Source organism: Mucilaginibacter sp. FW306-07-L, assembly GCF_058782065.1.
Genome location: NZ_JBYSXI010000002.1, coordinates 899,757 through 1,093,979, shown reverse-complemented (window position 1 = coordinate 1,093,979; position 194,223 = coordinate 899,757). Strand labels below are relative to the sequence as shown.

Genomic DNA, 194,223 nt, shown 5'->3' with positions numbered 1-194,223 from the left:
CTGCGGTAAAACGTGGGAGAGTAGGTCGGTGCCAAATCTTCTAAAAGCCCCACTCAGCTATGAGTAGGGGCTTTTTTGCGTTTAAAAAACTTTTTGAGGATAATCTTACATCGATCAACATTCAAAGCTTCTAAAGGATAGGCTAATAGGTTAATGCTTAATGCTTTCAAGTTGTTACTGTATTCAATTATACTTTCTATATTGGTTCAGTAAACCTTACCAATAATGACGGCAGAAGAAACTATAATTTGGGGGAAAATAGGTGGCTTTAATTTAGATGAACCTGATGCAAAATTCAAATTTTCTGACAGGCTCGCAAGAGAAAACGGATGGTCAGTAACCTACACCCGGCGTGTTATAAATGAGTACAAAAAGTTTATCTTTCTATGTTGTATTAGTACGGATGGAGTTACGCCGTCTGATCCTATAGATCAGGTATGGCATCTTCATTTAACCTATACGCGTTCTTATTGGATAGATCTTTATCAAAACACGATCGTAAGGCAAATACACCATCACCCAACTAAGGGAGGCGTAACAGAAGCCAAGCGCTTTAAAAGTTATTATCAATTTTCAAATAATCTGTATAAGCAACACTTCGATACAAACCCTCCGGCTGATATATGGCATACCAGCGATCAGTGCTTTACAGATATTCATTTTCAAAGGATAAACCTGGGCGAATATTGGCTGGTCAGGAAACCAGCTCTTATGAGGCATCACTTACTATATGTTCTATCATTATTGGCGATAGGCTTGTTTATACAAGCCGCTGAACTTACCATCATACCTGTTTTGGCACTGATCGTAATTGTTATTGTAGTTGCCGTGTATAGCAATAATTATCCTTTCAAAAATGATGATAAAGGCAGCGATTCGGGATGCACTTCCGGATGCGGGGGTAACACCTGGGATGATGCCAATCATACAGCCAGCCATTCGCATTATTCAGATGATAGCAATGGCTGTAATAGTGGCTGTTCGGATTCTGGCTGTAGCGGCTGTAGTAGCAGTGATTAAGCTTCGGCCATTTGCAATCGCCGGGCGGTTTTCTTTATTGATCCGGGTTTATTCGCTTTTTTGCGGCGCCCCCACCAAATAATAAATCCCGTTATGGGCATGCTGGCACATATCAGGCTGCCAAAAAATGCGGCTATCTTACCGGTTAGTCCCACGATTGCACCCACGTGTATATCATAATTCATACGTGCAATTTTATCGGCAGTGCTGGCTTTGGCTAGGCGGCCGTAAGCATGTTCAACCGGTATCTCTTTAAGCGTGTACTGATCGTAAAAATGATAGTCAGATTTCCAGTAAGTGTAAGTATCCGGGTTTATCGCGATCTCAATAGCAGCCTTGTTGTTTTCCGGAAAGTGAACATCTACACTCCCTTTAAAATTTTTAAGGCTATCATTAGTTCGTGCCCAAAGGATATCAGTAGCCGGCGCGTTTTTATCCTTTAAGTGAATTTTGGTAGTATCAGATACAGACTCTGTGAATTGTACTTGTGATTTCCCTCCGGATGACACCCAATATACTGATTTAGCAAACCATTGAAAACCCCAAACCAGCCCGGTTATGGCTATGAAAATGATCACCCAACTCATGTAAAACCCTAACACATTGTGCAGATCGTAATTAACCCTGCGCCACTTGGCATTCCACTTAATGCTAAAACGCTGTTTTGTAGCGGCTTTGTTTTTGGGCCACCACAATACGATGCCTGATATAAGCAGGAACAAAAAGATCAAGGTACCGGTAGCTACAATTGGCTGCCCGATTTTAGGTGGGAGCCAAAGGTAAAAGTGCCCGTCAATCACTATCCGGAAAAAATCCTGGTTCATGTCCTTGGTTTTGAGTACCTCTCCGGTGTAAGGATTCATGAACACGATCAGGTAATAGGATGGCTCATACCCGTAATAAACCGCCATGGCTGCTTTTCCGGGTTCGTAGTTGATACTATGCGGCTCTTTACCCGGGTATTGCTTATTAGCTATCTCACGTAATTTTGATGGCGGCAGTACCGGTTTATTTTGTACAGCGGCGAAGCGGTAAGGCTGGGTGACGCTTTCAATCTCACGCTCAAAAGCCAATATACAACCGGTTATGCCCAAAAAACAAACCAAAAGGCCCGACGCAAGGCCGAGCCAAAGGTGAAGTCTTCCTGTCCAAAATTTAAAGCCTTTTTTCGCTGCCATTCCAAGTACAATTGAATGACAAAAATGCGAAAAATATCTTTATTAAGATTGAATATAAATAATTTTCTTACAGCATTACCGCTTTAAGTACGCCCTGGGCATATTCGCCCCAATCTTTCATCGCGTTTTTTACGGTGTTTACAAACGTTTTACGGTCTGTAGCTTTGCCCTTAGCGGGTGGGTTTAATGATGCAGCCGGTACACTCGTATCGGTTACTTTGGTAGCAAACCAGGTAACATTATCATGCGGTAAAGCCACACCCAATATCATACCGGGTAAACCGCTGAATGATTCAGGGCCGCCTGATACCGCTATCTCATCGGTATAAAAAGCTACCACGTAAATAGAATCTAAAACCAAAGCGTTGGCACGGCGGCATTCATAACCGGCTATGTTACGGGTTTCGCTGGTTATCTTCCATTTTATCTGCCGGGTACTGTCTTTCAACAAAAAAGTTTCCTCAAATACCTTTTTCTGCGCAACGGTTTTATTGGTGCTCAGGTCAGTAAATATGGTGTTGTTTTGCCCTACAATAGCGCGGTTGCCCCAATATTGCGGGTTGTTCTCTTCGGGGATAGGAGTAAACACCGTTTTATTATCGCCAAAGGTTAAAGTGCTCTTTAGTTTTTTAAACTGGGGGTTATTTTTTTTATAAGCATCATACATGTTGGTCATGAATGTTTCGTTTTCCCTGTTTATTTCCTTACGCATCAAGGCATACATATTGGCTGATTTTTCAAACTCAATAATGCCTGATTTAGTAAAGTGCTTATTTTGCGCTATTGCACCACTCAGGCCTAAGGTTAAGAGTAATGCTACCGTTGTGAGTTTTTTGTATATCGTTTTCATTGGTGATATTAGTTTTTGGCAACGCCACCGCCCATGTGGTTAAAATCATAAGATATGGAGAACATAAAGTAGCGGCGTATGGTGGTGTAACTATTTTGGTAGATAACGTTATTGTTAGCGCTGCGGCTAAACCCGGTGTTTTGGTTCAACAAATCGTTTACTGTTGCTGATAGTTTCAGGTTATCCTGTTTCATAAAGGTTTTTGTCACTGAGGCATTCCAGATGGTACGGCGGAATGGCTCGGCAAATGTTTGTGTGGCTGCCTGGTACTCATGCTCAATATCCGACCCGATCTGGAATTTGAAGGGCAGGTAAACATTAAATCCGCCCGACAAATTATAAGCCCTGCCGTTACTGTTACGTTCCGGATTTAACGAGGTTTCGTTGGTGTTGTATGACGGACGGAAATCAACCCTTACATCGTACTTTTTAGTTGCGTACTTTGACAACGATAGCCCTAATGAATAAGAGTAAGCCTTGGTGCGGTTCTCCTGGTTATTCACCATATTATAAAAGGTATTGCCGTTAATGTTACCGTTTAAGCCGGCACTAAAGCCCCAGAATATTTTACGGTTATACCAAAGCCCGCCATAAAAATTATTGGTTTTACGGTTAGGCAGGTTAAAAGATTGAATAACGCTTCTGCCGGTAATGGTATCGGTAAATACATTGGTAACTATCGGGTTGGTGGTGAATGAGTACGATCCGTACAAATTCATCCATTCATCAGCCAGTACTTTATATGAGTTGGCGCTAAAGTTAAAGCGGTGGGTGAATGAAGGATCCAGATCCGGGTTACCCAGGGTGATGTTCAAAGGGTCGTTATTAATGCGGATGGGTTGTACCTGATCAATTGTTGGCTGGGTGGTATTACCGTTGTATGATAACCTGAATGATTTTTGTTGCGAGAAACGGTACTGCCAGGTAGCCTGCGGAAACCAGTTGGTAAAGTTTCTGTCAAACCGCATATTGTTTATACGGTTAACCTGCTGAAAGTTTACTATGGCCGCCCTTGTACCAAAATTTAATGTAGTTTTTCCTTTTTTGTAATTGAATACGGCACCTGCCTGGTTAGAGAGCTGGTTGAGTTTAAAATCACTGCTCAATGAATCTATCTGGCGGTTGTAACTGCCGTTACCAAGTGTTTGTTCAAATGTGCGCCTGTCGGCAGTGGCGTTATTAATATTTACACCATAGTTCAGCACAACAGAAAAATCTTTGGTGATAGGTTCTGTGTAGGTAATGTTTGAATTTAATACGACACTTTCCAGATCGTTCACTTTAAACTGATCAATATTGGTTGTACTGTCGAGTGTACCGGTTCTATCGTAATAATTGATGGTTGATTTCAGAAAACCGTCGGCATTGTTACGGGTTACTGACGGGGCTATGTTTACAGAGAAAGTACGTCCCTTTTTCTTTAATTTTTTGTTGTAGAATATAGATGCATTAAACAGCTTCTGACTGCCGTCAGTAGTCAGTTCACGAACGTTGTCATTCTGTAAGGTATCATTACGGCGACTGACAGAATTAAAATTCTGGCGGTTATCGCTTTCTTTTAACGTACCGCCAAAAGTTAGTTTAAGGTTTGATGTAGTATCTATTTTAAGGTTATATGTACCATCAAGTTTTTGCCTGAACAGGTAGTTGTCGAATTTCTGATCAGATAACGTGGTTTGACTAAGCGTTGGCGAAAGGTTGTTTATGTTAACAGAGTTGTTGGTTCCTTCAACCTCTATAGAGCCTATTTTATAATTAGCGTTTACTGATTCCTTATCTTCATTCCACTTGGTATCATAGTGCAAACCACCGGTACGGGCTGTTGGCAGGCCTTGGCCACTGTAACGTCCGTCAAATGAGTCCAGATCATCACCGCCACCGCTGAAAAAGATGGATACGCTGCCATCATCACCATAAGTAACATTGTCTGATCCGCCGCCGTACTTATCACTATCGCCCCAGCCTAAGCCGGTTTTGCCGGTGTTACTCAATGTACCATAGGCCGAAAACTTTTGCTTGCCCTTAAAGGTATTAAACATCAGTTCGGTTTGGTTAAAACCGCGTGTACCTACGGCTGCCTGCGCTTTGCCAAACGAGCCGCTTTTTTTATCCTCTTTAAGTTTGATGTTCAGTGTTTTGGTTTTTTGCCCGTCATCAATACCGGTAAAGGTAGCCTGATCACTTTTTTTATCATAAAGCTGCACCTTGTCAACCATATCGGCACGCAGGTTTTTGGTAACCAGGGTAGGGTCATCGCCAAAAAATTCTTCGCCATCAACCAGTACCTTGCTTACGGTTTCGCCCTGGGCGGTTATTTTACCGTCCTTATCAACCTGTATACCCTGTAGTTGTTTCAGCAGGTCTTCAACCTTGGCGTTGGGTTGTATGTTATAGGTTTTGGCATCATACTCAGTAGTATCACCCTTTATCTTGATCTGCGCCGCGGTACCTTTTACCATTACCTCCTGTAACAATCGCGATTTCAGGCTGAGTTTCACTGTGCCGAAATTGTAATCGGTTTTGGTGCCATCCAGTTTAAATTGCTCCACATAGTCGGCATATTCAGGGTAAGCCACCAGCAGGATGTAGCTGCCTGCCGCCAGTTTAGGGAAGTTGAATGAGCCATCCTGCGCGGCACGTGCGTACGTAACCAGTACCGAATCCTTAGCCTGGAGAATACTTACTGATGCGTTTTCGAGCTTTACATTGGATGCGGTATCAGCAACAATACCTTTTGCCGTGTAGTTGGTAGGGGAAGGTGTTTGGGCAAACACCGACAGGCTGCTTATCAGTAGCATAACAAGCGCCATAATTGTGTACTTCATATAAAGAGTAAAGGTTTGAGCAAGTATAACTAAATTTTTAGGTAATAAAAGTGGAACTATCGGCTATTAACTTTTTTTAACAAATTTTAACAGTATTGTTACGCAATAGCCGTCAATAAGACAGTATTACAAACCATTGTGTTACAATACCTGTAAATTATTTTTACGGTTAAAGCATCAGCTATGTACTATAAGTTAAAATAAATCTGGCTCAGCAAAGCTGTAGCGCCGTTTTTTGTAAAGCCGGGCTATTATTAGGCGATTAACCAGGTAGACAGTTAAATTACCAGGCTTAAAAAAATTTGATAATACCTTTTAGCAAAATCAAAAAGCCATATATTAGCAACTTTGGAAAATCCATACAAAACCAACCAAATGAAAAAATTATTAACTATTACTTTTTTATTGACCATCATCTTCAGGTCGTACGGTCAGCAGGCTGACCTGGCTGCCCTGGTAAACCCGCTGATGGGTAGCGATTCGCAGTACGATCTGTCGAATGGTAATACTTATCCGGCTGTAGCTGTGCCCTGGGGCATGAACTTTTGGTCGGCACAAACCGGTAAAATGGGCGACGGATGGATGTACACTTACGATGCCCACAAAATACGCGGCTTTAAGCAAACCCACCAGCCATCGCCATGGATGAATGATTACGGGCAGTTTGCCATTATGCCGGTAGTAGGCGCGGGCAAAGTGCATGAGGATGCAAGGGCCAGTTGGTTCTCGCACAAGGCCGAGGTTGCCAAACCTTACTACTATAGCGTTTACCTGGCCGATCATGATATAACTACCGAGATTACCCCGACCGAGCGCGCGGCGCAATTTCGTTTTACTTACCCTAAAAGCGACGAATCATTTATCGTGATTGACGCGCTGGATCGTGGTTCATACATCAAGGTATATCCTGAACAAAAAAAGATAGTAGGTTACTCAACCAAATACGCGCGCGGCCCGCTTAAAAACTTTAAAAACTTTTTTGTTATTTATGTTGATAAGCCAATTACCGTTGCTAAAACTTATAAAGATACAGTAGAGAACAACGGCTTAGAAGTTAATGATAAACATGCTTTAGCCGTTATCGGCTTTAAAACGGTTAAAGGCGAAAAAGTAAACATGCGTGTAGCCTCTTCATTTGTGAGCATAGAGCAGGCTGACTTGAACCTGAAACGTGAGCTTGCAGGCGACAGCTTTGATCAAACTAAAGAAAAAGCTCATACCACCTGGAATAAAACCCTTGGCCGTTTAACGGTTGAAGGCGGTACCGATGAGCAGCAACGTACTTTTTACTCGTGCCTTTATCGTATGCTGTTCTTCCCGAATAAACTGTACGAGATTGACGCGAATAACAAAATAGTTCACTATAGCCCGCACACCGGCAAAATCGAGCCTGGTTACAAATTTGCGGGTACCGGTTTTTGGGATACCTTTAGGGCGTTATACCCATTCCTGAACCTGGTTTATCCATCTATCAACAAAGAGATGCAGCAAGGCCTGATCAGCGATTATAAAGAGGGCGGCTGGCTGCCGGAGTGGTCAAGCCCGGGTTATGCTGATATCATGATCGGTAATAACTCTGCCTCGATAGTTGCTGATGCCTATATTAAAGGCGGCCGTGGTTATGATATTAACACCCTTTGGGATGCCGTGATACATGGCGCTAATAACGAGGATGCCAAAAACTCATCAATCGGCCGTCGTGGTGTTAAATATTATAATGACTTAGGTTATGTGCCTTACGATGTAGACATCAACGAAAATGCTGCCCGTACATTAGAATATGCCTATGATGATTTTGCCATCTATAACCTGGGCAAGGCTTTAGGCAAACCGGAGTCTGAGATCGGTATCTATAAAAAACGCAGCCGTAACTACCGTAACCTGTTCGATAAATCAACCGGTTTTATGCGTGGAAAAAAGAAGGATGGTACTTTTGCTTCGCCGTTCAGTCCGCTTAAATGGGGTGATGCCTTTACCGAAGGTAATAGCTGGCACTATACCTGGAGCGTTTTCCATGATATTAAAGGTTTAATTAACCTGTATGGCGGCAACAAACAATTCGCTAATAAGCTGGATTCGGTGTTCATTATGCCTCCGGTGTTTGATGACAGCTACTATGGTAGCGTGATCCACGAGATCCGCGAAATGCAGATCGTTAATATGGGCCAGTACGCGCACGGTAACCAGCCTATACAACACATGACCTACCTGTACAACTACGCCGCTGAGCCATGGAAGAGCCAGTACCACGTACGCGAGGTAATGGACAAGCTATACAAACCAACTCCGGATGGTTACTGCGGTGACGAGGATAACGGCCAAACATCAGCATGGTATGTGTTCTCGGCAATGGGTTTCTACCCGGTATGTCCGGCGGTTGATCAGTATGTTATTGGTTCGCCATTATTTAAAAAAGTTACCTTAAAGCTGGAGAACGGCAAAACCGTTACCATCAATGCGGCTAACAACAACAAGGCAACCCGTTATGTTAATACTGTTACAGTTAACGGCAAGCCATATACGCATAACTGGTTAAGCCACTCAGCTTTGCAAAAAGGCGGTGTTATTAACTTCAACATGTCGGCACAGCCCAACAAAACACGTGGTACAGGGGCGGCAGATGCACCGTACTCACTAACAGATAATGAGAAGTAACAGCTTATTGTTACATAAAAAAGCCCCTGCAAAGGGGCTTTTTTGTTTGCATTTAACTGTGTATTTTCATTAGTTTTAACCCGGCACAATTAAACCAGCCAATTAGTAACCTGTTTCTGTACCTGCTTTTCGTTCACCGGCGCTACAATGCGCTATATTGATGATGAAAATGTATTGGCAGTTTGCTAAAACGTTTATGTTGATTAAGGCGTGTACAATAGCACCCATCATAACCGTTAGGCTGATGCCGGATATTAAATTAACTAAGCGGGCCATAAACCCGGTATTGGAATAAATTAAACTATGGAAAGAAGAAAATTCATTGCCAGCACTGCCATGTTAGGTGCCGGCGTACTGGCCAGCAAACTATCAGTTGCCGGCTCACTGGCCGATTATCCGGTTGTACGGGTAGCCGCTGCCAAACGTAACTTTACCAGCAAGGCTGTTGAAGCCGCTATTAAGGAGTTTAAACAAAAGGTAAAAGATAAAGAGCTGGGCTGGCTTTTTGAAAACTGCTTCCCGAATACATTAGATACTACGGTTACTTACAAACAAAAGGACGGTCGCCCGGATACTTATGTAATTACAGGTGATATTGATGCCATGTGGCTGCGTGATAGCAGCGCGCAGGTTTGGCCGTATTTTAACCTGATTAAAAAGGACAAGTCTTTGCAGGATCTGATTGCCGGTGTAATCAATCGCCAGGCAACAAATGTACTGCGCGACCCTTATGCCAACGCTTTTTATAATGACGCGGCAAAAGTAGGTGAGTGGAAAACCGACCATACCGATATGAAACCCGGTCTGCACGAGCGTAAATGGGAGATCGACTCGTTGTGTTACCCCATCAGGCTGGCGTACCAGTACTGGAAGCTAACCGGCGATACCAAACCGTTTGATGCCACCTGGAAAAAATCTATCGAAACCATCCTGAAAACATTTATAGAGCAGCAGCGCAAGAACGGCGACGGGCCTTACCATTTTCAGCGTACTACCCAGTTTGCTACCGATACAGTGCCCATGAGCGGTTACGGTTACCCGGTTAAGCCGGTGGGTTTGATCTGCTCAGCCTTCAGGCCGAGTGATGATGCTACGGTTTATTCGTTCCTGATCCCTTCAAACTTCTTCGCGGTGAGCAGTTTGAAGCAAGCGGCTGAAATGGTAAAAACAATTTCAAAAGACGACGCCCTGGCTACGCAGCTAACCGCTTTAGCTACCGAAGTGGATGCCGCCCTAAAACAGTATGCAGTTATTGATGTGCCTACCTACGGCAAGGTTTACGCTTTTGAGGTAAACGGCTATGGCAGTTATAATCTGATGGATGATGCTAACGTGCCAAGCTTGCTTTCGTTACCGTATTTAGGCGCGATGCCTAATACTGATCCTATTTATATCAATACCCGTAAAATGATTCTTTCGTTGGATAACCCATTCTTCTACAAAGGTACAGCCGCCGAAGGTATTGGCGGTCCGCACGTAGGTAAGGATATGATTTGGCCGATGGCGATCATTATGCGCGCGCTTACCAGCAGCGATGATGCCGAGATCAAGGAATGCATCCAGGTGCTGAAAAGAACGCATGGCGACACCGGCTTTATGCACGAAACCTTCCACAAGGATAATCCGAAGAAGTTTACCCGTAGCTGGTTTGCCTGGGCGAATACTTTGTTTGGTGAGTTACTGTGGGAAACCTATCAAACCAAACCGCAGCTTTTACAGGCTTAACCGCAAATCATCAGCCTATGAAATTAAGAACAATAGTAGCTATAGGCCTGTGTACGGCGTTTGCCTTTAAGGCGGGCGCGCAAACCAAGGCCGAATATCAGCAACGTATCAACGCTTTATACAGCGGTGTGCAGCAGCATTTATATGATGCTGCAGCCGGTTTGTATTATGAGGATACCAAACCCGAATCAAAAAAGCGCCACTCGTACCTGTGGCCGCTTTGCGCGCTGGTACAGGGTGCCGATGAGATGGATAAGCTGGAGCCGAAAAAGAACCGTACCGATAGCGTTTTAGCAGCCATCCAAAAGTATTATCGCCCTACGCCACCTGCGCCGGGTTACCAGGCCATGGTGGTGCACGATGAAAAGGATTCCCGCTTTTATGATGATAACCAATGGATAGGCATCGCGGGTTTGGATGCCTATAATCGTACCCATAAAAAAAAATACCTGGAACTGGGCAAACTGATCCACCGCTTTCAGTTAACGGCTTATGATGATAAGGCCGGCGGCGGTTTGTACTGGAAAGAAGATGAACGTACTACCAAGAATACCTGCTCAAACGGTCCTGCGGTACTCATCGCCTTGCAACTGTACAAGATCACCAAGGAGAAAAAATACCTGGACACGGCGTTGCTGATCTACAACTGGACCAACAAGAACCTGCAGGCACCATCGGGTGTGTTTTATGATAACATCAAGATACTATCGTTAAATGTGGATAAGGCGACTTACACTTATAACTCCGGTACCATGTTGCAGGCCAATGTGTTGTTGTATACCATCACTAAGGATAAAAAGTACCTCACCGAAGCAAAGCGTATTGCCGACGCCTCAAAGGCGCATTTTTTCCGTAACGGCCGCTTGCCGGGTAATTACTGGTTTAATGCTGTGCTGATACGCGGGTACATGGAATTGTATAATGTAGAGAAGGATAAAACCCGCCTGCAATTTATTATTGACGATGCCAACGCCATTTGGAACACCGAGCGCGAAGGTAACCTGGTAGGAAAGCGTGAAGAAAAAGCATTGATTGATCAGGGTGCCATGATCGAGATCTACGGCAGGCTGGCCAGTTTGAAATAACGGTTTGCTTAAATTACTATATTAGCTATTCATCCCCCCGTTAATTATGGTTGGATGAATAGCTTTTTTATGGATAAAACATCCGTTTTTCACTGTACACGCATTGCACCTACACCCAGTGGTTACCTGCATGTGGGCAACGCGTTATCATTTATTATAACCGCCGGTTTGGCTGCCGAAACCGGTGCCGTTACCTTGCTGCGTATTGATGATATGGACCGCGACCGTGCCGATGACCGCTACGTGCAGGATGTGTTTGATACGCTCCATTTTTTAGATATTTCCTGGCAGGAGGGGCCTCGTGATCTGGAGGAGTTTAATAATGGCTGGTCGCAAGTATTAAGGCTGGATAAATACAATGCCGCTTTGGAGCAGTTACGGCAAAGCGGGCAGGTGTTCGCCTGTAATTGCAGCCGGTCGCAACTAAAGGGATTAACGGCTTATCCCGGTACCTGCCGCCATAAAAATATTCCGTTGGATGCACCCGGAGTAAGCTGGCGTTTAAAAACCGAAGAGGCAACCATCAGCGTAAAAACCCTGACCGGATATATAACCGAGCAGCTACCTGCCGAAATGACTGACTTTGTAGTACGAAAAAAAGACGGCTACCCGGCATACCAGCTATCATCAGTGATAGATGATGTGCTTTTTGGTGTTGACCTGATTATCCGCGGGCAGGACTTATGGCCATCCACTTTGGCGCAATTATATTTAGCGCAAATATTGGGCTTGCCGTTTAGCAACTTTACTTTTTATCATCACCCATTATTGTTAGGTAGCGATGGCACCAAATTGTCAAAATCGGCAGGCGCTACCTCTATAAAATATATGCTTGAGCAGGGCTATTCAACAGAAGAAGTATTAAGCACTATCGCGAAGCAAGCCGGAATAAATGAGCCTTTGAATGATTGGCGGCAGCTTTATGAAAGGCTGAAAATAGTGTTAAGCATTAGCTGAGGCGATCAAAATTGCCAAGCTTAATGCCTGCATCTTTTACAGTTTCATAGTGGGTATTGATGATTTGAGTTATTCTGCTAAAATGATCAGGGTTTTTTATCCAGAATTTCTTTTCTATATGGAGTACCGATTGCAGAAGATCACCCGGATAAAAGTCACCCTCAGCAAGAACATCATTTTCCAATATTTCTAAAGCAAGTTGAACAAGGTGTTCATTTCCAATATTCTGACCGATCATTATACGCAGATCCTCAATTGAGAATTGTCCAATAGGTTTATTAGCAAGCTCCTTACAACGAGTAACCAGGTAGCTCTCGCCAGGCTCAGGAGTGCCAAGATCAATATTTACTAAGGTTCTAAGCGTTTGATTAAGCTTCTTGTTACCCAATGACATTACTGTCCGCCGGTTTTTAAGTACATATAAATCACACCAACGGCTACTATAACAAGCAGTATCAGCAAACCGGCAACGCCGCGGCGTTTGTCCTGGCGCATAACCCATACTAATAAAGCAACCAGTGGTATAACAAATATCAGCCAAAATATAAGGGAAGGAAAACTCATGATCTTTTATTGAGTCCGGAAAGTCCCGGAAGTGTTTGCAAATATAGATTTTTTTTAGTCCGCAAGTCCGAGAGACCGGATGTCAGAAAGTTGATGAAGAATGTGCGCTTAAGACTTATGCCACACGAGTATTTTCTTCTTCCTGACTTTCGGTCTTTCCGACTTCCGGACTTCCTTAGAACGGCATCCGTGCCAATGGCGCTACATCCTGGCCAATAAATTCGCCTTTCAGGTATTTATGGTAACCGGCAATGGCTATCATGGCGGCATTATCGGTGCAATATTCCATTTTGGGGATAAAGGTACGCCAGCCCAGTTTTTCGCCCAACTGCTGCAAGCCTTGGCGTAAACCAGTATTGGCGGATACACCACCTGCCAGCGCTACATCGGTAATGCCATACTGTTCGGCTGCTTTGCGCAGCTTGTTCAATAGAATAGTAGCGATACGCTTTTCAACCGAGGCGCATATATCGTTCAGGTTTTCCTCAATAAAATTCGGGTTAGCCGCAACATTATCCTTGATGAAGTACAGGATAGAAGTTTTTAACCCGCTAAAGCTAAAATCAAAACCCGGTATCTGCGGCTCAGGGAATTTATAAGCATCGGGGTTACCGCTGCGGGCGTGTTTGTCGATCAGCGGGCCACCCGGGTAGGGCAGGCCTAATATCTTGCTGGTTTTATCCATGGCTTCACCGGCGGCATCGTCAAGCGTTTGGCCGATAATCTCCATATCAAAATAATCCTTTACCAGCACAATTTGCGTATGCCCGCCCGAAACGGTGAGGCAAAGAAAGGGGAATGCCGGTTGATGATCGCCAATAAAATGAGCCAAAACATGCGCCTGCATGTGGTTAACCTCTATCAGCGGGATGTTTTTTGCCAGCGCGAAGGCCTTGGCGAATGATACACCGACTAAAAGTGAGCCTAAAAGTCCGGGGCCGCGTGTAAAAGCCACCGCATCAATATCATTTTTGCTTACTTTTGCGTTTAATAATGCCTGTTGAACAGCGGGAACAATATTTTGCTGATGCACACGCGAAGCAAGCTCAGGCACAACGCCGCCGTAAGCTTCATGTATGGTTTGATTGGCAATAATATTGCTTAGGATGTTACCATCGGCGCATACCGCTGCCGAGGTTTCATCGCACGAGGATTCTATGGCTAAAATTACAGGCACAATTATCTTTTAAAAAGCAAAGTTATTAAAAAAGTACTCAAAATAACGCTAAGCATAGTATTGCTGTTGGTATTGATGATTAGCATACTGTTGTTGGCTTTTCAATACAAACCTGTACAAACGTGGGCTGCAAAAAAGGCCACTGCTTACCTGTCTAAAGAATTAAATACAAAAGTTGATATAAAAAGCCTTTATATCAAACCATTCTCGTCTGTAGTATTGGAAGGGCTTTATGTGCTGGATAAACAAAAAGACACCCTTTTAAGTACACCAAAGCTTACCGTTGAGATCAATGGCTTTTCCATATTTAACAGCATTAAGCAGCGGTATATTGATTTTACCTCGGTACAGTTGGATAACGGCTCGTTTTATCTCAAAAAACAACGCGACAGCACAACCAACCTGCAGTTCATCATTGATTATTTCAGTTCGGGCGATACCACCAAAAAAGCAAGTAAGCCGTGGACGCTTAATTTTGAGCGTATCGGCATTAATAACCTGCGTTTCAGGTATAAAAACCAATTGCGTGACACGCTGGTAAAAGGTGTTAATTTTGATGATGTGGATGTACGCGCGTTCAGCACCGTGGTGCGCAACCTTGATTTAAAGAATCACCTGTTCAAGGCATCGGTATACAAACTTACTTTTAAAGAGAAGAGTGGTTTTTATTTAAAAAACCTGACCGCTAAAACCACGGTTGATACCAACCAGATTTTGCTACAGCAGCTTTTTCTGCAAACGCCTAATTCATCCCTGCGCGATCATTTTAAGATGAGCTTTAACTCCTTTGATGACTTTAGCGATTTTGAGCGCCGTGTAAGCATGGATGCTGATTTTAAGAATGCGCATCTCTCATCAAAAGATGTAGCTTATTTTACCAGCAGTTTGGATAAAGCACAGTTTGAACTGGGCGTGAACGGGCGTATACGTGGTAAGGTTGATAACCTGCGGGCTACCAATTTACTGGTAACTGCCGGGCAAAGCACCTATGTTAAAGGCAATTTCAGGATGAAGGGTTTACCCGATTGGGAGAACACCTTTATGGAAATGGATATTGAGCAGATAGCCACCAATAAAAAGGATCTGGATTATTTGGTGAAGCGCTTTACGGGCAGCACCAAGCAAATAATACCGGCCATTGTAGGCAAGTTTGGTAACGTGAATTTTAGCGGTAATTTTAGCGGCTTGCAAAATGATTTTGTGGCTTACGGCACTTTTAAAACCAAACTGGGCAGGTTTGATACCGATATAAACCTGAAAATAGGTAAGAACGGCATACCCTCCTACAGCGGTAAGCTAACCACCAACCAGTTCGCGCTGGGTACGCTGATTGATAATAATGTTATAGGCCGTACCTCATTTACTGCGCAGGTAAAAGGCAGCGGTGATGATTTAAAAAACCTGAATATAGCAGCCAACGCCAGGCTGAAAACCTTTCAGTTTAAAGGCTATACTTATAATAATGTAACAATTAATGGTACTTTTAAGCGCAAGTTTATAGATGGCGTGGTCAATATTAACGATCCCAACATTAAGCTATTGCTGGATGGCAGCGTGGACATGAAGCCGAAATTGCCGGTTTATGATTTTAAGGCCGATATAACTAACGCCAACCTGAATAAGCTAAAGCTGATGAAGGATACCATTACGGTGAGTACCACGCTTGATGCTGATTTTTCGGGCACCAATTTGGATAACATTAAAGGCAACCTGTTTCTATCGGGCACAAGGCTGGTTAATCCGCATACTAATTATGTGGTTGATTCGCTTTATTTGGCGGCGAGCGGCAGCGGCAGGCAGCGTTTGCTGCAGTTTGAATCGGATATAGCTAATGGCAGCATAACCGGTAACTATAGCCTGTCAACCCTGCCTGATTATTTTAAGAGCATCGTTAAAAAATACATCCCATCCTTAAAAACGGATATCAAGACCTTTAGATCGCAGGATTTTGATTTTAATTTTAAACTGAAGGATGTAGACCCATTACTGGCCGTTTTTATGCCGGGCCTCAAAATACCCGATCAGGGTACGTTGATCGGTAAATTCAACTCTGCCGATCAAACGGCAACGCTTACCGGGTACATCAAAACCATACAGTATAACAAGATCATTCTGCACGATCTGATCATTGACGAGAACACGGGCTCCCAGTACCTCAACGCCAACATATCATTAAGTAAGGTTGACCTGAGCGATAGTTTGTATGTAAAGGATGTTAACATCACCAACTTTTTAAACCGGGATAGCCTGAACTTTAACATTAAACTATCGGATAAGAACGCGACCAACCAGCTCGACCTTTATGGTTTGGTAGAATTCGGGCGGGATACCACCGCAAAGCTGAAACTGCTGCCATCAGACATTATCCTGGATCACGAACAGTGGAAGCTGGAGGAGCAGGTGCGCATCAGGCTGCTGGATGGTAAAACGCAGATCTCTAACTTTGAGTTGAGCAACGGCGGGCAAATGGTATCTATCGACGGATTTATATCAGACAAAACGGAAGATAAGCTGAACGTGGTGTTTAAGCAGTTCCGCATGAGCACGCTGAACCCACTTACCAAGCCATCGGGCATCGCCCTGGGCGGGGCATTAAATGGCGAGGTGATATTAAGTTCGCTACTAAAAGCACCCGGAATAGATGCCGACCTGAATATTGATACGCTGACCATGAACACCACCCAGGTAGGTAATGTTAAAATCATCTCTAACTTGGATAACGAGCGTAAAAAAGCAATCGTCAGGCTGAATATTTTGAACCGGGGTTTAGAAACCATGGATATTGAAGGTGCTTACTCTCTGTTAAAGGATGATGAGAACGCGCTGGATTTTGATATTAACATGAACCAGACTGAGGCCATCATTTTTACGCCGTTCATCAATAAACTGGTGTCGGATGTTAAGGGTACCATATCAACCAGCATTAAACTTACCGGCTCGTTACAAAAGCCGCAGTTAAACGGCTTTGTTACCCTGAATAATACCGGCATCACGGTTAACTACCTTAAAACACCATATACCCTGAGCGACCGTTTAGAGGTGGAAAACAGTGTGATCAAGATCAATAAGTTGGTGCTGAAAGATAACAAGAAGGGACAAGGTATCGTAAACGGTTCGGTTGATCTCAACAATATTTCAAACCCAACGCTCGATATAAAAATAGAGGCCACTAACCTGCTGGCACTTAACACTACCTTTAAGGATAATCACCTGTATTACGGTACGGCTTACGGTAGCGGCGATTTTAGCTTTACCGGGCCTATTGATAACATGAAGATAGATATTAAGGCCGCCACACAAACCGGTACGGTGTTTAATATTCCGCTTAATGCTTCATCTACCGCCAGCGATTATGATTTTATACGGTTTGTAAGCCATACCGATACCACTAAGCAGGCCGCCGAAGATCTATCTAAAAAGTTTAACGGTGTTACGCTTAACTTTGATTTGAGTGCCGACGAAGGTACCACGGTAAAAATTGTAACCGATTACGGTAAGCTTGAAGGCAGCGGGATAACCCGTAACTTAAAACTGAACATTAATAGCTTGGGTGATTTTGAGATGTTCGGTGACTTCCTGATCTCATCGGGTAAGTTTGAGTTTACGGCCAAAAACTTTATCAGTAAAAATTTCCAGGTGAACCAGGGCGGTACCATCCGCTGGACGGGTGATCCGGCTAATGCCGAGATAAACCTGAATGCCATTTATGAGGTGCGTACCAACATAGCGCCATTATATACCGCGGCTGGCTTTACATCGCCGCGCGGTAACCAGCAGGTATTGGTGCAGGCGCAGTTGCTGCTTACTAAATCGCTGATACTGCCAACTATTGATTTTGACTTTACCTTCCCTACGGAACCTACTATTAAGGAGGATGTAGCCACTTACCTGTCAGACAATACCAACCGCAGCCAGCAGGCACTAAGTATTATTGTACGTCGTAACTTTACGGCAGGTACAGGAGGGGGTAACCTTAACGAGCAGGTATTAAGCACCGCCAGCGATGCGGTAAGCGAGTTCGCCTTTAACCAGTTGAATAGCTTTATCGCGCAATCAAATATCAAGAATATCGATTTAAATATCCGCTCGTTCAATGAGGCGAGTGCCTCTATCCGCTTGTTTAACGACAGGCTGATACTGAACGGTAGTCTATTCACCAATACAGGCAGTAATAACCTGTTTTATAACAATACTAACCTGTTCAACGCCAACTTTAGTAATCTGACAAAGGATTTCGAGGCCTTGTACCGCATCCGTAAGGATGGCAACTTAACGGCCCGTTACTCGTACAGGGTATTAAGTGGTACCGCGTTAAGTACCTTTAACCCGTTGGATGTGCAGTATGTAAACGGTATTGGTTTGGTTTATCAGCGAGATTTTGACAGCCTGGGCGAGTTTCTGCGTAATATATTTAGGCGCGGAAGGCGCAGTACGGCGCCTACAACGCCAAACCCGATAAATCCAACACCGGCACAATCGCCAACGCCCGCGGTAAATTATAAACTAAAGGATGATGACGATGATTAATGATCGCGCATAATAGCGTGATCCATTTTATCTCTTTTGGTGCGCAAGTAATGTTCGTTATGTTTGTTGGCAGGTATCTCAATAGGTACATTTTCAACCACTTCCAGCCCGTAGCCAATTAACCCGGCGCGTTTTTTAGGGTTGTTGCTCATCAGGCGCATTTTGGTAATACCCAGGCTGCGGATAATTTGCGCGCCGATGCCATAATCGCGATGGTCCATTTTAAAGCCAAGCTCAAGATTGGCTTCAACAGTATCAAGCCCGTTTTCCTGCAAGTGGTAGGCTTTAAGTTTGTTGATCAGCCCGATGCCGCGGCCTTCCTGGTTCATGTACACAATAGCGCCTTTACCTTCGCGCTCTATCATCTCCATCGCTTTGTGTAACTGCGGGCCGCAATCGCACCGGCACGAGCCGAATATATCGCCGGTTACGCATGAACTGTGCACGCGTACCAATACCGGTTCGCCGGGTTCCCAGGTACCTTTAATCAGCGCCATGTGGTTTTCGCCGGTATCAACCTGTGTGTAGGCTATCATATCAAAATCGCCCCATTGGGTGGGCATTTTAACGGCTATTTCCTTAGTCACCAATGTTTCGGTACTGAGGCGATAGGCGATCAGGTCTTTTATCGATATGATTTTAAGTTTAAAATCTTCAGCGATCTTTAACAGATCAGGCAGGCGGGCCATTTCGCCATCCTCGTTCATGATCTCGCAAATTACACCGGCGGGCTCAAAACCCGCCATTACGGCCAGGTCAACCGTAGCTTCGGTATGGCCTGACCGGCGCAGTACGCCGCCATCCTTAGCAATCAGCGGGAATATGTGTCCCGGCCGGCCCAGATCAGCAGCCTTAATGGTTGGATCAATAAGGGCAAGGCAGGTTTTTGAACGGTCAGATGCTGATATACCCGTAGTACAACCATGGCCAAGCAAATCAACCGATACGGTAAAGTTAGTTTCGTGCGAGGTAGTGTTACGTGTTACCATCAGGTCCAGCTCCAACTCCTGCGCGCGTTCCAAAGTAATAGGAGCGCAGATCAGGCCGCGGCCATAACGTGCCATAAAGTTAATAGCCTCGGGCGTAGCGTTGCGGGCGGCGGTTAAAAAATCGCCTTCGTTTTCCCTGTCCTCGTCATCAACAACTATAATTATTTCACCGTTTTTAAGGGCCTCAATAGCTTCGGGTATGGTGTTAAGCATGTTATATTATACAATTCAGTGTACTACAGTAACAAAGTTACGTTAAAGGGCGGGCTATTAGGGTCGGTGTTGTGTAAAATATCCCTTGGGGATGTATCAGGCTGCTTTGCGCTTGAACAGGCGGTTAAAAAAGCGTTTGTATAATTCCATATCAAACAAGGCTGAGTCCGTAGCTGCTTTGTATGACAGGAATATGCCCACCGGTGAAAGTACGAAAATAGCGATCCACATACCAATGAATGGCGGGATGGCACCATCCTTTACGCCCTTTTCGCCAATGGTTGATATAATGTGGTACAGTAAAAAGAAGACTACCGATATAACCACAGGCATACCCAAGCCGCCCTTACGGATGATAGCCCCAAGCGGTGCTCCGATCAGGAACAGCACCAGGCAGGCCACAGAGAGGGTGAACTTTTTTTGATACTCAACAACTGACCGGCGAATACTCTTCATGGTTTCTTTCGAGCTGGTTTCGCGTTGTTTGATCATATCCTGAATGGATCGCACTTCACTCATGGCGGCGGATACGGTACTGATCCGCTCGTTAATATCGAGCCCGTACATAATATCATTATTTTTAGGCGTGATGTATTGCTTTACCGAGCCCGATTTTTTGGGCAGGTTGAAGTACTTTACATAGGGTGATACCATTTGGAAAGTTTGCGTAACCGTGCTGTCCATCTGCTTTTCTGTCGAATCCCGGTAATGGCGCAGTTGCTTCAGGTTCATCATCACAAAGGCTGAACGGAACTCATCCTGGTTGGTGCGCTTTATAGCGAAACTGGACATGTCCAGTTTGATCTCCGTTTCCTTAAAGCGTTCCCTGATAAATACCTGCCGAGGGTCAAAGCCACCATCTGACCTTTTTTCATCATAGCTGATGCCGTCCTTTAGTTTAAGTACTAAAAATTTATCGCCAGGAGTACGGTACATGCTGCCTTCTTTGGCCAGCATAATACTGGTATTATTAGTTTGTTCGTCCTTTTTGTAGATGATGATATCATGCAAGGTTTGCCCATCTTTACCCTTGCGCATTACCCGTATAGCAGCACCCGGAAAGTTGTTAGTAAATACTCCCTCGGGCAATAACTTGGCGGATTTTTGCTGGCGAACATCATATAGCAGCGAGTAGTATTTGAGGTTGGCTACCGGCAGCATATAATCAGAAAATATAAACGCGCTTACGGCCAGTATAGCCACCACAATTAACATAGGCGACATAGCCCGGCGTAATGATATACCGGCGGATTTAATGGCCACCAGCTCGTAGTTTTCGCCAAGGGCACCATACGTCATGATAGAGGAGAGCAGTACCGACAGTGGGAGTGCCATGGCCACATTGGTAGCCGAGGCATACATCATCAGTTCGGCAATAATGTACCACTCAAAGCCCTTGCCTACTAAATCATCAATATACTTAAATAAAAAAAGCATCAGCAGCACAAACATTACGATAAGGAATGTTACGATGAACGGCCTGATGAATGATTTAAGTAATAAAAGATGTATTTTTTTCACGCTGCAAAAATAAGGAAATTAAATTCCGCAGGCGGGCATACCTGTGCCTGTTGTGCAAAGTAAACGTTATAATAAGGTAAGTAGTATATTACAGCCTGTTGTTTAAGCCCCCAATACGCTGATGAGGTAATCTATCTGGTTGTCCCATATCAGGCGGCGTTCGGCAATAGTCTCTTCAGTCGCAAAATCGGTAATAGCCAGGGCAACATCGTTGGTCAATTCATCCTGTACTACTTCAAGTTCAAAATAGTAAGGTTCATCATCAAGCCATTTAAAGCGCACCAGCTTGTTCTCTTTGGCGTTAACCAGTTTTGCGCGCTGCTGTTCATCGTCCCAGGTAAAGGTGTAGATCTGCTCGCGCACGTTTACATCATCAGCAAACCATTGTGCAAGGCCGTTAGGCTCATTTAAAAAACTATATAAAATTCTGGGAGAAGATTTAATCTCGTATTCCAGGGTGAATTTCTTCTTTTCGGGCATAATCAGGGTTGTAGCACAGCATTATAAGGTGCAGGCAGTAAAAGTTGAACAATTTTTCTAAAGGAAACTATTTTCTGCTATATTTGCAAACCTTTTTACAAAGGCACACAATTAAATATCCGGCGGGGTAGCTCAGATGGTTAGAGCGTAGGATTCATAACCCTAAGGTCGGCAGTTCGATCCTGCTCCCCGCTACTTGAAGGGCAAATAGATTCTTAATCTGTTTGCCCTTATTTTTTGCCTTAATAAACGTTTGTTTATTAAAATTCTCCTTTATTTATGATCCTTAAAATGGATTATTTTGCGGGGTTTAACAGTATATCTGGTAGTGCGGCGTTTGGGATGGGGGAATAGTGCTAATTTAATTGCTGGCCACGGAAGCTGTTAGGGGCAATGCCAACCTCCTTACGGAAAAGGCGCGAGAAATAAGTGGGATTTTCAAAACCTAAAGCGAAGGATATCTGGGCAACGTTCATTTTGCCTTCTAAAAGTAAGTTCTTGGCCTCTGTAATTACAAAAAGGTGTATGAGCTCCAGGGCGGTTTTACCTGTTTCCTGTTTAAGCAGATCGCTAAGGTATCTGGATGACAGGTTTAGTTTTTCGGCCATATAGCTTACCGTAGGCAGGCTGAGATCATTATTGTTTTTATTTTCAAAATGCGCCCTTAATATATCATGAAAACGGGTGGTAAGGGCTCCGGTTAGTTTGGCGCGATTAATAAACTGCCGCTTATAAAAGCGCTGCGCATACTTTAAAAGGGTATCAAGTTGGCTTAATATAATTGGCTTACTATAATCATCTGTATTGTTCTGCAACTCTTTATCCATATTTAAAATCAGGGTCCAGATCATTTGTTCTTCGCTTGGAGAAACATGCAGTGCCTCGTTCGCTTCGTAATCAAAATAGCCATACTTTTTAATTTCGTTATGCATTACCGTGCCCGACAGAAAATCTTCATGCACTAAAATCAAAAAGCAATCCTCAAGTAACCTGATATTGTTAAAAGCGACGATTTGCCGGGGTTTTATAAAGCACAACTTACCATGGTCATGATCATACACGGTTTTACCGTATTGCATGCTTCCTGATCGGAACTTTTGCAAAGAGATGATATAAAAACTCGTGGTAAACTCAATGTCAGCGCCTCCGCAAGATTCCTTAGTGCCGTAAGAGATGCTGAACAAAGGATGCTCTGGTGCTTTTATACCAATAGCTTTGTTAAAATTGCTTATTTTATCAAAATGGGCCATTTAATTATAGTGAGCTAAAAGCAGAACCGGCTTACCGGTTCTGCTTATTTATCAAATTTAATTGCCTTGTGCTGCGACAGAAACCTCCTGCCACTCTTCCCAGGTTTTTAAGCGTTGCTCGTAGGTATGTTTTATCCATTGAAATCCTACACGGCCTAATAAAAGCCTGAGCGGCGGGTTTTGCGAGTCTACTAACTTTAAAACAGCAGTTGCCGTAGCTTCCGGAACGCCCCAATCTTCGTGTTTGTTCCCGGCTGCAAGGGCTGCTCTTACATTATCATAATGAGGCAAGTGCTCGCTTTCCTTACCCGATGTGGTCGCGAAGTCGGTCAAAAATCCGTTTGGCTCTAAAATAGTTACCTTAATGTTAAAGTTACTAATTTCAGTTGCAAGCGATTCGCTGATAGCTTCAACAGCGAATTTAGATGCACTGTAGATGCCAAGTGTTGGAAATGCAACCACCCCAAGGGCGCTTGATACCTGTATTATATGACCTGATTTTTGTTCGCGCATTATTGGAATAACAGCTTGCGTCATCCAGATCAGTCCGTAAACATTCGTTTCAAATTGTGTTTTGATCTCGTTCTCTTGCAGCTCTTCAATAGCGCCTGAGTGGCCATAGCCAGCATTGTTAATCAGTACGTCAATAGTGCCAAAGTGCGCTTTAGCCTGAGCAACCGCCTCAAAACAAGCGTCTTTATCGGTTACATCCAGCTTTAAAACCAGTAAGGATGATGTAAATTGATTAGCAAGGCTATCCAGGGTGTCCGGATTTCTTACCGCTACTATTACCTGGTCTCCACGCTTTAAAAATGCTTCGGCCCAAACGCGGCCCAGGCCACGTGATGCACCGGTTATAAAAATTGTTTTTGCCATTTTTTATTTGATTTATTTAAGGCAAATCTCATCGATTAACGACGGTTAAAATGATACAAAAGTAGGGAATCGTGAAACATTTTAACGTAAGGCATCCAGCGCTTTATGGGCCATAGGCAGGAGTTATAAAATAACATCCAAACTTATGGTTTACCGTAAATCTGTATCGCTTTGCTTAATTGCTCCTCGGTGCGATGGTATTCTTCGGGGCATGATTGCGGGTCGGTTATTTTAAAGTCGCCCTGCTCATTTATCTGCATGTGGAACCTCTTTTTTTCGCCATTATGCATAACATAAACCTGAAATAATTGCAGGCGCTGTATGTTCATGGTATTAAATTCAAAAAGAGCGCCGTCGGCCTCAACCGAAAAATTTTTCATGCGGTAAAGATAGCAACAGGTACGTATACCTGTTGCTTTAAATTAATCAGTGTAATAATAGTACACATTATAAAACCGGATATACCTGCCCGGTTTGTGCGCCAAGTACACTTTTTACATAAGCCTGGGCTACGCGATGCATGCTAACCGGCATATGTCCTTGAAAAAATGGAAAGTAAGCGGGTGATTCCTCTACAACAGTAGGGCCTACGGTGTTAATGCGGATGCCTTTATCAAGCTCAATTGCGGCGGCTTTAACAAATGAATCGAGCGCGCCGTTAACTGTGCTTACAGCCGCGCCTAAAACAATCGGATCCTGACTCAGGCTGCCTGATGTTAATGTAAATGAACCTTTTGCGTTGATATAATGCTGGCCAATAAGTACCAGGTTTATTTGCCCAAGCAGTTTGCTGTCAATACCTATCCTGAAGTTGGCATCCGTCATTTCAGCAAGCGGGCCAAAGTGCGCGTTGCCGGTGGTACTAATCAAGGCATCAAATGGGCCAATCTTTTCAAATAATGCTTTAATGGAATTGATGTCGGCAATATCAACCTGGTAATCGCCGCTTTTTGAACCTACCTTTATTATTTCGTTTCCTGTTTCGAGCGCTTTAACAATATGTTTACCTATTGTTCCGGATGCACCTATAATAATTATCCTCATCGTTTTTATTTTTATATACAACAAAGGTATTTCATTACTTTACTTTTATCAAGTAGTTACCTTTTTGTCAACTAATGACAGATTTGTTAGATTTGCATTTAAATGAGCACAACGGCAGAAAAAAAAGAAATTAATTATCACGGTGCTGATGAATGCCCCATAACGGCCACTATAAGCGTAATAGGCGGCAAATGGAAACCACCACTTATTTGGTTATTGCTTAAAGGGCCTATGCGGTTTGGCGAACTGCATAAAACTATGCCGGGCATGGCTTTAAAAGTATTATCAAGGCAGTTAAAGGAGCTGGAGGCGGATGGTATAGTGCTTAGAAAGGCTTATCCCGAAGTGCCGCCGAGGGTAGAGTATAGCCTCACTGAAAAAGGCCAGTCGTTAAGGGAAATAATGCACCTGTTGTCTGATTGGAGCCGGGCGCGTATACTTAATGTTTAACAAAAGTCAGCATTACAAAATAGGCAATGCTGACTTTTGCAGCTTATTGAGCAGCGGTGATTTTGCCGCCTTGTGAGCAGTTGCTTGAAGTCCAGTCGCCTGATAGTTTACCGCCGTTGCTGGTTAGTTTAATTACCATGCTATTGCACGGGGTGAGCCCGTTAGGGTTTTCAAACTCATAAGGTGTGGCTACATTAAGGGTTAGGGTGTTGCCTGCCAGCTTACCGGCAAACCTGCGCTTTTGCCTTGAGTTGTTAGGCCGGGTTATTTCAAATTGTCCGCGTATTACATCGCCGCACTGGTTAAGATTTAGCGCGAGCGTCCACGGGCCACCTTCCGAGTCGGGATTGGTCATGCTGCCGTTGTAAGTGCCGTCATAATCCCGTTTGGCTTTAAAATATATCAGTGTTGAATTATCCGCCGTAATAGGGTCGCCCTCATTTACATAAGTAAATTTGCCCTGTATCAGCACCACCAACAACTGTTCGGTTGTAGCGGTAGGATTGTTTCTGACCAATTGGCGACCAACCGCGTTGTTATGCAGATCCATTTTTTTAGCATACGCGGTGCCCGCTTCTGATTCGTGGGCGGTAGCCATTTTTTCGGCAAAGTCTAAGTCGGTATTTTTGGCCATTAATACGTTCCAGTAAGCATGGCGTATGGCATCCGCTTTACTGTCTTCAAACCCGGCATCAGCATCGCAAGGGTAATTTGTTTGGGCGGCAGCACCGGCCGGAACTACCGTTTTATAGGCTTTGTAGCTTTTATTAGGGTTTTTGATCACAACCTTCCATTCTTCAAGCGTAAGTTTTTGCGCGATGTTCCCAAGTTCGTTAGGTGTAATTGCGCGTTTGGCTACACTGGTAGTTTTTCCGTACTTAAAGTAGTTAAATAGTTTTCTGCCCAGGGCTTCCTCATTGTCGGTTAACGCAGGGTCATCCTTGGTGATCTTTTCATAGGCAGCTACAACCTCTTCAATGGTAGGCCTTGGATTTAAGGCGTTGATTTCGGCTTCGGTAACGGGGCCGTCCGGCAGAGTTGTCGGTTTTTCCTCATTGGAGTTTTTGCTGCAGGAGAATAGTACCAACAACAAAAATAAAAATGCTTTTTGTGGTAAAGTTTTCATAATAAATGCTTTGCTTAGGTAAGATGTGTTTGTTAAGCGAGGCAAATATTATAATTTATACAGTGTCAGATACTATTTTATCCCGATAAATGTAGCTTAAACCTAAAAATCCTGATTTTTAGGTAGGCGATCGATCCACTTACGCATTACATTAATTATGCTTACCAATTCATCCGGTTGTATAATGTAAGGGGGCATCAGGTATAGTACCTTGCCTATCGGGCGTAGCCAAACACCTTCGTCCATGGCGAAAGCCTTAAAACCATCAAGTGTAGCCGCGGTTTTAAATTCTATTACGCCGATAGCGCCTATTGTTCGTTTAGCGGCTATCGCTGTTGAGGTAATGGCGCTGAACTCCTGCTCAATAATTTTGTTGATCTGTTCAATTGTAGCCAGGTAATGCGCACGTTCAAACAGCTCAATGCTTTTTAGCGCTACGCTGCACGCCAGGGCATTGGCCATAAAGGTAGGCCCGTGCATGAGTGCTTTTTCATAACCGGCACCTAAAAAACTGTTATAAACCGCATCAGTGCTTAGCGTAGCCGCATGGCCCATATAACCGGCTGTAAGGGCTTTGCCCACAACCATAATGTCCGGCGTAACCTCCGCGTGCTCCGCCGCGAAGAATTTTCCCGTACGCCCAAAACCGGTTGCCACCTCATCAAATATCAGCAACACATTATATTTAGTGCAAAGCGCACGCGAGGCCTGTAGGTACAAAGGAGAATAAATGTGGAACCCTCCGGCGCATTGCACAATCGGTTCTACAATAAAGGCCGCTATATCATGACTATTGCTGATTAGTAACTGCTCCAGTTGGTCAATAGCCGGTTGTACCAGTTCGGCAGGCGCGTTAAAGCCTCCGCCGGGTATCTCCAACGTATAGCCTCGGTGCAGCACATTGGCAAAAGCCCGGCTGAAGTCCGAGTCGTCACTTACCTCCATGGCTTTAAAAGTATCGCCATGGTAACCATTTTTTAACGATATGATTTTGGTTTTACCCTCAAAGCCTGAATTCTTCCAATGCTGAATGGAGATTTTCAGCGCTACCTCAACACCTATCGACCCGCTATCCGAAAAAAATACATGGTTAAGTCCAGCAGGAGTGATGCGTACCAATGCTTCGGCTAATTGCAAAGCCGGTTCGTGCGTTAAGCCACCCAGCATTACGTGGGCAAATTTTCCGGCCTGTTCGGTCAGTGCATTATTTAGTTCCGGATGATTATAGCCATGAATTACCGACCACCACGAAGATATGCCGTCAATCAGCTTACGGCCATCTTCCAGTTCCATCATCACACCGTTGCCCGCTACCATTTTGGGTACGCGGTTAACCAGTTTCATTTGCGTGTAGGGGTACCAAAGCATAATTATCTGTATAAGATATGCAAAGATACATCTCCGCCGGATATCGCCCCGTCCTGATATGTTTTACTTTTTAGGTTGCTTAAACAATCCATCCTCATTTAAGGACATAGTGCTGCCCGCATCATCGTTTATGGTAGCGGTGTACTGCTGTTGGGTGCCGGTTATGGTAAGATTATTTTTTTTGCCCGATACCGTATATTCTGTAGCGGTCAGGCCGATTTCTTTCAGATCTGTTGAATAGGCCTGGTGTTTTTTAAAGTATTCCTGCTGTTTGTAATACACCAACCACAGGTATTGCTTTTGCAAATCGGTATAAGGAATGTTAAAACCAATGCCTGCATCCGTAGTTTTAGTGGTAAATTGCAGGTAGCCCCAGCGTTCAGGATAATGCATGCTGATTAGTCCCGGTGCCGACCATACCCAGTTACGCTCGGGCAGGTTTTTGCCTTGCGGGTTTCTAAGCTTGATGTACTTGCCGTTTACAATCCTGGTGTCCCACTCCACGCGCGAAAAGTTGATACGCCACTGGTTGCCATCAGCAGGTTTACCCGCGTTAAAACCAAATGCTATGGCCTTGAATGGTATGGCCAGTTCTACTGTCCAGCCTTTATCAATATCTTTAGGGTTATTCAGGGTGCCTTGCAGCTTTACAGCCGTACGCATACCGGGGGTGTCCCAGCTAATCAGTGCGTTGCCGCCATGGCGGTAAGCCTTGGGCATAAACAAATCAAATATTTTATTAAGCTGATTTACCTCAACTTCAAAATAATTACGGCCATCGTTATCCGGATCTACAAAAAGTTCAAAATCATTATCTTGATATATAACATCGTCATGATGAGTTAAATAAGCCCACAGATGCGGCTCATCCATTTTAACGGCAATGTACAGGGTGGTATCATCCCATAGCATTTTTAGCTGGGTATTGTAAGCAGGCTTAGGTTTAACGTCACCCTCAATATCTATAAAGCTGCTGGTCCATTTAGCCTGCTGCCAAATTTTATCGTTTAAATCACCATCAATTTTTGGTGGAGTTGTGGTGTGGGTGATGATATAATGATCGGGCGTGGTGAATAAATTGGTCATATCGCCAAAATCGGATTGGCTTTTGGCAGAAGTCGCTATCATCATTATAGCAAGCAGGAAGAACAGATTTTTTAACATGCCTAAATATAAGTAAATCAATTTTGCAATGTAAAATTGAAAATTTGACACGCCATAATTAATTATATGTTAATATTGTTTATAATGTAAGTTAAATGTAAAATGGGTTCCAAATATTCATAGTTTTTAAAATCTTTAAAAAGCAGCCTTTAAATTGGCTTAATGAAGGCGAATTTCAAGGGAATCAAGACTGGCTTTATCAGGCTGATCATATATGGAGCACTAATTTTTGGCGTGGCGGAGTTCATCCGCTGGGATGCAGGATTGGTGCATGGACAGGAATCAAAATTTGCAGAAGACTCGATGACGGAGCTTGCACAAAGCGCGCTGCTCATGTTAGCTGCCGCAATTTATATGTCTGTATTTATAAAATATAAGCAGTTTAAGGCGATTGCTTTCTTTCTATTCTGTTTTGCTACGGCATCATTCATCCGTGAGCAGGATTCATTTTTAGATGAAAATATATTTGACGGAGCCTGGCAAGCCGGGGTGTTCAGTTTGTTTGCCTTTATGGTATATTACCTGTGGCGTAACCGGCAGCATTTTATAAACAACATCAATGTATTTGTAAATACACAGGCCTTTGGTGTATTGATAACCGGCTTTTTAACTACTTATGTTTTTTCGAGACTGTATGGGCGTGGTAAGTTTTGGCAGGAGATTATGGAAGACCGCTACTTTCGTGCGGTAAAAAACGCTTCGGAAGAATGCACTGAGCTTTACGGCTACACGATACTATTGATTGCCGCCATAGAATTTATGCTGTTTGTAAAAAGGGAAGCCTCCAATTTGATTGTGGATAACAGGAGGGTGCTACCCAAAAGATCCGCGGAATTGCATGTAGTTTAAGCTGGATAACGGTCGTTGCCAAAATTGCTTAATCATAAGTGAGAATGATTTAAGATACCCGGCATCATTGGTGTAAATTTGGAGTTACCAATTGTACATCAATGAAAAAAAACCTCTACTTATTCTTTCTGCTATTTGCTGTTACTATAGTCAAAGCGCAGCAAGGCTACCAACCATCCACATCAAACCTTAAAGCCCGTGAGCATTTTAAGGATATGAAATTCGGCATGTTCATTCACTGGGGCATCTATAGTACCCTGGGCGATGGCGAATGGGTGATGGACACCCGCAAAATACCTTATAACGATTATAAACGCCTTGCCGATTTTTTTAACCCCCAAGCCTTTAACGCTAAGGAGTGGGTTGACCTGGCCAAACGTGCCGGTATGAAGTATATTACCATAACGTCCCGCCACCATGATGGGTTCAGCATGTTTGATACTAAACAGTCGGATTATAATATTGTAAAAGCTACTCCTTATAAAAAAGATCCGATGAAGGAATTGGCTGAGGAGTGCCAAAAGCAGGGTGTTGAACTTCGCTTTTATTATTCGCTGCTGGATTGGGGGCGTTCTGATTATGCTTATAAAAGCCCGATAGTTAACGGCGTGCCTGAAAAAGGCGATTGGGGCAGCTACATCAATTTTATGAAGGCACAGCTTACCGAACTGATCACTAATTATCCGGCAGTTAAAGGGATTTGGTTTGACGGGCACTGGGATCGGAAGAATGCGAACTGGCATTATGATGAGATCTATAGCCTGATCCATAAATTAGGGCCTGATATTATGATCGGTAACAATCACCATTTGGAACCGATACCGGGCGAAGATTTTCAGGCTTTTGAAAAGGATTTGCCGGGTAATAATAAAACAGGCTTTAGTGCAGATGCGAAAATTGGCAACCTGCCATTAGAAACCTGCGAAACCATGAACGGCAGTTGGGGTTTTAATATTAACGACCGCAACTATAAATCGGTAAAAGAGTTGGTGCATTACCTGGTTAATGCCGCCGGTTTGGATGCTAACTTTTTATTGAACATTGGCCCGATGCCTAATGGCAAAATTCAACCGGAGTTTGTGGATACGCTTGGTAAAATAGGCGCCTGGATTGACAAAAATGGCGAAACCATTTATGGTACCCGCGGTAACCTGATAAAAGCGCAGGCATGGGGTACCGTAACCGCGAAGGGGAAAACGGTGTACGCGCACATCCTTAAACCCACGGACAATAAGCAAATATTAATACCCGACTTTAAATTTTCACCAAAAAGTATAACTGCCTTTAACGGGGGTAAAAAGCTAAAGTACAAAAAAAGTAAAACCGGATTGATTGTTTATACTGATGAGCTTCCGGCTGATGATATTGATCAGATAGTGAAGATCACTTATTGATCAGTAAATCCGTGTACGTAAAAAAACAGGCTGCTTTAAATGAATAAAGCAGCCTGTTTTTATATTGTAGAATGGATAAAGCTTATGCTTCTTCCATGCTTTCACCGGTTACGGTTTGTTTGATCTTGACTTCCAGTTCTTCCATCAGTTCCGGGTTATCCAGTATCAGTTGTTTAACCGCGTCGCGGCCCTGGCCTAAGCGGGTTTCGCCGTAGCTAAACCATGAGCCTGCTTTTTTAATGATGCTGTAATCAACACCCAGATCAATGATCTCGCCTGCTTTAGAGATACCTTCGCCAAACATAATATCAAATTCAGCCAGACGGAACGGAGGCGCAACCTTGTTTTTAACAATTTTTACCTTAACGCGGTTACCTGATACTTCGTCAGTATCTTTAATTTGCGATATACGGCGTACATCCAAACGTACCGAAGCGTAGAATTTTAACGCGTTACCACCAGTGGTAGTTTCAGGGTTACCAAACATTACACCGATCTTATCGCGCAATTGATTGATAAATATGCAGCAGCAGCCGGTTTTACTGATGGTACCGGTAAGCTTACGCAAAGCCTGCGACATTAAGCGTGCCTGCAAACCCATTTTCGAGTCGCCCATTTCACCCTCGATCTCGGCCTTTGGTACCAATGCGGCAACCGAGTCGATCACCAGGATATCAATAGCGCCCGAGCGGATCAGGTTATCAGCGATCTCCAGAGCCTGCTCGCCGTTATCAGGCTGAGAGATCAACAAGTTCTCTACATCCACACCTAATTTTTTGGCGTAAAATTTATCAAAGGCGTGCTCGGCATCAATAAATGCGGCTATGCCACCTTTTTTTTGTGCTTCGGCAATAGCGTGTATGGCCAAAGTTGTTTTACCTGATGACTCAGGCCCGTATATTTCAATTACCCTTCCTTTGGGCAAACCGCCAACCCCTAAAGCTATATCAAGACCGATAGAACCGGTTGATATTACTTCAGTAGGCTCAACAACGGTATCGCCCAATTTCATGATGGTGCCTTTTCCGTATGATTTTTCCAGCTTATCAAGCGTAAGCTGTAATGCCTTCAATTTATCTGCGTTACTCATCTTTATTTATTATGTAACAAATATAAAACTTTAATTTATAAATACTAAAAAAATTAGTAAATTATTATGATTGATGTGTAAACATAATCAACAGGATAGGGCTATTCAAATATCTTTATCAACAACGCGCTTATTAAGCTCTCTGGTAATAACCGATAACTTTTTCTTTTTGGCGGCCTCTTTGGCCTTACGGGTTTTTAATGCTTCGGCTTTTAACAGAGCGGTTTCGGTATTGGCGCGTTCGTAATAGCGGCAAAACCAGGTTAATGGGCATATTTCGCATTTGGGCGATCGTGCTACACAAATATAGCGGCCGTGTAAAATAAGCCAGTGATGGGCAACGGCCAGTACATCCTGCGGCAGGTATTTAACCAATTCCTTTTCAACGGCTAATGGCGTGCGTGCGTTGTTGGTTAGTCCTATGCGGTTAGCCACCCTGAAAACGTGCGTATCTACCGCTATAGCCGGGGCATCATACACCACCGAGGCGATTACATTGGCGGTTTTGCGCCCCACGCCCGGCATCTTTTGCAATTGATCAATAGATGATGGTACTACGCTGTTAAATTGCTCAACCAGCATTTTACCCATGCCTGCCAAATGTTTGGCCTTGTTGTTAGGGTAGCTTACACTGCGTATGTACGGAAATATCTCATCGGCGTTAGCGGCGGCCAAACTCTCCGCATCCGGAAAGCGTTCAAAAAGTGCGGGGGTGATCTGGTTGATGCGCTTATCAGTACATTGGGCTGAAAGAATAACCGCTACCAGCAACTGGTAAGGCGAATTGTAATGCAGCTCGGTAACCGCGTCGGGTTGGTTTTTTGAGAAGTACTCTACAAAATGATAATAGCGTTCCTTTTTTTGCATGGGTATATTAACCTGAACCAGCAAATACGCCGGTACAGCAAAGGTATTCAGTTTACAGGCCGAATAATAATGTTATTGAAATTTGGGGGAGGGGAGTAATGGCTAATGGGTCATAGTTCACCCGGTTTTAACACCGGTACTTTTATCTTTCAGATCAAGATAACCTTACCGATACCCGTGAACTATGAGCCATCAACCTCCGTGTTTTTACTTGATGCTTTTTGAATAATCAAGTATGCGGTGAATGGTTTGAAGCCTTGGTTGCACTTGCAACTGGTTCAGATCCGTACGGAGCGAGTGAAAAAACATCATATCGTCCGCATTCAGATTTTCTGTATGCCCTTTTTCTTTCACTATAAAATGATTAGTGACCGCAAATAAATTTTTTGTAGAGGTTTCGTCCATACGCCTTTTTATGTTTTTTATAAATCAATAACGCAAGCAAATGTGAAATATTTTGCTTTTTAAAAAAATCGCTAAAAAAATTTCATCAAAATTTCATGTTGGGTTCAAAGCCTGCTCCCGGATGGATACAGGCTTTATTAAGCAAAACTTGCCGTATGGAGGTTTACGTATTAAACGTAGTATGGTTGCAATATTATTTAACTAATAGTAATTATTTATTTAATGTTCATCTCCTTTTTAAGAAAACGGCCGGTAAAGCTATCCTTAACCTTACATAAACCTTCGGGCGTGCCCGAGAATAATATCTTGCCTCCGCCGGATCCACCTTCAGGCCCGAGGTCTATCACATGGTCAACCACCTTAATTACATCCAGGTTATGCTCGATCACTAAAACCGTGTTGCCTTTATCCACCAATTGGTATAGCACACCCAGCAGCACGTTGATATCCTCAAAGTGCAAACCAGTAGTCGGCTCATCTAAAATATAAAAGGTGTTGCCGGTATCTTTTTTTGAAAGTTCGGTAGCCAGTTTTACGCGCTGCGCTTCACCGCCTGATAACGTGGTTGATGATTGCCCGAGTGTGATATAGCCCAAACCTACATCAAACAAGGTTTTTACCTTACGGTGAATGGATGGGATATGCTCAAAAAAGCTGGTGGCATCTTCAATGCTCATGTCCAGCACATCGCTGATGGATTTGCCACGGTAGCGTACCTCCAATGTTTCGCGGTTGTAGCGTTTGCCGCCGCACTCTTCGCAGGGCACCTGTACATCGGGTAAAAAGTTCATTTCGATCACCTTCATGCCCGCGCCCTGACAGGTTTCGCAGCGGCCGCCCTTTACGTTGAATGAGAAACGACCGGGCTTATAACCACGGATCTTAGCTTCAGGCAATTGCACATACAGGTTACGGATGTCAGAAAATACACCCGTATAAGTAGATGGATTTGAGCGTGGTGTACGACCGATAGGTGTTTGGTCGATCTCGATCACCTTATCAATATGTTCCAGACCCTCAATACTGCCATAAGGCAATGGTTGCTTTTTGGCGCGAAAGAAGTGGTGGTTCAGAATCGGGTATAAGGTTTCGGCTATCAGACTTGATTTACCGCTGCCCGATACCCCGGTAATGCCGATCAGTTTACCCAGCGGAAACTCTACCGATACATTTTTAAGGTTGTGGCCCGTGGCTTTTTTAAGTGCCAGTTTTTTACCGTTACCTTCCCTGCGTTTTTTAGGGATGGCTATTTCACGCTCGCCGTTTATGTATGAGGTGGTAAGCGTATGCTCGGCCATTAGTTGCTGCGGTGTACCCTGGGCTACAATTTGTCCGCCATGTACGCCGGCTGCCGGCCCCATGTCTATCACATGGTCAGCCTCTAAAATCATATCCTTATCGTGCTCAACCACCAGTACGGTATTGCCCAAGTCGCGCAGGTTTTTGAGGGCGTTGATCAGCCGCTCGTTATCGCGCTGGTGCAGGCCGATGCTTGGCTCATCCAGAATGTACATTACATTCATGAGTTGCGAACCAATTTGCGTTGCTAGCCTGATGCGCTGCGCCTCCCCACCCGATAAGGTTTTGGCGGTACGGTCAAGCGTTAAATAGCTTAATCCAACATCCAGCAAAAAGCCAATGCGGGCGCGGATCTCTTTCAATATCTCGCGGGCAATAACGTTTTGGCGTTCGTTTAACCTGTCCTCAATGTTATCAAACCAGCTTTGCAGGTTATTAATATCCATGCAGGCCAGCTCAAATATGTTCTTTTCGTCTATTTTAAAATGCAGCGATTCCTTTTTCAGCCTCGCGCCGCCGCAGGTAGGGCAGGTGCGCAGCACACGATAGTTTTCCATATCGTCCAGGTCATCATCGCCGCGGCGTTCCTGCTGCTCTTCCAGCATTTTAATAATGCCTTCAAAATTGATGGTATAACTCTGAACGTTCCATTTATTGTACTCAACAGCAACGGTTATTTTTTCTTCGGTACCGTTAAGTATAATGTCAATCTTATCGCGTTCGAGCTTTTCAATAGGTGTGGTTAACGAAAACTCAAACTTTTTAGCCAGCGCTTTCAACACCTGGAATATCCAGGTTTCGCGGTACTCGCCCAGCGGGGCTAAGGCACCGTTTTGTATACTTAATTTGGGGTTAGGAATAACTGATTTTTCATCCACCTCAAAAATATAACCCAGGCCGTTGCACTTATCGCAAGCGCCATACGGCGAGTTGAACGAAAAGGTATTAGGCTGCGGCTCGTCATAAGATATGCCCGATACCGGGTCCATCAGGTATTTACTAAAATAGGATACATTGTTATCCTTATCGGCAATGCGGATGATGCCTTTGGCCAGTTTAAGTGCCGCCTGTACCGAACTGTAAAGTCTTTTGCTATCCTTTTCGCTGATCACCAGGCGGTCAACCACAATATCAATATCGTGTATCTTGTAACGGTCAACCTGCATTTTGGGGGTAACATCCATAATGGCGCCATCAACCCAAACCTTGAGGTAACCTTGCTTGCGGATCTGCTCAAACAACTCGCGGTAATGCCCTTTACGGCCTTTTACGGCCGGTGCCATAATGTTTACCGGCTGCCCGTCAAACTTTTCGCTGATGGTGCGTAATATCTGGTCCTCGCTCATGCGCTCCATTTTTTCGCCGGTGGAGTAGGAATAGGCCTCGCCCGCGCGGGCGAAAAGCAGGCGCATAAAATCGTAGATTTCGGTAATGGTACCTACTGTTGAGCGCGGGTTTTTGCTGGTGGTTTTTTGCTCAATGGCAATTACCGGACTAAGGCCCGATACCTTATCCACATCCGGCCGCTCCATACCGCCCATAAACTGGCGCGAGTAAGCCGAAAATGTTTCCATATAACGGCGTTGCCCCTCGGCATAAATGGTATCAAACGCCAGCGATGATTTACCGCTGCCGCTTAGCCCCGTTACCACCACCAGCTTATTGCGCGGAAACGAAACATCAATATTTTTGAGGTTATGCACCCGAGCGCCATAAACTTCTACTTCGCTTTGTTCGCCCAGGTCAACAGTTTTTTCAGTCATACAGTATATTGAACAATATTAACCGCATACATACCGCTTGGTTTGGCCGGGATGTATTTTGCTAAAATTTTTTGCAAATATAGTTAAAAAGCCTGTGGTTTGATAAGGTGGAGATCTGAAACAATTATAAGCTAATCTTTTGGGCGTTCGCCAATAATGGAACTCCAGAATGCTATTACATCTTCAATGATTGTTATTGCTTCTATTGATATATTACCTATCTCAATATGTGTAAAAGCAATTGGGAATGTTGCAGGTAATGGTATACACATTGATATTTGAGGTAGTACCTTTTTCTTTTCAGAATGTTTAGCGTGATTACAAAAGATCCTTATAAATCTTAGCTTATGATTTATATCAGATAATTGATTTTCGTCAAATTCAAAATTATCTTGACCTTTCATAACCCTTACTTTTTCATCTGCTATATTTTTTAATTTATTACTGATATTATTGCTTTTCTGCATCCATTCAGGCGTTGAGTTAAGAGTCAAAAAGCAATTAGCAAGGTCATAAACATGAAGTGTCTTTTGATAAACCTGTAAATCGTATTTCGCTTTTTCAAACCAATCATAATAGTTATTTAATGTTGGAAGTCTTTCAAAGGTGATTTTTTTAGCTGTCATAAGATTGAATTAGATTATTTGCTGTATTAACGTCATGACTTCCTCACCCGCTTCAACACCAGCAAATTTTGCGCGTTCCTGGCATAACCGCTGATATTATTCTGATACAGATTCACCAGTTTATCATAATACAATACCACCACCGGCGACTGGCTCATCACCAGGTTATCCATTTTACGGTAGAGGGCATACCGTGCCGAATCATTATTTACCCGGTAGGTTTGCTCAAAAAGCCGGTCAAACTCCTTGTTGTTAAAGCCGGTGTAATTGGGGCCAAAGGGTATCTTGTTTTTGGAATAAAAGACAGAGAGATAATTCTCCCCGTCCGGGTAATCAGCGATCCACGATCCACGGAAAAAGTTAACCCCGTTTTTGGCGATCAGTTCGCGCAGGCTGGCTCCCTGGGTAACTTCCACTCGGGTTTTGATGTTCACGCGGTCCAATTCGCCTTGTATGTATTCTATCAGATCGCGGTAGGTGGTTGTGGTGTTTAACACAATTTCGGGCAGGTTGCGGCCATTGGGAAAGCCGGCTTCAGCAAGCAGGCGGCGCGCTTTATCAGGATTATAGCTGTAACCGTTCACCTGTCTGCCATCAAACCCCGGCATACCCTGCGGAATAAAACCGGCATAACCCGGCGTACCAATGCTATTGCGCAGGTACTTGATCATTTTTTGCTTATCAATGGCGTAGTTAATAGCCTGCCGTATCTTCAATCTTTTTAACGGCGATTTTTTTACGAGGGCGATATTGGTATCAATCAGTATGCCCAGGTATTCCGTATTCAAATACGGCCTGATATTCATGGTGAACTTTCCCCGATACTTGCTGGTTAGCTTGCCCGATTTGGTAAGAATGTCATCGCGATAGCTACCATCAATGCCATTAAAAAAATCCAGATCGCCTTTAATAAATTCCATAAAGGCGGTTTGCTTATCGCTGATAAAGCCTGCCTTTATCGCATCAAGATAAGGTAATGGATGGCCCGCGCTGTCCTTTTCCCAGTAGTATTCGTTTTTTAGCAGTACCATCACCTCGCGCTCTTTCCAGTATTTGAATTTAAACGGACCGGTACCGATGGGGTGGCTGCGAAAATCCTTACCGTAATGCTCTACCACTTCGCGCGGTACTACCGAACAGTATTGCGCGGTAAGCAGGCTCAATAACGGCGGAAAAGGCTGCTTTAATTTGATGATGAACGTACTATCGTTTTGGGCGATGAAGGAATTTTTACCCGCTACCTTATCGCTAAAGATCCATGAGCCGGATGAGGCCACCTTTGGATCGATCAAACGGCCGAAGCTGTACGCGAAGTCAGCGGCTACGCACCTGCGCCCCTTGCCGCCGTGAAACAGCGGATCGTCATGAAAAAAAACGTCATTACGCAGATGGAAAGTGTATTGCAAGCCATCGGTACTAATGTTCCAGCTTTTGGCAATGCAGGGTATGCTTTTCAGGCTATCGTTAATATGCACCAGGCCATTATAGAGCTGATTATCCATCCAAAGGGCATTCTGGTTGCGGGCAAAAGCCGGGTCAAGCGAGGTTAAGCCATCCTCCAGGTTGATGTTAAATATGGTACGGCTGTCATCCCGGTAATTATCACGACAGCTTATAAATGTAAGTGCTAATATGAAGCCAATAAAGGTTTTTGAAAAGCGAACAGGTATCATATTAATAATGTATATATAAATAATATGCAATTAAACCTTTAATATAAGGCTTAATCAAACAATCGTGCCGCAAAAAATAAGCCGCATATAAAAACTGTCAACCTTTTGACAAAAGATATGTTATACACAACAAATAATAAATACAAAGACATGAAAAAGCTATTTCAATACACCTTAGCCATTTTAGCCCTAACCGTTGTAATTTCGGCGTGTTCAAGCACCCGCAGCACTACCTCATCACACGTTCCGCGCGACAGGTTTGTAAACACCTGGGTATGTAACACGGTTACTTATGAGGGTGGTTTATTACCCAACGCCGTACAATCTGCATTTGACCAAGCACCACCGAGCGCCTTTGTTGGCAGCACATGGAAGCTGACCAATAGCGGTAACGGTATGTATACACTAAATAACGGTACATCACAATCTATCTTTTGGTCGGTATTTGAAGGCCCTAATGGTACACAGTTCCAGTTTAAAAAGATATACGAGGGCGATAAAGCTAAAAACGTAGCCGAAGGTTACCGCCTGGATGTAGGCGCAGCCAATAAAGAAACCCTTGTATTAAAAACACCGGTACCTATCGGCGCGCAAATGGGTTATGTAGTTTACACATTCAGTAAAAAATAATATTAATTTTAATATATAGCAAAAAGGCAGGATCAACGATCCTGCCTTTTTTTACCCCACCTAAATCCTCCCCAAAGGGGAGGATTTAGGTGGGGTTTACATCGCCGGCGTAAACTTCAAGCACACCGGCTTATCAACCTGTGTTGAAGTTACCATAACACCGATCTTCCCTGTTGCCGGGTCGAGTTTAAATACGTTAATGGTATTGGTATCCTGGTTGCCTACCAGCAAAAATTTTCCGGTTGGGTCGATCACGAAATTACGCGGAGCCTTGCCGCGGGTTGGGGTGCGGTTTATGAAAGTCAGCATGCCGTTTTCGCTGTTGATGGCATAGGTTACTATTTCATTGGCATCGCCACGGTTTGAGGCATAAACAAAACGCCCGTCCGGCGATACATGGATATCCGCAGCACCAACCGCACCCTTAAAGCCATCAGCCAGCATCGTTACCGATTGTATTTGCTTTGGCTTGCCGCCATTGTATTCAAACGCGGTTACCTGGCCGGTAATTTCCTGCACTACATACATGTACTTTTTATCGGGTGTAAAATCAATATGGCGCGGGCCGCTTCCTGGCGATACATTAATTACTTCAACCGGTGCCGGGCCTAAGGGCTTTGAGTCGCCGCTGTTGTATTTTTTAATGTTGATCTTATCCGTACCGAGGTCAGTCATCAACAGGTACTTTTCATCCGGAGATAATACCGCGCTGTGTGCGTGCGGGCCTTCCTGGCGTTGCTTGTTAACGCTGCCGCCCTTATCCTGGATAACCTGCGCCGCCGGTTTTAATGAACCATCCTCATTTACGGGCAATGCCGCGAATGATCCGCTGCCGTAGTTCGCTACAAATACATGCTTCCTGTCCTCATCTACCGAGATGTAGCATGGTGATGAGCCGCCGCTTTTTTGCTTATTGATAAAGGTGAGTGTGCCCCCTTTTGGCTCAAAGCTATAGGCGTAGATTTCGCCATTGTCAGTTTCGCTTACGGCATAAACAAACTTTTTATCCTTATCGATACACAGGTATGATGGGTTGGGTACATCCTCACTTTGACTGAGGTAAGCCAGCCTGCCGGTTTCGGCATAAAAACGATATACGGATATGCCCTTGTTATTCTCGGTATTGTAGGCCCCAACAATCAGATCGAATGTTTTAGGGCCTTTCTTTTTGTTTTGAGCCTGCATTATAACAGGAGAGAGCAAGGCCAGTGCCAATAATAATTTTTTCATAACGATATAGGTGTTAATAATGCAAGTTATGTAAAATCAACAAAAAAGCCCCTAACGGGGCTTGTATTATAATAAGTGCTTTAACTGTATTAGTTCCTTTTCTTCAAGGTGCCGCCAGCGGCCACGGGGCAAATCCTTTTTGGTAAGCCCGGCATATATCGCCCTGTCCAGTTTAACTACCTCGTAACCTAATGATTCAAATATGCGGCGCACAATACGGTTTTTACCGCTGTGTATCTGTATGCCAATCTCACGTTTTGTACCGCCCTGAACGTACGATACCGAATCAGGTTTTATTAAACCATCTTCCAGCTCAATACCATATTCAATCTTATTTAAATCGCCCTGGGTTAGGCTTTTGTTCAGTTCAACCTGGTAAAGCTTAACAATGTTGCTGCGCGGGTGCGACAGCTTGTCGGCCAGGTCGCCGTCGTTGGTCATCAGTAATAAACCCGTTGTATTGCGGTCTAAACGGCCAACCGGGTAAATACGTTCTTTGCTGGCTTTTTCAACCAGGTGCATTACGGTACGGCGCTCCTGCGGATCATCGGTAGTTGTGATATAATCCTTTGGTTTGTTAAGCAGAACGTACACCATTTTTTCGCGCTTCAGTGTTTCGTTGTTATAACGAACAACATCCTTAGCCGGATCAACCTTAAATCCTAACTCAGATACCACTTCGCCATTTACTGAAACCACACCCGCCTCGATCAACTCATCGGCTTTGCGGCGCGAGCATATACCGGCATTGGCTATATAACGGTTCAGCCTGATCAGGCCATCATTTTCTTTCTTTGGCTCCGCCGGATTTTTACGGCCGCGCATGGTTCTGTTTGGCGCGTTGTTGGGATCGTCAAAATTCCTGGTGCGGCGGTCATCTCTTTCGCGGTAAGGTTTATCCTTAAAGTCAGCGTTCTCGCGCTTTTTATAGCTGCCTTCGCTACGGCCACGGGTATTTCTGTCGCCGCCAAAGCTTTTTTGTGGCCTGTCGCCATCTGTTGGGCGACCGCTGTATGGTTTTGAGCGCGATGATGAAAACGGCTTTTTATCGCCAAACTCACTGCTGCCCTCGGTATTGCGTTTTGGCCTGTCGTCGAATTTATCGGTCCGTCCGGAAAACGGCCTGTCGCCACGGGATGCAAAGGGCTTATCGCCACGGGATGCAAAAGGCTTGTCGCCACGTGCTGAAAACGGCTTGTCGCCACGTGCCGAAAACGGTTTGCGGTCGCTGGTTTTATCTTTGTCGAATTTTTTTGAGGGATTGTAGTTATCATCTTTGTCACTTTTGGCGGAGAATTTACCGCGTGATCTGGATGATGGTCTTTTTGAGTCGTCACCTTTTGAGAATTTTCCGGGTGATCGGGTGGACTTGTCGTCGCGACTGTTCCCTGGTCTTTTAAATACCATAATTTTTTGTTTTACGCTTCGCAGCGGGGTAACAAAGTTAGGTTTTTTAAACGGATTTTACAACTTTTTATATTAGCGCAAAAACCGTGTTTAACAGTACTTTACAGCCGTTTTTTGAGGCCTTGAAAAACCGCCAAAACACTAAGTAAATTGTAAGTATTTGATAATGTGATTTATATAACGTACTTTTGCAGCAAGTTTTACATATTGTACACTAAATGGTAGAAAAAGAAATGACAAAAAAACACTTAATTACGTGCTCCGTAATGTTGGTGGTAGTTATCATTTCGGCTTTTGATCTTTCTAATGCAACAGTAGTTAAACGGCCAAGTGTGGCGCATAACGCAACCCGGTTCGCACTAATTGAACCGCCCAAAAATGAGGTTGCCGATTATAGTTTTGCCGAAGAAAATTTGCCCGTTGAAAACAAACGGGTAAACCGCAAAATGAGCTATTCGCTGTGGATGCATTCTTACACAAAAGTTCAGTCGAACATTCTGCATATTAAAGCAGAAAAGCTATTTCCGGTAATTGAACCGATACTTGCCCGGTACGGTATTCCCGAAGACTTTAAGTACCTCCCGCTGGTTGAGTCGGGCCTTCGCGAAGGCACTTCACGCAAAGGGGCACGTGGCCCATGGCAGTTTATGCCGGGTACCGCGCGCAGCTATGGCTTAAAGGTTAACAAGACAAAAGACGAACGCTTAAATATGCGTAAATCAACCATTGCAGCATGCAAGTACCTTAACGAGTTATATAATGAGTTTGGTAGCTGGACGCTGGCTGCCGCCGCTTATAACAATGGCTCAATTAAGCTGGAGAGAGCCATGCACAAGCAAAATGAGGACAACTACTTCCGCATGCACCTTAATCGTGAAACCGGCATGTATGTTTACAAGCTGGTAGCCATGAAACAAATTATTGAAAACCCTGAGAAGTACGGGTATAAAGAATTTTACGCGCAGGTAAATTATAACACCAACCTGCTATCGTTAAATTAACTATTACCATTACGGAGCACAAGTAAGCCTGCCTTTATGTATTAAGGGCAGGCTTTTTTATAGGCATTAAAATCGTTCTTCAATAAATTCCTTACCTGCTGCTACACCGGCCATGCCCCCGCTTGCAACAGCCGCCGATACAGCGCGCATTGGCGAGGTGCAATCGCGCAGGCAAAAATACCGGAGTATGCTGGTTTCCTGCATCATATCTACCTTAATATAACCCTGTTCGGTAAATTCACAGCCCAGTTTTTCAGTAACATCAATATGCTGAACAAATGGCACACGGGCATATAACGCTTTTAACGCATGCGCCTCACCATTGCTTAATATTAATTGTTTAATGTAACCATCCTGATGCTCAAATTTGTTTGCCGGTATTTGAACAACTTTAATGTTATTTCTCTCCAAAGCCCGGCGTTGTTCTTCACTGAAACTGGCTTCGCCATTGGTAAAAACGGTTAACTTTTTAGTCCAGTTTGAGATGAGTTGGGCCAAATCGTAGCCTACATCTCTGTTAGCTAAAATTCCGGTTTTTCACGGTATTCACAGCCATGGTAGATGGATATGCCCCAGCATTCGGCAAAGCCTTCAATCTCCGGAAATATGTCCTTAATCCCTGTCGCTATAATCATCTTTTGGGCGTGATAAGTAATATTGATATCTGCTACGGTCAGTTCAAAATTGTCGGAGCTGCCGGTAACTGCCGTAACGGTTGCGTTAAGGCTGGGGTATGCCGGCACATCTTTTTTGGCAGCGGCATGCATCTCGGCCGGTTTCAAGCCATCTTTCATAATAAAGTTGTGCGAGTGTGGCGTTTGGCGGTTGCAGAGTTTGCCGCTATCAATAATCAAAGTATTGTATAACGACCGGTCAAAAAAAGGCGAAAGCAGAAATGGTGTTGATTATTGACTAATGACCACGAACAATTGACAAACAAATTATTCGTTACATTTGAATATGAACGCACGCCAAAAAAAGCTTTCACCTTTCACCTTTCGCCTTTCACCTTTCACCTTTAAGCTTTCGCCTATAATCATCTTTCTGCTTTTCGCTTTCAGCTTCAATATAGCCAAGGCATCATCATTACTTATACCGATGGATGAGGAACAGAAGGATCACCTGAAATCGTACGGCATAGCTTTTTGGATATTGCAGAACGGCGGCGAAGTAGAATGGTTGCTTAATTACCGCGGCGGTAGTTTTATGATGGCTTACAGCCAGAAAACAGAGGCCGAATGCAAAATTCGCGGCGTGAGCTACCAGGTTATCGCGGATGCCGCCGCAACAGGCATACTTAGCGAGGTAAGCGATCCATCCGTAAATATGGATGTGGTTAAGCTGCAAAAGCCGCCCAAAATAGCGGTGTACTCGCCCAAAAGTAAACTGCCCTGGGATGATGCTGTTACCATGGTGCTCAAATATGCCGAGATACCCTATACCGTTATTTATGATGAGGAAGTAATAAAAGGCGAACTGCCCAAGTATGACTGGCTGCACCTGCACCACGAGGACTTTACCGGCCAATACAGTAAATTTTACGGAGCATACCGGTACGAGCAATGGTATGTTAATGATGTAAGTACTCAGCAGGCCACGGCAAAAAAACTGGGCTTTAACAAAGTATCAAAAATGAAACTGGCAGTGGCGCAAAATATTCAGCGTTTTTGCGCGGGTGGTGGGTTCCTGTTCGCGATGTGCGCGGGTACTGATACTTTTGATATAGCCCTCTCTGCCGCTAATACTGATATTTGCGAGGCCATGTTTGATGGTGATGGTGCCGACCGTGCCGCCCAAAGCAAGCTTGATTTTAGCCAGACATTCGCCTTTCAGAATTTTAGGCTGGATATGAACCCGATCTCGCACCAGTTCAGCAATATTGATGTGAGCCAAACACGGGCTGTTGAACGCAGTAAAGATTTTTTCACTTTATTTGATTTTTCGGCCAAGTATGATGTGGTGCCCAGTATGCTCACGCAAGATCATGACAAGGTAATTAAAGGCTTTATGGGGCTTACCACCGCCTATGCTAAAAATGTATTGAAGCCCGGCGTAACCATTATGGGCGAAATGAAGACAGCCAACGAGGCCCGCTACATTCACGGCGAATACGGCAAAGGCCAATGGACATTTTACGGCGGCCACGACCCGGAAGATTACCAGCACGCCGTAGGCGACCCACCCACTGACCTGAAACTGCACCCTAACTCACCTGGTTACCGGCTGATACTCAACAATGTATTGTTCCCCGCGGCGAATAAAAAGAAGCAGAAGACATAGGTGAGAATCAGGAATTAAGAAACAAGAATTGAGATGAATAGTTAAATCTTAATTCATGCCTCTTAATTCTTGAATCTTAAGAAAATCTACTGAAAAAACGTCCAGCTAACGCCTAATTTTAACAGGGCATCCTGCATAGGGTAGCGGTTAACGGTGTAAAAGCCTTTGCTGAACAGTCCCTGGTTAACGTAATCGTACTGCACAAATATATTAACGTGATCAATAGTGCCTTTAAAAAAGGCGGTGGCTACCGGGTATGAGCTAAAGGTAACATCCGGCCCGTTATAAAACTGGCCTAAGCCGGTAGCATAAGATGGTGCTACGTAACGTGTATTGTACCGTAGCGTAACACCCAGGTTATTATACAATACCTTAAACCAGGTTGATGCAAAATACAAGCTGCCGTAAGCGTAGATCTCCGGTGTGCGCAGAATATCCTGATAGTCGGTTTTTTGATAAACGCCGTAAGCATCCAGGTGCCATTTACGCCAGTTGAGGTTTTTACCCAGGCTTACCTTGATCATGTTGATAGGCGTACCCATCTGTTCCGGGTGCGCGTCGGTACCGCCGGGCTGTGCTGCAAAGTATATATAGTCGTTTATTAAAAAGTATTCCGCTTTCAGGTCAAGCTGCAGGGGAGTGTTGATATAGTTAAAAGAGAGGTTAGTGGTTTTAACATTGCTAAAGCTGTTGTTAAAAATATAATGGTTTGATATCCATCGCGTAGCCATTAACGGCGGCGAGGCATTTTGCAGGTAAGCGCCTAAAACAATACGCCCCACTTTGTTACTACCCCCAATCATCAGCTTGGCATCGTATAAAAAGTTACCAAAATCTCGCCCGGCTACAATTTGCCTTACATCGCCATCCAGCAATATACGGTCACTTAAACGGTAACCTATATGGCCCTTAACGGTAATATTCTGAAACAATTCGTTCTGCATTTTATTGTTGCGGATGTACAGGTTGCCAAACTCGTTGGTACCGGTATCCAGCACGTGCTGGGTGTAGTTGTACAGGTCATGCTCCAGCCCCAGATCCAGCTTAGCCTCGTTTTTCGCTTTTTTGCCACGCAGGTAAAAGCTGTACGAAAAATCGTTGTGCATACGGTTTACCGTCAGCGAATCATTTGAGCGGCGTGAGCTGAAGTAGTAATCCGGGAAAACATTATACGTGTCAATATCATCCTGCAAAAACTGGTACTTGCTGAGGGTATAGCTAAAAGTGTGTGTTACACGCTGTGTTGGCAGCAAGGTAGCCTTGCCCTTGGTTTTTACACTATCAACATGCCCTATAAAGTATGATTGCCGTAAATGGATACCGGCGGTTTTCCACTGCGTGTAACTTTGGGGCAGGCGCACCTGTTCCAGCGTTTTATCAAAGGTAGGGTCGGGGTCGGTAAATATAATGTCGTTTTTGAGTATCGCCCCGCTTTCGGGTGCTTTCAGGTTATTGTAGATCAGGTTGGCCAGCATGTTATACCGCTTGCTTTTTGACTCGTACCAGGTAAAAAACGCGGCGTTAACATCACTCACATTTTGCCTTAAAACGCTGTTGCTGCTGTAAAAGCCCTTTGAGCCGTTAAAGTTGAGGTTAAAGCCCACGTTAAAGCGCGGGTTTACATTTTGAGCATGGGTTATCCTCACAAACTGCTCTTTTGAGCCACCACCCACGTAAAACAGGTTGGTATATTGTACCCTTGCGCGGTAATAGTTAATATCTTCCGGCTTGATCAGGTATGGGTCGAGCGAGTGCAGGCCTACATCAAAACCAATGGTTTTCGCGGGCTCGAACAGCAAGGCGCGCTGCTGAATACCGGTATAACCACCCAGGCTGATCCGCGGACTACGGGGCTGGTTCAACGGCCCGTAATTCTCAAAATTGCGCAGGCTGGTATCTAAGGCAAAATCCTGCGTACTGTCGCCCATAAAACGTTCAGAGCTTACCCGTATCCACGAGGCATCAAACACGATCGAATCTTCTTTTTCATCCTCGCGCTTGCGCAGGGTGTCCATCAGCGCGTCGCCGCTAAGTTGTTTTTGAGGCGTGTTGCGGCTGGTATCGCGCATGTAATTGGGCGTACGCTGGCCGGGATATTGGGTATTGCCGCTCCCGTTAGTAGGGAATTGCGCGAACACGGCCTGAACGCTCAGGCTGAACAGTAAGATCAGTATATATTTCAGCTTGGCAAGCATTAGTTTCCTGCTATCAGTTCTTTTAATATCAGCGTAAGTTTGGGTTCGGCTTCCTGCGCTACGGCCAGTATCTCCTCTAATGATACAGGCGTAAGCACCTCCGGGAAGCCCTCGTCGGTTAATACCGATATGGCAAACACCGGCAGATCCATGTGGCGGGCAACAATAACCTCGGGCACGGTACTCATGCCAACCGCGTCGCCGCCAATTATGCGCAGGTAGCGGTATTCGGCACGCGTTTCCAGGTTAGGGCCTGTAACCGCCACATAAATACCCTTATGGCAAACAATATTATTGGCCGATGCGATATCAAGCGCCTTGCCGATCAGATCAATACGGTAAGGCTGGCTCATATCCGGAAAACGCGGACCAAGCTCAAACTCATTACGGCCGATCAGCGGGTTTTGCGGCTGCAGGTTTATATGATCCTCGATCACCATCAGATCGCCTTTTTTAAAGCCGGGGTTTAACGAGCCGCTGGCGTTGGATACATACAGGGTTTTAATACCCAGCATTTTTAATACCCTTACCGGAAAGGTGATCTGCTGCATGCTGTAACCCTCGTAATAATGCAACCTGCCCTGCATAGCCACCACATTAACGCCGCCCAGCTTACCAAATATCAATTTGCCGGAATGAAACTCAACGGTTGATATCGGAAAATCAGGAATGTTGGCATACATCAACTGCTTTTCGATCTCCATTTCATTAACCAGGCCACCCAAACCGGTACCTAATATAATGCCTGCTTCGGGCACAAAATCGCCAATACGGCTTTTAATGTATGCTGTTGTGCGATGAATATTCTCTAACATAACTTTTTATAAGGGCGGTAAATTCCTGTTCGCCGTCAATAAATTTAACACCTATGGGTAACACTAAAAAAGGCAGTTTATTAACCAGCGGCAGCAGTTGCTGTTCACCTAAACGCTGCGCATCCTTTTCTGTTGTGATAAGCAGTTTTTTTTCTGCCGTGCAGGCCACGAATTCATCAGCAAGTTTACTTATATTTTTTAAGCTGAACTGATGATGATCAGGATATTTATGATGAATAATTTTAGCTGTAAAACTTTGCAGATACTGTAACAGCGGAGTTGTACTGGCAATGCCGCTCAGTAAAAACACCGTTGTATCCGCATCAATTACCGCGTTGGAAACACTGCCATCCAGCCGTTGCAACGGCTGATAAGCGATGGATGTAAAATAAACCTTTTGAAATGCGAAGGGCTTTAAGCGCTCCGCAAGCTGTTCCCTGTCATTTAGAGTAAGCGAGTGCGGGCATTTACTTACTATTAATACATCGGCACGCCACCGGCCTAAAAACGGCTCGCGCAGGTTTCCCGCGGGCAGCATTAAGCGCGGCTCATTGATCCGGTTATAATCAAACAATAAAACACTAAAGCCCGGCTTTACCGCGCGGTGCTGGTAGGCATCATCCAATATAATAACTTCATTGGCGGGCATCAGCTTTTTTATGCCTGCAACCCTGTCGGCGCAAACAGCAACGGTAACATCGGCAAACTTGTTTTTAAATTGCGCGGGTTCATCGCCTACCTGTGTTGCCGCCGCATTTGTACCGGCTTCCAGGTAACCGGCTGTTGAACGACCATAACCACGGCTAAGGGTAGCCACTTTATATTCATTTTTTAGCAGGCGGATGAGATACTCCGTCATGGGGCTTTTGCCCGCGCCGCCTACATCAAGGTTGCCTACGCAAATAACCGGAAAGTTAAACAGCGTACTTTTAAGGATGCCGGCATCATAAAGCCAGTTACGGGCGCTTACCACCAGGCCATAAATAAGCGATAACGGAAATATTAACCAGCGCAGGTATTTCATAATAAGCCGTAAAGATAGCTAAAAGCAATGTTATGCATCTACAGGCCGGGCCAAACCGGTGCCCGGGAATTTATCCCTTAAATACTACGAGTAATTTTTGTACTATTGAGGCGTTATATACCGCTACCTGTTTTTATATTTGTGATGAATGAAGGTGAAAGACTTTAAGGTTTTAACGGCAATGCTGTTCATTACTATCTTTTTTTCAAAGATGGTAATATCAGTAGCGCCTGTTATTTTTCATCTGGATAACAAGGTAGTTAAGGCGGTGATCATGCAACTTGAGCATGAGAGCAAAGAGAAAGACACTGCCGAAAAAGACCTCTGCAAGGAAAAGAAATCATTCGACGAATATTATACCCAACTGGTTCGCTTTAAGCTGCATGTAGTTGAAGTGAACATATTGCACAATCAGGAAACCCTGATCTACCATTGCGCTTACGCTCCTGTAATACTTACCCCTCCTCCAAACGCCTAAGTAGTACTGCTAATTTTCGGCTACACGCCCTTTTTGTAGGGTGATAGCTTCTTTTTTATAACACACCACCACCAGTTTTATCAATTTTTTATGGATCAGCATGACCACACCGTCAGCGCTGCAGGCTTTTTTGACCTGCGCAAGTATTTTTTAGGCAAAAACCTGAAGCGGGACCTGCCTGCCAGCATTGTTGTATTTTTAGTTGCCCTTCCACTTTGCCTTGGCATCGCGCTGGCATCGGGCGCGCCCTTATTTGCCGGCATATTAACCGGTATAATAGGCGGCATAGTTGTTGGCGCGGCCAGCGGCTCGCAGCTAAGTGTTGCCGGGCCTGCCGCCGGTCTTACCGTTATTGTACTTAACGCTATTGCCACTTTAGGCTCGTACGAAACGTTTTTGTTGAGCATTGTAATTGCCGGGGGCTTACAGATCATCCTGGGCCTGATCAAGGCGGGCACAATCGGCAATTATTTTCCGTCGGCTGTTATTGAGGGGATGCTGGCGGCTATCGGCATCATCCTGATCATGAAACAGTTTCCGCACGCGGTAGGCTACGATGCTGATTTTGAAGGCGACGAAAGTTTTTCGCAGGCTGATTCGCACAATACCTTTTCGGAGATTACGCTGGCTTTATCCAAACTGAACTATGGAGCCGTTATTATCAGTGCCGTATCATTACTCATCCTTATTTACTGGCCAAAATTTAAAAAACTGGCCATAGTGCCCGCGCCGCTTTTGGTAGTTATAACAGGCATACTGCTCAGCATCGCCTTTGCGGGTACCGGCCTGGCCTTGCTTGACAAGCAGTTTGTAACCATACCCATTGTAAAGAACGGCGCTGAGTTTTTCAACCTGTTCAAATCTCCAAACTTTAGCGCCATTGCTAACAAAGAGGTTTGGATAGTGGCCGCAACCATTGCCATTGTAGCCAGTTTAGAAAGCCTGCTAAGCCTGGAGGCCGTGGATAAGATAGACCCGATCAAACGTGTATCGCCCACCAACCGCGAACTGGTGGCACAAGGCATTGGTAATGTAATAAGCGGTATGCTGGGCGGCCTGCCCATGACGGCCGTAATTGTACGGTCATCAGCCAATGTAAACTCAGGGGCACGCACCAAGGTCAGCGCCATTGTTCACGGAGTGTTTTTATTATTATCCTTACTATTGATACCAAGGCTGATCAACCTGATCCCGCTATCGTGCCTGGCGGCTATTTTGCTGATGACCGGTTATAAACTTACCCGCATCGAATTATTTAAGCATGTATGGCATAAGGGGCTCTCGCAGTTTATTCCGTTTGTAGTTACTATAATTGCTGTTGTATTTACTGACTTGCTGAAGGGTGTTGGCATAGGTATGCTGGTAGGTATATTTTACATATTACGCACCAACCTGCGTAATCCTTATTTTTACCGCATCATCAAAAACAATGAGGGTAAAAAAACCATCCATATCCGGCTTGCCGAAGAGGTATCATTTTTAAATAAGGCAGCTATACAAATAACCCTGACCAGCCTGCCCGAGGGAAGCGATGTGCTGATTGATGGATCGAACTCCAGGTACATTGACCCTGACGTGCTCGAAACCATCCACAACTTTAAGCATAACGCCTATACTAAAGGCATTATAGTGCAGTTACAGGATATTAAGGACCGGTATGATGTGCCCAAACTGAAGGAGTTGATCTATAAACCATGAAACCACAACGAATGACTAATTTTAAACTTTTACCGGCATGTAGCTGTTCACCACACGCCGTTTATACTGATAGAATAAGTTATTCGTTTTACAAATTATTGATAGCCTGGCTAACAGCCGGAGAGGAATTTTTAGAACAGCGGCCTATCACACTACATTATTATTTACTATCAAATTAATCAAGCAAAATTTAAAACACTTAATTACAAATATCATGTGTGCAAACAAATCATCAGAACTACACGACACAAGCCACATTACCTACGAAGGCTTGCTTGAAGGCAACAAACAGTTTGTGGCCAATACATTAAAAGTTGATCCGGAATATTTTGATAAACTGGCTAACGGACAGAAACCACCGGTATTATGGATAGGCTGCGCCGATAGCCGCGTACCGGCCAACCAGATAACCCACACCCAGCCGGGAGAGATATTTGTGCACCGTAACATTGCCAACATGGTTATCCATACGGATATGAACATGCTGAGCGTGCTTGACTACGCGGTGAACGTGCTCAAGGTAAAACACGTAATTGTAACCGGCCACTATGGTTGCGGCGGCGTACTCGCGGCTATGGGCAATACATCGGTAGGTATAATTGATAACTGGCTGCGCCATATTAAGGATGTTTACCGTTTTCATGCTGATGAACTGAGCGCCATTGAGGACGAGAAGAAACGCGGCGACAGGCTGGTGGAGCTAAACGTTATTGAGAACGTAAACAATCTTTGCAAAACCTCAATTGTACAAAACGCCTGGAAAAAAGGCCAGGATCTTAGTGTACATGGCTGGGTTTATGCCCTTAACACCGGCTTAATTACAGATATGAACGTAAGCCAAAATTCAAACTCAGGTCTTGAAGAGGTATTTAAATTCGTTTTGTAATAGCTGAATTGAATTGTTTATTTAAACCAAAAGCGCCCGTATTCAACGGGCGCTTTTGGTTTATTTTGATGGAGGGCATATTTATAAAACGGCCATGAAAAAACAGGCCATTACAGCCTGCTCTTTATTTAGTGATAAGGGTTTATCGAACTTGCGGGAATTGTGAGATACGTAACCTGCTGCAACCGTAAGGTATCAGCGTTATAACTTCTTCCGGTTGGTCGCGCATACCTTCGTTATAAATCATGCTGAATGGTATCGGGCCCGTCATATCATTATACAATTGCCAATCGGGGATGCGTTTGGCTTTTGCCTTTAGCATCAACGGGGCATTGTCCGGTGTCCAGGGGTAAAGCGGTATGTTCTTTTTATCTATCGAGATGCTTTGCTGAAACTTATCATCATCCAAAGCTACTAACCCATAATTCCACGGCGTGGTCGGGCGCATCTCATAGTATTCCTTGCCGTAGGCGATGGGGTCTTTATCATTCTTAACCAGTTTGGTTTCCTCACCAATTTTAAGGGCGTACACCAGCGGACCACGCTCAACCGATACTGAATTTTCATACCAAGAGTTTTTGTAGATGTGCATGGGCAATTGCAGTTCAACCACATCGCCGTTCTTCCATTGGCGGTCTATCTTCACTATCTGGTTGCCTTTGGCTTGCTGCAGTTCCTGTCCGTTCACTTTTATTACCGCATTTTTACACCATACAGGTATGCGCAGGTGAAAGGGAAACGATAACTGCTTAGCCTTTTTGCTGGTTAAAGTGAACTTTATATTTTCATCAAACGGATAGTTGGTTTCTTCTTTAAAAGTCACCTCTTTACCATCAGCTACTTTTGCCGTTACCTCGCTTGCCGAGTATACCAATGCGGCTATACCCCTGTCGGCAGTGGCGTACCATAGGTTTTGCGCAAATTTAGGCCAGCCCTGGTGCATGTTTGAGGTACAGCATGGAAAGCCTGATAGTAAGCCATAAACCACATCGGTACCGGCATGGTTTACGTCAAAGTTATGCACATGGCGGGTAAGAATTACCTGGTTAGCCTGCTGAAAATATTGGCGGTTCATGTAATCCTCCGTAGTTTGGGTTGGCAGGGCATTAAAGGCTATCTTCTCCAAACGGTCGGCATAATCTATATCGCCGGTAATTTCGAGCGAGCTTTCCAGCGTGAACATCATCTCCACTGCCGAGCATAGCTCCGAACCCTGGGTCGGGTTGTTGCCATGCAATGCTTCATCGCCGCCATACAGGCCATGCGCCATGCCGTTGTATTTGGTCAGGTCATGAAATCCCTTCTTCATGGCCTCCACATATTTTTGTTCGGGGTGATGCTGGTAGTAGATCAGCGGCTCCTTCATACCCTGCGCCAGGTTAACCCCGTGAATGCTGCCCGTGCGAGTAAGCATGTCGGTATCTAAAAACTCGCCTGTAAAGTTATAAGTCTGTTTGTGAAGCAAATCGGCCAGATCAAGCAGAAATTTATCACCCGTAATGTTGTACAGCCAGTATACTACCATCAGGTTATCGCCGCCGCGCAGACGTGCCCAAAACGTCCAGTGGTCGAGTGGTTTGGCAGGCAATTCCTTTAGCTGGTATTTAAAGTAATTGGTTAGCAAACTAATCACCCGCTTATCATTAGTTGCCATGTAGTATTGTTTCAGCACTTTTAGCATCACCATTTTTGGCCACCAGTCGCGGCTGTTATCGCGCTGTATGCCTGCCTCATAAGGGTAATCTTTAGAAGGCCCGAAGTATCCATCGGGCTGCTGGCTTTTTATAGACCACTCCACCCAGGGCTTTACCTTGGCAATGAGTGCCTTATCCTGCAAAATATAAGCCAGCGGCAGCAAGCCATCTATCCAGTAGGGGCCACGCTCCCATTGGTCGCCATCGCCGCCCAACCAGCCGTTACGTTGGTTCATCACCAGCGGGTAAAGCTCATCCAGTTTGCCGGTAGCGCCGTTTTTTTGGCGTATAAGCATTTCACGCAGCCAGCCTTGCGGCTTAATTGCACCAAGCGGTAGTTCGATATATGGATTTTGGCGTAAAGGTGCCCGGCTGGCGGTATAATTGGCTGTTTGACCGTTTGCAGCGATGGCAATGCCTAACACCATTGCGGAAACCATCAAGAACTTAGATCTCATAGTAACATTATTTTTAAGGCAGATAAAAATCAAATGGTTTATCCCGATCACACACCAAGTTACCATCATTATATTCCAATTCGGCTACATGTATTGATGTGCGCTTGGTTGAATAAGTAAAGGCATCGTCCGCATCGTGCCCGCCATCATTTTGGTGCGATTTACGGCCCGGGTGTGTAAAGTAAACAATATAAGCATGATCGCGGGTTACCACAACATCGGCATGGGCGCCGGTTGGCGTATCATCCGGGCGGTGGCCGGGCTTATCCAGCACCATGCCCTGGCGCTCCCAGGTTTTGGCATCCTTTGAGCGGTAAACCCGCTGGCCGTGCCATTCGTCGGTTATCATCCAGTAATAATCCTTAAACCTGAATATCTTCGGCCCCTCATGCTCCGGCCCGCCGATGGCCACTTTAGGGTCGGCTTTCCAGTTTATCAAATCAGCGCTTTCGGCAGTATAGGTATTGGCATTAGGGCCTTTGTACCAAATGTGCCATTTACCGTCGGGTAATTTCATCAGTGTTGGGTCGATGATACTGCCGTCGAGTTTCAGATCACCCAGAAATTTCCAGTCCCACAGGTTTTTACTGGTGTAATGTACCAGCCGGGAATTGCCGCCCCAGTGGTTATACACACCCTGAATGTAGGTAACAAACATGTGGTACGTTCCCTTATCATAAATTATCTCGGGTGCCCAAAAGGTATTGGTACCGCGCTCAAAATCTAAATTGAGCGTACCGCGATATGCCCACGTTTGCCCATGATCTTTGGAGGTAGCTACGCCGATAGCCGTACCATAGCAGTAAGCTACATCCTGCGTTTGGGCGTTGGCCCTGCGCTGGGTGTACAGCATCATCCAGGTTTTTTCGGCCTGGTTGTAAACCAAAACCGGGTCTGCAGCGCCGTCATACATCGGGTCGCGGTATAGGGGCGATGGTGCTTTGTGCATGCCGCCGCTATTTTGCGCAAAAGCCTGCCCGCATAGTGCGAACAGGCTTGCCAAATAATAAATTATTCGTTTTAAAACCATTTATTGATTGTTATTTAACCAACGCCGGATCATACAATTTGGTGTTCACTTCATACAGCTTGTTAACCGGCATTTTATCAACCGCGCGGTCGTAAGTCATAAAGCCGTTGGTTTCGCCCTCAACATCGGTAGTTTGGGTATATACCGCTGCTGAAAGGCCCAGCGGAATCAGCTCGGCAATACGCTTGGTAAACGAGGCATACTTCTCAAACATCTCATCAGAGTTTTTGAAGGTTTGATAACCCCAATTCTTTTTTTGCCAGGTATGTCCGTCAAGCGGCAAACCTAAGCCACCGAATTCGCCCAATACCAGTATGCGTTTTTGCCCGAAAACATCAGGCGCAGGCATAGCCGGGTGCGGGTAGTTATGTAAATCGATAATATGGCCGGTTAAGTAGAAGTTACCACCGCTGGCACTGTTCACCAGGCGAGATGGGTCTTTCTTCATTGTCCACTCCGTAATTTCAACAGTTTTAAACTGGCCCCAGGCCTCGTTGAACGGTGTCCAAACCACAATGCTCGGGTAGTTATGCAACACGTCCATAATAGCGTTCCACTCCTTACGGTAGTAGCCTTCTGATTCGGGGGTACGTTTTTGGTCAGTACCATGATCCAGCACGCCCGGGCGGTTTTCCCAACCGTTACCTAAGTCGCCGCTTGGCATATCCTGCCATAACAACATACCTTTTTTATCACAATAGGTATAGTAAGTAGCAGGCTCCACCTTAATGTGCTTACGTATCATATTAAAGCCCATTTTTTTAAGCTGATCAATGTCGTATATCATCGCCTCGTAAGTTGGCGGCGTATACAAACCATCAGGCCACCAGCCCTGGTCAAGCGGGCCATACTGAAAAACGAATTTGTTGTTCAGCATCATACGCTGTATACCATTGGCATCAGGCGCCATTGATATTTTGCGCATGGCGAAATAGCTGGTAATTACATCCACCGCTTTGCTGTTACGCAGCAGGGTGATCTTCAGGTTATAAAGGTTAGGGCTCTCGGGCGACCAAAGTTTCTCGTTGGTTAACGGAATAACAGCCGTTTCGCTTGCGTTTTGTTGCTTTTGGGCGATAACGGTTTTACCATCAAGCACCTCTATTTTCAGGTTATCACCGGCTTGCTTATTTTCGATATTGGCTGATATGGTGATGGTATGCGCATCAATATCAGGTGTTTGTTTGGTTGACACGATGTAGGCCTTTGGCACAGCTTCCAACCAAACGGTTTGCCAGATACCGGTAACCGGGGTGTACCAAATACCTTCGGGCTTTTTCATTTGCTTGCCGGTTGGCTGCGGGCCATCGTTGGTTGGGTCCCACACGCGTACCACAACATCCTGCTTTGAGCCGCCTTTTAAAAACGGCGTAATGTTAAATGAGAACGGATCAAAACCACCCTCGTGCTTGCCCGCGCTTTTGCCGTTCACAAACACTTCTGTTTGCCAGTCAACTGCGCCAAAGTGCAACAGCACCTCTTTACCTTTCATGGATGATGGCACATTGATGGTATTTTTATACCACAGCAAGCTATCCTTACCTACGGTGCGGCCTACGCCTGACAATGCCGACTCAGCAGCGAAAGGCACCAATATGCTACCCTCGTACTTGGTTGGTGTCGACGCGTTTTTAGGCGTAATGGCATAGCTCCAAAGGCCGTTAAGGTTTTTCCAGTTGTTGCTGCGTACCAGCATAGGGCGCGGGTATTCAGGCAGCGGGTTTTTAGGATCAACCTTTTCGGCCCAGGGGGTAACAATACGGTCTTTAATCAGGTGCCATTGCCCCTGCTGGGCATTAGCCGTTACGCAGGCCGTTAGGGTAATTACTGCTGCGGATAAAAATTTTCTCATTATTGAATTATGGATTTGTTGCTGTGCTGAACAGTTAAAGGGGCACTGCTCTTGCAGCAGAAACCCCTACCTTGTAAATTTAAAGTGTTATTTTTTGTAATGGTGAGTAAATCATATCATCAACACCCGCAATTTTTAACCCTACACGGGCAAACACATAGCCTTGCGTTGGCGTAAGGGCAGGCACGGTAGCCGTTAAATTTACAGTGCCGGTAACAGCGCTGCCGGCTATTCCGTTATTCGCTACGTTCTCATCGCCGTTGCTTGATACAAACTGGGTTTTATTTACGTACAACGTAACCCTTTCTATATCACGTGCATTAGCATCGGTTATTATTTTGTTAACCGAAAAAGCCGCGGTAACTGCCCTGCCACTAACTGAATACTGAACATCATTTATCAGGTAATAAGGTGTTACCTCCAGATCCATGGTTTTATCGCCGCTGATGTTAACGCTCAGCGAATCGCGCGTGGCACTGGTTTGGTTCCACCTGAAAGGGCCTTGCACACCCGGAATGATCAGCTTATAATCACCCTCGAACAAGAGGAAAGAAAACGCGCCATCCTGCGTAACATTGCCTATAATAGCGCCTCGTTTACCAAAACCACTTTGATACAGTTCCACCGGAACCTGGTTTTGCTCAACATTTATGGGCGTGCCGTTATAAACAAGCCTGCCTTTAAAGCTGGCCTTGGGTGCCTCTTTAGTATCTTTTTTACATGATGCAACCACTACTGTGAGTGCTACCAACATAATATATTTGAACTTAAATCTCATAACTATATAGCTTTAAAAACTTATTGATTCGGCTGTTTAACAATCTTAGGGTTTCGTGATAATATATCATCATTTATCTGCGAATAATAATTACCTGATTGAAACCTGTTGGCTCCTGTTACCCTGCCCAGCTTAATTTCCCTGAACATCCATTTACCATGGTTGGGGTTACCCGGATTTTGATACAGGTAAGGCCACAAGCTAAATGGCTGAGTATTATGCTTGGTTGCTGAGCCTATATCGCTTTTCAAATCAGCAACCGTCATGTTAGCACCATCCCATACAATATGTGCCAGCCTCCAGCGCTTCATATCATACAAGGTATGGCCCTCAAACACCAGCTCAACCCGGCGTTCGTGCACTATACGGTCAAAGCTCAACGCGGTTAATGGTGTAGTTAAGCCAGCACGAGAGCGTACCTGGTTAATATAGTTAAGTGCTTTGGTTTGTTCGCCAAGTTCAAAAGCGGCTTCAGCACCATTCAGCAACACCTCGGCATAACGGTAACGTATAAAAGCTACATCGCTACGACGGCCACGACGGCCTGAACCTGTTACCGGATCAAGATATTTACGAATATAAAACCCGGTTTGTGTACGGAATTCCAAGCCATCTGACGGGCCATCCAAGCCTATTGCAGGGGTTGACGTACCCGGTAAATTACCGTTTGATACAAAATCACCGGCAGCATTTTGATAACCGGCCCTCACATCAATAGCCGCCCCTTTATAGATTGAGCCGGGCAACATAACGGTGCCTGCTAAACGGGCATCGCGGCCGGCAAATATATCCTGCTGATTGGTATAATAAATCGGATCGCCGCTGGCATCAACCGTAGGTATTGGCGCATAGGTATTATCCAGTTTTTCAAATGCCTGTACTATATTAAGTGAAGGGTTTAAGCGGCCGGCATCAGCACCCTCTTCAGACCGTGAGTATGGTTGATTGTTTACGGTATAGCTATGTACCTTATTGGTACCTACCTTAAAATCCTCAATAAAAATACTCTCACGGTTAACTGAGCTCTTATCCAGAAATACAGCGGCAAAATTGTCAGCCAGGTTAGGTAGCGATTTATATAAAGCATAACCACCCGCTTTACCTTCAATCAATGAATCAGACGCTGCAAGAGATTTTTGATAGTAGCTTGTAGCCATTGATGCCGGTATGCCAACCTCATCGCCCGGTAGGGTAACGGTAGGTGTTCTGAAGCCGTATTTGGCAATTGAACCGGCGTAAAGCGCTGCTCGAGACATCATGGCAAAGGCAGCACCTTTAGTAGCTCTTGATTTAGTATCAGGATTTGAAGGCAGATCATTTTTTACAGCGGTTAACTCACTTAAAATAAAATCATACACTTCAGATTCTTTAGCCCTTGGCATTTGCAAGTTGGTTACATCACCCTCATACGTCATTGATGTGGTGACAAGCGGCACACCACCCATCCTTTTTACCATCTCGAAATAGTAGGCGGCACGTAAAAACCGACCCTCGGCAATAAATCTCTTTTTATCGCCTTCATTCAGCCCGGTTGCGGCCGTGGCACGCTCTATAAATAAGTTGATATCACGTATGTAACCGTAATCCCAGGTACCCCATTCGCCCCAGCCCCAACTGGTACGCTGCACAATGTTAGAACTGCCGTTTTCTGACGGGAAAGCCTCGCTAAAGTCAGCAAAGCTGGCCCAGCCATTATCAAGACTCGAAAAGTCAAGCTGCCGCTGGTATAGGTCGGCTACTACCGACAATACTAACGCAGGGTCAGAAAACATTTTATCTGTCGGAACGACGTCCCTTGGCTCAATATCGAGATAGTTATTGTCTTTACACGATGCTGTTACCAACAGCGCCGCACTCATGGTTATAAAAAAAATCTTTTTCATGTTAAACTCAGCTGAATTGGTTAGAAAGTTAAGTTAACGCCAAAGTTGAATACCTTACTTTGCGGAAACTGTAAACCATTGTCGTCCACAACCTCCGGGTCAATTCCAAACTCTTTGAGGTTATCAAATGAGAACAGGTTGTAGGCGTTTACATAAAATCTGGCTCTTTTAATTTTAATTTTTGAAAGTACTGCTGCCGGCAGGCTGTAGCCCAGCTCGAGCGTACGCACACGTAATTGCTTTACGTTATGCAGCCAAAATGTTGAATTACGCTGACCGGCAACTTCGTAGTTACTGCTGCCCGAGTGGCCCGGATTATCGCGGTTGGCCGGATATTTACCCGGAATCCACTGGCTGTTCAGGTCATACGGATCAGCGCGGTGCCATCTGTCCTCAAATATGGTATTCAGGTTACCATTGTTTTGGAATGCCCAGCGGGTTTCCCAGTTTTGGAACCAGGTATAACCAGATGCGCCTGAAAAGTCGGCATGGAAATCAAATTCTTTGTATCCTAAAGCGATGTTAAAGCCGAAGTTGATGTTAGGTTGCGTACCATAACCAAAGCCTATCGGCCTTTCGTCGTAACCATCTATCCGGCCATCACCGTTTTGATCTTTATAGATCAAATCGCCCGGGATAAGGGTTTTGTTACCCTTGCCATCAATATTAACCGGGTAATTGTTGATCTGATCAATTGATTCAAACTGGCCAATTACCTCATGTCCCCAGTCAAGGCTCTTGTAACGGCCCTCGCGCTGATTGCGGTACTGATCCCATGAGTTAAAGAAACGCTCCTTATAAGTTTCGTTCCATTTTGCACGCGTGTAAGCAATATTACCGCCTACCGTATAATTTAACTTACCTATCTTGTTGCTGTAGCTAAGCGCTAACTCCTGGCCGTATTGCAAATCGCTTTCCAGGTTGGCGTCCGGCAGGCTGTAACCCAATTCAGCCGGTACCAGTATATCTTCAGCGCTTGTAAGCAAACCGGTGCGCACACGGCGGAAGTATTCAACCGTACCGGTTAACTTGCTATTCAGCAAGCTGAAATCAGCAGCTATGTTGAACGTTTTACTTTTTGACCAGGTGATGGTCGTAACCGGGATGCCTTTATCGCGCGAAACACTGATGGCCTGATCGTCCAAAATGGCCAGTATAGGGTTATCGCCATCGCGGATAGCGTAATTATAACCAGGCAGGTAAGCGAAGTAGCCTACAATTGGCCCGCCGTCATTGTTACGGTCATCGCCCATTAAACCGTATGATCCTCTGAATTTCAAATCATTCAGAATGCTGTTATCACCCAGCAGGTTTTTCATGAATGATTCTTCAGTAATGCGCCATCCAGCCGATACCGCCGGGAAGAAGCCTACCCGCTTGTTGGTAATAAATAACGATGATGCATCTCTTCTGCCTGAAAGTTCCAGATAGTATTTGTTGGCGTAGTTATAATTAAAACGGCCGATGTAACCTACACGTGCAGTTTCCAGGTCGCTGTCATCATAGCGGTCCATGGTTGAAAATTCAATCAGCGGCAGGTTGTTTGATTTAGGGATGGCATGTAACCAATTGCGTAAACTACGGGTTTTTATACGCTCAGCAACCAACGTGCCCGAAAAGGTGTGCTTGCCAAACGTATTATTATAATTTAACTGTGCTTGCATATTGGTATTAAACTCCTTACGCTGCTCACGCTCGCGCCAGGGGTTGGTGGCACCGCCGGTTCTGTCGTAAGTATCCGTTTCCGGGCGGTAGGTAAACACATCGTAAGTGTATTCATGATTGTTTACCACATTATCGGCTATATAGTAAGAGTATATGCCTTTCAGCGTTAATCCTTTTACGCCAGGTATATCATATTCGGCATTGAAATTGGTTTGCAACACCCTCCAGTCGCTACGGTAAGTGCCTGAAATTTTCTTGTTCAGGAATGCGTAGTTTGACTCGATGTTATTGATCTGGTTCAGATAATTAGGGTTGTCGTTGGCATAAGGCCTTTCAATCGGCGTATTACGCAAAACGGCAAAACGAGCTAAAAAGTAGTCGTCGCCACCGGGTACACCAGGGTTTTCACGGCTTTCCACACGCCCGTTAATGTTTACACCTACACGTAACCCATTGGCTATTTTGGCACTGATATTTGATTGAATGTTGGTACGGCCAAACTCATACTCTTTACCAATGTTTGAATTTTGGTAAAAATTGGTTGCCGATACATAGTAGTTTACTTTATCTGTTCCGCCGGTAAAGTTTACGTTTACGGAGTTTTGCGGCGCGTTGCGGTTGCTGTTTAACACATAATCACGCCAGTCAAAACTTTGATAGCCACGCTCAGTACCAATGCGGTATTTCTCAACTTCTTCTTTAGTAAAAGAAGTTGTACCCGAAGTATTCATTTGCGCATCAGCTTTGTAGCGTGCATAATCATACGAGTTGCGCACCACATCCGGAAATCGGAACCAGTTTTGAAAGCCCATATAGGCATCCACGTTTACACGGCTCTCGCCCGATCCCTTTTTTGTGGTTACCACAACAACGCCGTTTGCCGCACGTACACCATAAATTGCCGCCGAGGCATCTTTTAGTACGGAGATACTTTCAATATCATTTGGTGCCAGGTTGTTAAACTGTCCTGCATCCTGCTGAACACCGTCAATTACATATAACGGTGCCCCCATATTACGGATCTGGATGTTGGCGCTCGCGCCGGGGCGGCCATCAGCCATCCGGAAGGTTACCCCGGGAATTTTACCGGCCAGTGTAGTACTAACGGTAGCACCGCCATGCACGCGGTCAATATCCTTAGCTGTTACCGATGCGATTGAACCGGTTATAGATTCCCGCTTTTGCGTACCGTAACCTGTTACCACAACTTCCTGCAGGCTTTCATTGGCTGCTTTAAGTGTAAACTTAATAGTGGTTTGTGTGCCTACCGTTACCTGCTGCGATGTGTAACCCACAAACGTAGCCTCAAGTACTGCATTAGCCGGCACAGTAAGGGTAAACTTTCCCTGCCCGTCAGTGGCAGTACCAATTGTGGTACCTTTAACCCGTACAGCAACACCGGGCAATGGCAAATTGGTTTCGTCAACCACTGTACCTGTGATGCTTGTTTGGGCAAATACCGCAGTGGTGTTAATTAAGAAAGCTACAAGAAAAAAAACGAAAGCGGCCCTGATAAGCCGGACGCTGCCCGGAGGGCAGGCTGAAACAGTTGATGTACCCCGTTTCAAGAGTAAAGTTTTTCTCATAAGATGATTTAATTGGTTGTTGGATTTAAACGTCAGTTCGACGTTTATTTAATAGCGTAAATCACGGAGTTTTTTGGCTCAACCTATTCGCCTTATTGTATCAATACTTCGCTTTTTTGTATCAAAAAAATTTCTCTGTAAGTAAAAATCGTTATCAGCTCTTTATTTAAAAGCATTATTTAACTTAGATTATCGTTCGGAAATTAATTGATTTGTAATGGCTTAATTTTAGCACAATGGAAAATACTAATACGATCACTGTACAAGCCCTAATTAACGCGCCTGTACAAAAGGTTTGGGAATACTGGAATCAGCCCGGGCATATTACCCAATGGTGCCAGGCTTCTAACGATTGGCACGCGCCTTTTGCTGAAAATGACCTTAGGGTTGATGGCAAATTTAAAACCACCATGGCCGCTAAAGATGGCAGTTTCAGCTTTGATTTTGAGGGCGTATATACTGCTGTTGAGCAGCACAAACTCATCAGCTATATTATGGCCGACGGGCGTATGGTAAGCATCCGTTTTGATGAAGACGGCCAAACCACTGTCGTTACCGAAACCTTTGATCCGGAAAATACTAACCCTATTGAAATGCAGCGCGGCGGCTGGCAGGCTATTCTGGATAATTTTAAGGCTTATGCGGAGGAGAATTGATGGCCTTGATTAATTAAATTGTGTCATTTCGAACGAGGTACGAGGAGAAATCTGTCGCTTTATTATGAACGCAGGCAGATTCCTCACTATCATTCGGAATGACAAGTAGGTTGGGTAGTAGCATAAACCAACTATCCAACTATTAACATTTACAGGCTTTTATTAACTTTGTCATTCCATGATGAGAAAGTTTTTAGGATACATCCTTTCGCCGTTTGCTATTACCGCGTTTTTTTTAGTACTTGTTGTTTTTCATCCTATACAGTGGATCAGCTATAAGGCCTTTGGGTATTCGGCACACAAAAAATCGGTGGATGTACTAAACTTTTGTTTACTGAGCACTTATTATATCCTGTTCAATTCGGTTAAGTTCATCAACCATCAAAATTTGCCTTTGGGCAGGCCCATGATCATTATGGCCAACCATCAAAGTTTGATCGATATACCGCCGATGATCTATTTTTTCAGAAAACACCATGCTAAGTTCATCTCAAAAATTGAGCTGGCCAGCGGCATACCATCTATATCATATAACCTGCGTGTAGGGGGCGGTGCCAATATTAACCGTAAGGATGCGCGCCAATCCATTACTGAACTGGTTAAACTGGGTACCCGGATGAAGGAGCAGGGCTGGTCGGCCATGATATTTCCGGAAGGTACACGATCAAAGGACGGGCATGTAAAAACCTTTCAGTCTGCCGGTATAGCTACGCTGTTAAAAAAATGCCCCAATGCGTTACTGGTTCCGGTGGCTATCAATAAATCGTGGGAAATGGCCCGCTACGGATTATACCCCCTGAACACCTTTACCCACATGACCTGGGAAGTGCTTGAACCCATTGAACCCGGCACCGCACCCGTTGAAGAACTGGTAAAACTGGCCGAAGAACGGATAAGGGAAAGGGTAGGCTAAGGCTGATTTCGGATTTCGAAATTTCAATTTCGAATTTTGCCTACCGTTAACTGTAAGTTATATTTAAAATCTAAATATAGGATGAAATAAATCCGCAATTGAAATTCCGCAATTCGACATCCATTACACGTTCTTTCCGTCAACTATCCTGAAAAAGTCGTCGCGGTAGGTATCACCCACGGGAATCACCTTATCGCCGATGAAGATACGGCTGCGCTCAATGCTATCGATCTTATCCAGCGATACAATGTACGAGCGGTGCACCCTGATAAAATGCTTCTCGGGCAGGGCATCTTCCATCTTCTTCATGTTTTGCAGGGTGATAATGCGCTCGTTAGTCGTAAAAATGGATATATAATCCTTTAAGCCCTCGATGAACAAAATATCGTGCAGATAAACCTTTTGTATTTTGTGCTCGGTTTTTACAAAAATAAAATCACTTAAAAAATCAGGCTGCTGCTGGGCAGGGGCTATTACGGGTGTAGGCATGCCGGCAGCGGCGGCTGGGTTTATAATACCCTGCGCCTTTTGCACGGCTTTATAAAAGCGGTCAAATGCGATAGGTTTCAACAAGTAGTCCACCACATCAAGCTCATAACCTTCCAGCGCATATTGCGGGTAGGCCGTTGTTAGTATCACCTTGGCCTTGCCATTGGCAATTTTTAAAAACTGGATGCCGGTAAGTTCAGGCATTTGCACATCCAGAAAAACCAGGTCGGCCTCCCCGCTTTGTACCAGCGTAAGCGCCTCAATAGGGTTAGTGGTTGCCTTTACCAATTGCAGAAATGGCATTTTAGCAATATAATCCTCAAGTATATTCAAAGCCAGCGGCTCATCATCAACAACCAGGCACCTTATCATTTTATAATCAGTTTAAAAAAAGCTAAAATAATTAAATAAACACCGGGCGTTATCATCTGTAAAATTGGCCCGTTAATATTTCCAAAAAAGCAATCTATATACAAAACAAGTTAACTTAATTCAACGTTAACTTTATAATATTAACCATAACATTTAGCTACCCATGAAAAAACTTAGCGCAGCTATTGTTGCAATAATACTTGCAGGCGTTTTGCAAAATGCCAATGCCCAAACAAGTCCGGCAAAAACAGATACGGTTAGCAAAGGCCAAACCGGCGCTACTACACAATCATCAGTAGCCAACCCGGTACAACCGGCTTCCACACCCGACTGGCTGAAAAGTGATGCTGACAAAAAGAAAGACAGCTCAACCATTTTCAGGTCGCCCGTTACTGATAGTAGTAAAGCCGGTACCACCAAGCAAAAGCAAAAACGTAAATAATTGCATCAAGCCGCCAAAAGCGGCTTTTTTTATTTTAAAGAACAAGTTTCAGGTTACAAACGTAACTGGTTTCGGTATCATTTATCTCCAGGTTATATCTTTTGGGATATAACAGGTTAAGCCTGCGCTTTACATTGCTTAAACCAATACCGCCCGAAGCATCACGGTTATTAGTATGTTTTTTATTTTCGATATGAAAATCAAGCTGGCCGTTTTCAACACTGATCTTCATAATTATCGGTGTTTCCGGGTCATTGGCCACGCCATGCTTAAACGCGTTCTCAATAAATGATATCAGCAGCAGGGGTGCTATACGCTGTGTACTTACATCGCCCACTACCTCAAACTCCACAAAAGCCTTGTAACCAAACCGGATCTTTTGCAGGTCGATGTAGTTTTGCAGGTAATGGATCTCCTTTTCCAGGTCAACCTTGTTATCATTACTCTCATACAGCATATACCGCATAATTTCTGATAACTTCAGGATAGCCTCGGGCGTAGTTTCTGACCGCTGATAGGCCAGCGAGTAGATACTGTTTAATGAGTTGAACAAAAAATGCGGATTAACCTGCGATTTAAGGAAGGATAGCTCGGCTGTTAAACGCTGATTTTCCAGGTCGCGCTGAATGCGCTCATTCAAAAACCAGTCGGTTGAGAATTTAAGCACAATGCTAAGAAACACGAAGATCAAACTGGTAAAAAAAGCACTAAGGTAGTATGATGCAAAGCCGATAACCTGCCCTTTTTGCTTTACAAGCGCGTGCTCCTTATACACCAGCGCTAAACCATACTTAAAAAAGCCATAGGCCAGTATTACGCCGAGCGCAATAAGAATATAGGTACCGTACCTTTTACGATCGAGCAGTTTGGGTATCAGTAGCAAGTAGTTAATGTAAAACAAACTGATGTTTACCAGGCCAAAAAGCACAAATAAAACCAGCAACGCTTCCAAAGAAAGTTTGCTGTTGGTTTTAGCAATAAAAAAGAAGAAAGATATGAGGCATACCCACACAAATACATGCCAAAAAAATTGCCACTGTTTCTTCATCCCTTTATACCGCGCTGTGCATTATTTTAATTACTTGTTCTGCCTTCTAAAGTAATGTTTTAACCGCTTTATCCGGCTGCTTATTATATATAGGATACCGTTTGTTCGATGAACTGCCCTTTTTCTTCGACGAACGGGTTTTTGGCCCGATGCGGGCGTTCATCTATAAATAAAACCTGTTGGTCTAATACTTTTTAAGGGGTTGATTTTTTGCTATTTCTTTGTTTCATCAAATCAATCGCAATGAAAAAGCTAATCAAATACTCAAACCCTTTTGTAATGCTACTGGTACCAGTAATGTTTGCCCTGGTGATGGGTGTTGCTTACCAGTTTAACCAACAACAAAATATCGATATAAAAGGTGCCGGCGTTAAAGCTAAACAAGCCACTTCACTATTTGTAAAAGGCGTAAGCCTTGTTAAAACAGTGTGCGGTATTAGCCAGGAAAACGTATGGTAATCAGTACTCAAAACCTAACCTTTAATTTCGGCAATCAAAAGGTTGTTAACTCCCTATCGTTACAAGTTCCGCAAGGAAGCATATATGGTTTTTTAGGTCCTAACGGTGCCGGTAAAACCACCACCATTAAACTGCTGCTTAATCTGTTAAGAACGGATGAAGGCGGCATTTCTGTTTTTGGGAAAGACCTGAAAAGCAACCGCATTGAGATACTCTCAAAAATAGGCTCGCTTATAGAGCAGCCATCCATTTACCTGCACCTAACCGGGCGCGAAAACCTGGTTAACCGCGCTGGCTTGTTGCAACTGCCCCTCCGCAAGGTTGATGAAATGCTGGATCTGGTACAGCTTAAACATGCCGCCAATAAAAAAGCAGGCCAGTATTCATTGGGGATGAAACAACGCCTTGGCATTGGGCTGGCACTATTAAGTGATCCTGAATTACTGATACTGGATGAGCCCACCAACGGCCTCGACCCGAACGGCATCATCGAGATACGTGAGCTATTGATCAACCTGACACGGCAGCATGGCAAAACAGTGTTCATCAGCAGCCACCTGCTGTCCGAGATTGAGCGTATGGCTACGCATGTAGGCATTATAAATAATGGCACCATGCTTTTTCAGGGTAGCATTGCTGAATTGGAAGCACTTAACCAGGCTTTGTTACTTATTGAGGTTAATAATACGGTTGACGCGGCTAACCTGTTAAAGCGGCATCAACATGAGATTGCTCAGGTTACCGAAACGCTTGTTGGTTTGCCATACGTATCAAAACAACAAAGCGGGGAGATCAATACGCTGCTGGTAAATAACGGCTATACGGTTTATAGCATCGGTAAACAGCAGCAAGATCTTGAAACCTTATTTTTATCTATTACCAAAACAGCCTGAAGCCCTGCATCAACATGAAAGCATTTTTACTCTCCCTACGGTCTGAATTTTATAAAACCCGCAAATCGCTGGCTTTTTGGTGCGCGATATTGCTGCCCTTGCTTATTTGCCTATTGATAACCATTGGCTTTTTAACCAATGCGGAGAAAATGGCCACCTGGCCGGGCGAATTGCTCTGGCTGCGTTATGTTAGCAGTGTACTGAATATTATGGGCGTTTTGCTACTGCCAATATTTGTGATTTTTACAGCTTACTCGGTAAATAATATTGAACACAAGGCCGATAGCTGGAAGATGCTGTTTAGCCTGCCATTACCAAAATTTGCTGTATATGCCGCTAAATACGTTTACGCGCTATTACTAATACTGATAAGCCTTGCGCTGTTTGTGTTATTTACCCTGGGCTTTGCTAACCTGTTATCGGCATTACGGCCCGAACTCCGGTTTAACGAATACCACATGGAGTATACACTATTACAGGTATACTTTAAATTATTTCTGTCATCATTAGGAATACTATCCATCCAGTTTTTGTTCAGCCTTTTATGGAAGGATTTTTTGAAGCCGATGGGCATCGGCTTTGTTGGTACTATAGCCGGCGTTATCATGGCATCGGCGGGATGGAAGTATGCTTACCTGTTTCCTTACTCGCACCCCATGCTGGCATTAACCAACATGATGCCGCGTACTAAAACTCCGGGCCCGTCAAAGCAATTGGTTATCAACATACTTACTGATGATGTTTACGTAAGCCTTGCCATAGCTGTCGTCGTATTTTTCGCAGGATTTTTCATCTTACAAAAACGTAGTATTAAGTAGCCACTTCTGGTTTTTTATTGATGTCCGTAAGGGTAAGCGGCACCAGCTTTTTGGTTTTGAAATAGGTAATGGTCACCACGATGAGTGTCATGGTGCCGCCGAATATTACCGCCGGTACGGTATCCAGCAACTTGGCCGCTACGCCCGATTCAAACTCACCGATCTCGTTAGATGAGCCGATAAACATTTGGTTTACGGCTGATACCCGGCCACGCATTTCATCAGGCGTAAGCATCTGCATAATGGTGCCCCGTATCAATACGCTGATGCTGTCAAACGCGCCTTCAATAAACAGGAACACCAGCGAGAGGTAGAAATTCCGTGACAGGCCAAAGCAAATAATCGATAAGCCAAAGCCAGCTACCGCGATAAGCAGGTTCCGCCAAGGTTTGCCCATGGGCGAAAAGCGTGTCATGCTCAGCATGGTCAGCACCGCGCCTAATGAAGTTGCTCCGCGCATTACCCCAACACCTTCGGGGCCAACGTGCAGAATATCCTTGGCAAAAACGGGCAGCAAGGCCACCGCGCCACCAAAAAATACCGAAAACATATCCAGACTTAAAGCACCCACCATCATTTTGGTGTTGAACACAAAACGTACCCCTTCAGACAGGCTTTTCCAAATCCCCTCCTTTGGCGCAAACACAGGTGGTACCTTTTTAAGCAGGCATACCGATATAAAGGCAACGGCTAAAAAGATCACGATAGTAACAAATGCCCCGGTGATACCCAGGTAGGCGTAAATAAAACTACCCACCACCGGCGCTATAATAGAGGCTATTTGCCAACTCGAACTATTCCAGGTGCTGGAGTTAGGGTACACCTCGCGCGGCACGCTGTTAGCCAGTACAGAGAAAGCTGCCGGTGCGTAAAAAGCCCGCGCCAAACCATTAATAAACAGCATACCATAAATTACAGGCACTACGGTACGCATGTGCAGGTAATCACCCGCGCCCTTATGCGTAGCCGCCAGCATAACCAATGAGGAGAAAAATATGGTGCCGAATATAAGCAGCAGCATTTTGCGTTTTTCCAGCTTATCCGCAATGTAACCGCCGTAAAGCGATAACCCGATGGCCGGAATAGCTTCATACAAGCCGATCAGCCCGAGAGCGAATTTATCATGCGTAATATCATAAATATAGATACCAAGCACTACGTTCTGCATCTGGTAAGCGAACGTAAAAAAGAAACGCATGGTTATATACGAGCGGAAATCCTTAAACCGCAGGGCGGCAAATGCATCGGTTTTTGTGGGAGTTGTACTGTCAGCTTCGGGCACGTGTTTTTATTTTGTGCAAAAATAACGATAAATGAAAAAGGCAGACCTGTAAAGTGTTCTGCCTTTGTAATATTATTATGGTTGTTACTATTTCAACCCATGCTGATCTATCAGATAGATCAACGAAGCCATAGCGGCTGCACCAAGCTCCAGCTCGCGCTTGTGCACTTTCTCAAATACATCGGCTGCCGTATGGTGCAGATCGAAATAACGCTGCGAGTCGGGCAGGAAACTGATCAGCGTAATGTTCGGCACCGTTTCCTTTAATGGCTCAATATCTGTACCGCCTTCGCCTTTTATCAGCCTGTCGGCCTCGTAAGGTTCAAATAGTTTTTTCCAGTTTTTATTAATTTTGGCAACCACCTCCGGCGAGGCATCAAAGCCAAAACCGCGGGGTACAAAACCACCTTCGTCGGTTTCAATCGCCGCAATGTGGTCTTCTTTATTTTTAGCGGCCAGCTCAGCATACTTTAAACCACCGCGGGTGCCGTTCTCCTCATTCATAAAAAATACCGCACGTACCGAATTTTTAGGTTTGTACTTCAACGCCTTCAAAATTCGTAATGCCTCGGCAGATTGTACAATGCCGGTACCATCATCATGCGCGCCTTCAGCCAAGTCCCATGAATCCAGGTGGCCGCCTACGGTGATCACTTTCTTTGGATGATCTGTTCCGGTAAGTTCACCAATTACGTTGTATGATTTTACCTCGGGCAAGGTTTGGCAGCTTTGCTTAAACCAGAATTTGATCAGCGGCAGCTTACGCAGCCTTAACATGTTGCTCAATTTATTGGCCGCCATGGTTGATATAGCCGCTGCGGGAATCATTTTAGTCCCAGGGTCGCTCAATGTACCACCGGTATGCGGGTAATTATCCAATGCCGGACTTAACGAGCGGACAATTGCGCCTACGGCACCCAGCTTGGCAGCCTCTGCCGGGCCAACAAACCGCTGATCGCCGGCGGCACCGTAACCCTGGCCGGTCTCGATATAACGCGGATCAAACGGACGGTTAAAGAAAACGATCTTGCCTTTTATCACCTTTTCACCCAGATCCTGCATTTCCTTAATACTCTTCACCTCGATGACATTGGCCGTAATACCCGCCGCTGGTGTAGCGATGGACATACCCAGCGCGCAGATAGGCACCGCTATTTTTTTATCGCCATCAATAATGGCGCCTTGCTCCTTAGCTCCACGAACCCAGTGCGGCACCATAACTTCCTGCAGGTATACACGGTCGAAACCGTAATCTTCCATTAATTTTTTACCCCATTCCACTGCCTTTTGGGCATTAGCAGAACCACTTAAACGCGGCCCGATCTTTTTACACAGGTAACGCAGGTTTTCATACCCCTGGCCGTTAACCAGGGCTTCGTCATAAATATTACGCATCATCAGCGAGTCCTGCGCCTGGAGCGACAGGCTACCGAACAGTATGGCAGCAGAAAGTAGAAGTTTTTTCATTTGTTGAAGTCAGTTTCAACAAATATAAATTTTAACCGTCATTTTATGCAGATGAGATGCAGATTATGGGCTTTTAATTAAAGCCAGGCCTCTTTAAGCAGCACAAGATTACTTTATTTTGTTTGCCTTTTGATAATACGTTTTTTTTGAACTTTGCTTTAAAATAGCTTTTTTAGCAAACCCGCCAACAGCCCTCTTAATATCATTTGTCGACAGCTTATCCTCACCCTTGTTGTCACGATAGGCCGACGGCACTCATTCGGTACGTAAAGGGCGGCAGTATTTAGTGTCATCGCTCATTACTCAAATTTAAGGCATTAAAAAGCTAAATACTACACAATCAATCAACTTAATCAACCTTTTGGTAGCCACATAATGGGCAAACTTTACTATTTTCGCAACGCATTTTTTGGAGTACAGGTATATGGATTATCAATTTAAAGAGATAGAGCAGAAGTGGCAGCGGTTTTGGGCCGAAAACCAAACCTTTAAGGTTGAAAATAACAGCACAAAGCCCAAGTATTATGTAATGGATATGTTCCCTTACCCATCGGGGGCGGGGCTGCATGTAGGCCATCCGCTGGGTTACATCGCGTCGGATATATTTGCGCGCTACAAACGTCTGCGTGGCTTTAATGTGCTGCACCCTATGGGTTACGATTCGTTTGGCCTGCCTGCCGAGCAGTATGCCATACAAACCGGGCAGCATCCATCTGTTACTACCGAAGATAATATTGCTACCTACCGCCGTCAGTTAGATCAGATCGGTTTCTCGTTCGACTGGAGCCGAGAGGTGCGTACCAGTTCGCCCGATTATTATAAATGGACGCAGTGGATATTTATGCAGTTGTTCAACTCCTGGTACAATAAAGCTGCCGGCAAAGCCGAAAGCATTGAAAAACTGGTTGAACACTTTGAAACATCAGGCTCTGCCGGTGTTGATGCCGTAAGCGATGAAGATACCCAAACTTTTACTGCTGATGAATGGAAGGCCATGCCGCACAAAGCACAGCAGGAAGAGTTATTAAAATACCGCCTTACCTACCTGCGCGAAAGCACCGTAAACTGGTGTGCCGCCCTGGGTACCGTTTTGGCGAACGACGAGGTGAAGGACGGCTTTAGCGAGCGCGGCGGTTATCCTGTTGAGCAAAAGAAGATGATGCAGTGGAGCATGCGCATAACAGCCTACGCCGAACGCTTGTTACAGGGTTTAGATACGATTGACTGGCCCGAGCCACTCAAAGAAATGCAGCGCAACTGGATTGGTAAGAGTACCGGTGCATCGGTTAAATTTCCGATTGCTATCCCTCCCAAACCCTCCCCGGAAGGGAGGGCTTTAGAAGTCTCCCCTGCCGGGGGAGATTTAGAGGGGGTGATTGAGGTTTTCACTACTCGTGTTGATACCATTTTTGGTGTTACCTTTTTGGTGATCGCGCCGGAGCATGAGCTGGTTGATGCATTGACCACGCCTGAACAAAAAGGAGATATTGAGGCTTACATCACCCAAACTAAAAAGAAAAGCGAGCTTGACCGTATGGCCGATACCAAAACCGTATCGGGCGCGTTTACGGGCAGCTATGTGCTTAACCCGCTGAACGGCGAAAGAATTCCGGTTTGGATAGCTGATTACGTGTTGGCCGGTTACGGTACCGGCGCGGTAATGGCGGTACCATCCGGCGATCAGCGTGATTATTTGTTTGCCAAGCATTTTAATTTGCCGATAGTACCCATTATCGACATACAAAATATTGAAACCGAAGCCGACTCGACCAAGGAAGGCAAATACATCAACTCCGGTTTTATTAACGGGTTAACCTATAAGGAGGCTACGGCTGCCGTAGTTGCCAAGCTGGAAGAAATTGGCGCGGGTAAGGCCAAGGTAAACTTCAGGATGCGCGATGCCATTTTTGGCCGCCAGCGTTACTGGGGCGAGCCGGTGCCGGTATATTTTAAGGATGGTTTACCATACCTGATAGATGAAGCTGAATTACCGTTGCTGCTACCTGAAATTGATAAGTACCTGCCAACCGAAACCGGTGAGCCGCCATTGGGCCGCGCGACGGATTGGAAACACCCTGAAGGTGAGTATGAGTTAAGCACCATGCCGGGCTGGGCAGGTTCAAGCTGGTACTGGTACCGCTATATGGATGCCCATAACAACCAGGAGTTTGCCTCAAAAGAAGCGATTGAATACTGGAAGGACGTTGACCTGTACATAGGCGGCAGCGAACATGCCACCGGCCACTTATTATACAGCCGCTTTTGGAACAAGTTTTTAAAAGACCTTGGTTTTGTAGTAGAGGAAGAACCTTTTAAAAAGCTGATCAACCAGGGGATGATACAGGGTAGGAGTAACAAAATATATAGATTAGTTAAGACACGAAAATTTGTATCATATAATAAATTTCAGACACTAATTTCTTATGTCACAGTGTTAGGTAATGCACGTATTGATCCCTATAATGATAATAATGTAAAAGATATTCTAACAGCATTTAATATCGAATTTGATAGTGAACTTTTGGATGAGTTTAAAAATAATTCTGATAACGAAAATGGTGTATATAATAATTTAAAATATCAAGAAACGCATGTTGACGTTAACATTGTTGATAACGATATTTTAAATATCGAAAAATTCAAAAAGTGGCGTCCAGAGTTTGAGAATGCTGAGTTCATCCTTGAAAATGGTAAATACATTTGCGGTGTTGAGGTTGAAAAAATGTCGAAATCAAAGTTCAACGTAGTGAATCCTGATGACATTATTGAACGCTACGGCGCCGATACGCTGCGTATGTATGAGATGTTCCTTGGCCCGCTGGAACAAAGCAAGCCGTGGAATACCAATGGTATTGAGGGTGTATTCAAATTTCTGAGGAAGTTCTGGCGATTGTTCCATAACGACCAGTGGGATTTCCGTGTGAGTGACGAGGCTCCAACCAAAGCCGAACTAAAATCATTACACAAGATCATCCGCAAGGTAGAGGAAGATGTGGAGCGGTTTTCGTTCAATACGTCTGTATCCAGTTTCATGATCGCCGTAAACGAACTTACCGATCTGAAATGTAACAAGCGCGCCATATTGCAGGATCTGACCGTTGTGCTGGCACCTTATGCCCCGCACATTACCGAGGAGTTGTGGACCTTGCTGGGCAACCCGGCCGGTTCATTATCTTATGCCGCTTATCCTGAATTTAACCCGGAATACCTGGTAGAGGATGAGTTTGCTTACCCGATCTCCATCAACGGTAAAACTAAAACCAACATCAGCATAGCATTAACCCTTGAACCAAAGGATATTGAAGCCCTGGTGCTGGCCAGCACCGATGTGCAGAAATACCTTGACGGCAAAACCCCTAAAAAGGTGATCGTAGTAAAAGGAAGAATTGTAAATATTGTGGTGTAAACTCAAACCCCTCCTAAATCCTTCCCAATGGGGAGGACTTTTTATTATAACATAAGCAAATTTTCAAAATGCAAAAAGCCTCAACAGTATATCTGTTGAGGCTTTTTTAATATCGACTGGTTGCTGTGCTTATTTCTTAGCTGTGTCAGCCGGTTTTTGTGCCGCGCCTGAACCCGCGCCCGGAAGGGTTGGTGCAGGGGCTGTAGTAGCCGGTGCCGATGGTTTTGAAGCATTATTGATCTGGCGTTGCAGATCGCTGTCGCCGGCAGGGCCACCGCTTTTTACCGATACGTTAATGGCTAATGAAAGTACCATCAATGTAATAGCCAGTATCCAGGTGCCTTTTTCTAAAAAGTCGCCTGTTTTTTGTACGCCCATCAATTGTGATGATGCAGAAAAATTTGAAGCTAAGCCACCACCTTTAGGGTTTTGTATCAACACAATAAGCCCTAACAGTATGCAAACTATAATGGCTACAACTAATAATAAAATGGTCATTTGTTTATAATCAACTTGTTTTCTTTTCTAAACGCTCTATACGGTCGGCAAAGTAACGGCTTTTTTCCGGAAATTTCAACATTAATTTTCTGTAAATCACTATGGCTTTGTGGTAAAGCATTTGGTCTACATAAATGTTGGCCAGGGTTTCGGTTACCAGTTCGCTGCTATCTTCTGAACTGCGTTTGGCCTTGTTTTCATTATCCAGCTTGTCGCTGCTTGGGGGCTTGATCTGCGGCTCTTCTTTTATAAAGCGCTCTATAATTTCGTCACCCTTATGTTTTACCTCTGCCGCCGGGTTATCCGCCGTGTTTTGGTCAAGGCTCTCAACCGACGAAAGGTGGAATATATTTTCAATATATTGCTGTTGCAAGGCATCGGCCGCGGCCATTTTTTCGGCTACAATAGCTTGCTGCTCCGGCGTGTATTTTGAATACGGACGGTAAATGCCCGAGTGTTCGCGGCGGGTTTTATCCAGCCACCATAAAAAGGTGTAGGGCATTTGCTCGTCGTGGTAGCGCGAGGTATGCTTTTTAAGTTCGATGGTAGTTTCTGTGCTTCCTTCTTCAACAGCAGCAGGGGCCACTTTTTCGGCAACAGGTTCAGAATCTTCGATCTTGCCGAAGGCTTTATCAAACATAAAGTAATCCGTTGCCGCTATATTGCCTACAATCAGCCTTTCTTCCTCATCGTTAAAATTTAAGCCGGAAGGCTGGGGTTTTTCAGAGCTATCAGGCTCGGGCGTACCGGTGGTAGTTTCGTTAACCAGTTCACGGGTATCCTCCGCGCTAAACGGATCTTCGTATGTAAAATGAGAAGCTTCTGTAGCTGTGCCGGGCTGCTTAACCTCAATGGCTATATCATCAATGCCTACAATCTCCTCGTAAATATCCTCTTCTATCGGCTCTGTGGCGTTTTGTGCTTCCTGGTTTTCCGGCTGCGGTGTCGCTGTTTCCTCAGCAGGCGTGTTTGCGCCTGGAATTTCAGCGGATTGTTCGGCAGGGTCAGCCGGTAAATTATCTTCAGCTACGGATTGAATTGCAGGGATCTCTGTTGTAGGCTCGTCGACTACCGGTTCAGCGGATTCGTTGTTCTCTGCCGATGCTGAACTTTCTTCTCCTGGAACGGCAAGCGTTTTGGTAACCGCTACCTCAATATTATTGGGGCCAATATTTTCCTGCTGATGATAGATCTGCCCGGATTGTACTACAGGTAAGGCGGATGGATTATGCAACAGCGTATGCAGCGCGCGCGGATCAAAGTACAGGGCCGCGGCAGGGGTTTCCAGCTCATTTAACGCCTGCGACAGCAGTGCCTGTAAAATGCCGCTTTGCGGATGGTTTTTTACCAGTTGCTGTAACTCATTCACATAAGCCTGCCCGCTTTCGGCGGGGTTGCTTAGCAAATGTGCTAAAAACTGGTGCTGCTGGTTGTTGCTATACTGATCCACGAGGTTGAAACTACGAATTGCTTACCAATTGTTAAAGGCTTTATTAAAAATATCGTCAACCAATTGGCGTACTATGTTCTGTATCAGGGTTTGCTCGCGCGATGATATATCGCCCTGAAAATCCTGGTACTTGGTAAACTGCTGCTCAAAATTAAGCTTCTTATCTGTTTCGGTGGTAAATTTTACGTTTACGGTAATACTTAAACGCGATGCGTTAGCAATTGGCGGCGTGTTGGGGTTGGTAGCCTCAACCGAAACCGGGGTAATGGTATAGTTTACGATAGAGCCGGACATGGTGGCATTAGCCGCCGGGTCACGCACGATGCTTAACCTCGATTGCGAACGGATACGTGCTTTAAGGGCTTCGGTAAAATCCTGGCTCAGGTTGCTTACAACCAGCGGCGCGTTATTCTCAAAAAACTCAATATTGATAGTTTTAAGCTCAGGCGGTATGGTAGCGCCGTTAAGCGTTATGCTGCATGATTGCGACAGGAGCATAAGCCCGGTAATCGCCATAAAAAAAACAAGTATTCTTCTCATTTAGCCCTATAAATTTAGCTCTTTGATCTTTCGGTATAGTGTACGCTCAGATATACCCAGCTCATTAGCGGCCAGCTTACGTTTGCCCTTATGTTTTTTAAGCGCCTTACGTATCAGGTCTGATTCCTTTTCGATCAGCGATAACGATTCCTCTACTTCCTCCGCTTCGTGCGTAATGTGGTAATCGTTATTGTTATGATTGTGGCTTGCTACCGGCGTGTTAACACTGGCATTAACGGGATGATGCAAAGTAAATTGTGCCTCGGTGTTTTGGGGCAGCTCTATATCACGGTAAAGTTGATTTATAGCCTGTGAATGATCTTCATAATTAGCCGGTACACCGCCATGCTCAATAATGTTGGCTACCAGTTTTTTCAGTTCAACCATATCGCGCTTCATATCAAAAAGCACCTTGTATAGTATATCACGTTCCGAAAAATCTTCCTTCGGCTGATTATCCAGGCGCATAGGCAAATTGCTGCGGCTTGTTTCGTGCGGAATGTAAGTAAGTAACGTTTGTGCGGTTATTATACGATCGCGCTCCAAAACGGCTAACTGTTCGGCCATGTTTTTAAGCTGCCTTACGTTACCCGGCCACGAATAATTGATCAGCACCTGCTGCGCCTCTTCATCAAGCTGGATGGGCGGCGTGCGGTATTTATCGGTAAAGTCTGACGTAAACTTGCGGAACAGCAGGTAAATATCCTCTTTACGGTCACGCAGTGGTGGTATGCGCAGCGGCACCGTATTTAAACGGTAGTACAGGTCTTCTCTGAATTTGCCGGCCTTAACGGCATCATACACATCAACATTGGTAGCGGCAATAACCCGTACATTGGTTTTTTCAACCTTTGATGAGCCGACCTTGATAAACTGGCCCGACTCCAGTACACGCAGTAAACGTGCCTGGGTGCCCAGAGGCATTTCGGCTATCTCATCTAAAAAAATGGTACCGCCGTTAACCGTTTCAAAATAACCTTTACGCTCGCCAATGGCACCGGTATAAGCGCCTTTTTCGTGCCCGAACAATTCTGAATCAATAGTGCCCTCGGGTATGGCACCACAGTTAACCGCGATAAAAGGGCCATGCTTACGCGGACTGATCTGATGTATGATATGCGAAAAAACCTCTTTACCGCTACCGCTCTCGCCGGTAATTAATACCGAAATATCAGTAGGAGCAACCTGGTTAGCAATATTTATAGCCCGGTTAAGCAACGGCGAACTGCCGATGATGCCAAAGCGTTGTTTAATTTCTTGAATATCCATGAGCCCCCTAACCCCCTAAAGGGGGAATAAATTTATAATTTAAGTTCAGTTATCACAGTGCATGCAGCCGTAACTCCCCTTCAGGGGGTTTGGGGGATTATCTTCCCGATCAGCGTGGCCGTAGTGGTTCTTTCAACTAATACGTTGGCATATTGGCCGGGTTTGTAATCAGCATGTACCGGGAAAACTACCATGGCATTCTGGTCATTACGGCCGCAGTAATCCTGGTCGGATTTTTTTGAGAAACCCTCGATCAGTACGCGCTGTACCTTGCCCAATTGCTGTTGCAGTTTAATGTAAGAGTATTGCTGCTGTTTGGCAACCACTTCCTTTAACCGGCGGCTTTTTACGGCCTCGGGTATATCATCGGCATAACGTTTGGCGGCAAGGGTACCCGGCCTTTCAGAGTACATGAACATGTAGGCGAAATCATACTGTACATAGTCCATCATGCTTAAAGTATCCGCATGTTCCTCTTCGGTTTCGGTGCAAAAACCCGTTATCACATCGGTTGATATACCGCAACCCGGTATAATGCGGCGTATAGCATTTACCCTGTCCAGGTACCATTCGCGGTCGTACGTACGGTTCATCAGCTCCAGCACGCGGCTGTTGCCTGATTGTACCGGCAGGTGTATGTAATTGCAAATATTATCATACTTAGCCATCGTGTACAACACTTCATCGGTAATATCCTTAGGGTGCGATGTAGAGAAACGCACGCGCAGTTCGGGGCTGATGGATGCTACCATCTCTAACAGGTTGGCGAAGTTTACCACCCCTCCTAAATCCTCCCCGAGGGGGAGGACTTGATCTGCCAGCTCCGCTTCAGCACCATATTGTGCAGGTGTGGTGGCGCTCCATTTGTAGGAGTCCACATTCTGGCCGAGCAGGGTTACCTCGCGGTAGCCTTTGTTAAACAGGTCGGTACACTCAGCAACAATGGAGTGCGCGTCGCGGCTGCGCTCGCGGCCACGGGTAAATGGCACCACGCAAAACGAGCACATGTTATCGCAGCCACGCATAATGGAAACAAAGGCGTTAATACCGTTGCTGTTTAAACGCACCGGACTTATATCGGCATAAGTTTCCTCGCGGGATAATAATACGTTAACGGCTTTTTGGCCGCCATCAACTTTATCTATCAGGTTGGGCAGGTCGCGGTAAGCATCGGGGCCTACCACCACGTCAACCAGTTTTTCTTCTTCTAAAAATTTTGATTTGAGGCGTTCGGCCATGCAGCCCAGTACGCCTACCACCATATCAGGGTTTTTAACCTTGGCAATAGTAAACTCTTTCAGGCGGTTACGCACCCGCTGCTCGGCATTTTCACGTATGGAGCAGGTGTTGATGAAGATCACATCAGCAGTGTTATAATCTTTGGTGGTTTCAAAACCCTGCTCGGCTAAAATAGACGCTACGATTTCGCTGTCCGAAAAATTCATGGCGCAGCCATAGCTTTCGATGTATAACTTACGGCCGTTGTTTTTGCCTGTAGGTTCTAAAATCAAAGCCTCGCCCTGCCTGCCCTCGTCGTGTGTTTTATCCGGAATTACCAAATCTATCATGCTAAAATTCTTATTGCCGCAAAAATACACAATCTTTTAAATATCGGGTGACACTTTGTCAGCCAATTAACAAAATAGGCTTTTTGTTGTTATGCTGATGAATTACCGCTAAATTGAGGCAATAACCTTTATACCCAATAACCCCATATTTGATGGCATTAAAATTTTTAAAACATAAATGGCAACGGATAACCCTGTATACCCTGCTGGTTATCGCTGTTTTGGTTATTGGCGGTGCCCTTGTACTTAATACTTACTTAAAACCCATGCTGCAGGATAAACTGCGAAGCAGCATCCGCGAAAGCAGCGATAGCCTGTATAAAGTTGATTTTGCCAAGGCCGAATTACATTTATTAAGCGGTAAAATACTGATTGAAAATGCTACCCTGAAAGTAGATACAGCCGTATACCGCGCTAAAAAAAGAGCAGGCGCGGCACCTAATAATTTATATAGCCTTAAGGTTGAGCAAATCAACATAACCGGAATAAAGGCGTTAAAATTTTACTTCAGCAAAAAAATAGATATCGGGAGTATTATGCTTGTCAAGCCGGAGATTGACATGAGCTACGAAGCCAACAGTACCGAGGATAAACCGGGTAAGGATAACCGCACCATCTGGCAGCGTATTTCTAAAAGCCTGCGTAGCATCAGGGTTGGTGAAATTGTACTGGACGACCTTAAATTCAGGCACATTAATTACGCGCATAAAAAGCCGCAGCTAACCGAGATAAGCCAGGTAAACCTGCATGCTGACGACCTGTTTATTGACTCGACCACCCAGGCGGATACCTCACGCTTTTTTTATTGTAAGGATGTAACTACCGAGATAAAAAATTACAGCGGCAAAACGCCCGATGCGCTGTACCTGTACGATATTAGCAGCATTAAACTATCTACCCGCAGCAAACAGCTTTGCGTGCAAGGCATCAAACTAAAGCCCTTTAATAACTTATTGTTCTTTAATAAAACACGTAGCGACCGTTTTAACATAACGCTTGATTCGGTGCAGCTTAACCGGTTTGATTTTATGAACTATTACAAGTACCGCACCTTTACGGTAGAAGGGCTTAAAATAAGTAACGGCACCATCAGTATATACAAAGCGCCTAATAAGATAAGCCAGCCTGCAAAGGAGAGTGTAAACACGTTTCCGCATTTGGCGTTACAAAAACTTGATTTTGGCTTACGGGTTGATACCTTGACACTCAAAAAACTAAACATTATTTATACCGAATACAATAAAAAATCGGGCAAAACAGGCACGCTTACCTTTAGCAATACCAGCGGCAGGATGTTTAACCTTACTAACAACAAGCGGGCGCTGCAAAAAAATAACCTGAGCCGCGTTAACCTCACCAGCTATTTTATGAACCGCGGCAGGCTGGATGTAAAGTTCGTGTTAAATCTCACCGATAAAGATGCCGCCTTTAGTTATAGCGGCAGCCTGGGGTCGATGGATTTGTCGGGTATTAACCGTGGTGTTGCGCCATTAGCTATGGTAAAGGTAACATCGGGCAATTTAAAACGGCTTGATTTTAATTTTGACGCTAACCGCTACCGCGCCAAAGGTAAGGTAACCATGTTGTATAACGACCTGAAGATCGGCATTTTGAAGCTTGACGAGGATGATGGTAAACTGAAAAAGAAAGGCCTTATGTCCATTTTGGCCAATCACCTGGTGATTGAACGTAACAACCCGGATGACCCCGGCAAAGCGCCGCGCTCGGCAAACGTTAATTTTATACGGCCGGTTAATTATGCTTTTTTTAAGTTAATTTGGAAAACGCTTTTCTCGGGCATTAAGGAATGCGCCGGTGTAAGCGATATGGACGAGAAAAAGGCCAACTCCAAAATAAGCGAGGGCGACCTGGAGAAGCAAAAAGAGGCAAAAGAAAAGAAAAAGAAGAAAGATTAGCTCACGCTATCACCGGGTAGTTCTTTAGGCGGATGAAACTCCCCCTCACTTTTAGCGATCACCACCGTAGCGATACCGTTGCCGATCAGGTTGGTAATGGCCCGCGCTTCGGACATAAAACGGTCAACCCCCAGCAGCAACGCTACGCTTTCAACCGGGATAACTTTTATGGCGGCCAGTGTTGAGGTAAGCACAATAAAGCCCCCGCCGGTAACCGCCGCCGCGCCTTTTGAAGTAACCATCAGTATACCGATGATGGTTAGCTGCTGCTCAATAGATAAGGGGATGTTAAATACCTGTGCTAAAAATATGGTAGCCATACTGAGGTAAATGGTGGTACCATCCAGGTTAAATGAATAACCGGTAGGGATCACCAAACCAACAACCGAACGTGAGCAGCCAAATTTTTCCATCTTCTCCATCATGCTCGGCAAAACCGATTCGGAGGATGATGTACCCAGTACCACCAGTATTTCCTGCCTGATGTGTTTAAGGTATTGCCACAGGCTAAACTTGTATAAACGGCAAATAATATTCAGCACCACAAATACGAACAGGAACATGGTCAGGTAAACTGAGCCCATCAGCTTAGCCATGGGTAACAGTGCCTTGGTGCCATAAGTACTCACGGTAAAGGCCATACCGCCAAACGCACCTATAGGTGCAAGCGCCATTACCACCTTCATGATATTGAAGAACACCTTGCTCAATTTATCAAATGTTACCAGCAGCGATTTACCGGTTTCGCCCATTTTGCTGAGGCCATAGCCAAACAGTATGGCGAAGAACAGGATCTGCAAAATATCGCCACGGGTAAAGGCATCAAAAACGTTGTGCGGAACAATATGCAGGAAAAAGTCGCCCCAATTCATATCATGCGCGGCCTTTTGGTAATCGGCTATTTTAGAGGCATCAACACTCTTGTTTACATCGATGCCTTTGCCCGGTTTAAGCAGGTTGGCTACCAGTAAGCCTATCATCAATGCAAAGGTGGTCACGATCTCAAAATAAAGTAAAGCCTTGCCGCCTACCCGGCCTACCTTTTTCATATCGCCCATGTTGGCTATGCCCAGCACAATGGTGAAAAATATGATAGGCGCTATCAGCATCGTGATCAGGTTGATGAATATCTTACTGATCATCTGCGCGGTAGGCGCGAATCCCTTAAAATAATAGCCCACCATCACCCCTAAAATAATGGCGACAATAACACGAAAGGTAGGATTGTTAAACAGGCTCTTCATGGTTTAACAAGTATACGGTTTTTATTTATGGCGATGTAAAACAGCCTGAAACCAAAAAGGCCTGCATATAGCAGGCCTTGAGTTAAATTATTTTTGAGATCAGGGATTAGTTGCCGCCGTTCATGCCGCCGCCCATACCCTGGTCGCCGCTTTTTACGTCGTCATTGTTAACGCCTTTTTTCTTTTGCTGCGGGTTGCTGAAGCTCATTTTGCCAAAGCTGTAGCTAAACGTTACACCGAACGACTGGAACGGTATGCGTGTACGTACGCTTTGTGTGAAGCCAGGGCTTGATATGCTTTGATTGAATGATTTATCGACAGCAAAAGGCTGGATGGTATTGAAGCCGATAGAAGCTTTTTTATCCATAAACTGCTTTTTGATACCAAACACATAGATACCGAACGCCGGGCTTGTACCCTGTATGGTACGGCGCGCCGAGTTGTTGAAAGCGAATGCCTCGAATATAAAGTTCTTAGGCAAATTCAATGTAGCGCTACCGAAAACGGTGGTCATCAGCCTGGTTTTTAACGCATCCGGGTTAATAAAATCCGCATAGGCCGCATATACGCTTGGGTTATAGGTAAACACGTTTATGTTAGCACGGATGGTTAACGGCTTGATCGGGTTGATCGAGCCGAAGAAGCTACCACCAAGCGAGTTATTTTCGGCAACGTTGTTTTGTACCGTACGGTTAATAATTACGTCACCATCCTGCACCGGGCTGGCAATACCTTCAATAAGGTTGCTGGTGTTTTTGTAGTATACCGAGAAGTTAACCACTGATGTTTTGATGAACGCGTTATAGTTCAGCTCAACCGTTTGCGATATCTCCGGAGCCAGGTTAGGGTTACCTACGCTTTGGCTTTGCTGGTTGCTGCGGTTAATGAACGGGTTTAATACCTGCAAACTCGGGCGCTGTATACGCTTGCTGTATGATAGCTTTAGCGTATTGGCACCAAATACCTTTTGTATGGTTAAGCTTGGTATAAAGGTATTGTAGTTTGCCTTGAATGGTTCCAACGTCTGCGAGTTTGTACCGTCGGCATAAGGCGCTTCAGGGTCGCCCTCAATTTTGGTGTTCTCTAAACGTGCTCCCGCCAAAACCGAATAGCTTTTAGGCAGGGTGATGGTTAACACACCATAACCCGCGTATACATTTTGGGTATAATCGTACAGGTTTGAGTTTTGCCTGTCCAGTATCGGGTTGCTGCCATCCGGGTTTACAGCAAAAATATCGTAATTACTGTTTATGCGCCTTTGGATGGTTTTACCACCGGCCTCTAACTTAAATACTTTGTTAATTGGCAAAGTGTAATCCATCTGGGCGGTATACTCATTGTTTTTACCGTTGTTGTTAGCCAGTTGGCTTTGATAAAGGTCAGAGAACAGGTTGGTATAATCTGTTTTGATGATGCTATGGCTCCATTGGCCGGAGAATATTACCTCGTGGCCTTGTTTTTTAAACTTGTGTGTATAATCAATATTCCAGTCAAAACCGCTGAATTTATTGTGCGATATGGTACGGCCGGTATATTTAAGGTTATTGGCCGAATTAAGCAGATCCTCAAAACGGTAATCGCCGCCGCCATCAGCGTTAAAGCCACCATCGTTTAAGGCGATAGTACTGTTAATGCTGTTAAAGCCGTTAAACTCATAGCCCGCGGTTACCGAACCACGTACACCATGGCGCCTGATCTCGTTGTGCGAGCTGTTGGTATTACGCTGATCAATACCGTCGGCGGTTAGGCTTTGGTTAAAATCAGTATATGATGTTTGCGGCCAGCCTGCGTTACCACCAAGATTGGTTGAAAAGTTAAAGCGGTTTTTGTTATAGTTAAAGTTTAAGTTGCCATTGTTTTGGCGTGTACCTACACCACCGCTCACACTACCGCTAACGCCTGACGCGTTTTTGGTTTTAGTAACGATATTGATGATACCACCTGATCCTTCCGCGTCATATTTAGCGGATGGCGAAGTGATCACCTCAACGCTTTTGATCTGATCGGCAGGGATGGTTTTTAATACATCGCTCAGGCTGGCTGAGGTAGCGCCCGATGGTTTACCATTGATGAGTACGCGTACATTTTGATCGCCACGTACGGCAACGTTACCATTCATATCTACCGATACCAGTGGCACTTTCTGCAATACATCGGTAGCGTTACCACCGGCAGAGGTAAGGTCTTTTTCGGCATTGTAAACAATTTTATCAATGCGGTTTTCAATAAGGCCAACCTGGCCGGTTACGGTTACTTCGCTCAATGCCTTTGAGCTTGGCGCGACAACGATGTTGCCCATGTTGGCATCCGGTTTTGACAGGGAGGTAGTTACCGGGTCAATAAATTTAGTAGGATAGCCAATGAATGACACCCCAATTTTATAGCTGCCGGGTTTAATGTTATCTATTTTAAAGTTTCCTTTTTCATCAGTAAGTACGCCGTTCATCGGGGCGGTACCGCCGCTGCGGTAAACGCTTACGGTAGCGTAGTCGAGCGGTTTTTTGGTCAGCGAGTCGATCACCGTGCCCGATATTCGGCCAACAATGCTCGAGCCGCCACCGCCGCCAAGGCCAACCTGAGCCTTAACTGCCGCCGCAGAACATAAAAGGAATAGGATTAAGTAAATACGTTTCATGGTGTTTTTAATCAATTTGGAATTTGAGGCGAAATTGTTCAAAATGTTACACGCTTTTTTTAACAAATTGTAATAAATACACCATGTCATTAATTCGTTACACGATTAGGGTGCAACCACGCATTTTGGCCGCTTTATTAAGAATGCTTACAGATAATGACAGGTGGGTATTTAACTGACATGATGACACAGCGCAGTTTAATAAATTGTTAACCGTAAATAGCCTGCCTAACATTTAGCTGACAATACATCAGTTTTGTATGCCAAACAATGCAGGCAGGGTGCTTGGCACAATTGATGTAGCAGTGCAGGCAAATAACAACTTTAATAAATTAAAAATTTAAGCATAGTTATGTCATTAAACATTAAACCTATCGGAGACAGGGTAGTAGTGGAAGCTGCTCCGGCCGAAGAAAAAACTGCTTCCGGAATCATCATCCCTGATACTGCTAAAGAGAAACCACAACGCGGTACTGTAGTGGCTGTAGGCGAAGGTAAAAAAGACGAGCCTTTAACCGTTAAAACCGGCGATCAGGTACTATACGGTAAATATGCCGGTACCGAGATCAACTACGAAGGTAAAGAGTATTTAATTATGCGCGAATCTGATATATACGCGGTTCTGTAATCAATTACTGAATTATTGAAGGTTGAATTTAGATACTAATAAACAAATCGATAATTCAATAACTCACTAATTCAATCATTAAAAATTAACTGAGCATTGAAATCAATAATTCAATAACTCACTAATTCAATCATTAAAAAAATGGCAAAACAAGTTAAATACAATGTTGAAGCACGCGACGCCTTAAAGCGCGGTGTTGATATTTTAGCCAACGCGGTTAAAGTAACCTTAGGCCCTAAAGGTCGTAACGTAATTATCGATAAAAAATTCGGTTCACCGGCAATCACTAAAGATGGTGTTACCGTAGCTAAAGAGATCGAACTGAAAGACGCCTTAGAAAACATGGGCGCGCAAATGGTTAAGGAAGTTGCCTCAAAAACTGCTGATATTGCAGGTGATGGTACTACTACCGCTACTGTTTTAGCCCAGGCTATTGTTACTGCCGGTATTAAAAACGTAGCAGCAGGTGCTAATCCAATGGATTTAAAACGTGGTATTGACAAAGCAGTTGCTACCGTTGTTGAAAACCTGAAAGCGCAATCACAAACCGTAGGTGAAGACAATAACAAGATCAAACAAGTAGCTTCTATCTCTGCTAATAACGACGAGGTGATCGGTTCATTGATCGCTGAGGCTATGGCTAAAGTAGGTAAAGACGGTGTTATCACAGTTGAAGAAGCAAAAGGTACCGAAACTGAAGTTAAAACAGTTGAAGGTATGCAGTTTGACCGTGGTTACCTTTCTCCGTACTTTGTAACCAATGCCGATAAAATGGAAGTAGAACTGGAAAACCCATATATCCTGATCTACGACAAAAAGATCTCTTCAATGAAAGAGCTTTTACCGGTACTTGAAAAACAAGTACAAACCGGCAAACCATTGTTAATTATTTCTGAAGATCTGGATGGCGAAGCATTAGCTACTTTGGTAGTTAACAAAATTCGTGGTTCACTGAAAGTTGCCGCTGTTAAAGCTCCTGGCTTTGGCGATCGCCGTAAAGCGATGCTTGAGGATATCGCTATCCTTACTGGTGGTACTGTAATTTCAGAAGAAAGAGGCTTTAAATTAGAGAATGCTGACCTATCATACTTAGGTACTGCTGAAAAGATCGTTGTTGATAAAGACAATACCACCATCATCAATGGTGCCGGTGTTGCCGACGATATTAAGGCCCGCGTAAGCCAGATCAAATCTCAGATTGAAACTACAACATCTGATTATGATAAAGAAAAACTGCAAGAGCGTTTAGCTAAACTTTCAGGGGGTGTGGCTGTACTTTATGTAGGTGCTGCTACCGAAGTTGAAATGAAAGAGAAAAAAGACCGTGTTGATGATGCATTACACGCGACACGTGCCGCTGTTGAAGAAGGCATTGTTGCCGGTGGTGGTGTTGCTTTCATCCGTTCGGTTGCTGCCCTGGCAGACCTTAAAGGCGTTAACGAAGATGAGAACACTGGTATCCAGATCATCCGTCGCGCTATCGAGGAGCCTCTTCGTCAGATCTGCGAGAACGCTGGTATTGAAGGTTCAATCGTAGTACAAAAGGTTAAAGAAGGTACTGCTGATTATGGTTATAACGCACGTACCAATACTTACGAAAACCTGATCGGTGCCGGTGTTATTGACCCGACCAAGGTAGGCCGTGTAGCTTTAGAGAACGCTGCTTCAATTGCCGCGATGCTGTTAACCACCGAGTGTGTGTTGGCTGACGATCCGGAAGATGAAAAAGGCGGTGCCGGTATGCCTCCAATGGGCGGCGGCATGGGCGGCATGATGTAATAGCATCATTCGTACCCTCCTTGTTGAGGGGATCGCTATATAAAAACCCTGTATGCAATTGCATACAGGGTTTTATTTTTTACTGACCTTTTTACTGTATGCCTTGTCATGCCGCGCGTTAATTCATTTGTCACGCGTTATTAATTTACATGCCTTATTGTAATTATTAGGTTTGTTTTTACGTAAATGCTTAAAGGCAAACCGTTGAGGCATAGCATTTGATATTGCAGAGACATGAAACTTTTATCCCGCAGGAGGAAACATATACAAACCCGCATATTTGAATGGGTTATTCTAAAGTCGCCGGAATTTTTGGTTTCTCTGCTCTAATTTATAATTTCGGGGCTTCTGATTAATTTATGAAGCTTACCCAGTTTTACGATACCGCTTACGTGTGGTTGCTTACCCACGGCCCCAATATTATTTTCGGTTTAATAGTACTTATACTCGGCCTTTGGTTTATACGGATGCTTAAAACGCGTATTCGTACCAAAATGAGCAACAGGGAAGTACACTCCTCGCTGCAACCTTTTTTACTTAGCCTTAGTATTACCGCGCTCAATGTATTGCTGGTACTGCTGGTGATGACGCTGATGGGTATTGATGCCGCTATTTTTACTACACTGGTAGGTGCTTTTGGCGTAGCGGCAGGTTTGGCGCTGTCGGGTACGTTGCAAAACTTTGCAGGTGGCGTGCTTATTTTACTGCTAAAACCCTTTGAACTAAACGACAACATTATTGCCCAGGGGCAGGATGGCAAGGTAACCTCCATACAGATATTTTATACCGTGCTGCTTACGGCCGATAATAAAACCATCATTATCCCCAACGGAAAGCTGTTTAATGAGGTAATTGTTAACGTTACCCGCTCAGGCAGCCGCAGGCTTGATTTTGAGATCGAGCTGGGTTATTCAGCAAAGTCTGAAACAGTAATAGGCATTGTTACCGAAGCCATACAAAATACCCCCGGCATTGTGCAAAATAAGCCGGTAAAGGTAGGCCTCATCCGTATCGGGTTTGACCGTGCTACCTATTTAATAAACGTATGGGTAACACCTGCGGATTTTTTAAATGTTAAGATAGCCTTGCAGGAAAAACTGATCAACCGCCTTAACCAGGATGGTATCAAATTTCCGGGAACCTGATAGCTTTAGCTCGTAAGGCATCTTCATTACCTGTCTCAAACTTGTTTTGTACGAACAAGAAGCAAAAATCGCCGGCTGTTTAATTTTCTGTGAAAGGCAGTGCATTTACCTGCTACCCGAAAATTAAAAGCCGGAGTCAGTGGCTATTATTGGTTCGTGCTTATAGTTCAATCATCATTTGTCATTCCGAACGAGGTACGAGGAGGAATCTGTATGCTTTCAATAATAGGGATCTGATGAACCTTATATCCGCTGCCTTGCCTTAATTTCCAAATAGCGGTTTATGGTATTGATGGTAAGATTTTCGGGCGCGGTTAGTATGGATTGTATACTATGCTTGGCCAGTTCCTTAACGATGAGCTTTTTATCATTAGCGAATTTTTCGGCAATGGTTTTTATGTAGATGTGTTCTACATCCTCGGCAGGCTTTTCTCCCAGCGTGGTAAGTTCGGTATTCTCAAAAAACACCACCAGCAACAGGTGGAATTTAGCTATTCGTTTTAAAAAGGGCAGTTGCCGCTGCATGGCAAAAACACTCTCGTAATTAGTGAAAAATACCACCAGGCTGCGTTGCTTTAACACCCCGCGAATGGTGGTGTAAAGCGCTTCCATATTGGTTTCGAGGTAGCGGGTCTTCTCCTTGTACAATACCTCTAAGATGCGGTTAAGCTGTATAGGCCTGCGGTCGGCAGCTATTACCGAACCGATTTTTTCGGCTACCGTGATCAGCCCTGCTTTATCCTCTTTTTTTAGCGTGACGTTTGATAGCGCCAGCGTGGCATTGATGGCATAGTCCAGCAAGCTCAGGCCATTAAACGGCATCTTCATGGCGCGCGATTTATCGATCACGCAATACACATGCTGCGATTTTTCGTCGGTGTAGGAGTTTACCATAAAATTGCCGTGCCGGGCGGTTGCCTTCCAGTTGATGGTACGGTAATCATCGCCGGGCACATAATTTTTTACCTGCTCAAACTCCATGCTTTGGCCCAGGCGACGGATCTTTTTGATACCCTGTTCGCTCAGTCGGTTTGAAATGGCCATCAGCTCATATTTACGCATTTGTAAAAATGAGGGGTACACCGGCAATATCTCGCCCTGCTCAAAATTAAACCGGCGACTAATCAATGCCAGCGGCGAACGGGCAAATACCCTAATAGCGCCAAAGGTATATTCACCCCGCTTGGTAGGGCGCAGCGCATACCTGATCTGTTTAGGGATGCGTGGCGTAAGGATGGTAGCAAACCATACATCTCGCCGTTGAAACTGCGCGGGTATTTCATCTATAATACCTGCCTTAACCGTAAAAGGGTAAATGCTTTCAATATAGATGCCTAACTCATTATCGTCGCTGTTACTCAGGCGTTCGGGAGCGTGGCGGCGGGCAAAAATGCCTTTGCTTTTGTGGTACAGCAATATAATATCAACCAGTACAAGCAATAACATGAGGGTAAGTGCCACATCAGGTATAATGCCCAGCCAGGTAAACATAAACCTTAAAATGTAAAGCACAGCACAAACCGCCAGCCCGACAAACAGGCGGCTGGTAAGATACAGGTTGGTATAAAACAGGCCGAAAAACTTTTTCACGCTGATGGTTTATCGGGGCACTTCAATTTTGTGGATGATCTGGCCGATCACGTCATCAGTACTCAGGCCTTCCATTTCCTTATCCGGGGTTAGCATTATACGATGACGTAACACGTGTGGTACTACCCATATCACATCATCAGGTGTAACAAAGTCGCGGCCGTTAATGGCTGCCAGTGCTTTCGCGGCGTTAATAATGGCCAGCGATGCCCTTGGCGAGGCACCCAGGTAAAGCGATTTGTTGTTGCGTGTTTCAAACACAATGCGGGCCACAAACTCCAGTATTTTTGGTTCCACATGAAAGCCGCGCACCTGTTCACGCAGTTCCACGATCTCCTGTGCCGAAAGTACGGGTTGTATGTCGCTCAACTGGTCGGCACGTTTGTGCTGATGCTGATTGGTGATGATGGCTATCTCTTCTTCAAGCGATGGGTATTTAACTTCTATCTTGAATAAAAAACGATCGAGTTGTGCCTCGGGCAGGCGGTAGGTACCTTCCTGCTCAATAGGGTTTTGGGTGGCTAACACCAAAAACGGCTCATCCATTTTATAGGCGGTGCCATCAATGGTCAACTGGCGCTCTTCCATCACCTCAAACAGGGCCGATTGTGTTTTGGCCGGTGCCCGGTTTATCTCATCAATCAGGATGATGTTGCCGAAGATAGGCCCATGCTTAAACTCAAACTCCGATGTCCGAGGGTTAAATACCGGCGTACCTAATATGTCCGACGGCATCAGGTCGGGCGTAAACTGTATGCGCGAGTAAACCGCGTTAATGGCCTTGGCTACCAGTTTAGCGGTAAGCGTTTTGGCAACGCCCGGTACCCCCTCAATCAGTATATGCCCGTCGGCCAGTATGCCGGCTATGATCAGGTCGATACTTTGCTGCTGGCCTACAATTATTTTGCCCAGCGTATCCTTTATCTGTCCAACCGCGGCGTTAAGCTTGTGCAGGTCGGTACGGTTCTCAAATATTTCTTCTTCCATTTTAATATCCTGATAAGGTATAAAATTTTTCTATTAATCGGTTCAGTTCAATCAGTTCGGCATCGCTGATATCGGTTTGGTTAAAAACAAAGCCAATAAAATCAGTCATCATCCGTATATAATCAGCGTCAACGCCCGAGCGCCTGGTAAGTGCTTCTACAAATTCCGGGTCGAGCTTGTTGGTTTTTATATTATACTTTTCGCGCAGCGATGTTAAAAAGTAAATTGATTTTTTGTAGGCGATGTCAACATTGTTACGGCGCTCATAGTATACCTGGCCAACCGTGGTTACAAACTCTACGGTAGCGTTGGCCGGCGGCTCAATAACGGGTATGGCACGCTGGCGGCGTTTTACCCCGTAAATAACATACACCAGCAGGCCAAACAGCGCGATATACCACGCCGCCCGCAACGAATCATTATTAAGGATAAACCGCATAGGCGAATCGGTACCGGCCATGCCCTGGGTGTAAAATTCATCCCACAAAATAACTTGCGGCTTGCCCAGGTAGGATAGCGCCGTGGCCGAATACTGCGCCCCCTGTGTTTTTAACAGGCTGTAGTTGGTAAATAGCTTGGGGTTGGCCAGCAGGTATAAGTTGCCCTTGCCTGCTTTGTATTTAATAAAATTAGCTTCGCCTTGGCTGTTTTGGCCAAGCAATACAGCTCGTGCGGTATCAATGGTGTTAAATGAATTATTGATGGCACCTTTATCAATATGGTACTGGCGTTCGTTATCCAGTTTGGGGTTAACAAAACTAATATATTCTGATGGTGCTGCCATTCCAAATACGCTGGCCGCGTCAACATGAAGGCTATCCTGAAATATAGTACCGAAGGATTCCGCAGCGATAAATACATCATTGCCGCGCCGTGCAAAATTCATAATGGCCTTGTAGTCCTCATCAGTAGGGGCAATGCGGCTGGCAATAATAATATAGGCTGATTTTTGATACCGGCCGGTGGTTAAAGTAACAAAAGGTGTTTCCCGGTGCGCCGCTACCCGGCTCGATGGAAATATATCGCGCAAGCGATTATAGGCAATGTACGTTCCGAATGGTTTTTTGTGCCCGTCAATATAGGTGGGTGTCCAGTCGGTAGGTTTGGGTTGATTATACTGTAATATGGTATAACAAATCAGCAGCAGCCCTGCAACAATAAGGTATATTTTAAGGCTCCTCATTTTATAGCTGCTCCCTGAATTTATTGAACAATCCGTTAATGTCATTAAAAGCCTGTTCGTCTATCGTAAAATTACCGTACCAAACATACTCAAACCGGCGCGTTAATGAGCCAAAGGCCTCGCGCTGCGGTTTTTGGGTAAGTTCGTAATAATAAGCTTTGTTGGTTTTATCAATTTGCCACTGTATCAGGTTACGGTCGCTCAATTGTTTCAGGCATTTGAGGTAGAGCAGGCGCACTGCCAAACGGTAGTTGCGGTTGCTGATGGCATCATCAAGTTCATCATCAAAATTGATCTCATGGATGTTCTCCAGCGATTCGGTGTAAGGCAGGGATGTTTTTTTTGAGCCCTTGCTTAAAAACAAGCCTACATCAATACCTACCGCTTTCAGGATCACATAAACAGCTCCTGCCGCTATCAGGCCTAATATCAAGTATTTTAATATAACCAAAAGTACAGGCGACCGGCCAACTTCAGCGGCAAGCAGGTGTACTATCCATGCCAAAAATATTTGCCAGAACGATAGCTCTGTTTCGGTTTCAGTATCTTTATACTTAAAATCGTCGCTTTGGCTGTACGTGCTGATAGCATCCTCGCTAAAAGGCCTTACCTGCACGGTCGAGCTATCGCGTACCACAACAGCAGCAGGCTTTTTAGCTTTATCCGCGTAGGTATAACCAGTCAAAAGCAAAAGCAGGCCCGTTAGCCAGAAAGTAAAAACGCTTTTGTACATCTTAATACTCTTCGGTAGGCAAGTGTGAAGTATCCGGGCCTTTTTCGCCAAGGGTGTTGATGCGGTTTAAAATGCCTGTGCCTTCTTTTTGTTCCTCATAACTAAAGTAGCATAATGACATGGATACAGCCATTACGGAGTAGGAGAGGTAAAAAATATTGATCAGCAGGCCAAAGAGCAATAACAGCGGAAACATCACAAAATCCCACTTTAAAAACATTTTTGATACCATGAGTATAGTTACCGGCATACTTACAATAGCACTGGATATGGATATGATCATGCTTACCACTACTACTATACCAAAAGTTACCCACCAGTTGCCCTTAATTAACTGAAAGCATTTATTAAAAGCATGGCCGAACGAGCCGTTTTCTATAATAATAATAGGGAGCAGTAAGCTAAACACAACAGCCAGATAAATACCCGGTAACAGGCATAAAAAGCAACCGGCAATAGTTAGCAGCATCGTCACAAAATATGACCCTATTGAACGGAAGAAATAGTATTTATAATAACCCCATACCTCAAGCAGGGTAGGCTTTTCATCGTTGGTTTTATCCTTATAGATGGCAATGTAGCTGTACGTTACAATAAATACGCTCATTAAAAACAAGGTAAAGCAAACGTAAAATAAGCCGATGCCTATCCATTGATCGGCACCACGGCTTTGGTAGCCGAATACGTTGTTAGGCGTGTTGGTGTTCATGCTGTCAACGGCATTATCAATAGCGTTGGCCTGCATGTTGGCGTATGCTACCGTATTAAGGAGTATAAAAAAGCCACATATTACCAGCAGCGGTTTCATTAGCGGTTTAAAGTTTTCCTTTATAAAAGTAAAGGTGTCGCTAATGTTCTCGCCAAAATCTCGTACACGGCGTAATTCAAAATGAGGTTTCATCAATATGGGTTTGGATCAAGTTAAGTTTGCGGTTAAGCAGGGCGGGGTATATAATCACATACCACACTATAAAGGTAAACGATGTTGCCAGTATAGCCACACTGGCTATGGCGGGCATTTCGGTATGGCGGGTAACATAACCCTCTAAAAATGCTGCTACTAAAAATATAGGTACAATGCCAATGGCTATCTTCATACCATCAAGCGCGCCGCGTTTAAGCGATACCAGGCGATTATAGGTTTTTGGAAATAGCAGGCTGTTGCCCATTACCAGGCCCGACGCGCCAGAAATTACCAGCGCCGATATTTCAAGCGTGCCGTGTATCCATATTACCAATACCGATTGCAGGCCCAGGCCCTTGCTGAAAAAGTAATACTGAAACGAGCCCAGCATCACCCCGTTAAGCATCAGGTTATAAATGGTGCCTACTGAAAATAAGATACCCAGGGCAAACATGCGCAGCTCAACATATATGTTATTAGCGGCTATAGCGATAAACATAAAGCCCGAGCTTTCAAATTTATATACCCCGAAAGGGTCGCCTTTGGCAATGTTATCGTTCGTCATGTTTACGTAGCTGTTGCCCAAAATAAGGCGAACAAACGTATCATCATACATGGCAGACAGCGCGCCTATCAAACAAAAAACAAAGAAAAACCCGAAGGAATAGAGCAGTTGCCTGCGGTGTTTATAAAAAAGCAGGGGCAATTCTGTTTTCCAGTACGTTACAAAACGGTTGGTTTTTTCTTTTTTATTACGATAAATGGATTGATGAAAGCCCGATGCCAGGCCGTTAAGGTATTGCGTGGTTTTAGAGCTCGGGTAAAAAGTTTTGGCGTACGCAAGGTCATCGGTGATGCTTATAAAGCTGTCAGCCAGGTGGTCCGGTTCTTTGCTCTTGTTAACTTCGTACTGTTTCCAGCGTTCCGAATTTTGTTTGATGAACAGTGCCTCACGCATCTTATAAGCTTCAGGTAAATTTGTGTTTAAAATACCGATAAAAATTTAATCTGCAATAAAAACCGCAACAAACTATTATTTTTAGCCCATGCAAACCGTAACCATACATACGTCACAAAATATTGGTATTGATTATGAAGTAGCCGGTATTGGCGATAGGGTACTGGCCCGCATGATTGATTATGGCATTTTTATAGCGTTGCTGATAGCCAGCCTGCTGGTGATACCCAATTTAGGCGGCGGCGATAGCTTAATGTTATGGTACTTTGGGGTATTATACGCCATGTTTGTTTTTTACGACCTGGTTTGCGAGATGTTTTTTAACGGCCAAAGCCTGGGCAAACGCATCATGAAGATAAGGGTGATCAGCCTGGATGGTAAGCGGCCAACCTTTGGGCAATATCTTATACGCTGGCTATTCCGGATAGTTGATTTTGTAATAACCGGCGTTATAGGCCTTATTTGCGCTGCAGTAACGCCCCACGTACAGCGCGTTGGAGATTTGGTTGCTAATACAACATTGATACGGACTAAACCACGCACTACCATTGATAATTTAGTTTACGCGCCTACAGCCGATACTTACGAACCGGTATTTAAACAAGCCGCGCAATTAACCGATCGCGACATCACCTTAATTAGCGAGGTAATACAGGCCTATACCCAAGTTGGCAATGCTGCATTAGTTTATAATATGGCCGAAAAGTTGAAAGGGCATTTGGGCATAACCGTACCCGAAACGATGAATGATATGCAGTTTTTGCAAACCATTATAAAGGATTATTCGCACATGGTATCACATCAGGATGCCGCGCTATAAGTTAGGTGGAGGTTCCACATTTTAATGATGTAGCTTACCATAACTATGCTTGCCGCTATTATAAACACGGCTTTTCTGCCTGTGCCTGTCTTGTTATCCAAATTAAGTTTTTGGCTTACAGTAAAATATATAAAAGCGCAAAGCAGCGGTATAGTAGGGGGGTAAAGCTGAAAACTGGCTTGCCAGTCGCCTTGTAATAAGGCTAAAAAGGATCGTTGAAAGCCGCAACCGGGGCAATCAATATGGGTAAAGTATTTAAAAGGGCATGGTAGCAAATGGTCTTTCAGCCAACTGAATAGTTGTTCGCTGAAAGGCCATGCAATAACATATATCGCCATTAAAATTTTGGCGGTGGGTTGTAGTTGTTCGGATCAAAGTTCGGACGTGCCGCACCTGCACCGGCAGGGCCGATATACTGATAATTGCCGAAGCCCAATATCGGGAAGAAGATAAAGCCTAATAATAACAGGCCGATAGTAAAACCTTCGCTTTGGCCAAAACTTTTACTTAACAGGTTGATGGTCCACACGGCAACTACAATGTTTGCACATGGTATTAAAAATAAAACCAGCCACCAAATAGGTTTACCTACTATTTCAAGCAATACAATAATGTTGTAAATAGGTATAATGGCCGCCCATCCCGGTTTACCGGCTTTAGTAAATATTTTCCACAGCGCGATAACATAAATTACCCAAATAATAAGTGCCGGGATGGAAAAAAGTGCGGCGAGCATAGATGCCTGGCCCGCGTTCATTGAGCTGTCGTAAGGTTCCATAGTGTGAGATTATAAGATTTAAATGTGGTTTATTAACCGCAATGTAATTGTTTGGTTTTCACAAATGAAAAATTTTTATCCAAATATTAGTGAATGCCAAAATATTCGTAATTTTCCGCCCTTAAACAATTTGATTAAATACCCTATTCCTTAGCACATGAAAAAACTTATACTAAGTTTAATTGCGGGCGTATTATGCTTATCCGCCAACGCTCAAAAAGCGGTCTCTCCTGCCGCAACTTATCTAAAATCATTCGGTAAAATTGATGTAACCGATCTTGAACTTAAAAACTGTGAATTTGAGCCCGATGCCAATGCCGAAGTTTTGTTTGATAGGGGCGATGTTTACTTTGATAACGATTTTAATGTTGTTATTGAACGCCATAAACGCATCAAGATATTCAATGTTAACGGTAAAAAAAATGCCGATATCAGGATAGAATATTACAGTGGTAACCACCTGGAGTATCTTACCGACTTACAGGCGCAAACCATCAACCTGGAAAACGGAAAGCCCGAGATAATCAAGATCGATAAAAAACAGGTGTTTACTGAAAAGGTAGACAAGAACCGTTCGGCCCTGGTGTTTTCCTTCCCGAATGTTAAAGCGGGGTCGGTGGTGGAGTTTAAATACAGGCTTACCGCAACTTCAATCGCTGATTTTCCGGAATGGTATTTTCAAGGTAAAATACCGGTGCGTTACAGCCAGTTAACTACCAAAGTGCCCGAGTATTTTTATTATAAACCGCAATTGCGTTCGGCCCATATGTTTACGGTAAATAACAACACTACCGAATCGGGTACATTAGGTGCGGGTTCACAATCCATGGGTTATACTATAGATGTTGATACGCGCGGCATGGCCAACGTACACTCGTTAACTGATGAGCCTATGATGCGCTCGGACGTGGATAACCTGCAAAGCATCGCGTTTACGCTTAACACCGTAAGGCCCATAGGTGGCTTTGTTAAAACCGCTGCCGATACCTGGCCTAAAATTGGCGGTTTGCTGGCTGAAGATGAGGATTTTGGCAAGCAGTTAAAGCGTAAACTGCTAGGCGAAGAAGTTATTATTAACAAAGCCAAGCAATTGGCTACCGATAATGATAAGATAGGCTACATTTTTAACGAGGTGAAGAAAACCATGAAATGGAACAACGTTGACCTTTGGTTTACTAATGACGGCACCGTTAAAGCATGGGAGAAAAAAACAGGCAACGCGACAGAAATTAACCTGATACTTTTTCACCTGTTAAAGCAAGCCGGCGTTAAGGCTTACCCAATGGTAGTAAGCACACGTGATAATGGCCGGATCAACCCCTTTAATCCAAGCCTGCGCCAGTTTAACCGGGCGGTAGTATATATCCCGATTGATACTACAAGGCATTATGTACTTGATGCATCTAACAAGTACAACCTGTATAATCATGTGCCTGATAACCTGCTTAATTCATCAGGTTTGTTTATTGATAAGGAAAATGACCGCTGCGATGTGGTGTTTTTAGCAAACCCGGAGCCTGTAAGGCAATCGTATTTTGTTAATGTAGAAATAAAGCCGGATGGCAAAATGGTAGGTACCAACCAGGTGAGCAGCTATGGCTACAACAAAATAGCGCGTACGGCCAAATATAAAACCGATGGGGAAACCAAGTTTATCGAGTATCTTAAAAATAACGATAATAACCTTAAAATATCATCGGTAAAGTTTGAGAACATGGATATTGATACCCTGCCGCTGGTGCAGAATATCGCTTTTGACCTTGACTTAACTGGCTCCGACGGTAACTTTATCTACTTTAACCCAAACGTGCTTACCATGATGCACACTAACCCGTTTTTGAGTGAGAACCGTTATACCGATATTGATTTTGGCTATCGCGACAACACCACCTTTACCGGTATGTACAAAATACCTGCTGGTTACAAGGCCGAAACACTGCCTAAAAGCGTTAGTTTAACCCTGCCTGATAATGGGATGGTTTTTCGCCGCATTGTTAATGCCACTAATGATATGATCTCCATCCGCTACGTTGTTGACCATGTTAAAACTACCTACTTTAAGGAGGATTATGCCGATTTCAGGGAGTTTAGCCGCCAGATGTATGAGATGATGAACGAGCAGATCGTGTTAAAGAAATCATAAGCCAGCCCCATGTTTAAAAAGTTATTGATGCTAAGTATGCTGCTTGCGGGCAGCATGCTGGTTTTCGGGCAAAAGGTATCTCTCGATCTATATAAAGCCTCAACTATTCCGGATTCATTGAAAACCGACGCTGATGCTGTTTTGCGTTATAAAACAGAGGAGTGCACCATCAGCGGCCCCGGCAAAATGATACACAAGGCGCATTCAATTGTAACCGTACTTAATGAAAACGCGATAGACGAAACACGTATTATATTGCCGTATGATAAAACCTCGTCTATCAATGCCTTTCAAATGATCGTTTATAATGCTGATGGCGGGGTGATCAAAAAATACAAAAAGAGTGATATGTATGATCATTCGGCAGTTGATAACATTTCTATTATCACTGATGGGCGTATCAAAGCCATGTCGCACACGGTTGCCTCGTACCCGGTAACTATCGAGATGATATTTGAGTTGGAGGATAATGGTACCCTGAGCTATGGCAGTTGGTATTTGCAGGAGGCGGAGCGTTCGGTGCAATACTCATCATGCACATTTATTGTTAACCCGGCTGCCGGGTTGCGTTACATTAGCCGCAATACTAACATCGCCCCGCAAAAATCGGTGATCAACGGCAATAACGTGTATAGCTGGAGTGTATCAAACCTCAAGGCTTTTAAGGATGAAAAAGGCGTGCCCGACTGGCGCGTAGCCCCAAGGGTTGATTTTTCGCCGGTTAGCTTTCAGTACGATGACCGACCGGGCGATATGAGTAGTTGGGAAAACTTTGGCAAGTGGATACAGGCATTAAATACCGATGTAAATACACTGCCGCCCGCCCGTGCCGAAGAGTTTAAAAAAATGACCGCCAATTTTAAAACCGATAAGGAAAAAGCTAAATTTTTATACGAATACCTGCAGCAGAACATGCGCTATGTTAGTATACAGTTAGGCATAGGTGGCTTTAAGCCCTTCGCGGCCAACTTTGTTGATCAAAAAAAATATGGCGATTGTAAAGCCCTTTCAAATTATATGTATGCTATGCTTAAAGCGGTTAACATACCCGCTAATTATGCGCTGGTACGTGCGGGAGAAAACGGCGAACCTGCCGACTATGGCTTTAGCCAGAACAGGTTTAACCATGCTATTATCTGCATCCCCTTTAAAAATGATACTACCTGGCTGGAGTGTACCAGTAATACGCAGCCCTTTGGCGTATTAGGTCCTTTTACCGAGAACAGAAATGCGTTGCTGATAACCGAGGCCGGCGGTAAACTGGTAAATACCCCAAAAAGCAGGGCTGCCGATAATGTATTTAACAGCAAGGTAAGCATTAAGCTAAACGCGGATGGCAGCGCCGTATCAACCATTAATTTGCAAAATACCGGGGAGTACCGGGATCTGCTGATCAGTATCGCCCGGATGTCACTCGATGAACAGAAGGAGTATCTGATCCGCTTTTTAAGAATGAAGCAACCTGCAGTATTTAACATTAAGCCGGTTGATGATAAGGACGGTATAAAAGGCCTCGACCTGGAGATGGAATATGATAAGTTTAGCGATGCCATAGCCGGTAACCGCCAGTTTTACAAGCCCGCTGCTTTTGAGTTATGGGGTAGCACCTGCCCGGTTGAAGAAAAACGTAAAACTGATTTTTATTTTGAGCATCCCCTGCAAAAAAATTGTGTTACCACCATTAGCCTGCCCGAAGGTTTTGAGGTGGAGAACATGCCGGCCAATCAAACGCTTAAATTCGCTTATGGCGATTATGTGCTGAATTACGCTTACGATGCCGCTAAAAACCAAGTAGTAAGTACAGCCAAATTCAATTTGAATAACCATATCATTCCGGCAGCAAAATACAGCGAAATGCAGCAGTATATGGATGCCGTTGCTAAAGCGCAAAACAAAAAGCTGGTTATAAAGCGCAAGGCTTAACTTTGCGCTGATGATTTTCAGGCTTGATGAACGTTTGCTGTTTCCGGACCCGGTACTGGCCGAAGAGGATGGCCTGCTGGCCGTAGGTGGCGATTTGAGTGCCGAACGGTTGATGCTGGCTTATAAAAGCGGGATCTTCCCCTGGTATAGCGATGATACACCCATACTGTGGTACTCGCCGCATGAGCGTTTTGTGTTGAACCCGGCGACAGTAATCATCTCAAAAAGCATGCGGCAGGTACTGCGCTCGGGCAGATTCAGGGTAACGTTTAACACCGCCTTTACAGAGGTGATACAGGCATGTTCGCTGGTGCCGCGCGAAGGGCAGGATGGTACATGGATCACCGGAGACATGATGAAAGCCTACATCCGTTTGCACAAATTGGGTAAAGCCCATTCTGTCGAGGTATGGCAGGCTGATGCCTTGGTTGGTGGGTTGTATGGCGTTGAGGTGGGTAAAATATTTTGCGGCGAAAGCATGTTCAGTAAGTTAAGCAACGCGTCAAAAGCCGCCCTCGTTACCCTCTGCCAAACAGGCAAGTACAGCCTGATCGATTGCCAGGTATATACCGAACACCTGGAAAGCATGGGTGCGGTAATGATCAGTCGTGATGATTATATGGCGGCACTGCGGCAATAATCTGTTACCTTCGCGTTTATACATGCAAAGCATCAACACACCAGAGCGTATAATTTTAGGTATTGACCCCGGTACCGCCGTAATGGGTTACGGCCTGGTAAAGCAAACCGGCTCAAAGCTGGAGCTCATTAGCCTGGGTGTGGTAAAAATGGGTAGCCTGGACGACCACATGCTGAAGTTGCAACGCATCTTTGAAAAAACGGTAGCCCTTATTGATAATTATCACCCCGATTGCCTGGCCATTGAGGCGCCCTTTTATGGCAAAAATATCCAGGTAATGCTTAAACTGGGCCGGGCGCAGGGCATGGCTATGGCCGCCGCCTTATCGCGCAATGTGGATATTACCGAATACGCTCCGCGTAAAATTAAACAATCCATAACCGGCAACGGCAATGCCACCAAAGAGCAGGTTGCCGGCATGATACAGCGCTTGCTGAACTTTACAGAAACACCTGATTTTCTGGATGCTACCGATGGATTGGCTGTGGCCGTATGCCATGCCTTTCAGCGTAATATTGGCGGTGGCGGCAAATCATCATCAGGTTCAAAAAAATCATATTCAGGTTGGGATACCTTTGTTAAGGATAATACAGCGCGCGTATCAGGCGTTGGTAAAAAAAAGTAGATCGGTGTTTATAACTTACCCTTGATGTTAAAAACTATCACTACCTCCGTCCATCTATCATCGCCTATCTTTGAAGACACAAGATAGTTCTTTGTATGTACTGTAAAGGTTGCCGGTTTTTAGGCCGGTGTTAAAAGGGAACCATGTTAAACTCATGGGCTGACGTTGCAACTGTAGTATTTTGGATATTAGAGGGTTGCATATAGTGAATAAGTGGTATTCATCACTTATCATTAACGATTTCCGTTTGACTAAAATAGAGCCAGATACCTCCCTTACAGCTTGACAAAACTTTCACGTAATAAGGTTTTGCCAGAAGAAGTAGCCTGCCTGCTTGCGCCATGTTGCGCCAGCCTGTTGTGCCTTCGTCTTTTGACAGTTCCTGAATTGCAATAACATAAAATATTAACTGACGAGGCGCTTATGAAACAGGAAAACGACGAAGTATTGCTACGAGAGAACAAAGACCGCTTTGTAATTCTCCCCATAAATTATCCCCAGATATGGGAAATGTATAAAAAGCATGAAGCCAGCTTTTGGACAGCCGAAGAAATTGACCTTAGCGATGACCTGAAACACTGGGAAACGCTTAACGCCGGCGAAAAGCATTTCATATCGCACATACTGGCGTTTTTTGCCGCCAGCGATGGTATTGTTAATGAAAACCTGGCCGTAAACTTTATGAGCGAAGTTCAGGTGCCCGAAGCACGTTGCTTTTATGGTTTCCAGATCATGATGGAGAACATCCACTCCGAAACTTACGCGCTGTTAATTGATACTTACGTAAAGGATCCTATTGAAAAAGATCGTCTTTTTCATGCTATTGATACCGTACCATGTGTTGGTAAAAAAGCGGCATGGGCACTTAAATGGATCGAGAACGGAACTTTCGCGGAACGCCTTGTGGCCTTTGCCGCGGTTGAAGGTATCTTTTTTTCAGGTAGCTTTTGCTCACTGTTCTGGCTTAAAAAACGCGGCCTGATGCCGGGCTTAACGTTCAGTAACGAGCTGATCTCTCGTGATGAAGGTATGCACTGCGAATTTGCCTGCTTGCTATACAGCATGCTGAGCAACAAATTGAGCAAAGAGGCCGTTACCGAAATAATTATTGACGCGGTAGAAATTGAAAAGGAGTTTGTAAGCGAAGCCTTACCGGTAAACCTGATCGGTATGAACGCCAAGCTGATGAGCCAGTACATAGAGTTTGTGGCCGACAGATGGCTGCAGGAGTTGGGTTATGATAAGCACTATAACGCCACCAACCCGTTTGATTTTATGGAGATGATAAGCCTGCAAGGCAAAACCAACTTTTTTGAAAAGCGCGTAGGCGACTACCAAAAAAGCGGCGTACTGAATGCCGTGCCTGATAGCAAATCATTCTCGCTGGATGAGGACTTCTAACAGGCCCGCCCAGCCTCCCCTAAAGGGGAGGAGCAAAAAAGACAATTAACTATAATAAAATACACTCACTTAGAAATTCCCCCTTTAGGGGGTTAGGGGGCACGCAGTATGTTTGTAATAAAAAGAGATGGCCGCAGAGAGTCGGTAAAATTTGATAAGATAACAGCACGTATCGAGAAGTTGTGCTACGGTTTTAACCTGGTTGACCCGATCGACGTTGCTAAAAAGGTAATTGAGGGTTTGTATGATGGCGTAACCACGTCGGAGCTGGATAACCTGGCTGCCGAAACTGCCGCGTCATTAACTACCAAACACCCGGATTATGCTTTGCTGGCATCGCGTATAGCGGTATCAAACCTGCACAAAAACACGGTAAAATCATTCAGCGAAACCATGCGTATGCTGTATGAGTACGTGGATAGCAAAAACGGTAAAAACGCTTCGCTGATCGCGGAAGATGTTTGGGAAGTGATCAGAGATAATGCTGAAGTACTGGACAGCACTATTATTTACGACCGCGATTTCGGGTTCGATTACTTCGGCTTTAAAACGCTTGAGAAATCATACCTGTTAAAAATCGATGGTAAGATAGTGGAACGCCCGCAGCACCTGTTTATGCGTGTATCGGTAGGTATTCACAAAAGCGATATCGACAGTGTTATAAAAACTTATAACCTGATGAGCGAGCGTTGGTTCACCCACGCTACACCTACACTGTTTAACGCGGGTACGCCTAAACCACAAATGTCATCATGCTTTTTGCTGACCATGAAGGATGACAGCATTGACGGTATTTATGATACGTTGAAACAAACCGCCAAAATTTCGCAAAGCGCGGGTGGTATCGGTTTGAGCATTCATAATGTACGTGCAACCGGTTCATATATCAGCGGTACTAATGGTACCAGCAACGGTATTATCCCGATGCTGAGGGTGTTTAATGATACCGCCCGTTATGTAGACCAGGGTGGCGGTAAACGTAAAGGCGCCTTCGCTATTTACTTGGAGCCTTGGCATGCTGATGTATTCGAGTTTCTTGACTTACGTAAAAACCACGGTAAGGAAGAAATGCGCGCCCGCGACTTGTTCTATGCCCTTTGGATTTCAGACTTGTTTATGAAACGCGTTGAGGCCAATGAGGACTGGAGCCTGTTCTGTCCGCACGAAGCACCGGGTTTGGCTGATTGCTTTGGTGCTGAGTTTGAAGAATTGTACACTAAATACGAAAGAGAAGGCCGTGCCCGTAAAACCATCAAAGCACAGGAACTTTGGTTCGCGGTGTTAGATTCACAGGTAGAAACCGGTACGCCATATTTGTTGTACAAGGATGCCGCCAACGCCAAATCAAACCAGCAAAACCTGGGTACTATAAAAAGCTCTAACCTTTGTACCGAGATCATGGAATACACCTCGGCTGATGAAGTAGCGGTTTGTAACCTGGCATCGCTGGCCTTACCGCGCTACATCAACAACGGCGTGTTCGATCACGATAAACTATATGAGGTTACTTACCAGGTTACCATTAACCTGAATCGTATTATCGACCATAATTATTACCCGGTTGATGAGGCCCGTAATTCAAACCTGCGCCACCGCCCGATAGGTTTAGGCGTACAAGGGTTGGCCGATACCTTTATACAACTGCGTTTGCCATTTGAAAGCGATGCCGCCAAACAACTGAACATTGAGATATTTGAAACCATCTATTTCGCTTCAATGACGGCTTCAAAGGATCTGGCTATTCAAGATGGCGCTTACGAAACCTTTAAAGGCTCTCCGCTGTCGCAAGGTAAATTCCAGTTCGACCTTTGGGGTGTAACTCCGGAGAGCGGCCGTTGGGATTGGGAAAACCTGCGCCTTGATGTAATGAATCATGGTGTGCGTAACTCACTGCTGGTAGCGCCAATGCCTACCGCGTCAACCTCGCAAATTTTAGGTAATAACGAGTGCTTTGAGCCTTATACCTCAAACATATACACCCGCCGTGTATTAAGTGGTGAATTCATCGTGGTAAACAAATACCTGCTGCGCGACCTGGTTAACCTGGGTTTGTGGAACACCGGCATGAAGGATAAGATTATCAGCGCGAACGGCTCAATTCAGGATATTCCTGAAATACCTGCTGATATTAAGGAACTGTACAAAACCGTATGGGAAATTAAGATGCGTAACATCATCGATATGGCTGCCGACAGGGGCGCTTATGTATGCCAGTCGCAATCGCTTAACCTGTTCATTAACTCGCCAAACGCATCAAAACTTACTTCAATGCACTTTTACGCATGGAAGAAAGGCCTTAAAACAGGTATGTATTATCTGCGTACGCAAGCGGCATCGCAAGCGGTTAAATTTACGGTTGAAAACCAGGGCGGTAAAAACATGGAGCCGGTTATTCCAGATCACGTTGCCCAGGTTGCTGATGAGATACCCGCAGGCCCAAGCTGCTCAATGGAAGAGGGCTGTGTAACCTGCTCGGCATAATCAACATGATTTAGCTGTTAAAAAATAGCTTTAGTATAAAGCGTGGGCGTATTCAAAAAACGCCCGCGCTTTTTTGTTTAAGGGCATTTTTTTGCATGATGAGTATCATCCCCGCAGGTGCTCCCCGTCATGTGTCGCCATTGCGGCATCTAATACATTTGAGGCATAGATCAACTTAAATGTATTATGAAAAATTTACGAATACTACTTGCCGCAATTTTACTCATTACCACATCAACAACCTTTGCCCAGCAAAAAGGAGAATGGAACATTCGCCTGCGCGGCGTGGGCGTTATCCCGCAGGAAAAAGCCACCATCGGTGTAGTCGGCGGTGATGTCGACATCAGCAAGAGCTTTATCCCTGAACTTGACTTTACTTATTATATTGCCAATAATTTTTCGGCTGAGCTGATATTGGGTACAACCCGACACAAAGTAAAAACCACCTCATCAAACCTAACCGCCATTGGCGGCCCTGCATCTGCCGATGTTGATTTGGGTAAAGTATGGCTGCTGCCGCCAACGCTTACCCTACAATACCATGTGCCTACCGGCAGTATAGTAAGGCCTTATATTGGCGCAGGTGCCAACTACACCATTTTTTATGGTGCCGATGAAGGCTCGACCGTTAAAGGCGTTGATTACAAAAATAGCTTCGCCTTTGCCGCGCAGGCTGGTGTGGATATCGACCTGAACAAAAAATGGTTTGTAAACGTGGATCTGAAAAAGCTGTTTCTCTCTACCGATGTTAAAGTAGATGCCTCAAATCTCACCCCGGCCAATAACCCCGGCCTGGAGCCCACATTGCGTAATATACCGGCTGATGTTAAGATAAGGCCGTGGCTGATAGGTATAGGTATTGGCTGCCGCTTATAAAAGTTAGCTAAATAAATAAAAGCGCTGTGCCAGTTAAACGGTTCGGCGCTTTTTGCGTCTGTAACTCTAATAAACCCAAACATTCACCTTTTTCCTTCATCATAAAATGATAAACCTATACCTGCATCAACCATATAAGTTAGTATGCTTGCTGATCGCCCTGTTATTGTGTGCCACTGCTAAAGCCCAAAACCCGGTTATTGAGTACGAACCCGACGAAAGTTACGCTGGTTTTAACGAGGGTAAAGGTTGGGCCGTCGGCGGTGAGTTTGGTTACGATTTCCCGGCAGGGGCTTTGAGCCAGAATTATCGCGTGACGCCTACCTATGGCATCGGCGTTTATAAAAAGCTGGATAATTTTACTCTGAATTTTAATATCAATCATCATGCTTACCCGGTTAAAAGTAATGCTATGGGTATGGTTGATGATAAATTTATTGTGTTGGGATTTTACATGGGCGGCGCGTATGATAAACTGATCACGCCTTTTTTTAAGGTTTACGGCGGCCTTAACCTGGGCGGCTGGCTCAAACGTTATGAAGATATTTATGACGTTGATGATTATTGCGATTGCGAGGTAAACAACACCAACTTTTACTTTGCGCCTAAAGCGGGGCTCACTTACTTAACCAGTAGTCATATAGGTATTGGTGTTGAGGCCAAATACAATGTTTACATAACGGGTTATGATTACCTTACTGATACACGAGGAGGTAAGCTGTTTAACTCCGTTGCGGCAACATTGATGCTTACTTATCATTTTTGAGGGATTGCTCATCGAGTTTTATTAATCTTTTGTTACATGATTTTCATATTGATTAATTTTTGTATCAATTACGATTGATAAGTATAAGGCATATAGGTTATTTATTACATTTGGGCTTAATTCCTTGTCACTCAATGAATATCTTATTTCCCCGTATCGTTCTAAGCATCATCTGCATTTTAATTTTTACTTGTTTAATACATGATCCGGCAAGCGCGCAAAGGCGTTCAAGCCGTGGCCTGAACTATGATGGCGATGCGCCGGGTTTTGGCAGCGGTTACGGCGATGGTGAGCCCGCGCAATGGGGCGTGGCATTACAGGCAGGTTTTGATTCGCCCAGTGGCGACCTGGGCGAAAGTTATAAAGGTGCACCCCTGGTAGGCCTCAGCATACTTAAATATTTTAACAATTTTACCTTTGGCATTACGGTAAGCAGGCATAGCTATAAACCTGCAATTGATGATGTTTCTGTTGAGGTGGATGTGGGCGGGGAGATGCCGGCATACAGCCAGAGCGTTAAGCTGACCAACAATAAGTTTACCGGGTTTTATGCCAGCGCGGTATACAATATTGGCCTGGCGCAAAATTTTAAATTTTATGGCGGGGTAAACTTTGGCGGCATGACATCAAGTTTCGGCCTCACGGTTAGCGGTACACAGGAGAATTATTCGCAAAGTTATACCGACAGGTATAGCTATTTTGCCGCCAAATTGGGCTTTGATGTAGCCCTAAGCAATGGATTCAGCTTAGGCATTGAAGGAAAATACAATATCTTTATGAAAGGCAGCGTAAACACACGTACCGGCGGCGAAGGTTTTACTACACAAAAATCAGTAGCCGGTGTAGCCATGCTTACCTATAGCTTTTAGGCAGTATAAACGAGGATAAAATATGCATTCAAAACATGAGGTGATACGATGTGAGCGCTGCAACACCGCTTTTGAATGCAAGGCAAACTCCTACACCAAATGCCAGTGCAGTACCGTACAACTCACCCTTAACGAAACTCAGTACATCAGCGAAAATTACGACGGCTGCCTCTGCGCCCAATGCCTGCTCATTATTCAGCAGGAGTATAGGGAGATGATTGTTTAGTTTTAGGGAGCCCGAAAGTCCGTGAGTCCGAAGTCCGAAGTAAGAGGAACTTCTTCCGGACTTTCCGTCTTTCGGACTAATTTATTACCTTCACAGCCTCATATTCAACATTGAAATAATGAAACTATTAGAAGGAAAAGTTGCCCTGGTTACAGGCGCTTCAAAAGGTATAGGTCGTAAAATAGCCGAGAAATTTGCCGAGCATGGCGCTAAAGTGGCTTTCACTTACTTGTCGTCTGTTGAAAAAGGACAGGCACTTGAGCAGGAATTGCAGGCTTTTGGTACCCAGGTTAAAGGCTACCGTAGCGATGCCTCTAAGTTTGATGAAGCCGAAAAACTGATCAATGATATTGTTGCCGATTTTGGTACGATTGACGTTGTGGTTAACAATGCCGGTATCACCAAAGATGGCCTGCTGATGCGCATGACCGAGGAGCAATGGGACGAGGTGCTTAACGTAAACCTGAAATCCATATTTAACGTTACCAAAGCCGCCTCAAAAATTATGATGAAGAACCGTAAGGGCTCATTCATCAACATGAGTTCGGTAGTAGGTGTGCAGGGCAACGCCGGCCAGGCCAACTATGCGGCATCAAAGGCAGGTATCATCGGTTTCTCTAAATCAATAGCTAAAGAATTAGGCTCACGCGGTATACGTACCAACGTGGTAGCACCAGGCTTTATCCGTACGGAAATGACCGACGTGCTCGACCCTAAAATAGTGGAAGGATGGACAGCGGGCATCCCCCTTAAACGTGCCGGCGAAACCGAAGACGTGGCCAATGCCTGCATTTTCCTGGCATCAGATATGGCAGCTTACATTACCGGCCAGGTTCTCCCGGTTGATGGCGGTATGTTGTAAACAGCATTTTTGCATAAACAACATAAGGCAGTAAAAATTGAGCTGATTGGTTTTCTTGATGAAGTTCAATGGAACAATTTTATTGGAACAGTTGATTCTGCCCTGTACTTAAATAAAGAGATGTATATCAAGCTGTATGATAACAGCTATAGGTTAAATCAGCGTAGGCTAAAGTCCACAACAGCATTGACAATGGATGGAATAGATGTATTAACAGATATTCTTTATAACTATAAATATCCGAAACCTCAATCTATTGACGGTACAATATTGATTGATGAGCCGGTTGGATGTTATAATCCCAGAAATGCTATCATCTTTAAGGATTTAAATAACAGAATTATTGAATACATAGAAATCTGCTTCGAGTGTTCAAAAGATAAGTTTAGTTCACCTAAAATCAGAAAGCTAAGTTATTGCGGGCGAACTTATAATATGTTAAGGGATTTTTTTGTGGATAATGGGATCAAATATGGCACAGCGTATTCCAAAAAAATTGATATGCAGTGTCAAATGCCTTTTCAACAATAAAAAACAGCATATTTGGTTATCAAGTATGCTGTTTTTGTTTTCAATAACCTGGGGAGATGTTTCGGGCTGGTGGCTGCCGGTGTGTATGCTGGCTGGCTTGTTATATGCCTGGGTGTTGTACAGGCAGCCGGTAAATATCTCAAAAACTTACCGGTATATATTATTCGCGTTACGGGCGTTGGTTGTGGCGTTTGTTGGTTTTTTGCTGCTTTCGCCGCTGGTTAAATCTGTAAGTTACAAGCCCGAAAAGCCATTGGTGTTGCTTTTGCAGGATGGTTCGCGCTCTGTAGGCCGGTCAGGTAAAACAATATCTACATCGCTTAAACAATTAAAACAACAACTGGGTGATGATTACCAGGTGCAGGATTTTAGCTTTAGCGACAAATTACACGATAGCCTGCCCGTTGCGTTTAACGGAATGCAAACCAATATAGCCGCTGCCCTGCATCAATTGAACGACCGCTTTGTGAACCGCAATATCGGCGCGGTGGTATTGGCTACGGATGGTATTTATAACCGAGGTGCCGATCCGCGATATGAGGCTCGTAATATTAAGGCCGGGTTTTACACCATCGCCCTGGGCGATACCACGCACCGCCGCGACCTGCTGATCGGCAATATCAGCTACAATAAAACCGCTTTTTTAGGGAACGAATTTGTAATAGAAGTATTGGCCGAAGCCTACCAAAGTAACGGCGAAAACATGCGCCTGAACATAACCGAGGACGGAAAGCAGGTTTATACAACCCAAATTAAAGTAAAGGGAAGTACCTTTAGGCAGGTTATCCCTGTAAAATTGAATGCCGGTAAAAAGGGCTTACGGAAATATGTGGTAAACATTACTCCTTTAACTAACGAAGTTACCACCGTAAACAACAGCGAAACCTTTTATGTAGATGTGTTGGATGCCAGGCAAAAAATACTGCTGGTATACCAAAATGTACATCCGGATATCGCGGTCATCAAAAACGCTATCGAAATCAACCGTAATTATGAGGTTAAAACCACATCGCTTACCGAGCTGGCTACTGTAAAACCTTCCGATTACGGTTTGCTGATCTTGTTTCAGCTACCTGCGTCAGCGCCGGGGATACAACGGTTTATAGTCAGCGATTTGCCCATATGGTATACCATAGGCGAACAAGCGGATGTGACGGCATTTAACAACAGCCAAAAGCTGGTAAACATTGCCGTTGGCAGCAATGATATGCAGGAAGTTTTCGCGCAGCCTAACGATAGCTTTTCGGCGTTTACCTTGAGCGATTCTACCCGGCAAAAAATGACCAGGCTGCCGCCGTTACTGGCTCCGTTTGGTACTTACAGTAACACACCTTCCGCAGGTATTTTATTAAAACAACGCATAGGTAACGTCAACACCACCTACCCGCTGCTGGCATTTACCAGCGAGGGCGGCAGGCGTACCGCGGTGCTTACCGGCGAAGGCTTGTGGCGCTGGAAACTGGCCGAGTTTGCCGCCTTTGAAAATAACAATGCCCTAAACGAATTAATGAGCCAAAGTGTGCAATACCTCACCGCCAATGCCGACAGGCAGCAGTTCAGGGTATACCCGGCAAAAAGTGTTTTTGATGAGGGCGATGATGTGCTGCTAAACGCCGAACTTTATAATGACGCGCTTGAACTGGTTAACACGCCCGATGCCCGTATCAGTATAAAGGATGAAAAGGGACGTAATTACAGCTTTTTATTTAGCAGGGCAGGGCAGGCTTATAACCTTAATGCAGGCAATTTGCCGCCTTCGGAGTATACTTATTCAGCCACGGTAAAATTGGGAAACAAGCCGTTCAATGCATCGGGCAAGTTTACCATCAGGCAAATAGATGCCGAAGCCCGGCAAACCGTGGCCAACCATCAGTTGCTGCGCGATATAGCCAAACAAAGCGGCGGCGCTATGCTGATGCCAAATGAGATCAGTAAACTTGCGGACCTGATCCGGAAGAATGAGAACGTAAAAACCGTGGTTTACGAAGATAAACGCTACAGCGAACTGGTGGATGTGAAATGGGTGTTCGGTATCATTCTGCTGCTGTTAGCCGCAGAGTGGTTTATGCGCAAGCGTGAAGGGGAAATATAACGTCAATCCGCTATCATCAGGAAACCGTCAGACTGAGGTAGCCTCTCTTGCACAGCTCATCATACAATATTTTAAACCAGTAAGTGTATTCTTCGGGATGCTCGTCCAAGTCGTGCGCAATCATTTCGGGAGCCATGTAAATATAATCCGCTGCTTCTTCGATGTTTAAATTTGGCTTAGCGGAGTAAGTACCGATAAAAACATGATCAAATTCATGTTCTTGCAAACCATCGCCCAAATCAGCCTGGTAAGTAAACGTAAAGGCTTCGGCAAGCGGACAGGTAAAGCCCATCTCTTCACTTAGCCGGCGTAAAGCTGCTTCTAAATTGCTTTCGCCCGGCCGTGGGTGGCTGCAACAGGTGTTTGACCATAAACCCGCCGAGTGGTATTTGCCATCAGCGCGTTTTTGCAGCAGTAACTCATTTTTATCGTTAAATATAATGACCGAAAAGGCCCGGTGGAGTATACCCTTGTAGTGGGCCTCCATTTTCTCCATTACGCCGGTTTCGTTATCATTCTCGTCAACAAGTATTACATATTCCATATCAGGTACCGGCATATACGGGAGGTTGTGTTGTGCGGATTTTGTACGCCATCAAAATACAAACAATAAACGCAAATGTTGTTCAAACATTTTATGCGGATGCTCCACATCAGTAATTATGCCTGCTGATCAGCGTAAATCAATTTAAATAATCGCCTGTATTTTTCGCCTGTAATTTATTTAAAGTACTGATAATTAGTTATTTAATATGTATTTGTATTTAAATTTTGATTAAAAAACATGTATATGGGTAAATACTTTACAAAATTTGCCTTAACCAAAATTTACTTATAAACCATTCAGCGTATGCGTAGTTATTTATTATTGATGCTGTTATTATGTACCGGTATATTTTCTGTGGATGCCCAGCAGATCACCTCGCCAGATAAAAACCTTGTGCTCAGCTTTGGGCTGAAGGATAACGGCGTGCCGACCTACAGCCTTACCTACAAAAAAAAGGATGTTATTAAAACAAGCAAACTGGGCATCGAAACCAAGGATGTACCGTCATTCTTAAACGGCTTTACCATTACCGACACACAAAAAAGCACGTTCGATGAAACCTGGCAACCGGTTTGGGGCGAGCAAAAAAATATTCGCAACAACTATAACGAGTTGGTGGTAACGCTTACCCAAAAAGCCGAGAAGGATCGTTTTATTCGCATCCGTTTCCGTTTGTTTAATGATGGTTTGGGTTTCCGTTATGAGTTCCCTTCACAAAAAAATCTAAACTACTTTATTATAAAGGAAGAGCACACACAGTTTGCCTTAGCAGGCGACCATAAAGCGTTTTGGCTTCCAGGCGATTTTGATACACAGGAGTATAGCACGGTAACCTCAAACCTGTCTGAAGTTCGTGGTAAAATGAAGGCTGCCGTTACGCCAAATGTTTCGCAAACCACCTTCTCGCAAACCGGGCTGCAAACCCCGCTGATGATGAAGAGTAAGGATGGGTTATACATTAACATACATGAGGCCGCACTGGTTGATTACTCGTGCATGTCGTTAAACCTGGATGATAAAAACTTCGTGCTCGAATCATTTTTGACCCCAGATGCCATTGGCGATAAAGGCTACATGCAAGCACCAACACAAACACCATGGCGTACCGTTATCGTAAGCGATAAGGCAGGCGATATCCTGATGTCGAAACTGGTATATAACCTGAACGAGCCAACCAAATTCAAGGATGTATCATGGATAAAACCGATTAAATACGTGGGTGTATGGTGGGAAATGATCACCGGCAAAAGCACCTGGGCTTATACCGATCTGGAAAATGTGCATCTTGGCGTTACCGATTACAGCAAAACCAAGCCTAACGGTAAACACGGTGCCAATACCCAACACGTTAAGGAGTATATTGACTTCGCTGCCAAAAATGGAATTAACGCCGTATTGGTTGAAGGCTGGAACCAGGGCTGGGAAGACTGGTTTGGTAAAACCAAGGATTATGTGTTTGACTTTGTTACCCCATATCCTGATTTTGATGTGAAGGAACTGCACCGCTATGCCGAATCAAAAGGTGTAAAGATCATTATGCACCATGAAACATCAGGTTCGGTACGTAATTACGAGCGTCATTTGGATACTGCTTATAAGTTTATGGTGGAGAACGGTTATAACGCCGTTAAAAGCGGTTACGTAGGGCAGATCATTCCGCGTGGCGAGCACCACTATGGCCAATGGCTGGTTAACCATTACCTGTATGCTATTACCAAGGCTGCCGATTACAAGATCATGGTGAACGCCCATGAGGCTATCAGGCCTACCGGACTGGCACGTACTTATCCAAACTTAATTGGCAATGAGGCTGCGCGTGGCACCGAGTACGAATCATTCGGCGGCAATAACCCCGATCATACAACCATTTTGCCTTTCACCAGGCTAATTGGTGGGCCGATGGATTATACGCCGGGTATCTTTCAAACTAAGATCAGCGCTTACAATCCTGATAATAATTCATTTGTACATACAACGCTTACCAAGCAATTAGCTTTGTATGTAACCATGTATAGTCCGCTGCAAATGGCCGCCGACCTGCCTGAAACGTATAACAAGTTTTATGACGCTTTCCAGTTCATTAAGGATGTGGCGGTTGACTGGGATGAATCGTACGTGTTAGAGGCCGAGCCCGGCGACTACATCACTATCGCCCGTAAGGCAAAGGGTAAAAACGAATGGTTTATTGGTAGTGTTACCGACGAGAACGCCCGTACCGCGGTAGTTAAATTTGATTATCTGCCCAAAGGAAAAACTTACGAAGCTACCATCTATGCCGATGGCAAGGATGCAAGTTTTGATAAAAATCCACAAAGTTATACCATCCGTAAAATAAAGGTGACCTCAAAAGCAGTGCTTAAACAGGCTGTGGCACCGGGCGGTGGTTTCGCTATCAGTATAAAATAGCAATTGGTTTCTATTAGGTTTATAAAGGTGTCCCCCGTGTGCGTAAGTGCCGGGGGATTTTTTGTGCACAGGTCACAGTTGATGGTGCAGCTTATCTAAAATATAAATATTCATACCTTTACCCCGTATTTAAACTCGTTTATATAAGCCGGTTAATTAATTTGTTGATCATGATGCCTATGCCGCGTTGGGTAAAGTTATGTGTGTTTGTATTCCTGATGCCTGTTATTGGTTTTGCGGCCAACATACGCAGCATTGGGGTGCCTTATGTACAAAACTATCCAAAAGCAACTTACCAGGCCGGGAACCAAAACTGGGCCGAAACCAAGGACGCGGATGGCGTAATGTATTTCGCCAACTCGGAAGGGTTGCTGGCTTACGACGGACAAAACTGGCAGTTACACCGCATGCCTAACGGCTTAATAGTACGCGTGGTAGCTGCTGATGGAAAAGGCAAAATTTACACCGGAGCGTTTGGCGAGATAGGCTACTGGTCAAAAAATACAGCGGGAGTTTTTAAATATACCTCGTTGGCGCACCTTATTCCGGCTAAATACCGGCTTAACGAAGAGGTTTGGAAGATCTATGTGGGCGATAAGGAAGTTATCTTTCAGTCGTTCGGAGTAATATATATTTACAAGGATGGTAAGGTAAGCACAATAAAAACCAAACCATACCTGTTTTTATTTAAGGCAGGCAACCGCTTTATTGTTGAGCAGCTTAATGTGGGATTGTTTGAGTTAAAAGATAACAAGCTCGAATTTATTAAAGGCAGCGAAATACTTAAAACCGGTGTACTCAGCATTTTGCCTTTTGGCGATGGCCGCTACCTCATCGGCACCTCAAAAAACGGATTGTATTTATACGATGGCCAAACCATTACCCCCTGGAAAACACAGGCTGATGAGTTTTTGCAGCGTTATCAGCTTAACAACGGTGTGGCTATACCCGGTAATTACTTCGCCTTTGGCAGCATCCTGAACGGGATCATTATTATTGACCGTGCCGGTAACGTGGTGCAGCACATCAACAAATCCAGCGGGTTGCAAAATAATACCGTGTTAAGCCTTTACCTTGATAACGAGCAGAACTTGTGGGTAGGGCTCGATAATGGTATTGACAGGATAGAGATCATATCTCCCCTGTACTTTTACTTTGATAAGGGCGGCAGGTTTGGTACGGTGTACTCGAGTATCATCCACAACAATAAAATTTACCTGGGCACCAACCAGGGGCTTTATTACAGCGATTGGATACCTAACCAAAACAGGCTGTTCCAGTCGTTTGATTTTAAGCTGATACCGGGCAGCCAAGGCCAGGTGTGGGATCTGTCGCTGGTGGACGGGCAACTGCTTTGCGGCCATAACGACGGCACCTTTATAGTGGATGGCGCGCAGCTTAAACAAATATCAACCGAAAATGGTGGCTGGATGGTAAAAAAGTTAAATGCCAACCAATTGATACAGGGTACTTACACCGGCCTGGCTGTATACAAAAAATTACCTGATGGCGCTTGGGCATTTGATTATAAGATAGGCAATTTTGTAGTACCCTCACGCTATGTTGAGCCTGATGGCAAGGGGCAGATATGGGTGAGCCACGCCTACAAAGGGATATACAAGGTAAAGCTAAGTGCCGACGGCCGCAGGGCAGCATCTATAAAATACTACGATGAAAAGAATGGCCTGCCCGGCAGCTATAACATCAATGTATTTAATTTGGATAACCGGGTGGTATTTTCAAGCAATAATGGTTTTTACATTTATGATGATATAAGCGATCATTTTTACAAATACGATCAGTTGAATAAAAAGCTGGGCTCGTTCGCGTCATCCAATAAGGTAATCCCTGCCAATGGCAGCAAATACTGGTTTATTGACCGGGGCAGGGCGGCCTTGGGCGACTTATCCGTAACCGGTAACCTCAATCTGGATTCATCCCGTTTCAGCATTCTTAACGGGCGTATGGTGAAGTATTACGAAAACATCAGCCGCATAAACAACAACCTGTACCTGATCAGTATTGATGATGGTTTCGCCATTTTTAACGATCAGCAGAAAGAAACGATTGCCGACAGCAAATTACCGCGTGTATTGATCAGGCGGGTTGAAACATTTACTGACCGTGCCCGTGCCATTACCCAATGGGATAATATAGAGATAGCCTATCGCCGCAATAACATCCGTATCAGCTATGTGCTACCGGTTTATCGTCAGGCTAAAATTCAATATCAGTATAGTTTGAAAGGTTACTCGGGCAGATGGTCGGAGTGGAGCACCCAAACGCAACGCGAATTTACAGGCCTGCCCCAGGGAGATTATATATATGAAGTGCGCGCCCGTATTAACGGCAAGGTTACTGATACCACTACACTTAATTTTACCGTATTACCGCCATGGTATTTTAGTAAGTTGGCTTACCTGGGGTACATATTGCTTGTAATTGCCGGCTATTATGGCGTTAGATATTATTACCGCTTTAAGCTAAAAAAATATAACATACGCTTGCAGCAAAAACTCCAGCGCGAAAAAGAGCAGTTTTTAAAGCGTGAGGCCGATGCTAACGAGCAGCGTTTGTTTAAACTTAAAACAGAGCAATTACAGGCCGATCTTGACCGCAAAAGCCGTGAGTTGGCAAACTCCGCAATGAACATCGTTTACAAGAACGAACTGCTTCAGCGCATACACGATGAAATAGCCGATATTAAGGATGCCAATGGAAAACACCTGCCGCCCGAGCAATTACGTAAGATACAAAAAGTAGTTGACGAGGGTAAGAACGACGAGCGCGATTGGGTACTGTTTGAGAACAGCTTTAACGAAACACACGAAAACTTCTTTAAAAAATTAAAAGCCCAACACCCGGATCTGGTACCCAATGACCTAAAGCTTTGCGCTTACCTGCGCATGAATATGAATAGTAAAGAGATGGCATCATTATTGAACATTTCATTACGGGGTATTGAGATCAGGCGCTATCGCTTGCGCAAAAAGCTGCGTTTGGGACACGATAAAAACCTCGTAGAGTTCCTTATGGAGCTTTAAGCCACTACATCATTACCTCTCATAAACCGATTAAGCTAATATATGTACTATTGACACTGCCAGCGAAAGTGAGTAGGTTGAGAAATATGATATCAAATTGATATTCAATATTTTAAATAAAAATAAAAATATGTTTGAGAAAGTATTTTGCGCTTGATGTAGTAATGTAGAGTGCAAAAAATTGAAACAAACACTATCTCTTCACAGTTTTGCAGGGTATAACACACAATTATTTATACCTAAAAATTAATTAACATTTTATGAAGAGAATAATTACTATCTCATTGTATGGGGTACTATGTCTGCTTTTCATCAATCGGGCATTAGCGCAGAATATTACCGTAAAAGGTACTGTAAAAGATGCAGCGACGGGTGAAACCTTAATAGGCGTAAGCGTAGCAGTACAAGGCACTCAAACCGGCACCCAAACCGGCCCCGACGGTACATATACCATATCCGCACCGGGCACCAGCAGTTTAACTGTAAGCTACATTGGCTATGCCACACAAACCGTAGCCATTAACGGACAGCCAACCGTTAACATCAGTTTAAAAGCGCAATCAAACGAATTACAGCAAGTAGTAGTTATTGGCTACGGTACACAGCGCAAGCGAGATGTAACCGGCGCAGTAGCCTCTGTAAAAGGAGAAGATCTGGCTAAACAGCCTGTGCAAACTGCAACGCAGGCTTTACAGGGCAAAGTATCAGGTGTGCAGGTGATCGGTTCCGGGCAGCCAAACTCACAACCACAATTGCGCATACGCGGTACCGGCTCTGTATTAGGCGGCGCTAACCCCTTATATGTTGTTGATGGTGTGCTTACTGATGACATCCGTAATATCAACAATAACGATATATTGAGTTTGGATGTATTAAAAGATGCTTCGGCAGCTATTTATGGTGTGCGTGGTGCCAATGGTGTGGTAATTATTACTACCCGTAAAGGTAAAAAGGGTGCGCCCGTTGTAAGGTACGATGCCAATGCAGGTTTTCGAGAAGTATCAAACCTGGTTGAGATGGCAAACCGCGACCAGTATATTTCATATCTGCAGGACGCAAATCCATCAAAATTGCCATCAGATGCTGCTCCGCTCACAACTCCTGGTACTACAAATTGGTATGATGCCGTTTTACGTAAAGGTTTTCAAACCAATCATAACCTTTCGGTTTCGGGTGGATCAGACAATACCACTTATTTTGTAAGCGGTAACTATTTAAAAGATAATGGTGTGGTTACTACCAATACCTTTGATCGCTTTTCATTACGTTCCAATCTTGAAATTAAGCTGGCCGATAACCTGACTACAGGAACACAACTTTCACTTTCACGCTCAAATGAACGTCCGGCTCCGCTTGGTGATGTTTTCAGCAGCGTTTATCGTGCCGCCCCAATTATCACTCCAATTGATGAGAATGGTAAATATGGTAACACCTCGGCATGGGGTAACGTAGGTAACCCGCTGTTAGGAATTAATAAGGTAAACAACCAAACCGTGAATAACCGTTTGCTTGGTAATGCCTACCTGGAATATAAGCCTGTAAAATCATTAACCTTACGAACTGCCTATAATACCGATGCTTTTTGGAATAAACAACGTAATTATAATTACCGGTATTTAAACGATGCCAATACGTTTAACGTGGCGGGTGGTAACCAGCAAATAATCAACAGTTCATTATTTGTTCAGAACGATCAATCGTTACGCACTGTGTGGGATAACACCGCTACCTTTCAAAAAGATTTCGGTAAACACAACCTGACCGTATTAGCCGGTTTTACCCGTGAGTATTTAAAAACAGATCTGTTTAGTGGCTCACGCATTGGTGTGCCTGAAAGCCAAGATCTTTGGTATCTTGATCAGGGCAATCCGGAAAGCCAGGCTACTTATGTTAATAACGGAAGCAAATTTACGCGTCAGTCATTTTTAGGTCGTGTAAATTATAGCTATGCCGGCAAGTACTTGTTTAGTGCCTCATTCAGAGCCGATGGTAGTTCTCGTTTTGTTGATAAATATGGTTACTTCCCAACTGTAGGGGCCGGCTGGACCATCTCGGAAGAGGATTTTTTAAAGGATAACAAGATCATCAGCAATTTAAAACTACGTGCCAGCTACGGCCAGTTAGGTAATGATAACATAGATCAGGGCTTATACATTGTAACAGGTACACCTAATATTCCTTACTTCTTCAATAATACACGGGCTCTTGGTACTATAATTCAGGATATTAAAGATCCGAATTTGAAATGGGAGCGCACTAACCAGTTAGATATCGGTTTAGAATACGGTTTATTCAATAATAAATTAACCGGTGAAATTGATTATTATGATAAAAAGGTAAAAGATGCCCTTACCCCGGTATCAATCCCGGCTATATTAGGTGATCCTGATGGTATATATGTAACCAATGCGGCATCATACCGTAACCGTGGCGTTGAGTTTTCAGCCAGGTGGACTGACAAAGTGGGTGATTGGAGCTATAGCTTAGGTGGTAATATCAACTACAACAAAAATGAAGTTATAGGCTTAAACGGCGGCCAGGCGCTAACCGGTGGTGGTGTAGGCGGTCAGGGTGCTATTACCCGTACTGATAACGGACAGCCAATTGCCAGCTTTTATGTTTTACAAGCTACAGGCGTATTCCAAAACCAGGCTCAAATTGACGCCGCGCCAACATATAACCTGAATGGTGAAAACAAACGTATTGGTGGTTTGATCTATGCTGATATTAGCGGCCCTAACGGTACGCCTGATGGTGTGGTTGATACTTATGACCGTGATTTTTCCGGATCATATCAACCTAAATTTTATGGCGGTTTCAATGCGTCAGTTAGTTATAAAGCATGGGATCTGAGTGCTGATTTTTATGGTAACTGGGGCAACAAAATTTACAATGGTAAAAAAGGTTTCCGTTATGACCCGAACGATAATATCGAGGCAGGCTATGCCGGCAAACGCTGGACACCGACCAATGCGTCAAACACCGATCCTATTACCATAACACAAAATACACCGGCTTCAACTTACTTTATTGAGTCGGGGGCGTTTTTAAGGCTAAACAACCTTACACTGGGTTACACCATCCCAACTGAAGTTTTAAAGAAAATTAAAATGTCGCGCATTCGTGTATACGCATCATCACAAAATCTTTTCACAGCGAAACGCTTTAGCGGATTCACGCCCGAACTATTAACAACCGATATTCTGTCATCAGGTATTGAGCTTAACGGTTACCCGGTTACCCGTACGTTCACGTTTGGTGTTAATGTTGAATTTTAATCTTGAAATGATAATGAAAACATCATATAAAAAATTAGTCTTTATTGCTTTTACAGCGGCAATGGTCGGCACAGTTTCAAGCTGTAAAGATTATCTGGACGTAGCCCCTCAGGCACAAATTACAGAGGAGCAGATTGTAAAAGACCCAAATGTTGCTACTAACCTGGTAACCGGCGTTTACAACATATTTTTTGCAGGCGATGCATTTGGTAATGATGTGCGCGGCTTTCAGTACACCGTGTTAGGTGATATAGCATCTGATGATGCTGATAAAGGTAGTTCGCCAAATGATTATGGTGATGCTTTGCAACTGGATAACTTAACCGCTAATGGTAACAACGGTGTGGTTAACAACATCTGGAGAGGCCACTACCAGGCTATTGCCCGTGCAAACCAGGCTCTTGATAAATTGCAGAATGCGCAGTTTGACGAAACAGCTAAAAATAAGCTGATAGGCGAAGTGCGTTTTTTACGCGGTATGTTTTACTTTAACCTGGTTCGAATATTTGGTGGCGTGCCGTTGGTGAATCGTGTACCTGCTGCGAGTGAGGCTAACTCACCCGAGTTTAGTACAAGGGCCACAGCCGAGCAGGTTTATGACTTTGTAATAAGCGACCTGACATTTGCAGTAGAAAATTTACCGGTAAAAAGTGGTACAGATGTAGGTCGAGCTACTAAAGGTGCAGCGCAATCACTACTGGCTAAAGTTTATTTGTATAATAAAAATTACCAGCAGGCTTATGATCTGAGCCAGGCCGTGATAAGCAGCGGTGCTTATGGCTTATATGCCGATTTTAATACACTGTTTCGCGAAGTGGGTAATAACAGTATTGAATCAATATTTGAAATTCAGGCCGGTAAAAATACCGCTTGTAATGCCGCTATTGATCGGTTTACCATTGCACAGGGGCCACGTGCCGGTGGTAAATACGGATGGTCTGACCTTGGTTATGGGTTTAATAATCCATCAGAAAGCCTGATCAATGAATTTGAGGCAAAGGACGTTCGCAGAAATGCAACGGTAATATTCATCAGACCCACAACTGCTGATACCTCAAGAGGAACAGTATTATACGATGGTTTTCGTATACCAAGTCAGGATTCTGTTCAAAACGAGCGCTATAACTTTAAGGCTTTTTACAGCCGTTACTCAGAAAGTAACTGTGCCAGTTTTGACCGTTTGCCTAAGCACATTCAGGTTATTCGCTATGCCGAAGTATTGTTAATTCATGCTGAAGCTGCGTTCCAGTTAGGCAACGCTGGTGCAGCGCTAACCGATATTAATTTAATACGCGAACGTGCTAAAGTTACACCACTAACTTCTGTAACCCTAAACGCAATCTGGCATGAACGTCGTATGGAAATGGCCATGGAGCAGGATCGCTTTTTTGATCTTGTACGTCAGGATGCTGTACAACCTGGCCGTGCCGCTGCCGCTTTTACCGCGCATGGCAAAACATGGAACGCACGTAACAAAGTATTCCCTATTCCACAGGCACAAATTGATTTGAGCGGTGGTAACTTAAAACAAAACGAGGGTTATTAATTAATCCGTTTTTTTATAAATAAACCGTGCCGGTATAAATTGCCGGCATGGTTTTCAATTTCTCATCTGTTTTTACATCTGCCGTGAAAGCATTAATTCTGCATGATGAAGAAAATCCTCTTTATATTACTATTATCAATTCCTGTTTTTGCATCAGCGCAAAAGCAAACAAAAACCAACACAAAATACACAGCCATTAAACCGGTTGGTATCATCAAAAATTTAAGCGACAGTGCCCTGCTTGATGTGGTGCAGCGCCAAACCTTCCGCTACTTTTGGGATTTTGCCCACCCGGTTAGCGGCATGGCATTGGAGCGTAGCAATGAGGCTTTTGATTACGGCGGCGAAGTGGTTACTACCGGCGGTACAGGCTTCGGTATTATGGCCATGATCGTAGCGGTTGACCGTAAATGGATACCACGTGAGCAGGCGGTTGAACGTATGCTAAATATGGTGAAATTCCTTTCCAAAGCTGATGCTTACCACGGTGTATTTCCGCATTGGCTGAACGGCGCGACCGGTAAGATCATCCCGTTTGGCCGTAAGGACGACGGCGGCGACCTGGTGGAAACATCATTCCTGTTCCAGGGATTACTTACCGCTAAACAATATTATAACGGCACCAACCCAAAAGAGGCAGAGTTGCGTAACCGCATAAGCTGGTTATGGAATGATATTGAATGGGATTTTTATACACACGAGCGCGATAACCTATACTGGCATTGGTCCCCTAACAATGGCTGGGCCATGAATTTTCCGATACGGGGATTTAACGAATGTTTGATTACCTACGTGCTGGCCGCCAGCGCCGAGCGTTACCCCGTTGATGCTGCCCGTATTTATAACCGCGGCTGGGCGCAAAGCGATTTTTTCAAGAATGGAAAAACCTTTTACGGCATTAAACTGCCATTGGGTTTTGATTATGGTGGTCCGCTGTTTTTTTCACATTACTCATTCCTGGGTTTAAATCCTAAAGGACTGAAAGATCAATATGCCGACTATTGGGAGCAGAACGTAAATCATACCCGCATCAACTACGCTTACTGTGTTGATAATCCTAAAAAATTTAAAGGTTACGGCGAAAACTGCTGGGGCCTCACCGCCAGCGATAACCACGAGGGCTACAATGCGCATTCGCCGACCAATGACCTGGGGGTAATTACGCCAACAGCAGCATTATCGGCATTCCCATATACACCCAAAGAATCAATGAAAGCGCTGCGCCATTTTTACTATGACCTGGGGGATAAAATTTGGGGCGAATATGGTTTTGTAGATGCTTTTAACGAGGGTAAAAACTGGTACGCCAAATCATACCTGGCTATTGATCAGGGGCCTATCGTGGTGATGATTGAAAATCACCGCAGCGGCCTGCTTTGGAATTTATTTATGAGTGCCCCCGAAATACAAGGCGGACTTAAACGCTTGAATTTTGAAAGTTCGGCTTTAAAAAGTAAATAATGGCAAAAGGGATACATATATTGGGCGTTGCCTGCGCGTTGTTACTGTTTGCCGGTGTCGCTACCGCGCAAAACAGTCAGCGTACGTATTGTAACCCTATCAATATTGATTACGGGTATACGCCTATCCCTAACTTTTCCACCGCGGGCCGTCACCGTGCCACGGCCGATCCGGTTATTGTTACTTACAAGGGCGATTACTACCTGTTCAGCACTAACCAATGGGGCTACTGGTGGAGCAGCGATATGAGCAACTGGCACTTTGTGGCCCGCCATTTTTTGCGCCCCGAACATAAGGTGTATGATGACCTGTGTGCACCGGCGGTTTGGGTACAGGGTGATACCTTGCTGGTATTCGGCTCAACCTATTCAGATAATTTCCCGATTTGGATGAGCACCAACCCGAAAGGCAACGAATGGAAGGAAGCCATCCACAAATTTGAGCCCGGTGGCTGGGATCCGGCATTTTTTAGGGACGATGACGGCAAACTGTACATGTACAATGGCAGCAGCAATGTTTACCCGATATATGGTGCCGAGGTTGACCCTACCACATTCCATTTAAAAGGCTACCGTAAGGAGATGTACCTGCTGCAACCCTACAAATATGGCTGGCAGCGTTTTGGCGAAAACCTGGATAACATCTTCCTCGATCCGTTTATGGAAGGTGCCTGGATGACCAAGCACAACAAAAAATATTACCTGCAATACGGCGCCCCGGGTACCGAGTTCAGCGGCTATTCGGATGGGGTGATTGTAGGCGAGGGGCCTTTGGGGCCATTCAAGCCGCAGCCTATGCCGTTCAGCTACAAGCCGGGAGGCTTCGCGCGTGGTGCCGGGCATGGCGCTACCTATCAGGATAAGTGGAATAACTACTGGCATGTATCAACCATGGTTATCGCCATAAAAAATAATTTTGAACGCCGCATTGGTATATGGCCTGCCGGGTTTGATAAGGATGACGTGATGTATTGCAACACCGCTTTTGGCGATTACCCTACCTATTTACCTGCCGGCGAAACCGATCACCTGAAAAGCCGCTTTACCGGCTGGATGCTGCTGAATTATAATAAGCCCGTAACCGTATCATCAACCCTCGGTAACTACTCGGCCAACAATGCGGTTGATGAGGATATAAAAACCTACTGGAGCGCCGCAAGCGCTAAGGCAGGGGAGTGGCTAAGTACCGATATGGGTAATGTAAGCACGGTTAACGCGGTGCAGATCAACTATGCCGATCAGGATGCCGACGTGCTGGGCAAACCTTCGGGGCCATTCTATCATCAGTATAAATTGCTTTACTCAACGGATAATAAAAACTGGAAAACCCTTATCGACAAAAGCAAAAGCAAAACCGATGTTCCGCATGATTATGTGGAGCTAAGTAAACCGGTTAAGGCGCGTTATATCAAGCTGGTGAATCAGCACATGCCTACAGGCAAATTCGCCATTAGTGGCTTGCGGGTGTTTGGCAATGGCGGTGGTGCCAAGCCTGATATGGTAAAGGAATTTATTGTGTTGCGCACTGAAAAGGATAAACGCGATGCCTGGATTAAATGGCGGCCGGTTGATAATGCTTACGCCTACAATATTTACACCGGCGTAGCGCCTGATAAACTATATAACTGCATTATGGTGCACAACGCCAGCCAATACTTTTTTAAGGCTATGGATAAGGATCTGCCTTATTACTTCCGCATAGAAGCAATAAACGAAAATGGTGTATCGCAGCCAATGGCGGTTATTAGATCAGAATAGAAAATAAGTTAAACTCAAGGATATATACTACAGATTATGAAGTTATCAAAAATAGTCATTGCATCGTGCCTGGTATTAACCGGCTTTGGGGCATCGGCACAAAAAGCCGCCCGCGATGCTAAGATGAATGCCTACATTAATAAACTGATGGCTAAAATGACGCTTGACGAAAAGATCGGTCAGTTGAATTTGCCATCAATCGGCTTTGACGTTACCGGACCGATATTGAGCCAGGGTGTTGAGGGCAAGATTGAAAAAGGCATGGTGGGCGGTGTGTTCAACACCTACACGCCTAACGCGGTACGTAAGCTGCAGGAGTTGGCCATTAAAAAAACACGCCTTAAAATACCCCTGCTTTTTGGTTATGATGTGATACACGGGCACCGAACTATTTTCCCGATACCGCTGGGTTTATCCGCGTCGTGGGATATGCCTTTGATCCAAAAAACCGCCCGCGCCGCTGCCGATGAGGCTACTGCCGATGGTTTAAACTGGGTGTTTTCGCCAATGGTTGATATAGCGCGCGATCCTCGTTGGGGCCGTGTGGCTGAGGGTGGTGGTGAGGATACCTGGCTGGGGTCGCAAATTGCAAGGGCGATGGTTAAAGGTTACCAGGGCGAAAAGAATGACCTTCGTCGTGATGATGCCGTACTGGCCTGCGTAAAACACTTCGCGCTGTATGGCGCTGCCGAAGCTGGTCGTGATTATAACACGGTAGACATGAGCATGCGCAAAATGACCGAAACCTACCTGCCTGCTTACAAAGCCGCTGTTGACGCGGGTGTGGCCACGGTAATGAGTTCGTTTAACGAGATAAATGGTGTGCCTGCGGCTGCCAACCACTGGCTGTTGACTGATCTGCTGCGTAACCAATGGGGTTTTAATGGCATGGTAGCCACCGACTACACCGCCATCATGGAGCTTAAAAACCATGGTATGGGCGATGACGCGCAGGTAGCCAAACTGGCGCTTGTTGCCGGTAACGATATGGATATGGTGAGTGACCTGTTTATCGGCGAACTGAAAAAGCTGGTTCAGGCTAAAAAGCTGGATATAAAATACATTGACCTGGCTTGCCGCCGTGTACTTGAATCAAAATATAAACTGGGTTTGTTTGATGATCCGTACCGCAACATCAGCGAAGATCGTGCTAAGAACAACATCATGAATACCGAAAAGCTGGCTTTGGCTAAAGAAGCGGCTGAAAAAAGCATGGTATTGTTAAAAAATGATAATAACACCCTGCCATTGCAAGCCGGTAAAAAAATTGCTTTTGTTGGCCCGATGGTTAAAAACCAGCGCGACCTGATCGGTAACTGGAGCGGTGCCGGTGACTGGAAAAAGGCGGTTAGCTTTTGGGATGCCCTACAGGCGCAATATCCATCAAATAAATTTACGTATGCTAAAGGTGCCAACATACTGGATGACCAGGCGCTGATAGATAAACTTAACCCGCATGATGCGCAGATTGTGTTGGACAGTAAATCGCCTGCTGACCTGATCAAGGAGGCTGTTGAAGAAGCGAAAGACGCTGACATGGTAGTAGCCATGATGGGTGAAGCATTTGGTATGAGTGGTGAGGCTGCCAGCCGCAGCGATATCAGTCTGCCCGCAAATCAGCAAAACCTGCTTAAGGCCCTTCGCGAAACAGGCAAACCGATTGTATTGGTGCTGATGAATGGTCGTCCGCTTACTTTGCAGTGGGAGCATGACAATACCGCCGCTATTTTGGAAACCTGGTTCCCCGGCACCAAAGCAGGCGATGCCATTGCCGATGTGCTTTTTGGTAAATATAACCCATCAGGCAAATTAAGCATGACCTTTCCGCGCAGCGTAGGGCAGATACCAATTTATTACAACGCTAAAAGCACTGGTCGCCCGGTGAGCGATCAAAAATATACCTCAAAGTACCTGGATATCCCTAACACGCCGTTGTACCCATTTGGCCACGGTTTAAGCTACACCACATTCGGCTACAGCGATGTTAAGCTGAGCAAAACCAGCATCCGTAACGGTGAGCGCCTGCAAGCCAGCGTTACCCTGAGCAATACCGGTAAATACGATGGTGAAGAAACTGTACAACTGTACATCCGCGATATGGTAGGTTCAGTTACCCGTCCCGTTAAGGAGTTAAAAGGTTTCCAAAAGGTATTCCTGAAAGCAGGTGAAAGCAAAACCGTAACCTTTAACGTAAGTACCGACGATTTGAAGTTTTACGACATCAACATGAAATATACCACCGAGCCCGGCGACTTTAAGCTGTTCATCGGTACAAGTTCGGCGGATGTTAAGGAGGCTGATTTTAAACTGCTGTAACGATCTTTCTTTTCCTCGGATTTTAGTGTGTTAATAAAGTGTGTGCCCGGCTTGTCCGGGCATTTTTGTTTTTTGCAATCATATAAATATGAAGCAGAATAATGTAAAATTCAAGCAGGTGTAGGGGCTTACATTTGTAAGAGTAACTTGGATATAAAATGCGCCAATATGAAAAAGATTGCTTCTTGTATTATGCTTTCTATGATTGCCGTTTCACCCGCCGTGGCACAGCACGATCATCATACACAAAAAGATGTTGCTAAGCCTGATACGGCAAAAAATCAGCATGATATGCAAATGCCTGGGATGAACATGAGCAGTATGCCCGGCATGAAGCACGATAGCATGGCCATGCCCGGGATGAACCATTCATACTCGCTTAGCCTGCCCATGAATCGCAATGGTTCCGGTACTTCGTGGATGCCGGATAACATGCCCATGTATATGCTGATGAAGCACACCAAAAAGGGAATGTTCATGTTTCATGGCAGCATGTTTTTGCGCTACAACAATCAGCAGCTAAACGGCAAAACCCAACGCAGTGATACACAGTTTGACGCGCCCAACTGGTTTATGGCCATGTATAACCGGCAGGTGGGTAAAAACGGACTGTTTAACATCAGCGCGATGCTAAGTGCCGATCCATGGACTGTTACTGAACGGGGTTATCCGTTATTGTTTCAAAGTGGCGAAAGTTATAAAGGAAAAACGCTGGTTGACCGCCAGCACCCGCACGATCTGTTCAGTGGATTGACTATCGGCTATACACAACGGCTTAGTAAAAAGGTAGATGTATTCGGTTACTTTGGTTACCCCGGCGAGCCCGCGCTTGGCGCACCGGCATTTATGCACCGCATTGTAGCGCTTAATGACCCGGATGCGCCGTTGGGCCATCACTGGCAGGATGCTACCCACATAACCTATGGTGTTGCTACGCTTGGTGTTAGGGTTGATAAATATAAATTGGAAGGATCCATATTCACAGGCCGCGAACCTGATGAGGACCGGTATGATTTTGATAATATGCGTTTCGATAGCTACTCATGGCGGGCATCATTTAACCCTGACAAGGCCTGGGCTTTCCAGGTATCGCAGGCGTATATCAATAGTCCGGAGTTGCTGCATCCCGGCGAAAATATATGGCGATACTCCGCATCGGCATTGTATGCTTCTCCTGTATCGCATGATGGTAAGTATTTTACCGGTGCTTTAGTTTGGGGCATGAACCACAGCGGCCATGGCGATGAACATTCTCTTTTAGCTGAAGGAACACGGCAGCTAAACAAGCAGGCCATATACGGGCGTTATGAGTTTGTGCAAAAATCAGCAGAAGAACTGGCGCTTGAGGAGCAATTCGGCGAAGCTGTATTCAATGTACATAAACTGACCTTGGGGACTAACCGCCGCCTGTTTAAAACTGGCTCGATAGAATATATCGGAGGCATTCAGGCATCCATCAACTTAGCGCCCGAAAGATTAGATCCCTTATACGGCAATATGCCCATGAGCGGGCAGATCTATTTGCAGATAAGGCCGGGATTAATGAAGCATAAAATGTAATAAATAAAAAGCGGCATGATCAAAACCATGCCGCTTCTCCAAAGCTTTCAGCTTTAGTCTTTACACTTTCAGCTATTAATAACGGTAGTACTCCGGTTTAAACGGACCATCAACGGTTACGCCGATGTATTCAGCCTGATCTTGGTCCAATACCTCCAGCTCAACACCAATTTTGGCAAGGTGCAGGCGGGCTACTTTCTCGTCAAGGTGTTTTGGCAGGGTGTATACTTTGTTCTCGTATTTATCACCATTGGTCCAAAGCTCTAATTGAGCAAGGGTTTGGTTGGTGAATGAGTTACTCATTACAAAGCTTGGGTGGCCTGTAGCACAACCTAAGTTTACCAAACGGCCTTCAGCCAGTACAATTACGTCTTTACCGTCAATAGTATATTTATCAACCTGTGGTTTAATTTCAATTTTGCTGCTTCCGTAAGCACCATTTAACCAGGCCATGTCAATCTCGTTATCAAAGTGGCCGATGTTACATACGATAGCTTTATCCTTCAAAGCACGGAAGTGCTTTTCACGTACAATATCCTTATTACCGGTAGCGGTAACCACAATATCAGCTTCAGCAATGGCAGTGCTTAATTTTTTAACCTCGAAGCCTTCCATAGCCGCTTGCAGGGCACAGATCGGGTCAATCTCGGTAACAATAACACGTACACCGGCGTTGCGCAGTGAATCGGCAGAACCTTTACCTACGTCGCCATAACCGCAAACAACGGCTACTTTACCGGCCATCATTACGTCGGTTGCACGGCGTATTGCGTCAACCAATGATTCGCGGCAACCATATTTGTTATCGAATTTTGATTTGGTAACCGAGTCGTTCACGTTAATGGCGGGCATTGGCAGCGTACCATTCTTCATACGCTCGTACAGGCGGTGTACACCGGTAGTAGTTTCTTCAGACAGGCCTTTGATCGCAGCGATCAGCTCAGGGTATTTATCCAATACCATATTGGTTAAGTCGCCACCGTCATCTAAGATCATGTTAAGCGGTTGGCGCTCTTCGCCAAAAAACAAGGTTTGCTCAATGCACCAGTCAAACTCTTCGGCGTTCATACCTTTCCAGGCGTAAACAGAGATACCGGCAGCAGCGATAGCCGCGGCGGCGTGATCCTGAGTAGAGAATATATTGCATGACGACCAGGTAACTTCAGCACCCAGTTCAATCAAAGTTTCAATCAATACGGCGGTCTGGATGGTCATGTGCAGGCAGCCTGCAATGCGCGCGCCGGCCAATGGTTTTGATGGACCATACTCGGCACGCAACGCCATTAAGCCCGGCATTTCGGCTTCGGCCAGTTCAATTTCCTTGCGGCCCCACTCAGCCAGCGAAATGTCTTTTACTTTATATTTCAGGTAGGCAGTTTCTACAGTCGACATATTTTTTATTTTTCTGTTATTTAGAATGCAAAAGTACATAATAATGTTTTCTTAATGAAATGCGGGGCTTGAGGTTCAGCTTATTGGTAAACTTTTTGCTTCAGTGGAATGTAAAAAACACGCCATGTTAGAACACGCGCTGATTATCGCCATGATAGTACTTTTTATACATGCCTGTAGCTGGCGCGGGATGATATTTGAAGGCATCAAAAAAATTGTTGAACCCAAGGGAATGCTCTATAAGCCGCTGTATGGCTGCCCTATCTGCATGACACCCTATTACGGCACCGTTATTTACCTGCTGTTCTTTCGCCATTCCATTGCCGATGGCTTGCTCACCGTAGCTACAGCCAGCGGATTGAACGTTGTGTCGGTATTGCTGATCGATATAAAGGACGGTATTTGCAAGCGCGATGAATAGGGCTACCGTCAAGCCAATGTTATTATTACGCCTGTGTGAATTGTTTTTGTAGAGAATTGATATTTTTGTATTGATTTAATTTTAAGGATAGTATATGATGTACCCAGAATATTTAGTTGCCCCCATGCGTGCCGAACTGACCACAGCGGGCTTTGAAGAACTTAAAGATGCCGACGCGGTAAAAAACGCTATTGAGAGCGAAGGCACCGTATTGGTAGTTGTTAACTCGGTTTGCGGTTGTGCTGCTGCCAACGCGCGCCCTGCCGCCCGTGCCGCCGTTACTTATGAAAAAACACCGGACAAACTGGTAACCGTTTTTGCAGGTATGGAAAGAGACGCGGTTGATGCTGCCCGTAACTATATGTTGCCTTACCCGCCATCATCACCATCAATGGCTTTGTTTAAGGATGGCAAACTGGTACACATTATCGAGCGCCACCAAATTGAAGGCCGCCCGGCGCAAATGATCGCCGATAACCTGGTTTATGCTTTTGATCAGTACTGCTAATAAGTATAAAAATATAAATAGAGAACCCGTAACGAAAGTTGCGGGTTTTTTTGTGATGTTGTTAATCGTTAGTGCGGCGGTGCAATAGCCAGTACCAACCCAGGTTAAAAGCGATAACCCCATGATTAAACAGCGTAGGCAGCAAGCCATAATGCTCCCGCATGATCCGGAAACGCTCAACCAGGCTTTGCCGGTGTTTTTGTTTGGACATGCCACCCACCAGGTATTTAGCTACATATCGGCTTACGTTCACTATTTTTTTGGCTTGTTTGGCAGCATGTAATATCCAGTCGATATCGGCACTTAACTGGTAACGGCTGTCATAAGGTTTTGTCAGGCTGCGCCGTATGTAGATGGCCTGGTGGCTTACGCTCATGCCATATTTAAAGCTTCGCCAGGTAAATTGTTCCGGTGCTTTGTGGCGGCGCTGACCCAGGCTGTTACCATTATCATCAATCATTTCGGTTTCGCCGTAATATATATCAGCATCAGGCGATGATGCGAAAACAGCTTCAACAGTATTGTTATCATATAACTCATCACCGGAATTCATGAACAATACATACTCTCCGGTTGCTAAGGCCAACCCCTTGTTCATGGCATCATAAATACCCTTATCCTTTTCGCTCACCAGGCGGGCAATACGGTTTTGATATTTTTGGATGATAGCTAAAGTACCATCAGTTGATGCCCCATCGATGATGATATACTCAATATTAGTATATGTTTGCCCCAAAACCGAAAGCATGGTGCGCTCCACATCGCGTACGTTATTGTACACCACGGTGATGACGCTGAGGGTAGGGTTAAACGCCATTATAGTATCGAATTATATAGATCAATATACTGTTTGGCCACTTTGTTATTGGTAAAATTATCCAAAACCTTTTGCCGGGCTGCCGCTGATGCTCCGGCCATGTCCGCTGTAAATAGCAGATGATGTATGCCCGCCGCGAGGTCGGTTGCTGATTTATATTCGGCCAGGTAACCATTCTGCTGATGGTCTATCAGGTCGGGAATACCGCCTGTATTAAACGCCGCTATAGGCGTACCGCAGGCCAGTGCTTCCATAATCATGTTGGGCAGGTTATCCTCCAAGGATGGGGATACAAACACATCCGCAGCACTGTAAATCTCGGCCAGGTCGCTTTCAGCACTAATAATGCTCAACTCTTTTACCCCGAAAGGCAGCGTGCCGGTATCAAAATGTTTGTTCTTGCCGAAGATCACCATCTGGATAGGTGCATCGCCGGTTTGTTGTTTTAGCAGGTGCAAGGCTTCAACCAGGTAAGTGATGCCTTTGCGGCGGTCGTTAATATTAGCCGCGCCGAAAAGGATGATTTTAGCATCAGTATCAATACCCCATTTTTTGCGGACGGCAATTTTATCCTTTGGCGAAAAGGTATCAATATCTATCGGGTTAGGGATGGCCACCGTTGGCCTGTTACCCAACAAGCCGCTGCCGCGCGATACATTGCCCAGCCAGTTGCTGCAGCTTACTATGGTAAGGTTTTGGGCACTTTGCAGCATAGCGAACTTACGCTGCCATACCTTATGCGAAAGATCATTCTCGCTTGAGCGGCGCAGCATCCAGCAGTTTCCGCATTGGTTTACAAAATGATCGCAGCCGTTGGAGTAGTGGCAACCGCCGGTAAAGGCCCACATATCATGCAGCGTCCAAACTACGGGTTTGCCTGATTGTAATAATTGCTGCAGGTTTTTAATGCTAAGGTAGCCGGAGTTCGTCCAGTGCAGGTGCAGTATATCCGCTTCCTGTATAGCGGGATGATCGGCGATATTACTGCCGCTGTTGGCTGCCGAAAAAGCGAAACGTACAGTTTTATCTTTTTCTTCAAAGGCGATGAAAGGTAAACGTTCAAGTAGAAAGTTGGCTTTGGCCAAGCGTTTACCCGTTGTAGCGGTTACCCTTTGCTCCGTAGTGAGCTTTTGCTGCACGGTCATGGTTACATCAACACCGTTTTGCTCCAGCGCTTTAAGCAGGCGCATACAGGCGGCGGGTGCGCCGCCACCGGCATCGGCAGTATTGATGAGTGTAACCTTCATGTATTTAAAACCGGCACAAGTATAGCTAATTGCAGCCATTTTTGCTTAACAGGTGCTGCTAAGTAAGCTATTGCCGTGTTTATAATGCAAAATACAGCGGCATGTTTAACAAACCCGCCAATTATTTTACTTTTGAGGAATCGCTAAAAACATCATCAACGTAAAAATGAACCCTTTTGCTTACTTGTTTCAGGATCGGAAAGCTAACCGCGGGAATATAAAAGGCCAGTTGGTGCTTTTTATGTTCAGGCTGGTACAGCTCATCAACCGCTCCATGGTGGCAAAGGTGATACTTTTTCCATACCTGATATTTTACCGCTTTTTTGTGGAGTGGAGCCTGGGTATCGAGCTGCCGCGCAAGCTAACGGCAGGTAAAGGACTGATCATTTACCACGGGCAGGCACTGGTAGTTAACCAGGGTGTGGTGCTTGGCGAAAACTGTGTGTTGCGCAACTCGGTAACCATAGGGCATAAAAAACTGGCTGACGGTACCTTCAGCGGTTGCCCGCGTATTGGTAACAATGTTGACATCGGCGCAAACGTTTGTATCATTGGCGATGTTACCATTGGCGATAACGTAATAATAGGGGCGGGCGCGGTAGTGGTGAAAAACATACCGGCCAATAGCGTAACGGTGGGCAACCCGGCGCGCGTTATCGAACAAACTAATTAAAAATTACAACGCTACCGGTTATTATTTCCTTTTCCGGTACTTGATGTACAGTTGATTAAACAGGCGTAAGCCTCTCTGTAAGAGTGAACCTTTTCTTTTCTTGAAAAAGTACCGGAGCAGATCATGGGCTTTTTTATTGATCGTAATACTTTTAGGAAAATGGGTGATAGGGCCTTCGGCAATTTTTACCTGGAAAATGTCGTCGATATTGGAATGTATGCCGGTTCCGTCATTTCCGATACTATTAACTAATGATTGGGATGGATTGAGGGAAAGGCCACCCTTTAAAAAAATGGAAGCGTACCAGCGTATAGCCCACGAATTATTTTTGCCGTTTTTAAATTCAAGCATCTGTTTCCAAAAGTTCATGCTATGTTCAACCGAAAACGTGTGCTTTTTATCGTTGTCAAATTGCGCGATCAGTTTATCAATATCAGGTTCAAAGTTTTTCCATGCCCGTTTCCAGGTAGCCCAGCCCCAACTGGTAGCTATATAATGGAAAAAGGTTTGCGGAAGTTCGCTATGGTTGATACCGAACATATACGCCCCGATATGCATTACTTCCTGATTTTGCTCATACTTGTCAAGCGCCTCATTAAAGTATTGCAGGGTATATTTGGAGGATAGCAGGTCATCCTCAAAAACGATAACCTTGCCATAATCATTAACCAGTTTGGTAACACCATCAATAATGGATGCTGCCAAACCCATATTATGCTCACGGGTTATAATTTTTATAGTTTTAAAGCCTGATATGGATTTAATATGCTCCCTTACCTGCTCCACTTTATCTATATCCGCTTCTGTTTTTGCCGCGTCAGCAAAAACATACAGGCGTGAATCTTCGGCCAGCAAATTTTTTTGCAGGTAATTAAGCGTACGGCGTGTATGGTCAGGACGGTTATAAACAAATAAAGCAATGGGGGCAAGATTTTGCATCAACAGAGAATATAAGTAAAATCAATAACCATTTAAAATATGCCGGGTTTAAAAATATTCATTAAAATTTAAGGAACCGGCCAATTAGCTGGTCAACCTTTTCATTAACATCAACTGATATTTTAAGGAAGTAAGTAAGCGCCCCGTATATAACGGTAGTAACGCCGCTTCGTACAAGTATATCAAGCCAAACATTAGGCATGCGCCACAGGTATACCCCTGCCAAATAGCTTATTGCGGCAATTACTATTACCAGCAGGTGCTTATAGGTAAAGGGCTGCATTTTAAAGCGGTATTTTATATACAGCCACGATACAAAGTTCATGCCTGCTATGGTTAAAAAGTAGGCGAAAGCTGCGCCAAGCCCGGCGTATACAGGTATTAAAAAGTAGTTTAGCACAACACAAAAAATACTCATAATAAGTACAAACAACGTCATTAAACGGTATTTATGTGAAGTGGTTATAATGTAAGTATTCAACCCGCCGGTAATATCAGCCAAAAACCCAAGGCCTATTACTACAAACAGGCTAAAGTATTTTGGGTCGGTAAAGTCCTTATTGCGGGCAAGGGCGTACAGGTTGTCGCGGTTTATAAATATGCCGATGAACAGCAACATACCCACCACCATTTGAACAATGGATGTTTTTGAATATACTTCGGCAATGTTGGCCATGTTTTTTGATCGCCACGAGTCGGCCACTACCGCATAGGTGGTACGGCTGAGTGCTTGCGCGGGTATGCTGATCACCATGGCAATGTTAAAATACCAGCTATAAACACCCTGTACAGCATCGCCTGCCATGGCGCTAAGCATCAGTGTATCTATTTTTTGCAGCAGTACATACACCGCGCTTGATATCAGCGTAAACAGGCCAAAATTTACTATCTCCTTTTTTTTGATAGCTTTAAAACCCTCATGGCCTATACGATAACTAAAATTGCCTGATAACAGCAGGTTAATTAACAGCAGTAATGATATAATGCCGTTTACCGTTATATAGCCCATAATAAAGCCATCAAACGTTAGCCATTTATTAGCTATCATGAGCAGCATTACAGTAGTTGCCAGGCGTAATACTACAAACTGTAATATGTTTGAATAGATGGTGTTATATACTACCCGCCCCGTCATTTCCAAAAAGTTAAAAACAACCACAAACAACGCCAGCGGTATCATGTAATAATAATACTTTACAAACAGCGGCGATTTATCAATATAAGCGGATACTATGGCCGGTTTAAAAGCTATGTATATAATGGTAGCAACGCAAAAACCCCCGAATGCTAAAAAGGCCGCCCAATGGATAAAACCGTTATGAGTGCGGTCATCCGTGCGGTAAAAAGGGAAGTACCTGGCAATAATGCTGGGCACACCCATTGAGGCTACCAGCGAATACAGTACAGATATGCTGATAATAAGATTGTAAATACCAAAATTATTATCACCTACTATGGGCGGAAAAAGCAATACCGTGTTAATGTACGCTATTACCATGCCCGCGTACAGCACTACAGTATTTTTGTAAGCCTGCTTTTTTACAATGCCCATTTGTTACTACAGCTTGATCCCGATACGGCCGGTATAATCTATCCGGTTTAATAAAAGCGGCAGTTTATTTTGGGCGATGTATTCATCAACCGCTTTGCGTGCGCCTTCCCAGTGGCCGTAATCATCAATTATAATAACGCCGCCCGGTACAAGCAGCGGATATAAATGGTGCAGCTCATGCCTGGTAGATTCATAAAAATCGGTATCGAGCCTTAAAACAGCAATTTTGCCCGGAAGCGTTGCCGGTATAGTATCTTCAACCATGCCTTTTACGTAATGAATTTTTTGGGCCGGATAGTTGAGGCTGTTTACATTTTGTTGTACCTCTTCAATAGTTGAATAGCACCAAACAGAGGTGGGGTCACTTTTCTCAGAAGTCTGCATCAGTTCCTGTGCTGATGTTCCGGATATAACCTTGTCGTTATCCGTAGGAGACGACATTCCCTCAAACGTATCAAACAAGTAAATGTCCCTGGTAAGATCGTGGTTTTTTATCAGGGTATCTATCGCTGCCATTGAGCTTCCGCCGCGCCACACGCCACACTCTACAATATCACCCTCAATATTATTATTGATAATATATTTTATAGCGTTGCACAGTGCCGCTATGCGTTCGGGTGTAGTAAGGGTATAGGTTTTTACTTTTTTGTAGGTTTCAACCGTGTCCTTATCAAAATCAGCAGGTAAGCCATCTACAACAAGCCGCTTGTCAGGCTTTACAATATCGTACCCAAATTTCTGTATAAATTTTACAAGTGCTTTTTTTATCATTTTAGTTATTTTTTATAACGGCATTTAAAATACCGGTCAATATTGATATCTGTTTTTGAATATTATAATTGTTTCTGATATGTGTTGCGGCCGCATTGCCAATTTCGGCGGCTAATTTAACATCCTCTGCAATCAGCAGCATGTAATTGGCCATTCCCTCTATATCATGTTCGGGTACCAGGTAGCCGGTTTTGCCATTCACTACCGCTTCCTTAATACCGGCATGCAGGGTACTTACTATAGCCAGGCCTGATGAGCCCGCCTCTAAAACCGATACCGGTGTGCCTTCCTTATCACCATCGGCGGCGGTAACCGAGTGCTGCACAAAACAGCGGCTTTGTTTTAGTAAGGCTTTTATTTCGTCGGGCTTTAAAACGCCTTTTAATATTACCTGATCCTGCAAACCGGAATCATTTATAAAAGCGGCCGTTTCATCAAACAAGGGGCCATTGCCAACCATGTTTAATACGGCATCCCGGTGTTTTTCGGCTACTGTTTTAAAGGCTTTTACAACCGATAAAGGTGATTTTTTCTCAACAAAGCGGCCTATCGAAATAAAGTTTTTTCCGTTGGATGATATATCAATTTGCGGAAAAGCCTGCGGATCTACCCCACAGGAAGCCTGTGTGATTTTAGCAGCGGGTGCCCCCAGTTGTTTTAAGGCCTCCACCATATCGCCGGATACGGCTATAAAAGCACTTGCATAATTAAACGCTTTTTGATATTGAGCGTAATATCTTTTTACCGTACCGGTATGGTGCACATCAGCGCCATGGTAATGTATTACCAGCGGAATGCCGGCTGTTTTACATGCATCAGTAACCATAGCGCCAACCATGCCATATTCGGCAAATACTACATCAATTTTATTCCGGTTGAAATAATCGGCTAAACATTGGTTGGCTATGCCGATAGATAATTTTTTAAATATCCGCTTTTGTACCAGGTATAATAAAAGCTTCCATTTTGATTTAATGATAAAATTACCTTCATCATCATACACCGGGAAAGCCCCGCCCCACAATACTTTTTTATTGCCGGGCAAACGCTTTATATGCTCCTCAATAAAGGTTTCAGAAAAAGCGTTGTTATTGGGTTTTATAATACATAAGTTAAACTCACTCATTGCTTATACCCGGCTTTGTAGCAATAACAACGTATAATGATGCATCCCTGTCGCGCTGGCTTTGTGAGTTTATTTTGTTGAATAAACTGATCATGCCCTGCATTACCAAAGCAAACGGCGGGATCATGAATTTAGGCATTTTTATCGCTATAGCATCCTGCAATAACTGTAAGCCGCTGGCCGCCAATCCCATAATGCCGTGAAAAGAGGAGATGATAAAACCTTCTTTTTCTACCGTTTTACGTAACCCGGCACTTGTCCAGCGCCAGTAATCATTAGGGGTGGGGTGGTAAAACCAGTAGCCATGTGTTGTAAGTATAAGCGTGCCACCGGGTTTTAGTATGCGCAAGGCTTCCTGCAAATAACCGGCAGGCGAGTCAACATGCTCTAATACCTGGTTTGATAATACAATGTCGGCATAATTATCAGGCAGGGTGGTTTTGCTGTCAAAGTCGATGTGGTGCTCGGCTTTAGGGTTCATTTCCAGGTCAACCCCTAAATACTTGCCTACCTTGGGTTCAATAACCGAGCGGTAGGGCATATCGCCGCAGCCAAAATCAACCAATAGCTTGTTGGGGCTATGGGCTGTTAGCTGGTTTATTACTTTTATTGTTGCATCCCGCAGATGTGTTAGATGCACATAGCGCGTATGAAATATAGTAGGATTTAATCTATCATTCCCTTTCATCTGGCTAATTTAACTTTTGTTAGGCTATTCGGGAAAAATAATAATCGCCCGCGCTTGTTATTGCTTTGAAACTTTGGCTGACTGGGCTTCGGTTAAAACAAAAAGTTTTCGCATCTCGGTATCGCTTATAATGCGGTTATATATCCTGATGTCGTCAAGCCTGCCCATAAAATAATAGGGTTCAGTACCGTCATTAGGGAAAATACTATCGCGGCCGATGAACATTGGCGCATCGGTTAGCGGATTAGGAGTTGGTATGCCACCCTCAATTGCATCCAACTTTCCGTTAATGTAAGTTGAGTATGTTTGCTCATCAAGGTTGTATACAGAAGTGATCATATACCAAATGCCTTTTTGCAGGTATTTATTACCTACGGCGAATGGGTCATCACCGGCAGAAACACCATAGGATGGCCTGCCTACCTTGCCAACACTTGTATGTTGAGCCTCTGCGCCCGAAAATGATAAATGCCAGCCGTTTTGTGAACCTGAGCCTCTTTTATGTAAAATGGCCGATCCGTGTGATGTATTGTACGCGTCAACATATATCCAGTAATTAACAGTAAAGCTGGTATTAAAAAGGCGCAGGTCTTCCGCATCATTTACTTTAATGCAGGCGCTGTATCCATTAAACTCATAAGCTGCGGCCTGTTTGTTAAACCGGTTTTCAGCATCAGTTATGTTATATATATAGCCATAGTGCTCGTTGCCTGATAGGTCATGCGCATTTCCGTCAAACGGATAAAAAGCGATCAGGCCGGTTTTCAAGCTGTCTAACGTGAGGTCAATCGTGTCTACAGGAATTTTGGTTGTATCAGCCGGTTCACCTTCGGGCTCTAAATAAGTGGATTGGCATGCGCTGATGCTTGATAAAAAAAGCAGAGATGCTAAAATTGTGAAAAGGGGCTTCATTATTATTATGTGATAAAGTATTTCTGCCCAAATATATCATTAATTAGTTACAGTTTATTTTTATAACAATATTTACCACGGTAGAATAGAAAGTGTTTAACAGGAAATTCCAATAAAATAAAAATGGCCTCTCAGTTATGAGAAGCCATTCCATTCTATTATTGAATTCTATTACGACTGGAATCTTTTACCGTTAACCTTACGCTCGTTTTCAGTTAAGTAAATTTTGCGTAAACGGATGCTTTGCGGTGTAACCTCAATGTATTCATCAGCCTGGATATATTCCATTGATTCTTCAAGAGAGAATTTGATGGCCGGTGCTATACGTACGTTGGTATCGCTACCTGATGCGCGCATGTTGGTTAACTGCTTGCCTTTGGTAAGGTTGATCACCAAATCGTTATCACGTATGTGTTCGCCTAATATTTGGCCTTCATAAATATCCACACCCGGATCGATAAAGAAACGGCCACGGTCTTGCAGTTTGTCAATAGCGAAGGCCGTAGTTTTACCGCTGTCCATTGATATCAATACACCATTTAAACGGCCGGGGATAGTGCCTTTCCATGGCTCGTAAGCCTTAAAGCGGTGAGCCATGATAGCCTCGCCCGCGGTAGCGGTAAGTACGTTATTACGTAACCCGATAATACCACGTGATGGGATGTCAAACTCCAAATGCTGCAGATCGCCTTTTGGCTCCATAACCAGTAGGTCGCCTTTACGCTGGGTAACCAGCTCAATTACCTTACCGGCAACGTCACCAGGTACGTCAACAATCAGGGTTTCCATCGGCTCGCACTTAACACCGTCAATTACCTTAACAATAACCTGCGGCTGGCCTACCTGTAACTCATAACCCTCGCGGCGCATGGTTTCAATTAAAACTGATAAATGGAGAATACCACGGCCATAAACCAGGTATGAATCCGGCGATTCGGTTTCAACAACTTTTAACGCCAGGTTTTTTTCCATTTCTTTAAATAAACGGTCGCGCAGGTGGCGTGATGTTACAAATTTGCCCTCTTTACCAAAAAACGGTGATGTGTTAATGGTGAACAGCATGTTCATGGTCGGCTCGTCAATTTTGATAACTTCCAGTTGTTCCGGTTTTTCAAAATCGGCAATGGTATCGCCAATATCAAAGCCATCAATACCTACAACCGCGCAAATATCGCCTGAGCTTACCTGGGTGGTTTTTACTTTGCCTAAACCTTCAAAAGTATAAAGTTCTTTTATCCTTGATTTTTGGATGGTGCCATCGCGTTTAACCAATGATACCGGCATGTTTTCTTTGATAGTACCACGTGCCACACGGCCTATAGCGATACGGCCTACGAAAGACGAATAATCTAACGAGGTGATCTGCATTTGCAGGGTACCTTCGCTGATAGGCGCAGGCGGAATATTTTCAAGGATAGCATCCATCAACGGGAAAATGTCCTCTGTAGGTTTTTTCCAGTCGGTGCTCATCCAGCCTTGTTTTGATGAACCGTAAACAACCGGGAAATCCAGTTGCTCTTCAGTAGCGTCAAGGTTAAAAAACAATTCAAATATCTGCTCGTAAACCTCTTCAGGGCGGCAGTTCTCTTTATCAACTTTGTTTACTACCACAATTGGCTTTAAGCCTAACGCCAAAGCTTTTTGGGTAACAAAGCGTGTTTGCGGCATGGCGCCCTCAAAGGCATCACAAAGCAGCAATACGCCATCAGCCATTTTTAATACACGTTCAACCTCACCGCCAAAATCGGCGTGACCAGGGGTATCAATAATGTTGATCTTAACATCTTTATAAATTACCGAAACGTTTTTTGATACGATGGTTATACCACGCTCGCGTTCCAGGTCATTATTATCCAATATCAATTCGCCTGTTTCCTGTCCATCGCGAAAAATTTCGCAACTGTGCAGAATTTTGTCAACCAATGTGGTTTTACCGTGGTCAACGTGTGCTATAATAGCTATGTTTCTTATTTTTTGCATGTAAATGCGGCTCTAAAATTTGGCGCAAAGGTAATGTTAATTTATGGCATTTTCAAAGGATGTATACATTATGAATTTATTAACAGCGTAATTATCAGCTAAAAGCAGCGGGTAGCTGGTTATAGTTATGCTTGCTGAGTGTAATAAAGGCTTTGTAAGACTAATAAAAAGATAATCGCCACATTGTCATTATCTTGTAAATCATTTTAAAGGTTATATCATGCAGCCGGTATATTCGTTTCAATTATATAATTTGTAAGTTTGTGCCAATGAATATTCAGGTTGTTATTGTTGTTATATTATTTGTAGCCGCGGCAGTTTACCTGGGCCGCAATATGTATAAAAGCCTGTTTGCAAAAAAAGGCTGCGGTACCAATTGTAAATGCGGCGTTGATTTTAGCAACATACAGCCTGATAAACATAAATAGCCCTTTATTACCCTAATTTTTTGCTATAGTATTTCATGTCACAAAAGCAGGTTTTTCAGGCCGATTCGCCTGGCAGATGGAAACGCTTTAAATGGGTTAGCCGTGTATTTATACTGGTGCTCATTTGCGGTATTATTGCCGCCGCAGTTACCGTTACCGATAAAACTTACCCTCACCTGCCCAACCTTAACCCATCGCCCAAAAAACTCAGCGCCCAGCAGTTGGAGCAGTTAAAACGCTCAACCAAGTACCGCGATTTTAAGATCCAGAAGAAGCAGATCCAGAAACTGCAGCAGGCCCGCAAGCAACAGCAATTAAAGCATCCCAATAACAAACGCCGCATTAATGCCGCGTTTTACCGTGCCTGGGAACCACAGGCCTATAACTCCTTAGCCGAAAGCCTGCCCAAGCTGGATATGGTGGTAAGTGAAGGTTTTTTCATCAAACCGGGTGCCGGTGTGGTTAACGCGTCAATAGATACCGGGCTCATCAATCTTAATAAAAAATATAAAAAACCGGTAGTGGTCAGCTTGTCAAACTATGTTAATTACGACAATCAGCATGGCGGGTATGATACCAAAACACTGGAGCATATCATCAGCGATAAACAGTTGCGCGCAACCTTTATCAGCGACCTGATCGCGCAGCTAAAAAAATATAAGTTCAGGGGATTGAACCTTGATGTGTACGACATTAATATCAACAGCCGCAACTTTCGCGCGCTGCAAACAGAGCTCTACGCGGCTTTGCACGCACAAGGTTTATTGTTAACCCAAAACGTTATAGCTGGCGATGAAAATTACAAGCTGGAAGAATTGCAGCATGTTAACGATTACCTGTTTGTTATGGCCATTGACCAGCACAATGAATCAAGCAACGCGGGTGATGTATCGCACCAGCAATGGGTGGAGGAACTGATTGACGATGTTTGCGCGCGCGTACCCAGCGAAAAGGTGATACTTACCTTCCCCGGTGGCGGGTTTGACTGGCCCGAGAACAGCGTGGGCTCGCCGGTAAGTTACCAGCAGGCTATAAGTGTGGCCAAAGAAAACAGCGCCCGTATTACGTTCGATCCTGCATCAGCTAACCTGCATTATACCTACCTGGGGTTAGACAGCCTGAAGCATACCGTTTATTTTGCAGATGCCGCCGCTAATTTTAATATCATCCGGATGGCAGATGACTGGGGTACGGCCGGCGTAGCGCTATGGCGTTTAAGTTATGAGGACCCGCGTCTTTGGAATTTCATCTCAAAAAACCTTGCGCTTGATTCATTACGGAAAACCGGGTTTGATAACCGCCTGCTCTCATCCGTTGGTTTGAATGATAAGATAGATTACATTGGCGATGGCGAGGTGCTCGACCTGATCACCACCCCGCACGCGGGCGAAATACGCCTGAAGATGGATACCACCAGTTATACCATTACCAGGCAGCAATACGTAACCCTGCCTACCAAATATGTGATACGCCGGTACGGTTACAAGCCAGGCAAGGTAGTGCTTACCTTTGATGATGGGCCCGACCCGGACTATACGCCCCGCATCCTCGATATTTTAAAGCGCGAAAAAGTGCCTGCCGCTTTTTTTGTAGTCGGTTCAATGGCTGAAAAAAACATCCCGCTGCTCAAGCGGATACATGATGAAGGCTATGAGATAGGAAACCATACTTACCTGCATCCTGATATTTCAAAAGTAAGCTTACAGCGGGTAAACCTGGAGCTGAACGCCACGCGTAAGCTTATCGAGTCTGTTACCGGGCGCAGTACCATCCTGTTCAGGCCACCGTTTAACGCGGATGCCGAGCCGCAAACCATTGCCGAGGTAATACCCGTTGCCGAAAGCCGCAGGCAGAGCTATATCAACATTGGCGAATCCATCGACCCGTGGGACTGGTATCCGGGTGTAACTGCCGACAGTATTTACGCGCGTACCATTCGCTACGCGCCCAAAGGCTCCATGATTTTATTGCACGATGCCGGGGGCGATACACGCGAGGCTACAGTACAGGCATTGCCGCGGATTATTAAAGAATTGAAACGGCAGGGGTATGAGTTTACTACCATTGCCGATGTAATTGGCAAAACCCGTGATGACCTGATGCCGGTGGTTAAGGATGATGTGAACAGCGGTATTACCGGGCCGTTGTATGATGCCGTTGTAGCCGGGTATTTTTATGGTAACTGGTTTTTGTTCTATGTATTTCTGTCGGCTATATTTTTGGCCATAGGGCGCATAGTGCTGATCGGTATTTTAGCGGTACGGCAATTTTTTGAAAATAAAAACCGACAGGCCGCCATAAACGAGGCCGACCTGCCTTTGGTGAGCATTATTGTGCCGGCTTATAACGAGGAAGTAACCGTTACTAATACCATTAATAGCCTGCTCAGGCTGGAATACCCACGCTTTAATATCATTTTTGTTGATGACGGCTCAACCGACCGTACCTACCAGGTGGTAAACGAAGCATTTGGCAATAACGTGGCGGTTAAAATATTTACCAAACCCAATGGCGGTAAAGCCTCGGCGCTTAATTATGCCATTAACCATACCGAAAGTGATTATGTGGTTTGTATTGATGCCGATACGCAATTAAAAAGCGATGCCATATACCACCTGATGGCTTGCTTTACTGATGAAGAGATAGGCGCGGTGGCCGGTACCGTGAAGGTAGGCAACGAAACCAATATGATCACCCTTTGGCAATCAATTGAGTATATAACCGCCCAAAACATGGATCGCCGGGCGTTTGACCTCATCAACAGTATAACCGTTGTGCCAGGTGCTATTGGGGCTTTCCGCAAGGAGGCGATCAGCGAAGCGGGTGGCTTCACTTCAGATACCCTGGCAGAGGATTGCGACCTTACCATGCGTATATTAAAGCTGGGTTACGTAATCCGCAACTGCGGCGATGCTATTGCCTATACCGAAGCGCCCGAAACGGTGAAGATGCTGCTTAAACAGCGCTTTCGTTGGAGTTTTGGGGTGATGCAAAGCTTCTGGAAAAACCGCGACGCGCTGTTCAACAAAAAATATCGTTTTTTCGGGATGGTAGGTATGCCGAACATCTTGCTGTTCCAGATCATATTACCGCTGTTTTCACCCTTGGCGGACCTGATGATGATACTGGCCCTGTTTGAACCTAAGCCCGAGCGCCTGCTGACTTATTATGGGGTATTTTTACTGGTTGATTTTGTGGTGTCCATCATCGCTTTCCGCATGGAGCGGGAGGATTACCGTAAGCTGATCTATATTATACCGCAGCGTTTTATGTGGCGGCAGTTAATGTATTATGTGCTGTTTAAATCGGTACGTAAAGCCTTAAAAGGCGAGCTGAGCGGTTGGGGTACGCTAAAACGTACGGGTAATGTAAAGGTGTAATCACACAAAATGGGGCAACGCTTGTTTGCTTAACAAATTAAATTCGCGGCAAATACAGCTTATACATGGATAACATCGTTTCGGAGAATAACGGCAGTGCAAAAACATACCAGCATATATTTTTTGACCTTGACCACACCATTTGGGATTTTGACCGTAATGCCGAAGAAACCCTGCAAGAGCTGTACATTACCCATAAGTTAAACGACCGGGGCTTACCCGCCGCCGATCTGTTTATTGAAACTTATACCCGCAACAATCACCAGCTTTGGGCCGATTATCATACCGGTAAAATAAGTAAACAGCAACTGCGCGAAACTCGCTTTAAAAAAACGTTTACTGATCTGGGCGTTGATCCTGAAGTGATGCCGCCATCATTTGAGGATGATTATGTGCAGCTTTGCCCAACAAAAACCAACCTTTTTCCGCATGCGCACGAAACGCTGCAATACCTGCAATCAAAATACTGCCTGCACCTGATAACTAACGGCTTTAAGGAATCTACCGAGCTAAAAACCGCCGGTACCAATATTGCCGGGTATTTTCAAAATATCATCATCTCCGAAATTGTCGGAGTTAATAAACCCGATAAGGCCATATTTGAACATGCCGTGAACCTGGCAGGCTGTACCAAACATAGCTGCCTTATGGTAGGCGACAGCATTGAGGCCGATGTGCGCGGCGCATTGGCCTACGGCATGGATGCCATCTACTTTAATCCCAACCACGCCGAAAAGCCGGCCGATGTACCCCAACAGATCAATAGTTTGAAAGAGTTGGTGGAGTTGTTGTAGACCCCACCTAAATCCTACCCGGAGGGAGGACTTTGAAAAAAAATGTCATTTCGACGAAGGAGAAATCTATCGACTGACTATGAACGCGTGCAGATTTCTCGCTAACGCTTCGAAATGACAAGTCGAAATTGTTTGGTTGCATATCTCAATAGATATAAACTGTTAACAACCTCATAATGTGGATAAAATAAATCCGAAATCACGGTTAACTTATTTGCTTTAACCCAGTCTTAATAATCAGATAATATTGATTTGCTGATATTTGTAAAAATTTATTCGTCATGAATTTTGAAATTGCTTACCTGATTGTGATCGCGCTGCTTGGGCTTACCGGCATCTTTTATCTCAGTCCGTACGAGTTGAGTGTTACTGAGGATGAGGACAACGAATAACCGCCGCATCCTTTTTTATAAACCGGCGTATAAGTATATACCGGTATAAAACTATTTTTCTCCTTAGTTTGATCAATGGCAAAACGCGAAGTTGACATAGCTGTAATATCTGATGTGCACCTAGGCACTTATGGCTGCCATGCCAAGGAGTTGCTTAAATATTTAAAAAGCATTAAACCCAAGGCACTGGTTTTAAACGGTGATATTATTGATATATGGCAGTTCAGTAAATCATACTGGCCCGAGGCGCACATGAAGGTGGTGCGCCGCATCCTGAAGTTTGTTACCGAGGGGGTGCCTGTATATTACCTTACAGGCAATCATGATGAAATGTTGCGCAAATTTGCTGATTTTGACTTGGGCGCGTTCCAGTTGCTCAACAAAATAGTGCTGGATGTGGATGGCAAAAAAGCCTGGATATTTCATGGTGATGTGTTTGATGTTACCATGCAGCACTCCAAATGGCTGGCCAAGCTGGGCGCTATCGGCTACGATTCGCTGATATTACTGAACAGCCTTACTAACTGGTTTCTAAAAATAATAGGCAGGCCTAAAATGAGCTTTTCGCAAAAGGTGAAAGCTAAGTTTAAGGATGCGGTAAAGTTTATCAACCACTTTGAACAAACTGCTGCCGACCTGGCCGTTGATAAAAAATATGATTACGTGATCTGCGGGCATATCCACCATGCAGAGATCAGGCGCGTAAATTCAACCGAGGGCACAGGCTCTGTATTGTACCTCAACTCGGGCGATTGGGTGGAGAGCCTTACCGCTTTAGAGTACAGCCAGGGCGAGTGGACCATTTTCAGGTACCGCCCCGAAGATTTTACCGACGAACTTACCACCGAAGATGAAACTGACAATGAGGACCTTTCGCAACGATTGGATGTGAACGTATTATTAGAAAAATTCAGACAAGAGCAACACTAATTGCTAAGCACCGATTTGTTTGTTACCTTAACCCCGGCATTACTATGAAAATACTTTATGCAATACAGGGAACAGGTAACGGGCACATCAGCCGTGCACGAGAGATAGTACCTCTTTTACAGCAACATGGTGAGGTTGACCTGCTGGTAAGCGGAACTGAAGCCGAAGTGAGCCTTTCGCAGCCGCTGCAATACCGCTTTCATGGGTTCAGCTTTATTTTTGGGAAAAAGGGTGGGGTAGATAAATGGGCGACGTTTAAAACCATGAACCTGAAGCAACTGTGGCGAGATATACACCAGTTGCCCATGAATAAGTATGACTTGATAGTTAATGATTTTGAGCCGGTAAGCGCCTGGGCCTGTAAGGTGCAAAAGCTGCCCTCGGTATCATTAAGCCACCAATGCTCGTTCATCTCCAAAAATACACCCCGGCCGCCAAAATGGAATTATGCCGAATGGCTTTTTAAATATTACTCGCCAACTACCCATCATGTTGGTTTTCATTTTGAGCGTTACGATGATTTTATTCATACCCCGGTTATCCGCAGCGAGATACGGGCGATGGAAACCAGTAACCTGGGGCATTACTCGGTATATTTGCCTGCTTACCAGGATAAAACTTTGCTTAAATATTTAAGCCAGGTAAAAGATGTGGAGTGGCACGTATTCTCCAAGCGCCAGAAACAGCCGCTGCGTGAAGGAAACGTGCAGATATTCCCGGTAAATAACGAGGCCTTTAACAAAAGCCTTGCCTCGTGCGAGGGTTTGCTTACCGGCGGTGGTTTTGAGGGGCCTGCCGAAGCCTTATATCTGCAAAAAAAGGTAATGATGATACCCATGCGCGGGCAGTTTGAACAACAGTGTAACGCCTTGGCTGCCTCCAAAATGGGTGTGCCGGTGGTAAATGCCATCGATCAGCAATTTACCGGCGCTTTAAGCGAATGGGTGAACAAGGGCGAAGTAATACCGGTTAATTTTCCGGACGAAACGGCGCAAATAGTTTCCAACATGGTTAAGCAGTATGCCCGCTAATTTAGCCGGCATCAACCTATAATAACCTCTGCTATTTATATCGTGCTGCTACTGTACCTGCAAATAAATTAACCCACTCACCATACATTTGCGCCGAAGGGTGCAGCCCGTCACCGGCTATTAACTCAGGTTTAGCAGTAGCCTGGCGGGATATAGGGGTAATATCTACATAACTAATACCCATCGCGTCCGTTTCGGCTTTATTAATGGCGTTATACTGGTCTATTTCCCGGGCTATTTTTTGCTTGTCGGAGTTTTGGGCAAAGGGGGTAACGCTGTAATCGGGTATCGAAAGTACAAAAACGTGTGCTTTGTTATTGCCCGCGTATTTAAGGGCAGTGGCAAGCAAGGCTTTAAATTCGGTTCGGTAAGTGTTGATGTTGTAACTCCGGTACTGGTTGTTTACACCAATAAGCAATGTAACCAGGTCAAAGGTACCCGCGGGTTTTTGCTGGTCAATGGCGTTGATGAGTTCATCCGTAGTCCAGCCGGTTCGGGCTATAATCTGCGGTTTTACAAATCCCAGTCCATACTTTGGCATAACTGCCGTTAATTGGTTAGGGAAGTTTTTGTCGGCCTCAACCGCCTCGCCAATGGTGTACGAGTCGCCCAGGGCCAGGTAGGTAATATTCTTGCGGATAATGGTATCCGTTTTTGGCGGCGTGTTAACAGGGTTTATATTGGTGTCCATATTGGTTTCCCGCTTGTCGCACCCGGTGAGGCCAAGCAGTGTAAAGGCAAGTATAAATAATCTCATATCATCTCCATACCAAAAAGTACGGAAATGTGCTGCTGAAGGATTTGTTTTGCTTTATTAATATCTACCTGTTCGCCAAGTTCGTGCTGCATGCTGGTTACGGCCTTGTCATCAATACCGCAGGGTACAATGTTCTTAAAGTAGTCCAGGTCGGTATTTACGTTAAAGGCCAGCCCGTGCATGGTAACCCAGCGGCTGCAGCGTACGCCCATAGCGCATATCTTACGGGCTTTTTCGTTATCGGCATCCAGCCAAACACCGGTATAACCGGGATAACGTTCGCCTTTCAGGCCAAAATCGGCCATAGTAAGTATAACGGCCTCTTCAAGGGTACGCAGGTAAAGGTGTATATCGGTAAAAAAATTATCCAGATCAAGTATCGGGTAGCTTACTATTTGCCCCGGCCCGTGGTAGGTAATATCGCCGCCGCGGTTAATAGGGTAGTATGATGCCTGTTTTTCTATAAGCTGTTGTTCGTTCAACAATAAATGTTCCGGCTTGCCGCTTTTGCCCAGCGTGTAAACATGCGGATGCTCGCAAAACACCAGGTAATTATTAGTAAGCGTTTCTTCCTCGTAATGCTCACCGGCCGCGGCCATGCGGTTGCGCAGTTCCATTTTAAGGTTTACGGTTTCGGCAAAAAGAGCCTCCTGCCTGTCCCAGGCCTGTTTGTAGTCGATCAAGCCCCAATCCTGTACAATAACCTTTTTATTCTTCATCGCCGTCCTGTATAACGTAGCCTATCATGTAATCTTCATATTGCAGGTAGCCTACATTGTAATCTATCTGTATGTTGCCTTTATCAAGCCGTGCGTTAACTGCGCCATGCCCTTCAAAACTGAACGGCTCCAGCAAAATATTATCTAAAAACGAAATGGTTTTTTGGCCATAGCATTTATATACCGCCTCCTTAACGCACCAGCAAACATATAGCTCCTCAATTTTACGGTGATCGCTTATAAAAGCAAGCTCCTCCGGGCGCATAAACTTATGGGCAATGCGCTCTACCTTTTGCTTTACCTGCTCAATATCAATACCCACCTGGTACTTGCGGCTTATCATTACGGCAGCATAATCAAACGAGTGGCTTAACGATATGTAGTAGGGATGGTTGACGAGGTAAGGTTTGCCATGTACATCAACCTTACAGTCAATATATTCATCGGTGCTTAACATGGTGCGTAACAGTACGCGTGTGCCCAGCCAGTGCAAGTGGCGCTTGCTGTTGCCAAGGCTATCAAAAACAGCCTTTTCGTCATCTTTTAACTGCAGCTTAACGTACAGGTCATCTGCCGCTTCCTCAATCTTCCAGAGGGCGAATTCGGTGTCATCATCAATACGTTGCCTGTAAGCTATGGCCATAAATGTAAAGGTGCAATATGCAAGGCAAAACTATATCAAATAATTATCATTTAACAGGCATAAAACTTTTTAAAATTATGATGCTGGTGTAACATCCGCAGGCAAAGTTCCGTCATAGCTATTGAACACTATCACAATTCAGTAATATGAAAAAGATCTGCACCGCCGTATCATTTTTAATCATACTCGCCGCTACCGAGGCCTGCTGCAAGCAACAGCTTGATAATGATGTTGCCTTAGGCGAAAAAACCATCCGCCAGTCGCCGCAACATAATGCGCATATTACCAAACCCCGTTAGGTTTAGCCGGTTACATAAATGAGTTTGCTGTTTGGTTATTTAGTTTTAATTTAGCCGGGTAACACACCCCGTCATGATATTATCTGATAAGCGCATCCTCGAAGAGATTGATAAAGGCCACATAATTATTGAGCCTTTTAAGCGCGAATGCCTGGGCACCAACTCCTACGATGTGCATTTAGGCAAGCATTTAGCCACTTACAAGGATAGAGTGCTGGATGCCAAACTGCATAACGAGATAACCCATTTTGAAATTCCCAAAGAGGGATTTGTGTTACAGCCCAATACGCTTTACCTGGGTGTAACGATGGAGTATACCGAAACGCACCGCCACGTACCTTTCCTGGAAGGTAAATCAAGCACGGGCCGTTTAGGTATTGATATACATGCTACCGCCGGTAAAGGCGATGTAGGCTTTTGCAACACCTGGACATTGGAAATATCATGCGCGCAACCGGTAAAAATATACGCAGGTATGCCTATTGGCCAGTTGATCTATTTTGTGGTTGAGGGCGATATTGAAACCTTTTACAACTCAAAAGGCAACGCCAAGTACAATAACCCCACCACCCGCCCGGTTGAAAGTATGATGTGGAAGAACAAGTTTTAAGCCGTATAAATTCGCTATTGCAACAATTTTGATTTAACTCGCGGTTAATGCGGTTTTTGTGTAATTTAAGCGCACAATTTAAACCAATGAAATTTAAACCGCTTATCTTATCACTGCTTGCCGTGTGCACGCTATCAGTAGGTTTTGTTATTGCTGATGACCCGATAGCGAAGATTGTGGAAACCCTTGAAAAATGGCTCGCGCAACGCCCGCAGGAAAAAGTGCACCTTCATTTTGATAAACCATATTATGCCGTTGGCGATACGCTATGGTATAAAGCCTATGTAACTGTTGGCGAAGAGCACCGCCTTTCGGCATTGAGCGGTATACTTACCGTTGAACTGGTTAACGATCGCGACAGCGTGCGCCGCCGTGAAAGGATATCCCTGTCCAGCGGTTTAGGCTGGGGCGATTTTGTACTGTCAGACAGTTTGCTGGAGAGCGGCAGCTACCGAGTAAGGGCTTACACCAACTGGATGCGTAATGCCGGTGAGGATTATTTTTTTGATAAAACCATCACCATCGGCAATGCCATGTCAAACAAAGTGTTTACCAATACTACTTACAGCTTTGCCGCGGTTAACGGGCAGCAGCGGGTAAGTGCTACCATAAATTACCGGGAATTTGATGGCAGCCCCTATGCAGACCGGGAGGTTACTTACCGAGCCGAATCCGGCGGGCGGGTTATGGCCAAAGGCAAGGGCGTTACCGATGCGGAGGGCAACCTGAAGATCAGCTTTGAAATAAAGGCTGCAGATACATTTAAAGGCGGTAACCTGGTTACTACCATCAGTGTTGATAATAAAGAGAAGATCAGTAAAAGCATTCCGCTTAAAGCTGTTTCGGGTTCGGTTGATGTTCAGTTTTTTCCGGAGAGTGGTTACCTTGTAAACGGCCTTGCCTCTAAAGTGGCTTTTAAAGCGACCGGTGCCGATGGTTTGGGCAAGGAGGCAAAGGGTGCGGTGAAAGATGCCCAGGGTAATACCGTTGCCTCATTTGCTACCGAGCATTTGGGTATGGGCGCGTTCACCTTCACCCCTGCTACGGGTAAAACCTACAAAGCCGCATTAACATTTGCTGATGGCTCAACGCGCGAGGTAAGTTTACCTGCCGCACGCCCAACGGGCTATGTAATGAGTATTAATAACAGCAACCCGGCGGTATTGGTATTTAAAATAACTTCAACCGGTACTGCCGCGCAGGATCTGATCCTGATTGCACAGGAGGGCGGTAAGGTGCGCTATGCCGCTAAACCCAAAGGTGCCGATACCGCGTTTACAGCCGTTATCCCTAAAACAAGGCTTACATCAGGCATCGTTCATTTCACCTTATTTTCAGGCACGGGCGAACCGCTTAACGAGCGTTTGGCATTTATTCAAAAGGCAGACGATCTGAAGATAAAACTTACTCCCTCAAAACAGGACTATGCCACACGCGAAAAGGTAAGCTTTAACATCGATGGCCGTTTTTCTGCTGATAGCGCGGGTGTAAGCAACCTGTCCATGTCGGTTATTGATGAATCAAAGGTTAAGGTTGATGAAGATGAGGAGAATACCATATTCGCCAATATCCTGTTAACATCCGACCTGAAAGGATATGTTGAAAAGCCTAACTACTACTTTCATGATGTTAGCGATAAAAACCGTGCTGACCTCGACCTGCTGATGCTCACCCAGGGGTATAGCCGTTTTGAGTGGAAAAAATTACTGGCAGACAATATGGGCCCGTTGATTTACAAACCGGAGCAAACCATTGATATTGCCGGTACAGTTACCCAAAGCAAAAAACCGGTAGCAGGTGCCAAAATTATGTTGTTTAATAATACTGCAGGCAGCCGCCCTTTTATGATAGATACAGTGGCTGATGCCAACGGCCATTTTATATTTAAGGGACTGGTATTTACCGACAGCCTCAAATTTATGGTGCAGGCCACTACCCCCAAAGGCAAGCGTTATGTTGATGTAAAGTTGGATGAAGATCCGAGGCAAAAGGTCACTATTAACAAAAACAGGGGAGATATTACAGTTAATATTGATGGCGATATGATGGGCTACCTGCGCCAGAGCACCGCTTATTTTAATGAAAAGGTTAAGTATGGTATAGCAACCCGCAATAATTTGCTGAACGAAGTGAAAATAACCTCGCGCAGAGAACCGGTAGTTAAGCATTCATCTAACCTGAATGGTGCCGGTAATGCCGACCAGGTGATAACCGCTAAGGATCTCCAGGCCTGCTCAACGCTTGAACAATGCCTGCAAGGAAGGTTGGTTGGCGTAATGTTCAGGGATGGTATACCTTATACCACCCGTGGCGGCGGGCAGATGACGGTGCTGATTGATGGCATGGCCCAGGGAGATGACGCTTTGCGTAATATGACACCTTTTGATGTGGAAACGGTAGAGGTTTTGCGTTCGGGCGGAAAATCTGCCATATATGGCTTTCAGGGTGCTAACGGTGTTATCATCATCACCACCAAGCGTGGCGATGGCGGTATAAAATCATCATACGTAGGTAACCCGCCGGGTGTGGTGATGTACACACCGCTGGGCTATTATGTATCGCGCACCTTTTACTCGCCAAAATATGACGGGCCTGTCGCCAATGAAAAAATGGTTGATATGCGCAGTACCATTTACTGGAACCCTAATATTTATTGCGATGGCAAAAAGCAAACCGAGGTAAGTTATTTTAATGCCGACGGCAAGGGCACTTACCGTGTGGTGGTTGAAGGTATTGACGATGCAGGCCACATAGGCAGGCAGGTATATCGCTATAAAGTGCAATAAGGCATACGGTTTGCCAATTTTTAAGTAAATTTGCGCCCACTATGCCAACAGAAGTACAGGAACAAACATTTACGCTTGAGGAGTTACTGGCCGGAATTAAAGAGGTACACCGCCTTATTTTGTGGAATGATGACGTGAATACCTTTGAGCACGTGATTTACTGTATGATGAAGTACCTCGACTACTCTGAACCCCAGGCCGAAAAGATAGCCGCCAAAGTGCATAACGAAGGTAAATGCGCTGTGTTGGAGGGCTCGTTTACCGAGATGGAGATCTACCGTAAAATATTACAGCAGGAGGGACTGTCTGTTACCGTTGAATAATAATATAAGAGAGATATACAAAACAAAAGCCCTGAACAACATTGTTCAGGGCTTTTGTTTTTATGCGTTTTGATGATTTTTAAACTACATAGTTCCAGCCATAAGTATCTTCGGCACGGCCGTAGCGGATATCATCCAGTGTTTTCAATACTTTTTGAGAGAATTCGCGGGTCAACGGATCGCTCAGTGTAAACTCCTCGCCATTGTAGTTGATCGAGCCAACCGGAGCTATGGTAGCGGCAGTACCGGCACCAAAGGCATCAGTAAGTGAACCGTTTTTAGCGCCCTCGATAATCTCGGCAACGACTACTTTACGCTCCTCAACCGGGATGCCCCAGGCTTGCGCCAGTTTGATAACGGTATCACGCGTAACACCTTTTAATATGGTATCGCCGGTGCTTGGGGTTACCAGTTTGCCATCTAAAATAAACATGGCATTGGCCGCGCCCATTTCTTCAATAAACTCGTGGTTGCTGCCATCAGTCCAGATGATCTGGTCAAAACCTTCTTCAACCGCTTTTTTAGCAGGCATCATGGAACTGGCATAGTTGCCGGCAGCTTTGGCAAAGCCCATACCGCCTTGCGCGGCACGTGTGTAGTGCGATTCTATTTTAACCCTCAACGGTTTTGAAAAGTACGGGCCAACCGGGCCGGTAAGCACCATGTATTTATATGTTGTTGATGCCTGTACGCCCAGGTAAGGGTCGGTAGCGAACATGAACGGACGGATATATAGCGCGTGGTTAGCCATGGTAGGGATCCAGCCGCGGTCAATATCAACCAGGGCGGCAATGCTTTGTACAAAAACATCCTCAGGGATAGTTGGCATACAAAGGCGCTCAGCCGAACGGTTAAAACGTTCCGCATTTTTATCCGGACGGAAGATAACTACCTTGCCATCCTCATGCTTATAAGCCTTAATGCCCTCAAAAAAAGCCTGGCCGTAATGCAAAGCTGAAATTGCCGGACTCAGTGAAATTTCACCGTAAGGCACAATCTGAAAATTCTTCCATTCGCCATCGGCATAATCCACCATCAGCATGTGGTCAGAAAATGTTTTTCCGAAGGGCAGGTTGTCAAAATCAGTTTCCTGCAAACGCGGCTGCGTTGTTTTGGTGATCTGTATATCCAAAGTCTCAGTCATGGCTGTAAAAATTTATTCCGGTATGCAAGTTATGAATTATGTAATTATTATCGCTTGTTTTAATTTAGAGAATTTCTAGTTAGATTATAATTCAATGATGTCATCTTCAATCAATTTGCTCATGACTAAATCAACGTATTGAGTGTCAGACGGAATCCTTAATGATTCGCATAAAAGTCTTGCCCTGTTTGTAAGTATATATGCAGGTATTTCAAAGGGCTTTTTAGTATTGATTCTATAAAAGAAATTATTGAAGTATAAATAACTTTCACTAGGTGCGTTATGAAATAAAGTAATATTTTTCATAACGCCATGTAATATTCCTAGGTCTTGTAATTCAATAACACTGGCATATCCAATTCCAATATTATCAAAATATAAAGAAGATCCATAGGCTATAATATAATTGTTGTTAAACAAATATTTACAAGTGCGCTCAAATAGTTTGGCTTCATTGGGACTTAATCTTGAAAGTAAATCTAATGCTTCAATACTTACAGAACCGGAATAATTTACTTCTTGAGCTAATAATTTAGCCCAAAAATCTTGAAGCCCTTCGTGGGAGATGCTTTTTGCTTTATTGAAAAAAAATTGTTTCCAATCTTCCGATACCGGAGTGTCAGATACATCTTCATTTAGATGTTTAACAGAAATATCTGCGATGCTTTCAATGTTTTTTTGATGATTTATTTCTTGATTTATGAATCTCTTACTTGCTCTTTGTAATAATTCGTTTTCAGCATCATTAAGAATTAGCATTTCTGAAGCCTTAGCTTTAGCAACAGCAATTATTCTGTTACTTTCTGCCTCGGCATCTCTGCGTATTCTTGAAGGATTATAGATCACTCCAATAGCTGAACTGATAGTTTCTATTAATTTTTCAATCGGTTTGCCTTCTATTTTTATTAGGCTAATATTAATATCACTCATAAAAATAAAATTACAACATTTACTCGCCCCTCAAAGCATGCTCCACCCAGGCTTTGCCCCAATTGTCCATTTCTTCTTCCGTCCACATCGTGGGGAAGAAGATGCGTTTCTGGAAACGCGGAGGCAGGTATTTTTGCCAGTTGGTGCCGCCCGTAGCACTGATCTCCTCGGGCTCGCGGTGCAGGTAACGCACGGCAGATTTATAGTGCGATAAAGGCCAGTTGATGTTCACATTTACATCAAAACGGCGCAACTCGTGCGTCAGGGCTTCCGTTAATTGGCCTTGTTGCTGCAGTTGCAGGGCAAGGGTATAAAAATTGGATTTGGCGGTGTTTTGTGCCAGTTCGATGAAGGTTTTGGCGTACTTTTTTTCAAACTGTTTCAGCGTGAGTGTTTTTTTGCCGGTGGCCAGTTCGGTAGCGCCGAAGCGCCAGTAAATGTGCTCAAACTGCTCTTCAAATGGTGCATGAGCCAATTCGTCGCGCTTGTCCGTAGCTACCAGGTTGATAAAATTGGTGGCGTAGATCTCGATCATGCGGTACTGGCCCGACTGAAAGCCACTGGCCGGCAGCAATGACATCCTGAATTTCAGGAATTGCTCCTTTTCCATGCCATCAACCATAATAATGAATGAATGGGTTAGCGCCTCAAAGTAATTGTTAATTCGCCTTAGCCTCGCGGTAAAAAACTCGGCAGTTAGCTCAGCACCCTTCTCGCTGATCTGCCTGCACTCATGTAACGAGAGTTTGAAATACAGCTCCGTGATCTGGTGGTACATGATAAAGATCTCCTCATCCGGAAAGGGCGTTTTAGGGCTTTGCAGACTGAGCAGCGTATCCAGGTGAATATAATCCCAATAAGTTAAAAAGTCAGCATACAGCAGGCCGTCAAGGTAGGAGGTCATGTCCTGGCCCATAGCTTCATATTTTTCCTGAAGCAGGGCAAGCCGCTTTTCTATTTCGGGAGAGATCATAGCCCAAAATTATAAAAAGTATGCAGGTTACCTATACTCCATGTATTGATAACCATTTCTGATATTATAATTCCGGTTTTTTAGCCACACCAATAACATTTACGTCCACCAGTTCCAACGATTGAACCATGTGTTCAACCGTTTTTTTGTACTTTTTAAAATGCGGCGTTTCAATATGTAATTTGTAGGCGGCGGTGTCGGCATATACTTCAAGTATTGTAATATTTGATGCAGACTTCTTATCCGCAACGGCATAATAAGTAAGTACGCCCGGTTCTAACTTTACCGCGGTGGCCATTTGCTCCTTTAACGCGGCGTTGTATTTTTCTAACTGCATCGGGTCTACCTTTATTTTGGCAAGCCTGACCATTTGTTGTGCCGATGCCATCGTATTAACTAAAAACGATAGCGCAACCGTAATCATAATAATGTGAATAATGCTTTTTACCTGCATATACTGTTCTATTTAACGATGATAATTATATAACGTTAATAATGGTTAAATGTAATAGCCCGGCCTATAAAATTAACTAAGTGATAAGCCATTGCAGATTAACGAATTTTCCGCCATATTTGTACTATACAACAAAGGCAATGGTGTTCTGCCTATTTGAACCGCTTTAAAAAGCTGATGACGCCTACCAACAAATAAGTTTTATTCATTTATTTGCAAGTAGGCTATGTTTAAAAATCTTTTCTCCGGACACCTTTCAACTTTTAAATATGTATTGCGCTGGTCGCTGATCACCATACCGGTTTCGGTGGCGATAGGCTCTATGGTCGCTTTGTTTTTGTGGCTGTTAAACTGGGCCACACATTACCGCTTTGCGCATACCTGGCTGCTGTACATACTGCCGTTTGCCGGTGTGGGCATTCATTTTTTATATAAACTATACGGCGCATCGGCCGAGCGCGGCAACAACCTGGTTATTGATGAGATACATGAGCCGGGTGCCGGAGTGCCTAAGCGCATGGCACCGCTTATTTTGCTCACCACGGTAATCACCCACCTGTTCGGCGGCTCTGCCGGGCGCGAGGGCACAGCTGTACAGATTGGGGGCAGTATAGCCGATCTGTTCGCGGATTGGTTTAAGTTGAACGTTGCGGATAAACAAGTGATCCTCACCACCGGCATTGCCGCCGGTTTTGGGGCGGTATTTGGTACACCTTTAACAGGTGCGGTTTTCGCGCTGGAGGTGCTTGCCATTGGCCGCATCAGGTACAATGCTTTGTTGCCCTGCTTAATAGCCGGCATCTTTGGCGATCTCACCGTATCAGCCTGGGGATTGCATCATACCCAATATCATATAGATGTGGTAGCTATGAGTCAGCAATTTTACGGGCATAATATCCATCTTAATTTGCTGCTGTTGCTCAAGGTGGTGCTGGCTGCGGTTTGTTTTGGGCTGGTGGCCTATTTATTTTCATTCACTGTACATCAGGTTAAAACCATCGCTGTAAAAGGCATAAAAAAAAGCTGGCTGATACCGGCCTGTGGCGGCGCGATCATTATTGCGCTGACGCTGCTTTTGGGCAAGCCCGATTATCTGAGTTTAGGTGTCGATGCCGAATACCCGGGCGCGGTGACTATTGTATCAGCCTTTCACCAGAGCGGTGCCGATGCGTTAAGCTGGCTTTGGAAACTGATCTATACCTGCATCACGCTGGGCACCGGCTTTAAGGGCGGCGAGGTTACACCGTTATTTTACATCGGTGCTACACTGGGCAATACCCTGGCTTCCCTGCTTGATGCGCCGGTTAGCCTGTTTGCCGCGCTTGGCTTTATCGCTGTTTTTGCGGGGGCTACCAATACGCCGCTGGCCTGTACCATTATGGGTATCGAACTATTTGGCAACGAACATGCCCTGCTGTTTGCCGTGGCCTGTTTTGTGGCTTATTACTTTAGCGGGCCAACGGGTATATACGGTGCTCAAAAACAAGCCGGAACTAAAACGGCTGCTGAATAATTTGCGGTATCAATAAACACTTTTGTTGTAATTGGTTGTTATCAAAATTAACAACCTTAAAAAGCCATGCAGATCAAAAAAATAATCATCGGAATTGACGACAGTAAATATGCCCGGCACGCGGCGCAATATGGTTTTGATATAGCCCGAAAGTTTGATGCTGCCGTAGGTGTGGTAAATATTATTGAGCCTGTAGTTACGCCGATGGACACGTCGGACAATTTGCTGGGAATACCTCTGGCAAATGTTGGCGGTCCGGAGGAGATCGACCTGATTACCTCGCAGTCTGACAATTCTGAAAAACTTATTCAGCGTACGGTGGACGAAATGGCTTCGGGTTTGCAGGTAACCTACTTTAGCGAGTACGGCTCAACTGCCGACGGCATACTGCAATGCGCCAAAGAATTTCACGCTGACCTGATCGTAGTCGGTACCCATAAACGCTCAGGCCTCGACCGCCTGCTGATGGGCGATGTAACCGAAGGTATCGTCCGCCGGGCTACTGTACCCGTGCTGGTAGTGCCGTTTGAGGAAGTGGATTAGTCATTTCGCTGCGCTGGTATCGGTCATTTGCTGCGCTGTCATTAGTCATTTTGTTTCATTTGTATTTAGTAATCACTAATAACTATTTCCCGAGACCTAATTCCTAATGACAATTGACTAATGCCCAATGACACCTAATAAAGCAACCTGAATTTTATTGTTTGCTCAATCGCTTTCAGCTCATTTAATACCAGCGGATCATAGCCGGTATTTACATCAGTAATAACGTAGCCTATCTGTGCATTGGTTACCAAAAATTCGCCAACAATGTTGATGTTGTGGCGGGCGAATACATCATTTATTTTAGCCAAAATACCAGGTACGTTTTTGTGGATGTGTATCAGCCTGTGTGCATTGTTTACACGCGGCGGCTGCAGATCAGGAAAGTTGCAACTGGTATGCGTTTTACCCTCATTCATAAAAGCGATCACCCTTTTCGGGATAAAGTCATCATTGCGCGGGTTATGCTTCGGGTCGTCAAATATAATGATGCCGTTTTCGCAGGCTGCCTCGGCCAATTTGCGGCTTTGTACCTTTCCAAATATACCGATCACCTTTAAGCGGCCGGCGTTTTGTAACTGTTCAGGCGTGGGTTGCGTAGTTTCACTACATAGCAGTACCCCGGCCTCGTGCAGGTAGCTCTCCTCAATAGTATCCTTATGCCGGATGTTGTAGCCTTCTCTTTTCAGTTGGGCTAAAGCCTCTTCATCAACATTGCCCACCACCAGGCATTTTATGCGGTTTTTAGGGTAGGATATGGCACGCGGCAGCTTATTAATGTACAAAAACTCATCAAAGCTTGGCGTTATGTGGTCGGCTTTTTCAGCTACTGATTTACGTTCGATGTTCTCCGTAAAAGCGAAGAATTTTTTGATCAGTCCCGATTCCTTAAGCTGGAAATCAGAATAACCATCGCCAATGCCAAAAATATCGCCGGGCAGGTTAAGCTGTTTAAGCAATATTACCTTGCCGCCTTCTTTGGATAGAGGGTTTTCCCTGTCATAACCAATAATGTTGCCCTCGTCATCAAACACGAAGGTATTGGCGTAAATATTTTCCTTTTTGATATGATACTCGGTAACCACCGGCGTAATAAACTCCTTAAATCCGCCGGACACGATCAGCACACCATCCGAATGATTTTTAAAGAACGCCGTATTACGCGAGAATGAGCGCGACACCTTCTTTTTAAGATGGCTTACCAGCAGTTTAAGATGATCCCGATTAGCTTGCAATAACTGTACACGGCGCTGCAAACTCTCGCTGAAGGATAGCTTGCCTTCCATGGCCAGGTTGGTCAATCCCTCGATCTGCTCGTAAATGCTTTCCCTATCCGGATGCGTTTTCAGCGAGATGCGGGCAAGTTCGTCAAGGGCTTCCACCTGGGTAAAGGTGCTGTCAAAATCTATGATGAAGTAGTCCATTTGTTACTTTAAGGAAAGCGCAAATGTGCAACATTTAGGGGTTACTTCATAGTGTGCGGGCTACAATAAGTATTATAAAATACTGAAGTATGACATTGAATTACAGGTAAAACGTTATACCAATGCTTAGTATTTATTGCCTATGTAAGCTATTCAGACAAACTTATTGTTCCAGCCGTTGCGGGCGGCGTTTGTCTGGTGGCAGGGCCTTATATTTTTTGTACGAATCGTTTATATAGATGGTAAGCGATTGCTGATCGCCGCTTTTTATATCTTCATACTTAGGGCGGTATAGCGTCATAAAGTTTTCCAGGTCTTCACCTTTAAGGGGTATTACGCTGGTAACTGTTCTGGCATTAAAGGCCTGATCTATCTCGCGTTCCTGCACCTCACGTTTAAAGTATTTTTTAAGGCGGCGTGCATTGCGGCCTTCGCGGCTAAACCAGCTTGATGGCGACAGCGGGTATACCTTGCTTTTTTCGTAAACCTCAGGATATTCGGCCTGCGGGTCAAACGCCTTGCGGGTGCCGGAAATATTTACCGTGCTCAGGCGGATGCCTTGCGGACTAAGCCTGATCTTTTTGTTAGCCATATCGGTTACGTAAACCGTATCCGGCGCGTAAGTAGGGGCGCTGAAAACCACCAGGTGGCCTGATGCCGCTGATATTTCAAAATTACCGTTCTTGTCGGTAAGCGTCATTTGCTTGTTGGTGAGGTCGTGCACAAACACATCAGCAAGGCGGGTGCTGCTGCTGCCCTCGTAAACGGTGCCTTTTAATTTGCTTTGCGCGTTTGCGGCCACGGCGGCAACCGATAATAATAGGGTAAGGGCAAGGTATTGCAGTTTCATAGTTATAAGTAGTTACCTGCTAAATATAACCTGTTTAAGCCATATTGGTTTGTTATTTAACGTTTTTAACAATTGAGTGATGGTTAATTGTTGTCGTCATTATCAAAAATTCCGTCTTGGACATATTCCACAACAATCTCAATTATTTTTTGAACCCTTGAGTTACAATTTTCAAAATGAATATTATCTAAGATTTGAATACCGTAGTTTCTTATTACTTCACTTATTAATGCATGAACAAAAGATTGTGTTGCAGAACCTACTTTATCAAAATCAATTTTGATTCTACCATTTTTGTCAAGTTCTGGTTGAATTTGATTAATTCTTAAATCTCTTGCAATATCTTTATTCTCTGCAAAGTCGTTGGTATATTGATAGATGAAAATGTTTTTCATACAAATTTTGGCTTTTTGTATTTGCTCTTGTTTTTTTGTTTTATATTCAAATGGTAAGCGCTTCTAATCATTTCTAATAGCTTCTCGAAATCTTGATTCATGTCAAGTGATATATCAATTCCTACTGCTGTTCCATTCCATTGAGCAACATTTGATCTAAAAGTGGCTCTATCAAAAGCTGGATCAGGAAATAAATTGACATACTCGTTAGGCGGTGTTTTATATAACTTGAAAAATGAATTTCCACTGTATAGTAAAAACAAATCCCTGCTTACCTTTGCTATACTTTTAGTGAAGAAAAGGCCGGCACCAGCATTAAATTCAGTGCCGCCCACTTTATTTGTAGTTCCGGTTATTCCGGGTCTTAAAGCCAAATCTACTGCCTCTTTATCATTTTTCGTTGAGTAGGATTTATTCATAGATGCCTTGATGCCGATTCCTCTGTCCGCAACGCCAATAGAAATGCGATTTGATTTTTTAAAATATTGAGCTGAAACAATAGCACCAATTTCTGATTCTGAATGTTCAAGTACATTTCGAACTAATTCACTTATAACATATTTGATTGGAAATGCTTGCTCTGGTGTTGTATGTAAAAGAGGCACCATATCAATTATAAACTGATTCAATTCATCAGATGTCTTTATTTGCCTTGCTGGGATAAACCTTCCTGAAGATTCATGCTCATTAATTTGTAAACCATGATGTGGTTTAAGATGATCTATTAATCCCATCCTTAGTAAATAAGGTCTTGATTTGGCTGAAAAATCTTCACAATTAACAAATCCACCAGTTATTTCCATCTCTTTAGCTAAAGCTACGATCATGGAAATAACCATAGGGTGAATTGATATCCATTTTTGATTGGAGGTGACATTTAACACCGAAGTGTTTAAAGGATTAAACTTACTCGTAAAAGATTCAATGTTTCCTAAAAATGCACTATTAGGTATGTGGATGTTCAAGATTAAGCTTCAAATTAAGTCACTTACAAGATACAAAAATATTATAGGATTCACTTGTGAAATTATTTACATCTCGTCAACATCCGCCGTTACCACATCTGCACATTTACCCGTATCTTTGCAGCCATATTAATTTGACTCACATAAAATTATGCTTAAAGGATTTTTCAACGTCCCTAAGCCGCAGAACGAGCCTGTATTAAATTACGCTCCTGGCAGTGCTGAGCGTGCTTCGTTAGAAGCCGCGCTTAAAGAGGCACGCGCTGTTGTGGCCGACATACCCATGTACATTGGTGCCGAAGAGGTACGCACCGGCAAAACCCTTGAACTGCGCCCGCCGCATGATCATCAGCACCTGCTGGCCACGTTTCACGAAGGTGACGCGAGCCATGTAACCGCAGCTATTGATGCCGCCCTGGCCGCAAAAGCCGATTGGGAAGACCTGGCATGGGAGCAGCGTGCCGCCATATTTCTGAAAGCCGCCGATCTGATCTCCGGTCCGTACCGTGCTAAAATAAACGCGGCTACCATGCTGGGCCAGTCAAAAAATGCTTACCAGGCGGAGATCGATGCCGCCTGCGAGTTTGCCGACTTTTTGCGCTTCAACGTAGAGTACATGACGGAGATCTACAGCCAGCAGCCCCCGGTATCGCCTAAAGGTATCTGGAACAGGGTAGAGCAGCGCCCGCTGGAAGGGTTTGTGTTCGCCTTAACGCCGTTTAACTTTACCGCCATTGCCGGTAACCTGCCTGCCAGTGCCGCCATGATGGGTAACGTAGTGGTTTGGAAACCTGCCTATCCGCAGATCTTCGCGGCCAACGTTATCATGCAGATATTCATTGAAGCAGGCCTGCCTGCCGGTGTTGTTAACCTGATTTATGTTGATGGCCCCGTTGCCGGTGAGGTGATCTTTAACCACCCTGATTTCGCGGGTATACACTTTACCGGTTCAACCGGCGTGTTCCAGAATATCTGGCAAACAATTGGTACCAATATCCATAAATACAAAACTTACCCGCGCATAGTTGGCGAAACCGGCGGTAAGGATTTTGTGCTTGCCCACCCAAGCGCTAATGCCGAGGTGGTTAGCACCGCCTTAGTACGTGGCGCTTTTGAATATCAGGGACAAAAATGTTCAGCCGCTTCACGCGCCTACATTCCTGCTTCATTATGGCCTGCCGTTAAAGAAAACGTGCAGCGCGACCTGGCCTCCATAAAAGTTGGCCCGGTTGAAGATTTTAGCAACTTTGTGAACGCGGTAATCACCGAGGCATCATTTGATAAACTGGCTAAATACATTGATGCCGCTAAGGCCGACGAAGGTGTTGAGCTGATTGCCGGTGGCGGTCATGATAAATCAAAAGGCTGGTTTGTTGAGCCTACCGTGATCCGTGTTAACGATCCGCATTATGTAACCATGTGCGAGGAGTTATTCGGCCCGGTGCTTACCGTTTATGTGTATGAGGACGATCAGTTTGAGGAAACTATGGATATCCTCGACAAGACATCCATTTACGCGCTTACAGGTTCTATCATATCGCAAGACAGGTATGCCATTGCACGGGCAACACAGCGCCTGCGTAACGCTGCCGGTAACTTTTATATTAACGATAAACCAACCGGTGCCGTAGTTGGCCAGCAGCCATTTGGCGGTGCCCGCGGTTCAGGTACCAATGATAAGGCCGGTTCAATGATCAACCTGCTGCGCTGGGTATCTCCGCGTACTATTAAGGAAACATTTGATTCGCCAAAGGATTACCGTTATCCGTTCTTAGGATAATTAGATTATCCCGATAAATAAAAAAACTCCCTTGCCATGCGGTAAGGGAGTTTTTTGCTTATAAATGTTAGGTTTCTACTTTTTCAGCTTCAGTTTTGAGATAATGTATTCGCTCACCTTTTTACCCTGAATAGCCCCCTGGTCAACACTGTTTCTGTAGTGTATTCCACCATAAAAACGACTGATCGAAGCCTCGTCTGCTGCCTGAACGAATGATTTGAAATCACGTTTCATGCCGATGTAGCGCAAATCGCTGGTATCCTGAAAGGCAAAGTTATCACCAAACAAATGCGTAAGCATCACCGCTGCCGCGCGGGTAATGGTACTGTGCCCGCTCGGATATTCCGGGAAGGGCGGGGTTTGCAGGCGCGGAGTCCATTCGGCATCTATCTTATCATTAATAACCGTAACGGGGCGTACATAGTTGGTTTCGTACTTGGTATTCCAGCAGCAAATAAAGGCATCATACATACCTATGGAGGTTAGCGCGTACGCCTGTGCTGTTTTAACGGCATCAGCTTTGTTTTTTTTGCAGGCGATGGCGGTAATACCTATCCAATGGCCGCCGGGTGTTATTTTTTTGTTGGCAAAGGTCATGTGCCCGGCATGTTCCAGCACAAAGGGGTTATCGTCCCAATAACGGGCAATATCTTTTTGCTCATCGGTCAGCTTTTTGCTGGTTTCGTATACCTCTACGTTCTGTTTAAAATAAGTGCTGTTCTTATCCTCACTATAGGGCGGCGGAGGAGGAACACCTACTCTGTCTGATGAATCAAGCACAAAAGTTTGCATGGTGCCCCAGCAATATTCTACACCGTCCAGGTAATCGGGTGGGGTAGGGTGCCATTTACCCGGAGCCTGGCTGCCCAAAAATTTAGGTTTGCCACGGGTTTGCAGGTAATTATCTTTAACCAGCCTTTTAATAATCACCTTAGCCACGGTATCGCCAAAGGCAACGGAACGCGCGTAGGTCGAGTCGTCCATTGTACTTTTAAAGCGGTTATGTAAGCCCTCTTCGTATGCCTTTAACGAGTCCACAGAAAATGTAACCTTACGCGCTACGCTAAAAAAAGCCTGCGTGGCAGCCAGGGTAAAGTTGTAAGTTTTGCCCTTGTCAGGTTCAGGCATCTTACCAAACCCTTGTAATTGCGCTGTTAGCGACAGGTAATCGGGCTGCTCAAAGCGTATGGCTTCGTACGAGGCTAACGAGGCATAAGCGTAAATTCGACTGGCTACGGGTGGCGTAAATACATCGTAAATAATCAGTTGCGTTAATTTATCTTCATTTTGATGCACAATGTCAGCATCATTGGTTTTTTTGGCAGATGCCTTTTTATCCTGCCGGCAGGCATAAAGGCAGGTAGCGGCAAATAATACGATGGTAAGGGTTTTACTGATCTTCATAGCATATATTATTTAAAGGCGATGCTTCGGCTTTGCCCTTTGTTATTGGTTACGGTAACGGCTGATACATTTTTGTCCAAGGTTAAGAACCTGCCCGATTGCGACAGGAACGATGAGCCGTAATAAAACTCTTGCTTTTGCTGTTTGCCATCCTGATAGCTGATCTTAGCGCTTCTGTCATCCGGATTGATAGCGATGTTGCGTACAGGTTTGTTCAATTGCAATACCTGCAATTTGCCGCGGTGCTGGGTGGCGGCCATTAAATAACCGCCTTTGCTGTTTTGTAATTTAGCAAGCGCCTTGCCATTACCCGGCAGGTAAATGCCGCTTTGCATAATAGAGAGGGGTTTGAAGTTGCCTTTGCCATCGCCTTTTAACATTAAGCCGTTAAGCGCGTCGTAACGCCCTGTTGAAACCTCGGTGCCATAATCGTTGCCGTTAATGGCCACATCAAGATTGCCATCGCCATCAAAATCATCAGCCACCATACCGTTAAGCACTGATATTTGTGCCATCTGCGGCAACGGAATAATGGTGAACTTGCCATTGCCATCGTTACGCAAATAGCACGATGGCATGGTGTTTGCACTTAGTTTAATGGCACCTTCGCGCTGTTCGGGGGTAAGTAGCTCGTCCATAGTCGCGGTGGCGAACGAGCGGTAATTGGTATACCGTTTTTTAAAGCTGATATTTTGTTTGAGCAGGTCATCACGCCCAACAGCCGGGTATTCCCGCTTTACACCATTCGAGTCGGGAAAGTAGATAGATGGTATCACCCCGAAACTGCCGTTCTTGTCAAAATCCTTCGCGATAACGGATACCGGGTATTTTTCGCTGGCTTGGTAAATGGTGTTGGTTCCGCCGTTGCCCACAATGTAGTCCATACGGCCGGTGTGCCTGAAATCGCCGGCTACAATGGTATTCCACCAGCCTGTTTTGTTTTCGATGCCTGATGCTGCGGTTACATTCTCGAACTTGCCGCCCTTGTTAGCTAAAAAAGTAACCGGCATAAATTCACCGGCCAATATCAGGTCGGGTTTGTTGTCGTTATTAAAATCGCTGAACAGCGCATCGCAAACCATACCGATGTTGAGCAGGGCAGGGGCAACCTCTTTGGTCACATCTGTAAATTTAACCTGCCCGTTTTGGCTGTCGTTACGTAAAATAAAGCTCGATACCGGTTTAGGATAATTCCATGGCGATACCCGGCCGGATACAAACAGGTCGGGCTTGCCATCCTGGTTGTAGTCGCAGGCACGAACGCATAATTTGCTGGCGGTATTAGCGGGTAATACATTCGCAGCCAGGGTGAAGTCTCCTTTGCCGTCGTTCAGGTAAAACCTGTCCTGGTAGGCGGCACTTTCGGGGCCTTCGTGGTAACCGCCGCTGCTGGCATAAAGGTCGAGGTCGCCATCGCCGTCGGCATCAAATAATAACAAGCCTTCGTCTTTATAATTGCTTTTCATGTCAGCGGTTTGCTTGCTGAATACCTGCTGTACAAATTTTCCGTTGGCTTGCTGCAAAAGTACCTGCGCCGGGTTGTACAGGCTGCCACCGATAATCATATCCTCAACACCGTTTCCGTCAACATCGCCAACGGCCAGTGCCGGACTATACTCCGAAAACTTATGCGGCAATAATTTCTGGATATTGAAGTCGATGAAATCCATATCCTGGTTTATGTACTTGATGCCCAGCGAATCAGTAACTTCATTAAACAGTGGCTGCGCGGTTTGCTTGTAACCCCAGGTAAAGGGTTGTTTAGCATCAGCTTGTTTTACCGTTAATTTGGTATCAGCCTTAACGTCAACCAGTTTTTGGCATTTGTTGATGCCCGGCCATTTAATAATAACCGAATCTATTTTAGCTGTTTTCCCCAGCCCGAAGTGCGCGGTACCTTCAAGGCTTGATACATAACCACGGTAAGGCGTATTCTCATAAACCTGCGTTTTACCATGATCGTAATAGATCTCAGCCGTAGCGCCCAGTCCGTTTACATTAAACTTATCGCCCACAAAGCTGATCTTTAAGTAATGCTGATTGGCCAGCTTTTCTTTATCATCCCTTGAGGTGTTACGGTATACCGATGCTTCGTCGTTAATATTGTTTATCACCACATCGAGGTCGCCATCATTATCCAGGTCGGCATATACGCCACCGCTTGAAAAGTTTTTTACCTCAAAGCCCCAATCCTTGCTTACATCCTGAAAGGTTAGGTCGCCATTATTCAGGTAGGCATAATTGTGCAGTTTGATCTGTGGTATTTGCGCCAGTATTTCTTTTTTAGATGCTACCGAATAGGCACGCTGGCGGTAGGCCATAAAATCATGATCCGATACATCCTTCGGAAAACCGTTGGTGATGATCACATCGCGGTAGCCGTCATTATTATAATCGGCCACAAGCGGTGTCCAGCTCCAGTCGGTTTGCGATAAGCCACTTAAAAAACCGATCTCGGCAAAAGCCGGCGCACCCGGCTTGCCGTTCACCATCCGCGGTCCCTGGTTTAATTGCAGGGTGTTGCGCACGTATTGGTATTGGGTGGTATAATTATCAAAGTTTTGATAGGTTTGATACATGTTAGCCCCCAGCATCATCTTTTTACGGAAGTTATCCTCGGGGTTCATGTCCAACTCTATTACATCGGGCAGTCCATCATTATTAATGTCAATTACATCCTGCCCCATGGCATTATAAGCTGTATGCTTAAAATATTCCATCGAGCGATCGGTAAAGGTGCCATCGTGATTGTTGATGAACAGGATATTGCTGGATATAAAATCATTAGATACATAAATATCCTTCCAGCCATCGTTATTAATATCAACAGTTGACGCGCCATGCCCGTAACCATCACGGGTTATGCCCGCTTCAACGGTTACATCCTTAAATACAGGGTGACTGAGTTCAGCACTCCAATCATTACGGTACAGCCGCCCCGATTTGCGGTCGGGCTGATAAAAGCCTTTGCCGAATATGCTGGGGTTATAGGTAGCGGTGGCATTGTTTACGGTGAGGTACATATCCAGGTCGCCATCGTTATCATAATCAAAAAAGCTGGCCATGGCTGATTGTTCGCTCATGCCGAGCCCATACGCAACACCCATTTCCTTAAAACGGGGAATGCCGTCAGCACTTTTACCCTGGTTAATATAAAGCAGGTTGGTGCGCATTTTAGGGTTAGCTAAAATGGAGTTACAAACATACAGATCAAGCCAGCCATCATTGTTAATATCGATAACGGCCACGCCGCGCCCCCAGTGGCCCATGCCATCTACGTTGGCGGTTTTGGTAACATCATCAAACTTAAGATCGCCGCGGTTGAGGTACAGTTTATTGGCTACCATATTGCCGGTAAAATAAATATCGGGCAGGCCATCATTATTAAAGTCGCCGATGCCCACACCACCGCCATTGTAAACGTTCACCACATCCAGCGGATTGATGGAATCGGTTTCGGTAATATCATTACGAAAGTTTATACCGGTGTGCGATGAGGGCATATCCTCAAATAGTGGATGCTGCTTTTGGCAGGCACAAAGCAATAGCACAAAAACCGCGAAAAGCGTGTAGTAAAGTTTAACCATGTACGTTTATAATTAGGGTTGGCGGCCAGGCGGCTGCCTTTCCAAATTTAAAAGGTATTTTTAAATAAGCAAGGGTTATTAAGCCAAAAAGGCCCCTCTTTTGTGAAGAGAGGCCTTTTGGTATTAAGATGCCAGGCTACTAATAACCAGGATTTTGTGTCAGGTTAGGGTTAAGTCCGATCTCGTACTGAGGTATCGGGTATAACTCACGGCCTGTTGGGATAGTAATGTTGTATACCTCTTGTATAAATGAAGTAGCTACACCAGCCCTGCGCAGATTGTAAAAGGTTGAATATTCGCCTGATAGTTCATGGCGATATTCGTGGTAGATCATTTGCAATGGATCAGTAATGGTTTTACCTTCGCTGATGAAGGTTGCAGGAGCGCTGCCGCCAAAAGCACGGTCACGCACGCGTTTTAAGGTAGCGAGGCCACCGGCAACATCGCCGGTACGTATCTGGCACTCTGCTTTGCTTAACAATACTTCGCCAAAACGGAGTAAAATCTGGTTTTGCGCGCCAAAGATGATACCATCGCCTGAGTTACCGGTAAGGGTCGGGTCGCGCCACATTTTTTCGTTATAGTAACCGGTACGCAGTTGAGTAGCGTCAGAGCCTACCCAAGGGTGGGCAGCAGTACCGCAGGTGTTGATGATCTTGCCATCAGTGCCGGTATATTTAGCTTTTACGGCTGCATCGGTACTTGCAAAGCCTGCTATAACCAAAGGGTATGATTTTATACCGCCACGGTCAATAATGCCGGGGCTCGGGTTTTCATCACCAGGGCCTATTACGGTTGCTACCTTACGTAAATCGCCGGTTTGAAAACCATCATATAAGCCTTTGTTGGCATAATCATAACCAAAGTTTGATACTTCTTCGGGCATACCGAATGAACCTATCCAGGCTACCTCGTTACCACCACCCCAGCTTTGGGTACCTGCCGGGATGAACTGTACTTCAAAAATTGATTCGGCATTGTTTTCTTTATTAGCCTCATGTATATCTATAAACTTGGGTAAAAGTGATGAGTGACCTTCAATTTGATTGTAAGTAGCTAACGCTTCACTATATTTTTTAAGCCACATTTGCGCACCACCAAGGTAGCCTAAGGCGGCTGCTTTTGTAGCACGCCCCAATTCATTTGGATCATATTGCTCACGCCAAGGCAGCAAACTAACGGCTTGTTTCAAATCACTTTCAACTTGTGCAAAAACCTGGTCCTGGCTGTCGCGGGGGCGTAAACCATCATTGGCACCTGTTGTTAACTCCAATGGTACACCACCAAAGCTCGCAGCAAGGTAATAATACGTCATACCGCGTAAAAAATAAATTTCGCCGGTAAGCCTGTTGGCTAATTCTTCGGTAAGTACGCCTTTATCTTTCATTTTGCCTATAATGGGCAGGGCAGAGTTGGCACGGGCAATACCTATGTAGGCACGCTGCCAAAACACCTGTATCGCACCAAATGTAGCAGGTATAGCGTAGGTGTTATAAAAACGGTCGTTACCCCAGTTAAAAAAGTCATGGGTTTGAAAATTGGCATAATACCAAAGTGATTTTTTTAGTAAATCAGCATTCTGATAAGTATCATAAATAGCGTTCACCAGCGCGATACCATCAGCAGGTTTATCAAATAAAGCCTGCTCAGTTGGGTTCGATGTATCCATCTGATCTAAAAACCCCTTTTGGCAACTTAAAGGAAGCAGTACCACCAGTCCGACTGTTAGTACGTATAAATATTTTTTAATCTTCATTCTTCAATTCGTTGTAAATCATTTACTAAAATGTAACATTGACGCCAAGTGTATAATACCTTGACAGCGGGTAGGTACCTACGTCAATACCTGCAGCAGTAGGGCCTTGCCTTGATATGCTGGTATTATTAGGATCATTACCTGTTGGCTGGCCAACTTCCGGGTCAAGCCCTGTATACTTAGTTATGGTAAATATGTTTTGTGCTGATAATGATAACCTTACTTTGCTCAGGCTTAATTTTTTGGCCAGAACATCAGGGAAGGTGTAGCCTAAAGTAACGTTACGTAAGCGCAAATAACTGCCATTTTCTACATACACACTCGATGGTACGTTGTTAGCGCTAATGTCATCATTGTAATTTACGCGTGCGTAACGGTTTGATGGGTTATTCTCTGTCCAGCGGTTTTGAAAGTAATTTACGCTAACGTTTTGTACACCCACGAACGGCGAAGCCTGAAAGCTTTCGAGGTTACGAGCGGCATAGTTAAATACCTTATTGCCATAACTGCCGTAAAAAAACGCGTTAAAATCAAACGCTTTATAGGTCATATCCAAATTAAAGCCACCAAAGAATTTTGGTATTGGGCTACCCAGGCTTGTCCGGTCATCAGCAGTGATCTCTCCATCGCCGTTACGGTCCTTAAACTTACGGTCGCCTGGTTGAGTTGGCTGTGTATCATTACCTTGATAGTGTTTGTCAGGTGCATTAGCGTTAAGTGCGTTTATTTCATCTTGCGTTTGGAAAATGCCTAAGCTTTCATAGCCATAAAACTCACCAACCGGTTGGCCAATGTAAGTACGGCTAAATTCATTCCATCCGTTACCTGAAGCGGCGCTTAGTACAGCAAAGTTTTTAATAAATGTAGTACCGCGGTTTATGCTTAACAATTTATTGCTGACAGTAGTAATGTTAAGGCCTAAATTATAATTAAAGTCTGATGATACCTTGTGTCTGTAATTTAAAGCGATTTCAAAGCCTTCGTTACGAATACTGCCGGCGTTTTGCGCCCTGCTCGGCAGGCCTGATTGTGTAGGCGATGGCACCTCCAGTAAAAAGTCTTTTGAATCTTTACGATAATATTCAGCAGTCAGGGTCAGGTCATTGTTAAGGAAAGCTAAATCAACGGCGATGTTGGTTTGGCGTGATGTTTCCCAGGTCAGGAATTGATTATCAAGATTAAGGAATGCCAAACCGGTTTGGTAAACCCCATTAAACGGATAACCTACGTTGTTAGCCGCAGTTGCAGGGCCGCCTGAGCCGTAACGGGCGAGGAACAGGAAGGGGTCAATGCCTGATTGGTTACCTACCTCACCATAACCTACACGGAACTTTAAGTCAGACAAGAAATTTACATCTTTCAAAAAGTCTTCCTGTTTTGCACGCCAGGCTAATGATGCCGAAGGGAATATACCATACTGGTTACCTTTATAAAACTTTGATGAACCATCGCGACGTATTGTAGCAGTTAAAAGGTACCGGTCATCATATTTATAATTTAACCTGGCAAATTGTGATGCAAGAGTAACAATTTGCTGCCTACCGAACGCAACAAGATTTTTTACCTGCGACAGGTCGCGGATAGCATTACTTGGCAAATCATTACCATTACCACCTATAGTACGGAATGTGGTTTTTTGCTCAGATACACCACCTACAAAATCAAACGCGTGTTTACCAAATGTTTTGCTGTAAGATAAGGTGTTTTCCCAAAGCCAGTCATAAGTGCTGTTTGAGCTTTGTGAATAGGTACTAAGTGCAGTGTTGCTGGCAACATTATATTGATCCTGAGAGCGAAGGTCAGAAGGGGTAAAGTAATAGCCTGAGTAATCTGTTGAGTTAATACCCAAATTGGTTTTTACTTTTAAGCCATCAACTATGGTAGCCTCTAATGAGGTAGTACCTAAAAAATAATTAGTTTGATTTTTGGTATCCAGTGTCTCAATAAAGTAAACCGGGTTGTTCCAGCTACGAGTATAAATATTTACAGGGTTGTAAAAGCCGTAATTGCCATTGCCGTCTTTTATCTGATCGGTAAGTTTATTGCCGGTAATGGTTGGTATAAGCGCTGCAAGCTGTAATAAACTACCTGTGCCAAAAGGGTTGGCATTGTTTTGCCTTGAATATTTAAGGCTGCTATTTGATTTTAGCCATTTGTTTACATTGTAATCAACGTTAGAGCTAAGGTTTATACGTTTAAAGAATGAACCAAGCACAATACCTTTCTGGTCAAAATAACCTGCTGAAAAAGCGGTTTGTACTTTTTCATTACCACCACGTATAGCCAGATTATAATTTTGCCTTGAGCCTGTGCGGTATACCGCGTCCTGCCAGTTAGCATTGGTAAGTGCTGATGGGTTACTCCACTCAGGCAGCTTGTTTATCGGCGTTTCGTTAGCCAGGGTTGCCCATTGCTCAGCATTTAATACATCATACGTTTTTGGTTTTGTCTGGATAGAACCGTTCAGATCTAATGAAACCTGAACACCATCCTTACGGCCTTTTTTAGTAGTGATAATAACTACACCATTAGCCGCACGCACACCGTATATGGCCGTGGCTGATGCATCCTTTAAAATGTCCATCGAGGCTATATCATTCGGGTTGATGTTATTAAGGCCACCCGATATTGGGAAACCGTCAACCACATACAGCGGATCATTATTACTTAAACTACCAACGCCGCGTATCTGCACGCTTACACCGGCGCCTGGGGCACCATCGTTATTGGTTACCTGTACACCTGCCGCGCGGCCTTGCAGGGCCTGGTCAAGCTGGGTTACGGGTACTTTGGCTACCTGGTCGGCACTTACGGAGCTAACCGAGCCGGTAAGGTCCTTACGTTGTGAGGTACCGTAACCAATTACCACAATTTCCTGTAGTGCCTGGCTGTTTGATAGCAGGGTAACGTTAACGGTTGAGCGGTCGCCAACCGGTATTTCTTGTGTAGCATAGCCCACATAGGTTACTACAAGCACCGCGCCATCGGGCACGTTCAGGCTGTAGGTACCGGTGGCTGTGGTGGTTGTACCAACAGTGCTGCCTTTAACGCGTACACTCGCGCCTGGTATTGGGCCTGCATTGTCAGAAACAACACCTGTAACACGCTTGCTTTGCGCAGATGCGTTTAAAAAGGTAAAAGCGGCAAGCAACACAGACAGGTATAGCCTGAGGTACTTACCGTTTCTGAAAAACAGTAAATTTCTTTTCATGTGACAGTAATTTGATTAGAGAACTGGTTAATAATTGTATGTAACAAATTTAACATGAAGCATTACATAGGTATAGTATTAAATTACCATTTTTCGATGCTTTTTAATCCTTTTCGGCACAATATTGCAGGAATTGGTACTTTTTTGCAATCGATGCCAAAAATAATTTAATAGGTGTCTAAACAACATATAATATCGTTAAATGCTGTTTACACCCGTTTTTAGTAATAAGTTATAACATTTGGTTTTAGTACTTGAAATTATACGCGGCACAACGGTATTTATTTATCAATTGCCTATATTAGCCGCTCAATAACAGCTATCCGCATGAAAAAATACGGGCTTATTGGTTACCCGCTTTCCCATTCGTTTTCAAAAAAATATTTTACCGAAAAGTTTGAGCGTGAAGGTATCACCGATTGTGTTTACGATTTGTATCCCATTGAGGATATCAAAGACTTTAACGCCTTTTTGCACCAAAACCCCGACTTGTGCGGCCTTAATGTTACCATACCTTATAAGGTAGATGTAATGGAGCATATCGACTGGTTAGAGGCGGGTGCGAAACACGTTGGCGCTGTTAATACCATACGTATTGATAAGGAGTCGCCCATATCGGTAGCTTTTCAGGGTGAGGTAGGTTTTGGAGGTGATGATTTCCGGCTCGAAGGGTTCAATACGGATGTATACGGATTTGAACAATCGTTAAAACCACTGTTAAAGTCGCGCCACAAGAGTGCGCTGGTGTTGGGCAATGGGGGCGCGGCAAAGGCGGTATATTATGTGCTTAACCAGTTGGAGATACCTTATACTATAGTAACACGCCGCGAGCAACCCGGAACCATCCTGTTTGAGCAGTTAACCGCCGAGATGGTAAGTGAAAATAAGCTGATTATTAACACCACCCCGATAGGCACTTATCCTGATGTGGATGTGTGCCCGCCAATACCCTATGAGGCCGTTACCGATGACCATTTGCTATACGACCTGATTTATAACCCCGAACAAACTCTGTTCTTACAAAAGGGTGCCGGGGCAGGGGCTGATACCAAGAACGGGCATGAGATGCTGATACTGCAAGCCGAAAAGGCCTGGGCGATATGGAACTCCAAAGAAATGCATTTATGAGGATCGCGGCAGTTTTAGCAGCGCTGATACTGTTATTAGCCTCCTGTAGCGATGATCATGATTATTCGCCCAAGCCGAGAGGTTATTTTAGGATCTATTATCCCGAAAAAGCATACCGCCTGTATAACGAGGGCTGCCCGTATAGTTTTCAGTACCCGGTATATGCCGATATATCCGCAGACCCTAAGGCCGCCGACAATAGCTGCTGGATCAACATGAACTTTAAACAGTTTAAAGGGGTGCTGCATCTCAGTTATCAGCCCATCACCTCAAAAAAAATATTTAATGAACTGGTTGAGGATGCCCACACCTTTGCCTTTAAGCATACGGTTAAAGCTACCTCAATTGATGAAGGCTACATAAATTATCCCGACCGTAAGGTTTATGGCTTGTATTACACCATTGATGGCAACGCGGCCTCGTCGGTACAGTTTTTTTTGACCGACAGCACCAAACATTACCTGCGCGGAGCTTTATATTTTAGCAGCGAACCCCGGCTGGATTCTATACAGCCTGTACTCAATTTTGTGAAGCAGGATGTGGACAGGATGATTAAAACCTTTAAATGGAAATAGGTTTATTTAATCTTTCGTTCAGGCAAATAGATAACCTTACTATACATTCATCCAAAAAATACATCTTCGCTCAACCTTTGTCAGTCTAAATTGAATACTTTTGCTGCCATGGCTAAGGTTCAATACTTTGTTAACAACCCTTTTCAAGAAAACACCTATTTACTGTATGATGATAGCGGCGAATGCGCCATTATTGATCCGGGGATGTATACCGGTGCCGAACAAAATGCCGTAGTTAATTTTATCGCTCAAAATAACCTGAAACCGGTGCTGCTGCTTAATACCCATTGCCATATTGATCATGTACTGGGTAATAAGTTTGTGTTTGACCAGTATGGCCTCAAGCCAAAATTTAATATTGGCGAGAGCGTGGTGCTTAACCATGCGCCTGTTAGTGCCCAGCAAATGGGGCTTAATTATCAAAATTCACCCCTGCCGGATGAGTACCTGCCTGAAAGTGGTACCGTTGAATTTGGTAACACGTTGCTTGAACTGATCTACGCGCCCGGCCATTCACCCGCGCATTTGTGTTTTTATGATAAGCAGGATAATATATTGATTGGCGGCGATGTGCTTTTCAGGGGCAGTATTGGCCGTACCGATCTGCCGGGTGGTAATCATGCACAGCTTTTAAAAAACATTCGCGAAAAATTATTTGTTCTGCCTGCGGATTGTACGGTTTATCCCGGTCATGGCCCGGAAACAACCATTGGTTATGAAAAGCAATATAATCTCTTTTTTAACGATTAATACTTAGCACACCGCATCTCAACTTGAACACCTCGGTCTACATAGCCAAACGCTACCTTTTTTCGCGCAAAAAGGTGCATGCCATCAACATTATCTCGGGCATATCCATGCTTGGCGTATTTGTGGGCAGCGCGGCTTTAATTATCATTCTTTCGGTATTCAATGGTTTTGAGAAGGTGATATTGGCACTGTACAGCAATTTTAGTCCGGAGCTAAAGATAGAGGCCAAGCTTGGCAAAACTTTTAACCCCGATACCACCTACTTTTTAAACTTGCAAAAGGATGGGCGCATATTTTCGTACACCGAAGTATTGCAGGAGAAGGTGTTGCTGCGTTATGGCAGCAAGCAGTTCATCGGCACACTTAAAGGGGTAAGCAACAGCTTTTTAAAAAACACCCAGTTAGATAGCACCATCATGTCAGGCTCGTTTACGCTGATGATGGACGGTAAAAATTACGCGGTTGTAGGTACAACCATACAATCAAGCCTTGGGGTTAATGTATACGACCCGAATGCCAACCTGCAAATTTATTCGCCGCGGCGTAATGCTATTGCCGCCGCCAACCCGCTTAATGAGTTTGTGGTGCGCAACATTACCCCGTCGGGCGTGTTTGGCATTCAGCAGGATTTTGATGATATTGTAGTAACCTCGCTCAGCTTTGCACGTGATCTGCTCGACGAGCCTAAACAGGTGTCATCACTCGAGATCAATTTTAAAAAAGGTACCAACATTAACCAGGTGCAGCAGGAGGTAGAGCAGAAGATCGGCAAAGAATTTTATGTAAAAAACAGGGCACAGCAAAACACCGAACTGTATAAGACGTTAAATTACGAACGGTGGTCGGTTTTTATGATACTGACCTTTGTGCTCATTATAGCGGTGTTCAATATTATCGGATCACTTACCATGCTGGTAATTGATAAACGTAAAGATATTGCCATACTCACCAGCCTTGGCGCGGGTAAAAAACTGATACAGGGCATCTTCTTTTTTGAGGGGATGATGATATCGGTAGCGGGCTGTGTAGCGGGTATAATTGTGGGGTTGATATTTTGTATAGTACAGCAACAGTACGGGCTTATCCGCATGGGCGGGGCGTTAACGGTGATCGATGCCTACCCGGTTGATCTTAAAGTGGCTGATTTTGGCCTCGTGTTGTTAACCGTGTTAACCATAGCGGTAATAGCCTCGGGCATAAGTGCCAGGCTAAGTGTAAAAGGGTTAAGTGAAATTAAGCAGGATCTATAAAATTAAATGATGCGTTCATCATCTGTTAAATATGTGTTTTTGTGGTGTGCCCTGATATCGGCAGCCCTGGTTTCGTGCGGCGGTGATCAATCGGGCGATAAGCCTAAGGTTTACAAAGGCCTGTATAGTTTCGGCCCCGAAATAAAATCATTCACCGAATGCGGGCGCGACAAAGAGGTTTGGGTAACCGATAGCTCGGCACAACTGGAGCTGCAATACTCGCAACTGAATTTTGAAAAACCCTACGAGCCCGTATATGTGGAGGTTGAAGGCGTTAAGGTGCCTTCGGACAAAGACGGGCTTGGCGCGGAGTACGATAGCACACTGGTGGTAAAAAAGCTGATCAGGATCACCAAAGAAATTCCGCAGGATATTTGCCATTAACAGGCACCTTAGCCACCATTTAAACAATCAAAAACAAATTAGCGGCTTATAGCTTTTAATATTAGCTTTAAGCTTTTAACCATGCGGCTTTAGCCCTATAAACTTCTTATCATGGAATCAAAACGTCAGCAAAAATTTGCAGGAGTAATTCAACAGGATCTTGCCGCGATATTTCAGCGCGAAGGCGCGGGTTACCTGCCTGATACACTGGTAACCATCACCAAAGTACGTGTAACCCCCGATCTGGCTATAGCACGTGTTTTTTTAAGTTTTTTTAACAGCCAGAACAACCAGCAGGCACTGCAACTCGTAAAATCTCATGCTTCGGAGATCAGGTACAAGTTAGGGGCGCGTATTAAAGATCAGGTTCGCATTATACCGCAACTGGAATTTTTTATTGATGATACCAGCGAGTATGTGGAGCGTATGGATAAGATTTTTGACAAAATTAGCAAAGAGCCGCGCCAGCCTGATACAGAATAAATTATTTTAGCCATGGGAAAAGCATCGGTTACATTGGCGGCACACCTGGCAATTGCTGAGGTGCCCGTTTCGGCAGTAGTTGATTTTGACAGCGGTACGGATAAGCTTTTGCGTATCGACCTTACCGCGGCCAATACCGCCTTAACACCCGAAATAGTTAATGATGTTGAAGCCTTTAACAACTGGGTAAATACACGGCTGGCCGATACTGGATGCCGTTACGGCATAGGGGGCTACCTTGAAAACCGCACGGTTTACAGCAATAAGCAGTTATTTGGTGCCGCAGATAATGAGCCCCGCAGCCTGCACCTTGGTGTTGATATTTGGGCCGGAGCCGGAACGGCTGTACGAGCAGTGCTTAACGGTGCAGTGCATAGTTTTAATGATAATACAGGAGAGGGTGATTACGGCCCCACTATAATTTTACAGCACGAGGTTAACGGACTAACCATTTATAGCCTGTACGGGCACCTAAACCGTGCTTCGATGCAAAAAATACAATTGAGCCAGCAAATACATGCCGGACAAAAAATAGCGGAGTTTGGCACCGCCAGCGAGAACGGCAACTGGCCGCCGCACCTGCACTTTCAGTTAATGCTGGATATGCAGGGTAAAGAGGGCGATTTCCCCGGCGTGTGCAAGCCATCCGAAAAAGCGGCGTACCTGGAAATTATTCCTGACCCGAACCTGCTGCTCAATTTTTTGCCCGAGGATTACAAATAACTCAGCCACCAGTGCTTATGCGTCATTTTATACTTCATGTACCAGCGGCATGGGAAGTATAGCATAATTACAGCCAGCAGCCACATCAGGTAAACAAAGTATAACGGAGCGCCACCCTGGGCTTTAGCGCTGTTGTTGCCTGATGTTACGATCAGATATGCAATAAAGGCCATCAGGCGCAGCAGGTAAAGGTGCAGTATATAATAAAACATGGGCACCCTGCCAAACACCACCATAATATTGGTGAAACGGTTGTTGGCATACTCAAACGCGGCTAACAGCAGGTTACATATGCCCAGGGTTACCAGCAGATAATCTAACGACGGCGGGTATTTTTGTACGTTGATGAATGACAGGATGGTACGATGCCATACGCCCTGGTCTGTCCACGGGTTCAGATCGCCATATACATTGATGTATCGCAATATCACAAAAAGCCCTAAACACGAAAGCCCTATGGTTACCAGCAGTCGTTGCCTTTTTGCCGGGTCGAGCTTAAAAATGCTGCCGAACACATATCCCACAGCCATAACACCTATCCAGGGGATCAACGGGTAGAGCACGAATACTTTGGTATAATCTGTTAGTTGTATAATGCCCTGCACGTGTAAAATGCCCCAAACGGTTCCCCAGGGAGCCTGTAACTGATCGGCCTTAATGCCATCCAGCGCGTTATGGCCAAATATCATGATGAGCCCAAAGGCGGCTATCACGGCACGCGGCAGATAGATCAAGCCGGCCAGCACCATCATGCTGATACCTAATGCCCAGATCACCTGTATAAACACAAAATCGAACTTAATATTTAAAGCCCAGCCCAGGCGGATAATGGTTAACTCCAATATCACCAGCCATATGCCGCGGCTCAATAAAAACTTAGCCGCCTCGCCCTTGGTTTTACCCCTGCTAAAGGAGAGAAAAGCGCCTGTACCCGCCAAAAATACAAAGGTAGGCGCGCAAAAGTGGGTAATAAAGCGGGTGAGGAATAATGATGTGGAAGCCTTTGTTAGATCGGTCGGGTCAAACTGCTGGGGCATAAAAAAATCGCGGGCATGGTCTAACGCCATGATCACCATGATCAGCCCGCGCACAATATCAATCGAGTCGATCCTCTTTTTAGGTTGAACAACAAAATCGGTCATTGTAATAAAGTTTACTGCAACTTACATAAAACTATCTATATACAGAGCGATAATTTAATTTATAGCGGTACGATATGTAACTTCGCGGTTCAGATGCAAAGAGAGCAGATTTCGGTATTCGATATATTCAAGATAGGCATAGGGCCATCCAGTTCGCACACTTTAGGGCCATGGCGGGCGGCACAGCAGTTTGTACAATTGCTTACTGATGCCGGTGCTTTACCGCAGGTGGTGCAGGTAAAGGTGTTGCTGTATGGTTCGCTGGCTAAAACCGGCAAAGGCCACGGTACCGATATTGCCATATTGCTTGGCCTGAGCGGCGATGACCCGGTTACCTTTGAGGTTGACCAGGTTGAGCCAAAGGTAAATGAGATCATTGAATCGCGCCAGTTGGTATTGGGCGATGTACGGCCTGTTAGTTTTTATAAGGATGAGGATATGCTTTTTCTGTTTAGCCAAAGCCTGCCTTTTCACCCTAATGCCGTTACCTTCCAGGCCTTTTTAAGCGATGGCAAGGCTCTATCTGCCACTTATTATTCTATTGGCGGAGGCTTTGTAGTAAAAGATGGCGAGGATAACAATGCCAAAACAGAGGTTGATCTGCCTTTCCCCATCGAAACCGCTCAGGATCTGCTGATCTGGTGTATGAAAACCGGCCTCAAAATATCAGAGGTAGTGATGGAAAATGAGCTGGCCTGGCGCACCGAATGTGAAACCCGCGCGGGCGTGCTCAACATATTTAAGGTGTTAAAAGAATGTATGTACCGGGGATGCCATACCGGCGGCTCACTGCCAGGTGGCCTCAATGTAGCGCGCCGTGCCGCCAGCCTGAACAGGCGGCTGACCAAAGGCATGCCTTATACCAATTACGAGGAATGGGTAGGGGTGATCAGGCAAAGCGGTAACAGCTTTCAAAATATACTGGACTGGGTAAGTTGTTTCGCGCTGGCGGTGAACGAGGAGAATGCCTCGTTTGGCCGGGTGGTTACGGCTCCTACCAATGGCGCGGCGGGGGTTATACCTGCGGTGCTGCAATATTACATCGCTTTTTGTGATGGCTTTAGTGAGGATAAAATCATCAGGTTTATGCTAACGGCCTCAGAGATAGGCAGTATCTTTAAAAAAGGCGCAACCATATCCGCGGCGATGGGCGGTTGCCAGGCGGAGATCGGCGTATCATCAGCCATGGCGGCGGCGGCACTTACTGAGTGTTTGGGCGGCTCGCAAAGGCAAGTGCTAATGGCTGCTGAAATCGCTATGGAGCATCACCTCGGCCTAACCTGCGACCCGATAGGCGGCCTGGTACAGGTGCCCTGTATCGAGCGTAATACCATGGGGGCCATCAAAGCCATCACGGCATCGCAACTGGCCCTGCAAACCAATCCCGATAATGCCAAAGTAAGCCTTGACGCGGTTGTAAGAACCATGTGGCAAACCGCGCAGGACATGAACTCGAAGTATAAGGAAACATCAGACGGCGGACTGGCCGTAAATATCCCCATCAGTTTGCCTGAATGTTAATCCGGCAGCATAAGTAAAATAACAGCACCATGATCAATATATTCCGATCGTACAACCCGATAATGATACTGTGGCTGGCAGTGCTGGTGTTTGTTATGCGCATTGGCTACCTGGTTAACGTGCCCGATCAGTTAGAGTTTATCTTTGTCGAGTCGTTTTCGCGCCTGCTGGTGCCGGTATCTTACGAGTATGCTTTATCGCCGTTTTTTAATGTGCTGCTGGCGGCATTGCTGGTTTTTATTCAGTCATTGCTGCTTAATACCATGGTTAACTATTTTAACCTGCTCAACAAACCATCGTACATGCCGGCGCTCATGTATATTACCGTATCGGCCCTGTTTACGCCTTTTTTGAGATTGAGCGCCCCGCTCATCTGTAATTTTTTGGTGTTGTGGCTGCTCTATAAACTATTTAGCCTGTACAAAGGCACTGAAGTAAAATCCACCTGTTATGACCTGGGGCTTATTACAGCTTTAGGCTCATTAATTTACCTGCCATTCAGTTGGGTATTCCTCGTAGCTTTTATCGCGCTCATTATTTTCCGGCCGTTTAACTGGCGCGAATGGGTGGCGGTGATCATCGGTTATGCCACCGTATTTTTCTTTTTAGCGGTAGTGTATTTTTGTAATGACAGGATAGGTCGTTTTTCAAGCATTTGGCTGCCGCTGGCCAGCAAATTTCCAACAAGCATCAGCATTAATAATTATACTTATACCCTACTTATACCGGTGGTATTGATACTGGCTATATCGGCCTATAAACTGCAGCAGGGATTTTTTAAAAGCTATGTACACATCCGCAAATCATTCCAGTTACTGGTGGCTTATTTTGTGGTGGCCGGTTTATCATTCTATGTAAAGCCCGAGTTTCAGCTTAACCATTTTTTACTTTGCGCTGTGCCTGTGGCCATTACTTTTGCTTACTATTTTTTGCATGCCACCAGCCGCTGGTTTTACGAAACGCTGTATTTTTTGCTGGTAGCAGGCATTATTTACTTTCAGTTTAACACTTTTTAACTATAATATTCGTCCAAATTTGAGCCGTTATGTTAGCTTTGTAACATGAAGTTTGGAGTTGTTATATTTCCAGGGTCCAATTGCGACGAAGATATTATTTACGTACTGGACAAAATTTTAGGCCAGCAGGTAGTTCGCCTTTGGCATAAAGATCACGATTTGCAAGGTTGCGATTTTATTGTTTTACCGGGTGGTTTTTCATTTGGTGATTACTTACGTTCAGGCGCTATTGCCCGTTTTTCGCCTATTATGCAGGAGGTTATCCAGTTTGCTGCGAAAGGTGGTTACGTAATGGGTATATGCAACGGCTTCCAGATACTGACCGAGTCCGGCTTGCTTGAAGGCGCTTTGCTGCATAACAAAAACCGTAAGTTCATCTGCCGTAATACCTTTGTGTTACCGCAAACTCAAAACTCATTACTTACCGCGCAGATTGATGCGCAGCGTGTACTGAAAATTCCGGTAGCGCATGGCGAGGGTAACTACTTTGCTGATGCGGACACCATGAAATCAATAGCGGATAATGACCAGGTATTGTTCAGGTATTGTGACGAAGCAGGTAACATAACCGATGATGCCAACCCTAACGGTACCCTGCAAAACATAGCGGGTATAACCAATAAAAACCGTAACGTGTTCGGCTTTATGCCACACCCGGAGCGCGCCGCTGACGCGGTTTTGGGTAACGAAGATGGTTTGGCTATTTTTGAATCCATACTCTCACTGGTGAAGGCCTAATGGCTAACCTTGTAATTGATATAGGGAATACGCTTACCAAGGTTGCCGTTTTTGAGCAGCAACAAATGCTCGAAACCGGCCATTACGCTGATGCTGATACCGCTTTGTTTGATGAATTGCTTAACAAGTATAGCATAAACAAAGCCATTATATCATCAGTAAAAAAGGATACGCCTTACTGGCTCTCTGTATTAAATACCAGGTTAACGGTAGTGCATTTCAGCGCTGCAATGGCCGGCGGAATAATCAATCATTACCTTACACCACATACGCTTGGGCTTGACAGGGTTGCCGCGATTAACGGCGCGGTATATTTGTACCCCCAAAAAAACAGCCTGGTAATTGATGGCGGTACCACCATTACGTATGATTGGGTTGATGCCGGCGGAAATTATTTTGGCGGCAGTATATCGCCGGGGCTAAATACCCGTTATAAGGCTTTAAACCATTACACGCAGGGGCTGCCGTTGGTTAACGCTGATGCCGCTTTTGATATGGGTTACGGTAACAGCACAACTACCGCCATACAATCAGGTGTGCAAAACGGATTAAAATACGAGCTTGAGGGCTTTATTGAGGCTTACAACAATACTGATAAACAACTAAACATTATACTAACCGGCGGCGATAGCGATTTTTTTGATACTCTGTTGAAAAATAGCATCTTTGCCCCCCAAATTAATATTGAACCTAATTTGGTTTTAATAGGATTAAATGCCGCATTACTACAACATAATGATTAAATACACTAAGCTATTTATTACGCTTGTTCTTGTTATCAGTGCCATTGGCGCAAGCGCTCAAAACGGTGCAACCACAAGTTCGCCTTACTCACGTTATGGTATTGGCGATATTGACCCGAACTGGACACCGCAAATGGCGGGCATGGGCGGTATAGCCGTCGCTACAAATACCATAAGCGGCTTTGCAACCATCAATACCATTAACCCGGCATCATATAGCGCTATAGGGCTAACTACTATTGATGTAGGTGTATTTGGCAGCAGCCTTAAATTAACCCGCGACGGGCAGGGCTCACAAAAAAATACCAACTTCAGGCTTAATCACTTACTGTTCGCTTTTCCGGTAACCAAGCGTTCGGCCATTAGTTTTGGTTTGCAGCCTTATAGCCAGCGTGGTTATGAGTATACCCAAACACAATCAAACCTGGGTACTACCGATCCGGCTGATACCAATGCCGTTAATTTTAAATACAGCGGCGAAGGCGGGCTTACCAAAGCGCACATTGGTTATGGTTTCGGCATTGGCCGCCATTTAAGTTTTGGTGCTAATATCTCCTACATATTCGGTAACATGAAGGATTATCGTGTAACCTCTATCCCCGGCATCTACGGTGCTTTTGATACCCGTATTGAGCAAAGCAGCAGTGTGCGCGGGCTTGCTTATGATTACGGCGCGCAATACATGGTTAACCTGGGCGAGCGCAATACCCTTACTTTTGGTTACTCAGGCTCGGCACCAACTAAGTTGAGCATACAAAACAGCACCTACGTATCGCACTTTACAAACGGTACCGATGGCAGCCAGAACCTGCCGCTTGATAGCGTTGTGAAACAGGATAATCCAAAATCAGATCTGAAAATGCCATCTATTAATAGGTTCGGCCTCGCTTTTAAGGCCGGCGAAAGGTTATTGATCGGTGCTGATTATACCATGGGTAAATGGTCAGATCTTTCAGCCGCAGGCGAAGGTTATGAAACCGTTGGCCAAAACATGAAGGATAGCAAAACCTATAACATAGGCGCGCAAATTACCCCTAATGTTAACAAACTTAATAACTACTGGGCCCTGGTTGATTACCGTGTAGGTTTTATGTATAACCAAACCAACCTGCGTGTAAATAATACGGATATTACACAGTATGCCGCAACTTTTGGTTTAGGTTTGCCATTGCGCCCAAGCCAAACCAGCGCCAGCTATTACAAAATAAATGTATCAGCTGAGATTGGTAAACGCGGCGCGCTTACCAACAGCCTGGTAAAGGAGAACTACATTAATATCCGTTTAGGTTTTTCACTTAACGATAAGTGGTTTACCCGTTACAAATTTGATTAATATGTTCTTCAGCACCGGTAAAAAAGCATCATTAGGTTGGTTCGCGATAATTTGCACCTGCCTGCTTTTTGCTTCGTGCGAGAACGACTTGAAAAAGATCAAAGCCCTGTCTGAACAGGATGTAAAACCCCAGGAACGTACAATTGACGTGGAGATCACTTATAGTGACTCTGCCCATGTTAAGGCTGTTGTTACCGCTCCGCTGATGATCAACCACAAAGTTGATACGCCTTATTATGAAATGCCTAAAGGCGTAAAAATTGTTTTTTACGATAAGGATCTGCAGGTTATCAATACCCTCACCTCAAAATATGCCATCACCAAAAATGATAACAGCATTATTGAGATGTACAAAAATGTGGTATCGAAAAACCAGAAGGGTGATACCTTTAAATCCGAAGAGCTGATATGGAATGCTAAAACCAAACTGATCACCTCAAGCCAGCCCGTGCAGATCACCATGGCGGGCGGCAATATCTCCAACGGCACCAATTTTGAAAGCAACCAGGACTTCACTCATTATACCATGAGCCAAACCACCGGTATATGGAATGTGGACGAAAAAGCGATGCAGTAATAAATAATTTCAACGTCAAATTTGTTTGAGGTAATTTTACTAAAAATTGTATCTTGCGCCCTCTTTTTAAATAGTTAATAATATAGAGTTTATATGGGAATTATGAGTTTTTTGCGCGAGAGGATGGGGGTGATACTCGTTGTCGTTATCGGTATTGCGCTTTTTGCTTTCATTGCAGGCGAGGTCATCCATTTCGGAGGCTCGTTTTTTAGGGGTGATGCTAACTCCGTAGGTGTAGTGGGCGATGAAAGTATATCCATTCAGGATTTTAACGCGAGGGTTGAGCAAAACTCAGAGCAGTTTAAACAGCAATCGGGCCAGGCAAGCCTTACTCCACAAATAGTAAGCTACGTTCAGGAAAATACCTGGAACCAAATGATCAGCCGTGCTATCATCACTAACCAGATCGCTAAACTGAATATCACCGTTGGCGAGAGCGAAACCAAATCGCTGATAAACGGTAACAATCCGAGCCCGCAAATAGTGCAAATGTTTGGCAACCCGCAAACCGGCGAGCTTGACCGCGCGCAACTTAACAACGTGTTAAGCAACATCAACGCCGCTAAAGATGGCGACCCGATGAAAAAACAATGGCAGGATTTTGTAGCACAGATCATAGAATCAAAAAAAGCTGAAAAATATGTTGCTTTAGTAAGCAATGGTCTTTATGTAAACTCATTAGAGGCTAATGATGACTACGAAGCGAAAAACAAGTTAGCTAACTTTCAGTATGTAGCGCTTGATTACGCTTCAATACCCGATAACAAGGTTACAGTTACCGATGCTGACTACCAGGAATATTATGACGCGCACAAAAACCTGTTTAAAAACAAGCAGGAACTGCGCAGTTTTAAATATGTAGCTGTAAACGGCGCGCCATCAAAAGAAGATACGGTTGCAATTAAAGCGCAAACTGAAAAGCTTGCCGCTGATTTTAAAACCAGCAATAACGACTCGTTATTTGTACAGATAAACTCAGAAACCAAGGAGCCTATTGTTTACCGTAAAAAAGGCCAGCTTGACCCTGCGCTTGATTCGGTAATGTTTAACGCTGCTAAAGGTTTTGTATATGGCCCATACCTGTCAAACGGCAGCTATAAAGTAGCTAAGCTGATCGACTCACGTGTTGGTCCGGATTCTGTTAAGGCAAGCCATATCCTTATCTCTGCTCAATCAGCAGGTGGCGAAGAAAAAGCCTTAGCCAAAGCCGATTCATTAAAAAAACTGATCCAGGGCGGCAGGTCGTTTGACGAGTTGGCCAAACTATTCTCTGATGATAAACAATCAGGCGAAAAAGGCGGTAGCCTGGGTACATTTGGCCGTGGCGCTATGGTGCCCGCGTTTGACGAAGCCGCGTTTAACGGCAGCAAAGGCGAGCTAAAGATAGTTACCACTCAGTTTGGTGTTCACCTCATCCGTATTGAAGATCAAAAAGGTTCATCAAAAGTAGTTAAAGTGGCTACTGTTGATAAACCAATATTACCAAGCGAAAAAACACGTACAACCGCTTATAATAAAGCGCAAACATTTTTGGCCGGTGTAAACAACGGTGATTTTGCCGCCGAAGCTAAAAAAGATAATTTGAGCATTTTACCGGCTAATGATGTTAGCGGTGTTGCTTCGGGCCTGCCGGGTTTAGATAATGCACGTGACCTTGTTCGCTGGGTATTTAAAGCCGAGGTAGGTGATGTATCTGAGCAGGTATTTACCGCGGGTAATCAGTATATTGTTGCACAGGTTACACAAATTAAACCTGAAGGCCAGTTACCGCTTGATGCTGTAAAAACATCAATCGAAGCTGCTGTTCGTATCAAAGTAAAAGCAAAACAACTGATCGAGAAAATGCAGGGCGCTGTTAACGGTGCTTCAAGCATTAACCAGGTAGCTCAAAAAGCAGGTGGTAAAGTTACTCCGGCACAAAACATCGTATTTGCCAATCCGGTAATACCGGGTGTGGGTGTAGAGTATAGTGTAATAGGTTCGGTATTTGGCTCACAGCCTAAAAAGGTATCAAAACCGGTTGAAGGTACTAATGGCGTTTACGCCTTTGTGGTTGATGGTTTTGTTAAACCGGCACCATTAACCAACGCTATCAAACAAAAACAACAGCTTGGACAGGCATTATTACAACGCTCACAAGGGCAGTTGTTCGAGGCTTTACAAGATAAGGCGAATGTAAAAGATTACAGAGCTAAGTTTTTATAACCATATTTTAAAGTAATTTTGTGTCCGGGAATGTTATATAACGTTCCCGGATTTTTTATTTTAACGTAAGATGGAAATTCAGGAAAATATTATAAATAAGGTTGCCCAAAGCGGTTTGGTAACGCTTGACCCGGCGGAGTTTTACCAGCAGGGCGAACGCGTGGTGTATGATATAAAGGATAACCTTTTTCACGGCCTTATATTAAAGGAGAAAGATTTCAGGGAGTTTGTGAAGGGGCACGACTGGAGCCAGTACCAGGATAAGTTTGTGGCCGTTACCTGCACTGCCGATGCCGTTGTACCCGCCTGGGCCTACATGCTGCTGGCCAACCGCATGGCTCCGTACGCGCGCGAGGTGGTGTTTGGTGATGCCGAGGTGTTGGAAACCGTATTGTTTGTAAAAGCAAGTGCTAACCTTGATGTTGAGAAATACCGCGATCAGCGCCTGGTAATTAAAGGTTGCGGTGATGTGCCCGTGCCGGTTGCCGCTTATGTTGAGCTGGCCAAAAAGCTTACCCCGGTAGCTAAAAGCCTGATGTTTGGCGAGCCATGCTCAACCGTGCCTATTTATAAACGTAAGGACTAATTTTCGCTCAATAAAAACGGTGTGTTTTATTAACTGTTAACAGTTACGCGTTTGTGCGCAGGCTGCGGCAGGTTAAACTATTTGAGGCCGCATCCGTCAAAACTGCACAACATGCGCGTTACGCACAGGTTGATGAACCATAAGATACACACTGAATGAAGAAATTGATCATGATATGCGGCTTGCTGGTAACCACCATAAT

Annotated in this window: 160 protein-coding genes, 1 tRNA gene and 2 riboswitches (1 of these 163 cut by a window edge); of the genes, 80 read left to right on the top strand and 81 right to left on the bottom strand. The window is 44.7% G+C overall.

What is annotated here, in order from left to right; genetic code table 11:
- Positions 1-225: 225 nt before the first annotated feature.
- Positions 226-1,020 (top strand): glycine-rich domain-containing protein, encoded by a 795-nt coding sequence (locus tag AC3WJC_RS14960; protein WP_492399910.1) that lies wholly within the window; start codon positions 226-228, stop codon positions 1,018-1,020.
- On the opposite strand, the gene AC3WJC_RS14955 is transcribed toward AC3WJC_RS14960, so the two are convergent.
- The 3 genes from AC3WJC_RS14955 to AC3WJC_RS14945 all read right to left on the bottom strand — a co-directional run bounded on the left by AC3WJC_RS14955 (position 1,017) and on the right by AC3WJC_RS14945 (position 5,873).
- On the bottom strand, positions 1,017-2,198 hold the full coding sequence (locus AC3WJC_RS14955; protein ID WP_492399909.1) for a PepSY-associated TM helix domain-containing protein: 1,182 nt from the start codon (positions 2,196-2,198) through the stop codon (positions 1,017-1,019). The two genes, AC3WJC_RS14960 and AC3WJC_RS14955, sit on opposite strands and share 4 nt — an antisense overlap.
- 67 nt (positions 2,199-2,265) lie before the next feature.
- Complete coding sequence (locus AC3WJC_RS14950; protein WP_492399908.1) at positions 2,266-3,048, bottom strand: GLPGLI family protein; 783 nt, start codon at positions 3,046-3,048, stop codon at positions 2,266-2,268.
- Between the two features lie 8 nt (positions 3,049-3,056).
- Positions 3,057-5,873, bottom strand: a complete 2,817-nt coding sequence (locus AC3WJC_RS14945; RefSeq protein WP_492399907.1) for an outer membrane beta-barrel family protein — start codon at positions 5,871-5,873, stop codon at positions 3,057-3,059.
- A gap of 375 nt (positions 5,874-6,248) precedes the next feature.
- On the opposite strand from AC3WJC_RS14945, the gene AC3WJC_RS14940 reads away from it, so the two are divergent.
- The 4 genes from AC3WJC_RS14940 to AC3WJC_RS14925 all read left to right on the top strand — a co-directional run bounded on the left by AC3WJC_RS14940 (position 6,249) and on the right by AC3WJC_RS14925 (position 12,295).
- Entirely contained in the window at positions 6,249-8,528 is a 2,280-nt protein-coding gene (locus AC3WJC_RS14940; protein ID WP_492399906.1) for a GH92 family glycosyl hydrolase, read from the top strand.
- A gap of 303 nt (positions 8,529-8,831) precedes the next feature.
- Positions 8,832-10,253 carry a glycoside hydrolase family 125 protein gene (locus AC3WJC_RS14935; RefSeq protein WP_492399905.1) on the top strand — a complete coding sequence of 474 codons (1,422 nt, stop codon included), beginning with the start codon at positions 8,832-8,834 and terminating at the stop codon, positions 10,251-10,253.
- A 17-nt stretch (positions 10,254-10,270) separates the two neighbouring features.
- Positions 10,271-11,338: a glycoside hydrolase family 76 protein gene (locus tag AC3WJC_RS14930; RefSeq protein ID WP_492399904.1), complete on the top strand. Its 1,068-nt coding sequence runs from the start codon at positions 10,271-10,273 to the stop codon at positions 11,336-11,338.
- A gap of 69 nt (positions 11,339-11,407) precedes the next feature.
- Complete coding sequence (locus tag AC3WJC_RS14925) at positions 11,408-12,295, top strand: glutamate--tRNA ligase family protein (protein ID WP_492399903.1); 888 nt, start codon at positions 11,408-11,410, stop codon at positions 12,293-12,295.
- Here AC3WJC_RS14925 and AC3WJC_RS14920 read toward each other — a convergent pair.
- The 3 genes from AC3WJC_RS14920 to tsaD form a co-directional block, all read right to left on the bottom strand.
- The gene (locus AC3WJC_RS14920) at positions 12,288-12,689 is read right to left on the bottom strand and encodes a contact-dependent growth inhibition system immunity protein (protein ID WP_492399902.1); all 402 of its coding nucleotides are present in this window, start codon (positions 12,687-12,689) and stop codon (positions 12,288-12,290) included. The two genes, AC3WJC_RS14925 and AC3WJC_RS14920, sit on opposite strands and share 8 nt — an antisense overlap.
- Positions 12,689-12,859: a hypothetical protein gene (locus AC3WJC_RS14915; protein ID WP_492399901.1), complete on the bottom strand. Its 171-nt coding sequence runs from the start codon at positions 12,857-12,859 to the stop codon at positions 12,689-12,691. The genes AC3WJC_RS14920 and AC3WJC_RS14915 overlap by 1 nt, the downstream gene beginning before the upstream one ends.
- A gap of 175 nt (positions 12,860-13,034) precedes the next feature.
- Complete coding sequence (gene tsaD, locus AC3WJC_RS14910) at positions 13,035-14,036, bottom strand: tRNA (adenosine(37)-N6)-threonylcarbamoyltransferase complex transferase subunit TsaD (RefSeq protein WP_492399900.1); 1,002 nt, start codon at positions 14,034-14,036, stop codon at positions 13,035-13,037.
- Between the two features lie 75 nt (positions 14,037-14,111).
- On the opposite strand from tsaD, the gene AC3WJC_RS14905 reads away from it, so the two are divergent.
- Complete coding sequence (locus tag AC3WJC_RS14905; RefSeq protein WP_492399899.1) at positions 14,112-18,563, top strand: translocation/assembly module TamB domain-containing protein; 4,452 nt, start codon at positions 14,112-14,114, stop codon at positions 18,561-18,563.
- On the opposite strand, the gene AC3WJC_RS14900 is transcribed toward AC3WJC_RS14905, so the two are convergent.
- From AC3WJC_RS14900 to AC3WJC_RS14890, 3 genes are all read right to left on the bottom strand, one after another.
- Positions 18,560-19,765 carry a bifunctional 3,4-dihydroxy-2-butanone-4-phosphate synthase/GTP cyclohydrolase II gene (locus AC3WJC_RS14900; protein WP_492399898.1) on the bottom strand — a complete coding sequence of 402 codons (1,206 nt, stop codon included), beginning with the start codon at positions 19,763-19,765 and terminating at the stop codon, positions 18,560-18,562. The two genes, AC3WJC_RS14905 and AC3WJC_RS14900, sit on opposite strands and share 4 nt — an antisense overlap.
- A 96-nt stretch (positions 19,766-19,861) precedes the next feature.
- Positions 19,862-21,286 carry an LptF/LptG family permease gene (locus AC3WJC_RS14895; protein ID WP_492399897.1) on the bottom strand — a complete coding sequence of 475 codons (1,425 nt, stop codon included), beginning with the start codon at positions 21,284-21,286 and terminating at the stop codon, positions 19,862-19,864.
- 102 nt (positions 21,287-21,388) lie between these two features.
- Positions 21,389-21,766 (bottom strand): START-like domain-containing protein, encoded by a 378-nt coding sequence (locus tag AC3WJC_RS14890; protein WP_492399896.1) that lies wholly within the window; start codon positions 21,764-21,766, stop codon positions 21,389-21,391.
- A gap of 121 nt (positions 21,767-21,887) precedes the next feature.
- Between AC3WJC_RS14890 and AC3WJC_RS14885 the strand changes: the two genes are divergently transcribed.
- Positions 21,888-21,961, top strand: a tRNA-Met gene (locus tag AC3WJC_RS14885).
- 161 nt (positions 21,962-22,122) lie between these two features.
- Here the strand turns inward: AC3WJC_RS14885 and AC3WJC_RS14880 are convergent.
- The 4 genes from AC3WJC_RS14880 to AC3WJC_RS14865 form a co-directional block, all read right to left on the bottom strand.
- Entirely contained in the window at positions 22,123-23,016 is an 894-nt protein-coding gene (locus tag AC3WJC_RS14880) for a helix-turn-helix domain-containing protein (RefSeq protein WP_492399895.1), read from the bottom strand.
- Positions 23,017-23,073: 57 nt separating this feature from the next.
- Positions 23,074-23,892: an SDR family NAD(P)-dependent oxidoreductase gene (locus AC3WJC_RS14875; RefSeq protein ID WP_492399894.1), complete on the bottom strand. Its 819-nt coding sequence runs from the start codon at positions 23,890-23,892 to the stop codon at positions 23,074-23,076.
- 143 nt (positions 23,893-24,035) lie between these two features.
- Positions 24,036-24,272: a hypothetical protein gene (locus AC3WJC_RS14870; RefSeq protein WP_492399893.1), complete on the bottom strand. Its 237-nt coding sequence runs from the start codon at positions 24,270-24,272 to the stop codon at positions 24,036-24,038.
- A gap of 67 nt (positions 24,273-24,339) precedes the next feature.
- Positions 24,340-24,936, bottom strand: a complete 597-nt coding sequence (locus tag AC3WJC_RS14865; protein WP_492399892.1) for a short chain dehydrogenase — start codon at positions 24,934-24,936, stop codon at positions 24,340-24,342.
- A gap of 102 nt (positions 24,937-25,038) precedes the next feature.
- On the opposite strand from AC3WJC_RS14865, the gene AC3WJC_RS14860 reads away from it, so the two are divergent.
- Positions 25,039-25,386, top strand: a complete 348-nt coding sequence (locus tag AC3WJC_RS14860) for a winged helix-turn-helix transcriptional regulator (protein ID WP_492399891.1) — start codon at positions 25,039-25,041, stop codon at positions 25,384-25,386.
- Between the two features lie 43 nt (positions 25,387-25,429).
- Here AC3WJC_RS14860 and AC3WJC_RS14855 read toward each other — a convergent pair whose 3' ends face one another.
- From AC3WJC_RS14855 to AC3WJC_RS14845, 3 genes are all read right to left on the bottom strand, one after another.
- Positions 25,430-26,512 carry a DUF6973 domain-containing protein gene (locus AC3WJC_RS14855; protein WP_492399890.1) on the bottom strand — a complete coding sequence of 361 codons (1,083 nt, stop codon included), beginning with the start codon at positions 26,510-26,512 and terminating at the stop codon, positions 25,430-25,432.
- Between the two features lie 102 nt (positions 26,513-26,614).
- On the bottom strand, positions 26,615-27,880 hold the full coding sequence (gene bioA / locus AC3WJC_RS14850; protein WP_492399889.1) for an adenosylmethionine--8-amino-7-oxononanoate transaminase: 1,266 nt from the start codon (positions 27,878-27,880) through the stop codon (positions 26,615-26,617).
- A gap of 63 nt (positions 27,881-27,943) precedes the next feature.
- The gene (locus AC3WJC_RS14845) at positions 27,944-29,044 is read right to left on the bottom strand and encodes a carbohydrate-binding family 9-like protein (RefSeq protein ID WP_492399888.1); all 1,101 of its coding nucleotides are present in this window, start codon (positions 29,042-29,044) and stop codon (positions 27,944-27,946) included.
- Between the two features lie 162 nt (positions 29,045-29,206).
- Here AC3WJC_RS14845 and AC3WJC_RS14840 point away from each other — a divergent pair, with 162 nt between their 5' ends.
- Both AC3WJC_RS14840 and AC3WJC_RS14835 read left to right on the top strand, forming a co-directional pair.
- Complete coding sequence (locus tag AC3WJC_RS14840; RefSeq protein WP_492399887.1) at positions 29,207-29,893, top strand: hypothetical protein; 687 nt, start codon at positions 29,207-29,209, stop codon at positions 29,891-29,893.
- A gap of 101 nt (positions 29,894-29,994) precedes the next feature.
- The gene (locus tag AC3WJC_RS14835; protein ID WP_492399886.1) at positions 29,995-31,287 is read left to right on the top strand and encodes an alpha-L-fucosidase; all 1,293 of its coding nucleotides are present in this window, start codon (positions 29,995-29,997) and stop codon (positions 31,285-31,287) included.
- Between the two features lie 82 nt (positions 31,288-31,369).
- Here AC3WJC_RS14835 and recA read toward each other — a convergent pair whose 3' ends face one another.
- From recA to AC3WJC_RS14805, 6 genes are all read right to left on the bottom strand, one after another.
- The gene (gene recA, locus AC3WJC_RS14830; RefSeq protein WP_492399885.1) at positions 31,370-32,377 is read right to left on the bottom strand and encodes a recombinase RecA; all 1,008 of its coding nucleotides are present in this window, start codon (positions 32,375-32,377) and stop codon (positions 31,370-31,372) included.
- Between the two features lie 105 nt (positions 32,378-32,482).
- Positions 32,483-33,244 carry an endonuclease III gene (nth, locus tag AC3WJC_RS14825; RefSeq protein WP_492399884.1) on the bottom strand — a complete coding sequence of 254 codons (762 nt, stop codon included), beginning with the start codon at positions 33,242-33,244 and terminating at the stop codon, positions 32,483-32,485.
- Positions 33,245-33,451: 207 nt separating this feature from the next.
- The gene (locus AC3WJC_RS14820; protein WP_492399883.1) at positions 33,452-33,649 is read right to left on the bottom strand and encodes a hypothetical protein; all 198 of its coding nucleotides are present in this window, start codon (positions 33,647-33,649) and stop codon (positions 33,452-33,454) included.
- Between the two features lie 215 nt (positions 33,650-33,864).
- Positions 33,865-36,711 (bottom strand): excinuclease ABC subunit UvrA, encoded by a 2,847-nt coding sequence (uvrA, locus tag AC3WJC_RS14815; RefSeq protein WP_492399882.1) that lies wholly within the window; start codon positions 36,709-36,711, stop codon positions 33,865-33,867.
- A 131-nt stretch (positions 36,712-36,842) separates the two neighbouring features.
- A complete protein-coding gene (locus tag AC3WJC_RS14810) occupies positions 36,843-37,337 on the bottom strand; it encodes a hypothetical protein (RefSeq protein WP_492399881.1) in 495 nt (164 codons plus the stop codon).
- Positions 37,338-37,369: 32 nt separating this feature from the next.
- Complete coding sequence (locus AC3WJC_RS14805) at positions 37,370-39,010, bottom strand: ABC transporter substrate-binding protein (RefSeq protein ID WP_492399880.1); 1,641 nt, start codon at positions 39,008-39,010, stop codon at positions 37,370-37,372.
- Between the two features lie 150 nt (positions 39,011-39,160).
- Between AC3WJC_RS14805 and AC3WJC_RS14800 the strand changes: the two genes are divergently transcribed.
- Positions 39,161-39,640, top strand: coding sequence for a hypothetical protein (locus tag AC3WJC_RS14800; RefSeq protein WP_492399879.1), 480 nt, complete (start codon positions 39,161-39,163; stop codon positions 39,638-39,640).
- A 96-nt stretch (positions 39,641-39,736) separates the two neighbouring features.
- Here AC3WJC_RS14800 and AC3WJC_RS14795 read toward each other — a convergent pair whose 3' ends face one another.
- Together AC3WJC_RS14795 and AC3WJC_RS14790 are read right to left on the bottom strand one after the other, a co-directional pair.
- Positions 39,737-40,870, bottom strand: coding sequence for a lactonase family protein (locus AC3WJC_RS14795; RefSeq protein WP_492399878.1), 1,134 nt, complete (start codon positions 40,868-40,870; stop codon positions 39,737-39,739).
- Positions 40,871-40,936: 66 nt separating this feature from the next.
- Positions 40,937-42,277: a pseudouridine synthase gene (locus AC3WJC_RS14790; RefSeq protein WP_492399877.1), complete on the bottom strand. Its 1,341-nt coding sequence runs from the start codon at positions 42,275-42,277 to the stop codon at positions 40,937-40,939.
- 266 nt (positions 42,278-42,543) lie between these two features.
- Here AC3WJC_RS14790 and AC3WJC_RS14785 point away from each other — a divergent pair, with 266 nt between their 5' ends.
- Positions 42,544-43,278, top strand: a complete 735-nt coding sequence (locus tag AC3WJC_RS14785; protein WP_492399876.1) for a lytic transglycosylase domain-containing protein — start codon at positions 42,544-42,546, stop codon at positions 43,276-43,278.
- Between the two features lie 66 nt (positions 43,279-43,344).
- Here the strand turns inward: AC3WJC_RS14785 and AC3WJC_RS14780 are convergent, their stop codons facing one another.
- Positions 43,345-43,776, bottom strand: a complete 432-nt coding sequence (locus AC3WJC_RS14780; RefSeq protein ID WP_492399875.1) for an FAD-dependent oxidoreductase — start codon at positions 43,774-43,776, stop codon at positions 43,345-43,347.
- Between the two features lie 23 nt (positions 43,777-43,799).
- Positions 43,800-44,072 (bottom strand): hypothetical protein, encoded by a 273-nt coding sequence (locus tag AC3WJC_RS14775; protein ID WP_492399874.1) that lies wholly within the window; start codon positions 44,070-44,072, stop codon positions 43,800-43,802.
- Positions 44,073-44,376: 304 nt separating this feature from the next.
- Here AC3WJC_RS14775 and AC3WJC_RS14770 point away from each other — a divergent pair, with 304 nt between their 5' ends.
- Positions 44,377-45,558, top strand: a complete 1,182-nt coding sequence (locus AC3WJC_RS14770; protein WP_492399927.1) for an asparagine synthetase B — start codon at positions 44,377-44,379, stop codon at positions 45,556-45,558.
- Positions 45,559-45,644: 86 nt separating this feature from the next.
- On the opposite strand, the gene AC3WJC_RS14765 is transcribed toward AC3WJC_RS14770, so the two are convergent.
- From AC3WJC_RS14765 to lpxK, 3 genes are read right to left on the bottom strand one after another with little or no spacing between them, the layout of a single operon-like run.
- Positions 45,645-47,753, bottom strand: a complete 2,109-nt coding sequence (locus AC3WJC_RS14765) for a putative porin (RefSeq protein ID WP_492399873.1) — start codon at positions 47,751-47,753, stop codon at positions 45,645-45,647.
- Positions 47,753-48,568 carry a purine-nucleoside phosphorylase gene (locus AC3WJC_RS14760; protein WP_492399872.1) on the bottom strand — a complete coding sequence of 272 codons (816 nt, stop codon included), beginning with the start codon at positions 48,566-48,568 and terminating at the stop codon, positions 47,753-47,755. Before AC3WJC_RS14760 ends, AC3WJC_RS14765 begins: the two co-directional genes overlap by 1 nt.
- Entirely contained in the window at positions 48,531-49,592 is a 1,062-nt protein-coding gene (gene lpxK / locus AC3WJC_RS14755) for a tetraacyldisaccharide 4'-kinase (protein ID WP_492399871.1), read from the bottom strand. Before lpxK ends, AC3WJC_RS14760 begins: the two co-directional genes overlap by 38 nt.
- 148 nt (positions 49,593-49,740) lie before the next feature.
- Between lpxK and AC3WJC_RS14750 the strand changes: the two genes are divergently transcribed.
- The 3 genes from AC3WJC_RS14750 (at position 49,741) to can (ending at position 52,654) form a co-directional block, all read left to right on the top strand.
- The gene (locus tag AC3WJC_RS14750; RefSeq protein WP_492399870.1) at positions 49,741-50,070 is read left to right on the top strand and encodes a hypothetical protein; all 330 of its coding nucleotides are present in this window, start codon (positions 49,741-49,743) and stop codon (positions 50,068-50,070) included.
- Positions 50,071-50,160: 90 nt separating this feature from the next.
- The gene (locus AC3WJC_RS14745) at positions 50,161-51,768 is read left to right on the top strand and encodes a SulP family inorganic anion transporter (protein ID WP_492399869.1); all 1,608 of its coding nucleotides are present in this window, start codon (positions 50,161-50,163) and stop codon (positions 51,766-51,768) included.
- Positions 51,769-51,982: 214 nt separating this feature from the next.
- Entirely contained in the window at positions 51,983-52,654 is a 672-nt protein-coding gene (gene can, locus AC3WJC_RS14740; protein ID WP_492399868.1) for a carbonate dehydratase, read from the top strand.
- 142 nt (positions 52,655-52,796) lie between these two features.
- Here the strand turns inward: can and AC3WJC_RS14735 are convergent, their stop codons facing one another.
- The 6 genes from AC3WJC_RS14735 to AC3WJC_RS14710 all read right to left on the bottom strand — a co-directional run bounded on the left by AC3WJC_RS14735 (position 52,797) and on the right by AC3WJC_RS14710 (position 63,600).
- Complete coding sequence (locus tag AC3WJC_RS14735) at positions 52,797-54,806, bottom strand: beta-L-arabinofuranosidase domain-containing protein (protein ID WP_492399867.1); 2,010 nt, start codon at positions 54,804-54,806, stop codon at positions 52,797-52,799.
- A 13-nt stretch (positions 54,807-54,819) separates the two neighbouring features.
- A complete protein-coding gene (locus tag AC3WJC_RS14730; protein ID WP_492399866.1) occupies positions 54,820-55,809 on the bottom strand; it encodes a family 43 glycosylhydrolase in 990 nt (329 codons plus the stop codon).
- 37 nt (positions 55,810-55,846) lie between these two features.
- Positions 55,847-57,688, bottom strand: coding sequence for a glycoside hydrolase family 2 protein (locus AC3WJC_RS14725; RefSeq protein ID WP_492399865.1), 1,842 nt, complete (start codon positions 57,686-57,688; stop codon positions 55,847-55,849).
- A gap of 79 nt (positions 57,689-57,767) precedes the next feature.
- Positions 57,768-58,466: a DUF3823 domain-containing protein gene (locus tag AC3WJC_RS14720; protein WP_492399864.1), complete on the bottom strand. Its 699-nt coding sequence runs from the start codon at positions 58,464-58,466 to the stop codon at positions 57,768-57,770.
- A gap of 20 nt (positions 58,467-58,486) precedes the next feature.
- A complete protein-coding gene (locus AC3WJC_RS14715) occupies positions 58,487-60,349 on the bottom strand; it encodes a RagB/SusD family nutrient uptake outer membrane protein (RefSeq protein WP_492399863.1) in 1,863 nt (620 codons plus the stop codon).
- Between the two features lie 20 nt (positions 60,350-60,369).
- Entirely contained in the window at positions 60,370-63,600 is a 3,231-nt protein-coding gene (locus tag AC3WJC_RS14710) for a SusC/RagA family TonB-linked outer membrane protein (RefSeq protein ID WP_492399862.1), read from the bottom strand.
- 236 nt (positions 63,601-63,836) lie between these two features.
- Here AC3WJC_RS14710 and AC3WJC_RS14705 point away from each other — a divergent pair, with 236 nt between their 5' ends.
- Positions 63,837-64,256 carry an SRPBCC family protein gene (locus tag AC3WJC_RS14705; RefSeq protein WP_492399861.1) on the top strand — a complete coding sequence of 140 codons (420 nt, stop codon included), beginning with the start codon at positions 63,837-63,839 and terminating at the stop codon, positions 64,254-64,256.
- 181 nt (positions 64,257-64,437) lie between these two features.
- Positions 64,438-65,169, top strand: coding sequence for a lysophospholipid acyltransferase family protein (locus tag AC3WJC_RS14700; protein WP_492399926.1), 732 nt, complete (start codon positions 64,438-64,440; stop codon positions 65,167-65,169).
- A 123-nt stretch (positions 65,170-65,292) separates the two neighbouring features.
- On the opposite strand, the gene AC3WJC_RS14695 is transcribed toward AC3WJC_RS14700, so the two are convergent.
- On the bottom strand, positions 65,293-66,030 hold the full coding sequence (locus AC3WJC_RS14695; RefSeq protein ID WP_492399860.1) for a LytR/AlgR family response regulator transcription factor: 738 nt from the start codon (positions 66,028-66,030) through the stop codon (positions 65,293-65,295).
- 163 nt (positions 66,031-66,193) lie between these two features.
- Here AC3WJC_RS14695 and AC3WJC_RS14690 point away from each other — a divergent pair, with 163 nt between their 5' ends.
- Complete coding sequence (locus AC3WJC_RS14690; RefSeq protein WP_492399859.1) at positions 66,194-66,472, top strand: hypothetical protein; 279 nt, start codon at positions 66,194-66,196, stop codon at positions 66,470-66,472.
- Positions 66,473-66,506: 34 nt separating this feature from the next.
- Here the strand turns inward: AC3WJC_RS14690 and AC3WJC_RS14685 are convergent, their stop codons facing one another.
- A complete protein-coding gene (locus tag AC3WJC_RS14685; protein WP_492399858.1) occupies positions 66,507-67,520 on the bottom strand; it encodes a sensor histidine kinase in 1,014 nt (337 codons plus the stop codon).
- A gap of 243 nt (positions 67,521-67,763) precedes the next feature.
- Here AC3WJC_RS14685 and AC3WJC_RS14680 point away from each other — a divergent pair, with 243 nt between their 5' ends.
- From AC3WJC_RS14680 to AC3WJC_RS14670, 3 genes are read left to right on the top strand one after another with little or no spacing between them, the layout of a single operon-like run.
- The gene (locus AC3WJC_RS14680) at positions 67,764-67,979 is read left to right on the top strand and encodes a hypothetical protein (protein ID WP_492399857.1); all 216 of its coding nucleotides are present in this window, start codon (positions 67,764-67,766) and stop codon (positions 67,977-67,979) included.
- Positions 67,973-68,872: an ABC transporter ATP-binding protein gene (locus tag AC3WJC_RS14675; protein ID WP_492399856.1), complete on the top strand. Its 900-nt coding sequence runs from the start codon at positions 67,973-67,975 to the stop codon at positions 68,870-68,872. The genes AC3WJC_RS14680 and AC3WJC_RS14675 overlap by 7 nt, the downstream gene beginning before the upstream one ends.
- A gap of 14 nt (positions 68,873-68,886) precedes the next feature.
- Positions 68,887-69,690 (top strand): ABC transporter permease, encoded by an 804-nt coding sequence (locus tag AC3WJC_RS14670; RefSeq protein ID WP_492399855.1) that lies wholly within the window; start codon positions 68,887-68,889, stop codon positions 69,688-69,690.
- On the opposite strand, the gene AC3WJC_RS14665 is transcribed toward AC3WJC_RS14670, so the two are convergent.
- Both AC3WJC_RS14665 and AC3WJC_RS14660 read right to left on the bottom strand, forming a co-directional pair.
- Positions 69,683-70,972 (bottom strand): MFS transporter, encoded by a 1,290-nt coding sequence (locus AC3WJC_RS14665; protein ID WP_492399854.1) that lies wholly within the window; start codon positions 70,970-70,972, stop codon positions 69,683-69,685. The genes AC3WJC_RS14670 and AC3WJC_RS14665 overlap by 8 nt on opposite strands.
- An 87-nt stretch (positions 70,973-71,059) precedes the next feature.
- A complete protein-coding gene (locus AC3WJC_RS14660) occupies positions 71,060-72,439 on the bottom strand; it encodes a M20/M25/M40 family metallo-hydrolase (protein WP_492399853.1) in 1,380 nt (459 codons plus the stop codon).
- 424 nt (positions 72,440-72,863) lie between these two features.
- Between AC3WJC_RS14660 and AC3WJC_RS14655 the strand changes: the two genes are divergently transcribed.
- Positions 72,864-75,845, top strand: a complete 2,982-nt coding sequence (locus tag AC3WJC_RS14655) for a leucine--tRNA ligase (protein ID WP_492399852.1) — start codon at positions 72,864-72,866, stop codon at positions 75,843-75,845.
- A gap of 129 nt (positions 75,846-75,974) precedes the next feature.
- On the opposite strand, the gene secG is transcribed toward AC3WJC_RS14655, so the two are convergent.
- The 5 genes from secG to miaB form a co-directional block, all read right to left on the bottom strand.
- Positions 75,975-76,343 carry a preprotein translocase subunit SecG gene (gene secG, locus AC3WJC_RS14650; protein ID WP_492399851.1) on the bottom strand — a complete coding sequence of 123 codons (369 nt, stop codon included), beginning with the start codon at positions 76,341-76,343 and terminating at the stop codon, positions 75,975-75,977.
- 10 nt (positions 76,344-76,353) lie between these two features.
- Positions 76,354-77,793, bottom strand: a complete 1,440-nt coding sequence (locus tag AC3WJC_RS14645; RefSeq protein ID WP_492399850.1) for a hypothetical protein — start codon at positions 77,791-77,793, stop codon at positions 76,354-76,356.
- A 21-nt stretch (positions 77,794-77,814) separates the two neighbouring features.
- Positions 77,815-78,333, bottom strand: coding sequence for an LPS assembly lipoprotein LptE (gene lptE, locus AC3WJC_RS14640; protein ID WP_492399849.1), 519 nt, complete (start codon positions 78,331-78,333; stop codon positions 77,815-77,817).
- Between the two features lie 6 nt (positions 78,334-78,339).
- Positions 78,340-79,602 carry a sigma-54 interaction domain-containing protein gene (locus AC3WJC_RS14635; RefSeq protein WP_492399848.1) on the bottom strand — a complete coding sequence of 421 codons (1,263 nt, stop codon included), beginning with the start codon at positions 79,600-79,602 and terminating at the stop codon, positions 78,340-78,342.
- Between the two features lie 80 nt (positions 79,603-79,682).
- Positions 79,683-81,170 carry a tRNA (N6-isopentenyl adenosine(37)-C2)-methylthiotransferase MiaB gene (gene miaB / locus AC3WJC_RS14630; protein ID WP_492399847.1) on the bottom strand — a complete coding sequence of 496 codons (1,488 nt, stop codon included), beginning with the start codon at positions 81,168-81,170 and terminating at the stop codon, positions 79,683-79,685.
- A 152-nt stretch (positions 81,171-81,322) separates the two neighbouring features.
- Here miaB and AC3WJC_RS14625 point away from each other — a divergent pair, with 152 nt between their 5' ends.
- Positions 81,323-83,086, top strand: coding sequence for an AsmA family protein (locus tag AC3WJC_RS14625; protein WP_492399846.1), 1,764 nt, complete (start codon positions 81,323-81,325; stop codon positions 83,084-83,086).
- On the opposite strand, the gene dctA is transcribed toward AC3WJC_RS14625, so the two are convergent.
- Positions 83,083-84,330 (bottom strand): C4-dicarboxylate transporter DctA, encoded by a 1,248-nt coding sequence (gene dctA, locus AC3WJC_RS14620; protein WP_492399845.1) that lies wholly within the window; start codon positions 84,328-84,330, stop codon positions 83,083-83,085. The genes AC3WJC_RS14625 and dctA overlap by 4 nt on opposite strands.
- A 106-nt stretch (positions 84,331-84,436) precedes the next feature.
- Positions 84,437-86,965: a TonB-dependent receptor gene (locus AC3WJC_RS14615; protein WP_492399844.1), complete on the bottom strand. Its 2,529-nt coding sequence runs from the start codon at positions 86,963-86,965 to the stop codon at positions 84,437-84,439.
- 352 nt (positions 86,966-87,317) lie between these two features.
- Between AC3WJC_RS14615 and groES the strand changes: the two genes are divergently transcribed.
- The 3 genes from groES (at position 87,318) to AC3WJC_RS14600 (ending at position 90,517) form a co-directional block, all read left to right on the top strand.
- Positions 87,318-87,593 (top strand): co-chaperone GroES, encoded by a 276-nt coding sequence (gene groES / locus AC3WJC_RS14610; protein ID WP_345329080.1) that lies wholly within the window; start codon positions 87,318-87,320, stop codon positions 87,591-87,593.
- Between the two features lie 141 nt (positions 87,594-87,734).
- On the top strand, positions 87,735-89,372 hold the full coding sequence (gene groL, locus AC3WJC_RS14605) for a chaperonin GroEL (protein WP_492399843.1): 1,638 nt from the start codon (positions 87,735-87,737) through the stop codon (positions 89,370-89,372).
- 359 nt (positions 89,373-89,731) lie between these two features.
- Positions 89,732-90,517: a mechanosensitive ion channel family protein gene (locus AC3WJC_RS14600; protein WP_492399842.1), complete on the top strand. Its 786-nt coding sequence runs from the start codon at positions 89,732-89,734 to the stop codon at positions 90,515-90,517.
- A 243-nt stretch (positions 90,518-90,760) separates the two neighbouring features.
- Here AC3WJC_RS14600 and AC3WJC_RS14595 read toward each other — a convergent pair whose 3' ends face one another.
- From AC3WJC_RS14595 to AC3WJC_RS14570, 6 genes are read right to left on the bottom strand one after another with little or no spacing between them, the layout of a single operon-like run.
- On the bottom strand, positions 90,761-92,107 hold the full coding sequence (locus AC3WJC_RS14595) for a DUF58 domain-containing protein (RefSeq protein ID WP_492399841.1): 1,347 nt from the start codon (positions 92,105-92,107) through the stop codon (positions 90,761-90,763).
- Positions 92,108-92,116: 9 nt separating this feature from the next.
- Positions 92,117-93,094 carry an AAA family ATPase gene (locus AC3WJC_RS14590; protein ID WP_492399840.1) on the bottom strand — a complete coding sequence of 326 codons (978 nt, stop codon included), beginning with the start codon at positions 93,092-93,094 and terminating at the stop codon, positions 92,117-92,119.
- Position 93,095: 1 nt separating this feature from the next.
- Entirely contained in the window at positions 93,096-94,277 is a 1,182-nt protein-coding gene (locus AC3WJC_RS14585; RefSeq protein WP_492399839.1) for a DUF4350 domain-containing protein, read from the bottom strand.
- Position 94,278: 1 nt separating this feature from the next.
- On the bottom strand, positions 94,279-95,010 hold the full coding sequence (locus tag AC3WJC_RS14580; protein ID WP_492399838.1) for a DUF4129 domain-containing protein: 732 nt from the start codon (positions 95,008-95,010) through the stop codon (positions 94,279-94,281).
- A gap of 1 nt (position 95,011) precedes the next feature.
- On the bottom strand, positions 95,012-95,911 hold the full coding sequence (locus AC3WJC_RS14575) for a glycerophosphoryl diester phosphodiesterase membrane domain-containing protein (protein WP_492399837.1): 900 nt from the start codon (positions 95,909-95,911) through the stop codon (positions 95,012-95,014).
- Positions 95,895-96,872, bottom strand: a complete 978-nt coding sequence (locus tag AC3WJC_RS14570; RefSeq protein WP_492399836.1) for a stage II sporulation protein M — start codon at positions 96,870-96,872, stop codon at positions 95,895-95,897. Before AC3WJC_RS14570 ends, AC3WJC_RS14575 begins: the two co-directional genes overlap by 17 nt.
- Positions 96,873-96,960: 88 nt before the next feature.
- Between AC3WJC_RS14570 and AC3WJC_RS14565 the strand changes: the two genes are divergently transcribed.
- Positions 96,961-97,692 carry an RDD family protein gene (locus tag AC3WJC_RS14565; RefSeq protein WP_492399835.1) on the top strand — a complete coding sequence of 244 codons (732 nt, stop codon included), beginning with the start codon at positions 96,961-96,963 and terminating at the stop codon, positions 97,690-97,692.
- Here AC3WJC_RS14565 and AC3WJC_RS14560 read toward each other — a convergent pair.
- Both AC3WJC_RS14560 and AC3WJC_RS14555 read right to left on the bottom strand, forming a co-directional pair.
- A complete protein-coding gene (locus AC3WJC_RS14560; protein ID WP_492399834.1) occupies positions 97,674-98,030 on the bottom strand; it encodes a DUF2752 domain-containing protein in 357 nt (118 codons plus the stop codon). The two genes, AC3WJC_RS14565 and AC3WJC_RS14560, sit on opposite strands and share 19 nt — an antisense overlap.
- A complete protein-coding gene (locus AC3WJC_RS14555) occupies positions 98,030-98,470 on the bottom strand; it encodes a DUF5684 domain-containing protein (RefSeq protein WP_492399833.1) in 441 nt (146 codons plus the stop codon). Before AC3WJC_RS14555 ends, AC3WJC_RS14560 begins: the two co-directional genes overlap by 1 nt.
- A 157-nt stretch (positions 98,471-98,627) precedes the next feature.
- On the opposite strand from AC3WJC_RS14555, the gene AC3WJC_RS14550 reads away from it, so the two are divergent.
- From AC3WJC_RS14550 to AC3WJC_RS14490, 13 genes are all read left to right on the top strand, one after another.
- Positions 98,628-100,613, top strand: a complete 1,986-nt coding sequence (locus tag AC3WJC_RS14550; RefSeq protein WP_492399832.1) for a DUF3857 domain-containing protein — start codon at positions 98,628-98,630, stop codon at positions 100,611-100,613.
- A 9-nt stretch (positions 100,614-100,622) separates the two neighbouring features.
- Positions 100,623-102,536 (top strand): DUF3857 domain-containing transglutaminase family protein, encoded by a 1,914-nt coding sequence (locus tag AC3WJC_RS14545; RefSeq protein ID WP_492399831.1) that lies wholly within the window; start codon positions 100,623-100,625, stop codon positions 102,534-102,536.
- Positions 102,537-102,546: 10 nt separating this feature from the next.
- Entirely contained in the window at positions 102,547-103,176 is a 630-nt protein-coding gene (gene aat / locus AC3WJC_RS14540) for a leucyl/phenylalanyl-tRNA--protein transferase (RefSeq protein ID WP_492399830.1), read from the top strand.
- A 22-nt stretch (positions 103,177-103,198) separates the two neighbouring features.
- Positions 103,199-103,801, top strand: coding sequence for a crossover junction endodeoxyribonuclease RuvC (gene ruvC, locus AC3WJC_RS14535; RefSeq protein WP_492399829.1), 603 nt, complete (start codon positions 103,199-103,201; stop codon positions 103,799-103,801).
- Positions 103,802-103,889: 88 nt separating this feature from the next.
- Positions 103,890-104,093: riboswitch (cobalamin riboswitch) on the top strand.
- Between the two features lie 131 nt (positions 104,094-104,224).
- Positions 104,225-105,202: a ribonucleoside-diphosphate reductase small subunit gene (locus AC3WJC_RS14530; RefSeq protein WP_492399828.1), complete on the top strand. Its 978-nt coding sequence runs from the start codon at positions 104,225-104,227 to the stop codon at positions 105,200-105,202.
- A gap of 108 nt (positions 105,203-105,310) precedes the next feature.
- Positions 105,311-107,683 (top strand): ribonucleoside-diphosphate reductase subunit alpha, encoded by a 2,373-nt coding sequence (locus AC3WJC_RS14525; protein ID WP_492399827.1) that lies wholly within the window; start codon positions 105,311-105,313, stop codon positions 107,681-107,683.
- Positions 107,684-107,869: 186 nt separating this feature from the next.
- A complete protein-coding gene (locus tag AC3WJC_RS14520; protein ID WP_492399826.1) occupies positions 107,870-108,559 on the top strand; it encodes an OmpW/AlkL family protein in 690 nt (229 codons plus the stop codon).
- 106 nt (positions 108,560-108,665) lie between these two features.
- On the top strand, positions 108,666-109,325 hold the full coding sequence (locus AC3WJC_RS14515) for an outer membrane beta-barrel protein (protein WP_492399825.1): 660 nt from the start codon (positions 108,666-108,668) through the stop codon (positions 109,323-109,325).
- 134 nt (positions 109,326-109,459) lie between these two features.
- Complete coding sequence (locus AC3WJC_RS14510; RefSeq protein ID WP_492399824.1) at positions 109,460-110,194, top strand: outer membrane beta-barrel protein; 735 nt, start codon at positions 109,460-109,462, stop codon at positions 110,192-110,194.
- A 22-nt stretch (positions 110,195-110,216) separates the two neighbouring features.
- Positions 110,217-110,420 carry a cysteine-rich CWC family protein gene (locus AC3WJC_RS14505; protein ID WP_492399823.1) on the top strand — a complete coding sequence of 68 codons (204 nt, stop codon included), beginning with the start codon at positions 110,217-110,219 and terminating at the stop codon, positions 110,418-110,420.
- Between the two features lie 118 nt (positions 110,421-110,538).
- On the top strand, positions 110,539-111,282 hold the full coding sequence (fabG, locus tag AC3WJC_RS14500; protein WP_492399822.1) for a 3-oxoacyl-[acyl-carrier-protein] reductase: 744 nt from the start codon (positions 110,539-110,541) through the stop codon (positions 111,280-111,282).
- A 9-nt stretch (positions 111,283-111,291) separates the two neighbouring features.
- Positions 111,292-111,813: a hypothetical protein gene (locus tag AC3WJC_RS14495; protein ID WP_492399821.1), complete on the top strand. Its 522-nt coding sequence runs from the start codon at positions 111,292-111,294 to the stop codon at positions 111,811-111,813.
- Between the two features lie 25 nt (positions 111,814-111,838).
- Positions 111,839-113,905 (top strand): vWA domain-containing protein, encoded by a 2,067-nt coding sequence (locus AC3WJC_RS14490; RefSeq protein ID WP_492399820.1) that lies wholly within the window; start codon positions 111,839-111,841, stop codon positions 113,903-113,905.
- Positions 113,906-113,921: 16 nt separating this feature from the next.
- Here AC3WJC_RS14490 and idi read toward each other — a convergent pair whose 3' ends face one another.
- The gene (gene idi, locus AC3WJC_RS14485) at positions 113,922-114,464 is read right to left on the bottom strand and encodes an isopentenyl-diphosphate Delta-isomerase (RefSeq protein ID WP_492399819.1); all 543 of its coding nucleotides are present in this window, start codon (positions 114,462-114,464) and stop codon (positions 113,922-113,924) included.
- Positions 114,465-114,755: 291 nt separating this feature from the next.
- On the opposite strand from idi, the gene AC3WJC_RS14480 reads away from it, so the two are divergent.
- The 8 genes from AC3WJC_RS14480 to AC3WJC_RS14445 all read left to right on the top strand — a co-directional run bounded on the left by AC3WJC_RS14480 (position 114,756) and on the right by AC3WJC_RS14445 (position 131,820).
- A complete protein-coding gene (locus AC3WJC_RS14480; RefSeq protein ID WP_492399818.1) occupies positions 114,756-116,858 on the top strand; it encodes a glycoside hydrolase family 97 protein in 2,103 nt (700 codons plus the stop codon).
- A gap of 170 nt (positions 116,859-117,028) precedes the next feature.
- Positions 117,029-119,902, top strand: coding sequence for a triple tyrosine motif-containing protein (locus AC3WJC_RS14475; protein ID WP_492399817.1), 2,874 nt, complete (start codon positions 117,029-117,031; stop codon positions 119,900-119,902).
- Between the two features lie 260 nt (positions 119,903-120,162).
- Entirely contained in the window at positions 120,163-123,180 is a 3,018-nt protein-coding gene (locus AC3WJC_RS14470) for a SusC/RagA family TonB-linked outer membrane protein (RefSeq protein WP_492399816.1), read from the top strand.
- Between the two features lie 13 nt (positions 123,181-123,193).
- The gene (locus AC3WJC_RS14465) at positions 123,194-124,726 is read left to right on the top strand and encodes a RagB/SusD family nutrient uptake outer membrane protein (RefSeq protein WP_492399815.1); all 1,533 of its coding nucleotides are present in this window, start codon (positions 123,194-123,196) and stop codon (positions 124,724-124,726) included.
- A 102-nt stretch (positions 124,727-124,828) separates the two neighbouring features.
- Positions 124,829-126,187, top strand: a complete 1,359-nt coding sequence (locus tag AC3WJC_RS14460) for a glucoamylase family protein (RefSeq protein ID WP_492399814.1) — start codon at positions 124,829-124,831, stop codon at positions 126,185-126,187.
- Positions 126,187-127,944 carry a discoidin domain-containing protein gene (locus AC3WJC_RS14455; RefSeq protein WP_492399813.1) on the top strand — a complete coding sequence of 586 codons (1,758 nt, stop codon included), beginning with the start codon at positions 126,187-126,189 and terminating at the stop codon, positions 127,942-127,944. Before AC3WJC_RS14460 ends, AC3WJC_RS14455 begins: the two co-directional genes overlap by 1 nt.
- Positions 127,945-127,980: 36 nt before the next feature.
- Positions 127,981-130,260 carry a beta-glucosidase BglX gene (bglX, locus tag AC3WJC_RS14450; protein ID WP_492399812.1) on the top strand — a complete coding sequence of 760 codons (2,280 nt, stop codon included), beginning with the start codon at positions 127,981-127,983 and terminating at the stop codon, positions 130,258-130,260.
- A gap of 168 nt (positions 130,261-130,428) precedes the next feature.
- A complete protein-coding gene (locus AC3WJC_RS14445) occupies positions 130,429-131,820 on the top strand; it encodes a hypothetical protein (protein ID WP_492399811.1) in 1,392 nt (463 codons plus the stop codon).
- A gap of 75 nt (positions 131,821-131,895) precedes the next feature.
- Here AC3WJC_RS14445 and ahcY read toward each other — a convergent pair whose 3' ends face one another.
- Positions 131,896-133,212, bottom strand: a complete 1,317-nt coding sequence (gene ahcY / locus AC3WJC_RS14440) for an adenosylhomocysteinase (RefSeq protein ID WP_492399810.1) — start codon at positions 133,210-133,212, stop codon at positions 131,896-131,898.
- A gap of 124 nt (positions 133,213-133,336) precedes the next feature.
- Between ahcY and AC3WJC_RS14435 the strand changes: the two genes are divergently transcribed.
- Both AC3WJC_RS14435 and AC3WJC_RS14430 read left to right on the top strand, forming a co-directional pair.
- Positions 133,337-133,633: a hypothetical protein gene (locus AC3WJC_RS14435; RefSeq protein ID WP_492399809.1), complete on the top strand. Its 297-nt coding sequence runs from the start codon at positions 133,337-133,339 to the stop codon at positions 133,631-133,633.
- A gap of 97 nt (positions 133,634-133,730) precedes the next feature.
- Positions 133,731-134,141 (top strand): BrxA/BrxB family bacilliredoxin, encoded by a 411-nt coding sequence (locus tag AC3WJC_RS14430; RefSeq protein ID WP_492399925.1) that lies wholly within the window; start codon positions 133,731-133,733, stop codon positions 134,139-134,141.
- A 61-nt stretch (positions 134,142-134,202) separates the two neighbouring features.
- Here AC3WJC_RS14430 and AC3WJC_RS14425 read toward each other — a convergent pair whose 3' ends face one another.
- Together AC3WJC_RS14425 and AC3WJC_RS14420 are read right to left on the bottom strand one after the other, a co-directional pair.
- On the bottom strand, positions 134,203-134,958 hold the full coding sequence (locus AC3WJC_RS14425; RefSeq protein WP_492399808.1) for a glycosyltransferase family 2 protein: 756 nt from the start codon (positions 134,956-134,958) through the stop codon (positions 134,203-134,205).
- Positions 134,958-136,205: a glycosyltransferase family 4 protein gene (locus tag AC3WJC_RS14420; RefSeq protein ID WP_492399807.1), complete on the bottom strand. Its 1,248-nt coding sequence runs from the start codon at positions 136,203-136,205 to the stop codon at positions 134,958-134,960. Before AC3WJC_RS14420 ends, AC3WJC_RS14425 begins: the two co-directional genes overlap by 1 nt.
- A 166-nt stretch (positions 136,206-136,371) precedes the next feature.
- Between AC3WJC_RS14420 and AC3WJC_RS14415 the strand changes: the two genes are divergently transcribed.
- Complete coding sequence (locus AC3WJC_RS14415) at positions 136,372-136,878, top strand: serine acetyltransferase (RefSeq protein ID WP_492399806.1); 507 nt, start codon at positions 136,372-136,374, stop codon at positions 136,876-136,878.
- A 21-nt stretch (positions 136,879-136,899) separates the two neighbouring features.
- Here AC3WJC_RS14415 and AC3WJC_RS14410 read toward each other — a convergent pair whose 3' ends face one another.
- From AC3WJC_RS14410 to typA, 7 genes are all read right to left on the bottom strand, one after another.
- The gene (locus AC3WJC_RS14410) at positions 136,900-137,817 is read right to left on the bottom strand and encodes a glycosyltransferase (RefSeq protein WP_492399805.1); all 918 of its coding nucleotides are present in this window, start codon (positions 137,815-137,817) and stop codon (positions 136,900-136,902) included.
- A gap of 61 nt (positions 137,818-137,878) precedes the next feature.
- Entirely contained in the window at positions 137,879-139,369 is a 1,491-nt protein-coding gene (locus AC3WJC_RS14405) for a lipopolysaccharide biosynthesis protein (RefSeq protein ID WP_492399804.1), read from the bottom strand.
- A 6-nt stretch (positions 139,370-139,375) separates the two neighbouring features.
- The gene (locus AC3WJC_RS14400) at positions 139,376-140,140 is read right to left on the bottom strand and encodes a TylF/MycF/NovP-related O-methyltransferase (RefSeq protein WP_492399803.1); all 765 of its coding nucleotides are present in this window, start codon (positions 140,138-140,140) and stop codon (positions 139,376-139,378) included.
- A gap of 1 nt (position 140,141) precedes the next feature.
- A complete protein-coding gene (locus AC3WJC_RS14395; protein WP_492399802.1) occupies positions 140,142-141,266 on the bottom strand; it encodes a glycosyltransferase in 1,125 nt (374 codons plus the stop codon).
- On the bottom strand, positions 141,259-141,954 hold the full coding sequence (locus AC3WJC_RS14390; protein ID WP_492399801.1) for a class I SAM-dependent methyltransferase: 696 nt from the start codon (positions 141,952-141,954) through the stop codon (positions 141,259-141,261). The genes AC3WJC_RS14395 and AC3WJC_RS14390 overlap by 8 nt, the downstream gene beginning before the upstream one ends.
- Positions 141,955-142,011: 57 nt before the next feature.
- A complete protein-coding gene (locus AC3WJC_RS14385) occupies positions 142,012-142,866 on the bottom strand; it encodes a LamG domain-containing protein (RefSeq protein WP_492399800.1) in 855 nt (284 codons plus the stop codon).
- A 171-nt stretch (positions 142,867-143,037) separates the two neighbouring features.
- Positions 143,038-144,846 carry a translational GTPase TypA gene (gene typA, locus AC3WJC_RS14380; RefSeq protein WP_492399799.1) on the bottom strand — a complete coding sequence of 603 codons (1,809 nt, stop codon included), beginning with the start codon at positions 144,844-144,846 and terminating at the stop codon, positions 143,038-143,040.
- 269 nt (positions 144,847-145,115) lie between these two features.
- Here typA and AC3WJC_RS14375 point away from each other — a divergent pair, with 269 nt between their 5' ends.
- The 5 genes from AC3WJC_RS14375 (at position 145,116) to AC3WJC_RS14355 (ending at position 151,801) form a co-directional block, all read left to right on the top strand.
- Positions 145,116-145,274, top strand: coding sequence for a FeoB-associated Cys-rich membrane protein (locus AC3WJC_RS14375; protein WP_492399798.1), 159 nt, complete (start codon positions 145,116-145,118; stop codon positions 145,272-145,274).
- Between the two features lie 35 nt (positions 145,275-145,309).
- Complete coding sequence (locus AC3WJC_RS14370; protein ID WP_492399797.1) at positions 145,310-148,654, top strand: trifunctional glycoside hydrolase family 18/polysaccharide deacetylase/glycosyltransferase family 2 protein; 3,345 nt, start codon at positions 145,310-145,312, stop codon at positions 148,652-148,654.
- Between the two features lie 65 nt (positions 148,655-148,719).
- On the top strand, positions 148,720-149,448 hold the full coding sequence (locus AC3WJC_RS14365; protein ID WP_492399796.1) for a YjjG family noncanonical pyrimidine nucleotidase: 729 nt from the start codon (positions 148,720-148,722) through the stop codon (positions 149,446-149,448).
- A gap of 467 nt (positions 149,449-149,915) precedes the next feature.
- On the top strand, positions 149,916-150,770 hold the full coding sequence (locus tag AC3WJC_RS14360) for a UDP-2,3-diacylglucosamine diphosphatase (protein ID WP_492399795.1): 855 nt from the start codon (positions 149,916-149,918) through the stop codon (positions 150,768-150,770).
- Positions 150,771-150,814: 44 nt separating this feature from the next.
- Positions 150,815-151,801: a glycosyltransferase family protein gene (locus AC3WJC_RS14355; RefSeq protein WP_492399794.1), complete on the top strand. Its 987-nt coding sequence runs from the start codon at positions 150,815-150,817 to the stop codon at positions 151,799-151,801.
- 31 nt (positions 151,802-151,832) lie between these two features.
- On the opposite strand, the gene AC3WJC_RS14350 is transcribed toward AC3WJC_RS14355, so the two are convergent.
- The 3 genes from AC3WJC_RS14350 to AC3WJC_RS14340 are packed head-to-tail and all read right to left on the bottom strand — an operon-like array spanning position 151,833 to position 153,920.
- The gene (locus tag AC3WJC_RS14350) at positions 151,833-152,558 is read right to left on the bottom strand and encodes an SGNH/GDSL hydrolase family protein (RefSeq protein ID WP_492399793.1); all 726 of its coding nucleotides are present in this window, start codon (positions 152,556-152,558) and stop codon (positions 151,833-151,835) included.
- Positions 152,555-153,277 (bottom strand): lipoyl(octanoyl) transferase LipB, encoded by a 723-nt coding sequence (gene lipB, locus AC3WJC_RS14345; protein ID WP_492399792.1) that lies wholly within the window; start codon positions 153,275-153,277, stop codon positions 152,555-152,557. The genes AC3WJC_RS14350 and lipB overlap by 4 nt, the downstream gene beginning before the upstream one ends.
- The gene (locus tag AC3WJC_RS14340; protein WP_492399791.1) at positions 153,267-153,920 is read right to left on the bottom strand and encodes a 4'-phosphopantetheinyl transferase family protein; all 654 of its coding nucleotides are present in this window, start codon (positions 153,918-153,920) and stop codon (positions 153,267-153,269) included. The genes lipB and AC3WJC_RS14340 overlap by 11 nt, the downstream gene beginning before the upstream one ends.
- A gap of 146 nt (positions 153,921-154,066) precedes the next feature.
- Between AC3WJC_RS14340 and AC3WJC_RS14335 the strand changes: the two genes are divergently transcribed.
- The 4 genes from AC3WJC_RS14335 to AC3WJC_RS14320 all read left to right on the top strand — a co-directional run bounded on the left by AC3WJC_RS14335 (position 154,067) and on the right by AC3WJC_RS14320 (position 157,938).
- Positions 154,067-154,219 carry a hypothetical protein gene (locus AC3WJC_RS14335; RefSeq protein WP_492399790.1) on the top strand — a complete coding sequence of 51 codons (153 nt, stop codon included), beginning with the start codon at positions 154,067-154,069 and terminating at the stop codon, positions 154,217-154,219.
- Positions 154,220-154,292: 73 nt separating this feature from the next.
- Entirely contained in the window at positions 154,293-154,829 is a 537-nt protein-coding gene (gene dcd / locus AC3WJC_RS14330; protein ID WP_492399789.1) for a dCTP deaminase, read from the top strand.
- 86 nt (positions 154,830-154,915) lie between these two features.
- A complete protein-coding gene (locus AC3WJC_RS14325; protein WP_492399788.1) occupies positions 154,916-157,615 on the top strand; it encodes a TonB-dependent receptor plug domain-containing protein in 2,700 nt (899 codons plus the stop codon).
- 41 nt (positions 157,616-157,656) lie between these two features.
- Complete coding sequence (locus AC3WJC_RS14320; protein WP_492399787.1) at positions 157,657-157,938, top strand: ATP-dependent Clp protease adaptor ClpS; 282 nt, start codon at positions 157,657-157,659, stop codon at positions 157,936-157,938.
- 79 nt (positions 157,939-158,017) lie between these two features.
- On the opposite strand, the gene AC3WJC_RS14315 is transcribed toward AC3WJC_RS14320, so the two are convergent.
- The 4 genes from AC3WJC_RS14315 to AC3WJC_RS14300 all read right to left on the bottom strand — a co-directional run bounded on the left by AC3WJC_RS14315 (position 158,018) and on the right by AC3WJC_RS14300 (position 161,439).
- Entirely contained in the window at positions 158,018-159,082 is a 1,065-nt protein-coding gene (locus AC3WJC_RS14315; protein ID WP_492399786.1) for a branched-chain amino acid aminotransferase, read from the bottom strand.
- An 84-nt stretch (positions 159,083-159,166) separates the two neighbouring features.
- A complete protein-coding gene (locus AC3WJC_RS14310) occupies positions 159,167-160,012 on the bottom strand; it encodes a DUF2806 domain-containing protein (protein ID WP_492399785.1) in 846 nt (281 codons plus the stop codon).
- Positions 160,013-160,031: 19 nt separating this feature from the next.
- Entirely contained in the window at positions 160,032-160,985 is a 954-nt protein-coding gene (locus AC3WJC_RS14305) for a tryptophan 2,3-dioxygenase family protein (RefSeq protein ID WP_492399784.1), read from the bottom strand.
- 64 nt (positions 160,986-161,049) lie between these two features.
- Entirely contained in the window at positions 161,050-161,439 is a 390-nt protein-coding gene (locus tag AC3WJC_RS14300; protein WP_492399783.1) for a putative quinol monooxygenase, read from the bottom strand.
- A 127-nt stretch (positions 161,440-161,566) separates the two neighbouring features.
- A riboswitch (Fluoride riboswitch) is annotated at positions 161,567-161,633 on the top strand.
- Positions 161,634-161,665: 32 nt separating this feature from the next.
- Here AC3WJC_RS14300 and AC3WJC_RS14295 point away from each other — a divergent pair.
- Positions 161,666-162,952 carry a voltage-gated chloride channel family protein gene (locus tag AC3WJC_RS14295; RefSeq protein ID WP_492399782.1) on the top strand — a complete coding sequence of 429 codons (1,287 nt, stop codon included), beginning with the start codon at positions 161,666-161,668 and terminating at the stop codon, positions 162,950-162,952.
- A 66-nt stretch (positions 162,953-163,018) separates the two neighbouring features.
- Positions 163,019-163,495 carry a universal stress protein gene (locus AC3WJC_RS14290; RefSeq protein WP_492399781.1) on the top strand — a complete coding sequence of 159 codons (477 nt, stop codon included), beginning with the start codon at positions 163,019-163,021 and terminating at the stop codon, positions 163,493-163,495.
- 134 nt (positions 163,496-163,629) lie between these two features.
- On the opposite strand, the gene AC3WJC_RS14285 is transcribed toward AC3WJC_RS14290, so the two are convergent.
- The 4 genes from AC3WJC_RS14285 to AC3WJC_RS14270 all read right to left on the bottom strand — a co-directional run bounded on the left by AC3WJC_RS14285 (position 163,630) and on the right by AC3WJC_RS14270 (position 167,129).
- Positions 163,630-164,919, bottom strand: coding sequence for an HAD-IB family phosphatase (locus AC3WJC_RS14285; RefSeq protein WP_492399780.1), 1,290 nt, complete (start codon positions 164,917-164,919; stop codon positions 163,630-163,632).
- Between the two features lie 163 nt (positions 164,920-165,082).
- Positions 165,083-165,769: a peptidase associated/transthyretin-like domain-containing protein gene (locus AC3WJC_RS14280; protein ID WP_492399779.1), complete on the bottom strand. Its 687-nt coding sequence runs from the start codon at positions 165,767-165,769 to the stop codon at positions 165,083-165,085.
- An 83-nt stretch (positions 165,770-165,852) separates the two neighbouring features.
- Complete coding sequence (locus AC3WJC_RS14275) at positions 165,853-166,164, bottom strand: STAS-like domain-containing protein (RefSeq protein ID WP_492399778.1); 312 nt, start codon at positions 166,162-166,164, stop codon at positions 165,853-165,855.
- A complete protein-coding gene (locus tag AC3WJC_RS14270) occupies positions 166,161-167,129 on the bottom strand; it encodes an ATP-binding protein (RefSeq protein ID WP_492399777.1) in 969 nt (322 codons plus the stop codon). Before AC3WJC_RS14270 ends, AC3WJC_RS14275 begins: the two co-directional genes overlap by 4 nt.
- 151 nt (positions 167,130-167,280) lie before the next feature.
- Between AC3WJC_RS14270 and pruA the strand changes: the two genes are divergently transcribed.
- A complete protein-coding gene (pruA, locus tag AC3WJC_RS14265; protein WP_492399776.1) occupies positions 167,281-168,909 on the top strand; it encodes an L-glutamate gamma-semialdehyde dehydrogenase in 1,629 nt (542 codons plus the stop codon).
- A 75-nt stretch (positions 168,910-168,984) separates the two neighbouring features.
- On the opposite strand, the gene AC3WJC_RS14260 is transcribed toward pruA, so the two are convergent.
- From AC3WJC_RS14260 to AC3WJC_RS14245, 4 genes are all read right to left on the bottom strand, one after another.
- Positions 168,985-170,313, bottom strand: a complete 1,329-nt coding sequence (locus AC3WJC_RS14260) for a vanadium-dependent haloperoxidase (protein WP_492399775.1) — start codon at positions 170,311-170,313, stop codon at positions 168,985-168,987.
- Positions 170,314-170,321: 8 nt separating this feature from the next.
- Positions 170,322-173,900 (bottom strand): VCBS repeat-containing protein, encoded by a 3,579-nt coding sequence (locus tag AC3WJC_RS14255; RefSeq protein WP_492399774.1) that lies wholly within the window; start codon positions 173,898-173,900, stop codon positions 170,322-170,324.
- A gap of 139 nt (positions 173,901-174,039) precedes the next feature.
- Complete coding sequence (locus AC3WJC_RS14250) at positions 174,040-175,656, bottom strand: RagB/SusD family nutrient uptake outer membrane protein (protein ID WP_492399773.1); 1,617 nt, start codon at positions 175,654-175,656, stop codon at positions 174,040-174,042.
- A 25-nt stretch (positions 175,657-175,681) separates the two neighbouring features.
- The gene (locus AC3WJC_RS14245; RefSeq protein WP_492399772.1) at positions 175,682-178,867 is read right to left on the bottom strand and encodes a SusC/RagA family TonB-linked outer membrane protein; all 3,186 of its coding nucleotides are present in this window, start codon (positions 178,865-178,867) and stop codon (positions 175,682-175,684) included.
- 327 nt (positions 178,868-179,194) lie between these two features.
- Between AC3WJC_RS14245 and AC3WJC_RS14240 the strand changes: the two genes are divergently transcribed.
- The 7 genes from AC3WJC_RS14240 to AC3WJC_RS14210 all read left to right on the top strand — a co-directional run bounded on the left by AC3WJC_RS14240 (position 179,195) and on the right by AC3WJC_RS14210 (position 184,160).
- Positions 179,195-179,995 carry a shikimate dehydrogenase family protein gene (locus AC3WJC_RS14240; protein WP_492399771.1) on the top strand — a complete coding sequence of 267 codons (801 nt, stop codon included), beginning with the start codon at positions 179,195-179,197 and terminating at the stop codon, positions 179,993-179,995.
- On the top strand, positions 179,992-180,570 hold the full coding sequence (gene gldD / locus AC3WJC_RS14235) for a gliding motility lipoprotein GldD (protein WP_492399770.1): 579 nt from the start codon (positions 179,992-179,994) through the stop codon (positions 180,568-180,570). The genes AC3WJC_RS14240 and gldD overlap by 4 nt, the downstream gene beginning before the upstream one ends.
- Before the next feature lie 108 nt (positions 180,571-180,678).
- Positions 180,679-181,320, top strand: coding sequence for an MBL fold metallo-hydrolase (locus AC3WJC_RS14230; RefSeq protein ID WP_492399769.1), 642 nt, complete (start codon positions 180,679-180,681; stop codon positions 181,318-181,320).
- Positions 181,321-181,343: 23 nt separating this feature from the next.
- Positions 181,344-182,570, top strand: a complete 1,227-nt coding sequence (locus AC3WJC_RS14225; RefSeq protein WP_492399768.1) for an FtsX-like permease family protein — start codon at positions 181,344-181,346, stop codon at positions 182,568-182,570.
- A 6-nt stretch (positions 182,571-182,576) separates the two neighbouring features.
- Positions 182,577-182,954, top strand: a complete 378-nt coding sequence (locus AC3WJC_RS14220; protein WP_492399767.1) for a hypothetical protein — start codon at positions 182,577-182,579, stop codon at positions 182,952-182,954.
- Positions 182,955-183,065: 111 nt separating this feature from the next.
- Positions 183,066-183,437 carry a 30S ribosome-binding factor RbfA gene (gene rbfA / locus AC3WJC_RS14215; protein ID WP_492399766.1) on the top strand — a complete coding sequence of 124 codons (372 nt, stop codon included), beginning with the start codon at positions 183,066-183,068 and terminating at the stop codon, positions 183,435-183,437.
- Between the two features lie 12 nt (positions 183,438-183,449).
- Entirely contained in the window at positions 183,450-184,160 is a 711-nt protein-coding gene (locus AC3WJC_RS14210; RefSeq protein ID WP_492399765.1) for a peptidoglycan DD-metalloendopeptidase family protein, read from the top strand.
- On the opposite strand, the gene AC3WJC_RS14205 is transcribed toward AC3WJC_RS14210, so the two are convergent.
- On the bottom strand, positions 184,151-185,302 hold the full coding sequence (locus AC3WJC_RS14205; protein WP_492399764.1) for an acetyltransferase domain-containing protein: 1,152 nt from the start codon (positions 185,300-185,302) through the stop codon (positions 184,151-184,153). The genes AC3WJC_RS14210 and AC3WJC_RS14205 overlap by 10 nt on opposite strands.
- A gap of 93 nt (positions 185,303-185,395) precedes the next feature.
- Here AC3WJC_RS14205 and AC3WJC_RS14200 point away from each other — a divergent pair, with 93 nt between their 5' ends.
- The 9 genes from AC3WJC_RS14200 to AC3WJC_RS14160 all read left to right on the top strand — a co-directional run.
- Positions 185,396-186,823 carry an L-serine ammonia-lyase gene (locus AC3WJC_RS14200; RefSeq protein ID WP_492399763.1) on the top strand — a complete coding sequence of 476 codons (1,428 nt, stop codon included), beginning with the start codon at positions 185,396-185,398 and terminating at the stop codon, positions 186,821-186,823.
- Positions 186,824-186,852: 29 nt separating this feature from the next.
- The gene (locus AC3WJC_RS14195; RefSeq protein ID WP_492399762.1) at positions 186,853-187,839 is read left to right on the top strand and encodes a DUF6427 family protein; all 987 of its coding nucleotides are present in this window, start codon (positions 186,853-186,855) and stop codon (positions 187,837-187,839) included.
- Positions 187,840-187,884: 45 nt separating this feature from the next.
- Positions 187,885-188,577, top strand: a complete 693-nt coding sequence (gene purQ / locus AC3WJC_RS14190; RefSeq protein ID WP_492399761.1) for a phosphoribosylformylglycinamidine synthase subunit PurQ — start codon at positions 187,885-187,887, stop codon at positions 188,575-188,577.
- The gene (locus tag AC3WJC_RS14185) at positions 188,577-189,320 is read left to right on the top strand and encodes a type III pantothenate kinase (RefSeq protein ID WP_492399760.1); all 744 of its coding nucleotides are present in this window, start codon (positions 188,577-188,579) and stop codon (positions 189,318-189,320) included. The genes purQ and AC3WJC_RS14185 overlap by 1 nt, the downstream gene beginning before the upstream one ends.
- The gene (gene bamG, locus AC3WJC_RS14180; protein WP_492399759.1) at positions 189,313-190,653 is read left to right on the top strand and encodes a BamG family beta-barrel-assembly machinery protein; all 1,341 of its coding nucleotides are present in this window, start codon (positions 189,313-189,315) and stop codon (positions 190,651-190,653) included. Before AC3WJC_RS14185 ends, bamG begins: the two co-directional genes overlap by 8 nt.
- A gap of 1 nt (position 190,654) precedes the next feature.
- A complete protein-coding gene (gene lptC / locus AC3WJC_RS14175) occupies positions 190,655-191,230 on the top strand; it encodes an LPS export ABC transporter periplasmic protein LptC (protein WP_492399758.1) in 576 nt (191 codons plus the stop codon).
- 102 nt (positions 191,231-191,332) lie between these two features.
- Positions 191,333-193,435, top strand: a complete 2,103-nt coding sequence (locus tag AC3WJC_RS14170; RefSeq protein WP_492399757.1) for a peptidylprolyl isomerase — start codon at positions 191,333-191,335, stop codon at positions 193,433-193,435.
- A 70-nt stretch (positions 193,436-193,505) separates the two neighbouring features.
- Complete coding sequence (locus tag AC3WJC_RS14165) at positions 193,506-194,021, top strand: DUF2480 family protein (RefSeq protein WP_492399756.1); 516 nt, start codon at positions 193,506-193,508, stop codon at positions 194,019-194,021.
- Between the two features lie 155 nt (positions 194,022-194,176).
- On the top strand, positions 194,177-194,223 hold the start of the coding sequence (locus AC3WJC_RS14160) for a DUF3108 domain-containing protein (RefSeq protein ID WP_492399755.1). It continues 733 nt past the right edge of the window; only the first 47 of its 780 coding nucleotides appear in the window; it begins with the start codon at positions 194,177-194,179; its stop codon lies beyond the right edge, outside the window.

Bases quoted from the DNA above. Each gene is read 5' to 3' on its own strand.
- AC3WJC_RS14690 (WP_492399859.1), top strand. From the start codon at position 66,194: ATGAAAAAACTTAGCGCAGCTATTGTTGCAATAATACTTGCAGGCGTT.
- bioA (WP_492399889.1), bottom strand. From the start codon at position 27,880: ATGCTTTGGTACCCCTACACGCAAATGAAACTGGTTAACCGCGTACCC.
- AC3WJC_RS14770 (WP_492399927.1), top strand. From the start codon at position 44,377: ATGGATGAGGAACAGAAGGATCACCTGAAATCGTACGGCATAGCTTTT.
- AC3WJC_RS14545 (WP_492399831.1), top strand. From the start codon at position 100,623: ATGTTTAAAAAGTTATTGATGCTAAGTATGCTGCTTGCGGGCAGCATG.
- AC3WJC_RS14860 (WP_492399891.1), top strand. From the start codon at position 25,039: ATGAGCACAACGGCAGAAAAAAAAGAAATTAATTATCACGGTGCTGAT.
- bamG (WP_492399759.1), top strand. From the start codon at position 189,313: ATGATTAAATACACTAAGCTATTTATTACGCTTGTTCTTGTTATCAGT.
- AC3WJC_RS14515 (WP_492399825.1), top strand. From the start codon at position 108,666: ATGATAAACCTATACCTGCATCAACCATATAAGTTAGTATGCTTGCTG.
- AC3WJC_RS14240 (WP_492399771.1), top strand. From the start codon at position 179,195: ATGAAAAAATACGGGCTTATTGGTTACCCGCTTTCCCATTCGTTTTCA.
- AC3WJC_RS14230 (WP_492399769.1), top strand. From the start codon at position 180,679: ATGGCTAAGGTTCAATACTTTGTTAACAACCCTTTTCAAGAAAACACC.
- AC3WJC_RS14590 (WP_492399840.1), bottom strand. From the start codon at position 93,094: ATGGAAGAAGAAATATTTGAGAACCGTACCGACCTGCACAAGCTTAAC.
- AC3WJC_RS14670 (WP_492399855.1), top strand. From the start codon at position 68,887: ATGAAAGCATTTTTACTCTCCCTACGGTCTGAATTTTATAAAACCCGC.
- lptC (WP_492399758.1), top strand. From the start codon at position 190,655: ATGTTCTTCAGCACCGGTAAAAAAGCATCATTAGGTTGGTTCGCGATA.
- AC3WJC_RS14280 (WP_492399779.1), bottom strand. From the start codon at position 165,769: ATGAAACTGCAATACCTTGCCCTTACCCTATTATTATCGGTTGCCGCC.
- AC3WJC_RS14370 (WP_492399797.1), top strand. From the start codon at position 145,310: ATGTCACAAAAGCAGGTTTTTCAGGCCGATTCGCCTGGCAGATGGAAA.
- AC3WJC_RS14765 (WP_492399873.1), bottom strand. From the start codon at position 47,753: ATGCTTGCCAAGCTGAAATATATACTGATCTTACTGTTCAGCCTGAGC.
- AC3WJC_RS14300 (WP_492399783.1), bottom strand. From the start codon at position 161,439: ATGCAGGTAAAAAGCATTATTCACATTATTATGATTACGGTTGCGCTA.
- AC3WJC_RS14845 (WP_492399888.1), bottom strand. From the start codon at position 29,044: ATGTTAAAAAATCTGTTCTTCCTGCTTGCTATAATGATGATAGCGACT.
- AC3WJC_RS14725 (WP_492399865.1), bottom strand. From the start codon at position 57,688: ATGAGAAAATTTTTATCCGCAGCAGTAATTACCCTAACGGCCTGCGTA.
- AC3WJC_RS14915 (WP_492399901.1), bottom strand. From the start codon at position 12,859: ATGAGTTTTCCTTCCCTTATATTTTGGCTGATATTTGTTATACCACTG.
- AC3WJC_RS14320 (WP_492399787.1), top strand. From the start codon at position 157,657: ATGCCAACAGAAGTACAGGAACAAACATTTACGCTTGAGGAGTTACTG.
- AC3WJC_RS14390 (WP_492399801.1), bottom strand. From the start codon at position 141,954: ATGAAAGGGAATGATAGATTAAATCCTACTATATTTCATACGCGCTAT.
- AC3WJC_RS14475 (WP_492399817.1), top strand. From the start codon at position 117,029: ATGATGCCTATGCCGCGTTGGGTAAAGTTATGTGTGTTTGTATTCCTG.
- AC3WJC_RS14700 (WP_492399926.1), top strand. From the start codon at position 64,438: ATGAGAAAGTTTTTAGGATACATCCTTTCGCCGTTTGCTATTACCGCG.
- secG (WP_492399851.1), bottom strand. From the start codon at position 76,343: ATGACCATTTTATTATTAGTTGTAGCCATTATAGTTTGCATACTGTTA.
- AC3WJC_RS14810 (WP_492399881.1), bottom strand. From the start codon at position 37,337: ATGACAGCTAAAAAAATCACCTTTGAAAGACTTCCAACATTAAATAAC.
- AC3WJC_RS14570 (WP_492399836.1), bottom strand. From the start codon at position 96,872: ATGCGTGAGGCACTGTTCATCAAACAAAATTCGGAACGCTGGAAACAG.
- AC3WJC_RS14950 (WP_492399908.1), bottom strand. From the start codon at position 3,048: ATGAAAACGATATACAAAAAACTCACAACGGTAGCATTACTCTTAACC.
- AC3WJC_RS14760 (WP_492399872.1), bottom strand. From the start codon at position 48,568: ATGTTAGAGAATATTCATCGCACAACAGCATACATTAAAAGCCGTATT.
- AC3WJC_RS14865 (WP_492399892.1), bottom strand. From the start codon at position 24,936: ATGAGGATAATTATTATAGGTGCATCCGGAACAATAGGTAAACATATT.
- AC3WJC_RS14340 (WP_492399791.1), bottom strand. From the start codon at position 153,920: ATGGCCATAGCTTACAGGCAACGTATTGATGATGACACCGAATTCGCC.
- AC3WJC_RS14420 (WP_492399807.1), bottom strand. From the start codon at position 136,205: ATGAAGGTTACACTCATCAATACTGCCGATGCCGGTGGCGGCGCACCC.
- groES (WP_345329080.1), top strand. From the start codon at position 87,318: ATGTCATTAAACATTAAACCTATCGGAGACAGGGTAGTAGTGGAAGCT.
- AC3WJC_RS14900 (WP_492399898.1), bottom strand. From the start codon at position 19,765: ATGCTTAACACCATACCCGAAGCTATTGAGGCCCTTAAAAACGGTGAA.
- AC3WJC_RS14205 (WP_492399764.1), bottom strand. From the start codon at position 185,302: ATGACCGATTTTGTTGTTCAACCTAAAAAGAGGATCGACTCGATTGAT.
- AC3WJC_RS14295 (WP_492399782.1), top strand. From the start codon at position 161,666: ATGTTTAAAAATCTTTTCTCCGGACACCTTTCAACTTTTAAATATGTA.
- AC3WJC_RS14490 (WP_492399820.1), top strand. From the start codon at position 111,839: ATGCTGTTTTTGTTTTCAATAACCTGGGGAGATGTTTCGGGCTGGTGG.
- AC3WJC_RS14835 (WP_492399886.1), top strand. From the start codon at position 29,995: ATGAAAAAAAACCTCTACTTATTCTTTCTGCTATTTGCTGTTACTATA.
- AC3WJC_RS14955 (WP_492399909.1), bottom strand. From the start codon at position 2,198: ATGGCAGCGAAAAAAGGCTTTAAATTTTGGACAGGAAGACTTCACCTT.
- AC3WJC_RS14245 (WP_492399772.1), bottom strand. From the start codon at position 178,867: ATGAAAAGAAATTTACTGTTTTTCAGAAACGGTAAGTACCTCAGGCTA.
- AC3WJC_RS14435 (WP_492399809.1), top strand. From the start codon at position 133,337: ATGTTAGAACACGCGCTGATTATCGCCATGATAGTACTTTTTATACAT.
- AC3WJC_RS14455 (WP_492399813.1), top strand. From the start codon at position 126,187: ATGGCAAAAGGGATACATATATTGGGCGTTGCCTGCGCGTTGTTACTG.
- AC3WJC_RS14255 (WP_492399774.1), bottom strand. From the start codon at position 173,900: ATGGTTAAACTTTACTACACGCTTTTCGCGGTTTTTGTGCTATTGCTT.
- AC3WJC_RS14960 (WP_492399910.1), top strand. From the start codon at position 226: ATGACGGCAGAAGAAACTATAATTTGGGGGAAAATAGGTGGCTTTAAT.
- AC3WJC_RS14335 (WP_492399790.1), top strand. From the start codon at position 154,067: ATGAAAAAGATCTGCACCGCCGTATCATTTTTAATCATACTCGCCGCT.
- idi (WP_492399819.1), bottom strand. From the start codon at position 114,464: ATGCCGGTACCTGATATGGAATATGTAATACTTGTTGACGAGAATGAT.
- AC3WJC_RS14200 (WP_492399763.1), top strand. From the start codon at position 185,396: ATGCAAAGAGAGCAGATTTCGGTATTCGATATATTCAAGATAGGCATA.
- AC3WJC_RS14165 (WP_492399756.1), top strand. From the start codon at position 193,506: ATGGAAATTCAGGAAAATATTATAAATAAGGTTGCCCAAAGCGGTTTG.
- AC3WJC_RS14430 (WP_492399925.1), top strand. From the start codon at position 133,731: ATGTACCCAGAATATTTAGTTGCCCCCATGCGTGCCGAACTGACCACA.
- AC3WJC_RS14185 (WP_492399760.1), top strand. From the start codon at position 188,577: ATGGCTAACCTTGTAATTGATATAGGGAATACGCTTACCAAGGTTGCC.
- AC3WJC_RS14275 (WP_492399778.1), bottom strand. From the start codon at position 166,164: ATGAAAAACATTTTCATCTATCAATATACCAACGACTTTGCAGAGAAT.
- AC3WJC_RS14445 (WP_492399811.1), top strand. From the start codon at position 130,429: ATGAAAAAGATTGCTTCTTGTATTATGCTTTCTATGATTGCCGTTTCA.
- AC3WJC_RS14785 (WP_492399876.1), top strand. From the start codon at position 42,544: ATGTTGGTGGTAGTTATCATTTCGGCTTTTGATCTTTCTAATGCAACA.
- AC3WJC_RS14875 (WP_492399894.1), bottom strand. From the start codon at position 23,892: ATGGCAAAAACAATTTTTATAACCGGTGCATCACGTGGCCTGGGCCGC.
- pruA (WP_492399776.1), top strand. From the start codon at position 167,281: ATGCTTAAAGGATTTTTCAACGTCCCTAAGCCGCAGAACGAGCCTGTA.
- AC3WJC_RS14520 (WP_492399826.1), top strand. From the start codon at position 107,870: ATGAAAAATTTACGAATACTACTTGCCGCAATTTTACTCATTACCACA.
- AC3WJC_RS14310 (WP_492399785.1), bottom strand. From the start codon at position 160,012: ATGAGTGATATTAATATTAGCCTAATAAAAATAGAAGGCAAACCGATT.
- AC3WJC_RS14840 (WP_492399887.1), top strand. From the start codon at position 29,207: ATGAAGGCGAATTTCAAGGGAATCAAGACTGGCTTTATCAGGCTGATC.
- AC3WJC_RS14775 (WP_492399874.1), bottom strand. From the start codon at position 44,072: ATGAAAGATGGCTTGAAACCGGCCGAGATGCATGCCGCTGCCAAAAAA.
- AC3WJC_RS14660 (WP_492399853.1), bottom strand. From the start codon at position 72,439: ATGAAAAAACTTCTACTTTCTGCTGCCATACTGTTCGGTAGCCTGTCG.
- AC3WJC_RS14710 (WP_492399862.1), bottom strand. From the start codon at position 63,600: ATGAGAAAAACTTTACTCTTGAAACGGGGTACATCAACTGTTTCAGCC.
- AC3WJC_RS14465 (WP_492399815.1), top strand. From the start codon at position 123,194: ATGAAAACATCATATAAAAAATTAGTCTTTATTGCTTTTACAGCGGCA.
- AC3WJC_RS14940 (WP_492399906.1), top strand. From the start codon at position 6,249: ATGAAAAAATTATTAACTATTACTTTTTTATTGACCATCATCTTCAGG.
- AC3WJC_RS14350 (WP_492399793.1), bottom strand. From the start codon at position 152,558: ATGAGATTATTTATACTTGCCTTTACACTGCTTGGCCTCACCGGGTGC.
- ahcY (WP_492399810.1), bottom strand. From the start codon at position 133,212: ATGTCGACTGTAGAAACTGCCTACCTGAAATATAAAGTAAAAGACATT.
- rbfA (WP_492399766.1), top strand. From the start codon at position 183,066: ATGGAATCAAAACGTCAGCAAAAATTTGCAGGAGTAATTCAACAGGAT.
- AC3WJC_RS14715 (WP_492399863.1), bottom strand. From the start codon at position 60,349: ATGAAAAAGATTTTTTTTATAACCATGAGTGCGGCGCTGTTGGTAACA.
- AC3WJC_RS14195 (WP_492399762.1), top strand. From the start codon at position 186,853: ATGATCAATATATTCCGATCGTACAACCCGATAATGATACTGTGGCTG.
- AC3WJC_RS14625 (WP_492399846.1), top strand. From the start codon at position 81,323: ATGGCATTAAAATTTTTAAAACATAAATGGCAACGGATAACCCTGTAT.
- ruvC (WP_492399829.1), top strand. From the start codon at position 103,199: ATGCAAAGCATCAACACACCAGAGCGTATAATTTTAGGTATTGACCCC.
- AC3WJC_RS14930 (WP_492399904.1), top strand. From the start codon at position 10,271: ATGAAATTAAGAACAATAGTAGCTATAGGCCTGTGTACGGCGTTTGCC.
- AC3WJC_RS14575 (WP_492399837.1), bottom strand. From the start codon at position 95,911: ATGAAACCTCATTTTGAATTACGCCGTGTACGAGATTTTGGCGAGAAC.
- lipB (WP_492399792.1), bottom strand. From the start codon at position 153,277: ATGAAGAATAAAAAGGTTATTGTACAGGATTGGGGCTTGATCGACTAC.
- AC3WJC_RS14745 (WP_492399869.1), top strand. From the start codon at position 50,161: ATGGATCAGCATGACCACACCGTCAGCGCTGCAGGCTTTTTTGACCTG.
- AC3WJC_RS14750 (WP_492399870.1), top strand. From the start codon at position 49,741: ATGAAGGTGAAAGACTTTAAGGTTTTAACGGCAATGCTGTTCATTACT.
- AC3WJC_RS14805 (WP_492399880.1), bottom strand. From the start codon at position 39,010: ATGATACCTGTTCGCTTTTCAAAAACCTTTATTGGCTTCATATTAGCA.
- AC3WJC_RS14920 (WP_492399902.1), bottom strand. From the start codon at position 12,689: ATGTCATTGGGTAACAAGAAGCTTAATCAAACGCTTAGAACCTTAGTA.
- AC3WJC_RS14550 (WP_492399832.1), top strand. From the start codon at position 98,628: ATGAAAAAACTTATACTAAGTTTAATTGCGGGCGTATTATGCTTATCC.
- AC3WJC_RS14290 (WP_492399781.1), top strand. From the start codon at position 163,019: ATGCAGATCAAAAAAATAATCATCGGAATTGACGACAGTAAATATGCC.
- AC3WJC_RS14800 (WP_492399879.1), top strand. From the start codon at position 39,161: ATGAAAAAGCTATTTCAATACACCTTAGCCATTTTAGCCCTAACCGTT.
- aat (WP_492399830.1), top strand. From the start codon at position 102,547: ATGATTTTCAGGCTTGATGAACGTTTGCTGTTTCCGGACCCGGTACTG.
- AC3WJC_RS14365 (WP_492399796.1), top strand. From the start codon at position 148,720: ATGGATAACATCGTTTCGGAGAATAACGGCAGTGCAAAAACATACCAG.
- AC3WJC_RS14460 (WP_492399814.1), top strand. From the start codon at position 124,829: ATGATGAAGAAAATCCTCTTTATATTACTATTATCAATTCCTGTTTTT.
- AC3WJC_RS14935 (WP_492399905.1), top strand. From the start codon at position 8,832: ATGGAAAGAAGAAAATTCATTGCCAGCACTGCCATGTTAGGTGCCGGC.
- AC3WJC_RS14170 (WP_492399757.1), top strand. From the start codon at position 191,333: ATGAGTTTTTTGCGCGAGAGGATGGGGGTGATACTCGTTGTCGTTATC.
- AC3WJC_RS14705 (WP_492399861.1), top strand. From the start codon at position 63,837: ATGGAAAATACTAATACGATCACTGTACAAGCCCTAATTAACGCGCCT.
- AC3WJC_RS14820 (WP_492399883.1), bottom strand. From the start codon at position 33,649: ATGGACGAAACCTCTACAAAAAATTTATTTGCGGTCACTAATCATTTT.
- AC3WJC_RS14565 (WP_492399835.1), top strand. From the start codon at position 96,961: ATGCAAACCGTAACCATACATACGTCACAAAATATTGGTATTGATTAT.
- AC3WJC_RS14315 (WP_492399786.1), bottom strand. From the start codon at position 159,082: ATGACTGAGACTTTGGATATACAGATCACCAAAACAACGCAGCCGCGT.
- AC3WJC_RS14685 (WP_492399858.1), bottom strand. From the start codon at position 67,520: ATGAAGAAACAGTGGCAATTTTTTTGGCATGTATTTGTGTGGGTATGC.
- typA (WP_492399799.1), bottom strand. From the start codon at position 144,846: ATGCAAAAAATAAGAAACATAGCTATTATAGCACACGTTGACCACGGT.
- AC3WJC_RS14735 (WP_492399867.1), bottom strand. From the start codon at position 54,806: ATGAGATCTAAGTTCTTGATGGTTTCCGCAATGGTGTTAGGCATTGCC.
- AC3WJC_RS14555 (WP_492399833.1), bottom strand. From the start codon at position 98,470: ATGGAACCTTACGACAGCTCAATGAACGCGGGCCAGGCATCTATGCTC.
- AC3WJC_RS14675 (WP_492399856.1), top strand. From the start codon at position 67,973: ATGGTAATCAGTACTCAAAACCTAACCTTTAATTTCGGCAATCAAAAG.
- AC3WJC_RS14615 (WP_492399844.1), bottom strand. From the start codon at position 86,965: ATGAAACGTATTTACTTAATCCTATTCCTTTTATGTTCTGCGGCGGCA.
- AC3WJC_RS14635 (WP_492399848.1), bottom strand. From the start codon at position 79,602: ATGGATATTCAAGAAATTAAACAACGCTTTGGCATCATCGGCAGTTCG.
- AC3WJC_RS14795 (WP_492399878.1), bottom strand. From the start codon at position 40,870: ATGAAAAAATTATTATTGGCACTGGCCTTGCTCTCTCCTGTTATAATG.
- AC3WJC_RS14720 (WP_492399864.1), bottom strand. From the start codon at position 58,466: ATGAGATTTAAGTTCAAATATATTATGTTGGTAGCACTCACAGTAGTG.
- AC3WJC_RS14870 (WP_492399893.1), bottom strand. From the start codon at position 24,272: ATGAAAAATTTTTCGGTTGAGGCCGACGGCGCTCTTTTTGAATTTAAT.
- AC3WJC_RS14220 (WP_492399767.1), top strand. From the start codon at position 182,577: ATGATGCGTTCATCATCTGTTAAATATGTGTTTTTGTGGTGTGCCCTG.
- AC3WJC_RS14655 (WP_492399852.1), top strand. From the start codon at position 72,864: ATGGATTATCAATTTAAAGAGATAGAGCAGAAGTGGCAGCGGTTTTGG.
- can (WP_492399868.1), top strand. From the start codon at position 51,983: ATGTGTGCAAACAAATCATCAGAACTACACGACACAAGCCACATTACC.
- AC3WJC_RS14600 (WP_492399842.1), top strand. From the start codon at position 89,732: ATGAAGCTTACCCAGTTTTACGATACCGCTTACGTGTGGTTGCTTACC.
- gldD (WP_492399770.1), top strand. From the start codon at position 179,992: ATGAGGATCGCGGCAGTTTTAGCAGCGCTGATACTGTTATTAGCCTCC.
- AC3WJC_RS14505 (WP_492399823.1), top strand. From the start codon at position 110,217: ATGCATTCAAAACATGAGGTGATACGATGTGAGCGCTGCAACACCGCT.
- AC3WJC_RS14585 (WP_492399839.1), bottom strand. From the start codon at position 94,277: ATGAGGAGCCTTAAAATATACCTTATTGTTGCAGGGCTGCTGCTGATT.
- AC3WJC_RS14510 (WP_492399824.1), top strand. From the start codon at position 109,460: ATGAATATCTTATTTCCCCGTATCGTTCTAAGCATCATCTGCATTTTA.
- AC3WJC_RS14925 (WP_492399903.1), top strand. From the start codon at position 11,408: ATGGATAAAACATCCGTTTTTCACTGTACACGCATTGCACCTACACCC.
- AC3WJC_RS14680 (WP_492399857.1), top strand. From the start codon at position 67,764: ATGAAAAAGCTAATCAAATACTCAAACCCTTTTGTAATGCTACTGGTA.
- AC3WJC_RS14880 (WP_492399895.1), bottom strand. From the start codon at position 23,016: ATGGCCCATTTTGATAAAATAAGCAATTTTAACAAAGCTATTGGTATA.
- AC3WJC_RS14305 (WP_492399784.1), bottom strand. From the start codon at position 160,985: ATGATCTCTCCCGAAATAGAAAAGCGGCTTGCCCTGCTTCAGGAAAAA.
- AC3WJC_RS14260 (WP_492399775.1), bottom strand. From the start codon at position 170,313: ATGAAGATCAGTAAAACCCTTACCATCGTATTATTTGCCGCTACCTGC.
- AC3WJC_RS14890 (WP_492399896.1), bottom strand. From the start codon at position 21,766: ATGCCCGAAAAGAAGAAATTCACCCTGGAATACGAGATTAAATCTTCT.
- AC3WJC_RS14560 (WP_492399834.1), bottom strand. From the start codon at position 98,030: ATGGCGATATATGTTATTGCATGGCCTTTCAGCGAACAACTATTCAGT.
- AC3WJC_RS14375 (WP_492399798.1), top strand. From the start codon at position 145,116: ATGAATATTCAGGTTGTTATTGTTGTTATATTATTTGTAGCCGCGGCA.
- bglX (WP_492399812.1), top strand. From the start codon at position 127,981: ATGAAGTTATCAAAAATAGTCATTGCATCGTGCCTGGTATTAACCGGC.
- AC3WJC_RS14945 (WP_492399907.1), bottom strand. From the start codon at position 5,873: ATGAAGTACACAATTATGGCGCTTGTTATGCTACTGATAAGCAGCCTG.
- AC3WJC_RS14415 (WP_492399806.1), top strand. From the start codon at position 136,372: ATGAACCCTTTTGCTTACTTGTTTCAGGATCGGAAAGCTAACCGCGGG.
- groL (WP_492399843.1), top strand. From the start codon at position 87,735: ATGGCAAAACAAGTTAAATACAATGTTGAAGCACGCGACGCCTTAAAG.
- dctA (WP_492399845.1), bottom strand. From the start codon at position 84,330: ATGAAGAGCCTGTTTAACAATCCTACCTTTCGTGTTATTGTCGCCATT.
- lptE (WP_492399849.1), bottom strand. From the start codon at position 78,333: ATGAGAAGAATACTTGTTTTTTTTATGGCGATTACCGGGCTTATGCTC.
- AC3WJC_RS14325 (WP_492399788.1), top strand. From the start codon at position 154,916: ATGAAATTTAAACCGCTTATCTTATCACTGCTTGCCGTGTGCACGCTA.
- AC3WJC_RS14530 (WP_492399828.1), top strand. From the start codon at position 104,225: ATGAAACAGGAAAACGACGAAGTATTGCTACGAGAGAACAAAGACCGC.
- purQ (WP_492399761.1), top strand. From the start codon at position 187,885: ATGAAGTTTGGAGTTGTTATATTTCCAGGGTCCAATTGCGACGAAGAT.
- AC3WJC_RS14790 (WP_492399877.1), bottom strand. From the start codon at position 42,277: ATGGTATTTAAAAGACCAGGGAACAGTCGCGACGACAAGTCCACCCGA.
- fabG (WP_492399822.1), top strand. From the start codon at position 110,539: ATGAAACTATTAGAAGGAAAAGTTGCCCTGGTTACAGGCGCTTCAAAA.
- recA (WP_492399885.1), bottom strand. From the start codon at position 32,377: ATGAGTAACGCAGATAAATTGAAGGCATTACAGCTTACGCTTGATAAG.
- lpxK (WP_492399871.1), bottom strand. From the start codon at position 49,592: ATGAAATACCTGCGCTGGTTAATATTTCCGTTATCGCTTATTTATGGC.
- AC3WJC_RS14695 (WP_492399860.1), bottom strand. From the start codon at position 66,030: ATGATAAGGTGCCTGGTTGTTGATGATGAGCCGCTGGCTTTGAATATA.
- AC3WJC_RS14360 (WP_492399795.1), top strand. From the start codon at position 149,916: ATGGCAAAACGCGAAGTTGACATAGCTGTAATATCTGATGTGCACCTA.
- uvrA (WP_492399882.1), bottom strand. From the start codon at position 36,711: ATGACTGAAAAAACTGTTGACCTGGGCGAACAAAGCGAAGTAGAAGTT.
- AC3WJC_RS14250 (WP_492399773.1), bottom strand. From the start codon at position 175,656: ATGAAGATTAAAAAATATTTATACGTACTAACAGTCGGACTGGTGGTA.
- nth (WP_492399884.1), bottom strand. From the start codon at position 33,244: ATGCAAAAAAAGGAACGCTATTATCATTTTGTAGAGTACTTCTCAAAA.
- dcd (WP_492399789.1), top strand. From the start codon at position 154,293: ATGATATTATCTGATAAGCGCATCCTCGAAGAGATTGATAAAGGCCAC.
- AC3WJC_RS14470 (WP_492399816.1), top strand. From the start codon at position 120,163: ATGAAGAGAATAATTACTATCTCATTGTATGGGGTACTATGTCTGCTT.
- AC3WJC_RS14385 (WP_492399800.1), bottom strand. From the start codon at position 142,866: ATGAAGCCCCTTTTCACAATTTTAGCATCTCTGCTTTTTTTATCAAGC.
- AC3WJC_RS14395 (WP_492399802.1), bottom strand. From the start codon at position 141,266: ATGAGTGAGTTTAACTTATGTATTATAAAACCCAATAACAACGCTTTT.
- AC3WJC_RS14410 (WP_492399805.1), bottom strand. From the start codon at position 137,817: ATGCAAAATCTTGCCCCCATTGCTTTATTTGTTTATAACCGTCCTGAC.
- AC3WJC_RS14355 (WP_492399794.1), top strand. From the start codon at position 150,815: ATGAAAATACTTTATGCAATACAGGGAACAGGTAACGGGCACATCAGC.
- AC3WJC_RS14580 (WP_492399838.1), bottom strand. From the start codon at position 95,010: ATGTACAAAAGCGTTTTTACTTTCTGGCTAACGGGCCTGCTTTTGCTT.
- AC3WJC_RS14525 (WP_492399827.1), top strand. From the start codon at position 105,311: ATGTTTGTAATAAAAAGAGATGGCCGCAGAGAGTCGGTAAAATTTGAT.
- AC3WJC_RS14855 (WP_492399890.1), bottom strand. From the start codon at position 26,512: ATGAAAACTTTACCACAAAAAGCATTTTTATTTTTGTTGTTGGTACTA.
- AC3WJC_RS14210 (WP_492399765.1), top strand. From the start codon at position 183,450: ATGGGAAAAGCATCGGTTACATTGGCGGCACACCTGGCAATTGCTGAG.
- AC3WJC_RS14405 (WP_492399804.1), bottom strand. From the start codon at position 139,369: ATGGGCATTGTAAAAAAGCAGGCTTACAAAAATACTGTAGTGCTGTAC.
- AC3WJC_RS14480 (WP_492399818.1), top strand. From the start codon at position 114,756: ATGCGTAGTTATTTATTATTGATGCTGTTATTATGTACCGGTATATTT.
- AC3WJC_RS14905 (WP_492399899.1), top strand. From the start codon at position 14,112: ATGATTAGCATACTGTTGTTGGCTTTTCAATACAAACCTGTACAAACG.
- AC3WJC_RS14425 (WP_492399808.1), bottom strand. From the start codon at position 134,958: ATGGCGTTTAACCCTACCCTCAGCGTCATCACCGTGGTGTACAATAAC.
- miaB (WP_492399847.1), bottom strand. From the start codon at position 81,170: ATGATAGATTTGGTAATTCCGGATAAAACACACGACGAGGGCAGGCAG.
- AC3WJC_RS14285 (WP_492399780.1), bottom strand. From the start codon at position 164,919: ATGGACTACTTCATCATAGATTTTGACAGCACCTTTACCCAGGTGGAA.
- AC3WJC_RS14400 (WP_492399803.1), bottom strand. From the start codon at position 140,140: ATGATAAAAAAAGCACTTGTAAAATTTATACAGAAATTTGGGTACGAT.